Genomic DNA, 230,686 nt, shown 5'->3' with positions numbered 1-230,686 from the left:
TATAAAATGGTGCCATGGCTGAGCCATAATTTTCTACCGGATATATTTTGTTTGTCTGCATATCCGTAGGCTTCATCATAAAGTCGCTGAACCGTTCCGGATCATTCTTCATGATATCCATTATTTTGTTCAGCTGCTTATTATCTGCAATTTTATTCACGTCTTCGATCATATCATCAACGCGTTCCTGACTCTTATTAATCAGATTCAGGGAACTGTCCAAAGCTTCAATGAGACTTTGAGATGAAGTATTGACGCTGGTAAGTGTGGTATCAATCTGCCCTACCAGATTCCCGATGCTGCCAAGTGCTCCTGCAGTAGTTCCCAGGGCATCATAGGTTTTATCCAGACTGTCTTTTAAAGGCACCTCAACCTTTCCTTTATAGAAATTATTAATATCAGAGATTGTGTTATATGCCAGAGACAGACTGTCCCCAATATCATCTTTCATATCATTTGGTAATCTTCTGGTCTCTTTTACAGTCTTTTCAGCTGACTGAAGCTTTACTAAAAGATCCTGCTGCTGTTTCACTGCAGCGCCTAACTGCTGCTGGATCTGTGTTACATCTGTTAATTTGATTGGAAGTTTGGAATTGATATCATTCAGAAGCTTACCGAAGCTGTTTAACTGTGTGATCATCGCCGAAGTCATGCTTTCCATGGCTTTTATAGTATTGATAGCTGCATCGGCGGATGTATCTGATATATTTCCAAGCACATTAAATGTTTCATAGATCGTTTCTTCTGTCTGGGTAATCTGATCCAGGGTATCATCCACACCTTGCGTAACAATATCAGACATTCCTCTTGTGGAATCAACCAGAGTCCTGGCACTTTGGGCGGTGTCTTCTCCCGAAGTTATCATCTTGTTTACATCGGGCAGGGTACCTTTCACTCCGTCATTTAAGCTGTTTACTGTACGAAGAGTACCTTTTAGTATACCAATGGTATCCGTAAGCTGATTAAGACTGTCCTTGATCTCATTCAGGGCGCTGATGGCATCCCCTCTGTCAGTGTCTTTCCTGGTGCTCCAGTCATCGGAGTATCCGTTCACCAGTTTGCCCATCACTTTGGATGCAGAACTGATAAATGTTTCATTGATCTGCTGCTGTACGCTGGCTACGCCTTTATCGGTGATCTTCGTCGCAACAGCATTCTTTTTTTCATTTACATAGTATTGTAAAACCGGCCGTTCGATATGGGATGTCAGTACGCTTGATATCTTTGTACTAAAGTCTTCCGGTACAACCACTGCAGCATAGTATTTTCCGGACTCTACCCCATCCATGGCCTCTTCCTTATCCACAAACTGCCAGCCGATTTTATCATTTTTTCTAAGTTCATCAAGGATCATCTCACCAATATTAATGGCTGAATCATCAATATCAGAATCAAAAATGCTGTCAATGGAGGCACCTTCATCCAAATTGACAACTGCCACCTTTAAACCCTTGGTATTTGCATAGGGATCCCAGCTTGCAGCTATATTAAACCAGGCATATAATGCAGGTATCAGTGTCAGTCCAAAGGCAATCAGCGTCGCTACCGGGTTGGAAAATATATGCTTTAAGTCTCCCACGAATATTTTAAGTATGTTTTTTACATGTTTTATCATGCTTACCTCCCTTGTAATGGATTCATAAATATGAAGTGAATAGCTATGTATTATAATATTTTATTGCACTAAATGCAATGTCTTATTCTGTTAAAGAAATTTCTTAATTATTATTAACCGGAAAACCAATATTATTAAATAGAGCATGTTCGATCCCAGGGACAGAAAAACTCGGACTTCCCAAGAGGAAATCCGAGTCTTTACTTATTATAGTGAAACGGCATCAGAATCAGGCTTCTTAGTCAAATATAATGCAATTGTATCAATTATTTTTATCTGATTTCCGGCATTCCTAACAGCTTCCCTGATCCCCTCATAAAATCTGGTTTTATAGGGCTCTTTTAATGTTATATGCTCCACCTGGGTTCCTGCTAAGTATTCCACATACTCGTCTGCACTTAGAAATCTCTCTTTATTCCATTCCTGGTAGTTTAAGTCCGTAAATCCGTAATTGAGAGCATGTTCGTAGTCCAGTCTGCACGTATACTTTGTTTCAACATAAAAATGCTTTCTGTATACTTCCTCCATCTGTTCATACAACGCTTCATTCCCACTTTTGTAATCGGAGTATGTCATGAACATAGCTAAGATCCCACCGGGTTTTAAAAGGTCAAATATCTTAGGAAATCCAATGTTCTCCGGAATCCACTGTATGGTTGCAGCAGAGTATATGAGGTCAAATTTCCGGTCTCCAAAATTGTGGGTCTCAAAGTCGTCATTCACAATATGGAAATTATCATAAGTACCAAACTTGTTTTGCATGTACTCAGCAAAATTTTCCCCCAGCTCGATCGCCAGATAGTCACATCCTGTCTTTAGGAAAGGCTCCGTGGCCTGCCCTGTCCCCGGTCCGATTTCCAGAGCTGATTTGTGGGTACCCAGATCTGTACGGGTAATTATTTCGGAATAAAGCTCCTCACAATACCTGGGTCTCCATTTATCAAATTGCTCTGGAATTGTGTCAAACGTTTTTCTGAAATCCATATCTTCTCCTTTATAGTCTAAATCTGCCGTACAGCCCCATTCTTAAAATTATCATACCACTGACTCATTTCCTCATCACTGTCTATTTTAAGGATTTTAAAAATCTCATAGGCGAATTCAACGGCTGCGGTTTCATTGGCAGTCATGATCCCTCCGTCTACTACGACCTGAGCGGGGATATAGTGATCTTCACCTTTGTAATTTTTTGCACTCTTGAAATACTCCAAAGAATCTCCCGTATGCTTAACATGATCAAGGAATCCGTGTTTACACAGGAAATAGGTGGCACCACAGATTGCTGCTACTGGAATATTCCTATCGATAAGCTGTTTGACAAATTCTTTTATTTCTATATAATCGTTTTCTTCCCAGGAAAGACCTCCCGGCATAATTACCATAGCAAGGTTTTCATAGGAATGGTAATCTTCAATGGTATAATCAACGCCGGCTCTGATACCGCCCATTGAGGTTTTAGGAAGATTATCGATCGCTATGGTTTTTACTGTATAATCGGAAAATGAATTAATTACGGCAATCGCGTAACTTCCTTCCCAATCGCACCATTGGTGAGTTAATAGAATTAGAACTTCTTTTTTTATAATATTGGTTCCTCCCCCCAGGCTACATATATAATTTTATACCTGTATTATATTTATATTATCTAATAAACTGTCAATTTACAAGAGAAAGCTTTGTATCACAATACATTTTTGTAGGTTTGACACAGTGAGATTACAATGGTAAACTTTGGTTATAGATATTTATAACACGTGGTTAAGAAAAAATTATTAATTCCACTATTATTGGGAGAATGTAGTATTATGAAAAAATATATTGTTATTTTAGCTTTCCTGGGATTATTTTTGTTGAGCTCCTGTAGTAAATCCTCGTCAACAGAGGGCATTACTAATGAACAAATGTCTCCCAGCTCATTAAGTACAACTAAATCAGAGAATGAATCTAGTTCATCAAACATATCACCTACCCCTTTAACTTCCGACACCGATGCTTTATCCCCTATGCAAACTTTCAAAGCCGTGCTCCTAAATGAACAAACTCTATTATGTACAGACAAATCTCCTTATAATGATTTAGATCATGAATGGAATGGTTACTTGAATGAACTTGCTTATGATTCAAATCCAATAAAAACCCCGCAATTCGCTGTAGTAGATCTGGATGGTGATGGAGTATCTGAGGTCGTGCTGGCAATAGAGGATTATAACGGGTTTATTATCCTGCGATATAAAGAAGGCAACGTATATGGCTTTATTGTTTCATATAGGACAATGTATAATCTCAAAGCAGATGGTTCATTTATGTCATCAAGCAGCTCAAGTGATACTTCCGTGAGCAAGGTGTTGTTTATTGGAGATACTTTTTTTCAGGATGATATGATAAATTCAGTTGGGGGGACTCCTGACATTACCTATTTTAAACATGATATGCCAGTTGATAAGGATACATTTGATAAACACTTAGATTCGTTTGATAGCTTGCCAGATGTAGAGTGGCATGATTACTGTCAACAAGCAATAGACCAATTGCTTGTTGATAGTACAGAAACGAAAGACGCAGTATCGAAGTCAGATTCTTACGACAGGCAAAATTATCTGGATACTCTTGCTTATTTAATGGATTTTAGAGCTTACTATAATATCAGTCTTGAAGACCAGGAAGAAGTTAATTTAAATGCCCGCAATTACAAAAATGGCTGTTATAATGAGATGAATAAGATTTTTAAATTATGTTTAGAAAAATTATCTGAAGATGAACTGGAAGTTTTAAGAACCACCCAACAGGAGTGGCAGGAACATTACGATCAAAGACTATCTGAGTATTTAAGTGAGCATAATGCAAATAATATGGAGGATCTTGTAGATCAATCCATGTATTATGAATTGGGTGATATGATGTTAAGGAAAACATTCCTTCTCATAAATCTTTATTATGACTATCATTTTTATGATTGATCCATATTCAACCATTAAAAAGGGCTCTGTGAAAATACTCCATTCACAAAGCCCTAAATCCATATAAAACCAACTCAATCCAGGTTAATAAAAGTCATATTAACATACTCTATTTAGAGGCATTGTCTTTACGATTATTTATTATTGAGCTTGTTTGATCCCACGATTTCCTTAATTAACTTGTCGTCATATATGTGCAGTTAAATACAAGAAAACTACCTGCTGATAATGGATTTATTAATGAAAGTTCTATTCTACCATCATGATACAGAAAACAATAATAAACATCTAGTTTGTCATGCACGGAAACAGCAATTGTACTTGTACCAGCAACTTGCGGAAAACCTGATATGAAATATTGTGTGCCCGCAGATAAAGCCGTTGTAATAGTTACTGTAAGTGCTATTGTAATCATTGCAGTTCCAATAGCGTTACCATTCCTTATATACCCTCCGGATAATGTTCCCCATGTACATGATAATCCAGATGTAAATATACCCGCTATTTGAGTACCATTTGGATGAATAATCATACCACCAGCATCATGATATATTGGCGTAGTTGCTAATATGTTGTTAGACCAACTTGAAAGTTGTGAATTTGTTTCTACTGCAATACCTATATTAAAACCACTACCCGAGATTGAATAAAAGTACGCTTTTGACATAGTATGAATACGTATGGCAGTTCCATTATTTCCCCCCAATGTTGTAATTCCCGACACATATGCACTACTGTTACGAGAAATCGCTATAGAATAATTATTTCCAATTGTATCCAATGATTGTTTTGAAACCGTTGAAATATAAACATTGGACCACGCATTAAAATTACTTCCATCAGTTATTGTTAATGAGTTCATGGTAAATGTACGTGAGGTTTCCGTAACAGAAGAACCGATTGTTAATAGTGATCCTCTTACCAAAACGTGTCCTATGGTTACATTTCCGGATAACGAAAACATTAAGTAACCACTTGTACCAAATCCGGAAATGGTTAAATCTTCATTATATGTCCCGCCAGATATAAATATAGTTGCCTTATACCCATTTAGATCTTTTGGTGCCATTTCTAATGCTTTTGTAATGCTGAAATATGGCCTATCCTGATTACCATCACCAGTTATATCAGATCCCGTATTAGCTGATACATAGATATTGATATCTCCCGTAAGAGGTTTTATGTTTTTCATGAACGTAATTATCTTCCCGAAAAACCGCTTTACACTCTCCCCCGCAGCCGGTACCGGATATTTATCCTCTACGGTTTCCAGAGTTTCAATGACTGTTTCTGATATATCGCCACTAGTTGCATCCACCCGTTCCAATACATCCTGGATTGTAGCCGTTCCGGAAGGATTCAAAGAAATATTGAGTTGAGCGGCATCCTGAACAACATTCTGAATATTGTAAATATAAGAGGTAGACGCTACCCCATTGTATTGTGGCATTTCATCTGGCATCTCTGCTGTCACAATAGAAAAAAGGACCTCATGAGTCCCGTCCATTGCATATAGACCAATGTTGTGTATGTAGTACGTTGACGCAATATCCTCATTACTAAACAGTACCCTGGTCTGAATTATTGTTTCATTAAATACCACTGTTTCCGGATCACAGACTGTTTGCCTGACGCCCTGCATATCCGTCAGACGTTTTAAATCTGCATTTTCCGGATACGCAAAATCGGATGTTTTCGCCTTAGTAATATTCAGCTTGATCTCTCCCGCCAAAGCCCGTGCAATTAATTTTTCTCCCGCAGTCGTCAAAACTGCTTTATTATATTGTCCCATAAAACCTCCTTAAATTGTAATTACCTTGGTTCCACTTACCGTTGATCCCAGACTTAAAACGCCTTTAAAATTCTTTGTATTCACCTGCCTGGCGGTAATCTGTATATGTGCCGGTAAAATATCCCATAGCAAATTGTAAAGAAGATCAACGGCTCCATAACGGTCTGAGGTAATTTTAATATCAATTAAACTTTTTTTACCATCTACCATAACCTTGTATCCATCCACTCCATAAAGCTCCGCCAGACGATCTTTTAAAAACCCTACCGTAAAAGGAACCACCGTATTATATCTCTGCATGATACGGCTTCTTCTGAATTCCAGGCTTTCTCCCCGATAAACAATGCCAAATCTTTTTTCTAAAAGTAAAATAGTCGCTTCATCAGCAGTCTGTATATAACAATTATTCCTCACAGAACGGATACAATCTTCGGCTTCTTCCAGTTCTATGGCCTCTGTTTCCAGCAATTCATTAAATTCAACTACATTTTGAAACCATTCCGGAAGAAGCATTTTCAGATCAACTGCCATTTACCGTCACCTTCCCTAATATTGGCACCTGCTGCAGCGAAAAATCTTCTTTGCATACCACGTCAGATGCCGCACCGTTTATTAATACTTCAGTTACATTTACCACCTCTGGAATATCAAGAATTGCATAAATTATTCTGGATATATACACAGTAACGGCATATTCTATTTTCTGGCTTTTCACCATGGTTCCCCATGACTGACGAACTGACTGAAGATATTCCTCTATTTTCTTTTCTATCTGGCTTTTATAGGCGGAACCTCCGTTAGGTACAGTATTAAGAAACTGAACCGTAAGAGAAATATTTAACTCTAACTCAGTTCCCGTCCCAATGGTGACTTCTGCCCCAATAGGAGCAAGTCCATAACCACTTGCCGAAGGCACTGTTCCCCCTTCTTCCAAAGGACAAATGGTTTCTTGAACCGCATGTATCAGTTCCTCGCCAGCGGGACGCAGATTCCCGTCAAGAATGCTGCACAGTACTGTACCTCCCCCTTTCCATGCCGGATAAACCTGTACTTCTCCTACTCCGTCTATGGCAAGAATCGCATTGCGGTAAGAGGCTATGTTACCTCCAAATGAAGCCACATCAAAAGTTGCCAGATACCGTTCCCGCAAAGAACTATCCTTTTCTTCTTCCGTTCCTGCTGATAAAAGTTCAGTAAGCTCTGCAGAAGTCAGCCCGGTGACATAATCAATTGCTATCAACTGACCCGTATAATTATTTCCGATTTCTCCGGCAGCTTCACATTTCATTTTATAGGCATAACCAGTCTCCGTCTGCCCAATGAATTCTGTAACCTGATAAGTCAGGTATCCATCACCTGTAAGGGCAGAGAAACGGGATCCAACCGAAACCGTTCTGTTAAATACACCCTTTTTAACTGCATAAGTAGATGTTTTTCTCTCAATCCCACGCTCAGCCACCAGTAAGTCAAGGAAATTACCTCCTGCGGTTTCGGCATAAGCATTTTTTTGTACAGAATCCAGATCAAGATACAAGCCTTCCAGATACCAGCTTTCCGGTCCAAGAGCGGTCTGAATCATGGATCCCTCTCTCTTATCTATGGTATCGGGTACACGATTTAGCTGCCTGCTTAATATATTTCCATAAGTCTTATTACTAAAATCAATCAAATTTCCACCTCCTCTGAAAGAGTACCAAACGCGGTCTTTAACTGAAATCCGCATTTTATTGTACCGGTGTCAGTTATCTCAAAGACAAAGTTATCCACTGACAAAAACCGAGAGTCTACGGAAAATGCCTCTCTGATCCGCCGTTTCAACATACTTGTCACATATTCTGGCGGCTTGCCCACCAGTTTTTTTAACTCTCTGCCAAAATTTGAAGAATAGATCTGGTTTTCATACCGTTCCACACTCAATATAATATCAGCCGCCTGTTTCATGGCCTCCAGACCTTGTCCCATTTTTCTGATTGTCCCAGTTCCTTTGTCAACCAGATATGTATCCGTAGGGTACTCTCTCTTCTCGCCTTCATATAAAAATGCACTTGATGAATCCGGCAATGTTGCCATGTTTTTTCTTCACCTACACTTTCGAAATTACTATATAGCTCTGACCGGAGTCGGCTTTTAAGTACAAAACCTTATCTCCTGGCTTCAGACCTTTATTAATTACTACAGTTTCTCCCTGAACGGTAACAGCCTTGTATCGTACATTATCTGTCATCACTGCCACCGGTTCCGTAACATTTAACCTTGTCGCCTCTATGCAAAGTGTAAGAGGTGAGGCCGATATAACAGTCGCATAACCTGTATCAAGTAAATCCAGGGCTCTTGTTGTATCAATAATAATGGATTGCAGTCTTTCAATTAATTCCACCCAGATATACCTCCTTATCAACAATCCTGGCTTCCAGGTTCATTGTGTGTTCTCCGGCGGCAAAGGTGTGCTTTACTTTATCCAGAATTAATGAGTACCTGGTTTTCAGTTCTGGTACATCCTTAAGTTTAAAGTAAGCCATTGCACCTGCTTTTAAATCCGGTGCTCCGCCGACACCGTTTATGGTTATTGTTTTTAATACCCGGTCATAATATGCCATCATAATATTTCCCTGCTCACTGATTTGGGCATCGTTTAGATTCTCATCCACTTTAACAAAATTCTGGAGTAATCCCCATTTTTTAATTGTTGTCTGATCTTTAAATATATAATTGTCTATCTGACCGGTTTCCTTATTTGATTTCACCAGTTTCACCTGATTATAAGTATCTGTATCAATATCTGATTTATAGGTGTAATCGGTTATAACGCTTCCATCTCCAATCAGAATATCTGATTTCATATTCTGGGCTTCCCTAAGGCATAGCTTTCCGAAATCATCATAAAATACAAAGGTTTTTCCAGTTTTGTATTGAGTTAACATAAGTCCATACTCAATGATATCCAGACATGAAGTATTTTCTTTTGTCAGCTTATCAAACGAGTGTCCGGTATTTTCCAGAACACCCGTTTTCAGTTCCATATCCGTTGCAATCTGCTGAATGATTTCCCCAAGAGTTTTATTGATAAAGCTGTAGCTGGCATTGCATTTTAAGTACCGCAGCTGATCATAGGCCGTAACAGAGATCTCCCCCCAGCGGTTTTGCTCAATAACAAAAACAAATCCCAGGAAGATTTCTTTTCCATCAACATAAAATTGAACTCTTGCTCCTTCTGTAAGGTTTAGGGATTGGTTTTTAAGTAAAGTAAATGTAAGTGTACCGGCACTTCCGTTTCTGTTGGTTGTATAAGTGACGCTTTCGGTCACAGGGGCATAATCAAATAAGGTATTGGTTTCAGTATTCAAAACCAGAAGTTTATAACTCATCCGGTCACCTGCAGCTGATCTGCCTTAATCCAGCCACGGCTTCCCCCAATCAGAATTGGATATGGTCTGGAAGCATCTGGAATAATCCTTGAGACTACAGTAGATAAGTTATTAGCCGTACCAGTCGGCTTATCCCCATAACTGCTGCTATAATAGGTGCCATTTGCGATAACGGCGGCTCCTACCCTTAGTTCCAAAGCAGGGGATTCGGCTCTTTGTAAATTTTCGGAAGTGGAGGAACTGTCTGTATTGTTATTATTTTGCAGGGGTATTTTTATAGGTGTGTAATTCCGGTATTCTTTGAATTTAATCTTGTAGTATACGTCTCCTGCTTCCCCGCCCTTTTCCGTTGTTTCAAAATCTGCAATTACTGCACTGATATTGGTATCATACATCCTGCTTCCGCCTGCATTATACCGGCTTATGACTAGATCACATATTTCCTGATTATCCATGGCATCCTTTATGGCTTCCACATAGTCCCCTGGCTCCATCCAGTCATGTCCGTATATCAGCGGATCATCACTGTTCCCCGGGAAATAGGAATCCCAGGATACCTCCATTAAAGAAGGCAGCCTGGGAACTATAATTTCACCTATATCCAATATGTCGTAGGTTTTATGATCGGCCGGATATGAAATGGTATACTCCTTTGGATTAACAGGGAATTCTATGGTGTCTCCACCAATATCTGCAAAAAACTTATATCTGTTTCCCATAATTCCTCCTAGGTTACTAATACATTGCTGCTGACTGACTGTTGTACTCCAAGTATATTGTTTAGCGCACCCACCATGGAATCTACATCAGATCCGCCGCCGCCATGTACAGTCTGGTTGATCGTCGCATTGGTCTGTGGTACCGTCAGATTGACAAGGGCTACATACTGCCGCTCTGATAAATCTCTGAGAAGCTTAATATTTTCATCAGCAATGTTTACATCCTGATTGATTTTTTCTACGCTGCCTACTTTATCGACACCTGATACATTTCCTATGTTATCAGTCATAGATCCGTAGCCATCTTTATTGCCTCCCAAGGTTCCTGTATATTTACTTATTGTTTCGATAGGATCAAATTTCATATTATCGATTTTTTCACCTATTTTTTCAAAGAATTCTCCACTAGCCGCTGCTGTTTCCTTTACATCAATGTTATTCATTCTTTCTATTTTAATTTCATTTTCACCTAAGTTTTCTTTTACCCAGGATTTAACCTCATCCCTGAATCCGGAAACTGCAGATGTAAGATCACTATCAAGCATTGCATCTATGACACCTGCAGCAGTTTCTACAATACCAAGAATGCCATCAAATACATCAGCGAACATTCGGACTGTCGCGCCTAACGGTTCATTCCAAACATTTGCAAAAAATTCAGCAAAGGAAGCAATGACATTCCAAAGAGCAACAAAAATGTTATATCCAACCGCATAGATGGTTCCAAAAATCTGCCCGACCCAACCGCCTATTTCTTCCATTCCAACGCCTAATTTTTGAGCAGCAATAAAAGCGCTGGCCAGAACGGCTATAAATAACAGTAATGGCCAGTTTGCGACAATCCAGGCCCCTGCTGTAGCCAGTGCACCTCCAACAGTTGACAATGCTACCGCTATTGCAGCACTATTTATAATAGCAAGCATTACTCCGATAGCTGCAAGTACTGGCAATATAAATCCCAGATTATCAACTATAAATCCAGCTCCAGTCGTCAGCATACCAATTACTCCTTCTGCTACATCAGCCAGAATATCAATTGCACCCACAATTCCCCCAAGGGCTTTCTGTGCACTATCACTGTTTAAAAATTCATTAATGTTCTCTGTAACTCCGCTTAGTGAATAAGTTGCCGCATTTTTTATTAATTCCCAAGCATTAGTCCATGTCATAGGCACACTCTTAAACTCTTCGTTTATATTATCCGTTGCGCCAAGCATGGCATTTTTTACAATGTCTGAGGTGATTTTTCCTTCGGCAGCCAGTTTCCTGACTTCTTTTACAGGTTTTCCCATATAATCGGCAATTGTCTGAATAATATTGGGAGCTGTGCCAGAAACCGCATTAAACTGCTCACTTGTAAGCACTCCGGCTCCCAGTGCCTTGGTCAGCTGTTCAGACGCAGAAGCAGCATCCTGCTGGCTGGCCCCAGCTGACTTTAGCTGCTTATTCATATTTTCTGCAAACGCAACAACTTCATCACTGCTGGAAAAGGCATCTCCTGCCCCCTTTGCTAAGGCAGTAACCGCATCTACAGTTCCAAGATAGCTCATTCTGGTTCGTTGGGCAGACTGATAAATGAGTTCCTGTATGCGGCTGGTTTCCTCCAGTTCATTGCTGGCTGCTCCATTTCCCTCAGCTGAAGCGTTTTCAGAAGGGTGAAAGCTTTTGTTCATTCCATTTACACGGGTATTTGACTGAGACATCTTATCTGATAATCCAATCAGCCCTTTTCCTGCTGTTACTCCCAGCGATCCTATTTTTTTAATTGTGTCCTTTAACTTCTTACCGAATTCTAATGACTGTTTTAATCTTATATTGTATTCGTCCTGCTCTTCCTCAGCCTTTGAAGTATTTGCAACCACCTTTTTTATGTTTTCATTGATTTCATTCATCCCTTGAATTGCCACAAACTGGGAATCTTCTCCCATTTTTTCAATTGAGGCAGTAATGCGATCTAACTGCATTACTGTCTCACTGCTTGACTGTCTTATATTTCCGATTATTGCGCCGGCCGCTCCACCCATGGAACGACGCATGGTCAATTCAGTTTTTACAGCAGCCTGACTAATTCGCCCCAATTGCTCCACCGAAGAATTCCCAAGTTCAATGAACCTGGAAAAAGATTCACTGAACTGGTCACTTACTACTAATTCTCCTGTTATCGTTCCCATCGTTCCTCCTCTACTTCTTAGGTCGGCTTTTAATTTCTTTCACCGCCATCTGGAACATTAATATTCTATCGTTTTCCGGAAGCCTGGCAACTTCCCCGGGGAAGCGGCCGTGGTTAACAAACATGTAGTAAGCCAACTGCACGTCCATATCTCCCCCGTTTAGGAGTTTTTTGCTTCTTCACTCTTCTCTCCCATGCTCTTCATGTCATTTAATTCCAGAATCGCATTGGATAAACGGTTATATTCTCCCACACTCAGCATCTGGGAAGGAACCTCCAGGGGATCTTCTGTTCCGTAATATTTACACATTTCCTGATCGCTGAAATCCGGTTCCTGTACACATGCAAGAATCAGTCTTCTGGTATAAAGAATGCTGTCTGTTTTCTCTACCGGAACGCCATCAACCTTAGCTGTTTTGCGGCTCATGCGGGCAAGCTTCTCATTTTCCTTCTGGGAAATAGCTTTGATCACAAAGGGGACAGGTTTCCCATCTTCTCCTTTAAAACGTTCGGAAATAATCACCTCTTTGGTTACTCCCTCCACTGATGGCTGTAAAAATGCTTTTAATGCACTCATAATATCCTCCTATTCTCCCAGCTGAACCGGGGTTGAAAATGCGTTTAATACTTCTACGTTAGTAAAGCTGAAAGCAATATCCATTGTTAAAAACTCTGTATCTGCGTCCAGCATGGCAATGGGGAGCTTCTGGAGCTTTACGTTATAAAGAGCTACCGTCTGGCTGCCAATGGAACTGCCTTCATCTTCATTGGTAATCTGAATTGTAAAGTACGGAAGTGCTCCCGTCTTTAAATAAGTTTTCAGCATGTTTAAAAATTCCGGTGTGCCATAGTATACCGTGGCGGAACCGGTAAGGGAAACACCTGATGTCTTTTTCTGTACCAGATTGGTTCCGACCACCTTAAAATCAGATTCCTGAAACTCTGCATCTGCCTGAATTTTCTTTAATCCGAACATTTCCACATTGCGTCCGTCAATTACTGCAAAGGCTCTTCCGGCCTTTCCGTTTAAAGCATCGCGTTCTAATAAAAAGCTCATAATCTATCTCCTCCTAATCCGTCAGGGTTGCTGTGATATAAATTTTTTCCACTGCAGCTACCGGCTGAATTGCCAGTGTTATTAAAACTGCATTCAGTGCATTTCCCGCTTCTACGGTCACATCATCAGATTCAAAATTCTGGATTCCTCCATTTGCCTGAATCTCATTTAAATACCCCACAATCCAGGACTTCAATAAGTCCCAGCCCGTTGCGTTGTTCTGAGTCTTCCCAACAAAGTTCTGGGAAAAATTCTTATAAATATCGCTGGTAAGAGTATCAGCCGTCCGAATTACCTGGTTTAAGCTGAATGCTTCTCCTTTGTTTGCCGTGTAAGAAGTAAGTGTATTAATATCTGACACAATCTTAACGGAACCAAATTCTTCAAAAAATACAATCTGCCCTTTGTCCAGCGCTTCATCAATTTCTGCTGATGTCAGACGTGGAGATACATCTGCTGCATTGGGATACTGGGCATAGACCAGAGACTCCGTATAATTTGCTCCTGCCTGCACACCGCCAACCCACCAGGTTGTTTTCTGTGGGGTAAGTGTAGTTCCATCTGAAAGCACCACCCCGTTTTTAACAGAGATGACTGCCTCAGTATCACTTTCAGCACCAGACATAACTGCCTGACACTTCCTTCCTGAATTTTCACGCATCCGTTTAATAAAGGCTATGTATGCTTCCTTAATTGTGCTGTCAGCGCCGTCATAGATAAGAATCTGAAAATTACGGGATTCCAGAGCAGTTAAAAAATTGGAATACTCTGCATTTTTCACTGTGCCATCGCTGCCTCCTGTTAAAGAAGTTCCAGCTGAAGCTGTCAGGGTACCGCTGCCTGAAAAAGCAACCCAGTCGTTTTCTTTTAAATCAGAAACAGTTTTTCCTGTCTGAGTATTTTTTACTAATCCCTCTACAATGGTTCGTACTACATAATTTCCTGACTGATCCGGATCCTGGGTAAGTGAAACCGAAATATCATTACCACGTACCCCCTGATATCTTGCAGTAACAGTAAGATCACCAACAACAGCCGTGGCTTTTGCCGAGCCTTCTGCAGCTGGGCGGTAAAGCATAACCTTTGCAGGTCCGCTTGTACGCTCACTTCCTTTAAAAATCTCTCTTAAAAACAATGACTTTTCACTGGTTGCAGAGTAACCAATATATGACGTAAAATCGTCCCCTGCATTGATTGTCATAAGTTCTCCTTCTGGTCCCCATGACAATGGTTCACAGATTGCTACAATTCCCCTGTCCCCTACTTTAACCGACTGCTCCATACTTGATTTCACATTAATGTAAACACCCGGCTGCTTTTTACTTTGTGATGTCCATGTTCCTCCAGCCATTTACTTTTCCTCCTTATTTTCGAAAAATTTATCAAGAATTTCCTTTGCTTCTTCCAGTGTGTACTCCGGTTTTGTAAGAAGCACCTTTGCAAAGTCCGGTTGATATCCGGAAAATTCCTTGCTTGCAAGAAGTGCCTCCCTATTAAATTTTACCGGTTCCCTCACTGTTTTTTTTGTGTCCTTTGCTTTTGACATCTTTGATTCTTTCCCCTTTCTTTTTTATTTTTTAAGGCAGTGAATAATAATAAAAAAGAGTCTCCTGTGTGGAAACCCTTTTTCATACTACTAATATAGCATGTTGATTTGTCCCTTGATTACCAATCTTAATTTTTTCTTTTATCCAGAAGCCAGTAAAATTTGCGGCGTCTGTCATAATATGTATTGTGACTACAAGGAATTTCCATTATCATTCGCAAATATTCATACGTAATTTCTTTCTCTGTCACAGCTTTTAATATATATTTGTAAATGTCCGCATCTGTTTCTATTGCCGTCTGTTCAATCAGCTTACAGTTCTGCTCAAGCATTACCCTTCTGATTGCAAGCTGCTGTGTAACGTCCACCGGACTATGAGACGATGGCATGCTGGCAATTCTCACAGATTTAACCGTATCTGTTTTATACTTAAGCTCCTCTCTCCATTCTCCATATTGAAGACACCAAAAATACAATTCCCAGAAGCGGTTTTTACTGATTCCGTATTTGCTGTAATTTAAAGGTCTGACATTTCCCATTCTTTTATCCTCCCAGATATTTTTGTTTTATTTACAGTCATGTTGCTCAACATTAATATTTGCCAAACTATATTTCAGGCAATTATTTTATAGTTCAATATTTTGAACTAATTGAGTAAAAAATAAACCACATCTACCTATAACCGTTGATATACCTGATGTGACTTATTTTGTAAGCTTTTAAGTTCAATATTTTGAACTATCCGTATCATAACATGATTAGATTCTTCTGTCAACGCAAAAGTTCAATAATTTAAACCATAGGATTGTTATATTGAACTTTTATGTAACATATGATATAACAGATACAGAGAGGCGGTTTATATAATGAAAAATGAAAACACTGCTATTCGATTAAAGAAAATTATGGAAGATAAAAATTTACGTCAGACCGACATATTAAATCTGGCGATTCCTTTTTGCGAAATGTATAACGTTAAGATGAATAAATCTGATATCAGCCAGTATTGCGCTGGTAAAACAGAACCTAACCAGAAGAAATTGTTTGTACTTGGTAAAGCTCTTAATGTGAGTGAGGCATGGTTAATGGGTTTTGATGTACCTATGGAAAGAGTTCAGACTCCTGGTTCAAGCGAACATAAAGTCAGTGTTCTTTCCTCCGATAATGAGCTTTCTATTAATTATAATAAGCTTAATAGTGCAAATAAAAGGAAAGTACTTGACTACAGTAAGAATCTTTATCAGATACAGCTGATGGAGGAAGAGAATAAGCACCATCTTCTCACCAATGCAGCCCATGAACGGAAAGACATAGAAGTGACTGATGAAATGAGAGAATATGACAATGCATTTTTTGATGAGTAAATAAAATATAGAATGTCATTAGATAGTTACTCTTAACAAACAACGCCCTCCTGTATACCAGGAGGGCGTTGTTTGTTATACCGATTTATAAAGCATTTATCATTCCACCCAGGCTCCATCACTACCTACTTTATATCCATCCGGGGTCGTTGTATTGGTGTACATGGCACCATCATTGCCACAGTAATACCACTTTGATTTCCAATTGATCCAACCGGTAACCATAGTTCCTGATTCATTCATAAAATACCACTTATCATTCTTAAATTGCCAACGGCTTCCGGGACCTTCCAGACCCTTCTTTGATTTGCCAAAACTGATTCTTGAAGCATCTTCGGAAGTCACCTGGAAAACATCTGACTTACACCATGTTCCCTTGAGGGAGGAATCCGTCACTGCACGGACCTGGTAGGAATACTTACCCTCTTTTGTTATATAGGCAGACAAGTCATAATTGGGGTCTTTTGTAATAAATGAGCTTATCAATCCGCTGCCACGGTAAAGTCTTAACTGGTAATTATCGGCTTCACTTACTGCACCCCATCTCACCAGCCCGGTTGTCTTATCCCATTTCAACTCATTTACATTAAGATCAATCACGTTTAGACTATGGTTGCTGCCATTGTCATATAAGGCATCAAATACAATATAAACCTTTATATTTGTTTCATTCATCAAGCCGCCAATAACCGTTCCTTTTGCGCCGTTAATTTTTATATTTTTTACAGCCCGGCTGGAAAAAGTATAATTACCATCCGCTTTGATCAAAACCACAAGCGTCGGCCGGTCAATCTCTTTAAAATCACCATCCGGCTCATCTATATCATATGCCTTTTCTAAGTGATACATATCAGAATCAGTTGTAACCACCACATCTAAATTACCGCCACCGTCAGCGGTTCCGCCAGCCGATACGATATCAATGGAAACATCATTGATTGTACTGGATGCCGCCATGGATGTAAATGGAACTGCCATAATAAAAAAAGCTGTACCTAAAGTAATCAAAGTCTTACTGCCACAAAACATATCATTCCCTCCTGCATACATTGATCCCACATTAACAATTAACATCTACAATCGTAAACTATATTAAAAGTCTACGGCTGCAGATGTTAAATGTCAAGCGGTTCATTAAATTGTAAGAACTTTTACGTTTTGTGCTCCCAAAACCTTATAACTCCAGTTACCGTTCCCGCCTGTCACAAAAAGCCGGATCACATCTGCTTCCCGAACTGCCTTTACGTTTATCACAACTTTACCTCTTAAATCAGTAACCGATGTTTCACCGATTCCCCCATCTTCAAATACAGAAAGCCAGAATTCGACTCCGTCACCATATTCATAATCAGTCCTGCTGTCACAACTGCCAACCGTTATAATACTGTTTTCTCTTACCAGAACCGGGAGACCGAAATAATCAAATGTTTCCTTCTTCCAGCTTCCACCTTCCATCACCTTTTCACTCAGCAGATTTACCCATTTCCCATCCGGCAGATAATATTCCACATCTCCTGATTCTTTAAAAACAGGAGCCACCAGAAGACTGTCTCCCAGCATATACTGTCTGTCAAGAACCTCACAGGCACGATCCTCAGGAAATTCCATAAACATGGGGCGCATGACCGGAATCCCATTTTCATGGGCTGCCACTGCCTGCCTGTATAAATAGGGCATTAACCTGCATTTCAGTTTAACAAATTTCCGGAGTACATCACAAGCCTCCTCGTCAAACAGCCAGGGAACCCGGTAGGAAGAAGATCCATGAAGACGGCTGTGTGAACTTAAGAGACCAAACTGGCACCAGCGTTTATACACATCAGCGGTAGCCGTGCTCTCAAATCCACCGATATCATGACTCCAGAAGCCAAACCCGGAACAGGCCAGAGACAAACCGCTTCGAAGGGTCTCAGCCATGGAAGGGTAAGAAGCAGAGCAGTCTCCTCCCCAATGAACCGGAAACTTCTGACTGCCTGCCGCAGCCGAACGGGCAAATAAAACTGCCTCGCCTTCTCCCCTCTCCTTTACAAGAAGTTCAAAGACAGCTTTGTTATATAAATAAGTATAGTAATTATGCATCCCCACCGGATCAGACCCATCATGGTATACAATATCTTTTACAGGAATTCTTTCACCGAAATCCGTCTTAAAGCAGTCAACACCCATGTCAAGAAGGGTTTTTAGCTTTTGCTGATACCAGGCAGCTGCTTCAGGATTGGTGAAATCCACCACCCCCATACCCGCCTGCCACATATCGGTCTGCCACACAGAACCGTTTCTCTTTTTAATGAAATAGCCATTTTCCATTCCCTCCTGAAACAGAGGAGACTTCTGGGCTATATAAGGGTTGATCCAAACACAGATTTTAAGCCCTTTTTCATGGTAACGTTTCAGCATTCCCACTGGGTCTGGAAATGTCTTAGAGTCCCAGGTAAAATTACACCACTCATAAGCTTCCATCCAGAAACAGTCAAAATGAAAAACCTGCAGGGGAATATCACGCTTTGCCATTCCATCGATAAAACCGGAGGTTGTATCCTCGTCATAGTCCGTAGTAAACGATGTGGTGAGCCATAGTCCAAAGGACCAGGCAGGCGGTAGTGAAGGTTTTCCTGTAAGATCCGTGTATTTTTTAATGGTGCCTTTGGGTGTGCCGCCATTAATTACATAATAGTCCAGACGCTCGCCTTCCAAAGAAAACTGGATACGCTCCACCTTTTCGCTGGCAACCTCATAGGACACATCGCCAGGATTACTGACTAAAACCCCATAACCCTTATTGGTAAGATAAAACGGAATGTTTTTATAGGCGATTTCACTGGCAGTTCCTCCATCTTCATTCCACATTTCCACGATCTGCCCATTCTTAACAAACGGTGTAAACCGCTCACCCATCCCATAAACATATTCTCCCACGTCAAGTGCCAGCTGCTCCACCATATAGCATTTTCCATTGTCCCGATTTTTCATATACGCCATATTTTTTAAGCCGGTACTGGTAAGCTCCCTGTCTTCATCTAAAAATCGGATTCCCCAGGAATCAGGCCGTTTGTCAACAACTGCTTTCGTGCTGCCTGTCTGGAAAATAATATTTTCTTCTGATTCAATAATGCTTACCCTCGGGTCACACTCTTCGATTACGGTAAAAGGCCCGGGGTCTGCAGCTCCTTCAAAATGAGAGACGGAGATTTTCAACACATCTTCCATGGGACTGGTAATGCGTATTGTCAGCATCCCCAGGTTGAGAATGTCTCCTCTGCTTCTTATCTGTTTCCCAGGAGCATAAATGGTTAATTCCCCTCCGTTGATCCGGCAGCCTCCATATTCAACTGCATAGAGGGGTGTAATTTCCTCTCTTATTTTCCAAAAACCATTGGTGAATTTCATATCTTTCTCCTTACCTGAATGAATCAGTTTCTGACCCATTTAATTTCTTCATTCCAGAACGCATTCATTAACCTCTATCCGCTGCTTTAAACGGATATCCGAAACAGAGCTTCCCACACAGATATCATACTTATCCTCAGGCACAGCAAAGCACTTTAACTCTTCATTATAATAAGAAAAATCTTTTTCAGCTAAGCAGAATTCCAGTGTCCTTTTTTCTCCAGGCTCTAATAATACTTTATCAAACCCACGCAGCTCCATGGCAGGCCGCTTTATCGTTTCCCCTGCTGCCCTGACGTAAACCTGAACGGTTTCAAGACCAGCCCGGTTTCCGCAGTTTGCCACGTCTGCCTTTACCAAGTAACCCTGACTGGTCTTCTCAACTCTAAGATTCTCATATCCATACTTTGTATAAGATAATCCATGACCAAAGCAATATCTTACTGGAACCTGTTCTGATTCAAAGTAACGGTACCCCACAAATACACCTTCCCTGTAAACAACTGTCTCATCTCCCGGAAATTCTCCCAGTTTATGCGCCGGACAGTCTTCCAGACACCTGGGTAACGTAAATGGCAGCTTTCCGGAAGGATTCACATTGCCCAGAAGAACTCTGGCAAGTGCCCGTCCTCCCTCCATTCCATTGTAGCTGGTATAGACAATTGCTTTGGCACGGTCTGCAAAGGCTTCTAATTCCACCGGTGATCCCGCCAGAACAACGATAACAGCATTTTCATTGACACCTAACACTGCCGAAATTAATTCCTCCTGACCAGCAGGAAGTTTCATATCTTTCCGATCCTGCCCTTCCACATCTGATTGATGATTCAAACCGGTAAAGACAATCACATCCTCACATTCTGCTGCCAGAATCTCAGCCTTTTTAAGTCCTTCTGGACCCACTCCGGGTTCATAATCCACCCCAATGTTACCGCCGGCCTCAATCTTAAGCCCCATAAGAGGCGAAATCTCATACAATGCTTTAATTCCGGCGCTTCCGCCTCCCGGGGCATGGAGTGCGGCTGCATTTTCACCAATGATTGCCAGACGCTTCTTTCCTTCCAGCATTATGGGGAGCCGATCCTCTTCATTTTTTAACAGAACCACCGCTTCTTCCCCGCAGGAACGGATCGCATCCTGATGAGCTGAAATATTAAACACACCTGGTGTTCTGTTTTTTCTTTCTTCTCCAAGCATGGACAGACAATTCATTAAATTAAGAATATGTCTGACCTTCTCATTTATAATTTCCTCATCCACTTCTTTTTCCAACACCTTTTGGTAAAGTGGATCTGCCATATAATAATCATCAAAATCATTGGTAACTGACATTTCGATATCTAGTCCGCCTAAAGCAGCTTCTAATGTATTATGGACAGCGCCCCAGTCTGAAATCACGACCCCGTCAAAATTCCATTCCTTACGAAGAATCTCCTGAAGAAGGTATGGGTTGTGGCAGCAAAATTCTCCCCGCAGCTTATTATAGGCACCCATAATAGTCATGGATTTTCCCTCTTTTACTGCTGCTTCAAAACCTGGCAGGTAAATTTCCCGCAGCGCCCGTTCACTGACCTCCACACTGACAGTAAGCCGGTTTGTTTCCTGATTGTTCACCGCAAAATGTTTCACGCAGGCAGCTGTATCATTTTCCTGAATTCCTCTTATCAGCGGAACTGCCAGCCGGGCAGTCAGATATGGGTCTTCACTCATATATTCAAAGTTTCGGCCGCAAAGCGGGGTGCGGATTATATTGATTCCCGGAGCCAGGATTACATCTTTTCCCCTTCCCCTTGCCTCTGCTCCCAAAACACGCCCCATCTGTTCTGCCTGTCTGCGGTTCCATGTGCATGCGAGAGCCGTATTGGAGGGTAAATAGGAAACAAAATCTTCTGTAGTCCCGCTGGGATTCCAGTTATCATCTTCAAGCTCTCTTCTCACTCCCATTGGTCCATCGGACATCCAGAGCGGTGGAATATTAAACCGCTCTACTCCGCCCGTATGAAAAATCCCCTGACCATGTATCATCCCTATCTTTTCTTCCAATGACAGTTCTTTTATTAATTCCTCTATCTCATGCCTTTCCATGAAAACCTCCTGTTGCTTATCCTTTAACCGAACCAGCGGATACTCCTCCTACAATATACTTCTGGCCCAGTATAAATACGATCAGAACCGGTGCCAGAGTTAAAATTATATCGGCTGCCACCAGATTCCACGAATTCTCAAATGCTCCGAAAAAACTGTAGACCGCAAGAGTCATGGGCCATTTTCTCGAATTATTCAAGTAATACAGGGGCATGGTAAAATCATTCCACACCGTCATAAATTCCAATACGAATACCGTTGACATAATGGGCTTGATTAACGGAACAATCACTCTTAGAAACAGCTGTCTGGGACTGCACCCGTCAATCACCGCCGCTTCATCAATCTCCCTGGGAATTGTCGCAATAAATCCAAAGGATAGAAAAAGACTTAAAGGAATATTAATTGCGGCGTATAAAAGAATAATACCAATCCGTGTATTTACCAGATGCAGAACCTGAAGAACCTTCATCAGCGCGACATTGTTAATCGGCACTGCAATGCCTGAAATAATAAAATAATACAAAAAGCGGTTAATCCCTTTCTGATTCCTGGAGATTACAAAGGCGGCTGCGGACACAAGAATAACAATGATCACAACACTGCAGGAAGCATATAAAATTCCGTTTAAGAAAGACGAAAACAGCTTTCCTTTCTCAACTACAGTAACATAATTCTCAACCACCCATTTTTTAGGAAGAGAAAGGGTCATCCGGTTGGCCTCCGCTGAGGTTTTAAAAGAATTGATAAATAAGACTGCCAGCGGAAGCAGTACAATCAGGCTGATTACAAATGAAACCAGATTCCCCACGATGGATACAATGCTCTTCTTCATTACACTTCCACCTCCTTGTTTTCCATGGACCAGATAATAAAATACAAAAGAGATAGAACTACAAGAAATAATATGCTGGAAAGAGTGGTTCCCATAGCCAGATTACCTTTGGAAAATTCTTTATAGACTGCCGTATTTATCACACCAGTTGCATTCCCCGGCCCGCCGTTTGTCAGGGAATAGATCATATCAAAAACCCGCAGACCGTAAGTCACATTTAAAACGGTTACATTTACAAGAACCGGTTTTAAAAGCGGCAGAGTAATACAGGTAAACTTCTTAAAAAAGCTGGCCCCATCAATGCTGGCAGCCTCGTAGTATTCCGGGGCTACAGAAAGCAGCCCCGCAATAACAATCACCATAATATATCCCATACCCTTCCAGGTATCGACTAAGATTACAGTTGGGAAAACAAACTTTAAATCCGTCAGCCAGTTTTTTGCCAGCCCTCCGAAACCAATGCCTCTTAAGAAATTATTTAAAAAGCCTGTGGTTGGATGAAGCATGCTGCGAAAAACCAGACCTACCACCAGATAGGACATGACCTGGGGTGAAAATATGATCATACGGTGGAGATTTTTTCCCTTAATGAAGGTCTGGGTTAATAAAAGCCCCAGTGCCAGGCCCACAACCGTTTTTAAAACCGTTGTTGCAACTGTAAACCAAAGGGTATTCACTATGTATTTCATATATTCCGAATTTCCATGAAAAACCGTCTTATAGTTTGCCAGTCCTACAAAATGAATCTCATCGCTGAAATTATTCCAGTCTGTAAAGGAATAGGCTATTCCAAGCACTCCCGGTAGAAAACACAGGAGAAAGAAGAGAATGGCTGCGCCTGCAGCATAGTACCAGGGGTATATTTTTTTTCTGTTCATTTCATCGTTCCTTTATTTTACCCAGCCCGGATCTTTTTGGAGCGTTGCCTGCTCCGTACGCCGTTTCATAATCGAGTCGAGTACATCCTTAGGTGTCATTGCGCCGGTATACATGGATTCTAAATCTTTTCCTACATCCATCCACTGACTGTCTATGTAATTAACTGAGGTCTGAACCACGTTTGCCTTTTTTAGAGAATCCAGAAACTTCTGATCCTCTTCCGAATACTTGCTCTTAATCTCAGACCAGCATAAATTGCTGAGTTCCGGCTGTCCATCCAGACGTTTCTGTAAGTTTTCCGGTCTAGAAAGGAATTCAAAAAACTGCTTTGCTTCCTCTACATACTTACCGTCCTTATTAATAAAATAAGCATTGCTTGCAGGGTTCACTCCAACGGTCTGATTGTCGCCCCATGGCATTACGAAAGCACCTAATTTTTCTGAAGCTTTAAAGTCAGGATAATCCGCGTCAATCTGCCCCCGGTAACCCAGTTCCGCAATTGTCATGGCACATCTGCCGGATGCCATTGCTTCTTTTCCATTTTCCCATGCATTGCTTAAATAATCGTCTCCAAAATATCCTGCTCGCGCGCATTCATCTAACTGACCGATAATGGTTGAAAGTGCGGGAATCTGATCCAGATCGATTTTATTGTCATTTAATTTCTGATAGATATCCGGATCCTGCGCCAGCCATAATCCCCCTGTTTCAAACAGCGGCAGTACCTGATGCCAGCCATTGGTGGTAGCTTCATAAATTGGTGTAGTACCGGAATCCTTAATCTTCTGGCAGACGTCTTTAAACTCCGCATAATTGGTAGGAACCGTCAGCCCCAGTTTATTGAAAATGTCCTTGTTATAGAGGTAAAAATACATCTTTGCTCCTGGGAAAGTAATCCCATATACTTTATTATCAACAGAAACTGCCGATTTGGCACTTGCATCCATCCGGTTTACCCAGTCCTGGTCTGTCAGCTCTGCACAATACCGATCCATGTGAATACTGGAAACAAGGCTGATTGGTGTATCCACACAGATAATATCAGGTGCCTCTCCGGAATCCAGCTTTACTTTGATTAAATCTCTCCACTGGGCATCCGGGGAAATCTGGAAATCAATCTTGATTCCGGTCTCTCCTTCAAACTCCTTGGCAAGCTCCTGAACAATACCGGAAGTAGGAAGTCCGCTTTGGTGACTGCCAAATGTCAGGGTAACATTCTTTTTCGCACCCCCATTGTCACCACTTTTTGTGCTGCTGGTCCCCGTACTGCAGCCCGCTGTCATCCCTGCTGCCAAAATTGCCGCCAGAGTCAGACTGATTAATTTCTTTCCGCTTCTTTTCATGACCTTCTCCTTTACTTTCCACACTTAGACTTGTTACTTTTCTTAAATATACCGCTGAATAAAAATAATGATTTGTTATAATTTCATAATACCACAAGGCTTTAAAGGGCAAAATAGACAATTCCAAACTGCCATTTGCATTTTTTTGAACTACATTGTATAATATTGCACGAAGGGAGGTGCTTTTCTATGAAACCGCCAGGAAAACAATATTCCCAAAAATGGTATCTCTTTATTATATATGGTCTTCTTATCCTGATACTGCTGGTTATATTCTTTGTATTTACTTATACCCATTACCGCAAAAATGCCTTAAAAGATGCTTCTAAGGATCTGGAAAATATGTGCGCTTCGGTAGAAAGCTCCGTAAGAACCCAGCTGGATAACCTTTCATCCATATCCATGAATATCGTATATTCCAATGCGATTAAAATGAATTTCAGGGAATTCTCCACCTCATACCAAAAATACGCTGCGGCGCCCACAGATCAGGCTGCCTCACGTGAAAAAGCCATGGCAATCCATGATATCGTCACAGCTATGATCGGAGCATATCAAAGTGCCTCCGGAATCAACTTATATACCATGGACGGTTCCTGCGTTGAGGCGGGCTACTGGCTTAAAACCACCTCCGTAGATTTGGAGCATCTGCCCTGGTACTCCCAGACTCTTGCATTAAACGGACATAAATACATAACTGCACCAGTGGTAAACAAAGAACTGCCAGCAAAAGGCGAAAATCAGAAGTCTCAAAAATTCATCTCCCTGGTACGTCTTTTTCTGGACTCAGACGGCACACCGGAGGGAATTGTTGAAGTTGTGCAGGATTGTGACAGGATTTTCTCCCTTTCCTCCCAGCTTGAGAATCAGAACCCGGACAGCCATGTATTTATCTACAATAACAGGCAGGAGCTGGTATATCCGTATGCTTCCAATTCTTCCTACCCGGACTATTATTCCATAATAACCCAGGCTTCCGTACCGGAAAACCAGGCAGGAGTCATAAGTACAGGAAGCAGCGGAAAGTTTCTTTATTCCTACCAGACCATTGAAGGTTACGACTGGACGGTCATCCTGGTCAGGCCCCAATCTGCATTTTATAAGTCACTATCCCTTTTCCGTACAACGTTTTTCCTGATCGGAGCATTTTCCATCCTTGTTACCCTGTTTCTTTGTTTTTTTATTTCCAAGCGCCTGACCGTTCCTCTGGAAAAGCTGACGGCAGCCACTGGGAAAATAACCATCAACCGGGTACTTGATGAGAAAAAGGTTAATTTAACCTCCGCCGACAGCAGTATAAAAGAACTTTCCCTTCTCTGCGAATCCATCCGCAGCATGTACGAGAAACTGCGTTCCACTTCACAGGAAGTTTTATTATCAAAATCCGAGGAAACCCGCGCCAAATTTCAGGCGGCCCAGTCACTGATCAATCCCCATTTCCTTTATAACTGTCTGACAAATATCTCTGTTATGGCAGAAGAAGATATGAATGAGGACATTGTACGAATGTGCAGCTACCTATGCGATTACTTCCGCTACATTTCATCCTCAAGGGAAATGATTGTCCCCCTGAAAGAAGAAATCCTTTATACGGAATGTTACTTAAACTGCATGCAGATGCGTTATAACGAAGGCTTTACCTATACCATGAACATAGATGAAGGAACGGAAGAATTCTATATCCCAAAACTCATTATCCAGCCAATTGTGGAAAATGCCTTCAAGTACGGATTCCAGATTGCCCCGCCATGGCAGCTGTCAATTGCTTCTTATACAAAAAATGACCGGTGGTATCTGAAGGTTGAGGATAATGGAGGACTCCTAAGTGAAGATAAGAGAGAAGAACTGTTAAGGATCTATGAGAACCTGGATATGAATAAAGAATGGAATTCATTGCAAATCGGAAATATGGGACTTAAAAATGTCTGCCTGCGTCTAAGACTTCTTTACGGCACTGAAGCAGTTTTTCAAATTGACTGCTCCAGTCCCTGCAAAACCAGTTTTATAGTGGGAGGTCCTGTCTATCATTCAAGGGAGGAATATTATGAGCACCATCCAGAGTTATAGTTATCTTGTGGCGGAAGACGAAAGCCTTATTCGAAAAAACCTGATCAAGAAAATCACTTCCTTAAATCTGCCTCTTAAGCTGGCCGGAGAAGCCGCCAATGGACTGGAAGCCATAGAAACAACAGAAAAAAACTGTCCCGATCTCATCATTACCGATATCCGTATGCCCCAATGTGACGGAATTGAACTGGCAAGCTATCTAAAGAAAAATCATCCCAGTGTTAAGGTGATTATTATAAGCGGATATAATGATTTTTCCTATGCCCAGTCTGCTATCCGCTATGGGGTCGTGGATTATTTATTAAAACCGGTCACTGCAAAAAGCCTTTTTGAATCACTACAAAAGCTACTGATTACCATGAAATCCGAGACAAGCGCATTGGAATCTTACTGTACCGTGAACGAAAGGCTGAGTCAGGAGTCCATCTGCGGACTTATGGAAAAATATCTTCAGGAGAATTATAAGCAGGAGGTCTTTTTTCAGGAAATGAGTGAACGGTTCGGATTTACACCGGAATACCTTGGAAAAATATTTAAGAAGAGAACTGGAGAAACACCTTCCAAGTACCTGACCAGACTGCGGATCAACGAGGCAAAACGGCTGCTGCTGCATAATCCGGATATGGAGGTTCAGAAGGTGGGGGAATTATCCGGTTATCCGGACAGCGCTTATTTCAGCAGGGTTTTTAAATCCTGTGTGGGTATCCAGCCCAGTGAATACAGGAATAGGACTTGAAATTTTGACAGCCCCATCTGTTTGTTTTGCCGTTCCTATTGTGCTGACCATTTGCTGAAAACCTCCATAGCTCTGTGGATCATAATCAAATTAATCACCATAAATACAAAAGACAAAACAGAGTACAAGATAACATCGTTCAGAGGAAACAGTTTCACCACATTGCTAATTATATAGATGCAGATTGGCAGGCAGATGATACTTGTAATAATAGCTGGTACATATTTTCTTAACACCAATGCCTGAATACAGTGAATTACCAAATGCAAAGCAAAGGTTATCAATAATCCTGTCCACAGAATATACCAGTTGGTCACATAAGAAACAACTGTAATTATACTGATTATGATAAATTCCTCTGCCACGCCAAGGGCAAAGGCAGAGGTTGTTATCTGATCAAAATGAGAGGATAATTTTTTTGATAGTGCAGGAAACCTATGGTCTAGATAATTTCTGTTTTTACTGATCCATGATTGCATGAAAATTATTTCTTCAAAATCGTGAAACATAAAGAGGATTGGGAACAGCCACACCATTGCATTGATATCATTCATTTTAATCTCCTGAAAAATTCATTTGCGCTTAGATACATTCCTTTTTTATAGGATGACGTATGATGGTCTTCCATTTTGAGGGCTGAACTTTACGGATATCTGAAAGATAAATTTCATGATGAAGGCGTATATCTGTCATATCATTCCTATACCCATTTTCAACCAGATACTCATCCATAATGGCAACAGTAGCAGGTTCGTCATCAAATGGTCCTATGTGCATAATTTGTACGCATAGCCCCTCGTCTACCGTTAAGAACTCGGCTGACGAACAATCCATTTTTTTCTTTTTACCGGCCTCTGTAACTGCCCAGTCAAAGTCCTTTTTCGTCACAAAATCCGGCAGACGAATTACTGAAATCCAATTAAATGTGTCCTTATGTGCATAGTCCACCCCCGCGACATCATCCTGCCACCAGAAGCCTTCCAGAGGAGGAACCACATACTCAAAAAAGCCTTCTATTTTATGTGAACCCTTATAACTCATTTTGATGGTATAAGCTACCCCATATAAGATTCCCAACGCTTTCTGATATGCTCCGCCTTCCTGATTCGGATCTCCTTTGCCTCTTACTGCAACATAATTGGTAACCGGAACTGTTACGATCTCTGGAGTACTCCCCGGCATATAAAATTCTTTATACTCTTTCTTATAATCAAAAGCCATTTTTTAGCCCCCACTATTCACTTATTATTTTTTCAAATAAAATACTATCTTTCCAGAAGAATAAATCCCTCTGTCATGATCTCCATTATTTTTGTAAACAATCCTGGCAGTTGGTTGGTCCTGTCCTTTTCTCCAGTCAGGTAGGCTACTATTATATCTTTTATATCTAAAATGATAACGGCTCCCTGCCTAAAAATAACGGATGCATTAAGCCAGGTCTCATTACCAAATTCTTTTCCAATATCATTTAGAACACAGCTCATTTTATCAAAACCACCGTAGAAGTTTACTTCGTCCGGTTCCTTAATTCCACGAAGAACGTTAGGAACTGTGGGCACTGCACCAAAAAACATAACCAGGTTTAAGAGTATCTTATCATAATCCTCCTTTGTGAGTTCACTTTTTAGTTTTGGCAATTCATATATAAATTTTTGTAATCCTTTTCTGCCGGTAAAGTTCACCTGGGGGTTTAAAAACATCTCACTTTTTTTTGCAAGTGATTCTTCAGCAATCTGGTATTTGGTCTTTGCGTTATTTAATCTGACCGTGCAGACAGTGTTTGGTTTAGATAAACCTGAATAACTGCAATTCCAGGCTTTACGCAGTTGCGTATAAGGAAGTGTCTCAACCTCCTTACGCCCGCAATCTAGCAAATCTATGCATTGTGCATCTTCATCATAACCTATCATCAAAACATAATGGAATGGAATATGCTCTTTAAGATAAATTTTTGAATAGTATGGCAGATAATACATATCCAGTGCCCCCAAAACTGGCGGATACCCCGCATCAATTTCTGACTTAGCCTTTCTAATGGCCTGCTCAAACATTTTATATTCGTAATGTTTGTATTCAAAGCCTACAATGGGGGCAAGAAATTCATACATCTGCTTCGTGCGTCCATCTCCAAGCGCAATCATTCGTTTCAGGTCAGATTTCGGCGTTTTCAAGTAGCAGAAGGATCCGAAAGAGGCGAGACTGAAAAAGAAATTTGGCGGAAGCGTTTCACCAGTTTCTCGTATATACAAATCCTCAATTCCATTCCACATACATTCATAGTCGTGTGCATGATGCTCCAGCTCAATTAATTTCTTTTGCATAAATACAAACCTCCTGACGCTTATCGCATTCTTACAACAGGAGTATAAACCCTCACATTATGCGAGAGTCAATAGCGAATTATTTTAAAACCTGCTCCATGCTTACAACCTTTGCATATCGGTTGTTCCAAATTTTGTTTTCATAATATTCTGCCAAATCTTTTCCGCTTGCAAATGCATTATCAAATGTAGTTGTTGTCGACTGAGGTATGGTTACCTCATATTCGTATTCAAACGCCACTTTACAGGTGACATCCAGACAGTACTCCGTCTGCATTCCACATAAAATAATGTTTTTTACACCAATTTTCTGAAGATATTCATGAAGCCCGGTTTTTCTAAATGCACTGTTATACTGTTTCTCAAATATTTTTTCATCTGGCATCGGAGCTATTTCTTTGTATACCGTCCAGCCGACGCTGCCATGCTCCAGTTCATCGCCAATTCCGCCATCGTGTTGAATGTAAATAATGGGGAGGTCTTTTTTTCTGCATGAATCCAATAATTCCTTTATATTATCTACCACAGTCACCCAGTTGTAAGGTTCTGCTTCTACCAAAGCCGTCTGCATGTCCACAATTATTAATGCATCATAGTTCATAATAAATTCTCCCGGTTTCTTTTATAATTTTATAATCTTGGCTGGGCATATCCCATACGGCATATCGACCAATTTAATGTTGTAGTTTTAATTTTATCAGATATACCCCATAAATTCTTTATAATTCGAAGTTCCACATTTCTTTTTAACAAAGCCTCGAATAAATCATTAACAATATATTTTTCAATGGGTTTTTGAGCCACTCTGGAAATATAATACCCTGCAATCTCATCCTGAACTTCAAAACCTTCCGGAGCAAATTCATAAAGATATAAATGCGTATTTTTCATAGTTCCAAACCATTTACTCTCAATAATAACAACATGCTGAATCTCAGGTGAGGTAAAAAATACCTCTTTGTCATGCTTTGAAGTATGTTCATCTGCGTAGTAAGTTACTCTTGGGCAATCTCTCGGAGTCAAAAAATTTGGCAAATGCTTTTCATCTATAGCCCATACTAATCCAACACTTTTATCTAAGTCCTCTCTTTTAGGAATCCTGGGGTTAAAAATATCAATATTACCATCCTCGCTTACATGGAACAACCGCATACCAGACGCACCCTTTCGCAGTTAATCTTCTCAATATATCATAATTTCGTTTCTAATATCTTAAAGCTGTACATGATAAAATGCAATAGGCTTTCTAAAAGTGGTAACCGCAGTTCTCAAGTAATGATCCCCACCTCCCTCGCATATAAATGAATATCCATGTATTCTTTCAAAACTTAATAATGCCGGATATAGGAGTATTAACTAAAATTGCAGATAAAGGATCTCAGCACCAGAAATGAACCAACAATTAAATTGATTATTATTATAGGGGATGATGCAGAATTGAACCAAATGGTATATATGAATTATAAAATTTATTTAGTAACAATGGATAAAAGTGATGAATTTTGGAGTTTTATGGATAATGGTGCCAGAGAAATGGCTTCTATGTTAGGTGTTACATATGTATGGGATGCCCCCCTGACAAGAGATGTAAATAAACAAATCGAGATATTTAACAATGCCGTCGCAGCGGGAGCAGATGCAATCATGTTAGCCGCCAGTGATCCTTTAAAGATTTCAAGTTCAGTTGAAGATGCGAAATCAAAGGGTATAAAAATCATTTATGTTGATGCACCCGCATTTGAACAAGCCATCGTAACCTTAGCTACTGATAATTATGCAGCTGGTAAGATAGCCGGAGAAAATATGTTTTACGAATTAGATGAGGCTGGGCTCACTAGTGGTACAATAGGAGTCATTGGGGTAACGCCTGAAAACAGAACGACTGTAAATCGGGATTTAGGATTCCGCGATTATTTTAATATGTTTAGCAAATATCAAATATTAGATACTATTTACACCAATGGTGACCCGGAACTATCAAAACAGGCAACGAAAAAATATATAAGAGACAATCCCAATCTTGTTGGTATCTTTTCAACCAATGAAGGTACTACGTTAGGAATGGGAAACGCTTTGAAAGAAACTAATACAAATATTATCGGGATTGGATTTGATCTCACAGAGACCATACAGGAAATGATAAGAAATAATATTATAAAAGCTGTATTAGTACAAAGCCCATTTACAATGGGCTATTTGGGTATGGCTGAGGCAATTGCTGCATTAAGGGGATTGGATACAGGTTCACAATTTATTAATACCGGAGTGACTGTAGTTAATAGATATACGCCAGTTTAAGCCATGGTACGCCAATCCTATCATTACCCTTACTTATCGATTTTAAGAAACCGGGTTTACCCCCCAACAAAAAAAATATGTCAGCACCCCAATTTATTTCTAAATTCAATAATTGTACCTTCCGGAGACTTCAATTTAAATAATTTACCACCATTTACTTCATAAATATCATTTGCACCATGTTTAATAAATGAATGGGCTCCTTTTTCACCGAGTTCATAATATAATTGATTTATATCATTTACCCAAAGGCAAATATGAGAGACACCCGTATGATCATCATCTATTTGATCAAACTGTTGTTCATTTTTTGGTGTCTGTAATTCAATACAAAGGTAGTCATTTTTAATCCATGTATTATACTCTCTTCCATGGAAATTAGGTGTTTCCTCTATTATTTCCATATCAAGCATCTTACAATAAAATTTTAACGACTGCTCATAGTCGTTAGTTTGAATACAAATATGGTGAAGAAAGCTTTGTCTCATTTTATATATTTATCTCCTCTTCAAAACTAATCTTTTCAAATAAGAATACACCGATTACTATCTATTATCAATATTAAGTTTTCTATGTGCAGTAATTCATTAAATGAATAATGGATTGTCCCAGCCCTGTCAACGTATTAAAGGTGCACTTATTTTCTATTGTATTTATCATCTGCATTCTCCCATTGAGTAAATATATAAATAATAGTCTGGTTATCTTCATCTAAAAGCGCATATTCATAGCATCCATCATCCCCATAAATAGCAACACACTCCGGTTGTTTACACTCAGTACATATAACCATCACAAAGGGGACATATTAATTTATTATACTTATTGTCTATTTAGAAATTGATCTAATGATACAAAGACTGGAGAATTAGAACATGGCGCAAACAGAGAAAGTCTCAAAAAATGATGGGACTAAGAATGGTAAAAAACGATACTTATTAATAAAAATAATTGCAGGTATTATTGTCGCATTCATCTTATTTCTTGGCATTACGTATGTTGTGAATGTAATCTGCAATGGGATTGAGAAAAAGAAAATAAAGCCTTACGGTCAGCATGTTGTTGTGGATGGAAAAAACATGAATGTGTCCATACAGGGGAATGGAGAGCAGACCATCGTTCTTCTCCCTGGTCAAGGAACCCCTTCACCTATGCTTGACTTTAAGCTGTTAATTGATGAATTAACTCCAGATTATAAGGTCGTGGCAATCGAGCCTTTTGGTTATGGATTAAGTGATCGAACCGAGAAGGAAAGAACAACAGAGAATATCGTCAGCGAAATCCACGAAGCCGTACAGCAATTAGGGCTTGACCATTACATTCTAATGGGACATTCCATTACAGGTCTTTATGGGGCGACCTATATAAAGAATTATCCTGAGGAAGTTACTGCTTTTGTAGGCATTGATAGCAGTGTTCCAAATCAGCCTGGCATGGACGCTAAATTGCCTTTAGGTACCATGGTATTTCTACAAAAATCCGGTTTAATGAGATTGATAAAAAAGGTAGGGGGTGACTCCTATGGATCTCTTGCATACGATGAACAAACCAAAGAACAGATGAATCTAATCTCCAATCAAGTCTCAAGCAATCCAACCTTGATTAATGAGTTGAAACACCTGGGATCGAACTTTAAAAATGCAGAAAATCTCACTTATCCCAGTGATCTTCCACTGTTACTTTTCGTTCAATCCAATAATGAACAAAATCCTAATTGGATTCCACTGCATGAAGAGCAGGTAAAGCAATCCTCCATCGGTAAGATGATTCCTATGGAAGGGTCCCATTACCTTCATCATACAAAGTACAAAGAAATAGCTGAGGCATTCAAAGATTATATGGAGGAAATTGGGAAACCGACAATTCCTTAAGGTAATTTTCAAATATGGCTGCCGCCAGTAGCATTTCTATAAAATAAAAAAGAGCTGAAAACCCTTGTAAAATCAAGGTTCCAGCTACCTATTAATAAAAGCGCGAGACGGGACTCGAACCCGCGACCCCGACCTTGGCAAGGTCGTACTCCACCAACTGAGCCACTCGCGCATGAAATATACATTTCACAACACTGGCATTATATCATATACAGTGTAAATTTGCAATATATATCTTAATTTTTTTTATAACAGAAATAATACAAAACAAAGGTGTATTTCAGAAAATTAGGAAACTTTAACAAATCCAGTTTCTTTAATTAAAGCTGGAAACATTACCCATCATCCCTTATTATCTTCCTTGTTTTGTTAATCTTCAAGTGTTATTCTTTTATATTCTAAATCCATCACTTAATATAACCAATTGTTCTGATTTTTCATTGACACCGTAGAGTCGGTTCCGTATAATGCAAGAAATTGGTCATCTGACCAAAAGGGAGGCATGATATGGGTCAAATTTTATCAATAGAAGAACAACCCTGCAGCACTTCAACAGAAGACAGAATTCTGGATGCAGCCCTTACCATCATTCAGGAAAAAACCATCAGCGGATTGAGAATCCGTCAGGTGGCAGAAAAAGCAAATTTGTTTCAATCCAACATTCATTATTATTACAACAGTAAGAAAGAGCTTCTCCTTGCTGTTCAGAAAAAAGTCTTAAACCGTTACCGCGAAATCCGCCAGCAATCCATTCATCAGTCAGGTATTGGTCCGGAAGCGACTCTGGAAGATCGCCTGGACATTTTTATAAAACAAAAGATTTATACAATTCTAATAGATGATAAATACGATGTGGCGGAGCTTGATTTTTGGAACCAGTCCCGCCTGGATCCTGATATGCATCAGGAATTCTGTCTTTCCTATCAGAACTGGAGAACAGAAATCCGGGAAATCGCAGAAACATTTGCACCAGATATGCCCTCGGAAAAGCAGAATCTGATAGCCGGAATTGCGGTTTCATTGCTGGAGGGAGCCGCAGTTCAGTTTCTGGTTGATAAAGAGGCTTTTGACTTAGATTCTTATTTTGCTTATTGCAAATCAATCCTGATCAGAGAGATCAGAGGCTAGGAGGAACCAATGAAGGAATTGCTGAAAATGGAGCAGATTACCAAGCAGTTTGGGGATGTATATGCCAATCGCAATATCAATCTCTCTGTAATGGAGGGTGAAGTACATACTCTGCTGGGAGAAAACGGAGCAGGAAAAAGCACCCTGATGAATATTTTAATCGGCTTATACCAGCCTACTGCCGGAACCATTTATCTGCGTGGTGAAAAAGTGAAAATTGACTCACCAAAGGCAGCGGTAAAAATGGGCATTGGCATGGTACATCAGCATTTTATGCTTGTAGAGGCCATGACTGTATTGGAAAACATTATTCTTGGAAGCCGGAAGGATTCCTCTGTCTTCATAAAAAAGGATCAGGTAAGAAAGGAAATCCTGGCTCTTTCAGAAAAGTATGGTCTTGACGTGGAACTGGACAAGCAGATCACTGAAATCTCCGTAGGAGCCCAGCAGCGTGTAGAAATATTAAAAGCTCTTTACCGGGGAGCGGAACTTCTTATACTTGATGAACCCACTGCTGCGCTCACCGACATTGAAGCAGAAGGACTTTTTTCCATAATCCGGAAACTGACTGGGGAACAAAAATCTGTAATATTTATTTCCCATAAGATGAGAGAGGTTCTTTCCATCAGTGACAGAATTACTATTTTGCGGGCAGGTGAGACCGTCACCACCTTAAACAAAGAGGACACTGATGGCACTCAGCTGGCAAATTTAATGATCGGAAGGGAAATGGTGCCCAGTAATTATAAAAAGGTCACCTCTGACGGAGATGAAGTCCTAAGCTTTCAAAATATCAGCTATCAAAAGCAGCACAAGCACAGCGGCTTAAATCAGGTAAGCCTTACCATACGAAAGGGAGAAATTCTTGGCATCGCAGGAGTTGACGGGAACGGTCAGTCACAGCTTGCGCAGCTTGCAGCCGGAATTATTGCACCGGAAGAAGGAGAGGTCATGTTAAAAGCCTCCCGCGTATCCCGTTTTGCTCCAAATGGCTTTATTCTCTCCCACGTTTCCCATGTTCCGGAAGACCGTAATAAGATGGGACTGATCGGCAATATGACAGTCAGGGAAAATCTGATTTTAAAAGCCACAGAGGAAGCCCGTTTTTCCTATGGACACGGAGCACTCTTAAAGAACAAAGCCATTACAAAATTTGCACTTGAAATGAAGGAAAAAAATGATATCCGCTGCGCCTCCATTGAGCAGGAGGTACGAAACTTATCCGGAGGAAACCAGCAGAAAATTATACTTGCCAGAGAAATGGAAAATGACCCGGAACTTCTGATTGCGGTTCATCCAACCAGAGGCCTGGATATTGGCGCCGCCCGTTATGTTCATGATACTATGGCTGCTGCCAGGGATCAGGGCTGTGCGATTTTGTTAATCAGTGCTGATTTTGATGAAATTCTCAATTTATCAGACCGGATTCTGGTTATGTTCGAGGGTCAGGTCATGGGAACCTACTCAGGAGTTAACCCGCCCATTGAACAAATCTCACTTGCAATGGCAGGAAAGGGGAATTAGGACATGAAGCAAAAAGAAAATTTAATGAAAGTCATCGTGCCCGTGTTATCCATTCTGGTGGCATTTATCATCGGAGGGATTATTATGATCTGCCTGGGTAAAAATCCCTTTCAGGCATATGGATTTCTGTTTTCCGGCGCTTTTGGAAGCAGCAGAAAGATCGCCCAGACCCTTGTAATCGCCTGTCCTTTAATATTTACCGGACTGACTGCAGCATTTTCGTATAAATGCGGTGTTTTTAACCTTGGAGGCGAAGGCCAGTTTGTTATGGGTGCCGTCGCCAGCATCTTTTTTGTAACCAAGACCGGGATCGGAGGAATTGCAGGAATATTGCTCAGCCTTCTCATCGGCGCTGCGGCAGGAGCCGTATGGGGTGCAATTCCAGGAATTTTAAAGATTACAAGAGGCTTAAATGAAATGATTGTCAGCATCATGCTGAATTACGTGGCAACCCTTTTTATGGGTTACGTTTATACCACCCTTTTACGTGACGGAAGTGTACCCCAGACCTTTGCAATCCCTGACAGCACCAAACTGGCAGTTGTATCAAAAAGCTTTCCTGTCCACTGGGGTGTATGGGTTGCTTTATTTCTGGCATTTGCAGGGTATTACTTTTTATTCTATACCTCTAAGGGATTCAAACTGAGGGCAGTGGGCTTAAATTCAACTGCCGCATTTTTCAATGGTTTTCCCGTAAACCGGTATGTACTCTTCTCTTTTATTGCCTCTGGAGCGGTTGCCGGGCTGGGCGGAAGTGTAGAGCTTCACGGAAAACAGTTAAGACTGATGGGGGGATTTGGACAGGGTTTCGGCTTTGACGGAGTGGCAATCGCACTGATTGCCCAGCTTAATCCCATCGGAACTGCTGCAGTTGCATTTATCTTTGCCGTACTTAGAAAAGGGGCAAGTACCTTGCAGACCGGTATGCAGATTCCTACCGCAGTGGTTGATATCATTCAGGCATTGGTAATTATATTTGCGGTGGCTGGTACAGCGCTGCTAAAGCTTCCCGCAATCAGACAATACATAAACAGCCATATGGGGAAAAAGGAGGTTACCAACTGATGGATGCATTTTTCAACATGAATTTTCTCACAGAACTGCTTCTTTCTACCATTCGAATGGCAACTCCCATTCTGTTTGTTGCACTGGCTGAAACCTACTCCGAACGGGCGGGACTGGTCAATATCGGTCTTGACGGAATCATGTCCTTTGGCGCATTAATTGGTTTCTTAATCGGTTATAAAACCGGGAGCCCTACAACCGGTATTCTGGCTGGTGCCCTGTCAGGCGTTGCCATTAATATGATTTATGCATTCTGTACCATCCGTTTATGTGCTCCCCAGATTGTTTATGGTATGGCAATTAATATTTTTGCACCGGCACTGGCTTCCTTTATCTACCGCCTATCCTTTTCCGATACCTCAACACTGATCCAGGGTGTATCCATGAAAGCAATGCCCATTCCGGTCCTTAGCAGTATTCCGGTACTTGGACCTTTGTTTTTCAACCACATACCACTGGTATACATGGCATATCTGCTGGTACCTGTCACTGCAGTGTTCTTTAACAGGACGAAAGCAGGACTTAATTTTAAAGCCGTAGGCGAATTTCCCAAAGCGGCAGAAACACTGGGAATCAATGTTGTGCTTCAAAAATACATTGCCTGCATCATCTGTGGCGCACTTGCGGGAATCGGCGGAGCGTATTTAACCATCTGCTACACCAGCACCTACTCCGAGGGAATTGTGGCAGGCCGTGGGTTTATTGCTCTTTCAGCTGTTATATTCGGGCGTTGGATGCCTTCCGGTGTATTGTTAGCCTGCCTGCTTTTTGGATTTTGTGATGCACTGCAGATCCGGCTCCAGCTGTTAAGTCCGTCCACCCCCTACCAGCTTCTCCAGATGATCCCCTATCTGTGTACCCTGTTTGTTCTTGCATTTTTCGGAATACGAAAAAGCGGACCAAAAGCCAACGGACAGCCCTATTACAGGGAAGAACGATGATGATAATTCCAGGACAGCCCTGCGATTATATATTTTTTCAAACATAAAAGGAGGATTTATTATGAAAAAGACTATGAAAACAGCATCTCTTATCATGGCCGCAGTCCTTACAGCCATGAGCCTGGCCGCATGCGGCAGCGCGGCTGCACCAACAAAAGCGGCAGGCTCATCAGCAGAAACTTCTGCAGCGGAGACCACAAAGGCAGAAACCACAAAAGCAGAAGAAACAAAGGCTGCTGACTCATCAAAAGCATCCGGCTATAAAGTGGCCATGGTCCTTGACTCTTCTGTTTCTGACGGAGGCTGGGGCGCAAGCTGCTATCAGGCTATGGTAAATGCAGCAAAAGACAGCGGCTGGGAAACTGTGTATACAGACAATGTAGCGACTGCTGATTTTGCCACAGTTATGACCGATTACGCAGAACTGGGTTACAACCTGATCTTCGCACCAGGCAATCAGTATACCGATGCAGTTAAGCAGGTAGCAGAAGAATATCCGGACATCAAGTTTGCTCTGTTAAATGGTACTGTTGAAACAGAAAACATCACCTCCATTCTTCCTGATGCAAAGCAGATCGGTTACATGGCAGGTGCTCTGGCAGGTCTTATGAGCAAGACCAACAACATCGGATTTATCGGCGGTATGGAGCTGGATACCACAAAGGCGAAGCTGGAATGCTATGAAAAGGCAGCCAAAAAAGTAAATCCTGATATTAAAGTTTCCTCTGCTTATGCAGGCTCTTTCAGCGATACTGCCAAGGGTAAGGAAATCGCTTCCTCCATGGTTTCCACCTATGATGTTGACGTTATGTTTGGTGATGCCTCCGCAGTTGATACCGGAGCACGGGAAGCACTGGCCGGATCAGAGGGCAGATACGATATCGGTCAGCCAGGTGATTTAGGTTCTGCTGATCACAAAATTATCATCTGCTCTGTTGTGACCGACAACGCGGCTTTATTAAAAGCCTGTATGAAGGATGTGGAAGCAGATACCTTTGGCGGCAAAACCATCTACGGTGATTTAAGCAACGGATGCTTAAGTATCGGAACATTTTCCAATTTAGTTCCACAGGATATTCAGACACAGTATAAAGAAATAGTTGATCAGATTAAGGCAGGAACCTTTATTCAGTAATTAAAAATCCCCGTGAAAGCAAGTATGGAAATACTTCTCTCACGGGGATTTTCCTGTCTTTTAAAACGGGAATCTTTCTAACTATACATAATGAACAGAATTGGGGAATCCTGATGATCGGTTACTGCATATTATTTTTTAAGTGCAAAGGAATTAAAGAAAGTGTCAATTTCCGGTGTTCTTTCTCCTGATTCAGACACTGCCTGAAGCTGGTAAATATAATCTCCTGTGATATATACTCTGTGATAGAAGACGATGGTATCAGATCCCAGCGGAGCACTGTATTTTAATTCTTTACCCTGGTATTCTCCAAGGGTAATATCCTTGCTGTCCTCAATGGTATAGGGAATATTAGCAACTGCGCCTTCTAACATAGCGGCAGGATCTCCTGACGCACCCTCAGGTATGACACTGTACATAACATTATAAAGCGCATCTTCCTGCTCAAGCATATAAGAATACAGATCGATTGTGGTTCCTTCAGAAGAAGCTGACTGCTTCATCTCTTTGGGTGTTCCCGGGTAGCTGGCTGTAAATAATCCGTTTGGATCTTCAAATGCTGTGAAAGCGTCTGCGCTGGCTTCAGCTGCTTTGCTTTCTTCTGTTGTTGCCTCTGTTGTTACCTGTGATTCAGCAACAGTTGTTTCTGTTGCAACGGCTTCTGCCTTTTTACCGCAGCCTGCAAGTGCTGCAATTAATAAACAGGCCAGTAAGATAGAATAAATTCTCTTTTTCATAATTTCTCCTCGTCAATTGGTATTGGCAATCCCCCTGCTTTTATATGTAAAATCGAAAGCAGTAAAATTATAGCATAAAATCCCAGTGGTAACAACCCGTTAATTTTTTAAATATTAATTAAGATTTTTGTAACGAATATTTTCATTCCATGAATGTCATGATTTTATCATAAGGGTTTACCAAATAACAAAATTCATGGTATAATATAGGAAGAAATATGCCGTCTCAATACGGCAGAACGGAGTTTTACATGTCACTCATACCGTTTCAAAAATTACCGCCCAGAAGGCATACGGAAGATGCAAGACAGTATGCGTACCGGATCATACGGCATTTTATTTTAAATCTCCATCTTCCTCCCGGAAGAAAGATGAACGAAGTAGAACTGGCAGATGCGTTAAATATCAGCCGGACTCCTGTCCACGATACTCTGTACAAGCTTTCCAGAAAAAATCTGATTGATATTATTCCTCAGAAAGGTGCGTTTGTTTCAAAGATCGATACTGCTCGGATCGAGCAGACCTTATGGATTCATAAGCAGCTTGGAACAGCCATGATCCAGAATATCTTTATCCGGAATGTCAAGGGCACTCAGTTTGATATCCTCTATCACCATTTACGGGAGCTGGAGGACTATTTAGCTCAGGGAGATTTATCCCACTCCGTCCGGTTAATTACTGATTATTACCATCTTCTTTATGAACTGGGAGGAAAGATGAATTATATATGGGAGGCTGTGCAGAAAGCCGGTATGGATCTTCAGAGACTTTTATATCTGGCTGCGTCAGATTCTTCGGTTACAGAAGATTTTATAAAGGATCTTACGTCTCTTACCGATGCACTGGCTGCAAGAAACACCGATCGCGCATGCACCATCTACCGTCATCATTTATCCCGGATACAGCTTCTGATCCCACCTTTGCAGGAGTGTTATCCGGATTATTTTCTTGAAAGCCAGCCAGGTTATGATACGGCGGCATCCTACTATCAGAAAGGAATCAGCTACGATGAATGATTGTATACAAACCAGATTTGCCCTGACTGGAAAAAAGGCTCTGATTGCCGGAGGCACAGGCGGGCTTGGAAGTTCCATTGCAAAAGCATTTCTTCAAAGCGGAGCCGATGTTGCCGTCTGCGGAGGGCATCCGGAAAAGGCCGGTTTTTTAAGAGAAACAGCAGACAGGGAAGGCAGACGACTTCTCACTCTCGGCTGTGATATTACAGATCGCCATAAGGTAGAAGAAATGATGGACGAGATTAGCCGGGAATTTTGCAGCCTTGATATCTTAGTGAACAGCGCGGGTATGAACCGGCTGATTCCAGCCGAAGATTACGAAGAAGAAGTGTTCGCACAGGTTATGGATTTAAATGTGCTTGGAATTCATACAGTAACCCGGGCTGTGGGAAAACGTTTTATGATCCCATCTGGATACGGACGGATTTTAAATCTGTCATCGGTAAAAGGCCTTATTGGAACCGGACAGGATTACCTGGCTTACTGCACCAGCAAAGGGGCTGTGAATATGTATACCAAACAGCTTGCCTGCGAATGGGGCAAATACGGAGTCACATGTAACGCCATTGCCCCAACCTTTGTCCGGACCCCTATTAACGCCTTTCAGCTGGATGATCCTGAGTTTTACCAGACTTTAACGAAACGGATTCCTTTGGGACGAATTGGTCAGGAAGAAGATATTGCGGCAGCTGCGGTATTTTTATGCAGCGATGCCTCTTCCTTTGTAACTGGACAGATTCTTGGTGTAGACGGCGGTTTAACCGCTATGCAGTAAAGGTCACATAAATCAGAATATAAGAATTGATGGAGGAATCGATTATGATTTTCGGAAATATTTATAGTTCCATGTTAAAAGAACAGCTTGCCATTCTGCCTGCTCCTCTTAGCTGCGCGATCCGTTATCTGACCGAGCATGATATGGCAGCCCATGAACCAGGGGTGTTTACTATAGATTTAGATGGTATCCCGGTAATTCTTCAGGTGCTTGACTTAAAGACCGGTGACCGGAGCGGACTTCGTCCTGAAATTCACAGAAAGAATATTGATGTACAGTTTCTCGCCTGCGGCGGTCCGGAAGAGGCCGGCTTTTACACAGATGACGGCAACGGGCAGGTTGAAGAGAATCTTCTTGATACTCCAAGAGATATTCTTTTTTATAAAAATGATCCCGCCGCTGAGGAAGGCCGGATTCATATGATACCGGGAACTTTTGCCATTTATTTCCCCTGGGATGTGCATATTCCTGCAATTCAATCAGGGGATACAAAGTCTTCCATCAGAAAGATTGTAATTAAAGTACCGTTAGATAGCTGCCTGCCGGACAGTACCCGTTAGGAGGTCACCAAATATGGAATTAAACCATTATCTGGAGACGCTTTCTTTGAAAGATCCGGATCAGAGACGCAATGCGCTCAGGGAAGTTCTTGTAAAGGAGCATCTGGATTTTGATCTACAGGAGGATCCTCCTTCCCAAAAGGCTCCAAGAGGGATTTATAACTATATTCTGGCACCATGGAACAGTGATCCCGGTCCTCTTTTCTGTGCTCATTATGATGCAGTGCCCGGCAGCTTTGGCGCCAATGATAATGCTGCTGCTTTGTGCATACTCATCACTCTTGCGGGAAAACTGAAAGAAGAGAATTTTCCTGCAAGATTTGCATTTTTTGATGGGGAAGAAACCGGTAATACCGGGAGCAGACTCTATGCTGCTTCCATGAATCATCAGGAGATAACAGGAGTTATTAATCTGGATGTGTGCGGTTATGGGGATACCATTGCGGTTAACAGCCGGGGATATGAACGAAAGCCGGGAGTGGAAGCATTTTGCAGAAAAGAAGTCCTGGCAGACCATAACGGTGTGCTTGTAAAATATCTCCCGGGAAGTGATGAAGCTTCCTTTTCCGGCAGCCGGACTCCGGCAATCAGTATTGCCAGCGTTCCAAGATGGGATATCCAGTATCTAAATGCTCTTTCCAGGATGGGCAGTGGTTTATTAGGCAGACCCCCGGAATTTCATATGATCCTGGATCAGATGGAGATTTCCACTACCATGCACGGCGGATACCGGGATACTCCGGAATGGGTTGAATTAGCAGCCATGAATCGGATATACGATTATTTGACCGATGCACTTCACAGGTCTTTTGATAAAAAGAAAAGGTTCCTTCTGTTTTAATAAGCAGAAGGAACCTCTTCTTTTAGAGAGAGAGTGGGGTTTTAAAAATCAAATGTAAGAATAATCTTGCGGATAGATGGATCATGACTATCCACAAAATCAAAGGCCTCCTGAGCCTTAATAAGCGGGAATGTGTGGGAAACAGAACCGGTCAGATCCAGTTTTCCCTCCTGAATCAAATTAATAGCTTTTCCAAACATTTTATTCTGAAGTCTGGAGCCTCTCACATCAAGCTCCTTGGCTGTTATGGCAAACTGATTGATCTCTGTGGGGGCAGTTGAAAATCCCATGGTGATAACCTTTCCTGCGTTTCCGGTGGCATTTAAAAGGCGGATCAGGGAATCCTTGTTGCAGACAGCATCGATGGATACGGTGGCTCCATGCATATGGGTGTATTCTTTTACTTTCTCCACAAGATCCTCATTTAATACGTTAATCGTGTATTTTGCACCATTTGCTTTCGCCGTCTCAAGCTTATCATCCTGAATATCAGCGACTATTATGTGATCGCAGATTTGACTGGCAATCTTTAAAATAGAGCTTCCAAGAGCACCGGAGCCGTAAATAAGAAGCATATCGTCTTTTTCCAGTTCTGCTCTGGTGCAGGACTGTATGGCAATGGTGGTTGGTTCAATCATAACCGCATCCCGGTCTGATATGGAATCAGGCAGAATATAGCAGTCAGCTTCCGGTACCGCGATAAACTCCCGATAGCCTCCGTCAATATGAACGCCCCTTACCTTTAAATGATCACAGACATTGCCTCTTCCCTTCCTGCATGGATAGCAGTGTCCGCAGCTGGTAACCTGGTTAACAATGACTCGGTCACCCACTTTAAGTTTCTGAACAGAGGCACCGGTCTCTGCCACGACACCTACCATCTCATGTCCGATAATTCTTGGATATGTTGCTGCTGCGTTGGTTCCGTGGTAGATACCAACGTCTGAACCGCAGATTCCGGCAGCTGTCATTTTTACAATCACATTGTTTTCTTCATCAAGAACAGGTTTTTCTATATCAATTACCTTTAATTCTCCCGGTTTTACAATCTGTACCGCTTTCATATGATTCATCTCCTTTATGTCTTAGCGTACCTCCAGATATTTGGAAAGAATCTCATCCATTTCTTCTTTCCGGCTTTCTGTCAATGGCAGCATGGGCTTTCTTACTTCACCGGCTGGAATCCCCTGATTGGAAACGATGTACTTTAAGTTCGCACAGAGACCGTTTTTCAAAAGCACATCCAAAATGTTGTTGGATTTGGTCTGAAGAGCTCTGGCTTCTTCCTCTTTTCCTTCCAGGTACAATTCCATGATCCGTTTGAACTGGGGCAGCATAAAATTGAAGCTGCTTCCAATAAATCCATCACAGCCAAACGCAAGAAATGCCACCATGGAGCTTTCAAAACCTCCGTAACAGATGATGTCGGAATTTATGTTTTTGATCCGTTCCATCTGAAGAAGATTTAAATTGGTGTGCTTGATTGCTCCAATTGCTCCGGATTTTATAAGTTCTCTGGTCTCCGGATTATTTAGATCCAGCTCCCTGTGAGTGCTTGATGGGATATTATAGTAGAGGACGGATTCCCCCACTGCCTGGGCAATATCGTAATAGTATCCTGCAATTTCCTTCTCCGAAAATCCAAAATACAAAGGCGGTGTTGCCGCAATGCCGCGAATTCCAAGTTCCTTTGCTTTCTTTGCGTAAAAAATGGCTTCCTCAGTGCTGATGGCACCTACATGTGCATAGAGATCACAGCGGTCTTTTAACTCCGATGCCAGTTCAAAGGAACGGATCCGTTCTTCTCTGGTTAACAGAAAGCACTCACCGGAGCTTCCTCCGATAAAGAAGCCGTCTGCACCTTCTGTAAGGTTTCTTTCCCAAAGCTGTCTGGCTGAAGTTTCGTTGATTTTACCCTGTCTGTCAAATGGTGTTATTGAAGCAACAATTAATTTTTTCATGTTAGTATGTCCCCCTGACATTTAAATGAACCCCATATTGTCCCGGTCTGATTCCGGATTGAAATAAAAAACGGGTGTCTCAAAAAGCAGATAGCATGCTGTATTCATTCACACTGACTCTTTGGGACACCCTCCCTTCTCTTGAGCAAATTACCGTTGTTTTCCTTCCAAAGCATGTACCATTTCCACTACAAACTCGTGGGTCGGAACAGGTATCCCGCATTTACCAGCTGCTCTTACAACGGAACCGCTGATCATATCCACCTCAGTTTTCCGTCCATTCTGTATATCAGCACGAATTGAGGTACATCCATTTGGTGACATTTCTGATGTCTTTTTTACTTTTTCTATAATTTCTTCTGCATCTGCTTCCAGACCCAGACCATGAGCCACAGCCACCGCTTCGCGGATCAGTCGGACTGTCATATTCCAGGCATGGTCATTGGCAGCAATGTATCCCATGTCTACCTGCAAAATACCGGTAACTGCACTTAAGGAAACATTGGTAAACAGTTTGTTCCAGATCAGCTGCTGGATATTGGAATGAATCTTCACGGAAAAACCGCAGCATTCAAATTCCTCTTTTAACCTGGGAAGAAATCCATGACTGTCTTCTGTGAGCATTCCCACATTGGTATTTCCCGTTCCGCCTCTCCTGATCAATCCAGGACCCAGAACTGCTCCGTTGTCTTCTGTTGTGCCAATAATAATGTGATCCGTGGGAGCAAATTCTTCCAGAATGTCTTCATGACCGGAACCATTTTGCAGCGTCATTAAATAGGTATCTTTCCCGATCAGGTTCTTACCTGATACAAGCGCATCCCTGGAGTACAGAGATTTCACAAAAAGAAGTACCAGGTCCATAACTGGAAGGCCTTCTGCAGAAGTGACTGCATTGGGCTGGTATACGTTTTCTTCCCCATTTTCCTGAAGTCTGATTCCTTCCTTCTGGATATGTTCTACGATGGCAGGGGAAGTATCAATCAGATAAACTTCATGCTTTTGGGACAGGTGACCACCATAGATGGAACCCATGGCTCCAGCCCCGATTACTGCAATTTTCATGTCCATTCACCTTCCGTTATCTGGAAAACTCTGCAATACCCTCAATGGCATAAGCACGAATCGGGCAGGAATCAAGACCTTTGATCGGGATTGGTGTATAGGACATAAAGAAGGTGTCGGTTGTCAGCTCCTCTAAATTCTTAAGCACTTCTAAGAACACCACATCAACCTCCATTAAAACATCATGGAATGCAGAAACATCGGTGTTGTTGCTTTCGATGGAAACGCCATCGCCGAATCCCACACATTTCACTTTCTTCTCTTTCAGCCACTCAGCTGTTTCACGGCAGATAAAAAGTCTCTTATCCTCTTCTGTGTTGGAAGCTGGAGTAAATGGAGGCAGCTTATACTGGGAATCCAGAATTACGATATCGCCTTCTTTAATGCGGTCGCCGCAGGCTTTCTCTAAATCTTCTGCCTTAATTTTTCCGTTGGGCTCCATATGGGTTATGCTTACGTAAATAGCGCGTCCCATAAATGTGCTGATTGGAAGACCCTGAACATCAGTCCAGTTATCGTTGTGGTGATACGGACATTCTACATGGGTTCCTAAATGGCTGGTTAAATCCATGATGGTATGGAAATCCGGAATCGGGCCGCCTGTGTTAAAACGGAATAAATGGCACCGTCTTGATTCGGTAGCCGGATCCAGCTGCTTTGTTAAATCGATTACTCTTAAACCATTTCCTAATTGTGATACGCTCATTTGATTTTCCTCCTGCGAGATAAAATATTATTTTTCTTACTGCTACTATTATACCTGTATACCGGTATACCGGTCAATCATTTTTTGTTGACTTGTGAAATTTTCTAGGGTATGATAGGCTAAAACCCATGAAAGGAGTTTTTCATGTACGATAGCGGTTCCCTGCAGTCACAGGCTTATAATACCATCAAAGAACAGATTTTATCCAAATCACTGGACTCCGATCTTTTATATTCAGAGACCAGACTTGCAAAAGAACTTGGAATTTCACGGACTCCCCTTCGGGAAGCTCTCCAGTGCCTTTCCCAGGATGGCTACATCACCATCATTCCCAGCCGGGGATTTAAAATTCGCCGTCTTGATAAAGAAACCATGCGTGAATCCATCGAAGTCCGCTGTGCCATTGAAGGTTTCTGCGTTCATCTCGCTGCTTCATTAAGAGGAGACGAACGGTTTACAACTCTCCTTAAGGAGATGGAAGAATCTCTTAAGAGACAAAAGGCCGCGCTGACTTCAGACAACTTCCCAGCCTCATTTACGGAGGAGGACCATCAGTTTCATATGCTTCTGGTCCATTTCGCCAGGAACAGTGAATTTGACCACTTATTCCAGCGCCTCCTTTATATGATTCATCTGACCACAGCCAATGCCCTTACTGTTACAGGGCGGACACAGGCCACCTTAGAGGAACATGAAAATTTTTATCAGCAATTAAAGGACGGAAATACCGATCAGGCTTATCAGGTTTTAATTGCTCATTTAATGATGCCTCTAGGCATGAATCTTATCTGATATAGGCAAGCTGCTACAGAGCCACCTTTACTACTACTTTTTTGACCTGGCAGGGAACTCCTGCCACGCAGCGGGGCTTATGAGCATCCTCAGGTGCAACGATGATCAAGTCTCCCTCTTCCAGAAGTACACTGCCGCTCAGTCCCGGTTCTTCATAAAAGATTAAGTCGTTCTCCTCCCGGCGTTCCTTAACAGTGAGTCCTTCCCGTTTGCACACACCAAACTGCTCCCTGCCGGAAACTACGTACTGGATATCGAAGAACTTTTCATGAGTTTCAAATGAAGCCTCATCTGGAGAAATTGTGGTGTACTCCTGAACATTTGCTACAACCTGGTCACCAGCAATGGGATAGCTTCCCGGCTGAAGGGATGCGATATCCGTTGATCTCAGCCATTCATAGGCCTTTGTAAATTTTTCTTCCAGATAATTATATTTCTCTGCAACTGTGATATTAGAAAACAGCATAATCTTCTCCTCTTTCCGCTTAACAGGGCTGTGTTTTATTTGCTTGCAATATCTTTTGTTTCTAAGTTTCCCTCAGAGATGGCAACGATCTGATCCCAGATCAGTTCATCCACATTGACTCCGTTTTCCATACTTTGCTTTCTCGTCTCTATGGTACGCTCGCCTGGACAGGTAACTTTGCCGCCCTCTTTTTCCGGATGGCTGGCATCTGCAGCTGCTACTCTCTTGTTTAACATTTCCTGAATTTCTTCCCTGGTGCCGAACAGATATGGATCGTAGGCAATGAAGATCTGACAGCAGCCGGTACAGCTTCCTCTTCCTTCTTCATCCAGATTCAGACCGCTTTTTCCGTTAGCCATAAGAGCAGCCGCCAGATCCAGAGCGATGGCCATGGAGCTTCCCTTCCAGTAACCGGTAGGAAGAATTCGTTTGCTCTCCTCAATTGCTCCCGGATCATCGGTTAAATTGCCTTCTTTATCAAAGCCGCCTGGGAAAGGAAGCTTTTTGCCTGCCAGACGGTAAACTCCAAGCTTTCCGTAAGCATACTGGCTCATTGCCATATCAAGTACGATGGGGCCGTCTTCTCTTGGAACTGCAATACAGAAAGGATTGTTTCCTACGCCCGGTTCATCGCTTCCCCAAAGCGGCATACAGCTTTCCGTATTAATCCAGCTCATTCCCATAAATCCTGCTTCTGCCATTCTCCATGCATATGTGCCGCCACGCATCCAGTGAGTGGTATTTTTTAATGCAACACAGCCGATTCCGTGAACTTTGGCAAGCTCCATGGCACGGTCTGCACAGAAAAGAGCATTGGTAATGCCGATTCCCAGATGTCCGTCATAATTTTCTACAGCACCCTTGCCACCGATTAATTCCGGCTCACCTTCCGGATCTACCAGACCGCCTAATACATACTCCACAAAACGGGGAACACGGTTTAAGCCGTGGCTTTCCACACCGTCTGCACTGGACTGGGCATGAATTTTTGCACAGATTTCCGCCTTTTCTTTGGAAAGTCCTGCCTGCAAAAGTGCTTTCTCTACGGTTTCTTTTACTTTTTCATAAGGAACTTTTATACTCATATCTTCTCCTTTTCTCCTGCCTTTTTTTATACTGTCGTTTCTTCACCCAATGAAGGTTCCTGTGGGGCGGGTCTGGGTACTCTCTTTGCAGCCTGCATCATCTCTTCATACAATCCGCTTGCCTCTTCCGGAGAATAGCCATAAACCAGAAACACATCCATCAGATACGGAGAATAACTGATTTTCATAATTTCCTGGGCAAATCCCATTGCTGCAATCTCACTAAAAGCAATTACATTGGAATCGTTATGAATGAATCCCAGAGACCAAAGTCTTATTTTCTCCGTTTTTGTGAAAATTTCATGCTTATATCGTTCTTCTACAAAATGAAAGAGTTCGTGAGCCAATAAAAGTCTGCTTACATCAAGCCCTTCTGTCAAAACCTGAGTTACTTCCGGTTTTGAAAACAGTCTGGCAGCTTTGTTGACTGCATCCATATAAATACAGATCTTGTCAGGCACCCGGAATTCTGCAAACAGAACACGGTCCGTCTTTTCCGGAAATTCCGGATAAGAAACGTTCATACCCATGGCTTTTGCCAGTTCCTTTGGATCCTGGGTTCCATATTCTCTGCATACAATACCGGCATATTCTTTTCCGCATGCGAGGCTCTTTTCCATCCATTCCCTGCGCTGGTCATCATTAAATTTTCCGTTCAGAGGCTCTCTGGAAAATGCATAGCCATACCATTCCCATGGTTCTATTACAGCCAGATCAGAAAGCATGTCCCCGATGGGGCGGATTGGGAAATGGGGACGTTCATATCTTTGCTGGCTTGGTCTGCCTAAAAGCCCCGCCCCAATGGGTTTTAAGGCTTCCCTGAATTCTTCTTTTGTCATAATTTTTAACTTTCTCTAACGGATGCGATAATCAGGACTTCCTCTTCCGGCTCCCGATCACCCAGATCCAGACTCATTAACAGCATAACCTGCTCTAAATCTACAGCGCTGTAATCACTGACTCTTGGTCCTACGCAGACATAAAAGTCCGGGCGCAGTACGGTATCTGTTTTAAAGACTGCATTCTCATTCCAGATCTTTTCAACGGTTTCCTCATAGTTCTTAATATGGCATTTCTCCACCACACCATCAGAACACTGAACCTTGATGAATCCCTTCTTATCCACGATTCTAAGGGGTGATTTTCCTTCTCTGCTGCCCTGGTATACAAAGAATTTATCGGTCTTATCTGCCAGTCTGATATCGGTAACTTTGGGACCAAAATCTTCTTCTGCCAGTTTGCGTGCTTCTGGTTCATCGCATTCTTTTAACAGATCGGTTGTCTTAACTTCTGTGGAACCGGTAGCAATGGCGGTTACCTTACCGGTCTGATTGTCAATTTCAATATGAATTTCCACTGTATCTGGAGAAGCACCGGAACTAACTGCAAGATCTGCCGCTTCTTTCTTTAAATCCCTGATGTCTTCCTGGCTTGGATTTGGAATAACACGTTCTACCACATCACGAACCATGGATAAAGCTACACCAATGGAGGAAATTACTTCTGCATTCTCCGGAATGCTGTACTGAAGTCCCATCTTCTCTGCACAGTAAGGTACTAAGGAAGCAGCTCCGCCTCCACAGCCAACCAGTCTCATGCTGTCATGATCCAGCTTATATTTATCTGCCAGAGCATTGATACAGGCACTTACCTTTTCGTAATCCTTATCAAGAATCTGAGTCGCAAGCTCTTCCACTGTAATTCCAAGTTTGTCTGCCACCGGCTTCATCGCCTTGCGTGCAGATGCCGCATTGCCGTGTGCAAAATACTTCTCGTCGATCAGTCCAAGAACATTGGCTGCATCTGTGTTTGTAAAACAGATTTTCTTTCCGTTCTTTAAACGAAGAGTTACATAATCAGCTGGATCTCCCGGCTTTGGACTTACCAGTTCGATCTGGGGATCCTCAATTTCTTCTTCCGGTAAAAAGCATGCATATTCGCAGCCTGCAATATGAGCAGAACGAGGGCCGACGTCTACAACAGCCTTGTCACTGATACGAACCATGGATCCGCCTGCACAGCCTAAAATTCTTACGTCCAGGGAGTTAATGTACGTATCATGACCACCGATTTTCGCATAATCCACACCTGGACGGCCATTCTTAATCACACCGATGTTGGTAGTGGTTCCTCCTACCTCGAAGTAGATGGCATTGGAAGCACGAAGATACATCAAAGATCCCATAACAGAAGCAGCCGGGCCGGAAAGAGCCGTGAGAATGGGACGCTTCCGCATCTCATTGATTTCCATAACGCCGCCATCACCTCTCATGATCATTAACGGAACTGTGATTCCTGCCGCACGAACCGAACTTTCTGTGGCATTTGCAGTAGACATCATCTTTGGAAGTATGGATGCATTAATTGCAGCCGTACGGGTACGGCGGGTCAGTCCATACAGTTTTGTAATATCAGAAGCCATTGTTACCGGCACATTTTTCTTCTTTGCACAGTCGTGGATGCGAAGCTCCTCATCCATGCTGTCTACACCAAACGCCATAGAAGCCACTACTACCTTGGCTCCCTGGTCCAGGAGTTCGCTGATGTTCTGATTAATGACATCCTCAGTCAGCATTTTCTTCTTAATAAACGTATTATAAACCTTGATCATACGTCCTACTTTTTCATCCAGCACAATATCTTTCAGCGCCAGCTGACGTTTTGCCAGAAATCCTTCCAGACCGCCTCCGGCAACGCCTACCACACCCACCGTAGCAACGTCGCCTTCAATAAAAGCATTGGTCGCCTGAGTGGTTGAATGGGCTACGAAAACTACATCTTCCGGTGAAATATTACTTTCCCGCATACAGTTTCTAAAACTCTGTACAACACCGGCAGCAACGCCATCTTTATCATCATGTGTGGTCTTCACTTCATTTTTCCCAATAATTTCATGGGTTTCATTGTCCATGGCTACGCATTTGGTATAAGTTCCGCCTACGTCGATGCCCATTCGGACTGCTCTGTGTTCACGCTCTGCCATTGTATTCCATTCCTTTCCAGATAGATAAGTCAAATTTTACTAACAAGATTTTCATGTACTGCTCCTCAATTACAAATTGTTGAAAAGCGTCCGGGTGCGCAGGGGGCGCGCCCGGACAGGGGTTATCTTTTGGGGTTTTGAGAGTTCGTCTCCTTGTCCGAGACTGTTATTAAGACAGGAACCATGCAGCGCCAAGTCCACCTAACATAATGAATGTAGCTACATACTGCAGCACTCCGGCAAAATATGCATTGGGAATGGAAAGCTTTAAGAAGTCTCGTGATTCAACCTTCGAATAAGCAAGTCCCCATGCAACCCATGACTGAGTAATACAGCTTCCGATATTTACGGTAATAGTCGGAATTGCAAATACCGCATAGAGGAATGGAACTGAGAAAGATGCAACATTGGAAAGCACACCAAGTGTTGCTGCGCCGCAGCCTACTAAGGTCATTGGTCCACGGAACAGACCCATGCAAAGAAGTAATGCGAATACAATACAAACAACAATCTCGCTTCTTGGCATTACATTTCCAAGAATCACCTTGAAGTAAGGAGAAGCAAGTGCTGCAACTGAGTTAAACATAGGAAGGGTAAGAAGGAATCCTACCAGCGGAGCGGTATCAACCACACCGTCATAATAAAGCTTGTTTACAAGCTGACAATTCTCTTTGAAGCTTCCTTTCATTCTTCCGCAAAGGAACAGTGCGAGGAAACCAGCAATTACGAAACCTCCGATTACGGAGAAGTCCAGCCAGATTTTTAATACAACCGGTACTACCGGAAGGATTAAGGTATAAAATGGTGCATTTTTCTGCTCGGAAGCAGCGCCTCTTGTCTGAGCAGCCCATGCATGAACTGTTTTTGCACGCTTTAAATAGAAAGCAGCCAGAACAGTCGTAATAACCAGCATGATAATCAGAGCAGCATAGCCCCAGTGAGCAGCATACCAGCCCAGTGTAAAATCAGGCATCTCGTCTGGTTTTAAGAAAAACGCACGATACTGTGTGAAGTTAACCGGATTGATATAAATACCTGCTGCAACGGATCCCATGAATGTAAACAGAGCCACAGATTTTGGAATTCCGAGAGACATAAGAATCGGAAGTACGATAACACCGATTGCAATTACCGGGCCTGCACCTGTCATGGCAGTAAAAATAAGAGCAGTTACTACATTTAAAAGTGCTACTGTTACAAATGGCTTATCTCCGCCTAATTCAACTGTCTTACGGATCAGGGTTGATGCAATTCCGGTATCCATAAGTACACGGCCAAACCATGCACCCCAGCATACGTTTACCAGAGTTGTTCCCCAGCCTTCTGGTGCTGACTGATAAATCTTATTTAAGGCAGCAATCAGAGTATTGTCTTTTCCAAACTGCAGAATTGGATTGGAAGCAAGAAAAGACTCGCTTACAAACAGTGTTCCTCCAAGTGGAAGAATGGTCCAAAGAAGAGTAATCAGCAAGAAGCCGATCATCAGGTTATGGCCTTTGATACAGTAATACGCCAAACCAAAGAATGAAATTAATAATATAATACCAATAATGTACTCCACAATAATACCTCCTATAACTTTTTATTCCCCATACTGCTGATAATAGTTAACCGGTCTGCCAATGAGCAGCCTATTCTCAAAACCTGGATTCCCCGCTCCTTTCCTCTCATATGGTATTTCTATTTCTAACCGGGCCTGCTTCCTATGCCTGTCCGGAAAAGAACTGTGGATAAATATCCCGAAGTGTGCCTGCATTCCATAAAATCGTGTTAAAATGGTTGGCACAGATCAGGCTGGCTGCTTCCGCATCCTTTCTCCTTAAATTATCAAGGAGAAGCCGTCCTTCTACCTGAACATGTTCCCAACTGGTCAGAGAAGACATATCAATGCGGTAGTTGAATGTAGTAAATTGAAGATAGTTTAAACGCAGCAGATCTGAGTCAATGGTTCTAAATACCTCCCAGGTATATTCCCGACCGCAGAAAGCGGATAGAAGATAATGTACCTGCTGCTCTATCACCAGAAATTCCAGGGGATTTTCTTTATTTATCTCCAATTTCTGTCGATTTAAAACCTCTTCCAGCTGTTCAAATTGATTATCAGTTAATCCTTTGCGGCAAATCTCCTCAATCATGGCCTGTTCCAATACAGTATGTGAAAAAACAACCTGTCTGATCCGCTCTAAATCAAGTAAAGTTACTTCCGTACCACGCTGCGGATAGACTACAATGTATCCTTCTTCAACCAGCTTTGAAAGTGCATCTCTAACCATGGTCCGGCTGGCATTCATCTGACTTGATAGTGTATTTTCACTGAGTCGTTCTCCCGGTTTGATCGTCAGATTCAGTATCTGCATTCTCAGTTGATTATAGATATCATTTCTCTGGTTACCTTTTTCTGGTTCCAATTCTGGCATTTTTATTCTCCTTACTATCAACGGATATGAAATGCATACAAGTATTCCGATTCGTTAATATTGCATATCAGTATCCCGCCAAATGCATATCAGTTAGCATTTGCTACTTTGCAGTGGTCTTCCTTTTTGTAAAATATAACACATCTATTTTTGAAAATCAACTATAATTTTCATATTTTATACAGCGTTCGATAGTTTTTCTCCAATATCGACGTGTTTTTGCACAACTCTTTTTTAAAAACCTCCTATTTTTACCCTCGTCAAGATTGCATACAAGTTGTTTTTTCTTTATTTTTGCGTATGACTGGTTAATTTTGGATGAAAAAACAGACTTTGACAATGTATTAAAACTGTCAAAGCCTGTTTCTTATCTCTTATTTCAGGTTGCCCTGTCCGCCAGTCCCATTAGGCGAAATACATGTTACACTTCTTCAATCTCTCTGATTTTTCGATACAGGGTAGATCTGGAAATCCCCAGAATATCCGCTATATCAGTTTTTGAATACCCACGCTCCAGCATGATTTTTATCTGTTCCTTGGACATTTCCTCCAGCCCGCTGTAACCAGGATCATTTTCAGGAATCAGATTCTTGTCTCTTAATTCCTCAACAGTTACTCTCCCAGAGAACTCTGCTGCAATCCGTTCAAGAATAATCTCCATACTGTGCTTTCCAATCTCAGTAAAATGATTTCTTAAATATGTAAGCAGTTCTGCAGACAGCTCCACGCCTTTATTATCATAAAGCCTCCTGTAATAATTGAGACCAGACGTTACATAACCCCGGAATTTTACCATATCTTTCTCCATTCCTTCAAAGCTGATCTTATAACGGGCAATAAGGCGGTATAATTCAGAGGAAAACAGCTGCTGTTCCACCAGAGATTCCAGTTCCCTGTCGACGCAGAATAAAAACCTGACATTGGAACGTACCGATTTATCATGGGTTTTAAATTTACCAGTCTTCATAAAATCAGCAATATAATGCTGAATATACAATGGCATTTTTTCCGGCTGGACAATTACCACCGTACAACCGTCTGCATTTTTTAAGACTCCGTACTCATCCATCATATAGATTTCAAATAAATCCCTGTAAAGATTATCGGAATAAACCACATACAGATCATGAAGATTTCGTTCCGAAGTGTTAAAAACCGCTTTGGCAAGAAGAAGGTTTAACTCATTATCCGAACTCTGAATAAGTAGATTATGGTTTGTTTTTGCCATTTCCCTAGCCATTTGAAGTTCCTGGGCAGTGAAGTACTTTTTAAGCCAGTCAAACGTCACCAGGGAGCCCTGTTCCGATATGTTAATCCGTTTTACAAAATCACTCTGTGGTTTAAAATAAAACAAAGTCCCGAATTCCGTATCGCTTAAATAAATCTTTTTACTGGAAACCACACCATGAAACAGATGGCCTTTCATCTCAAAAGTCAGCCGTTCATTGCTAATATCCTGGTGGTTTTTAAAATAGTCCTCTATCAATTGAAACGGAAACAGTTCCTCCATGTTGCTTCCCAGCATGTCCTTATCCAGATGAATTACATCGCAGAAACGCTTGTTAACATGAATGATATTTCCGAAATAGTCAGTGTAAATAACCGCCTCAAACATTTTGTCTATAATGGCCTCAATTTCTTTTAAGCGGTTTTCCAATCGGATGGTTCTTGTTTCATTTTCTATCTTTCCGGAAATAAGCTCCGCAAAATTCTCCAGAAATGAAACGGTTGAATCCAGGCTTTCAAATAAAAACTTGGCTCTGTGCCTGGTTAAAATAAGAGCAAGGGCACCCACTGCCTGATTATCAACCCTTATGGGTACTCCTACAAAACTGCTCATTTTACATTCCCGGTACTGATCGCATTTGCGGCAGCCGGCAAGACGTGATTTGTCTTCCACAATCACATTTCTGTTTTCAATTAATATGGTGGATATAATGGTGCCGATCCTGATATCGGTATAAAGGTTTAAGTATTTAAAGGAGCTTCCCACTATGTTCATATTGGTATCTATAATCAGTATGTCTGTATCCAGTGTATCAGAAATAATTCTTGCCAAATGATTGGTATAACCTCCAATTAACCCCAACAGGCTTTTCTCCATTCCCACACCTCACAAATATTCTTTTATAAACGCCAAACAGGGATGCTGTATTCGTACAACAACCCTTTTGGTGAAACAGTCTGATTCTGTTTATTAATCCTGATTCTTATTGAAGGTTACCTCACAGATGGAATCACCCTTTGCAATGGTTTTTCCCAGATGGAAGGTGAAGTCCTCAAACTGGGAGCAGATTCCCCGGTCTCCATCCATGGCAATTTCACACATCTCTGCAATCAGTTCCTCGTCATCGGTCAGCTTTCTCCATGCAGCTACAAGCGGGCAGTGGTGAAAGGTGATTTCCAGCTTGTCATCGGTGCATTCTGTATCCATCTCGAAGATGTTTCTTACATTGTCACTGACAAATTCCTTCTCAAAAGCTTTTAAGTCACTGGTCTTTGTATATTTGTTCTGACCATGGAAGCAGCCGCATTTCTTAATGGCATCATGAGCAAATTCACTATCTAACCCTCTTTTCTTAGCCTCTGTGAACATATAGTAGAACCAGGTGGCTCTATGCTCGATTCCGTCCCGTAAATCCTTAATGTGCTGACCTCTGTCTTCCGGTATGTTGCTGTACATAACTGTTCCTCCTTAGAAATTAATTTTTTCTTTTATGCAATTCATTAACGTTCCGATTTGATATGACATGGTAACTGCTCCCGGATCCAGGTGTCCAAGCCCTTTATTGGCCTGATAAGTTGCTCTTCCCTTCACCGCTTCCATGTTTTTTGTATTCTCGGCACCGTCAACGGCTGCCTGTTTCACAATTTCACAGATTTCCAACTCACTGATGCCATCAGAAATCCCCTTCTTATATGCCATGACTGCCGGTCCAAGGCTGTCAATCATGGTTTTAAACCCTTCTTTTGCCTGCCCTCTGGAGATAATTGCCTCCAGCATGGCTTCCAGACTGTCACAAACTCCCTGGCAGTCCAATGTCTCTCTGCCCTTTACCGCTTTGGCTGCCGCGAGGTACGCAGATCCGTAAAGCACTCCGGAGGAACCTCCGATTACCGCCATCATGGTCTTGCCAATTTCCTTAAATTCCTCGCTGATGGGAAGCTGCCCCAGTTCCTCAGATTTCTCAACCAGTTTTTCAAAGCCCATATTAATATTGGACCAGTGATCCCCGTCTCCAGTTGCCAGATCAAGCTCTGTCACATAGTCTCCGTTTTCATGAATCAGTTCATATGCTTTCTTTATGTAATCCGCATAATCCTTACCCGTTAATTCAAATCCCATCTTTTCACCGCCTTATCTGATTTTTAAAGCCGGAGTATCACAGGGAGCGTCAAGAAGCTCCTTTAACTCGTCATCCAGCTTCATAAGGGTTAAAGAACAGCCAGTCATATCCAGTGCGGTCATATAATTTCCCACAAGTGTTTTATAAGCCCTGATATTCTTTTCTTCTAACAGCTTCTGAACTTCCATATTCAGGATATAGAGTTCCATCAGAGGAGTGCCGCCAAGACCATTTACCAGCACTGCCACTTCACTTCCGGTATAATCATAGTCCTCAAGAATCTTCTCAAGTAAAATTCCGGCAGTCTCTTTTGCTGTTTTAACCCGGGTTCTTTCTACTCCCGGCTCTCCATGGATTCCCATACCAATCTCAATCTCGTTGTCTTCCAGAACGAATCCGGGTTTTCCAACTGCCGGAAGAACGCAGGGGCTCATGGCCATTCCCATGCTTCTGATGTTGGCAATAGCCTTTTCGGCTGCTGCTTTCACCTCTTTTAAATTTCCACCAAGCTCTGCCTTTGCCCCAGCGATCTTATGAACAAATACGGTGCCTGCGATGCCCCTTCTTCCTGTGGAATAGGTACTGTCAGGAACAGCCACATCATCCTTAACAACTACGCTTTCCACCTCAATATCCTCTGCCTCTGCAAGATCAGAGGCAAGTCCGAAGTTCATAATATCTCCGGAATAATTCTTAATAATTAAAAGAATTCCTTTTCCCGAATTCATCCGGTTTATGGCATCGCCGATCCGGTCAGGACTGGGAGAGGAAAATACATTTCCAGATACAGCCGCATCAAGCATGCCTTTTCCCACATACCCCGCATGAGCTGGTTCATGTCCAGCCCCGCCTCCGGAGATAACCGCCACTTTATCTGCTTTCTCCTTCCGGGATATTACTTCATATCCCGGTGTATACAAAAGTTCGGGATGGGCAAGCTCCATTCCCCGAAGTGCCTCCCCTACCACGTCCATAGGTTTGTTAATAATCTTTTTCATGGTACCTCCTTTAACCTAAGCCTAAATATGCTTTTTTAATTCTGGGATCATTAGCAATTTCTTTCGCGTCACCTGACATGGTGACTTTTCCATTTTCCAGTACATATGCCCTGTTTGAAGCACTTAAAGCCATGTTGGCGTTCTGTTCAATGAGAAGAATCGTTACTCCCTGCCTGTTAATCTCTTTTATCAGATCAAAAATCAGCAGTACAAAGTTTGGTGCCAGGCCAAGCGACGGCTCATCTAACAACAACAGCTCAGGTCCGCACATTAATGCCCTGCCAATCGCAAGCATCTGCTGCTCTCCTCCAGAGAGAGTACCTGCCGACTGCCTGATTCGTTCTTTCAGCCTGGGAAATATCTGGTACACACGCTCATAGCTGTCTGCAATCTTTTTCTTGTCATTTACCGTATAAGCGCCAAGGCGGAGATTTTCCTCCACTGTAAGAGCAGGAAATACCTCTCTGCCTTCCGGCGAAATGCTGATTCCCAGCTTAGTCATTGTATGAGGCGGGCTGTTGGTAATCTCCTTGCCCATAAACTCAACCCTGCCTCCGGATGATCTGGCAATTCCTACAATGGTATTTAACAGGGTGGATTTCCCGGCTCCGTTGCTGCCAATCAAAGAGACGACTTCCCCTTTTCCAATCTCCATATCCACGCCTTTGAGAGCATGTATGGGACCGTAATGAGTATTTAAATCAGTTATCTTCAGCATCCTTATGCACTCCTCCCAAATAAGCTTCAATGACTCGTTCATTGTTTGCAATTTCCACAGGAAGCCCGTGGGCAATTGGTTTGCCATGATCAATTACATAAATCCGGTCTGAGATGTTCATAACCACACTCATATCATGTTCGATGAGGAGTACGGTATATCCCTTCTGTTTTAAGGATCGGATAAAAAGCATCAGCTCCTCTGATTCCTTCGGATTCATACCCGCTGCCGGCTCATCTAATAAAAGCAGCCCTGCACCGGTAGCAATTGCCCTGGCAATTTCCAGTTTCCTCTGGTCTCCATAAGGCAGATTGGAGGCATAGTCATCTTTTCTGTGCTCCAGTCCTACTGATTTCAGAAGTTCAATGGCCTGCAGCACCTTTTCATCCTCTTCCTTGCGGTATCTCGCCGTACGGAAGGTGGAATCAAGGAAACTGTAAGAAGTCTTTATATGTGCCCCAATAAGTACGTTTTCAATTACTCTCATATCCTGAAACAGCCGGATATTCTGAAAGGTCCGGGACATCCCTGCCATAACAATATGCTTGGGCTTTTTATTCTGTATCTCTTCTCCGTTAAAAACAATGGTTCCCTCGTCCACCTGGTACACACCCGTCAGCATATTAAAAACCGTGGTTTTTCCTGCACCATTGGGGCCGATAATAGAAACCACTTCCCCTTTGTTTATCTCAAAGCTTACCTGCTCTACTGCAACAATACCGCCGAATCTTTTGGTAATTCCTTTCACCGATAAGTATGCATTGTCAGCCATTGTCTCCCGCCTCCTCTGTCTCCGCCGTTTTAAGCCGTTCCACAACCTGCCTGGATAATTTATATGGAAGCTGGGATTTCCAGCCAAGAATTCCCTGAGGTCTGAATCGCATCATTACCACCAGAATCACGCCGTATAAAACAAAACGATAAACCATTAAAAATCTGGACACCTCCGGAAGAGCTATTAAAATGGCTGCTCCCAGAAACATTCCCCGTATTGTTCCCATTCCGCCCAGAATTACAATGGAAAGAATCAGAGTGGATACATCAAAGTTAAAGGTATTAGGATCTACATATCCGATAAGAGTGGCATATAGTGCACCAGCAGCGGCGCAAATACAGGCTGACAGTACAAATGCCAGGATTTTATAGTAAGTAACATTAATTCCCATCATTACGCTGGCAAGCTCGTCTCCCTTTATTGCCTGCAGCGCTCTTCCTGTTTTTGATTTAACAAGAACCAGACAGAAGACAGTGCAGACAATCAGAATGATCATAACCAGATAGTACAGACCGTGATTTGCGATGGTAAGCTTCATACCGAAAACGGCAGGCTTTGGAATATTTTTAACGCCCAGTGTTCCATTTGTTACAGGAGACCAGTTCATTGCAATCATTTTTATAATTTCACCAAACCCCAGTGTAACAATGGATAGATAGGTTCCTGTCAGCCGGAGAGTCGGAAGTCCCAGAAGAATTCCCACAAGTCCTGCCGCTACCATACCAAGGAGCATGGAGGGAAAGAAGCTTAAGCCAAGTTTGACTGCACAAAGAGAGGCCGTATAGGCACCAATTGCAACAAACCCCGCATGTCCTAAGGATACAAGACCGGTATAGCCGGTAAGTATATTAAGTCCAAGACCAAACATGGCATAGACTGCCATCTTTACAATTACGGTCAGAAAATACTGATTGTTTACGCTTTTGGGCAACAGACAGAGAAATGCAGCCAGCAAAATAAGAAGCAGCTTTTGATTCTTGCTTATAAAGCTTTCAAACTGATATAAAAAGCTGTGTTTTTCCATTCTTGTATTTGTCATACTTTATACCTTCGTGATCCCTTTCTTTCCGAACAATCCATTGGGCCTGACGATCAGAACAATAATTAATATGATAAATGCCATGGAATCCCGATAGGTGGATCCTAAAACAGTAGCTGCCATAGACTCAGACACGCCCACAATCAGCCCGCCGATAATTGCACCGGGTAAACTTCCAATGCCGCCAAGCACAGCCGCAGCAAATGCTTTTAAACCTGCCATAAATCCCATATTCGGGTAAACAATCTGATAATAGCTGCCTACCAGAGAACCGGCGATGGATGCGGATATTCCGCTTAAGAAAAAGGTAAATGAGATAACAAAGTTAACGTTAATCCCCATTAAGTTTGCCGCTTTTGGATTCTGTTCCGCCGCCCTCATTGCCAGCCCTATTTTTGTATAAAATACAATTCCGACCAGTATCAGCATCAGAATCAGGGATACCACAAGCATACCGATCTGTGTGGAGGAAACAACAATTTTCCCAAGCTGGAGAGTTCCGGAATTAAACAGAGGCGGAAACGCCCGTTTTTCACTTCCAAACGCTACAATCAGAAGATTTGTCACTATGTTGGAGATTCCAATGGTTGTAATTAAAGACGCAATAGGTATGGATTTCTTTTTTCTCAAAGGTTCCAGAGCAAGCTTATCAATCGCTACTCCAAGGACGCCTGTAAGCACCATACTGGCGATTAAACCAGGAATTACGCCAAACCGGAGACCTATGAAAACCATTGCCATCTGAGCCCCGAAAGCATAGACGGAACCGTGAGAAAAATTGACCAGCCGGAGTATACCAAACACCAGGGAATATCCTACCGCAATCAGGGCATATCCCATTCCCAAAGCCAGTCCGTTAAATATCTGTTGTGCAATCATGGCTTCACCTTTCTGCGGGAACAGCGCCTGGCCATTCCCGCCGCTTAATCTAGTTCATCTTGACAAATTTTCCATCTTTAATGGTTACCTTGTTAAACTGCTTATCGACATCACCCTGCTCGTCAAACTTGATGTTTCCAGTTACTCCTTTGTAGGTGATCTCATTTAACTTGTCTCTTACTTTTTCTGAATCAGTCGTACCCGCTTCCTTCATGGCAGTAAGAAGAATTCCCACAGAATCATAGGCCTGAGAGGTCAGGGCAGAGGGTGAATTTCCATAGACTTTCTTATACTCATCCACATAAGCCTTTACATCTGCATCATCCGATTCTGAGAAGAAAATAACCGGGAAGCATACATCTTCCACCGCTTCGCCTCCCAGCTGAATCAGCTGCTGGCTGTAAGCGTTGGAGAATCCAACTATGGCAATATCCGGATCAATGTTTTTATACTGTTTGGCAACAGGTGCCACCAGATTATACATTCCGCAGCAGATTACCACATCTGCGCCTGCTTCTTTCAGCTTGGTGATTGCCGGTGTATAATCATCGGAACCTTCCATTACTTCTTCATGTGCAACCACTTTTACATTGGGATCATTTAATCCGGTAACCAGATCTTTGATAATTCCGGATGTATTGGTTCCCCAGTCAGTCATAATGGATATAATACCGATATTTTTCTTCTTCAGATCATGAACAGCAATATCGACTGAAGCCGCACCTTCTTTTGATATGACTGTATTATTTCTGAAAATGTAATTACCGATCTTAGAATAATCCGGGTGAGATGCAGACGGTGAAATCTCAATAATCTTATTCTCCTGGTAAATAGGAGCTGCAGTCATACATACTCCGGACGAGAAATGACCGATTACGCCGCTGATATCTCCATCGGATACAATTTTCTGTGCAATGGTGGTTGCTTCCTCTGATGTATTCTTATCATCATAAGGTACGATTTCAATCTGTTTGCCCAGAACCCCTCCCTGAGCATTCCACTGATCTGCCATTAATTTGGCTGCATTGGTAAAGCCAATTCCATATTCTGAATTATCTCCAGTCATCGGACCAGCTACTGCAATCTTGACCGTTCCTTCTCCGCCTTTTGAGCTGGTTCCTTCCGTCTTGGCCGCAGAAGTTCCTTCTGTACTCTGTCCATTCCCCTGTGCACAGCCTGAAAGTAACCCTGCAAGTGCCATCATTGCCAATGAATACCTGATAAACCCCTTTTTCATAACTGAAACTACCTTCCTTTCCTTATCTGAGTTATTATCTTAACTCTGAACCATAATATTTAAAATGACCTCGTCTGTCTCCTTCATCCCTTCCCTTGCCAGTGTGATTACCCCATCCACTGTCTTCTGGATATCTTCCTTTACAATCCCGTCTCCTGGTAGAAAAACGTGACCATTCATGGATAAATAGCTGCCCATAATTGCCGCATCCACACTGGAAGCAATCTTTGCTGCGCAGGAAGCGCTTGCACCATCGCATACAATTCCCGATGTATTGGCCAGAGTATTGATAATGGTGTTTTCGATCTGTTCCCTCTGTCCGCCCATTAAGTAAGTAATTCCGGCACCTGCACCTGCTGCTGCACTTACCGCTCCGCAATAAGCAGACAATCTGCCCATACGGTATTTCTGATAAATAGCAATCAGATTGCTGAGCACCAGCGCCCGGTACAGTTCATCTTCTTTGCTTCTGAGTGTTTTTGCATACTCAATTACCGGAAGGGATACTGTCATTCCCTGATTACCGCTGCCGGAATTAATGACTACCGGAAGCTCGCAGCCGTTCATTCGGGCATCCGAGCCGGCCGCTGCCACTGCTTTTGCCCTGATCTTTACATCATCCCCATAAACGGATAAAAGTGTCTTTCCAATCTCGGCTCCATAGTTGCTTGACAGCCCCGCCTGAGCAATGTTGGTATTACATTCAATTTGTTCAGCAATCAGCCTCCTCACTTTTTTTAAGTCTACCTGTTCTGTAAATTCAAATATGGAATCCATATTCAGACAGCTGTAATCTACCTGTTCTTCTTCCCCGCCTTCCTTTTCTTCAAAAAGGACCTGCTTGTTTTTCTCAATTCCAGTTATTCCAAGATGTGTTTTTTTCAGTTCCACCTTAACCTCATTTAAGCCCTGTGTCATAATTACAATTAAGTGAAGCTTCTCCGAGGTATCCAGCAATTCAACCCGGCATATTTTTTCCTCAAGCAACCGGTTTGCAATCTGTAAATCCGGTTCCCTGACTGATGTCAGTACTTCAAGTCCCTTATCCGGATCTCCACCTGCTGCCCCCACTGCTGCTGCTGCCTCAATTCCCTTCATGCCACCCGTCATGGGTACCACCACTGCTTTTGCATTCTTAATCATGTTCCCACTGCAGGAGACTGTTATTTTTTCAGGAATGGCTCCCAGATATTTCCTTGCCGTTGCACTTGCATATGCAATTGCGATAGGCTCTGTACACCCTAATGCTTTTACCAGCTCTGTCTCCATGATATGTATCAGCTGGTCTTCTGTCATTTTCTGCATGCTCCTCCGATCTGCTGTGTTACTGCTAATTGCTGCATCATTCATTTTTATGCTTGTTTTCTTGTCGTTTTTTGTAGATTTATGTAGTTCTTTTATGAATTCAGTATATCATTTGCATGCCTGCAATGCAATGAATTTTTGTGCATATTAACTAATATTTATCATTTTCAGCGTTTTTATTGGTTATTTTACACATTTATTTTGGTTATTTTATTGGTTTTAGATAGAGATCGTAATACAAATGTATCATTTTGGCACACTTTGTTTTATTAAGTCAAAAACTTCCTGATTTCTTTCCCATTTTTTTGTTTCATTCCTGATATACGGGCATAAAAAATGCCGTGTACAGCAATAAAAACTGTACACGGCATAACCTATTTATTGAGAATTATTATTTAACGGGATAAAAACCTGAAGGCGCTTCACTTAAATTAATCATAATATTCTTTGTCTGGGTATAATGCTCCAGCATTACCTTATGAGTTTCACGTCCAACTCCGGAAGTCTTATATCCGCCAAAAGGTGCTCCCTCCGGGATTGCATTGTAGGTATTGACCCACATACGTCCTGTTTCCACAGCTCTTGCCACGCGTATTGCACGGTTTATGTCTCTGGTCCATACCGCTCCGCCCAGTCCGAATTCACTATCATTGGCCATGGCAATCACTTCATCTTCCGTTTTAAATTTGATAATGCATGCAACCGGTCCGAAGATCTCTTCTTTTGCCACTCTCATATCGTTGGTCACATCTCCAAGAAGAGTGGGACGGAGAAATGCACCATTCTCAAGACCATCTTCTGTAAATGCCTCACCTCCGCACAGAACCTTGGCACCTTCTTCTTTACCGATCTCAACATATCCTAATATTTTCTGCAAATGTCCTTTATTAATCTGGCTGCCCATCTGAGTATCTTCCTCCCACGGGAGTCCAACCTTCACTTTGTTAAACCGCTCCACAGCTTCCTTTACAAAACGGTCGTAAATATCCTCCTGTACAAATACTCTGGAACCTGCGCAGCATACCTGACCCTGATTAAATAAGATCCCAAGCTGTACACCATCCATTGCCATCTCCCAGTCGCAGTCATTAAAGAATATATTGGCCGACTTACCGCCCAGCTCCAAGGTTGCAGGAATCAGCTTTTCTGCTGCAGCCAGGGCTACATTTCTTCCCACATCGGTAGATCCTGTGAAAGCCAGTTTTCTGAAGCCAGGATGCTCCAGCATATACTGTCCTGATCTGGAACCGCCTCCTGAGATTACATTAAATACACCTGCCGGAATTACATCCTGAATCAGTCTTGCCAGCTCAAATACACTTAAAGGAGTTGTGCTGGAGGTCTTAAATACAGTACAGCAGCCGCTTGCAAGAACAGGCGCCAGCTTCCAGGCAGCCATTAAAAACGGGAAGTTCCAGGGAACGATCTGACCGACCACGCCAATGGGTTCTTTTAAAATAAGGCTTAGCATATTATCTCCCAATATACTGGCGCTTCCTTCCTCTGCCATGATACAGCCGGCAAAATAACGGAAGTGCTGGGCAGCCAGGGGGATATCCACATTTAAAGTCTCCCTGATTGGTTTTCCATTGTCCAGTGTTTCAACCATAGCCAGATGCTCTTTGTTTGCATCAATGATATCTGCAATTTTATTTAAGATAGCTGCTCTCTGGTTAACCGGAACATTCTTCCATGTTTCAAAAGCCTTCCATGCTGCTTTTACCGCATCATCCACATCTTCCTTCGTCGCTTCTGCACACTGAGCCAGTACTCTGCCGTCTGCTGGACAGGTAACGGTAAATGTTTTTCCGTCGGAAGCAGGTTTCCACTCTCCACCTATAAATAATTGATATGTATCCTGAAGTGTAATATCCTTCATATGCTTTTCCTCGCTTTCATTCTGATATCTTTTATTGGCCTGACATTGCCCATACTCATGTATAATCATTATAGGCTTAATTTTATAACTGTCAATTTAATTATTTTTTTCACATTTCATTGATATTTATTTATCTTTTAACGATTATTATTTAACAATATATATTAACTTGCTTGTTAAAACTTTTAATCATATTATCTGTCATTTAATGAGAGGCAATCAAAAGCTGCTATCTGCTTTGACTAAATTTATTTCTACTAAATTCAATTAAAAAGGGGGAAAATGAATACCTCGACATGTTCTTAACGATTATAAGGTCCTGAATTGACAGGTGGGTAGAAAACAGATGGTATGTTACGATATATTTTTAACTAATAACATCTGATTTGATCATGGTTCGCTTTTAACAGCACAAAAACGGGAAACCTCAAAATTGAAGTTTCCCGTTTTCAGTAAGAAGCGGGTGATGGGAATCGAACCCACGTATCTAGCTTGGAAGGCTAGTGTTCTACCATTGAACTACACCCGCAAGGATTTCAGAAATATTTCAAATGTGCTTCAGAAGCACAGTGCCCAAAGCCGGAATCGAACCAGCGACACGAGGATTTTCAGTCCTCTGCTCTACCAACTGAGCTATCTGGGCTTATTCTCCTGCAACATCAGTAATTTTACAAGATTTTATTCCAATTGTCAAGACAAGTTTTTAAAATTTTTGGAAAAAAATATATAATATTAACATTTTTTATCTTGACCATATTCCAATATTATTATATTATAAAATTATAATATAAAAGGAGATACATTTATGTCCCTAAGCCACAGCATATTAGGTTTTTTATCTTATCAAAGCATGACCGGATACGATCTGGCCAAGGCATTTAGCTCGTCCGTCCGGTTTTTCTGGTATGCACAGACCAGCCAGATCTATTTAGAGCTTAATAAACTGGAGAAGAAGGAGTTTGTCACCTGCGAAATCATTATCCAGACAGAAAAACCCAGTAAAAAAATATATTCTATAACATCAAAAGGAAAAGATGAATTTTTATGCTGGTTGTCCCAGGAGAATGATGAATTATCCAAGGGCAATAAAAATGCATTTTTAATGAAAGTTTTCTTTTCCGGCTGCAGACCCCCCAAAGAATGCATTCATATGCTGTCTGATTTTATTAACGACTGCAGTCAATATAAAAGTGAAATGCAGCAAATTCCTGGCAGCATCGGCCAGTATGGCAATCTTGTAGGATCGGAACAAAAACTATATTGGGAACTTTCTGCAGATTTTGGTTACTGCTATATTCAAATGTGTATAGACTGGGCCAAACGGTCCATAAAAAAACTGGAGGAACTGGAATGAATGTCCTGATTATCAACGGAAGTCCCAAAGGTACTAAAAGCAATTCCCTGAAACTGACAGAAGCATTCCTTCAGGGAATGAAGGAAACATCAACGGTACAATCTGAGACCCTGACAGTTTCAAAGCTGGACATCAAACCGTGTATCGGCTGCTTTCACTGTTGGAAGGAGACCCCTGGAAAATGCTGCATTTCCGATGATATGACAGTGGTTATAGAAAAAATTCTATCTGCTGATGTATTAATATATAGCTTTCCTCTCTATTATTTTGGATTTCCTTCCCCGTTAAAGGCACTAATAGACAGACAGCTTCCTATGGTCTTACCTTTCATGAAAAGTGGCTCTCACAGCGGCGCTCATCCCTCCCGGTATGATATGTCTGACAAGCGTTATGTACTAATCTCAACCTGCGGTTTCTATACAGCGGAAGGCAATTACGATTCCATTGACGCACAGTTTTCTCGTCACCTGGGTGAAGGAAGTTATGAATCTATATACTGCGGCCAGGGAGAGCTTTTTAGTGTACCTGAATTAAAAAATCGTACAGAGGAATATTTAGAGTATGTCCGTGCTGCAGGCAGAGAGTTTGCAGCAGGCAGTATCACCAAAGAAACCAGAAGTTTGCTTTCTCAGCTTATTTTTCCAAGAGACGTATTTGAACGTATGGCAGATGCCAGTTGGGGAATTGAGCCACCGGATCAGAACAGAGTACAGGAGAAGTCCCATCCAGCAATTACGTTTACCAGACAGATGGCCGCACTCTACCAAAAGGACTCATGGAACGGAAAAGACCTTATTTTGGAAATGCATTATACTGATGAAGATAAAACCGTCCAGTTAATCATGGGAAAAGACGGCTGTAAGGTTTTAACTCAGGACTTTCAGCCTTTTACCACCCGAATATCAACTCCTCTTTCTGTATGGATGAGCATTGCAAAAGGCGAAATTGACGGTCAGACTGCGTTAATGAAACATCTCTATCAGGTTGATGGCGATTTTCAGCTGATGCTTCACTGGGATGATTATCTGGGTTCTCCATCAAAACACGATATTCAACAGGTTGTTCCAGAAAAGAAAAGCAACATGACTCTGATGCTGCTCCCATGGTTTCCTCTCTGGTTTATAGGTATTACTCAACCTGTCTTGGGGGGTATTCTTTCGATTTTGATCAGTTCAACCATACCTGTCTTCTTTTTCCGGTATCAGCCCACTGTATTTGAAGTATTTTCAGGGTTTACTACGGCATTTCTTGGAGTCCTTGCCATATCAGGTTTTTCGCCCGTGGTTTTAGTGCCCGTATCCTATCTCATATTCGGGCTCATGTGGTCTGTAACTGTATTTTTAGAAATTCCCCTGACCGCATACTATTCCATGAAAGAATATGGAGGAAAAACTGCTTTAAAGAATCCTCTATTCATAAAAACCAACCGAATTTTAACGGCATGCTGGGGGATTCTGTATCTGGTTACTCCCTTGTGGACTTATTTATTTCTTTTTTCAGATCATAAAGTACCTTTAAGCATCATAAACACGGCACTTCCTTTCCTGTTGGGATGCTTTACCAAATGGTTTCAGAAATGGTATCCTGCCCATTACGCAGCTAGTAAAATCCATTAAAAAGCTGCATATAAAAACCTGATTTTTTCCAGGGTTTTTATATGCAGCTTTTGTTATAACAGACTAAAGAGATGACTTCAGCTGTTCCACATTATTTTCTTCAAATTTCAGCAGCCGCTTCATCAAATCCACAATTTCTTTTTCAGCATCTCCCTCATACTGGCGGATTCGCTTGATACAGTCAATAATACCCCGTACACTGCCAAGTATCAGCATCTCAGCCATATGAGAAGCACTTTTATCAGTCATGGTCTTCATATCAATGGCTAAGTAGGTCATGATTTTTTGAATCTGCCCTATTTCTTTTTCCTGGCATCCATTTTTGTTTAACAGCTCCTTCGCCTCTTCATGAATACCGGTATACTCCTTCAATTGTGCATGAAGCTGCTTTTTAAAAGCCTCATTATCCGTCATTGGTAAAAGTTGGTGTAATGTTTCCACTCCCATTTGGGAATTCTGATAAATGAAATTAAGTAATTCTGCATCAGCACTCATACCTGCACCTCTTTTCTTTTTTATTAGTATGAGGCAAAAAAGAAGAATTTATGACAGGAGGAAAACAATGATACAAAAACCGTTATTTTTTACCGATAAGAATCGAAATGTCATACTGGAAGCAATTCTGGGAACACCCAATGCCGCCATTCCTGACAGCTTAAAACCCTTTGAGGTGTTAGAACCCAACACATCCGATGGAGCTGCGGAAAAGCACGCTCCTGTTCTGGAGACAAATGGTCTTCATGTCACCATCTCAGTGGGAAGCGTGCTTCACCCTATGACAGCAGAACACAGCATTACCTGTATTATGCTTGAAACAAACGCCGGGTGTATGATGAGAATTCATTTAACCCCTGATTGCCAGCCAATCGCCCACTTCACTTTAGAAGAAGGAGACTCTCCTAAAGCGGCATATGCGGTATGTAATCTTCACGGCTTCTGGAAGACAGAGGCATAGTGGTACCTTTGTTGACACAGACGGTGGCATCGTTTATAATTTACTCTAGACGACGAGATATGCGTATATGAGAAAATAACGTTGCAAACAATAGTTATGGTCTGGGGGACTATCATATCAATACCGGAAATCGAATGTGTTGAAACATTTTTTAAGAGAACTGAAGTTTACTCCTCACCTGGATTTTTTATTTGGTGAGGAGTTTTTTATTTAATTTTTTACAGAACCATACAAAAGATTAAAGGGAGGACATATGAGAATATCAAGCTTATCTAACGGAAACCAAATGAAATACTTAAAAGGAATTACTTCTTATGAAATCGCACCAAGAGATGAATCTTTGAGCAGGATAATTTTTCAATCACCATCTGAAAAGGATTCCTACACAAAGGAGGATGCGCTGCTTGACCAATATATGAAGCAGTACCGGGCAGATATAAAGATCAAGGACGGAACCGTTATCGACAATTCCGATTCGCCGCTCCGCCTTATTCAGAGAGATAAAGTGACTGCTGATGAACTAAAAGACTACGCCCAATACCTGGCAAAGGCAGAAAAGTCAAAGGATATCGACTGGTTCGGCTTGACAAGCGATTTAAGCGATATGAAAATTGATTTTAATAATGCGGATAAACTTAATAACAAGGTAGATTACTTATCTTCCAGATATGTTTATTTAAAAGATTACATACAAAACTCATTTACCGGAACCCAAAAAGAAGAGAATCTGACCCGACTTGAAGATCTCTATCAGAAATCAAAAGAAACTCTCGCAACTTCATACTCCAAGACTGTTGGCAGTTTTTACGAATCCCTGGGTTCCAGTGATTCAAAAGAAAAGATGTATCAAAGCATGCTTTCAGGAATTGAAAACCGAACTGCTGAATATGAGGACATGTTAAAAGAAGCTGGTGATTACTCTGGTATTGAAAACCAGGGTGAAGAGTGGCTGAGAACCGATGATTCCTACATGGCAGCCAGGCTGCGGGAATACGCCGTATCCAAAAACAGCACATTAAAAACCTCCGACAGTTCTGATGCTGAAAGCAGTACATACTCTCTCCGGGATCTTGCTGTTGCAGGATTATTTGCCTCAGAAAGTTCAAAGCAATACAATTCCATACAAATGGAACTATTTCCCGACGAAGAAACCCGCATCGGCCTGGATTTGGCGCTTCAGTCAATGAAGACAGATTTATTAATAAGAAAAACAGGCATTGGTGCAGAGATGTCTTCCCTTATAAAAAACTCAGCCAATGTCTATATGGACAAATATATAAACCGCCTTGACGAGAACCTGGCCAATGCTGCAGACAGAACGAATTTACCAGGGATAAAGCATTCATTAAACAGAGAGGCGATAAGCAGGATTTATCGTTATACACTGGATCAGTATCAGGATAGCAATGACATAAAAGCAGCATTTCAAAAGGGCGCCCAGCAGGCAGTAAGTGATTTTAAAAGCCAATATAACAGCAAGGGTGGTTTCTATTCCGAAAAACTCTATTGGGAGCAGTTTGATAACATCCCCCAGTATGCAACCAATGTAAAGGAGCTTTCTGATTACGAGAAATATTCCATTCTTATTGACCGTTTTACAGACAGCTTAAAAAGCGGTAATACGAAAAACATTGAACTGCTTTTTGCTTCAGGCGGAAGAACCCTGACGGAACAGTTTTCTTATTCTGCAGTCGATTTCTATATTTAATAATGAAAGCAGGTTGAATCAGACTTCTTACTGGTCTGATTCAATCTGCTTCTCTTTCTCATTTACCCGAAAATGGGACACCTCAGTCTGAAGAGCCTGTGCCTGACCAGCCAGCCGTTCACTGGAGCCGGAGCTTTCCCTTGCAGTTTCCATATTGGACTGAACAACTTCTGATACGGTCATAAGGCTCTGGCTGATCTGTTCCATCACCTGTACCTGATCCATAGAGGAGGCTTCAATCTCCCTGATTACCTCTTCTGTCATTCCTGCCTGTCCTGCAATTTCCTTTAAGATCCGGTCGGTATTTTCAGCCAGAAGTCTGCCCTTTGAAACTGCATTTACCGATTGTTCCACCAGTCCCTTGGTTTCTTTTGCAGCCTCTGCTGATTTTGCAGCCAGGTTACGGACCTCACCCGCAACCACTGCAAACCCTTTTCCTGCTGCCCCTGCACGCCCCGCTTCCACCGCAGCATTTAAAGCAAGTATATTGGTCTGAAACGCAATATCTTCAATCAGCTTTGTAATTCCTGTGATTTTTCTGGAAGTCAGATCCACCTCTTCCATGGCGTGATTTAAGCTGCGCATATGTAAATTACCTTCATCCACTTTTTTCCCGGATTCTATTGCATATGCAGAGGCCTTCTTTACATAATCCGCATTTTTTACTGACTGCCTGAAAACACCATCCATGGCAGTCTGAAGTTCCTCTATGGCGCCCGCCTGCTCAGAGGACCGTTTTGCGAGTTCCTGTGCTCCATCCCAAACCTGGCCAGCTCCCACAGTCACCTCATCTGCAGAAGCATTAATTCTCTGCATGGTCTCTCTCAGACGTAAAGCAATCGCTTCCATAGATATCCGTATTCCATTAAATTCTCCGGGATACTGGCAGCTGCTTTCTGCCTGTAAATTACCGCAGGATAATTCATGAAGAAACCGGGATATATCTGAGATTATATCTTTGTATTTTCCCGCCATCTCATTAACCTTCAGTACAATCTGACCAATCTCATCACTTCGCCGTGCAGACAACTCCAGGTTTAGATCGCCTCCTGATAAACGTTCAATCGCCTCTGCCGCCTGACCAATGGGTTTTGTAATTCTGTTTGCAATATGAAGCATAGCCAGTCCTGCGAGCAGCATGGATACAATTCCAAGAACCAGGGAACCCAGCACGGAAACGGTAACCCCTGACATAAATTCTGCTTCCTTTGCTGTCACATTGACAGACCAGCCATTTGTATCTGCTATGGGAGTATATGCACCGATTTTTTTCTCCCCTTTTATCTTAAAAAACCGAAAGCCTGCATCTCCATTTATCATGGAACGCTCCAGACTTGCCGCTTCTCCATATGCCTTCGGATTCTTTTTTGCATCTTCAATATCATTTTGACCTTCTAAAACCAGGGAGAAATCTTCATGTGCCATTTTTCTGCCTTCCCGGTTGATCATATAAGTAATTCCAGTGTCACCAAGCTTGGTGTCCTTTATAATACCATCAAATATGGAGTAAGGAAATTCAAGCACCACTACAATATCTCCGTAAGGATAAATATATTCATAAGAAACATTGCCTTCTTTTACAATTGGATCAGATAAAGAGCCTTTTCCGTCTGCCACTTGCAAAAACGCCGGATCCTGGGCATAAGAATCTCCGTTTACAATAGAAACTCCGTCCTTGGAAAGAATATCAATCTTATTGAGGCCATACTGGGAACTGGACATGTTTAAAAACAGTCCGATATTTCCTCCCCGCGCTGCATTCCCTTTCTGATAAAGGGCAATGGATTCTGCTATAACCGAATACTCTTTTAACTGCTGTGTAATTTTTTCTGATACCAGCTCTGATGTCTCCTTCAGACACTTATTTAAGGTTCTGCGGTTTAAATCGTAGGAAAGATATACAGAGCCTGCGGATAATATTAATACAATACAGATAATACAGCCCATGGTAAACAAGATCAATTCTCTCTTTATTCCCGTCTGATGTCTTTTCATTTCTGCTGTCCTCCGTTATAAACGTGTTGTTCTATTCCATTATGGAAAGAGACAGGATCATTATAACGGATAATATTCTGATTAGCATAGACACTTTACCTATGTTTTACAATTTTTACCAACTATTTACACAATTGTTGTATAATACATACACTATAGGAACCCCAAATAGGAACCGCTGACTACTCAGTCGTTACATCTGTGTTACTCAGCCATAAAATTGCTACCAAAGCAGAAATTATTAAATAAAACAGGCTTCCTGCCATAAACTGTACCTGACTGCATGCCATAGAACCGCCGGGGCTGTTAGCTCTCATGCCGAGACTTAACAGTGTATAAGGGTAAAATGCACCGACTCCTTTGGAAAGAGCCCCAATTCCAAGTATTCCTCCTGCCATTGCAATTCCCACCGGTACAGCAAAACTCCTAACTACAAGAGAAATACAAAGCTGAATTCCGCATATAACAATTCCTCCTATTGCTCCGTACACCAGCCATTCGGTTAATTCTGGTGGAACCGGACCTGACAGTCCTGACATTTTTCCTGAGATAATAAACAAAACTCCTACCCATAGCTGAGTCATTATTACCATTGCAGATGCCATAATAAGCTTTGCAAGATATAAATGCAGTGCAGAAACAGGCAGCGTCATCACACAATTCCAGTTATGATTGGTGTGTTCCAGACGAAAAAGGTAAGAGCAATACACAGCAATTGTTGCAGGCAAAAAGAAGTAGCAGGTAAACAGGGTGTGCTGAGTCCACAGACTGTACCACCCATCTTTTAAAATCTCAATATTTTGCAAATAATTAAATGTTCCCATAAATGCAGGGAGAACAGGCAAAATAAAGAATGCCAGCCATACAGGACTTCTCCTCAGCTTCATTTGTTCCCCACGAATTACTTTCCACAGCATCAGCTCAACGCTCCTTTCTTGCAAAACACCGCCGTCCAGTGAAATAGATCATTGCAAACAATCCCATAAGCAGCCAGAAACTGCTCCAGTCCACAGGAATATACTGCAAATCTGCTATCCTGGTCTGGCTGTCCCAATTCATTCTTACTGGCATTAAAACTCCGTAATAGCTCCATAAAATCCCTCTTTGTATATTCCGGGGAAGAAATAAACTGAACAACCCCGCAAAACTTCCTGTAATCCCAATCACAAAAGAAACCATCTGATTGGTAAACAATAGAGAAAATGCCTGTTGAATTGCTAAAATTACAACAGTCACTGTAATTGTTATAATCAAATAATAAAGCAGATAGCCTGGCGGAAATGTCTCCGTAAATCCTGCCACTTTACCCAGAACCATAATAAAGGCCGTCTGGGCTACGCCTACTGCTACCATATACATGGAAGCGCAGATAAATTTCGCATCAAATAAGGCCCCCGCCGGCATGACTGTCAAGAGAAACTTAAAGGTCTGTCCCTTATGCTCCAGATCACAGACCTTTGATGCCGTTATTGCTGCAATCATCGGCATCATGATCGTATTTAACACGGAAAAATGGTACAGGCACTGCATATAACCCTGAGATAGCTTTTTTGCATCCATATTCCGAAATGCCCACATCCCCCAAAGACACTGTACTACAAGCAGCACCAGAATAATAACCCAGATTTTTCTCCTCCGTAATTTATAAAATTCAAGACGTATTCCTTTCATCAAAGCTTCACCGCCATTCCTGTTAATTCCAAAAATATATCCTCTAATGTTTTCTTTCGCTCCTCTATGCGGACAACACCAATGTCTTCTTTTAAAAATCTAATAAAATACCCTGCCAGCTGATTATCATTTAATTTAGGAATCAGCAGGTAGCCTTCCTGTTCCTGATATGCAATTCCCTGGCTGCTTAATACACTTCCAGCCGCTATGTTATCCAGCGTACGAATTGCAATACGGCTTTCACTTCTGTCATGAAGCGCGGACAGCCGATCCTGAAAAACCAATTCTCCTCTTGATATAACACCAATATGTCCCGCCATCTGATCAATTTCGCTTAACAAATGACTGGAAACCATCACTGTTATACCAAAGGATTTAGGAAGGGAACAAATCAGTTCCCGTATTTCCTGAATTCCAGCCGGATCAAGTCCATTGGTGGGCTCATCTAAAATCAGAAGCCTTGGATTACCAAGCAATGCCCCGGCCAGACCAAGTCTTTGCTTCATTCCCAGAGAGTATTGACCTGCTTTTTTGTTTTTTTGATCCTCCAGACGGACAAACTTCAGTACCCGGTCAATTTCACTGTCCGGCAGTTCTTTTAAGGTACTGATAATCTTTAAATTTTCTTTTCCCGTCAGATGGGCGTAGAAGCTGGGGGCTTCAATGAGAGAACCTGTCTCTTTTAAAATAGCAAGACGGTTTCTTCGATTTACCTCTTTATCAAATACGATAATGGTTCCCCTGGTTGGCTTTGCCAGCCCCAGTATCATTTTCATGGTTGTTGATTTTCCTGCTCCATTTGGTCCCAGAAACCCATAAATCACCCCCTCTGGTACGGAAAGATCTAAATCCTTTACTCCCATAGCAGCTCCATATTGTTTGCAAAGTCCACTGGTGGTAATAATATTTGCCATAATGTTAATCTCCTCTGTTTATTATGGTTTCAGTCTAACAATGCTGCCTTACACCAGCCTGTAGGTGACCTTACATTTACCTTAAACATTTGTTTTTTTGTTAAATTTTTTAATAATTCGGTTATAATGATAGCTATAAAAACAGAAAGGAACAAATGCAATGAATGATATCTTTGACTGTAAACTCCTTCTTGTTGATGATGAACCAGAGCTACGCAGAATGGTTGGAAGCATGTTAAGACAAAGCGGTTTTAAAAAGATCATTTCTGCGGCAGACTGCAGCCACGCTCGTCTGCTGTTTACTTCTGAAAAACCAGATGGAGTAATACTGGATGTTTCTCTTCCAGACGGCGATGGTTTTTCACTGATGCGTGAATTCCGCTCTATTTCTGCGGCTCCGGTTTTGTTTCTTTCTGCCAGAGATGAAGATGAGAACCGCCTATTGGGCCTGGGACTGGGTGCAGATGATTATATCACCAAACCATTTCTGCCAAGAGAACTGATCCTGCGGCTGCATGCAGTCTTAAACCGTACCTATTTTCCAGTTGTGCTAAACCAAAAGGAGAAGCCTGTCTTTTATCTGGGAAAGACAATGATCGATCTAAACAGCGGCTCTATTACTTCTGAAAAAGGAACTTTTACACTTACAGCAAAGGAGTTTGCACTCCTTGAGAAATTGTTTGATAACAAAGAAAAGATTGTGACGGGAGACAGCCTCTGCCTTGCAGCATGGGGAGACCCTCTCTATGGATATGAAAATACACTTATGGTCCACATTCGGCGTTTGCGCGAAAAAATAGAGCCGGAACCTTCCGACCCTGAATTTCTAATTACCGTCCGAGGACTGGGTTATAAACTGGTGGGGGTGACATCGTCTTGAAAAGCTTAATGAAAATCTTATCCAGATATGTGCTTTCAGCTGCGGCTACCGCCATAATTCTGCTCATTATTAACTTTACAGTTCTGACTGTCTGGCTATATCAATCTGCCAGTGAATACGGAAAAAACTACACCGTTTCACAGATGGCAGAAGAGTTAACAGAGGCTGATGGAATATATTCACTTTCTGAACCCGTTGCCAGGGAACTTAAGAATAAACAGCAATGGGCTATGCTGATAGATGAGAAAGGTGCGGTTGCATGGAGTACGGATCTGCCTTCTGATGTGCCACTTAATTATAAGCTGACTGATGTGGCAGGGTTATCCCGCTGGTACTTAAAAGACTATCCAGTTAAGGTCTGGCAGCATGAAAACGGACTTTTCGTAGTTGGAAGCCCTAAAAACAGCATGTGGAAAATCGGTCTGGAACTTCCAATGAAATTAGTCAACAATTCAGAAATCCTCATACCTGCGCTACTAATTCTAAATCTTATAACCGCTGTATTACTTGCCCTGCTCTTCGGTTACCGGCTGTTTTTAGCTTTAAAAAAACTGACCGCAGGCATTGAGAGCTTAGCTCGGATGCAACCCGTTTCATTGCCGGCTCAGGGGATTCTGGGAGATCTGGCTACGGGTATCAATCATGCATCAGCCCAACTGATCCGGCAGGAGTCCGCCCTGAATAAACGGGATAATGCCCGCACCACATGGATTGCGGGCATATCCCATGACATCCGGACTCCCCTGTCTGTAATTATGGGATATGCAGGCCAGATGGAAGAAGACAATACTCTAAATAAGAAACAGCAGGAACTTGCTGTTACAATACGGATTCAATGCCAGAAAATAAAAGCTTTAATCAATGATCTGAATTTGGCCTCCAAGCTGGAATATGATATGCAGCCCATACGAAAAGAAGAATTTCTGCTTGCACCTCTTATCCGCAGTATTGTCGCAGAACTGTTAAACAGTAATTGTTCACCCAGACATACACTGAGTTTATCAATAGATGAGAATGCACAGAATATTTCTATCATCGGGGACAGCCAGCTGATAAAGCGGGCCATTACTAATATAACTTTGAACAGCATAAGACATAATCCAGATGGCTGTGATATTACAATCCAGCTGAACACGGGATCCGGGACAGCATTCCTTTCCGTTACAGATAATGGAACCGGATTTCCAGTGCAGACGCTGAAGTGCCTCAATCATCCTATAGAACCAATGGAACTGGATAATCACGGATTGGGGCTAACCATCGTCCGACAGATTATGAAAGCTCATAACGGCACTGCCTCTTTTTCCAATGTTACAGGAGGAGGATGCCAGGTGACCCTTTCTTTGCCGGAAAAAACATAGCAGATTTTATAAATAAAAGCAGATGTTATTTTAAACGCTGTACTGTTTAAGATAGCTTCTGCTCTTCTTATTAATTACTGCCTGGAACCAGGATCGCATACGTGTCAATAATATCTTCAACTTCCTTATCTGTTGCAGTATCACTCAATGGTTTGAAATCGAAACTACTCTTTTTGTACTGCTTTTTCAAATTATCCTCAATATTATAATTTCTTTCATGCAGCCACAAAGCAACATCGCTGGCCATGGAAACAACTTCATCTATGCACCCTGATTCCTGAGCAATCATAGAATATCCAACGCATTTATTTAGAGTAGACCATGCAAATACTTGCTGTAATGTGTCATTTGTTTTTATTTGTTTCCAACCGTTATAATCCACTGTAATGTGATACATAACATCAATTTTGTCTTTATAATCACCTAAAGATGCAGGGTTCATAATACTTTTTTGTGTTTTATACGCAGCTTCATAATCATTTTTGTCATAAAGGCTCTTCGCCCTGTTTACCAATGAATACTGCCATCCGATTAATGCAAAAATTGCTATAGCCAGAACAATTATCATTGCACCTACTTGTTGTTTCATATTGAATTTCTTTGATTTAGGAGTTATTTCTAAAGGATCAGACTTACTTTCTTCATCTAAACTTACAACCTCCCGTTTTGTTCCACAATGAACACAAAACATTCCGTCTTCCGCGAGTTCCTGCCCGCATTTCTTGCAATACATTTCTACTCAGCCCCTCTTTTGTTTTCTTCTAATTATACATAAGAAGGCTATTTATTTCCACAACTTTTATTTTTTTGTTGCGTAATGTAATTCAAAAATTGGTCAAATACCTGATAAAACTCTTCCTTTTCTGCCAAATGCACATTATGGTTTGTATTGCTCATCGTATAAACAATGGCATCTTTTAAACATGCTTCCATTTCCATAAAATCCTGTTTAGTGACACATCCTTCTCCTGCCGACTTTATAAGTAATGTTTTGCATGTAATCAGAGAAAGCAGATCCATCCAGTCATAATTATTCGCCCGATATGCGGCTAACGCCTGCTTTGAAAACATAAAGTGATATCCGGATTTATCTTCATATAAACTATTAACGAAATACTCTGTCTCCAGTTCAGAGCCTGATGACATTCTTATACACTCCAAAGCTTCTCTTCTTGTGTCAAATGTTTCGCGCCACTCCTTTGTAAAGGCATCGTATTCTTTTACCTGACTTGACAAGATAGGAGCGTGCTTTTCAGGCCCCTTCGCCGTCTTATCCAGAATAGCTGCCGCCTTAACCATATGGCGATACCTGGCAGCAAGATATCCCGCAATACCTCCCCCCATGGAATGCCCCACAAGAATGGCATGTTCTATGCCAAGCATCTCCATCAGTTCCCTGATATCTTCTCCCATTTCATCAATGGTATAATAGCCATCCGGTTTACTGCTTCGACCATGCCCTCTTAAGTCTGGCGCGATTACTCTGTATCGATCTGCGTAATGAATAATAAAATCACTCCAGGTTTCCGCTCTGCCATACATTCCATGGATACAGATAATCACCGGTTTTTCTTCCTTTGTATCATAATAAAACAATTCTGCTTTGCTTAAACTGGCTGTTTCCCTAAAAATTTTTCCCATATGTCTTTCTCCTTCTATTAGTTTTATATAAAACTATTTTATTAAAAAAATACAATTTTTTTAAAGCTCTGTTAAATTATATTTTTTAAATATCGCTAAAATTCCGGTTGATTTTTTCCAGGGATTTCATCAGGGCTTCCCGCTCTTCTTTTGGGATATCTTTATATACAGTTTCAAATAGATTCTTTGAAATATCCTCAAACATAGGTCTTAAATCCGTTCCCTTTTGCGTAAGGGAGAGATAGGTTATCCTGTTATCTCCCGCATCCCGTTCCTTTTTTATATATCCTAAACGGACCAGTTTTTCTATAAGCACAGTCACCGTTGATTTATCTTTTTTAATGGAACCTGCCAGATCCTTCATGGTAATTCTTTCTGTATTGAGTAATGTAAAAATAATATCTCCATGGGACGGTGCCAATTCATGCACTCCATAATCCGCCATTTTATCGATAATAAATTTATTTGCCTGCGCCCTGATCTTGGACAGCATTGATATAATGTCTTGTTCTCTCATAGTACTATAATAGTTTTATATAAAAGTATTGTCAAGCGGAATTTTTTTGCATTATAAAAGGCTGTCGTACCCAAAAGTACAACAGCCCTTTTCCTTATGCCGGCGACCGGAATCGAACCGGTACGGGCGATTAGGCCCGCAGGATTTTAAGTCCTGTGCGTCTGCCAGTTCCGCCACGCCGGCAACAACTGAATACAATGCTTGCGCACTGCACAACATAGAGATTATACAAAATCATATCTGACTTGTCAACTATTTTCGACTTTATTTCATCCTGAAAAAGGAAATAAAAAAGATTGTTTTTATCAATAATAGTAATTGTTTTTATTTTAACGATGTGATATAATAAAAAAAAATCCACTAAGGAGGGTATTTTATGGAGCGCATCGTAGTAATCGGAGCAAACCATGCAGGTACTGCTGCAATTAACACTATTTTAGATAATTATAAAGATAAAGAAGTAACAATATTTGATTCCAATAACAATATCAGTTTTTTAGGCTGCGGTATGGCTTTATGGATCGGAAACCAGATCACATCACCAGATGGGCTGTTTTATTGCAGCAAAGAGATTTTTGAACAGAAAGGCGCAAAAGTTTATTTAGAGACCATCGTTTATCATGTTGATTTTGAAAAGAAGGTGGTATTTGCAACAGGAAAAGATGGACAGAGTTATCAGCAGCCTTATGACAAGCTGATTATTGCCTCCGGATCACTTCCCATCTCTCCAAACATTGAGGGTACAGATCTTGCCAATGTTCAGTTCGTTAAATTATATCAGAACGCCAAGGAAGTCATTGAGAAGCTTCACGAATCCATGATCCGCAATGTTGTTGTTGTAGGTGCCGGATACATCGGTGTGGAACTGGCGGAAGCATTTAACCGGATTGGCAAGAAAGTCACTTTAATTGACAACATGAGTACCTGTCTGTCTGGTTATTACGATCGTGAATTTACAGATATTATGTCCAAAAATCTGGAGAGCCATGGAATTAAGCTCGCCTATGAAGAAACTGTAACCAGCCTGAAAGGCAACGGTAAAGTAGAAAAGGTTGTAACAGATAAAAATGAGTATGCAGCGGATATGGTAGTCCTGGGAATTGGCTTTAAGCCTAACAGCCAGCTGGGCAAAGATAATCTTAAACTGTTTAAGAATGGTGCTTATCTGGTTGACAGACATCAGCAGACAAGTATACCTGATGTTTATGCCATCGGAGACTGTGCTACTGTATTTGATAATTCCATTCAGGCTACCAACTATATTGCGCTTGCAACCAATGCGGTCCGCTCCGGTATCGTGGCAGCTCATAACGCCTGCGGCACCCCCCTTGAATCCATCGGTGTTCAGGGCTCCAATGGTATCTGTATCTGGAATCTGAAGATGGTATCTACCGGAATCTCATTGGAAAAAGCGAAAAAGCTGGGTTATGATGCAGCTGCAGCTGATTATGAAGATACGCAGAAACCTGCATTCATCCAGCATGATAATTATAAAGTTAAAATCCGGATTGTATATGATAAAAAGACACGGATTGTCTTAGGTGCACAGATGTGTTCTGAATATGATATCTCCATGGCAATTCACATGTTCTCACTTGCCATTCAGGAGCAGGTAACCATCGACCGGTTAAAGCTGACAGATATCTTTTTCCTGCCACATTTTAATAAGCCATACAATTACTTTACCATGGCAGCACTACAGGCAGAATAATCTGGTAATATGAAAAAGACGGTGTGTCCACTGGAACACACCGTCTTTTATAACGCTCTTTTTTTAATGGGCGGAGAAGGATTCGAACCTTCGAAATCGTCGATAACAGATTTACAGTCTGCCCCCTTTGGCCACTCGGGAATCCGCCCATGCTTTATCATCAAGCGAGTGTTATTTTAACATAGACAAGTTAAAAAATCAAGGTATTTTTAAAAAATTCTAATAAAAATGTACAAGTTATTCCCTGTCTCCCACCAGTAAAACTGAACTGAACGGAGGCATTAAAACACTTACGCAGCCATGTTCCACTGCAAATGAGATCTTACCTACATTATAACCACTCTCATACGTCAGCATAACCCGGGACATTGTCTCACCATCCTTCATACCAAGCTGCCACACCGGTATGGAAACCTCCTGCTCACTCATATGGTTGCTCACTGCAACTGCACAGATACAATTATTAAAAAAACGCCCGTACGCAATCAGGTGATCTCCTGTAAGAAGGGATTTTAATGAACCAATGCGCAGTGCCGGAAGACTTCGATGCAGCTCAGTCATATATCTGTGAAATTCAATCAGCTCCAGATTTTCATTTCCCCACGGATAAGTTCTCCGATTATCCGGATCTGTCCAACCGCAGACACCAGCCTCATCCCCGTAGTAAATGGCAGGTGCTCCCGGCCAGGTCATCTGAATCATCACACCTTCCCGGAATATGCCATAGCTGATCCCTTGGGAAGCAGCCTCGGGTCCTTCCGTTGAGGTACGGCCTGTCTTTCCATTGGTTCTTGTAAGGAACCGGGAATGATCATGGTTGGAGAGCTGGTTCATGGCGGTTAATATTGATCCTGACATCATACGGCTCATATGGTAATTCATGGAATGAAAGAATGTCTCACCATCTCCCAAAAGCTTTAAATTTTTCTCATCGCTATGTTTTTCCATACCGGTTAAAAACCAGGAGACAGGCTCCATAAATGCATCATAATTCATTACAGTATCCCATTCATCCCCCTGGAGCCATCCAGATGGATCTCCGTAATGCTCCGCCAGGACAATGGCATTGGGATTTGCTGCCTTAACCGCTTTTCGAAAGTCCTTCCAGAACTTATGATTAAACTGGCTGCTGTGGCCTAAGTCTGCTGCCACATCAAGACGCCACCCATCGGCGTTGTAAGGCTCAGAAACCCATTTAGCGGCAATATCCAGGATATAACGGCAAAGGGTCTCAGATCCCTCATAATTAAGCTTTGGCAGAGTGGAATGCCCCCACCATCCATCGTAAGAATCATTGTATGGCCATTTTGATTCAAAAAACTTAAAAAATGACTGGTAAGGACTGTTTTCCGATTCAAATGCTCCCGGCTCATAGTTCCCTGACAGTTCATAAATCCGTTCTCCGTCTAACCATTTATGAAATGAACCACAGTGATTAAATACACCGTCCAGAATCACTTTCATGCCGCGCTTATGGACTTCTGCCACAAATCTGGCAAAAAACTCATTGCTGGCCTTTAAATTTTCCCGATCCGTTGTGCGGATCATATACCTGGTAGCACTACGGTTATCAGAAGCTTCCGGAGTCAGCACCTCTCCTCCATCCTTTACAATCACACCGTAATGGGGATCTATATAATCATAATCCTGACAATCATACTTGTGGTTGGAAGGTGAAACAAATATGGGATTTAAATAAATGACTTCAACCCCTAGATTTTCAAGGTAGTCAAGCTTATCCCAGACCCCCTGTAAATCTCCGCCATAAAAGCAGCCCACATCAAACTGATCCGGATATTTATCCCAGTCATCCACTGCCATGACTCTTTGTCCGATATAGAGATATTCATCTTTTTCCACATCATTGGAGCGATCCCCGTTGTAAAAACGATCCACGAATATCTGGTACATCACAGCGCCTTTCGCCCAGTCAGGTGTGGAAAATCCCGGTACGATGGTAAACCAGCCCGTATCCGGATACTGCCAGACAGGGCCGAGACGGCTGTAATAGCACATCATATCTCCCTTAGTTACTGAAAAACAATATTGGATGGGGCAGTCTCCCGCCTTCAGCCTGTATTCATAATAATCAAACATATCGTCTGAATCTGTTTTAATCATGGCAAAACCGGACGGACTTCCGGTCTCAATATAATTTACAGAATCTGCATTATTAGCTGCCGTCCGGAAGAGAAGAACTACTTCATCTCCTTCCTCAGGTTCCGAAGGAAACCGGAAGCTTTCAGTTTCATCGGTGAATAATGCATCTAAATTTAACGCCTCTGCCTGGAAGCACATAGATTCTTCCTATCCTTTCCCATCTACTCTATTACCATTTTATCTGATTGGATTCAATTATACAACCCCGCCTTTTTCTAAATTGCAATAAAAAACGGCCAGCGGGGTAGCTGACCGTTTTTCGGAGAAGGTATTTCGTTTCTTATGGGGTGTAGCAAAAACTATATAATGTATTGGGGGGGTTTACGTTTATTAATATACCACGCCTGAGAAAATAAGTGTGCACAAACATCAATTTTTTATTAATATTTTTTTATGCATTTTTTCACCCATTCTCCACAGGCAACAAAAAAGCGCAGATTCGCAGGCAAAAACTTAGATATTTTACCGGATCTCTGCGCTTTTATCTCAAATCAAAGTTTCGTCATCAGACTTCTGCTTCAGCAGGAAACAGGCTTTCAAATTCTTTCTGGCCTATCTTCTCCTTTTCCATCAGCAGCTTACAGCAGGCATGAAGAACATCTTCATGTTTTAAGATAATTTCCTTTGCCTTCTCATAGCATTCATCAATAATTCGCTTCACTTCATTATCAATGGTATTGGCAACCTGGCCTCCATAATTCTTGGTATGAGCCAGATCCCTACCGATGAATACCTCATCGCCATCATTATCATAATTGATCATTCCAACCTGATCAGACATTCCATACTGGGTTACCATAGCCCTGGCAAGAGCTGTTGCCTGCTTGATATCCTGGGAAGCACCTGTGGTGATGTCGCCAAAGATAATCTCTTCTGCGATCCTTCCGCCCAGATCCACCATAATATCCTGCAGCATCTTGCCTTTCGTGTTAAACATATGATCACTTTCCGGAAGAGGCATGGTATAACCGGCAGCACTGACTCCCGTAGGTATGATGGATATGGTATGAACCGGTCCCTCATCCGGAAGCAGATGGAAAAGGATTGCATGCCCTGCTTCGTGGTAGGCCGTAATCTTCTTCTCTTTCTCCGTAATAACCTTGCTTTTCTTTTCCGCACCGATTCCCACCTTTACAAAGGCTTTATCGATATCAGACTGATTGATATACTTTTTCCCATGTCTTGCTGCATAAATAGCTACTTCATTCATCAGGTTCTCTAAATCTGCACCTGTGAATCCGGCTGTGGTCTGAGCGATTCTTCTTAAGTCCACATCTTCCGCCAGAGGTTTCTCCTTGGAATGAACCATTAAGATCTCTTCTCTTCCCTTCACATCCGGTCTCCCTACGCTGACCTTACGGTCGAAACGTCCGGGTCTTAAAATAGCCGGGTCTAAAATATCCACACGGTTGGTAGCTGCCATTACGATGATTCCTTCATTGATTCCAAAACCGTCCATCTCAACGAGAAGCTGGTTTAATGTCTGCTCTCTTTCATCATGGCCGCCGCCCATTCCGGTTCCTCTGCGGCGTGCAACTGCATCGATCTCATCGATAAAGATGATACACGGTGCGTGCTTCTTTCCCTCTTCAAACAAATCTCTGACACGGGATGCACCAACACCCACAAACATCTCAACGAAATCCGAACCGGAAATCGAAAAGAACGGTACACCCGCTTCTCCAGCCACTGCTTTAGCAAGAAGGGTTTTTCCTGTTCCGGGAGGTCCTACCAAAAGAATTCCCTTGGGAATACGGGCTCCCACGCCGGTATATTTTTGAGGATTCTTTAAGAAGTCCACAACTTCCTCCAGCTCCTCTTTCTCCTCTTCCAGTCCAGCTACCTTGCTGAAGTTTATTTTATTGGCATCCTTTGCAAGATGAGCACGGCTTCTTCCAAAATTCATCATCTTGGCATTGGCGCTGCCGGCTCCGGCTCTGGCATTCATTAACATAAACAGAAAAACCAGGGCTACTGCCGTTAAAATAATGGGTAGGGTTATGACAAGAAAAAGATTCTCTTTCTGGACTGCATCCACTGTGTAGGTAATTCCATTCCGGTCCAGAAGATCCTGGATCTCAATCACATTGGATACATTGGCCTGCTTTAATGAATTGTCAGTCATGACCATCTCGATTCTGCCGGTTGGCGGCGGATCGTTCTGTCTGACTGTCGCTGAGGTTATGGTCCCATTGTCAATCGCCTGCATGAGTTCCTGGTTTGTAATGATTCCGCTCTTTTGGGGCAGTCTGCTGGCAAATAATAGCATTATAGCCAGAAGGAGCAGGAATCCCAAGCCTTTAAATGGTTGCTGTTGTTTCAACATGCTGCCTCCTTATTGCTGTTCTATCACTCCAATATATGGCAAATTCCTGTATATCTGATCGTAGTCAAGACCATAACCGATGATAAACTCATCCGGTACGGTAAAGCAGGTATATTTCACTTCAACCTGTTTCTTCACCCGTCGTTCCGGTTTATCAAGCAGGGTACATAACTCAACACTGTTTGGATTTCTCTGTTTCAGCACCTCGATTAAGTAAGAAAGAGTATTGCCGGAATCAATGATATCCTCCACAATCAATACGTCCTTGCCTTCAATTGGGTCATCCAAATCTTTGATGATTTTCACGATTCCGCTTGATACGGTTCCGGATCCATAGCTGGAAACAGACATGAAGTCCATGGTTAACGGCAGACTAATCCGTTTTGCCAGTTCGCAGGTAAAGAAAACGCCTCCCTTTAAAATGCAAATCAGGTGAAGAGGTTTTCCCTCATAGTCCCTGCTGATCTCTTCTGCTACTTCCTTAATTCTTGTTGCTATCTCTTCCTCTGATAACATTACACGTATCTTGTCATCCATTAACTTTTCCTCCGTCTAGCTGCATTTGTATTACTGTATGGGTATCATCTGTTATCTTATAGTATTCACTGATCCGGTATCCGATTACCCATAGAACATGGGAACCTTCCGTTACGAGGGGAATTTTTCCACGTTCTTCTTTGGGAACCTTGGAATCGATCAGATAAGACTTTAAAGTCTTTCTTCCGCCCCCGGCCAGCGTCATGTAATCTCCGGTTTCCCGATACCTCACAGAAAGTGCACATTTGATTTTATCATAATCAAACCATTTCGTATACCCGTTTTTGGGAATTTCCATGCCTTTTTTGTAGGAAAATACAGAAAAATCAACATTTGGGAGAGAAACTTCCAGGTGGTTATCCACCAGATCTTCGACATTTTTCTTTTTTATCCACATTTGTTTCCCGGTTCTGACTGCAATCAGTCCTCCGGGAAGGTCAATCTGCCTGCCTGCAGGACCAAAAAGAAGCGCTGCCGCGCTTTCCACATGAATCATGGTAATGTCTTTCATGGACCCATTGACACCTTTAATCATCTGGCGGATTACATAACCCCTTATGATGTCATCCTCGTTTAAGAGTAGTTCAGTTCCGATTCCCCACTGATAAACGGTTCCGTCTTTGTCTTTCTTCAAATCTCCATGATTGGTCAGCAGGCTGTCTGCCTGTTTTTCCAGGTAGGCATCTGCTTTCGACGCCATTAAGCCTGCATGGATAATGTTCTCCCCTGCCCTTGCATTGAGCTGTTCCTTAATCTGGGGAAGGATCACTTTCCTGATCCGGTTTCTGGCATATTCGGTCTCACTGTTGGTGGAATCCTCACAATAAGATATCCCATTTTCGCTGAGATATGCAAGAATTTCCTCTCTTCCTACACAGAGCAGAGGCCGCACAATCCGGTCTCTTAATGGCCGCATTCCACCCAGACCCTTTAATCCGGTACCCCGGAATAAATTGTACAATATGGTCTCAGCCTGATCATCACCGTGATGAGCCACCGCAATCTTCGTTCCCTCGAATAATAATCTTTCTTCTTCAAAAATCTTATATCTTAAATGCCTTCCTGCTTCCTCCACAGACATTCCATGCTCTTTTGCATAGCCTGCTGCGTCTACATGAGCGCAGGAAAAGGGCACTCCCAGTTTTTCTGAGAGTTCCCCGGCATAGTTACTGTCTCTGTCCGCTTCTTCTCCTCTTAATCCATGATGAACATGCACTGCCTTTAAAGCCAGATCAAACTCCTGCTTCATTTCGTTTAAAACTACAAGAAGACAGACAGAATCGGCCCCACCGGATAACGCCACAATCACGCGGTCTCCCCGGTCAAACAGCTGGTTCCGTCTGACATAATCTAAAATCGTTTTGTACATTCAGCCACCTTCCTTAGTTGATTTTCTCCCCTCTCTATCATAAATATACCCGTAAAACATGTCTGTTGCAATTATTATTTTCTTTTCCATATTCCTGCAGTCAGCACCGTCATATCATCGGCGGCACTTTCTGTAAATGATCTTGCAAATAAAAGAATCCGATCCGCCATATCCTGGGGATTCTTTATTGGCATTCCTGCAATAAACTCCTGAAGCATCAGCTCCTTGTCATCTGCAGGAAGTGCATCTAAGACGCCGTCGCTTACCATGATGATCCGGTTATCATCCCACAGCTTCTTGGATAAAAGCACCGGTTCCACAGGACTTAATATACCCATGGGTACTTCGCCTGCCTCTAAGCGTTCCACACCTCTCTCACTGCGGATATAGGTGGCCGCTGCTCCCAGCTTCATAGCCTCCATGATTCCGGTCTTTAAATCAATGCAGCATAAGTCAAGGGTGGCCGGATGCTGGGTTAGTCCGGTAAGAAGAAGTACGGTATTTACCATTTTCAGCGCCGCCCTGGTAGAAAATCCGGCTTCCAGCAGTCTCTGGGTCAGCTCGATTACCTGTCTGCTCTCTTCCTCTGCTATTTTACCGCTTCCCATGCCGTCAGACAGACTCATAATAGCCTGTCCTGGCTGAACCTGTCCAAATGTATAGTTATCTCCGGAAATCTCTTCTCCTGTTTTAACGGCCTTTGCAGCACCATAGATAATCTGATAATCTCCCTTTTCAACAAAGCGGATGGTGTCCGCTGACCTGGTAACCAGAGTTCTTCCGTCAGGAGCAACCGTCCACTCCCCTTCTTCCATGGCATCCTCTAATATCTCTGCCGCCTCCTTAACCGTGACGCAGCGCCCATTTAAAGTTCTCATAGTGAGATAGGCCTCTCTCTGCTGATTCTCATATTCCAGGAGAAGCATTTTTTCTATCACAATATGATTTTTGCGGAAAGCCCGTTTGATCTCCTCTTCCCATTCCGGTGTAATGTCAGTTGCATGCTCCACCTGATGGGAAAATTCTTCTAAAATCACTGCCAGTTCTTTAAACTGAACAATGATTGCATCCCTGCTTTCCAAAAAACGGTTCTTCCATGCAAGATTCATGGTCGCCCGCCCAAGCCCCCTGTTTAAGTGAGCCAGATATTCTTCCCTTCTTTTACAGCTTTCCAGAAAAAAACGGGGCATGTCCCCGTAATCTACGCTTCCCTTTTGTTCAAACGCACGAATTAAATACTGCAGATAATACTGGTTGTCCTGTTCCTTACCGGGATATACGATACATTTGTTGCAGCCTGCGCATACCATTGCAGCAGCAGTCTCCAGTGCTGCTATCCCATCTTCCTTTGTAAGTCCCTGTTCTGCGGACAGCTCATCTGTGCACGCTCTGGCAAGTTCCCCTAGCGAATTTGCCATGTCGTTTAATCTCTTTGCCGTATATACATTCACATCAGCCATATCGTGATGTGCCGCCTTACGTCTGAACACAAAAATCCCTCCTGCCTGTATCATGCTTTAAACCATTATATACAGGCAGGAGGGAAAATTTTGTCAAAACAGCTGATTCATTTTTAAAATTGTACGACAGTTTCCTCTAATTATGTCCAAGTTTTTTGGGCATCAAGGGATACCCGCAGGGTGCTCCTCTAATTATGTCCAGGTTTTTTAGACATAGGGGGATACCCGCAGAGATTCTACTTCTTCTGCGATGGTTTCAATAGTATTTCATCGGGTTTCACAAGCCCCAGCTTCTGCTTTGCCACTTCCTCCACATACTGCTTGGTCTGGACATATACCCGGTATTCTTCCAGTTCTTTGGCACGACTCTGCTCCTTGTCCACCTGCGCCTGAAGATTTTGCAGGCGATACTGATATTCCAGTTCTTTTTCTTTGAGCGAAGCACCTTCAATCGTGACAATCACTGCCAGACTGAATACCACAAAGGTAATTCCAATCAAGGTCATGCGGTTGCCCCATCTATCTTTTCTTTTTCTTCTTGACTTTCCCATCTTATTCATACAATCACCAGTTGTTCCTACTGCCGTCTCTTTGGACGGATCCACTTATGCATTATCATTTTAAGGTATTTCTGAAGGTTTTTCAAGGATTTTAAAAAAAACCTGCTGACCAGCCGGTCATATAAAAACATCCCAAGAAAAACCCCGGCTATGACATATCCTCTCAAACCTCCGTCATTTTGTTCATACAACAGGGAAAATGTCACCAGCGCGGCATAAACCCAATAAATCATGTCCTCAATTCCTGTAAATACATAAGAATGAGGAATAAATATACGGAAAATTCGAAGCAGGTCATATGTCATCATAAGCCCTGCACCTGTAAAAAAGCTGTAGAGCAGAAGTTTTACTTCATATACGATATGAACGCTCATATGACTCCCTCTGGATTTTATTTAAACAGCCTGGACAGAAGAGACTCCCCTGACCTTCTAAGAGCCTCGTTAGAGGAATATAAAAGACTCTCTATGGTGCCGTTTAAATCCACTTCCCCCTTTTCCAGAGTTAACCGGCTGACATGAAGATCCTTGCCCTTTAAAGTCAAAAGCCCCATATCCGTATCCAGTACCACCTGGTTTTCATCGAAAGATACCACGTCCCGTATTCCAGTCATCGTACTGGAAGCACGATTATCTATTGTCAGCCTGTGAGGGCGTACGCTTATCTTTTCTTCCATAAAGAAAAACCTCCTAATATACCTGTATAAAGTATATTAGGAGGCGAGCTCCAATATTCCTGAAATTAAACTTTTGTATCAAGTCAAAGGCTAAAGATATCGATAAAGCTCTTTTGCCTCATCTTTTTTTACGGTTTCCGCCACATCAAGAACCTCTACCTTAACCGAACTGGTGCCAAAGTGTATTTCAATTACATCGCCTTCCTTAATGTTTAAGGAGGCTTTTGCAGGTTTATCATTCACAAGCACACGGCCTGCATCACAGGCTTCGTTTGCTACGGTTCTTCTCTTAATGATCCTGGAAACTTTCAGAAACTTATCAAGTCTCATGGATTATGCGTTCACCATATCCTTTAATGCCTTACCTGCTTTGAACTTTGGAGTCTTGGAAGCCGGTATATTCATTACTTCACCGCTCTTAGGATTTCTGCCTTCTCTGGCAGCTCTCTCAGATACTTCGAATGTACCAAAGCCAACTAACTGGATTTTCTCGCCCTTAACTAATTCTTCAGATATTACATCTGTTAAAGCTTTTACTGCCTTTTCTGCATCCTTCTTGGACAGCTCTGCTTTCTCTGCTACTGCCGCGATTAACTCTGCTTTGTTCATTGATATCTTCCTCCTAGAATGTAGCACCAGGCTACTGATTTTCTCGTTGACACGATTACTATATCATTTATAGCTGTTTCTCCTGTTTTTGTCAAGGTTTTTTGCTCTTTTCGCGAGCCTTCTCCTGCATTTTTATCGCATTCCAGACAGCCTCTCCCTCTTCCGACGAAATCACCTTTTTATCGCCAAAAACATGGGGATGTCTGCGGATCATTTTCTCACAGATTCCATTCACCACATCGTCGATGGAAAAGCAGTGGCTTTCCTTGGCAATCTGGCTGTGCAGCATTACCTGAAACAAAACATCTCCCAGTTCTTCACAAAGATTTTCCATATCCTTATGGTCAATTGCCTGGAATACTTCCTGGCTCTCTTCCTCCAGATGCTTTTTTAAGCTCTCGTGAGTCTGTTCTCTGTCCCAGGGACAACCATCCTCCGCCCGCAGTTTATTTGTAATATCTACTAAATCTTGAAAAGTATACATGCACGGAACCTCCTTTTTTCAGATTATAACACATACCGGGGGAATCTGTTTCCAATTCTGACGTTTTTCTGACATTTGTCCCGGACCCCTGTTAAAAATCCCTTGATTCTATTATAATAAGTGCAGTTAAATAAAACCGGAGGTTAACATGAAACATTTTAGTATATGGAAAAAAATAGCCGCCTGCGTGCTGTTTATTAACATCGTTTTAAGTGCATTTACACCTGAAATTGTGACGCCCGGAAGTACCGCCGATGAGTTGACAGCCGTACGTATGGGCATTGGTCCTTCCTTAAATATCGGCCCTGGCGGCAAGATCTTTAACGGAGGGAGCCTTTCCCTTCTTGCAGATTATGACAACCGTCAGATGCTTTCCATGGTATTGCAGGACAAGAACGGATCTCTGGTAGTCATTGACGGCGGCTGGGATATTGATGCGGATCATTTAAGTGATGTAATCCGTTCAAAAGGCGGACATGTCTCTGCCTGGTTTGTCACCCATCCCCACTCCGACCACGTGGGAGCACTGGTTAAAATTTTAAATAATCCAGATCGTAAAATTACAATTGACAATGTTTACTATTCTCTTGCGGACCAGTCCTGGTATGATAAGGTAGAGTCCTCCCGATCTCTTTTGGTAACGGATTTGCGTTCTGCCTTATCTACACTCCCGGCAGCAAGTCTCCATACCGTGAAAAAAGGAGACGAGATCCAGGTGGGCTCAATAAAGGCCAAGGTACTGAATAACCCATACTTGCTTGATGTAACATCAGTAAACAACAGCTCTGTTGCATACAAATTCTTTTTAAACAATGTAAGCATTCTTGTTTTGGGAGATATGGGGCCTGAGGCGGGAAAACTTCTTTTGGAAGAGACAAGCGCAGCTGATTTAAAAAGCGATATTGTGCAGATGTCCCACCATGGACAGTATGGCGTAAGCCGGGAAGTATACGCAGCCATTAAACCCCAGATCGCATTATGGCCATGTCCGCTCTGGCTGTGGAATAATGATAACGGCAGCGGTATCGGCAGCGGCGACTGGAAAACCCTGGAGACCAGAAAATGGATGGAAGAGCTGGGTGTAAAGGTTAACTATTGTATTAAGGATGGCGATCAGACCATCAACTAATCACGACCCGTCATCAAAACGGCAGCCTATTAATTTCTGGCTGCCGTTTTTAGTTGCGCATTTTTTGTATTAATCCCCTCCAGGACCGTCTCTTCTTGGTCTTTCTGATTCTGGCAGTGGCTCTACATAAAAACCGTCTTTGTAAGGGTCCGTATCAATCTCCGGGATATCGCCATCACTGTAGTCATCCTCTTCGGGCATAAAAATCCTCATGTTCTCACCTCCTTAACCTTCCATCTGGCGTCCTAAAAATCCGGCAGCTGTTGTCGCAAGTTTTGTCTCCATATCACCAAAGCGTGCTCTTGGCTCTCTGCTTAAAAGTGCAACTGCTCCAATGGCATCTCCTTCGCAAATAATTGGTGCCACTACCTGAGCCGTTATGCCTTCCAGGGTCTCTCCTGTCAATGCTACAAATCCTTTATCATCTTTTCCTGCCACAACAACGGTACGCTCATTAATGATTGTCTCCAGCTGCTTGCTGATGGTCTTTTGGAGAAGCTCCTTTTTTGATCCGCCAGCCACAGCGATAATCTGATCGCGGTCACTGATACATACGGTCAGTCCGGTAGTCTGTGCCATTGCTTCCGCATACTGGGAAGCAAATGCAGTAAGCTCTACCATAGGAGAATATTTTTTTAATATAATTTCGCCTTCTCTGTCTGTAAATATCTCAAGCGGAGTTCCTTCTCTGAGTCTGAGTGTTCGTCTGATCTCTTTTGGTATTACCACGCGTCCAAGATCATCAATTCTTCTTACAATACCAGTTGCTTTCATATTTAATATTCCTCCATCTTGTGCATTTTTATATCACTGATATTATTTTGCATCGATTACACCAGATTATACTTAAGTCTGCCATTTTTCCCAAATTTTAAAATCAGGGCCAGACTTTTAATAAAGTCTAACCCTGATTTTTAATTAGTAAATTATGAAATTTTAAGAAGTGGGATGTTCCATACCCAGATTAAAAATCACCTTGTTTGACACGATGGGGAACTTCTTTTGAAGAGGTTATATACGCCTCATGTGCCACTTTTGCTGCCGGATTATCGGGAACAGGGGACACAAATCTGTTTTCAAAAGAACCATAGCGCTGAATGGTTAATTCATCTGATACTCGTTGGAGAAGATACATACCTAAAACGTCCATAGCTACCACCTTTCTTCGAAACAAATGTATTGAAGTAAGAAAGCATCCGGGACTTAATCCCATCTTCTACTATTAGTATATCACAAAATGCCGAAAAATCAACCAGACAAGCCTTATTTTTTTAGTTATATTTTCTATATTTTTCTATTTATCAGATAATTCACTAATCTGCTTCAAGATGATCTCAGCCTGGCTTATCATAGCATCTGTTGTCGCATTTTTCTTCCGGTCAAGGTAGGCAAATTTGGGTTCTTCTCCCATATGGAATTTTAAATCTCCTCTGTACTGCTCTATAATCTTAGGAATTCCTTCTACCTTAAGCTTTGCATTCCGGTACATGGTAAGCCGGATTTCCTGGCGGTTAATATTTACCTCGGTCACATAGGCGCTGTGTGCCAGGGCCTTTAATGCCGCAACCTTAAGGAGATTCTCAACCGGCTTTGGCATCTCGCCGAAACGGTCCATCAGTTCATCCTGCATATCCATATGTTCTTCTTCGTTTTCAATCGAAGAAATGCGCTTATAGATATCAAGTTTCTGATATTCATTTTTAATATAAGAGGTTGGAATGTAGGCATCGATATCGCAGTCCACCACGGTCTGGTAAGTGTCCTCTTCTTTTCTTTCACCCTTCAGTTCCAAAACCGCCTGGTTCAAAAGTTTGCAGTAAAGATCATACCCCACCGCTTCCATATGGCCATGCTGCTCTGCACCCAGAACATTGCCTGCTCCTCTTATTTCCAGGTCACGCATGGCAATTTTGATACCAGAGCCAAGCTCTGTAAATTCCCGGATCGCCTGAAGACGTTTCTCTGCTTCTTCTTTTAACATCTTATCCCGTTTATACATGAGAAACGCGTATGCAGTACGGCTGGAACGTCCTACACGCCCTCTTAACTGGTAAAGCTGGGAAAGTCCCATTCGGTCCGCATCCTGAATAATCATGGTGTTTGCATTGGAAATATCAAGTCCTGTCTCAATAATTGTGGTACATACCAGAACATCAATTTCACCGTTTACAAAATCAAACATGATTCGTTCCAGTTCATGCTCATGCATCTGTCCATGAGCAAATGTAACCACTGCCTCCGGAACCAGCTTTGCAATGTGGTTTGCGATTTCATCGATGTTATTAACCCGGTTATATACATAATAGACCTGTCCTCCCCTTGACAGTTCCCTGTGGATGGCTTCCCGGACCATTTCGTCATTATGCTCCATTACATAGGTCTGTATGGGCATTCGGTCAACAGGGGGCTCTTCCAGAACGCTCATGTCCCGGATTCCCACAAGGCTCATATGAAGGGTCCTTGGGATTGGGGTGGCGGTAAGGGTAAGAACGTCAATGTTTTCTTTTAACTGCTTGATTTTCTCCTTATGGGCAACTCCAAAACGCTGTTCTTCATCAATAATCAAAAGACCCAGATCCTTAAACTGCACATCTTTGGATAATACACGGTGGGTGCCTACCACGATATCCACCATGCCTTTTCTTAAGTCTTCCACCGTTTTCTTAATCTGGGCAGAGGTCTTAAACCGGGACATTAAATCCACCCGCACCGGAAAGTCTTTCATTCTCTGTGCAAAGGTATTATAATGCTGTTGAGCCAGAATCGTGGTGGGAACCAGGTAGACCACCTGTTTTCCTTCCTGAACCGCTTTAAAGGCCGCTCTCAGTGCAATTTCCGTTTTACCATATCCCACATCTCCGCAGATTAAACGGTCCATAATTTTGCCGCTTTCCATATCTGCTTTTGTGGATTCGATTGCATCCCACTGATCCTCAGTCTCTTCGTAGGGAAACATCTCTTCAAACTCTTTCTGCCAGACCGTATCCTCACTGTAACGGAATCCATGTGTCTGCTGTCTGGCTGCATAGAGCATAACCAGATCCTTGGCTATCTCTTTTACAGCACCCTTTACTCTGGTTTTGGTTTTATTCCACTGATCTCCTCCAAGGCGGTTCAGCTTTGGCTTCTTGGCTTCCGCACCGGCATACTTCTGAATTCCGTCAAGCCTTGTAGCAGGAAGATAAAGGTTGCCGTTTTCTGCATACTCCACTTTCAGGTAATCCTTGATGACGCCATCCTGTTCTATCTTTTCAATTCCCCGGTATATTCCCAGGCCATGGTCCTCATGAACCACATAATCACCAACAGCGAGATCGGAGAAGTTCTGGATTCTGGTACCTTCATAGACCGTCTTTTTCCGTTTACGTTTCTTTTTCTCCACACCAAACATGTCGCCTTCGGTGATCACAAGGAATTTGATCATGGGGTATTCAAATCCCCGGTGAATGTTGCCGTGGGTGACCAGAATTTCTCCCGGCTTTACCTCATGCTCCCCATCCTGATCGTCCGGGCAGTAAGCGCGTAATTCGTATTCTCTTAAATCGCCTGCCAGACGGCTGGCTCTGGTTCTGGAGGCGGACAGAAGGATGACCCGGTATCCCTCCCGCTTCCATCTGGTTAAATCCTTAATAAGCAGTTCGAAACTGTTTTGATAGGAATTAACGTTTTTCACCTGAAAACTGTAGCGGTTTTTCACCACAAAGCCTGACAGCTTCTGTTCCAGACCGGTTAAATATACTCCGCTTTTCATCTGAATTCTGGCTAACATCTCTTTTGCCGGATAAAGAAGATTCGTCTGCCCCGGAAGGAGATAACCATTTTCCAGACGATGAATCATGCTTTCCCGGAATTCCATCTCAACAGTTTCTCCCTTTTCCTTCAGCCGCTCCGGCTCATCTAAGAAAAAGACTGTATCTTCAGGAGAAAAATAATCAAGGAAGGATACGCTTCCTTTACAGAAGTACTGAATATAGCCATCAAGTCCATGCTGCTTCCAGCCTTCCTTTAAGCCTTCTATCAGTTCTGAAACAATGGACCGGATTCTGGCGGCTTCCTGAATCTTTGACTGAGCCCGCAGATCTTTTTCATATTTTTTCAGCTCTTTTTGAAGTTCCTCCAGCCCATCGTTAATCTGCTGGGAGGTAAGAACCATCTCTGTGGCAGGATAAATACAGATTTCATCAAGCTGGTCTATGGATCTCTGACTTTCTAAATCAAAGGTTCGGATGGAGTCCACCTCATTGTCCCAAAGTTCAATACGGACAGGAAGTTCTTCTGTTAAGGGAAAAATATCGATGATACCGCCACGGATGGAAAACTGCCCCATTCCATCTACCTGGCCCATACGCTCATATCCCAGCTGGGTAAGCTGCTTTTTCCACAGCTCCACATCAATAATCTGGCCGTTCTCAACAGAAAGCGCCTGTTTCTTCAAATCAGCAAGAGGCATAAGGTGGTCCATCAGACCGTCAAAGGTTGTTACCACCCAACCGGAGGACTGTTCCATTAAATGACGGAATACCTCCATTCGCTGCTTGGTCAGCAGATTTCCATGGATATCTGCATTGAAAAACAGCAAGTCCCTTGCGGGATAAAGCCACGTGTCAGAATCAAAATAGCGTAGGTCTTCATAGATCTCTCTTGCCCTGGTATCATCATAGGTGATCACCAGCTTAAGACCTGCCTGTTTTGCCGCTTCATACATCAGATGAACTTTCTGGGAATCCATGCAGCCACTTGCCATCACTGGTCCGGCCTTCTTTTTCAGATCAGTGCAAAGACCTTCAAAATCTTTTAGTTCCCTTAATGGTTTCTCAAATAGATCGTTCATGAAATCTCCTTATTTCTTCCTGTTGAAATAATTCATCGCCTTTTCAGCTCCGTCTTCCACCATCATGATTGCCGCCTCTGCCGCTGCCACGTAAGCATCCGCCATAACAGACTCCAGCTCTTTTGGAAAACGTCCAAGCACATAGTCTGCCAGATCCATCTCCTTAGGCTTCTCACCCACTCCAACTCTGATTCTTGGAAATTCCTGGGTTCCTAAGTGCTGTATGATGTTTTTCAGTCCGTTGTGTCCACCGGCACTTCCTTTCAGACGAATCCGAAGCTGTCCCTCCACAAGGTTGATGTCATCGCAGATCACGATAACATGTTCCGGTTCAACCTTATAAAAGTCAGCCATGGAACGGATGCTCTCTCCGCTTAAATTCATATAGGTCTGGGGTTTTGAGAGAATAACCTTCTGATATCCTGCCATTCCCATCCCATAGATTGCTTTATGCTTCTTTTCCGTCATGGGGATTCCCAGTTTGTCCGCCAGAACATCAATAGCCTCAAAACCCACGTTGTGTCTTGTTTTATCATATTCTCTAGTTGGATTACCTAATCCTGCGATGATGTACATGATGATTCTCCTTATTATTGTCTATATTAACAGCAGTTGCATTTCATGACTGATCATGGAGTTTTATGAACGCCCGAAAAGCGTTAGATTTCCCATATGGGGGCACCTAACGCGATTCCTCTCATTTTAGCAGTTTAAAAGAAGGATGTAAAGGCAGAATCACAGAATAATTTTATTCCATTGAAATCATTCAGCCAGAAAGCTATAATGTAGGTATTTGAGAAAGGAACCTGACATGGAACAAACAATTAATACTTACCGCATGATTCTTTTAAGCTCATTAACTAAAGTATTTACTGATGAAGAGCCCTTATTTTATCCGGAATGCTGCCGTCTTACCGGTCTTTATGGGGAAACGGTTTCTTTTCAGACAGCCTGCTCCTTTTCCGGTGAAGAGAAGGAAACGCTTCAGGTTTTAATCGATTCTCCCCTGGAAAAACAGATCCGGATCAGACAGGTGATATCCGTCCCCTCCGCTTACCCTGCTCATGAAAAACGGGACAGTCATTATCTACGCCACACTCCGGGCCTTTACCCGGATCTTCTTAGAAATCTGGATCATGACAGTCTCCTTCTGGTACCCGGCAAATGGCAAAGTTTGTGGGTGTATGTATCTCTCACCAGCGAAATCAACCCAGGTATCTATCCAATAACCGTTTCACTCATAAAATCCGATCAGTCAATTGCTGCATCAGTCACAGCCACACTGGAAATCATACCTGCCTCATTGCCCATGCAGGAACTGATTCACACCCAGTGGTTTCATGGGGACTGCCTGGCTGATTATTATCATGTCCCCGTTTTTTCTGAGGAACATTGGACTATTCTTGAGCATTTTATTTCTCTTTACGCAAAAAGAGGAATGAATATGATACTAACACCAATCTTCACCCCGCCGCTTGATACGGCAAGAGGCGGAGAGCGGACCACCATACAGCTGGTGGATATCATTGAAGAGAACGGTATTTACCAGTTTGATTTCACCAGGTTAAGAAGATGGGTATCAATCTGTAAAGCATCTGGAATCAGATATTTTGAAATGGCTCATCTCTTTACTCAATGGGGCGCAGAATCTGCACCTAAGATTTTGGTTACAACCCACGGGACGGAAATTAAACGGTTTGGCTGGCATACCCCTGCCATAGGGGACTACACCTGTTTCCTTAATCAGTTTCTTCCTGCACTGAAAGAGGAGTTAAAGCTCCTGGATCTCTTAGATGATACCTGGTTCCACATATCCGACGAACCAAAACCTGCCAACTTCAACTCCTATGCTGCAGCCAGAGAATCCGTTATGGAACACTTAAAGGGCTGCAAGCTGATAGATGCTCTTTCTGATTATTCTTTTTATGAATCCGGTCTGGTAGATCGCCCCGTTTGTGCTACCGACCATATAGAAGCATTTTTACAGCACGGTGTCCCCCATTTGTGGAGCTACTATTGTACCGCTCAGTGTGTTGATGTTGCCAACCGCTTTATGGCGATGCCTTCAGAAAGGAACCGGATCTATGGGATTCAGGTTTATAAATTTGGAATTGAAGGTATCCTTCACTGGGGCTTTAACTTTTATAATTCCGAATATTCTCTGGAGCACATCAACCCTTATCTGGTCACGGACAGCGGGGGGAGTTTTCCATCCGGAGATGCATTTTTAGTTTATCCGGGAGCGGACAGGCATCCGGAAGAGTCCATACGGCTTATGGTTTTATACGAAGCCATACAGGATCACAGAGCGTTAAAGCTGCTGGAACAGCACATCGGCAGAGAAGCTGTAATTGATCTTTTAGAAGAGGACTTATCGGAACCAATTACGTTTCAGACGTATCCGAAATCAGCAGCCTATCTAATTGCAGTCAGAAATAAAATTAACCGGGCGCTAAAACAATTTATTTAAAAAAAGATGCTGCAGGTCAGACATATCTCCTGCAGCATCTTCTATTTATTTACTTTCTGAAATCAATCATAACTTTAAGCATATTTCCCGGATTATTTGCAAAATCCTCAAATGCCCTGGGGGCATCCTCTAAGGAGTATGTATCAGTAATAATCTGATCAAGAAGAATTTCACCTGATTTTACCAGATCGATCAGTTCTATAAAGTCTTTCTTTAATGCATTTCTGGAACCAAAGACATTTAACTCTTTTTTCTGGATCAGCGTAAAATTAAAATCAAGATTCTTCTTTCCTACTCCGATTACGACTACTCTTCCTCCAAAACAGGCTGCATCAATGCAGTTCTGGAAAGTAGACGGCAGACCCACTGCTTCGATTGTGACATCAAAACCATTTCCATTTGTTATCCGCTCCACCTCGTTGACAAAATGCATGGGAGAAGAATTTAAAATTGTTCCATCAACACCAAACGACTGGGCAAGTTTCAGTTTGCCTTCGGATACATCCGATATATATACTACGGCTCCTTTTGCTTTTGCTGCAATTGCCGCAAGAATACCAATGGTTCCGGCGCCTACAACCAGTACCTTTTCCATAGGCCGTACATCTGCTCTGCTGACACCATGATAGCTGATACAAAAAGGCTCTATGGCAGCCAGAACTTTCGGATCCAGACCTTTCCCCTCATAAATCCGTTCCACCGGCATGGTAATGTATTCTGAAAATGCACCGTCCATCTGACAGCCCATGGTGTGATTGTCCTGGCAGGCATTTACTATCCCCTGAGAGCAGGAGTAGCAGGTTCCGCAATTGAAATATGGATTACAGGTTACGATCATGCCAGGTTTCAGACCTTGGGAATTTTCATCTATTTCCACAATTTCAGCAGAAAACTCATGCCCTGGAATTCTGGGATAATCAAAGTACGCAAAGGTTCCCTTATAAGAGCCAAGATCACTGCCGCAAATACCGCCGTATAACACCTTTAAAAGAGCTTCACCACTTTTACGTACAGGTATCTGAGTCTCTTTCACCACTACTTCACCAGGTGCGTTTATATAAATTGCCTTCATTCCTGCAGCCTCCTAATATTGTCCATTCCAGATTTCTACTCTGGGATAATTGGTTGGTTCAACCGGTTTATTCTTTAAAAGCTGGAGCCATTCTCCGAATGCCATCATCATAACTCCCACACCCTTCTGCTCATCAGCTACAACTTCCTCTTTTAAATAATACTCAACACTTCCATCACGGAAAAGATTGTCTGCCGGACCGAGCCCGGCTCCTTTGCAGATACCGGTCAGCTGGATTTTTCCTTCATACTGTTGAAACATCCGTGTTTCCACTCCAATCAGTATTTCTTCTCCTCTGCCCCGGTACTTTGCCTCCTCTAAAACGCCAAGGCGTACACCCTTTAAAATTCCATAAGCAAACATAATTGAGGAGGAGGTTTCAAGGTAATTTCCTTTCACATCTTTTAAAGCGGTCAGCTGATAGAACAATCCGCTTTCTTTGTCCTGATAAAGAAGCAGTCCGTCTACCGCCTCCTTTAAAAGTTCTCCCAGCCTGTTCCGGTGTTTTGTCTCCTCCTCTGGCAGTATTTCATAACAGTCAATGAGCGCCATCAGATACCAGCCCAGAGCCCTGGACCAGAAATTTTTTGATAATCCGGTTTCTTTATCTGCCCAGAATATTTCTTTTGCCTCATCCCAGCCATGGTAATAAAGCTTTTTCCCTTCATCAAACAACGTATTTCTTGCATTATTAAACTGCATCATTACATCGTCATAAGCATCTCTCGTTCCAAACATTTTTTCGTAGGTAAGATAATAGGGCATTCCCATATAAAGGCCATCCAGCCAGATCTGATTTGGATAAATTTTTTTATGCCAGAAGCTTCCGCTTTTCGTCCTTGGATGATGTTTCAGCTGCAGCCTCAGGGCTTCTATTGCTTTCCGGTATTTGATTTCCCCGCTTTTTTCATATAATAAGAACAAAACAAGACCGGACGGAATTCTGTCAATATTATATTCTTCTCTTTCATACCCCTTAATATTGCCATCTTCATCAACATAGCGATCTACATAGTTCCTGATACAGTCATAATAAAATGACTCACCTGTGGCATGAAATAATTTCTCAGCTCCAATTAAAATGCAGCCATCCTCATAGTTCCAAACCTCCCGGTCAAGATCATTGAATTCTTTTATGTAATTCTTGATATAGCGCTCAAATACCATTGTTATAGTCTCCTGTAATTTCATTACTTGGCATTTTATTAATTTGGGCTGTCCTTTTAGCGGACAGCCCAGCCTTTATTTATTTTGACAGATACTCTTTCTGCATCTTGCCCAAATCATTTGCCCAGGCATTGCAAACGTCTGCAGCCTGTTTTTCACCATGTAAAACTGCCTGGAAATCTGCAGTAATGTTAGTTTTTGCGTACTCATTATAGCCATCCAGCCAAAACGGGAATTCGGCAAATTTAACGCCCTCTTCTGCAAATGTTGCATAAACCTGATAGTAAGGATTTTCCTTATACCAGTCCTGTTCATAAATACCTTTATTGACCGGAACTCTTCCCTCTGTTACATCTGCATAACCTGCACCAACTGCTGAAGCAAGATATTCCACAAACAAAGTGGCTTCTTCCGGATGCTTTGTTGCTTTAAACGCTGCAGCTCCCATAAAAGATGGCGCTTTACAAACTGCAATTCCGTCCTTTCCTGCCAGAGGCTTAACAACCATTACATTCTCAGCCCCTAAGTTCTTTTCATTTTCTGCTACAGAGGAGGAATTGTGCATCATATACTGAGCTGTACCAGAACCAAATTCTGCTACCATTTCTTTAAATCCATTGGAAATTGCATCAACAGAAACAAGACCATCTTTGTAGAGGCTTGCATATACATCAAGACCTTCTGCAATTTTTGGATTGTTTAAATTACAGGTTCCGTCTTCCTGAAAGAAAGAGGTAACGCCTGCATAGGACATCAGGAACATAAATAAGTTTTCCGCTGATCCGGCACCACCGCGAAGAGTGAAATAATATTCCCCTTTGCTCTTATCCGCATATTTTTTACTATATTCCACCAGCTGGTCTATGGTTTGTGCCGGCTCAATTCCATGCTCCTCATGCCATTTCTTGTTATACCAGGAAGTTTCCTGAGTCATGCCATAACCCAGCATATATAACTTGCCATCTCCGGAAAGGAAGCGGGCAGAATCAAGAATCTCCGGAAGCATCTGATCTTTCTCCTCCCACTGGTTAAACGACTCTTCCAGATCCAGCAGTGCATCCTGTGCCACCAGTGCGTTAAGATCCTTGTTGGAAATGGTACAAACGTCTGGTGTTTCTCCGGTTACAATGGCGGTGTTATATTTGGTCATATAAGAATCCGCTGCAAGTCCCGTATACTCCACTGTAATCCATGGATATTTCTCTTCAAAATCTTTAATAATTACATCAAACATCGGGTTTGAGGTTGTATTTCCATCCCTGTGCCAGAATGTCAGGGTAACAGGAGCCTGATCTCCGCCTGCGCTCTTAGTTGTTTCTGCTGCAGTGCTTTCTCCCTCTTTCTTTCCTGCTTCCCCGCTGCTCTCAGTCTGTTCCTTTGCAGGGGCTGTCTCCTCCTTTTTACCTGCACATCCGGTAAGTCCCACAATCATACTTAGTGCTAAAATAGCTGCTACTGCCTTTCTCATAAGTTCCTCCTTAAAATTATATTAACCTTTAACGGCACCGGCTGATAAACCGGAAACCAGGTATTTCTGAATATAAGCAAACAATAAAATTACAGGGATCAGCGCCATGACACAGCCTGCTGCCAGACTACCATACGCCACTGAAAACTCACCCTTCATAAGCTTCAATCCAATGGGAAGTGTAAAATACCGTTCGCTGCTTAAAAAGCAAAATGCATATACGTACTCATTCCAGGAGCTTACAAAGGCAAATGCGCCTGCTGCCACCAGTCCGGGAGCGATGGTTGGTACTACAATTCTCGTAATTGCCCCCAAAACAGAACATCCGTCAATTTGAGCTGCCTCTTCCAGAGCAGGGGATACACCAGCAACGAATCCGCTGATCATAATCATGCAAAACGGAATCCGGACTGTGGTATAGGTTAAAATAAGGGAATAGGGTGAATTCACAATCCCCATATTTTTAAAGATTTCAAACAGTGGAATCATTAAGACCACACCGGGAAACATCTGTGAAACAAGTAATATCAGATATGTAAGTTTCTTTCCTTTATATGGATATCTGGCAATGGCATAGCCTCCGAAGAGGGAAACCACCGTACACACCACGGTACTGATTACTGTTACCATTACACTGTTCCAGAAGTAAATATCAAATCCCATGTTATTCCAGATATATTTATAATTATCAAATGTAATTGGGCTGGGCCAATACTTTAAGGGCAGCTTCATTATCTGATTCTCAGGCTTTAGGGAAGTTACAATTGTCCAGTACAGCGGAAAAATGGTAATGATAAACAGGACAACCAACGGTATATTAACAGTAAAAATCCGGATTAATCTTTTCTTTGTCTTATTGCTCATAATGATTATAAGTCTCCCTCCTTGCCAAATCCTCCTGCCGCAACGTAGACACCGGCAAATACTGCCAGAATCAGCGCCATTACTGCTGCCATAGTGCTGGAATATCCGATATCCAGACCTTCATTGAACTTTGTCATAAGGTAATGGGGCAGTGTCATGGTAGAATTGTTGGGTCCGCCATCTGTCATACCAGCAATAATATCAACAATGTTAAACGTCCAGATCGTACGGAGAAGCGTGGTTAAAATCAGTGTATTTTTTATCAAAGGCAGTGTAATTCTCCAGAACTGATAAATATTATTGGCACCATCCACATCTGCTGCTTCATAATAGTCCCCAGGTATGGATTGAAGGGCGGCCAGAAAGGATACTGCAAAAAACGGAATTCCTCTCCAGGTTGTTGTAAAGATCAGGGTTCCTCTTGCAAGACTGCCTGTGGAAAACCAGGAGATCCGTTCATGAATCAGGCCGGATTTCATCAGTAAATCGTTGATCACACCGGTTTGTCCGGTAAACATATAGCTGAATATTAATGCTACCAGCATTCCACCGAATGCCCATGGTGAAAAAACGATCATACGGTAAAACTTCCGTCCCTTAAATTCTGTATTCATAAGAAGTGCTACCAGAAGCCCCAGAATACACTGGAAGAATACGTTAAAAAAGGTCCAGATTACTGTATTGTTTAATGACTTATAAAACAGCGGATCAGAAAACAGCTTAACGTAATTATCCAGTCCTACGAAGCCATAATCTTTTGGTCTGGTTAAGATATAATGATGAAAGCTGTTATAGAATGTTTTAAAAATAGGGTAAAACATAAAAATGACAATGACTGATATTGAGGGCAGTACCATCAGATACGGTATGGTACGTATATTAATAAACCTCTTTTCTTTTTTTTGCTGCATGTTCTCCTTCCCTTCCCCATCGTGCTTGTAAGATATGTAAATTATATAAACATAAAAAAGAACGCACCATTGCCATATTGACTAATAAATGCGTTCTTCTCTCATCGTAATGGACATACATTTCATTTTATTGCGATTTTATTTCTAATTTAGTTCTTGTATTTCAAGTATGTCTTTCATATTGAAAACTTTTAGTCTGTGATCCCATATTTTTTCATTTTTCGCCATAGCGTAGTCGGGCTGATTCCCAGCTCCTTTGCGGTTGCATTACGGTTTCCGGAGTTTTTTAACAAGGTATTTCTCAAAAGGATTTCATAGGCATCCATGGATTCTTCTTTGACTGCCAGGTTTCCCTCTTCAAAAACTTCATCCGGGTACATTTCCTGCAAAAGGTCTTCCACGATATGTTTTTTGATGGTACGCTTCTCAATGGTAAGCACCATTCGTTCAATAAATCGTTCAATCTGCAGCGCACTTCCGCACCAGTTATACGTTTTTAGATATTCCATGGCTTCATCGGTTAAAACCTGAAATCTGGAATACCGCTGGGTATATCGTTTTAAATAAAGGTTTACAAAGTTCACCACATCCTCCCTTCTCTCAGAAAGGGGCGGCAGCCTTAAAACCAGGCCGGAAAAAATATAGTAGAAGGTAAATGTAACCGTATCGTTTTTTCTCATTTGTAAAAGGGATTCTGTGGAAGTAACAATTAACCTTACATCCAACAGCTTTATTTCTCCGTTCCCCAGCTGTACTCCTGTATTTTCCCTGATAAACCGGCACAAGGCTGACTGTGTGCTGGCTGCGGCAAATCCGATCCCTGTAATAACCAGGGTTCCTCCGTTGGCCTTTTCAAGTGCACCAATAACCCTCTGGCTGTTCCGTCTTTCGTCCCCGCTACCAAATAACAGCTCCATCTGCCTTTCCTGAGACAGCCCTACCATACTGACCATCACATAAGGACCATTCTTACGGAGACTGTAATTATGAATTCCCTGACAAAGGCTTTCCCTGTCATCTCCAGTCTGTCCTTCTATCATCAGCGGCGTGTTGGACTGGGAATAGAGCTTTGCCTGCTCAATGAGCCTGGACATCTTCTCAGAGGTATAGCAGATATCTCCAAAGTTTCGGTAAGCTACAAATCCGCCTCTGCGTTCCGCCTCCTGAATGGCATAATCAATTTCATCATTCCGGCTTATTTTCTTTAATGATAAATAGGCACCGGTGATCTGATCATCAACCATAATGGGGGATAAAATCATAACCATAGCCCGTCCATTTACATTGAGAAATGAAGAAAAGCTTTCTCTTGGACTGTTGAGTACCTGATGAATCAGATCCGTATTAATGTCCTTAATAATATCTTTTACATTATTACCAAGTACCTCTTCCTGGCCTTTATTTAATATACCTTCCGTAATCCGGTTCATCATTACTATCGTCCCGGTACTGTCAATTTGAATCAGTCCATTAAACATGCTGTCTAAAAGAGAATTCACTTTGGATTCATTGCGGCGTTTTATCTCATTGTTAGAGAAAAGAGTCTCTGCCTGGCTGATGGCAATCCTGACGGATTCCTCTGTGGATTCCACCGGCAGGACAGGAATATTCAAATATCCAAATTGCCTGAGGATATCCTGAGCACCGATCAGCATATCCGCCCCCCATGTCTCCACTTCTTTGAACATACTTTCTTTTTCCTCTATGGAGGTGTAATAAAAAGTTTTAATTTTTGCATGAAATAAAGTTTCAAAATGGACTGTATCGCAAAACATGCTCTTCAATCCGATAATTCCAATGACAGGGCATGTATCCTGTATCATTTCCTTGGCTTTTAATATTGCAAGCCCAATCTCCTGTGCAGTCCAGACGATATCCACAACCGGAATATCCACTGTATAGCGGATTCTCTCAGCCTGAGTCCCCCTGGCAACAATCACACTGGCTCCCATTTTAACTGCTTCTTTCGCATCTGCCTCAACATTCTCGTTTAATGTTCTTTTACAGATAATCACATTGGAATGGTCTTTACAAAGCTCACCTGCAATCTGTAAAAGCTCAATATTGGGCAATAACATCGCTATCCCCGGCATTTTGTCTCCTCCCTGTGTTGTTCCCCCCAGAATATTATAAGTATCATACCATGCCCTGCAGCCGTAAACAAATAAAATAACAGACTTTCCCGTTATTAAAATTTTATACTCATGTCCCTTGTCATACCTCCTCCCATTATGTTAAAATAAAACCGTTGCGCTTATATAAGTTCAAAATTGGTTGAACGTTTCTACCAACTACCTCAATAGTTGACTATAAGGGTTAGAAGGAAAAAGGAGTGATGTTCATGAAGGAAGCTTCAAAAAATTACGATGTGATCATCATCGGTGCAGGCCCTTCCGGTATTTTCTGCGCTTATGAACTGATCGATAAAAAACCGGATTTAAAGATCCTGATGATTGAAAAGGGCCGTCCGATTGAAAAACGTACCTGCCCCAAACGTACAACCAAAGTATGTGTAGGCTGCAAACCATGCTCCATCACCACTGGCTTTGCAGGTGCAGGAGCATTTTCAGACGGTAAATTATCCTTATCTCCTGACGTAGGAGGTAATCTTCCTGAAATACTGGGATATGATAAAACCGTGGAACTGTTAAAAGAATCTGATAATATTTATTTAAAATTCGGCGCAGATACCAATGTATACGGTGTTGATAAGCAAAAGGAGATCCAGGAGATCCGCCGCAAAGCCATAAACGCCAATTTAAAACTAATTGAATGCCCCATCCGCCATCTGGGTACGGAGGAAGGCTATAAAATCTACACCCGTCTTCAGGAACATTTACTGGAACAGGGTGTGGAGATGGAATTTAATACCATGGTTAAAGACATCATTATCGAGGATAATCAGGCTAAGGGAATTATCACAGATAAGGATGAGATCTATGAGGCCCCTGAGATCGTTTCTGCCATCGGCCGCGAGGGATCTGACTGGTTCAGCCATATCTGCGGAAATCATGGAATTGAGACAAAGGTGGGAACTGTTGATATCGGAGTTCGTGTTGAAGTCAGAGATGAAGTAATGGAATTTTTAAATAAGAATCTCTATGAAGCGAAGCTTGTTTATTACACTCCAACCTTTGATGATAAGGTACGTACTTTCTGTACCAATCCTTCCGGAGAGGTAGCCACAGAATATTACGAGAACGGACTGGCAGTTGTCAATGGACACGCATACAAGTCCCAGGAATACAAAACCAATAACACCAATTTTGCAATCCTGGTATCCAAGAACTTTACCAAGCCATTTAAAACACCGATTGAATACGGAAAACATATCTCACAGTTAAGCAACATGCTGTGTGACGGCAGGATTCTGGTACAGACCTTTGGAGATTTCCAGAGAGGAAGACGTACCACAGAAGAGCGCTTATGCCGCAACAATATTATTCCAACCTTAAAGGATGCGGTTCCAGGCGATTTATCCCTGGTATTCCCTCACAGAATTATGGTTGATATTAAGGAAATGCTGCTTGCCCTTGATAAGGTTACACCTGGTATCGCAAGCGACGAGACGCTTCTTTATGGTGTGGAAGTTAAATTCTACTCCAATAAAGTGGTTGTTAACAGTGATTTCGAAACCAGCGTGCTGGGGCTGCGCGCCATCGGAGATGGTGCTTCCGTGACACGGGGGCTTCAGCAGGCCTCTGCCAATGGTATCAGCGTTGCCAGAAGTATTTTAAGTAAGTTAAATTAAAGTGCAAAAAGGGGGGATACAATACTAACGTAAGTTGGTTTTGTATCCCCCCCCTTTTTTATCTTTCGTAATATGAATCAATGTTAAACATTATTAATTTTTCTTTTTATCTCCCTCACCAACTCAGGTACTCTAACCTTATTGCGTTGTTCCCTTGTTTTTCGATTACCTGTTCTTTCATTTCTTGCCACTCTTAACCCTCCTTAAAAATGTCAATACTCTTTAAGGAGGGAATTGCGCCATACTTACCAATCAGATAATTCTTTTCGTAACTCTCATCCTTTCTGATTCTGGTCCCATCTTCATTTACAAAATCCGCGAGTGAATATAAGGTGGATATTCCTTCATGACTTTTTTCAGTAAACCAAATTTCATCTCGTCTAAGCAATTGATTTGATAACTGCCAGGTATCATGTGTTGTAAATACCAACTGTGCATGATTTACATTTATCTGCGGATTTAAAAATGTAAGAATGAAATTTCTTACCAGTAGTGGGTGTAACCGTGCGTTTAATTCATCTATAAAGAATATGCTTCCTTTATTGATTACTTCCTGTATCTCTGGATATAAAGCAAACATTTTTAAAGTTCCTGCTGATTCCAAATACAATGGAATCTCTGCCATTTCATCCGAGTCTATCTTTTTATGAAGTGCATTAATTTTATATTTACCTTCTTTTGAGTCTCCCTCTGCCGAAATCTTTTCAACACGAAAGTCTTTAATGTTTTCATCAAAAGATGCAAAAAATTCAACTACTCTCTTTTGTACGTTTTTATCTTCTACGAATTCTTTTGGCAATCTTTTCGACATAAAAAAATTGGTAATCACATCTCCAAAATCAGCAAATTGATTTGCAAAAAACCAATCACGAATTGCTTTACATTTTGCAATCTTTAATTTGGCTCCCAAGGACACAATCAGAACCTGTTTTTCTAAAGCAACTTCTATATTCTCTCTGCTATTCTTTGGAATACCAATAAGATCCAAAGTATCCTCTGAACGATAAAATACAGGGCTATATTTTCTGGCTGTTTTTGCTTTTACATTTAACCATTCTTCTGTAATACCTACTTTACCAATGCAGAACCCATAGTTATATGATTTTTCCGTTTTATCACCAGGTATTGTAAAATAGACTTCAAAGCTGGATTCTACATTTTCTGAATTACTGTCAAGCAAAAATGGGGTGGGTCTATACTCTGTAAATTTTTCTTCTTCGTCACCGTACTTAAATGATTCTACTATATATTCTGTCATGTATTCAAATGCATTGTAGACATTTGACTTACCACTTGCATTTGCACCATAAATTGCTGCAACAGGAAGAATTTTTTCACTGCCAATGCAAACAACACGTTCTGAAAACTCAGTCATTTTGGCTGCTGAAAGGTCTAATGTAGCTTCGTCTCTGAAGGATTTATAATTTTTAAAATTAAACTGTATTAACATGATATTTACCTCACCTTCTTTTCTACCTTTTATTATACCCGGTTTTTATATATAATCAACATTAAAGTGTGATATTATCTCATTTAAATGTATATTGTTTTGTTTAAAAAAAAGGAGCATTGCCTCTGATATGAAATCATAGAGATTTCACATCATTTCGCAATACTCCCTTTTATTATTCTGAAAGTTTTAGATAAGTCCAAGCTTTTTCATCGCATAAGCCACTCCGTCATCTTCCACATTCTTTGTATAGAAGGTGGCATACGGCTCCAGCTCCACGCTGTGGTGTCCCATTAAGATACAGTTCTTTGCATATTCAAACATAGATAAATCATTGGTGCTGTCACCGAATACGTATGTATCGGAAAGTTCCACTCCATAATGCCTGATTACTTCCTCGATGGCAGTCGCCTTAGAATGTCCTGCCGGAACACATTCGTAAAATCCGCCGCCCCGGTTAATAATATCAAAATCCAGTCCCAGTTCTCTGGCAAAGCCCTTCATATCACTTTGTTCATCTTCCATAACGCAGAATTTATCAAAGTCATAACCGTCGTCATCCCAGCTGAGCGGAGAACAGTTTCCCTCCGAAGCTACATGCTCCTTCATGATTCTGACCTTTTCGATTCGTGATTCCTCTTTATTAAAATAGCAGCTTTCTGATCCCTCTAAGATCCCGTCAAGACCGTATTTCACAATCATTTTCTTAATTTTAATGCCCGTTTCATGAGGAATTGAGGCAGAATAAATCACGTCATTCCCAGCCACAATCCGTGTCCCGCAGCCGCAGCAATAGCCGTCTACCTCCAGGAGAGACCGAATGGGCCCGGTGAGGCAGTAGGTGCGTCCGGAATTAATAAATACCAGATGCCCTGCCTCTCTCGCCCGCTCAATGGCCTGCTTTGCGCTTTCCGGCACATTCCGGTTAATTTCCGAAAACAGAGTACCGTCAATATCAAAAAACAGGGCTTTTCTCTTTCCTGTCATCGGTCACCTCGAAAACAGATGGTACCGGTGGCTTCATCCATACTTTCTACAATCGCAAGTGATTCTACCCGGATTCCTTCTGAACGAAGGTGGTCTCCGCCGGGCTGAAATCCCTTCTCAATGACAATACCTGCGCCTACCAGCTCAGCACCGGAATCTTTTACAATCGCTGCAAGTCCCTCCAGTGCTTTGCCGTTGGCTAAGAAATCATCTATGAGCAGAACCTTGTCGCCTGCACCTATGAACTCCCTGGATACCATTACATCATAGGTTCTTCCATGGGTGAAGGATTCTACCTGAGTGGTATAAACGTCTCCGGCGATATTCTTCGTCTTGGATTTCTTGGCAAATACGACTGGAACATCAAAATACTGAGCTACAATACAGGCGATACCGATACCGGAGGCCTCAATGGTCAGGATTTTGTTCACTTCTTCATCTGCAAATCGTCTCTTAAACTCTTTTCCGATCTCCACGAACAGCTTAATATCCATCTGGTGATTTAAAAAGCTGTCTACTTTCAGTACGTCACCGGACTTAATCTTTCCGTCCTTCCGTATTCTATCCTTTAAAAGCTGCATAAAGGTTCCCCCTATGGTATGTGATTTATTGGGTAATCTTAGCGTTTTCCTTTAAGAAATCCAGTACTTTATTGCTGATGATATAATCATCTACTTCATACTGTCCTGCTGCCTGGATCATGCTGTCTACACTTTCGTAGCCCATCTTCTGTGCTACATCTGTGCGGTCATCATCACTCACTGTGATTCCCTCTTTTTCAGCAATGGCATTTAATACCAGTCTCTGCTTTACGATTCCCTCAGCCTGAGTTTTCACTGTGTTTCTGAAGTCTTCTTCCTTCATTCCGGTAAAAGCTGTAATAAAGGACGCAAAATCCATGCCATAGGCGGCTGCCTGATTGGTATATCTTGCTACTACGTTCTCAACATTGGCATCAATGGCTTCCTGATTAGCCTCAACTGTGGAGTTTGCTAAAACTGCATCGTAAATATTGCTCTTTACAGTCTGATCAGCCTGATCATTCTTATTCTGGAGAAGAGTGGTTTTCTTATCTTCCTTATATTCGTCAACTGTTTTAAACTTTGTATTCTCCTGAACAAATGCATCGTTTAATTCAGGGGTCTGCTTTTCTTTAATTGTATTAACGGTTACTTCGAATACAACAGGTTTACCTGCCAGATCCTTGTTGGTATATTCCTGAGGGAAAGTGAGGTCTAAAGAGAGCTTGTCTCCTTTTTTAGCGCCGATGATACCCTCTTCAAATCCAGGAATAAACTGATTGGCTCCGATGGTTAAATCATAGCCCTGAGCAGTGCCGCCGTCAAATGCTGTACCATCTTTCTTTCCAACAAAATCGATGTTTACAACGTCACCGGACTGTACAGCACGATCTACTTCAACGTCTTTTTCATGAGCTGCCAGATCACTCTGGATTGCCTGCTGTACTTCTTCATCGGTCACTTCTACAGTGTCTCTTTTTACTTCTATGCCTTTGTAATTTCCCAGTGTAATGGTTCCGTTATCCACTTTTGATAAATCTACAGAGGGAACAGTTTCCTGTGCAGAGGATTCGGTAGCTTCTGTTGTTTCAGGTGCTGCTGTTGTCGTCTCAGCTGCCGGTTTTTTAGAACAACCGGTCATAATTGCGGCGGCAACAAGACCGCACATACATACATTTAAAAATTTTCTCATAATACAATCCTTTTTCCTTCTAAAATTATATAACATATTCGTACCGCTTCCTGTCAGTTATACCATATCAGGCACAGTAAAAAAAGCACTTTCCGGAAATTAACAAAAATTTCAAAATTCCGTTATTATTTGTAAAATGCCTTGAATGCCTTATATGTATTATAAACATCCAATTTGGAAGAAAGCTCGAATGGGGAATGCATGGAAAGGATGGGCACTCCTAAATCCACTACATCAACATCCATGGCAGCTACATACTTGGCTATGGTTCCGCCGCCGCCCTGGTCAACTGCTCCCAATTCACCGATCTGCCAGTATACGCCTTCCTTCTCCATCATGGCAATCACCTTAGCCATAAGCTCTGCGCTGGCATCATTGGATCCTGCTTTTCCCCTGACACCGGTGTACTTTGTCAGAACACAGCCTTTATTCAGATAGCAGGCATTGCGCTCTTCGTAAACAGAAGCAAAGGTAGGATCATAAGCCGCATTCACGTCAGATGATAAACACATGGAGTTGCGCAGAACCGATCTGACATTTGCATGAGCCACTTCTGCCAGATCCTCAATAAAATGAAGAACAAAATGGGAGTTTAATCCGGTATTTCCGTCAGAACCCACCTCTTCTTTGTCAGCCAGTATGGTAAGTGTGGTGTATTCCGGTTTCACTGCATCGATTTCCGCCATAAGAGCGGTATAAGCACATACCCGGTCATCCTGTCCATATGCACCGATGATGCTTCGATCCAGACCTACATCGCTGGCTTTCTGTGCCGGTACCATCTCGATCTCAGCCCGTAAGAAATCTGCTTCTGTAATACCAAAACGGTCGTTTAATAGCTTGAGAGCCATCAGTTTTACCGGCTCTTTGATTTCAGCATCGTCATTAAAAGGCAGGGATCCGATTACTACATTCAGTTCTTCTCCCTTCAGTCCGTCTCTTAACTTTCTCTCATTCTGGTCTGCTGCCAGATGGGGAAGTAAATCTGTAATGCAAAAGACTGGATCTCCTTCTTTTTCACCGATGTTGACTTCGATGATTTCTCCGCTCTTCTTAATAATTACACCATGCATGGATAATGGAGTAGTGGCCCACTGGTATTTGCGGATTCCGCCGTAATAGTGAGTTTTAAAGTAGGCGAGATCGTTTTTCTCGTAAACAGGATTGGGTTTTAGATCAAGTCTGGGGGAATCAATATGGGCACCGTTAATGCGGATTCCTTTCTCAAGCCCCTGTGTTCCAAAGGTGGTGGCAAGAATTGCCTTTCCTCTGTTCACCTGGTATACCTTGTCTCCCGGGCGGTAGCTCTTTGATGAGTCGAACGGGACATAGCCCTGCATCTCCAGCATGGCAACGGCCTCTCTTACACATTCACGCTCTGTCTTACCGTTATCAAGGAATCTTTTATATCCCTGGCAAAACATCTCTGCCTCTTCTGTCTGTTCCGGCGCTTCTTTTCCAATATGGGGAAATTTAAATGTCAATTCATCCTGAAGCTTTTGTCCAATTGTTTTATCCATGGTAAATAATCCTCCGTTGTTATTAGGGCTTAGCCCTGTTAATGAGTCATTGACGGACAAATTGTCTCACTGTCTAATACCAGCGTAAACGGTCCGTCGTTTAATAATGATACTTTCATATCTGCACCAAAGCTGCCGGTTTGCACCCTTCTTACGTAATTGGCAAAACGGGAAGCTGTGTATTCATAAAGATGGTTCGCCAGCTGGGGAGAGCCTGCTTTATCAAAGCTGGGCCGGTTTCCTTTTTTGCAGTCTGCGTAAAGTGTAAACTGACTCACTACCAGAATCTCTCCATCCACCTGAGATAAGGATAGATTCGTCTTCCCGTTTTCATCAGCGAAAACTCTGAGTTTGCAAATTTTGTCCACCATCTTATCCGCAATCTCTTCTGTATCGGTATCCGAAACTCCTAACAGAAGAAGAAAGCCTTTCCCTATTGAGCCGGTTTCCTGTCCATCTACGGTGACTGCAGCATGGGCGACCCGCTGTAAAACAATCCTCATATGTGCTCTCCTGTCTATTTTAATACCAGCTGCAGATATTCCAGCAGACTTTCAGTAGCAGCTTCCCGGTAAATGATCTCCCGCGCAAGAATCGGGTAATCTGTAATAATGTTATCCACTCCCAGCATCTTCATGCGTTCCATCTCACTTTTCCCGTTTACAGTCCATGCATGAACTGCCTTACCTTTTTCATGGGCAGCCTCCACCAGCCGTTCATTGATGAAGCTGGAGCGAAGGCTGATAAAATCGATGGAATCACTGGAATAAAAATCCCCATACGCCGCAGAAATAATATATCCGGTCCGGATCTGGGGATCCGCCTTTTTGATTCTGACCAGATAGGAGAACCGGGTAGATGTGACCACGCACTGCTCTTCCATCTGATATTCTTCAATCAGCTGCATCACTTTATCGGGCAGGTTACTGTCCTCCCCCATGTTTTTAATCTCAATATTTAAATTGATCTTCCCTTTGCAGTATTCCATGACTTCCTTTAAAGTCGGGATACGTTCCTCTTTATATTCATCGGAAAACCAGGAACCTACATCTAACTTCATCAGATCGTCAAAATCATAAGAGCCTATGCTGCGGTTCACACCGGCTACCCGGTTTAGTGTATAATCATGCCCCAGCACCACAATCCCGTCCCGTGTTTCCTGGACATCTATCTCTGCATAATCGGCCAGATCATTCACTGCCTTATGAAGGGCTGCCATGGTATTCTCCGGTGCTTCATTGGAACTGCCGCGGTGAGCCGTAATCTGTATCTCACTCAGCATATCTCCGGTGATAACCGAACCGTTTCTCAATACATAGAAGAGGGACATCAGGCAAAGCGCCGATGCTGCTGCCATAATAATGCCTGCTGTCTTCCGGTTTCCAAAAGGCTTGCCCTCATAACCGATGGCTGCCGCCTTTCTGGTAATCCTGCTGTTAAAGCGGAAATACTGAACACTGACTGCCCCGTATTTGCCTACAGCCAGAAGCATACTGGAAATGAATATAAGCACCAGTTCGATCCAGTCACAGGCTGCCGGCAGTACAGCAAGTGCCAGACGGTTATCTGTAAATAAGGTGACTGCAATGGCAGTAATCAGCACACAGAATCCGTAAAGCATCCAGAGTGCAAGAATGGCAAGCCCGTAGTAACAGAACATCAGAGGAAGAACCTCAAATATTCTTCGTCTCAAAAGCCACCAGCTTTTTAAATAGCCGTCCCGAAACCGCTTTTGTTCCACCATACAGGCATGAAACGTATAAAGTCCCGGAAGCACAATGAGCAGAAGTATCAGGATCACTGCTGCCAGAACCATGCGGCCCAATGGCTGTCTCAGGATTTCAGTAGTAACGAAATTAATGGGTTTTACATGGGTAAATACCCGGTAAATCAGATATACATTGGTTATAAAGTAATCTGCCAGAACCAGAAGTCCCAGCTGCCAGTTTTTCCGGCGAATCTCATCCAGAAGTTTTGATAAGCCTCCTGCCAGAATCTGCCACAAATTCAGCTTTCTGAAATAAAAAGCCCCCTGATACAATGTAATCAGACAGCCCGCTTCCAAAAGCAGCACTATGATTCCAAGAATCAGAAGAACTGCAATGGTCACTGCTGTCCATGGCTTTATCAGAAATAAACCGATGTTTGACACAGTTAAATAGCTGTAATCTGCCATTTTAAGCGCAAACTTCAGACCTGCATTCAGTGCAAGCAGATACAGAGGAGTTGTGATCAGACGAAACAGCAGCGTGAAGATAAAACCATTCCTCTGATTATATTTGAGAATCTTAAATGTGTCTTTTGTTAATGTGCCCATAGAACAACCTTCTTTTTATGAAGTTAAAAAACAGCCTTAAGCGAGTGGAATCGTCAAGGCTGTACCCTTTTTTCATCATTCTTCCTCTGCTTTGCTGTCCCCGCCGTCCGGTATGGGCTTTTGTGCTTCACTCAATTCCAGAATGGCCTGATTCAAAGAAAACATCTTCTTATCAAGCATATTCACCACATCTGCACATGCTTTTAACTCCTGCTGCAGATATGCCGGCGCATTGCCTTCAAACTTGTAGTAAATCTTATGCTCCAGACTTGCCCAGAAATCCATGGCAACCGTTCTGATCTGAACCTCCACTTTGGTGTCAACCGGCCCGTCTGTGAGATAGATGGGGATGGTCACTACCATGTGGTAGCTCTTATATCCATTGGGTTTTGGATTCTCAATATAATCCTTTACATAAAGGACTGTTACATCACTTTGCTTTGTTATCATCTCCGCAATCTGATAAATATCTGAAGTAAACGAGCAGATAATCCGTATTCCTGCAATATCGTTTAACTTTTCCACCATATTATCGATGGTCACATCGTATCCGTACCGTTTTAATTTTTTAACAATACTGTCCGGTGTCTTAAGCCTTGACTTGATGTGCTCAATGGGGTTGTAATTATAGATATGCACAAACTCATTGTTGAGTATCTCTATTTTTGTATTAATTTCCCTTAATGCTGAGTCATACAAAAATATGACGGATTTCCACTGGTCAACCTGATCAAATGATTTGGGAATATTCATTCCACATTCCCCCTCTCCCTGGTAACCTGTCTGGGTCAGTGAGACAGGGGCAGCCCAATAGACAGCCCCTGCTACTTCTTTTACAGTATACCATAGAAACCCGATATTTTATATTGTTTTTCCCCAGTTTCTAAAATTTTAATCCTTTTAAAAGACCGGAGAGTCCGGTAAAGGCACTTCCTTCTTCTTTGTAATCAAAAATCTCTTCTGCCTCTTCTTCATCAGCCTCCACCGCTTTCATGCTTAAACTGATCTTATTATCTGCAGTTGAGATGATTTTAACCTTCACAGTCTGTCCTTCTTTTAAAACTGCTCCCGGATGTTTGATTCTCTGATTGCTGATCTGGGAAATGTGAAGAAGACCGGAAAGACCGTTTTCCAGATTAATAAATGCACCGTAATCCTTTATGGTATCAACCGTTCCTTCCATCACCGCTCCAGCCTGGCATTTGGCAATTTTCCTGCTGGTTTCTTCTTTTTGTTTTAACAATGCAGGTTCTTTTCCAGACAGAACCAGCTTGCGGTTTTCTTCATCGGCAGTAATAACAGTAACATCGATGGTCTTCCCGCTGAATTCTTCCAGATTTTCCACATATTCCGCAGCCAGCTTGGACGCCGGGATAAATCCGCGGATTCCTTCCAGGTGAACCACAACTCCGCCTTTTACAACCTCAGCAACCTTCACCTTTATGATGGTGCGTTCTTCCATCATGGTCTTTAACTTCTCCCATGCTGCCTGATCGTTTTGAAGCTTTCTGGAAAGGAGAATATTTCCTTCCCCATCATCGGTTTTAATCACAGTTGCAGTGATTTCATCTCCCATATGAATTTCCAGAAGTGGGTTGTATTCAGGATCACTGCTTAAATCTTCCTTGTTTATAATTCCTTCTGCATAATATTTTAAATCCAGAAAGACCTGGTCTTCGGTGACACGGATTACTGTTCCTGTAATTGTATCGCCTTCTCTGACCCGTTTAAAGGATGCCTCCAGCTCTGCAGCGTAGTCATCCATGGTCTCCACATGCTCCTCTAAAACGGCGTCTGTCTTCATCTCTTCTTCCATAACAATTCCTCCATTCATAAAATACCTTATTTCAGGCATAATCTAAGTATATATTTAACACATCCCGCCCGATATTTCTATAGTTTTATCAGGAAAAATATGTTATATTTTAAGAAATATACATACCTGCCGGAATCAGATGATCCGGCTTTGTAATAGAAAGGACAAACATGATGAAAGACATAATGGACCTGCATACACATACCGTGGCCAGCGGACACGCATACAGCACCTTGTATGAAATGGTAAGATCGGCCTCTGAAAAAGGGCTGGCTCTCATGGGTTCCACCGACCACGCACCAAAAATGCCAGGAACATGCAACGAATTTTATTTTATTAATTTTAAAGTGATCCCGCGAACGCTCTTTGGAATTCATATTCTTATGGGAGCAGAGCTAAATATACTGGATTATACCGGCCGGATCGACTTAAGAGAAGGCATTCTTCAAAATCTTGATTACACCATTGCAAGCATACACGAACCCTGTTATAAAAACGGAACAATGGCACAGAATACCAGTGCCTGTGTGGGTGCCATGGAAAACCCATATGTGAAAATTATCGGTCACCCGGATGACAGCCGTTTTCCAATCGATTACGATACCCTGGTTGCCGCTGCGGCAAAAAACCATACCCTTTTGGAAGTCAACTCCAGTTCTCTCCACCCATTAAGTCCACGAAAGAATGCAAGGGAAAACTATATGGTAATGCTGGATCTATGCCGCCGCTACGGAGCATCCGTTATTATAAACAGTGATGCCCACATTGAGGCTGACGTAGGAAATCACGCCCGCGCATTGGAGCTTCTTGAGGAGATTTCATTTCCGGAGGAGCTGGTTGTAAACAGTTCCATTGACCGGCTGCTCCCTTATATTCCCAAGCTGGAGGCTTATTTATGATTAACTTCCTGAACCTGGAATATTTTCTGGCTGTTGCGGAAGAATTAAATATTACAAGGGCCGCCAAGCGGCTTTATATTTCCCAGCAGTCTTTAAGCAACCATATTTCCAATATGGAGAAAGAATTTGATGTTCAGCTCTTTAACCGCACCATGCCCCTGACACTGACCTATGCAGGCCGCGCCTTAAAGATCCGTGCCAAAGAACTCCTGGATTTAAAGGATGAAACATACCGGCAGCTGGCAGATATTAAGGATTTCACCATTGGTCAGCTCTCCATTGGTGTATCTCATACCAGAGGACGCTTTCTTCTCCCCGTTATTCTTCCCGCTTTTCAGGAGAAGTTTCCCAATATTGAACTTCATCTGGTAGAGGGGAATTCGTTTGAATTAAGCAATGCTCTGATCCATGGAGAGATCGATCTTATGATTGACCTTCTTCCATTTAAAGCTGAGAATGTAGAAACAGTACCCATCTGCGAGGAGGAAATTCTTCTTGTTGTTCCGGATCAGATATTAGACCGCTATTTTGCAGGCAGACAGGAATCAGTCAAAAAGGAACTGGAATCCAATGCAGATGTTACCCTGTTAAAGGATTGTCCCTATCTGCTCATTAATAAAGGAAACCGGGTACGCACCATAGCCGATGAGATATTTGAGGAAGCACAGCTTACCCCCAATATTCTTCTGGAGACAGAAAATATTGAAACAGTTCTCGCCCTGGCTTCCAAAGGAATGGGTATTACCTTTTATCCTAAGATGTTTATGTCCGGAAACCAGGATGGCTCCGGTTCCGTTATGAAAAAAACCGGATTAAATTACTTTTCATTAAATTACATGCGAAGCCATGGCATCCTCGCTTTTGGATGCCACAAGGGCAGATACCTGTCCCAGGCTACAGAAGAATTTATCCGCATTGCCAGGGAAAATATATAGATTTTAACTGCAGATTGACAAACGGAGCATAATCCTATATTATTAAATAGTAACGATTATTACTATAATTATTATTTATAGAAAGGGAGCGGCCATGAAAACATTAAAGTACAGCCGTCAACGGGAATCTATTAAGACCTGCTTAATGGCGAGACACGATCACCCCACTGCCGACGCCTTATACACATCGATTCGCGAAGAATTTCCCAATATCAGCCTTGGTACCGTTTATCGGAATTTAAACCTTCTGGTGGAACTGGGAGAAATTCAGAAGCTGACCTGTGGAGACGGTGCCGACCACTTTGATGCGGATACATCACCGCATTATCATTTCGTATGCAGGAATTGCGGGCAGGTGTATGATTTGCCTATGGAACCCATGGACAGTATTAATCAACTGGCTCAAAAACATGCGGAGGGCCAGATAGACAGTCACAAGATTTATTTTTACGGTACTTGTAATGATTGTTTGGAAAATAATTGAGAAATTCTCTTGACATAAGACAAATCTTGTGGTAACTTAATATCAGTAATCATTATTGTTATTGATTGCCAACATATAACAAAAATAAAAATTAAAATAAAAGGAGACATGAGATCATGAAAAAATGGGTTTGTACAGTATGCGGTTATGTTCACGAAGGAGACACAGCTCCGGAATTCTGTCCAGTATGTAAAGCTGGTTCTGAGAAATTTAAGTTACAGGACGGAGATATGTCCTGGGCCTGCGAGCATGAGATTGGTGTAGCTCAGGGTTCTCCAGAAGATATCATGAAGGATTTAAGAGCAAACTTTGAAGGGGAATGTACTGAAGTAGGTATGTACCTTGCTATGTCCAGAGCTGCTCACAGAGAAGGCTATCCTGAAATCGGCTTATATTATGAAAAAGCTGCTTTCGAAGAGGCTGAGCATGCTTCCAAGTTTGCTGAATTATTAGGTGAATGTGTAACCTCCAGCACAAAGAAAAATCTGGAATTAAGAGTAGTAGCTGAAAATGGTGCAACAGCAGGCAAATTTGATCTTGCAAAACGTGCAAAAGCATTAAACTTAGATGCAATCCATGATACCGTACATGAGATGGCAAAAGATGAAGCACGTCACGGAAAAGCATTCAAGGGCTTACTGGAAAGATACTTCGGCTAATCCATTTTCAAAAGGAGGGTTTTACGATGTCTAAATATGCGGGTACAAAAACAGAACAGAACTTAAAAGATGCATTTGCAGGCGAATCCATGGCAAGAAACAAGTATACATTCTACGCGTCTGCTGCTAAAAAAGCCGGTTATGAGCAGATGGCTGCTTTATATCTGGAAACTGCTGACCAGGAGAAAGAACATGCCAAGATGTGGTTTAAAGAACTCCATGGCATTGGCACTCCGGCAGAAAACCTTGCAGACGCTGCAGAGGGTGAAAACTATGAGTGGACCGATATGTATAAAAGAATGGCAGAAGAAGCCAGAGCAGAAGGATTCACTGAACTTGCACTGAAGTTTGAATTCGTGGGCAAGGTAGAGGCAGCTCACGAAAAGAGATATTTAAAACTGCTGGATAGCCTGAAAAATGATAAAACCTTTAAGGGAGATGCTCCCCTTGGCTGGAAATGCCGCAACTGCGGTTATATCCATGAAGGTGTGGATGCTCCTGAGATTTGTCCGGTATGTGCTCATCCAAAGGCCTATTTTGAAAGAAAATCTGAAAATTACTAAAGCACTGCCATAAACTCTCCGTTATGGCAGGAACGGGGCAAAAGCCAAATGAATTTCATTCGTTTGACTTCTGCCCCGTTTTTTATTTCTACTCATCTATAGCTTTCTCGTCCACTGCTTTTCTGGCAAGCTCTTCATAAAACTTTGCCTGAGTCACATCTCCGGCTTGTTCATAACATCTTGCCAGTTTAAGAAGAGGGAGTTCTCTGGAATAACGAATATTCAGTTCACATTCTGTTTCATAAGCGGCATTATAAAACCAGATGACAGCCTCATTAAAATCTCCTGCCTCCATAAAATACTCCCCAACGTCATAGCAGACCTCTGAGCTCGCCTTGCCACAGGCAACATTTTTTAAGGCATTTTTTAAGATCTGGGTTCCATCCTTTTTAATCCGTCCGCATCTGGTCAGAACGCACTGAATGATTTTTAACTCTTCTTCTGCCCTGTCCTCTGACAGCAACCCGTTAAAATAATCTTCCGCTTCCAGAAAATCCTGGTCTTCTCCGGAAATAAACAGTTCTCTGGCGTACATGGAACGAAGCTTTTTAGAAAGAGGAACCCCTTTTCTGATCAGCTTGCTAAATATATCAAAATCCCGTTTGGAATGATTTCCTTCGGGCATATGTATGATTTCAATATCACTGTCAAATATAACAGGTTCTAAACGAATGGTTTCATGAACGGGGTCCATCCACTCAAACCTGCGGGTTCTTTTAAATAATTTGGGCCGGTACTCGCAGTCAAAGTTATAGGTTGTATTAAACTGAAGCTGATTGGTGTATTTCATCTGTACAATCTCTATTTCAGGCAGGATACACTGTTTTAAATCCATAAACCGTTTTCTGTTTTCTTCGTCAATGACCTCATCGGCATCTGCGGTGTAGATATAGTCCATCCCGGCTTTTTCAAAGGAAAAATTTCTTGCGGCTGCAAAATCATCCACCCAGGTAAAATCATAGATTTTGCAGCCGAACTGTGCTCCAATCTCTTTGGTTGCGTCTGTGGATCCGGTATCCACAAGAATTATCTCATCAGCCAGATCCTTCAGACTTGAAAGACAGCGGGCCAATACATTTTCTTCATTCTTTACAATCAGACATGCGCTGACAGTAATCATCGTCTTTGTACCTCATCTCTTTCTTTTTCTTAAAAGCAGGATAGTATCAGTTCAAATGTAACACGATACCCTTCTTTCAGACTGGCGATATCAACCCATTCCTGCCGGGTATGGGCTCCACCTCCCCTGACTGCGCCAAAACAGACGCTGGGAATTCCCTGTGACAGAGGAATGTTACAGTCTGTAGAGCCACATTGGTTTTTGGGTTCAGTACCTGTATGTTTTTTTAAAATTTCTGTCACCTTGCTGGTGATACGATCCTGTTTTACCGGATCAACACCACTGCTGCATGGACGTTCTCCTACCAGAATTGTGTTTACCTCCACCTGCTTTGAACGGTAACTTTCTGCCACCGCCCGAAAATGCAGATCCATAAATTCCAGATCTTCTCTGCTGTCAGATCGGAACTCATAAAGCATTTTGGCCTGCTGGGCTATGGTGTTGACTGAGGTTCCGCCCTGAATGGTTCCAACATTATAGGTGGTTTTTGTCTTTGTTTGAGGTACCTTTAATGTATAAAGAGTATCAATCATGGATGCCAGATAGGCAATGGCATTGCGGTTTCCAAAATTTGTAAAGGAATGACCACCTTCTGTCAATACCTCCACCTCATACCGCTTAGAGCCTACCGCATCTGTTGTAATATGATCCATATATCCGTCTATGGAATAGAACTCTCTGATTCGCCCTTCATATTCCTTAACAATCTGTCTGGAGCCTTTTAAATTGCCCAGCCCTTCCTCTCCTGCATTGGCTACAAGAAGCAATCCGCAGTCTGCTGGAGTAATCTTCTTATCCGCAATGTATTTGGCACACATAAGAAGTGTGCACAGATTAGCGGTATCGTCTCCAATGCCGGGAGCTTTTATCCTACCGGCTTCCACTACAACAGGAAGAGGTGTGGTATCGGGAAAAACCACATCTGTATGTGCCATAAATACCACTACGGGGTTATCCCTGGTACATCCAATTGGGTAAACCACATTCAGAGCGGAATCAATATAGACATTTTCTGCCCCCTGTCTCACCAGCCAGTCCCGGCAGAACTCTGCTCTTTTTTCTTCCTGATTGGAAGGCGCAGGTATTGTCCCAAGGTTCAGCAGAAGTTCATATGTCTCGCTGCTGTGTTCCTCAATATATTCCAGTATTTCCAATGATAAGTGATCCATTGTTCATCCCTCCGTTTTTATATATTCTATCACGTTTATCCGCTTTGTACAGCATGATTGAATATTTGAAGACAGAAAAAAAGTGCACAACTGTATCGATCAATTGTACACTTTTAAAAAATAATTCAGTTATTTTACACGGTTTTTAATGGAACCAATCTTTTCTATGATACATTCTACCTCATCACCTGCAGACAGAAATGCCGGGGGATTAAAGCCCATGCCCACCCCTTTTGGAGTTCCGGTGGATATAATGGTTCCCGCCTTTAAGGTCATGCCTCTTGATAATTCACTGATAATGTGACCGATCTGGAATATCATAAGTCCTGTATTGCTGTCCTGTCGCAGTTCTCCGTTCACCTTTGACTGAATGGAAAGCTCAGGCGGATAGGAAATGGAATTGGCTGTGAGAATACAGGGACCCATGGGCGTAAATCCGTCCAGGCTTTTTCCAAAATACCATTGCTTGTGGGCGGTCTGTATATTACGTGCACTCACATCGTTGATGATGGTATAACCAAATATATAATCTTCTGCCTTTTCCAGAGGCACATCCTTTGCATCTTTTCCAATGATAACTGCTAATTCAGCTTCATAATCCAGGCTGTCCACTATATCGCTATGACTTAATATATCACCATAAGGAGCAACTGCCTCATTCACTCTCTTTGAGAAATAGACTGCATGGTTTCTTTCCCCGTCAAACGCTTCTTTTTTATAACGCGCTGACTCCTCGGCATGTTCCATGTAATTAAGACCCAGACAGATAATATCCTGATCTGGTGTCAGAATCGGGGCCAGGAGGGTAACTTCTTTCATCATAGCTGCTCCAACGATGTTGCTGCTGTCAGGATCCAGCCCAGATGCGTGTTCAAGCAAGTCCCGTTCTGACTGGCTCAGTCCCTTTACAACTTCCAGCATCTCTCTGTATTCCATACCGAATGCCTTAAGAGGGAAAACCCACATCTCATCCCTGCTCACGACTCCGATATCTCTTCTACGGTCAACCTCGTAAGTAACTAATTTCATAAAATCCTCCTTCTACATGAACCATAACTCTTCCCTGGTAGTAGAGATCGCATCTGCTCCTGCGTTAAAAGCAGCCATAATATCCTTCTTGTCCGATATGAGTCCACCGGCAATGATGGGAATATTGGTGTATCTGCGGATCTCTTCCAGTGCTTTGGGCATTACTCCGGGCATGATCTCAACCATATCCGGATGGAAGGTATCAATCTGCTTTTTTGTCGTACTCATGGCAAGGGAATCGATAATAAACGTTCTCTGAATCCCGAACAATCCAAGTTCCACTGCCCGCTTTACAAGAAGCGGCTTCGTGCTGATGATACCATCAGCTAACGTATTTTCCTTGATGAAATCCACCACGATCTCTTTTGAATTAAGACCATGAGTCAGATCTGCATGTACCATAGCGTACTTTCCATGTTCTTTTATCTGCCGTACTATAGTTCCGATGTTTAAAATACTTCCGTACAGAACAAAAACGACCTGGCACTCTGATTCAAAACACCGTTTCAGCCCGCCTTCATCCTTTACTGCCGCAATCACCGGAGACGTCTCCAGCAGTTCTATTGCTTTCATTATTATCCCTCCGCACCCAAAAAACTATGGATCTTGTTCTACTTTATCAATCCTTACCATCACCGTCAAGAAAATTCTTCCTCTTTCTTTATTTTCTTTCAAAAATAAAGTCTCTTTTCAGTCTTTTTCTACCACTTACTGATTAAAATAAACCCCCGGCATTAGATGAGTATTCATAAGGATACTATGGGAGCAATTAAATTATGGCGAATGTCCAAAAGGGAAATCGCCGCCCGGCTCCATATCTGGAGCGCGGCAGCGATTTCCCTTTTTGTACGATCAACAGGATTTTTACTGGTGTACATCCGTCCAACTCCTGACAGGCACGGCAATGCGCGCAGGTGCATCAAGCGTCAGACAATTGGCATCCAGTTTTAGCTGCTCATAGTGATACATTAGTCTTCCAGCAATACCGATTCAATGAAATCCATTTGCTTCATAACGGAATAAATATCCTGGGGAAAGAAATAGGGGAAGCTTGACATATAAACGTGCCCCTGCTTTACCGCGGCAATACTTTCCCAAACAGGGTTGTTGGTCAAACCGACCTCGTCCAGGGAAACCTGATCCGAGAAAAACACATAATCCCCCACATATGCAGGCAAAACCTCCAGTGACACCTTCAGCCATTGATTCAGCCAGTTTCCTTCAGCTGACAACTCCTCCTCTACTTTTGGGGACATTTGAAAGCCCAACAGGTTATAAAGCGGAATGGATCCCCGGCCACTTGTGGTAATCCATACTTCGCCGCTGCCTGCGCCTTCCATAATCGTAACGGTTTTATCCGCCAGGCCTGCTTCTTCCAGCTTTTGGCGCAGTTCGGATATCCGCTTATCTAACGCTGCGATCAGTTCTTCCGCCTTGTATTGCTGATTGAGCAATTCACCGATCATCCGGGTGCGTTCGTAGATATCCATTCCGCTGGCGTCGACCAGCAGCGTGGGCGCAATTTTTGAGAACTTTTCATATAATTCCGGGCTGTATGTAATAATAACATCAGGCTCGGCCGCTATAACCGCTTCCATGTCTTCGGCATTGATACTTGATAGCCCTGCCAACGACTCATGATATGGAGTTTTTTCATATTCAATTCCGACATCCATAATGGCCGCCGGTTCTACGCCAAACGCAATCAGATCTCCTTCCATCAGCGTTGCCAGAATGCGTTTTGGATTTTGCGGAATCTCCACATCACCCATCGCGGTTCTAATTGTCCTTGTTCCTTCTTCCGCGGATACTGTCGTCTCCGTTTCTGCCGTCTGTGTAGTCGCCGCCGTTGTCGGCGTGGTATCCGCACCGCTGCTGCCTGCAGTCGTGGTGCCGCAAGCGCTCATCATCAACAGTAGGGACAGCGCAGCCGCGATCACCGCTTTGCTTCGCATTTGATTCGTCATAAAAGTTACTCCTTTTCCTTTGAGTTCGCCAACGCTAACCTGGCTTTCCTCATTATAAGGAAAAGAAAATACCTTTTCTATTGTGGAATCTCTCATGAGCGACTGTGATACCTCTCTATATAAGCCAGGTGATTGCCCCTCATTTTTCGTAAACAGGCGATAGAAGCTGGATTCATCAATAAAACCGCACCGCTCGGCGATTTCCCGTACGGACGCACTGCTGTTTTGAAGATATACCCGAGCAGCCCTTAGCCTTCTATGAATTAAGTATTCCTGCGGCGTCTTTTCTGTTTTTCGCTTAAACAAACGGTGAAAATGGCTGTAGCTTACGCCAAGCATAGCACACAATTCCTGAATGGTAACATTTTTTTGAAAATTGGCCTCCAGATACCGTACCGCCATAGAAACAACATCCGGCTCAAGAATACGAACATTGCCTCGCTCCAGCTCTTCATACACCGCATAGACAAACGGATAAAAGCCCGCTTTTCCATAGAACAGATTTAGGGCTGTGGGCTCCTTCCAGCATTCAAACATCTTTTTGAGCTGATCGGCAAAAAACAGTGGGTTTTGGGGTTTAAATCCATACTGCTGCCGGAACGGATTGCATTGCTCCAATAGCTTTGCAAACTCCCGCTTGTGAACGGGCGGCTCTTCGGTTTTGTACAGCACCATATAGTACTCGAACCAGTGTTGGCGGGGCCGGATGGACAATTGCGTCCCCTTGCCGCCGTGAAACAAGTCAAACCGATCTGCGTGATACACGGTTTCGTCCAGGGCTATCTCCCCTTTCCCGCTCGTATACAGAAACGCACTGGCGGGAAGACGGTAATTGCAGATGGCTTCCTTGGGGGAAATCAAGTTATGTCGAATATCCAAAAGGGAAACAGCCGCCCGGTTCCATACCTGAATCCCGGCGGCGATTTCCCTTTGTGTGAAATTTAATGAATTGTTGTGTGTATACATACTGCACCTCTATGGCAAGACAGATAGTTAGAATAAGCTAACTGAAATTATACCATAGAAACTCCGCACTGTACATGTAGGAATAAAGAACATGGCAATTACTTCACATAGATCTCCCAAGTTATGATCTTTTTACATTTCTTGCGGCAATGATGGATACTCCGGTGCCTGCGCAGTTTTCAATGATTACATCTCCAATGGCGACCGGGGCATGAACGGAGGCTTTCTGAATCTCTTTCATGCAATCAAAGATCTTACCTTTTGGAATATCTGTTTTGGTTTTTACGGGAACCATGGCAAATTCTCCGTCAATTACTTTTACCGTGGAGGTCACAACCCGGGTTGGGCTTAACACTTCTTTCTCCCCGTATTCTGCACCTCTCGCACAGGAATTACCAGTAACGGTCACCACACCGTTGTCGATACGTACGGTCATAGGGCAGCCCAGGGGACAGCAGATACAGATCAGTTCACGTTCTTCCATTTCAATCCTCCTCTGTGCAGATTACGATTTCTGCCAAATCCGGATATTTTTCCAGACTTTCTTTCTTAATTGCTACCTGCTCCATCTCCCCAGGTGCGAGAACCTTTTTCTTCTTATGATAAACTCGTTCATCTCCATAATAAATACTGATATAACGGTCCCGGTATACATCGGAAACACGGAAACGGATCTTCCACTGATCAGCCTCCGACTCCCGGTTAACAAACTGGGGAACTGTATAGCGGACGCCGTTTACAGCACGGATTCTGATATTGGAGGAAGAAGGTTCCTCTTTCTGGGATCTGGCATAGGCTGCAGCACTTCTTCCAGCAAGAGCCGCCTCTTCGGAAACGTAATCCACCAGATCATGAACATGAAGTACATTTCCACAGGCAAATACGCCGCTTATACTGGTTTCCAGGCAGTCGTTGACAACAGGGCCGCCGGTTATCTGGTCAAGATCCACTCCTGCGCTTTTTGACAGCTCGTTTTCCGGAATCAGACCGACTGACAGAAGAAGTGTATCACAGGAATAATATTCTTCCGTTCCCGGAACTGGTCTGCGTTTCTCATCCACTGCCGCAAGCGTTACTCCTGTTACCCGCTCCTTTCCATGAATCTCTACTACCGTATGGCTTAATTTTAAGGGAATTCCGTAATCATCCAGACACTGTACAATGTTTCTTTTTAATCCGCCGGAATAGGGCATAAGCTCTGCCACAACTTTAACTTTAGCGCCCTCTAACGTCATACGTCTTGCCATAATGAGACCGATGTCTCCTGAACCCAGTATGACCACTTCTTTTCCCACTTCATAGCCGTCTAAATTCATAAGACGCTGGGCAGTACCTGCTGAATAAATTCCTGCCGGACGATAACCTGGAATGTTAAGAGCTCCCCTTGGACGCTCCCTGCATCCCATTGCCAGAATCACAGCACCTGCTTTTATCTGAATTAAGCCTTCTTCCCGGTTTATCACGGTCAGCACTCTGTCACTGCTGATGGAAAGAACCATGGTATTAAGCTTATAAGGGATCTGCTCTTTTTCAATCAAATCAATATAACGGGACGCATATTCCGGTCCTGTCAGCTCTTCTTTAAATGTGTGAAGACCAAAGCCGTTGTGAATGCACTGATTTAAAATGCCGCCTAAATGACCTTCCCGCTCCAGGATCAGAATATCTTCTGTTCCGGCTTTCTTTGCAGCCGCAGCGGCAGCCAGACCAGCAGGGCCTCCCCCAATAATAACGATATCATGCTCTGTCATGTCACTCTCCTCCTTGTCTTTTCCCAGTCAGTAAATTAGAACCGGATCTGTTTTTGCAGATGTCTTCCATGTTTCTTCCTGTTTCCCTTGCCAGAATTTCCATTGTTTTCGGGATACAGAAGCCTGACTGGCAGCGTCCCATTCCTGCACGCACCCGGCGCTTAACTCCATCTACGGAGACTGCTCCCAGGGTTCTTGTCACAGCATCTGCAATTTCACCCTCACTGATGCCTTCACAACGGCAGATGATGGTTCCGTATCTGGGATCCTTTTTGATCAGTTCTCCCCTCTCTTCCAGGGAAAGCTTCTGAGGATTAATAATACCTTTTCTGGTTTCAATGAAGTTTTCTTTCTTTTTTGCATTGGCTTTCAGGGCTATCTGCTCTGCTAAGTAAACCCCCACTGCAGGAGCGCTTGAAAGTCCCGGAGATTCCATACCTGCCGCGTCGAAGAATCCGTCTGCATCCTTTACTTCTCCCACAACGAAATCATCTCCCTCTTCATGGGCACGAAGACCGGAGAAAGATGTAATAACCTGGCGGAAGGGAATATTGTTCACTCCCCAGGCTGCTTTTTCCATAATATCGGCAAGCTCCTGGGCTGTTGTGGAGGTCTCCTCTTTGTCAGTTACATTAATTGCCGTAGGTCCTGTCAGCAGATTGCCATGAACAGTGGGTGTTACCAAAACACCTTTTCCCATCTTTCCGGGAAGCTGGAATATGGTATGGCTTACCAGATTTCCCGCTTCTTTATCTAACAGGCAGTAATCTCCTTTTCGTGGTATGATATGAAGCTTTGACTCACTGACCATGTTGTGGATCTGGTCTGAATAAACGCCGGCTGCATTTACCACGTAGGTGGCGTGAATGATTTTATCACTGGAGATCAGATCGTAACCGGAATCTGTTTTGTTAATTGTCTCAATTTCTGTCTCAAATAAGAAATCGGTTCCATTATCACAGGCATTCTCTGCCAGAGCGATGGTCAGTCCAAAGGGGCAGACAATTCCTCCGGTTGGCGCATATAATGCGGCCACCACTGTTTCAGAAACACTGGGCTCCATGGCACGTACTTCATCCCCCGTCAGTATGGATAACTCAGGAACACCGTTTTTTAATCCTTTTTCATACAACGCATTGAGTGACGGTCTGTCTTCTTCAGAAAAACAGAGAACCAGTGAACCGTTTCGATCAAAGGAAAAATCAAGAGCTTTTGAAAGATCTCCCATCATGCGGTTTCCTTCTGTATTAAATCTTGCCTTTAATGAGCCTGGCTCCGCATCGTATCCTGCATGCACAATAGCACTGTTGGATTTTGATGTACCGGAGCAGACATCTTCCTCCCGCTCAATGACGCAGATGTTCAGCTGATAACGGGACAGCTCTCTGGCTATGGCACAGCCGGTAACGCCGCCGCCGATTATCGCCGCATCGTAATTTAATTCCTTCATAATCAATCTCCTCCAAATCCGTGATAATTCCCGGTTCGCCGGGACTATAGAAAAAAAGAGTAAGGAAAATAAACGGATAGCTCCGTATTATAATCCTTACTCTTTCGTCTCAAAGGTTATTTATTCAATTGTATTAATGCTAACATAATTTCATTCTGATTGTCAAGTGATTTATAGCCTGGCTTAATCCTCATCCTGAGACCAGTAAAGAGCACATTTCACTGCCCGCTTCCAGCCCTTTATCCTCTTTTTGCGGCACTCGTCTTCCATCTGATTGTCGAAGGTTCTGGAGGCTTCCCAGTTTTGTCTGATCTCTTCCCGGTCTTTCCAGTACCCTACAGCCAGGCCTGCCAGATAAGCAGCACCAAGAGCTGTTGTCTCAATGCATTTGGGTCTGACAATCCGTGTATCCAGTACATCTGCCTGGAACTGCAGGAGGAAATTGTTGGCGCAGGCTCCTCCGTCTACTCTTAATTCTTTTAAGTGGATCTGAGAGTCCTGTTCCATGGCTTCTATCAGATCAGATACCTGATATGCCATGGATTCCAGAGTGGCACGGATAAACTGTTCCTTGCTGGTTCCTCTAGTCACTCCTACAATGGTACCTCTGGCATACTGATCCCAATAGGGAGCGCCAAGACCTGCAAATGCAGGTACCACGTAAACCCCTCCGGTATCTTCCACCGCCTGGGCATACTCTTCGGTCTGGGAAGCAGACCGTACCATACGCATGGCATCCCGCAGCCATTGAATGGCAGCGCCTGCCACAAATACGCTTCCTTCCAGTGCATACTGAATCCGTTCCTGATCACTGGCCGCTATAGTGGTCAGCAGTCCGTGTTCTGATTTTACCGCTTTCTCTCCGGTGTTCATAAGGAGAAAGCAGCCGGTTCCGTATGTATTTTTAACTTCACCGGCTTCGAAGCAGCACTGTCCGAATAAAGCTGCCTGCTGATCTCCTGCTGCCCCTGCAATGGGGATCTTTCCGCCCATTACGTCAGAAGAGGTATAACCATATACACAGCTGGATGGTTTTACATCCGGAAGCATTGCTTTTGGTATATTAAAATAGTTAAGAATGTCTTCGTCCCAGCACTTTTTATGAATATCAAACAGCATGGTTCGGGAAGCGTTGGTATAATCCGTTACGTGGATACAGCCCTTGGTCAGATTCCAGATCAGCCAGCTGTCCACGGTTCCAAAAAGCAGTTCTCCACGTTCTGCCTTTTCTCTGGCTCCCTCTACGTGATCCAGGATCCACTCAATCTTACTTCCGGAAAAGTACGCGTCCGGAATCAGACCGGTACGGTCTCTGATCAGCCCTTCCAGCCCATCTTCTTTCAGACGTTCAATGCGGTCAGCGGTCCTTCTGCACTGCCATACAATGGCATTGTAAACGGGCTCCCCTGTCTCCTTATCCCACACAACTGTGGTTTCTCTCTGATTTGTAATTCCAATTGCAGCAATGTCGCTGTAATGCGCCCCAATTTTTCCCATTGCTTCCATGGTCACTGAAAGCTGTGATGACCATATCTCCATGGGGTCATGCTCCACCCAGCCTGGTTTTGGAAAAATCTGCCTGAACTCTTTTTGTGCCTCGCTGCAGATGCCCCCTTTCTCATCAAACAGTATGCACCGGGAACTGGTAGTTCCCTGATCCATAGCGATCACATATTTTCCCATGATTCCTTCCCCTTCCATCTTCTTTCATTCGTTAATTTTTTACCAAATAATAAAGAAAGAGCCTTGGAAATGAACGGTTCCCCGCACTCATCACCTGGCTCTGTCGTCTCTTAGGCTTATTATTAAATAACACAAATTTATACTACCACGCAGGCAAAAATATGTCAAGTTCTACAATAAATACAAATTTTACCTGTAAAATACCTTAATGCATACTCTCCCTGATGGTTTTCATTGCCTGGATCACCAGTGTAGGAAGAATTGCAAATATAAATATAGTTATAAATTGTCTTCCTGTTAAATCTGCCACATAAAAAAGATCGTGAAGCGCAGGAATAAAAAGAACTGCTCCCAGTAATACTGCTCCCGCCTCAAACGCCATGATACTCCATAAGTTGCTCATAAAACCGATTTTCAAAATAGAGTGACTGCTGCGGCAGTTAAATCCATGGAACAATCTGGCAAGTGTCAGGGTGGAGAATGCCATAGTGCTGGCTGCAGCCTCACTGCCGGTTAACAACCCGGTACTATAGGAAGCCATGGTGCATACTGCAATAAGTGCCCCCTGAAAGAGAATCACAAGGATAAACCTCTTTGTTAAAATGCCTTCCTTGGGACTTCTGGGCTTCTGGGACAACAGGTCTGCTTCTGCCTGCTCCATTCCGATTGCAATGGCAGGAAGGGAGTCTGTCAACAGGTTGATAAACAGCAGATGAACCGGTGCAAAGGGCATGGGGAGTGCCATAAGAGAGGTATAAAGCACACATAAAATTCCTGCCATGTTTCCTGAAAGCAGGAACTTAATGGCATTTCTTATATTCCGGTATACGTTTCGTCCATTGGCCACCGCTTTAATAATTGTAGCAAAATTGTCATCGGTCAGAATCATGGAAGAGGCTTCTTTAGAGACTTCTGTTCCCATCTGTCCCATGGCAACTCCAATATCTGCCTGCTTTAACGCGGGAGCATCGTTGACACCATCTCCTGTCATGGCGACAATGTGCCCCTTCTTCTGCCATGCACGGACAATTCTGATTTTGTGTTCCGGGGATACCCGGGCATATACACTAATGGATTCCAGCCGGTGCCCCAGCTCATCTTCCGTCATATCATCAAGCTCCGGGCCGCTGATTGCCAGATCATCTTCCTCCAGAATGCCAATCCGTTCCGCTATAGCTGCTGCCGTAATTTTATGATCTCCCGTAATCATCACCGGGAAGATTCCCGCTCTCCTGGCATTGGCGACTGCATTTCTGGATTCCGGCCGGGGAGGATCCATCATGGATACCATTCCGAGAAATGTATATCCGTTTTCTGAATTTTCCGAAAGCTTCTCCTGGTCCTCCATCTCCCTGCATACAAAGGTAAGAACCCGAAGCCCCTGGGCAGAGAACATCATGTTCTGCTCCATAAGCATCTGTTTATCACCGTCTCTGAACGGACGGATTCCTTCGGAAGACCAGATCTGGGTTATCCTGGGAAGAAGAATATCCACTGCTCCTTTTGTAAATAGAATATTTTTTCCTTCCAGATAATGAAGCGTACTCATAAGCTTTCTTCTGGAATCAAAGGGAACCTCTCCTAATCTTGGGTGATAGGATCTGACTGCCTCGTCATCTACTCCGGCGCGCTCCGCCATCTGGAGTAACGCGGTTTCAGTAGGCTCCCCGTTAAGAACTCCATTTACATGGCTGGAATCATTGTTTAAAACAGCATCATAAAGCAAATATTTATGTACGGGAATCTCAGGCTTTAACATTTCAGGAAGATAAAGCCTGTTATTAACAAAAACCTGCTGCACGGTCATTCGGTTCTGGGTGAGGGTACCTGTTTTATCGGAGCAGATAACAGATACACATCCAAGGCTTTCTACCGCTTTTAAATCCTTAATAATTGCATTCTCTCCCGCCATCTTCTGGGTTCCCATTGCCTGAACAATTGTGACGATAGAACTGAGGGCCTCTGGTATGGCGGCGACCGCCAGTGCTACTGCAAACATAAGGGAGTCCAGAATTGGCATTTTTCTGTAAATACTTAATCCAAAAACAATCGCACAGATAAAGAGGATGGCTACCGCCAGTCTGCTTCCAAACTGGTCAAGGCTCACCTGAAGAGGCGTCTTCTTCTCGCCTGTATCATTCATTAAAGAGGCAATTCTTCCGATTTCTGTATTCATGCCTGTTCCTGTGACCACTGCAATGGCTCTTCCTGCTGCAACCTGAGAGCCGGAAAAAACCATATTGGACTGTTCTGCCAGCGGAACCTTCTCCATTCGCAGTCTTCCTGTATGCTTTTCCACATTGACTGATTCTCCGGTCAGAGAGCTTTCATTGACCAAAAGAGAGTAATTTTCCAGGATACGGCCGTCTGCCGCCACCATATCTCCTGCCTCTAATAAAAGTATATCTCCTGGTACGATTTCTTCCGACAGGACTTCTTTATTTTTCCCCTCTCTTCTCACCCACGCCACTGGCGCAGATAATGACATCAGGCTGTCTAAGGATTTTTCTGCTTTCTGATGCTGTACGGTTCCAAGAATTGCATTAAGCAGTAACACTGCAAAAATTACTCCGGTACTTTCCACGTCACCAGATACCATGGAAATTACCGCTGCTATAATCAGAATGATGACTAATAAGTCTTTAAACTGATCCAGAAATACTTGAAAGGCACTTTTACGTTTTGCTTTTTTCAGCAGATTGGGACCATGTTCCTGCCTGCGCCTGAGAATTTCTTCGGAATTCAGTCCATTCCTGTCAGCATGAAGCTGTTTTAAGACTTCATCCTCTGATAAACGAAACCATTCTTCCATTAATGACGCTCCTTCCCATTTCTCCTACTATGGTATGAAACAGGACGGGAGTTTCATGAATGATTTTCCCTGCGTAAGGTGATGGTTGTTTTTTATTCCCACTTTTTAAGTATGTTAATGATATTTATTATCTGTACCTTTTATTGACACTTTACGTAAACCACGTTATACTGTTTCACAGGTTATTCAGGAAAAGGGTCAACATGGTTGATCTTTTATTTTTAGCCTTTAGTTAGCTATCGCTAACCGAATTACGAAAATAAGGAGTGTACGTGTTTTGGAAAAGCCATACACCAATCACAAAAATATGAAACTGATTCTTTTTGGAATCCTTTTTATCCAATGCATTTTGTCCATTCTGGTTGGTGTGAAAAACATCTCTTTTCTCCACCCTTCTTTTGAAGACATGGAGATCATCTTTATCAGCCGGTTTCCCAGGCTGGTGAGTATACTGGTAGCTGGCTGCAGCTTAAGCATGACTGGTCTTATTATGCAGACCATTACGAAAAACAAATTTGTCTCTCCAACAACGGCCGGTACAGCTGACTGGGCAAGGCTTGGTATTTTAATAGCCATGTTGTTCTTTGGCAACTCCAGTACTATGGTCAAAATGCTGGTGGCTTTTGTAAGCTGCATGTTTGGATCCTTCCTCTTTATCCGGCTGTTATCAAAAATCCGTATTAGAAATGGAATTTTAATCCCTTTAATTGGACTGATGATGGGCAACGTCGTGGAGGCAGCCTCTACGTTTTTTGCATACCGGTTTGATCTCATTCAAAATATGAGCTCCTGGATGCAGGGCAGCTTCTCTCTTATTTTGAAGGGAAGATATGAACTTCTGTATGTGGGAATTCCATTTCTGATTCTGGGTTACCTTTATGCGGACAAGTTTACAATTGCGGGTATGGGAAAAGATTTTTCCATGAATCTGGGACTAAACCATGAACAGATCGTGAATCTGGGGCTTGTACTTGTTTCGGTTATCACCTCGGTGGTAACGGTTACAGTAGGCGGACTTCCCTTTCTTGACCTGATTATACCTAATATCATGAGCATGATAAAAGGTGATAACTTGAAAAACAGTCTTCTGGACACTGCGCTCCTTGGCGCCAATTTTATTCTTTTCTGTGACATACTGGGCAGAGTTCTGATCTATCCCTATGAAATTCCCATTGGCATGATGATCAGCGTAACGGGAAGTGCCGTTTTTCTTATTATGGTACTGAAGGGGGCAAAGAAATGACCAGAAACTTAATACGAAGCCGTACAGACAAACGGGCAGCAGCATGCCTTATTATTCTGGCAGCTATTGCTGCTATTGCCATTCTGCTGTTTATTTTTCAGGGGCTGAACCAGAATAATTTTGATTTTAATTTTCCAAGGCGGATTAAAAAGATTGCTGCCATGATACTGGTCAGCATATGCGTGGGCTATTCTTCCGTGGTATTTCAGACAATAACAGAGAGCAGAATTTTAACTCCCGGAGTTATGGGACTGGATTCCCTTTACTTGTTCATACAGTCTTTTATTGTTTACTTAATGGGCGCAGAAAAACTGATGCGTATGAACAGCTCACTTCACTTTATTCTATCGGTAGGAGCCATGATGGCAGCTTCCCTGATTATTTACCGGCTTGTATTCCGGGCAGAAGGTTTCAATATCTATACTCTGGTTTTGGCAGGAATGATTATGGGCACCTTTTTTAGGGGAATTTCATCTTTTTTACAGCTATTAATAGATCCCAATGAGTTTTCTATTCTTCAGGGAAGTCTGTTTGCAAGTTTCAGGAATATCAATGAAAAGCTTTTAGGCGTGTCCTGTATCATTGTCGCCGTCAGCCTGTTTTTTACAAGAAAGGATATTTCCCGTTTTGATGTACTGGGACTTTCCAAAGACAATGCCATTAGTCTGGGAATTTATTATGACAGCCTGATTAAACGTACCATGCTGGTTATCTCAGCACTGACAGCGGTTTCCACCGTGCTTGTGGGACCAGTTACCTTTTTGGGAATCCTTCTTGTCAGTCTTTCCAGAGAGATACTAAAAACCTACCGCCACAGGTATCTGATTCCAGGCGCTGTATTTATGGGTATTATTTCCCTTCCAGTGGGTCAGTTTATTTCTGAACGGCTGCTTTCAGGAAATGCAACGGTAAGCGTAATATTAAACTTCATCGGGGGCATTTATTTTATCTTTATTTTGTTAAAGGAGAGCAGGCGATGATAGAAATACAGAATATTACAAAAAAATATGGAAAAAAGACCGTAGTGAATCAGGTATCTGCTGTGATAACAGAGGGCAGGCTGACTGCCTTTATCGGGAGTAACGGAGCCGGAAAAAGCACTCTTTTATCCATAATCAGCAGGCTTTTAAAACCGGATGACGGGAAAGTGATCATTGACGGAACAGAGGTTTTGGCATGGAACCAGGAGGAGCTGTCAAAGCGGATCTCCATACTCCGGCAGTCTAATCACATGAACCTGCGTCTGACCATTTGGGAACTTGTCAGCTTTGGACGGTACCCATACTCGAAAGGGCAGCTGACAGAGGAAGATGAAGAGAAGATAAAAGAGGCTCTTGAATATACAGAAATTCTTGATTTAAAAGACCGATATCTGGATGAACTCAGCGGAGGGCAGCGGCAGATGGCCTACATTGCCATGGTAATCGCCCAGGACACCCGGTATATCTTCCTTGATGAACCGTTAAACAATCTGGATATGAAGCACTCCGTTCAGATTATGAAGATATTAAGAAAATTAGTGGATGATCTGGGAAAGACCATAGTCATCGTCATCCATGACATTAATTTTGTCTCCTGTTATGCAGACCATATCTTAGCTTTAAAAGATGGAATGCTGATAAAAACAGGGGAGAAAAAAGAAATTATTAACTCAGATGTGCTCTCAGGTATCTATGATATGAACATACAAATCAATACCATTGACGGGAAAGACATCTGCATTTATTACACATAAGGTTATTCATTGTCCCAATGGGATGATTAACATAAAACATTTTCAGGAGGTTACTTATGAAAAAACTTTATTTATCTGCACTGGCTGTATTAATGACAGGCGCGATTATGACTGGCTGCGCAAAGTCAGAATCACCGGCTCCTGCTGCCGCTTCTGCTGCAAGCGAAGCAACAGAAGAGGCTGCCAATCCCCCTTCTTCTGTTACTATCACGCACACTCTTGGTACTGCCGAGGTTCCGGTTAATCCAAAAAGAGTTGCCGTTCTGGATTACAGCATTTTAGAAACCATAGATTTTCTTGGTGCAGCACCGGAAATCATAGTTCCTAAAACTCATCTGCCGGAATATTTAAAAAAATACAAAGATGATTCCTATGCAGATGCCGGAAGTCTGGTAGAGCCAGATGTGGAAGCAATCAATGAGTTCAAACCGGATCTCATCATAATTGGAGGGCGCCAGGCCGGTCTTTATGAAGAATTTTCTAAAATTGCACCAACGATTTACACATCCGTTGAATACACCGACTTCTGGAATGAATTTGAACGAGTCAACCTGATGACTGCAGAAATCTTTGATAAAAAACAGGAAGCAGAGTCAAAAATTGATCAGTTAAAAACCCAGGCAGAAGAAATCCATAAAGCTGCAGAAGAAAGCGGCAAAAAAGCACTTGTGGTTCAGACCAACGACGGAAAAATCAGTGCCTATGGCCCTGGCTCCCGTTTTGGTATCATTCACGGAGTCCTTGGCATTACCCCGGTTGATGACACCATAGAAGTAAGCAAACACGGTATGGAGATTGGTTTCGAGTATATTGCAGAAAAAAATCCTGACCTGATCTTTGTAGTAGATCGCACCACCGTTGTAGGCGGCAGCGATGTTGCAACAAAAACACTGGACAATGACCTGGTAAACAATACAACAGCCGCAAAAGACGGAAAGATTATCTATCTTAATCCGGCGACCTGGTATCTGTCCGGTTATGGACTGGAATCTGTTCCTATGATGCTTACAGAAGTTTCCGACGCATTAAAATAAGCTATCCATCAGACCATGGATACGGCTGCATGCAATTGTTCCTATTGCATGCAGCCGTTTTTTTTATTATAATCTGACTGAAGACAGCCAATAGATCCAGCGGCTTAACCACCTTTCAGAAAGGACCTGATCAATATGGAAAAAATTACAAGCTTTACAATCAATCACTTAAAGCTTCTTCCGGGGATCTACGTCTCCCGCAAAGACAAAGTGAACGATACCACTGTTACTACGTTCGATATCCGCATGACCAGACCGAATTTTGAACCGGTCATGAATACAGCAGAGATACACACCATGGAGCACTTAGGTGCTACATTCTTAAGAAATCACCAATTGTTTGCTTCCAAAGTTTTATACTTTGGCCCTATGGGATGCCGCACCGGCTTCTACCTTCTTTTGGCTGGAGATTACAAATCCAGGGATATCGTACCACTCATCACTGAAATGTATGAATTCATGCGTGATTTTGAGGGAGAAATCCCCGGGGCCGCAGCCAGAGACTGCGGAAACTATCTGGATATGAACCCCGGTATGGCTAAGTATCTTGCCAGAAAATTTCTAGATACGGTTCTTTACGGCATTGATGACGAACACCTCATTTATCCGGCAGATTAGCGGTTGTTTCCAGGCGGCATACTGCCCCTACCCCCTTCTCGGACTGCGTTTGAAGTGACAATTGACTCAAGGGTCAGTTGGGCTTGTTCCGAACCTGCCGTGAGGGTGTAGGTGCTGCCAGTCTGCAGTTTGGGACTGCTGATGACAACGGAAGAATACTTTTTCTCAGGAGTAAAGCTCATAAGCTCATTTCCTTCCTTGTCCTTAAGTGTAATTACAGCCCCTGCTTCCTGCTGTGCGGTTAAATTATGTAAGACAGAGCATTGGGTAGAGGAATCATCAAATCCCTGTGCCATACCAGAGCTGCCAACCGCTATTACTGTTCCTCCTGTAATAATCCCTTCTCCATTATAATCGATTGCCCCATCTCCGTCGCTTACCGGACCAGTGACATAAACCATACCTCCTGATACCGAAAGACTTCCATTGGAATCCAGTCCGTCTCCGCCTGCGTCTACGTACAGCGTGCCTCCTGTTATCTTAATATAAGCATTGGTATCATTCTCCATACTTCCGCCCATTTGACCACCGCCCATTACACCTTTGCCACCAGGACCGCCGCCTCTTCTTCTTTGCTGGCCTTCTTGCGGCAGATTTTCTTCTGATTGGGCCCCGGACTGGTTTTCCTCCGACCTGGGAGAATTCCCTTTCCTCTGGCCTTCCCGCGGCATCTCAGGTTTTTCTTTCCCATTACCCTGTCCGGTATCCTGACCTTCTGCAGACGAAGATTTTGGCTGTGCCGCATTAATTCCATCATCGGAAGCCTGAATTGAGATTTCCCCTCCATTCACCGTTACCCGGTAACCTTCCAGTCCTTCATAGCAGCTGGTGACCGTTATGGTACCGTTATTGATCACTACATCCTGGTCTGCATGGAACGCATCATCTCCACTTTCTACCGTAAAGGTACCTCCGTCAATTACCATGGTTCCGCTGGCATGGAAGGAGTCGTCTTTGGAATTGACAGTAAAGGTTCCGCCTGCCACATAGATGTTTCCAAGAGATGTATCATCCTCATTACTTGATTTCACCGCTTTTCCTGAAGTTGTCAGCAGAAATGTTCCATCCAGGATTTTCACTTCATCCTTACCTGCCAGACACTGGGAGACTGCGTTAACAGAGATATTTCCTCCTGTAACTGCCAACGTATCTTTTGAAACAATTCCGTGTTTATAGCTGGCATTTACCTCCAGACTTCCACTGCCGTTTACAGTCAGATCGTCTTTCGAGAATATAACCCCATCTACCGTATTGTCATCAGTATCTATGTACTCCGTTCCTCCTGACAGCTTATTTGTTGTTCCATCTGCCAGAGTAACAAAAACCTTATCAGCAGATTTAACATAAATTGCCGCACTGGTTTCACAATTAATTCCGGCATTTGCTAAAACGATCTGAACCTTGTCTGTATCCGCTGCATCAACAATAATCTGACCGTTATCCAGCGTTCCGCTTACCAGATAAGTCCCTTCTTTGCTTAAGGTTACAGTGCTTCCAGATATACTGACACCAGCTCCCTCTGCCTCTGCTTTGTCTGAATTCAAATTTATTTTAACTGCACTGCTTTCGTCGTAGCTTCCATCCTTATCGCGGTCTGTAAAGTCCTTGTCAACCGTTGCTTCTGCCGTACTGCTGTCTGTAGTACCATCAGAGCCAGAATCTGCCTGTGTGCTTTGGGTTACAACTGTATTTTCCGTTGAAGTCTGGCTTTTACAGCCGGAAATAGTTGCTGACGCCAGCGCCATTATTAACACCAGTGCGGCTGCTTTACCTCTGAACAGCTTTCTTTTTACCATTATAGTTCCTCCTTATTGCCAAAAGGTCTTCCCAAAAATATTTCAAGATTCCCGTTTCTGCATCGTAAATCGTCTATCAGTTTCTTTTCTTCTCCGTTATTTTTTAAAACCACTTCATAATCCAGTTTATAAAGACTTCCCATATTGGTTGTCTTCACCTGATTCAAATCCCAATTTTTCAGATACCGTGCAAATACTTCATCAAATACAGATGTATAATCCAAAGACTCTGGAATTGTGATCTTAAGTACTTTTACGCCTGTCTTCTGCTGCCCAAATTTAAGGAAAGCCAGTAATATATTTACCCCTCCCATAATAAGAACAAATAAAACTGCCATGCCAACGTAACCCATTCCCGTAGCCAGCCCAACCGCCATTGCCTGAAAAATGGTGCTGATCTCCTCTGCCTTTCCAGGAACCGACCGGAAGCGGACCAGGGAAAAGGCCCCCATTACTGCAACCCCGGTGCCAAGGTTTCCGTTTACCAGTAAAATAACCATCTGCACCATAGCGGGAAGCAATGCAATTGTCACCACAAACCCCTTTGAATACGAATTCCGGTACATGTGAATACCTGCAATTATTAGCCCAAGAACCAGAGAAGCGGTTAAGCATACAAGAAATGATCCAGGTGAAAATGCAACCTCTGATTCCTCTATTAAGATTGATTGAAACCATGTATTAAGCACAGCTGATCCCTCCTTTTTTCTCTGATCTCATTATTTGCTGCTTTTCATATGCCTGACCGTATTTGGAAAAGGAAGCCGGATATATTTTCAGCTCATCCAGAATATGCCCCAGCCAGAGAGGCATGGACCCAGGAATTTTTATTTCCATAAGGAACCAGCCATCTTCTAAAAGAGGGGTTCCCCAGGGACCATTTTCCAGTCTTAAGCAATCGGTTCTCCAAAGAATATTCCCGTCTAATGTCAGCCGCAGGTTCTCATCCTCCAGTCCATACAGAGCAGTTCTTTCATAGGAAATATACATAGCAGGAATCATATTTTCATAATAATGCAGAAACCAGTCAATTTCACGAAGCACCTGGGTTTGACGTTCAGGCTTTATTCCCCGGTATAAATACGCCTCTGCATCAGCTAAATTAAGGGTTTCACGGCGTTTATAAACAATACCCTGGTATTTCTTTTTCAATTCCAGAAACACAGAACTGGTTTGTCCTGGCAGCCCATAGCTGCGGAGTCTGAATTTTTCCTTATAAACTGGTTTTTCCAAGGATTTTCTGATCAGCCTTGCATCCGGTGTGTCAAAATAAACATTGCATATTGTGGAATTACCATATTGATCGGTTTCCATTTTTCCCATCAGCCTCTCTTTAAGCTGTAAGTATTGTACCGGTTCTAATAGATATTTCATTTCTGTCCGTTCAAATGTCATTTGATATCCACTCATAAAAACCTCCTTATCCGCTTTTCTGTGTTACTTTACGCAGATTATACAGATCAAACCTGAAATCAACTTGAAAGAATGGCAGGTTCACAGATCTTTCACAGCTTTCTGGAATGCAAAAATCTTATTGATAAAACTTGACCATTTAAGTACAGTATGTTAATCTTATAACGTGGAGGTGCGATATGCTCATAACCAGAGAATGCGATTATGCCATAAGAATCATAAGAGCCTTATCATCAGGCGATATCATGAACGTTCCTACGATCTGTGAGAAAGAATCCCTGACTTCAGCCATCGCCTACAAGATGGCGCGAAAGCTGGAAAAAGCGGGATTAATCAAAAGCTATCGTGGAAGCGCGGGAGGCTATGCCTTAAACTGTGATCTGGAACGCACAAGTTTATATGATATTCTCACTGTGATTGATTCCAAAATGCTGCTGATCGAATGTATGCAGTCCGGCTATGACTGCCTCGTGAACCAGCCCAAGCAGCCTTGCCTGGCTCACAGGGAGTTCTTAAGAATTCAACTGAATCTTAATCGGGAACTGAAAGAATGTTCTTTGGCAAAACTACTGCACGGATAATTTTTTTAATTAAATCTTTACTAAAATGGTATAGATTCAAAAGGAGGAAAAACAATGAATCAATGTTACGGGTGCAACACCTGTCAAAGCGCCGACAAACCTTTAGAAACGTTCATCTCTTCCCTGCCGATGGAGACTTCTCATCACAGAGTAGAAAAACAAAGCACCAAATGCGGATTTGGTCTCCAGGGAGTCTGCTGCAGACTCTGTGCCAACGGCCCCTGCCGTATTACACCGGATGCTCCCCGTGGAATATGCGGAGCGGATGCAGACACAATTGTTGCCAGAAACTTTTTAAGGGCGGTGGCTTCAGGAAGCGGCTGTTACATACACATTGTTGAAAATACAGCATTAAATTTAAAAAACACAGCAAAAATAAAAGGCGAATTAAAGGGATTAAAATCTCTTGACCACCTGGCTGACATCTTCGGAATCGTAGAATCCGATGTGTACAAAAAGGCAGAGAAAGTCGCTGATGCGGTAATTGCTGATATCTATAAACCGGAATATGTGGAAATGGAGCTGACGGAAAAAGTTGCTTACGCTCCAAGAGTTGCCCGCTGGAAAGAACTTGGAATCATGCCAGGAGGAGCTAAATCCGAAGTATTCAAGGGCGTGGTCAAATGTTCCACCAACTTAAACTCCGATCCCTTAGATATGCTGGTTGACTGCTTAAGACTGGGTGTCTCCACAGGTATTTACGGACTGACTCTTACAAACCTGTTAAATGATGTGCTTCTTGGTCAGCCGGAACTTCGTATGGCTCCCGTAGGCCTTCGTGTGATTGACCCTGATTATATCAACATCATGATTACCGGACATCAGCATACTATTTTTGTTGACTTACAGGAACAGCTTATTTCCCCTGAGGCAGTTGCCAAGGCAAAAGCAGTTGGAGCCAAAGGCTTTAAGCTGGTAGGCTGTACCTGTGTAGGTCAGGACCTGCAGTTACGAGGCGCTCATTACCAGGAGGTATTTGACGGCCATGCAGGAAACAACTACACCAGCGAGGCGATTCTTGCAACCGGCGCCATTGATGCCGTTCTTTCTGAGTTTAACTGTACTCTTCCTGGTATTGAACCAATTTGTGAAGAGCTTAAGATTAAACAGATCTGTCTTGATGATGTGGCTAAAAAATCAAATGCAGAGCTTATGAAGTTCGATTTTGACCACCGCAGAGAGCAGAGTGAAAAGATCATTGATAAAGTGGTGAAATCCTATCAGGAACGCCGTGGCACGGTGCCCCTTAATCTTATGCCTGACCATGGATATGAGAATACTCTGACCGGTGTCAGTGAAGGTTCCTTAAAGGACTTCCTGGGCGGAAGCTGGAAGCCGCTTATTGATTTAATCGTATCCGGAGATATTAAAGGTATCGCTGGCGTGGTAGGCTGTTCCAACTTAACCGCAGGAGGACACGATGTTCTTACTGTGGAACTGACAAAGGAACTGATTGCCAAAGATATTATCGTACTGACTGCAGGCTGTTCTTCAGGCGGCATTGAAAACTGCGGGCTTATGACACCGGAAGCTGCTGAATTTGCCGGTCCTAAGTTAAGAGAGGTCTGCAAAAAGCTGGGAATTCCGCCAGTTCTCAATTTTGGCCCCTGCCTTGCTATCGGACGTCTTGAAATTGTCGCTACTGAAATTGCACAGGAGCTTGGTGTGGATCTTCCCAAACTTCCACTTGTACTCTCTGCAGCTCAGTGGCTGGAAGAGCAGGCTCTTGCAGATGGCTGCTTTGGCCTTGCCCTTGGTCTTCCCCTTCATTTAGGACTTCCTCCTTTTGTAACAGGAAGCAAAGTTGCTGTTAAGGTTCTCACAGACGGTATGAAATCATTAACCGGCGGTCAGGTCATTATTAATAATGATGCTGTGGAAAGTGCCGACATACTGGAAAAAATTATTATGGAGAAGCGGACCGGTCTTAATATATAGGAGGAGGGCATATGAAACGGATATTCATTGATGAAGCCAAATGCGACGGGTGTAAGAACTGTGTTCTCGCCTGTATGCAGGCACATAGAAAAGATGGCGGAAGCATTTATGATCTGGATTTAACCAATCCGGAAAATGAATCCAGAAATCACATCGTCATGAAAGGGAACGGTCACTATGCTCCCATCTTCTGCCGCCACTGCGACCAGCCGGAATGTGTGATGTCCTGTATGAGCGGAGCTCTTGTAAAGGACGAAGCATCGGGCCACGTATATTACGACGAGAAAAAGTGCGGTTCCTGCTTCATGTGTGTGATGAACTGCCCGTACGGTGTGTTAAAAGCGGACACCACCACAAAAACCAGTGTGATCAAATGCGACTTCTGCTTTGATCACGGCAGCGAGCCAAGCTGCGTAAAAGCATGTCCTACCAAAGCAATCTACGTGAAGGAGGTGGAATGATGACTCATGTAATTATTGGCGCAGGGGCTGCCGGTATCTCGGCTGCTAAAACAATCCGAAAGCTGGAACCAAAAGCGGATATCATCATGGTGTCGGTTGACGACCAGGTTCATTCCCGTTGTATGCTCCATAAGTACTTAAGCCATGAACGGGATGAAGCAGCACTTTCTTTTGTTCCGGAAGATTTTTTTGATGCACTTGGAATCAAGTGGCTGAAGAATAAAGAAGCGGTACATATTGATCCGATGAAGCAGACTGTTTTACTTGATGACGGTACAGAGCTTAACTTTGACCGCCTTCTGATCGCAACAGGTGCACACAGCGTGATACCTCCCATTGTTAATTTAAGAGAAGCCAAAAATGTCTTTGGCCTCCGGAATTTGAGTGATGCAAGAAAAATCCGCAAATTTGCACAGACCGCAGATAGAATTCTGGTATTAGGCTCCGGACTGGTAGGAATGGACGCCGCTTATGCATTTCTGGAGCAGAAAAAGGATGTAACAGTTTTAGAGCTGGCAGACCGGATTCTTCCAAAGCAGCTGGATGAAAAAGCTGGTAAAGCCTATCAGAAATTATTTGCACAGCATGGGTGCAAATTCGTTCTGGGAAGAAAGGTTGTTTTAACCACCATGCCGGAAAACGATCAGATTGACTCCGTTATGCTTGATGACGGGACTATTCTGGAATGTGATATGATTGTTGTCGCAGCCGGAGTCCGCCCGGCAACAGACTGCACAGAAAACTGTGAAATTGCCGTTGACCGCTTTATTAAGGTAAATGACTGCATGGAAACATCCTGCAAAAATATTTACGCTGCAGGAGACGTGAACGGAATTGCTGCCATCTGGCCCAATGCCATGAAACAGGGATACACAGCTGCCTGCAATATGTGCGGAGTTAAAACCCCTTATGAAGATCCTTACGGCATGAAAAATACCATGAATTTTTATGGGCTTACAACCCTCTCTTTAGGGGATGGAATTGCAAAAGACGGAGACCAGATCCTGTCACAGGAGGACTCCGGTTGTTATAAAAGGGCAATCTTACGTGATGGACGCCTTCAGAGTATTATGATTCAGGGGCCTATTGATTACACAGGTATCTATCAGTATCTGATCAAAAATCAGGTATCTCTTGATACTGTTAAGACTGATATCTTCCATCTGTCTTTTGCCGACTTTTACGGAACAGATTCCCGGGGACAGTATCGTTATACAATGAATTAATAAATAAGCAGCAGGGCAGCTGGTGATATATTCAGCTGATGCCTGCTGCTTATTTATTTTATAAAATCAGGAAGATGATTCTTTAATGCCATAGAATCCTTTACATGAAACTTGCCATTGGTATAATAAAATAATCCCTGCTCTGCACACTGGGCAATTGCCCGGTTAATGCTGCGAACAGGTGCACCTGTCTCATTTGCCAGCAGACTTTTGGTCAGCCGGTTAAGAATACTCTTATGCTGATACACTGCCACACAACGCAAAACACGCTCTCTAACCGAGAGAATTGTCATCTCCTCAATCCGCTCACTGCTTCGGACCAATTTCAAAGCAATCAGTGAGATAAGCACTTTAGTTGCTTCAAAGTCTTCTTTCAGCCAATGGATAAAATCATCTTTATATAGAATGTCCACTACGCAGGGAGTAAGTGCCGTAATCGTCACAGGTTTAACGCCTTCATAAAAAGGTTCAATTTCTCCAAAAATCCCACCCGTTTCATATAGATAGACAGATGCAATCGCCCCGCTGCAATGTAAAACAGCAGCCTCTGCGCTGCCTTCTACTAAAAAATATACATAATTATTTTCCATTTCAGCCAGGATAATGGGACTTCCTGCCTTATAGTATTTCCTGATAAGACGTTTGCTGACGGATTCTGGCATCATATTACGAATGTCTGTAAACATTTTTCCCCCTACCGAAAAACGGGTCATTTGACCTTATTACTTGATAACAAATATGATAGCATAGCTTTCAGGAAAATACTACCGGTTAGCTAAGGTAGAAACATATTTTAGTGGAGGTATAAAATGATTGCCCGGGATTTATATAACAAACTCTATACTGATTTTGATCTGGCAAACAGAACTGACGATTGGGGCTTTATGAATTTTGATAATGAATTTATTACACCTGAGTTCAGAACTGAATATATGGGACTGGTACTTGATAATACTGAAATAATTAAGAAAGTATACACTGTCACATTTCCTGACAAAGCGCTATTAAAAAAAATCTTTGACCGGAATGAATCTGACATTCTTCTGTTCTCCCATCATGCAATGGGATATGAGAATTTACTGGATGGCTTCCCCTTTTATGATATCCCGGTTGAGTATCTAAAAGAGCTGAAAAAACGCAGAATCTCGTTCTATATGCTCCATTCACCCTTAGACCAGTATGGTAAATTCTCCACTTCTGTAAGCCTGGTCCGCGCTTTGGGCTTAGAGATTATAGAGCCATTTTGCCAATATGATAAAAATACAAAAGTGGGAGTTATCTGCAAATCTCCATTGGAACAGATAAGAGAGATACAAAAGCTTATGGAAAAAACAGTGGGTCATAAGTGCCGTCTTTATGCATATGGGGCAGATACCTTAAAAGATAGCCTGGTGGCTGTGGCAGCCGGGGGAGGCAGTTATCCATTTGCTGCAACGGAAGTTGCTGAAAGAGGTATCAATTGTTATATTACCGGATTTACAAGACCCTTACCATATTTTGAGCCTACCATGGAATTTCATAAAATTTCCAGGGAGCATTCCATTAATGTCATAGGCGGAACACACTATTCTACAGAAAAATTTGCATGTATTGCAATGGTTGATTACTTTAAGTCCTGCGACCTGCCCGCAGAGTTTTTACCTGGAACCTGGTACCTGGAAGATTTATAATAATGATTGTCTTACAAATTCCTTGACAACTATATCACTCTGATATAAAATTCAAACTATATCAGAGTGATACAAGGAGGCAAAGGATGAATATTTTATTTGTAAATGCAAATCTGTATGGACATATCAATCCCACACTTGGACTGGTGAAGAAGCTTACAGAAAAAGGGCATAAAGTAGATTATTTCTGCTCCGTGGAATTTTCGGAGCAGGTAAAAAAATCAGGTGCAGACTGGATTGATTTTGGAAGCGGCCTGAGTCTTTTTTTTAAAAATTACCGCCCCACAGACCGGCATCCGTTTTACATGCTGATGGAATATATTCTTTTATACGATGAGGTAATGCTGCCTCAGATTCTGGATATTTTAAAAGAACGCAACTATGACCTCATCTTTTGTGACTCCATCTTTGGCGGCGGATGCTTTTTAAAACAGCTTACTCATACACCGGTTATCTGTTCCCATTCTTCTTTTGCCATGAGCCATGCACCGGTACCACCGCGTATGCTGGTACCCGGAACTCACCCACAGCTGGATTACTGCTATCAGATATTGAACAGAATCTTTACTTGTTATAAAATAGAAGAACCTACACTGGAAGAAGTTTTTATAAGCAAAGCCGATCACAATATTGTATATACCACCAGAGAATTTAACGGGGATGATGCAGTAACCGAACCTCAATATTTATTTGCCGGACCTTCTATGGAGCGGACAAAAAATACAGAGTCTGTAGACTTATCCGGGATTGAAAACAGAAAACTGTTATATATCTCACTAGGCAGCCTGAACACGGATTTTATGGATTTCTATAAGATGTGCATCTGTGCATTTGAAAATACAGACTATTATGTGTGTATGTCCATTGGAACCAAGTGCAACGTTAATCAATTGGGGGAATTACCGGACAACTTTCTGGTTAAAAATGTATTTCCCCAGCTTGAGATTTTAGATAAAGCAGATGCATTCATCACCCATGCAGGATTTAACAGTGTGAATGAGGCATTATACTTTGGTGTACCCATGCTTGCCATCCCTCTGGTCAATGATCAGCATATGACTGCCAAAAGGCTTGTATCCATGAATCTGGGTTTATCAGATAACATGAAGGAACTATCAGCAGAAAAACTAAAAGGCCAGATCCAGCAGCTCCTTTCTGATGATACAATAAAGGAGAACTGCCTTAGAATTTCCCATGAAATGAGAAGCTGTTCCAATTGGGATCTTACAGTTGAAAAATTGGAAAGTTACGTTAACAAATAAAAGAAAGGCACTTAACATGGCATTAAAAAACAAATCTTTATATGCGATTTTAGGAATCTTAAATGTCTCACCAGGCACTGGCTATGATATTAAAAAATATTGCGATACCGTTCTCTCCGGTTTCTGGAACGAAAACTTTGGGCATATATACCCAACACTGAAAAAAATGCTCATAGATGAACTGGTAGAGATTGTAGAAAGCGAAACAAGCGAAAAAAAAATACAGTACCAGATTACTCCAAAAGGTCGGCTGGAGTTAGAATCCTGGCTTATGGAAGACACAGAAATACAGCCCATACGCTCTGAATTTATGCTGAAATTGTTATTCTCAAGTAACCAGCCAAAAGAGCATATTATTAAAATGCTGGAAGATTATAAACAACTCCACGTTAAAAAACTGGAAAAATACCTAGACATGCAGCACGATCTGGAACAGGGAATTGAGAAAATTTCTGAAGAACGCTCCCGCTTTTTAAAGGCTATGCTTCGCAGAGGTGTCTTGTCCTGCCAGGCCACCATTGGCTGGTGTGATGAGACCATCGATTCCGGACTATAACAGATTCGCTTGAAACCCTTTCAGGCCTGTGTTACTATCATTGATAAGATTAGTGGCTATGCCTCCAGAAAGGAATCTAATATGTTTAAAGTGCTGGTCCCAAGAACGATCTCTCATACAGGTACCGATTATTTAACAAAAAAAGGCTGCGAGCTTATATTATCTGCTCCCAAATCAGGAGATGACCCTGTTTTTGAACAATGTCACGCCATACTTACAGGTCCTACCAGAAAATTCCGGTACGATAAACCATTACTGGACCGGTGCAAAAACTTAAAAGTAATCTCAAGCTTCAGTGCTGGAGTTGACTATATTGATACAGTCTATGCAGAAAAACTGGGCATCCAGGTGACTAACTCTGGAAATGCCAACTCCAATGCGGTGGCGGAGCATACTATTTTTTTCATGCTTGCCTGTGCTAAAAACCATGACATCATGTCGGAAGCTGTAAAGAAAAGTGATTTTTCAATCCGAAAGGATGTTTTTAACATTGAACTGTCTGGTCTCACCCTGGGACTGATTGGCTTTGGTAATATTGGAAAGCTGGTGGCAAAAAAAGCTGCTATGGGATTTGATATGAAGGTTATCGTCTATGATCACCATTTAACCCCTGACAATGCTCCCGCTGGTGTTACTCCGGTGTCCTCTCCGGAAGAGGTCTATCAGAATGCGGACTTCATTTCTCTCCATGTTCCTTTTACTGAAAAAAACCGGCACATGATTGCCAGAGAGCAGCTGGATATGATGAAGCCATCCGCTGTCTTAATCAATGTCTCCAGGGGTGGATTAATACAGGAAGACGATTTAGTTCAGGCTGTAATAGACAAAAAAATTAAAGGGGCTGCCCTTGATGTGTTCGAAACAGAACCTCTTCCTGCAGACAGCGCACTGCTTAAATATAGCAATATCATTGTTTCTCCCCACTGCGCCGCCAATACCAGGGAAGCCCTTGACCGTATGGAGCTTTTTGCTGCTATGGACATCTATCGGGTCTTAAATGGAGAAAGACCGGAGTTTCCGGTCAATCATCCTTCTTTCCTATAAATACTACAATGGTTCTGGGAGGAACGGGAAAACTCTTTCCTTCCAGTACCGGTTCTTTTCCAACCTCATATTTCCCGTTCTCTTCCTCCTTATCCGTATGAAACACCACATGCCACTGATGTTTTTTCGGAAGGTTTGGAAGATCGAACGTATGGGGTTCCCAGTGCATGTTATAAGCGATATAAAAATGATTATCAGCCGTCCCGTCTGCTTTTCTGGCATAGTCTCCCCAATAAAGGATACCCAGCTGACGCCTGAAATTCTCATATTCCGGATACCAAGGTTTTACTCCATGATAAGAAACATCAGGGACTCCGCATGCAAGGTAATCCATGTTCTTTGCTTCTTCTCTTCTGTGAAATACGGGATGTGCCTTTCTAAAAGCAATGACTGCTTTCACAAATTCAAAAAGATCCCTGTTTGTTTTTAAGAGGTTCCAGTTTAACCAGGAAATATCATTATCCTGGCAATAAGCATTGTTATTGCCCGACTGAGTATTGCCAAATTCATCCCCCGCCATAAAAAGGGGCGTACCCTGACTTAAGAGCAGCAGCAAAAAAGCATTGCGCAGCTGTTTTTTCCTAAGCTCCACCACTTTTTTCTTTCTCGTTGTACCTTCTGTCCCGCAATTCCAGGAATAATTATAGGGATTGCCATCCAGATTGGATTCTCCATTGGCTTCATTATGCTTAGTATCATAGGAAACCAGATCCATCATGGTAAACCCATTGGTATTGGCCATATATTGAATCATGCCCCGGTCAGACGGATTGTTTCTGGTTCGGAAGACCAGATTTTTCATCTGCTCCTCGTCCCCTTTCAGCACTCTTCTCATATCCGTCTGAAAGCTGTCATTATATTCTGCCAGATATTTAAATCCCTTTACAGGAATGTCACCCCAGGAATCAGCCCATAGCTTTAACCCTTTTAAATAGGGATCACGTCCGATTAAATCAAGAGGCGGGAACCCGACCAGATGAATTCCATCCAGGTGAAATTCTTCTGTCCAGAACCGTACCGCATCAAGAACAAAGGTTGGAGACTCCTTCCCTGAAAAATACAATTCTGCAATAAGTTCTATCCCTTCTTTATGAAGGGCCTTAACCAGATTTTTCAATTCCAAAGCCGGTGTTTCCTTATTATCCGAGGCATAAGACGCTTTGGGAGCGAAATAGAATCCCGAGGTATATCCCCAATAATTTATTTTTCCCGTAGGTTTATCCACACCGTATGGACTTCCCTGCACAATTTCAGGAAGGATCACTTCCTGAAATTCATAAACCGGCATCAGTTCCACAGTTGTGATTCCCAGTTCTTTTAAGTAGGGAATTTTTTCCTCTATCCCCCGAAAGGTTCCTTTATTCCTGGTTCCGGAAGAGGAATGCATGGTAAATCCCCGGACATGAATCCGATAGACCACAGAATCCTCATATGGAATCAGCGGACGATTGTCCTCTTCCCAGTCAAAAGCTTTAAATGTAACCGGACTTTTGGATAAAACAGCTGCTCTCTCTAAATCTCCCCAGCGATCCTTATCTGTAAAAGCTCTTCCATATGGATCAGAGAACCGTTTGCCATCAATCTCGTAGCAATAGGAAATTCCGGTAAAGTCATCTCCAAGAATTGTAACAGAAAAAACCTCTCCCCGTTTCTCTTTTTCCGGAAAGAGAAAGGCGCAGATGGGTTCCTTTTCATCGCCACGAAAAAAAAGTAGTTTTAATTCCTTTCCCTGAGCCGCAACGCTGAAATGAACCCCCTCCCCAGTCTTAGTCATTCCCATGGGATAATATCCTGTTTCTCTCTTGTCGATCCTGTACTGTTTCATCCCTCTTCTCCTCTGTGACAGTCCTGTTACTGGTTCTGAATCTGTTCTGCCAGATCATTTAAATACATCCAGCGTTCCATCTTCTCCTCTAATAATCCTTCTTTTACTGCCTTTTCTTCCATCAGCTGATTCAATTTGCCATAGTCACTGGCAGCCTCTTCTATCTTTTTATCCAGAACCTCGATGGCCTCTTCCAAACCGGCAATATCATCTTCAATGGTTTCCCATTCCTTCTGTTCTTTATAGGAGAACTTAAGCTTTCGCTCTAATTTGGGTTTTTCCTTCCCCTTCTTCTCTCCTGCATCTTCCTTTTTGTAAGTTCCAGCTGCTTCCCCGGGAAGCCCATCCGGATATTTTGCAGCGAAAGCAGCCTGATAATCCGTAAATCCACCCTCGTATTGAGTGACCTTTCCCTGTCCTTCAAATGCGAAAATTCTGCGCACCACCCGGTCCAGAAAATAGCGGTCATGAGATACGGTTATGACAATGCCTGGAAAGCTGTCTAAGTAATCCTCAAGGATGGTAAGTGTCTGAATATCCAGATCATTGGTAGGCTCGTCTAGAAGAAGGACATTGGGTGCCTCCATCAGGATGCGCAGCAGATACAGCCGCCGTTTTTCCCCTCCGGAAAGCTTTTCAACTGTGGTATACTGAACACTTGGCGGAAATAAAAACCGTTCCAGCATCTGGGAGGCACTGACACTGCCGTCTTTTGTTTTCACATACTCAGCCGCACTCCGGATATAATCGATGACCTTTAAGCTGCCGTCCATATCTTCGCTCTCCTGGGAGAAATAACCCATCTTAACAGTCTGTCCCACCGTTAAGGTTCCCTCATCCGGCTGAAGCCATCCAACTATAATTTTCATAAGCGTGGACTTACCGGACCCATTGGGGCCAATGATTCCTATGCGGTCATTTTTCAAAAAGATATAGTTAAAATCTTTCATCAGAACCTTATCACCAAAAGCCTTTGAAATACCCTCCAGCTCAACGGTGGTGCGTCCAAGACGGCTCTCAATGGAATCCAGTTCCACGTTTTTATCAAACTCAGGTGCCTTCTGGTCACGAAGCGTCTCGTATCGCTCGATATGGGCCTTCTGCTTGGTGGAACGCGCCCTTGCCCCTCTTTGCATCCACTGCAGCTCGATACGGAGGATTGACTGGCGTTTCCGTTCAGTAGCCTGCTCCATATCCAGCCGGTCTGCCTTTAGTTTTAAATAGCCTTCATAATTCTCCTGATAGCTGTAAAGCTTTCCCTTATCAAGCTCCACAATCCGGTTTGTCACACTGTCTAAAAAATACCGGTCATGGGTAACCATCAAAAGAGCACCTTTAAATCGGCGCAGATAATCCTCCAGCCAGTCCGCCATACTGCTGTCTAAGTGGTTGGTAGGCTCATCCAGAACCAGTAAATCTGCAGTAGAAAGAAGAACGCTCACAAGCGCAACCCTCTTTCTCTGTCCGCCGGATAAAGTGTCCACTTTGGTATCAAATTCCGTAAAGCCAAGTCTGGTCAGCATGTTCTTTGCCTGGCTTTCTAAATCCCATACATGTTCATGACCCTCATTCTCCCGGATTATGCTTTCCAGAATGGTCTCTCCTGCCTCGAATCTGGGATTCTGAGAAAGAAAACGGATATCCAAGTTTCTTCCCTTTGCCAAGGTTCCCTCATCCGGCTCTTCAAGCCCTGCCACGATACGTAAAAGCGTAGACTTTCCTGTGCCATTAATACCAATCAGACCGATCTTTTCCCCTTCATTTATGCTGAAGCTGGTATCATCAAAAAGAAGCCGTTCTGTATATGATTTTGTTAAATGCTCAATTGTTAATAAATTCATGTTTTTATTATTCTCCTGTGTAATACTCTGTCTGATCCGTTATTATTTAATTACAAGTTCCACCGGACAGTGGTCAGAGCCTGTCACCTGGGTATGAATATCTGCACTTACCAGCCTGTCCTCCAGACTTTGTGATACACAGAAATAATCAATACGCCAACCTGCATTCTTCTCCCTCGCCTTAAAGCGGTAGGACCACCAGGAGTACATCTCTTCCTGCTGTGGATAGAAATACCGGTAGGTATCGATAAAACCATTCTCTACAAGGATGGTAAACTTCTCCCTCTCCTCATCGGTAAACCCTGCATTTTTCCGGTTGGATTTGGGATTTTTCAAATCAATTTCCTTATGAGCTACATTTAAGTCTCCGCAGAAAATAACAGGCTTATTCTCCTCCAACCCTTTTAGATAGGCCAGAAATGCCTCCTCCCAGGTCAAACGGTAGGGAAGGCGCGCCAGTTCATTCTGGGAATTTGGAGTATAGCAGGTTACTACATAATAGTCCGGAAACTCAGCCGTAATAATCCGTCCCTCTTTATCATGCTCTTCTATTCCCATCCCATAAGTAACTGATAGTGGCTCCTCCCTGGTAAACAGGGCAGTACCTGAATATCCTTTCTTTTGTGCGTAATTCCAATATTGATAATAGCCTGGAAGAGAAAGGTCGATCTGCCCTTCCTGCAGCTTGCTTTCCTGAATACAGAACACGTCCGCATCTACCTCATTAAAATAATCCAGAAAGCCTTTCTCCACACAGGCACGAAGTCCATTCACATTCCATGATATCATTTTTTTCATCGCATTCACCTCCGTCAAAAAGATAGTGTTAGTATACCATTTTAAACAGCATTCGAAAAGGGCGTGTTGCAAAACTAATAAGGAAAAAAGGGAGCTGCTGCTCAACTGACTTTTTCTTAGTTGAGCAACACTCCCCTGGAGTAGCATTAACATGAGTATGCTTGTTTAATAATCTTTATTTTTCAGTATGATATCATGGGCTCCGCCTTCCCGAATACTCATGGGAGAAACAAGAGTGATCCTTGCTTTTTTCTGAAATTCCTCAATGGAAGCCGCCCCGCAGCTGGACATTGTGGACTTTATCTTACTGATCGTGACAGATAAATTATCCTTCAGTGCACCTGCATAAGGAACATAACTGTCAACACCTTCTTCAAAATGAGTATCTTTGCTGGCTGACATGCTGTAGCGCTGCCAGTTCTTTGCCCGGTCTGATCCTTCTCCCCAATATTCCTTTACATATTCATTGCCTCTTTTCAGCTTCTTTCCGGGGCTTTCATCAAACCTTGCAAAGTATCTTCCCATCATTACAAAATCCGCTCCCATGGCCAGGGCTATGGCAATGTGATTATCATACACAATTCCTCCGTCGGAACAAATGGGGATGTAGATACCGGTTTCCTCCATATATTTGTCCCTGGCAGAAGCAACTTCCAGTATGGCAGTCGCCTGACCTCTGCCAATCCCCTTCTGCTCACGTGTAATACAAATAGACCCGCCGCCAATTCCCACCTTTACAAAGTCTGCTCCTGCATCAGCCAGATAGCGGAAGCCTTCGGCATCAACCACGTTGCCGGCACCGATATATGCCTTGGGATAATTTGATTTTATGTAGGTAATGGCGTCATATTGCCATGTGGAATAACCATCGGATGAATCCAGACATAAGATGTCAGCGCCTGCTTCCAGCAGTGCCGGAACCCGGTCCTGATAATCGTAAGTATTAATTCCGGCACCTACAAGAAGGCTCTTCTTCTCATCGAGAAGCTCAAAAGGATTCTCTTTATGAGCTTCGTAATCCTTACGGAACACCATATGGACCAGCTGCTGATTCTCGTTGACGATAGGAAGACAATTTAATTTATTTGCCCAGATCAGGTCATTGGCTTCATTCAGGGAAATCCCATCCCTTCCTGTAATAAGTGATTCAAAAGGAGTCATAATATCACAGACTTTTTTATCCAGGGGATCCCTGCTTATTCTGTAATCTCTGCTCGTAATAAGTCCGGTAAGAATACCGTCCGATTTTCCGTTAGAGGTAACCGCTATGGTAGTATGCCCGGTATCCTCCTTCAGCCTCAGGATCTCATTCAAAGTGTGTTCCGGCGAAAGGTAGGAATCGCATACAACAAAGCCGGACTTGAATTTTTTTACTTTCCGTATCATTTCAGCCTGGGAATCAATGGTCTGTGCCCCATAAATAAATGACAGACCTCCGCACCGGGCCAGTGAGATAGCAAGTTTGTGATCGGACACAGCCTGCATAATGGCAGATACAAACGGAATGTTTAACCTTACGTGTGCTTCCCCTGGTCTAAATCTTGTAATAGGAGTGGTCAGATCAATTTTCTCAGGCATACACAGGGGAGTGGATAAATTAGGGATCAGCAGATATTCGTTAAAGGTTCTGGAAATTTCATTATATAATTTAAACATTTGAGACCTCTTTTCCTCCTGCTGCTTAAAAGATGCTTTTCAATTCGCCGAAATTATTGATGAGAAAGGTGGGGTTTTGCGCTTTCAGCTCTTCGTAAGAATTGTTTCCATAGGTTACACCACAGGTGTGGCAGCCTGCACCACGTCCCATCTGAAGGTCAAATACCGTATCCCCTACCACCAATGCCTCTTCCGGATCACATTTTTCCTGCTCCAGTATTAATTGTGCCATGTCCGGAGCCGGCTTTTTATTTTTTACGTCCTGCTCTCCGTAGATGCGGGAAATAAAAGGACTTACCTGTAAATGATCAAGCAACAGATGAAGAGCGTCCTTGCCCTTACTTGAGGCAACTGTAATAACTACTCCCTTTTGTGACAGATACTCTATGGTGCTCTTTACATCAGGAAACAAGGTAACACTTTCCATGCAGATATCCTGGTATTTTCTGCGGTATAAATCAATGGCATGATCCATCTCGCTGTCCGGGACTTTTAATACGGATGAAAAGGTATCCTTAAGGGGCAGCCCTATTTTTTCCTGTATGTCCTTCTCCCTGGCAATTCCATAGCCCAGTTCTTTTCCCGTGGCCTGAATTGTATTAACAATGCTGCTCTTTGTATCTGCTATTGTTCCGTCAAAATCTAATATTAAAAGCTTCATGTTCCATACCCTCGCATCCCTATAATAAATTACATTCATATTATTGTTTATTTCGTTCTTTTTCACTGCCATAGGTCATAATCAATTACCTGGATCTCTTCCAATTCATTATTAAGCAGATGTCTCAGATTTTTTTCCGGAAGTTCCTTCTCCACACCAAACTCTCCCAGCTTATAAGAAATGTTTTCATCAAACTGGTCCACCAGATCCTGCTTTCTGAAATAACGCCGGTTTTCCTCTATATACTCTTTTAAATGGCATTTTACAGAATCATTATAATATCCGTAGATCATGTTATTGAATTGCTCATGCACGATCTGATTATCAGAGATCAGGCGGTCCAGCTCAACCATAAGCCCAATACTTCCGAATGTGCGTCTCATTTCTTCAAATTCTTGTTTGTGAAGATGATTCTGAGATACGATAACATAAGAAATATTTCTGGTATTGTTTAAAACATCAAAAAATATTTTACTGTGTGCATGATTGATTTCCAGCTGGGATGAAACAATCACACGAATATCTTTGCTGTATTCGTTGCAAAGCAGTTCAATAATATAGGGGTTAGATACCAGAATATATTTAAATCCGGTGTCAATCATAGATTCAATATCTTTGCAAATCTCCTGATACCCCTCTACGGTGAATTCTCTGTTTTCGAAATGAAACATATCATAAGCATAACATAACTGATGCCTGCCGCTTATGCTCCTGGCCTCTTCCGGCGAGATTGCATAGTCCCTCGCTTCATGAAACAAAAAACAATCTTTTTGAAAATCCTGCTCAAATCTGGTCAAATAAATTCTGCCCTCTGACTCAGAGTCCATAAAGCTCTCATCCAAGTATAATGGTAGTAACATTTCACCCATTGGTACCTGCCCCCTTACTTATATTCTATACGCTGTACCTCACCAAAATTTAACTCTTTGATATACGGTAATTTTGTTATTCTGCTCTGCCACCTCCTGTTATTTTCAATATACTGTTCTCTCTTATCCTCCGGATAAATCAGTCCCTGGTCAGCGGCATGACGGCATAATGTGCAGTGCATGCAATTGTCCGTGTGAGCAGCAGAATACCAGAGTTTATTTTCCACCTGAGATATTTCAGGTATCAGCTCCAGCTGGTCTCTTGGATAAAGAGCCTGCTCCAAAGGGCCATCAGAGATGGTGGCATGAATGTTAGATTTGGAGCCATAGGTGCCTAATATTTCTTCCAGATGGGTTGTCCGGCTTTGCTCAATATATATTTCTATGGATTTCATGATCCATTCTGTCGTAGCCAGACGGTCCAGCAGTTTGAAATTTTTATAACCGATTTCCATGTATTTGGGAATATCAGCCGGAGCAATCCATTTTCCACTATATATTTCCTCTGGCCTTAAATTCCGGATATTCACACATTTATTTCTGTAATAGCTGAAGTATGGTGTTTTCGTTTCTTTATGCTTGCTGTGGGAACCCTGCATGCGAGTATGGCCTTTTTGCCAGGGGCAGTTTGAAATGTACAAATCATTTGGAATAAGCTTTAATAATAGATCAGTTTTCGAACGAATCCGGATCAGCTCTGCAAAATTCTTAATTAAATCATAATGCAGCGTTGCTTCATCAATGCCCAATTGAATCAGATATTCAAGTTCTTCCCAGGAACGTGTTTTTAAATTCACCGATGCTGATATTTTTAAAGCTGGCAGCTTCTGTTTTGTATATTGGATTAAATATGGATTGCTCAATGTTACCTTTCGTATTCCCAAATCAACTAATTTGTTGATAAATCTCAGATACCTTTCCTGATACTTTTCGGTAAATTCCTCGTTCATCAGGCCGTTATTATTGATGACATAATTAAAGTCAATGCCGGCGGCGTTCAGCTTGTCCAGGATTGCTTTCAATTCATTTTCCTGTTTCACAATATTTTGAGTCTGGGCGCGTCCCCCGCCAAAATCATCAATTCCCAAATTACCAAAATAGCTTTCAATATAATTCCCGTACATATAAAGCGATTGATCAATGAAATCCATATCTCCATTGTATGGTAGTGCAAATTTAATCATGAGACCCCCCTGGAAAACGTTTGATAGTTTAAGTAATTTCTGCTCCTTATAATACGCAATATTATATCATTTGCTTTTTGTGAAAAATATGAGTTTTCTCACATAAATCTGGAATTTAGGGAAGTTTTATAGTAAGATAAATTATAAAAAAGAGTTTGAAAGAGATTTGTCTATGAATATGAAAAAGGCGAACGAAACAATTCCCTCCTATGTCACTAATATCTTTTCTTTTGATATTACTCCATATGCCAAATGGAAAGAATTTCGGAAAAACGAATTAATATGCAGAGAAGGGGATGATTTATCTGATCTGGTATTTCTAATAAAGGGAAATGCCAAGCTTTTCCTGACTCATGAAAACGGAAAAGTTACCATCATTGATTTTTTTAAATCTCCAACCTTATTTGGGGAGATGGAATTTATGGGAGCGCAGAAATTTACCAATGGAGTCATTGCTTTGGATAAGTGCGTCTGCATCCTGCTGCCCCTAAGAGAGGTCAGCCATCTTCTAAAAAACGATACGAAATTCTTAAATTATCTGTGCCTGTTTTTATGCCGGAAGGCTCTGCGCAATACTTCAAATTATGCTACTAACCAGAATTATCCTCTGGTAAACCGTCTGGCAAATTTTATACTATTATCTGCAGACGGAGAAATCTATAACAGGAAACACACAGAGGTTGCGGAATACCTGGGTGTCAGCTACCGTCACCTGCTTCATGTGTTTTCGGTTCTATGTGAGGCGGATATACTGCAGCATATGGACAAAAAAAGATACAGAATTAAGGATTTTTCATCTCTTGCGACCATGGCTGTCAATGAAAACAGTTTATGACGATACAAAAAAAGATCCGATTCAGATATTGATATCTGAACCAGCTCTTTTATTGTATCTGTCTATTGAACGATTATAACTGTTTATCCTGCCATTTTTTCCGTTCTACCAGTCTTCCCATAAAAAATGCGATGACTCCCACTCCGATTCCCGTCTGAAGACAGAACAAAAGGCTTTCTATTTCCCCGGGAAGTTCTCCGCCTATGGCAGCTTCCAAAACGGGAGTAAACCATGGTTCATATTCCGAACCGCGGATTTCTGTAATCATCTGGCTTCCTGCATCATCCGATCCGCCGAACTCTGCTCCCTTTAATACAAACAAAGGAATAATGGCAATCAGACATACGAGAACCAGCAGCACTGCGATTGTCTGTTTTCTTTTCCTGCTCATTTTATTTTACCTCCCTTGTAAATCCTATGGCTTTTAACTCCGGAAGAGCATAAGTCTCAAGAGTCATAACGATGACTGTAGTGAGAATTCCCTCAATTACTGCAAGAGGCAGCTGAGTCGGTGCAAATACACCAAGGAATTTAACAGCAGAAGCACCAACGCCTCCTATTTCAGAAGGATAGGCTATGGCAAGCTGTAAACTGGTTACACAGTATGTAAATAAATCGCCTAACGTTGCAGCAAGAAAAACCGCCACCATTTTGTTTACTTTTAATACCTTACAAAGTTTATATATTCCAAAAGACACGAAAGGACCTGCAATTGCCATGGAAAAGGTATTCGCTCCCAGTGTGGTAAGACCTCCGTGGGCAAGCAGCACCGCCTGAAAAATCAAAACAATAATGCCCAGAATACTGACCGCCGACGGTCCAAACAAAATAGCGCCAAGACCGGTTCCAGTCATATGTGAACAGCTACCAGTCACAGACGGAATCTTTAATGAGGAAATGACAAACACAAATGCTCCTGACATGGCAAGAACTGTGATCGCCTTTCTGTTCTCCCGGAGCGTCTTCTGTATGGAAAAGAAGCCCGCAATGAGAAACGGCACACAGACTGCCCCCCAGGCAATACAATACCCTACTGGCAAATAGCCCTCCATAATATGCATTGCATAGGCACTGGGAACGATTCCAAATGTCAGTGCAAATGCAGTTGCAAGTTTCATGATACTTTTTTCTTTCTTACTCATTTTCATTCTCCTTCCAATAAAATAAGCACCTTACATCCGATGGTTCCCACACATCAGACTGGTGCCCTATGGGTAAATCTTTGTACTACAAAAAGACTTCCCGGCACCGGTCATCGCTCGTAACCGGATACTCCAAACAAAAAGGCAGGTCTTCTGACTCATGCATCAAACACAGCTGCTCCCTCTTCCCGGTTTCCCAGTGACTTATGGAGCCCTGCTCTGCATATACAGCGGCGGGACCGTAAGGGACTTTCACCCTTTTCCCTATTATCCTGCGGAGAATTTCACAGGCACCTTTTAGATAATACGCTTGTATTGTAACTGCAATACCAAATTCTGTCAACCTTCATACTGCCTGCTAAGCAGCTGGTTCAATTCTTTTGTATCCCTGAAATAAGGACTCATTTCCGGCAATATCCGGCATTTCACCAGACTGTCATAAACTTCCATTAAAACCGGCTTCTTTAGATTTCCCTGAGTTAAGATCACATTAGATGTCAGGATCTCTGTTACCGGACCATCGGCAATAATCGTTCCACCGGCAAAAACCACCGCCCGGTCTGCCCATTTATAGGCGAAATCCACATCATGGGTTGAAATCAGAAGAGTTTTCCCCATTTTTGTCATTTCATCAAGAACCTGTGTGAGTATTTCCACATTAACCGGATCTAAAGATGCAGTTGGTTCATCAAATATGATTACCTCCGGTTCCATGGCAATGATGTCTGCTATGCTTACTCGTTTCTTCTCTCCGCCGCTTAAGTAGTGGGGAGGGCGGTCTTTCAGCATCATTAAATTCATGGACTTTAACGCCATTTCAACCCGCTGTTTCACCTCTTCTCTGGATAGCCTTAAATTCATAGGTCCGAAGGATACCTCAGCAGAAACGGTAGATGCAATTATCTGATTGTCTGCATCCTGAAAAACAATTCCCACTTCTCTTCGAAGCTCATTTAAGTCTTTTTTCCCAATTATCTTTCCCTTATACCTGATTGTTCCCGTATCCGGGATCAGGACACCGTTCAGGTTTAAAAAGCAGGTGGATTTCCCGGCTCCATTGGAACCAAGAACTGCAATCTTCTCCCCTTTTCTCACAGACAGTGACACATCATGAAGTGCTTTACTTCCCGTGCCATAGGAATACGAAAGATTTTCTGCCTGTAAAAGTATTTCTTCCATCATCTGTTCCTCCTCGTTTTTACACCAGCCATATAAGCAGAAGAAATGCAACATAGCCCGCCGCTGCCGCTGCCTCCTTTGCTTTCACCGGCCTTTTCTCCTCCAGAAACAGAAGTTCGCCCTCATAACATCTGGCAGTCATGGCATCATAATACATCCCGGCCTTCTTTAATGAAACAATAAAAAGATTGGCTCCAATCCCTCCGAAAGACCTGCAAGACGTGAGGAAATTATGGTATCCCAGCCTGGACTCTGCCGCCTGTTTCATATGGAGCTGGACATCCATCATAACAAAAATGAACCGGTATATGAGATTCATCAGCTCCGATATCAGTTTGGGCACATGCAGTTTTCCAAGCAGATTAATGATCTCACTTGCCGGTGTGGAAAGTACAAGCATATACATGGCGCTTACGGCAGCCATTGCTTTTAAAATCAGCCGTGCAGCAAGAGCTGCTCCTCCGTCTGACAAATAAAGATAAAAGCCTGGCATGGTAATATAAAAGCGTCCTGCCGGCACATGAGATATCCCAAATACAATGGCAGCAGTTCCAAGAATTAAAAAAGTTACTGGTATCTTTAATAGGGCAAGATACTTCTGAACGGAAAGCCCTCCCATAAAAATCGTAATAATACCCATGGACAGAAACACTGTAACAGATACCAGAACATCTCCAGTTCCAATACAAAATAATAATGCGGCCATTGCCACAGCTGCTTTTAATCCAGGGTTTATTCCTTTTATTTGGGATTCATAAGCATAGGAATCTATGGTATTAATCGTTCTCACCTCCTTTTAAGGCTGATTATAAGCGATTAAGAAATCATCTGCAAGTACAGGTTTTTCCGGTATTTCTGAATCATTACCAAATTTATGAAAATATACCAGTTTTTGCGCGCTATTCAAGGAAAATCCATCATGTTATACTTAATTCCACAATAAGTTATGAAGGAGAACACGATGAAAAGAAGTACAAGAAAAGCAATCATGTGGACGATATCTGTTTTATTACTTTTTCTAATCAGCAACTACTGCACGAAAAATTCATTTGCGGCAAAGCCTGACAAAAGCACTTCCACTGCTCCCCAAAATTTAAATGCGGCTGATATTACCAGTAACTCACTCACCCTGACCTGGTCCCCACCCACAGGGGGTCTGGGAGTAAGAGAATACCAGATTTACAAGAATAATACTTATCTTTGCTCCACAACCTCAATTACATATACCGTTACCGGATTAACACCGGCAACTACTTACCAGTTTTATGTAAAAGCAAAAGATACCAAAAGAAATATATCTCCTGCCAGCAATACCGTTTCTGTTACCACTGCAGCACCCGCTTTACCTCCGGCAGAAACCCAGCCCCAATCCGGAAGAATTGTTGGCTACTTTGCTGCCTGGGAAGCCTACAGCGGCATTTGCCCCGATCAGATCGATGCCAGCAAGCTGACTCATATTAATTACGCCTTTGCCAACATTGGTCCGGATTTAAAGATTACCTTGGGATATCCGGATGTGGATCCCAATAATATAAGGCTTTTAAATTCATTAAAATTACAAAATCCAAATTTAAAAACATTGATTTCCGTTGGCGGCTGGAACTGGTCCGGAAGATTCTCAGACGCGGCTCTGACCGACGCATCCAGAAATGCCTTTGCAGACAGTGCGGTGGATTTTATCACAAAATATGGATTTGACGGCATCGATCTGGACTGGGAATATCCCGTAAGCGGAGGTCTGGCGACCAACACCAGAAGGCCGGAGGATAAACAGAATTTCACCCTGCTTCTTCAAAAAATAAGAGAAAAGCTGGATGCCCGCGGTGCCATGGACCAGAAGCACTATCTTCTCACCATTGCCGGGGGAGCGGATGCTTCCTACGTAAAAAATGTAGAAATGGCTAAACTGGCTCAATATCTGGATTACGCAAATATAATGACTTATGATTTGCACGGAACCTGGGATCCTTACACGGATTTACTGGCACCCCTTTATAATAACAATGATTCCTCACCCCAATATAAAGCAAGCGTGGACTCCGGAGTCACTGCATGGTTAAACGCTTCCTTCCCTGCCGATAAGCTGGTTATGGGAATCCCGTTCTATGGGTACCTGTACTCTTCCGTGAATAATTCCAATAACGGCTTATACCAGACATATGGCGGTGCCAACTCAATCAGCTACAAGGACATCAAGGCAAATTATTTAAACAAAACCGGTTATACCAGATATTTTCATTCTCAGTCAATGGTTCCATGGTTATTTAACGGAACAATCTTCATCAGCTACGAAGACCCACAGTCCATCGCTTATAAAACAGATTATATCAAATCAAAGAAGTTAGGCGGTGCCATGGTATGGGAGCTTGGTCAGGATTCCAATGGAGAGCTTCTTGACACATTATATAATGGACTAAAATAATTTCATGAATAGGAAAGCCGCTGCTTCGCAGGTATCATAACAAACCTGCAAAGCAACGGCCTTTTTATTACTGGTTTTCAGTCATCTGTTCTTCTGTCAAAGTAAATACCTGTCTCTTACGAGCCATTTCATCACTTTCCAGATACTCGTCATAAGTAGTAATTTTATCAATCAGCTGTCCGCCTACGATTTCCATAATGCGGTTTGCTGTAGTCTGTACGATCTGATGGTCACGGGAGGAAAAGAGGAGTACTCCCTGGAATTTCACAAGTCCGTTGTTCAATGCTGTAATAGATTCCATATCCAGGTGGTCTGTAGGCTCATCTAAAAGCAATACGTTGGCACCGGTTATCATCAGCTTTGAAAGCATACAGCGCACTTTCTCACCACCGGATAAAACGCGGACTTTCTTCACGCCGTCTTCTCCGGCAAACAGCATACGTCCAAGGAATCCACGGACATAAGTTGCATCTTTCTCAGGAGAGTACTGGGTCAGCCAGTCCACAATGGTATCATCGTTATCAAACTCTGCTGTGTTGTCTTTGGGGAAATAGCTCTGGGTAGTGGTGAGACCCCATTTATAATCGCCCTCATCTGGTTCCATCTCTCCGGAAAGGATCTTAAACAAAACAGTTTTCGCAAGCTCATTCGGTCCTACAAAAGCCACCTTATCTTCTCTGGTGAGTGTAAAGGAAATATGATCAAGAATCTTCACACCGTCAATGGTTTTAGTTAAATCATTCACGGTAAGAACCTCATTACCAATCTCCCGTGCCGGACGGAAATCGATATAAGGATATTTACGGCTGGAAGGTTTAATATCATCCAGTTCGATTTTCTCTAACGCACGTTTTCTGGAAGTAGCCTGCTTGGATTTGGAAGCATTGGCAGAGAAGCGCTGAATAAAATCCTGCAGCTCCTTAATCTTTTCTTCCTTCTTTCTGTTGGCTTCCTTCATCTGCTTAACCATAAGCTGACTTGACTCATACCAGAAATCATAGTTACCGGCATACAGCTGGATCTTGCTGTAGTCAATATCCGCGATGTGGGTACAAACCTTGTTTAAGAAGTAACGGTCATGGGAAACCACGATTACCGTATTCTCAAAGTTAATCAGGAACTCTTCCAGCCATGCAATGGCATCCAGATCCAAATGGTTGGTCGGCTCATCTAAAAGAAGTATATCAGGATTGCCAAAAAGTGCCTGTGCAAGAAGCACTTTCACCTTCTGGGCTCCGGTTAAATCCTTCATCAGTTTATAGTGTAAGTCAGTCTCAATTCCAAGACCGTTTAATAAGTTAGCTGCATCGGATTCCGCTTCCCAACCATTCATGGTTGCGAATTCTCCCTCCAGATCTGCAGCCTTAATGCCATCTTCATCCGTGAAGTCCTCCTTCGCGTAGATCGCATCCTTTTCCTTCATGATCTCATATAATCTGACATTTCCCATGATGACTGTATCAAGAACCTGACTCTCATCATATTTAAAATGGTCCTGTTTTAAGAAAGAAAGTCTCTGGCCCGGTGTGATTACAATATCACCGCCAGTAGGCTCCAGTTCCCCGGAAAGAATTTTTAAGAACGTGGATTTTCCGGCACCATTGGCACCGATTAAGCCATAACAGTTGCCTTCCGTAAACTTAATATTTACATCTTCAAACAATGCTTTTTTTCCAAGTCTTAATGTTACGTTATGTGCACTAATCATCTTAATTCCCTTTCTGAAATCTGGTTTTATTCCATATCGTAAGCTCTGCTTCTGATTTCAGCAAAGTCATGGCCGAAATCATCAAAATAGGGGTCTTTTGGCCCCTTTTCTGTCATCTCTCTTATTGTACATGAAAATCCCGAATTTGCAAGCCTTTTATCAAAAAAGCCCTGCCGATCCGGGATTTATACCTGTTTTTTACTTCGCCGCTTCCACCTTTAAGGGGAAGTTTGATTCGCTGCCTGCATCATAGGTAACTGTAACATAGGTAACTTTTACCAAAGCTCCACTTCCGTTGCTGTCATCTGTAGCATTTCCAAGCACTCCGGTATCCAGCCCTTCGCAGTTATCTTTGATAAATCCCATCTCTTTTGCTGAACCCGTATCGATGGTAAATGTACTCATGGCCTGATCCTTTACGGTTCCGGTCACTTCTTTTATTTCCATCTTATCCTGGGCATCAAGGACTAAAATCACCTTTGCATTGGTCGTGTCAGACCCAGATATCTCACCCTTATAGATGATGGAAACTTTCACATCCGGTTCCAGTGCGTAGGAGGTTTCCACTACAGCATTATCCAGATGAAAAACAGTTTTCGACTCTCCATCTAAAACGGTCATGGATTCCATATTATCAGATACCTCGGTGACTTTACCGGTTAATATCTTAAATTCTGCTGTACTTCCGGGTGCCTGGGTACTTGCCGCCGGAGAAGTTTCATTTGAAGTTTCTGTCTGTGCAACGGTACCAGCTGCGTTTTGCGCCGGCTTCGATGATTTCCCGCAGGCCGATAATATAACTGCAGTGCAGACTGCTAATGCGATCATTAAGGTTCTTTTCATAAAGCATCCTCTTTTCTATGTTTGCCATTTCCTGATATATCGCATTTAGTATATCATCCGTTTGTGAAAAGTTTTTATCTTTTTTCTTAATTTACTTTTATCTATTTAATTACGTGCCCTATCATTTCTAGCCAGGAGATACAAACAGTACTGGTTCATGCTGATCCCCTCTTTCTTTGAGTGCTCCGCTAATTCCCGATGTAATGACTTGGGTATTCTTAATTTAAACTGTCCGGAATATTTATCCAGATTATCTGGCTCAGGGATTTCACAACCATCTTCAAGCATTGCTTCCAGCCAGGCTTTTTGGGCATCTTTGGCATTAGCAATTGCTGCTTCGATTGTCTCACCACATGTTATACAGCCCCTTAAATCTGGAAATGATACAATATATCCTCCCTCATCAGGATCTTCAATAATCTCCATTCTATAGTGCAGATTCATATAATCATCAATTGTTCTCATCATCTGATACCTCACTTTCAACAATCTCTCTAACCATCTGTACATAAACTTTTTTTATTGGTTCATGCTTTGGCAGAGTAATTGGCATACACCCTGATTTCCGAAACGTATAATGACTACTTCCCCCCTTGGGCGACTTCATTTCATATCCATAGTACTCCAAGACACGTTGCAATTCACTAAATCGCAGATCTTTTGATAAAGAGTATATTCTATTCAATAATTTATCCCATTGTGACATTTATTAATCCTCTCTTTATAATACATTATATTATGGTGTCGCATTTGGTGTCAATGATATATTAAAAATAAAGCATAATACAAAACAAAGCCCCTGAATCACACATAACCATGTGTTCCAGGGGCTATCATAAAATTTTATTTATTCCTACAAAATATCTCCATACCTCCCAAGAAAATTTTGTGTCCTGACATTGTTGGACGCAAACACTTCCTCCGGAGTCCCTTCCTCAACGATCACACCCTCTGCCATAAAAATCACCCGGTCAGAGATATCTCTGGCAAATGCCATCTCATGAGTGACAATTACCATTGCAATATGCAGGTCGGCAAGGGATTTAATAACCTTAAGCACTTCACCGGTCAGCTCCGGATCCAGTGCAGAAGTAGGCTCATCAAAAAATAGTATCTTGGGGTTCAGAGCCAGTGCCCTTGCAATCGCCACTCTCTGGCACTGCCCGCCAGAAAGCTGGCAGGGATATGCATCTGCTTTATCAGCAAGTCCCATTTTCTGAAGAAGCTCCGTAGCCTCCTTTATGGCATCCTCTTTGCTCCGTTTCTGAACATGGATTGGTGCATCAATAATATTATTTAAAACGGTCATATGAGGAAACAAATTAAAATTCTGAAAAACAAGACCGTAATTCTTCTGGATCTCTTTCAGTTTTTCCTTTTTAGCATAGACAGTCGTTCCATCGCTTCCGTTCCACGCTGCCTTTTCTCCCAGGTAAAACAGTTCTCCTTTATCCATCTGTTCCAGCAATGTGGCACATCGAAGGAGCGTGGACTTTCCGGAACCGGAAGGCCCGATGACAGAAAGGATCTCCCCTTCTTTTACAGACAGAGAGATATCCCGAAGGACGTTCTGTTCATTAAATGATTTTTCCACATGGTTCATTTCCAGTACGTGCATTTCGATTCCTCCTATTGGTAATAATTCATCCGTTTTTCTATGTATTCCATCAGCATAGCCACTACCAGATTAAATACATAATAGAAAAGACCTGCTGCCACAAAGGGAATCAGGCTTGTCTGTGAGGACGCCAGCGCCTTGGCTACGGCAAACATCTCCAGCACGCTGATGGTAAACGCAAGGGAGGTATCCTTTACCAGAGTTATTACCTCGTTGGTGACTGACGGAAGAATCCGTTTTACTACCTGGGGGAATATGATTCTAAAAAAGGTCTGATTCTTTGAGTATCCTAAAAGCTTTGCTGCCTCATACTGTCCGGCAGGCATGGATTGAATTCCGCTTCTGTAGATTTCAGCAAAGTAAGCGGCATAGTTGATCACGAAACCAATAAATGCGGCCCAAAGGCGGTATCCGTTCCCCACCTTCACTCCAAAAAGGTAATAGGGACCGAAATAAACCACCATAAGCTGAAGCATCAGAGGGGTTCCTCTCATGACTGATATATAGAATTTAACAATGGCCTCTATGACCCGGTTTTTTGACATCCTCCCAAAGGAGACCAGAAGTCCCAGAGGAAGAGAAAAGATGAGTGTTACCAGAAAGATCTGGATGCTGACCCACATTCCTCCTGCCAGTTGTGTAAGTATCTTTGTAAAAGCCATGATTGCCCCTCCGTCAGTATCAATTATTTTCCTATTGTTGTTACATCTTTACCGAACCATTTTTCAGAAACGGTCTTTAAGGTTCCGTCTGCTGCCATTGCCTCCAGCTGCTCCTGCACCTTGTCTCTTAGTCCATCATTTCCCTTTTTAAAACCAACTCCATACTCCTCTGCTGCAAGTGCTTCATCAAGAATTACGAAATCTGATTTTCTCTGCTGAATCTGATAAGCAGCTACAATCTCATCCATAGCCACGCAGTTCACTGCTCCCATCTCCAGATCCATAAATGCAGTATTATAATCTGGTGTGGTCTGAAGTGTCTTAAATGTTTTGGCTAATGTATCATTATCCTTTAATGCAGCCTCTGCAGAAGAGTCAGCCTGTACCTCCACTACTTTTCCGGAAAGATCCGCAAGTGTCTTGATTCCGGAGTCCTTTGCCACAACAAAGACCTGTCTGTTTGCCATATAAGGCTTTGTCCATGTATAACCGTCTTCTCTTCCATTGATGGTAAATCCATTCCAGATACAGTCAATGTTACCGCTTTCCAGTTCCATATCCTTTGCGTCCCAGGCGATTGGCTGAGCTACAAACTTTTTACCAAGGCGATCTGCCACCTCTTTTGCAAGATCTAAGTCAAATCCTGTATACTCTCCATTATCTCCAACAAATCCCATGGGAGGAAAGTCCTGATCAAATCCCACTGTAAACGTATCTTTTTCAGAAGCTGCCGAAGATGTATCCTGTGCTTTTGTTGTCTCTGCAGATGAAGACTCTGCCTTTGTTGTCTCTGCCGCCGCAGGTCCTTCCTTTTTTCCTGCACAGCCGCTTAATAACGCTGCTGTTCCTAATATTGCTGCTGCCAGAATCACTATTTTTTTCATAACATAAATCCTCCTCTTAATTTTCATGTGTTACCATGGTAGCACAGTAAAGTTTTTCTGTAAAGAAGAAATTTATGTATCGTGGTTCTAAAACCAGATAAAAGAAATGATTATAATCAGTATTATAAGGGCTGCGCCCCCACCAAGGAAAAAAACAGGACTTATATTCCCATCGCTTACCTCCCTGGAAGTTTCCGGCTCCGCCAGCATCCCCCAGGGACTGAGCACCAGAACGCCCTGAGGGATATCGGTTGATTGTCCATTGTTTAAAAATTCCGTAAATCCGTTCCAATCCCGTTCTATCTGTTTCCTGCCTTCCTTAAAATCCTCTGAGGGTTCTTTCTTACCTTTTGTAAAAAAAGGTTCCGGCTCTCCCTTAATTTCTGAAACTTCTTTTTTCTTTAGGAACTGCTGATAGGCGTAGCGAATCCCTTTATTGGCCGTCTCATTTACATCTGCCTTGTTCTGGTAAAGATTCATCATATAATAAAAGATCCGGTATACATCCTTTGCTTCAAAAACCGGTTTTCTCACACCGGAATATTTTAGAGCGGACTGACTCGCCATTTCCTGAATTAATTTATCGGTCATCCGGTCACAGGCTTCTCTTAAATCCATGGCGATCCCTTTTTCCGCTCCCAGACTTGATACAAAGATCTGTGTTTTTATTGACATAAGAGCGGCTAAAAATCCCAAGAGCTCTTCACTTTTACCAGACAGTCCTGATATTCTGAATAAATTTCCTTCCCGGTTCATATAGGACGCAAATCGCTGTGCAGCCTCCAAATCGCTTATTTCATATACCCTTCCCGTTTTCATGGGGGAAATTGTTAAGCTGGCTCCCTGGGCTTTTCCAGCTATTTTCTTGAAAGGCCCACCTTTTTCCAGAATAGTCAAAGAAGTCTCATCCATCAGATTTTTGGCATATCCCGGATTATTTTTAATCGTTCCGGAGGCTGTTGGCTGGTAAATAATTCCCATACCGGTTTCATTATCTCCTGTGGTAACCGGGGTCCTGATTCCGCCTTCCTTTGAAGCACTTGCCTGCTTTCCATCCACGCCGCTTTGTCCAAATATCTGATTCAGCTCTGCCTCCGTAAAATTCTTCCCCATAACACTTCGGCAGATGGCTGCCCTCAATGCATTAATACTTACGGCAGATCCGTAATTACTTAACAGTAGCTCCAGATCTCCAAGCCGGGACATCAGAAGCTTTTGCAGCATCACAGACAATTCCTGATTCAGCTCCCCGGCTTCCTGGCCCTCTTGTGTTCCATGGGTGAGAACTGCTAAGAGAAGTTCCTCGTATATTTTTGCCAGCTCTTTTAATTCCTCTGAAAGAGGAAGGGTTTCAGATGGAGTCCAGTCCGTTATCTCATGAAAGGCCTCTCTCCATTCTTCCTCATCCCAAATATCAGGAGTATCACTCACTGAAGCAGTATCTCTGGCAGACCTGGATTTTTCAGCTTTTTCAGATTCCGCTTTTGCCTCTTCCTTCATAGACTGAGTCTGAGCCGCCACCTGATTAAGTAATATTTCTCCTGCAATTAATTTCTCATTTGCTTTTAATGCTTCAACAGACAGATTCAAGTCTGCTTTTCCACTCACTTTACCCTCAGCTATCCCCTCTGTTTTCAACTCCCCCGGGACAACAGAGTCCTGCGCCCTGATTTCCATCTCTTATCCTTTTCTCGTATTTATCCGATTAATCCTGTTCATCCTGGTAGACAATTTTACCTTTGCAGATGGTATATTTCACTTTTCCAAAAAGTTTTTTTCCGGTAAATGGGGAGTTGGATGATTTGGAGACATATTCGCCTGCGGTCCATTCCTCGTTGGGATCAAATATTACCAGATCTGCAGCGCCTCCGGTTTTCAGCATTCCACAGTCCAGACGATATAACTTTGCCGGATTAATACTCATCTTTTCCAACAGCTGCATCATGGTTAAATGACCCTGACGTACCAAAGTGGTTACTCCCAGCCCAAGTGCCGTTTCCAGCCCGATAATTCCACTGGGCGCCTCCAGCAAAGGCCTGGCTTTCTCTTCCGTACTGTGAGGTGCGTGATCGGTGGCTATGATATCAATGCTGCCATTTTTAAGACCTTCTATTACAGCCATACGGTCTGCCTCTGTCCGAAGAGGGGGATTCATCTTAGCCAGACTTCCATAGGAAAGAACCGCCTCTTCTGTCAATGTGAAATGGTGGGGTGTCACTTCAGCATAAACATCTGCCCCTAAATCCTTTGCAAACTGTACCATACGTACCGATGCAGCAGAACTGATATGCTGAATATCTACCGCAGCCTTGGTGTGGAGAGCAAGCATACAGTCTCTTGCCACCAGACTGTCCTCCGCCTCAGCAGGAGAACCATAAATACCAAGTTGTTCGGATACCGCCCCATGATTGATCCCGTTGTTCTCTATCAATGCAGGATCTTCTTCGTGGAAGCTTAACGGGAGATTTAAACTGGCCGCTTTTTCCATGGCTCTTTTTACAAGCTCCGCATCCATCAGCGGAATCCCATCATCGGTAAAGCCTGCTGCTCCATGGGCTGCCAGTGCCTCCATATCAGTCAGCTCACGGCCCTTCATCCCTTTGGATACAGCTGCTGCATGAAGAACATGGATTCCGGTTTTCTCCCCTTCTTTCTTTACATATTCCAACGTTCTTATATTATCGACAGGAGGCTTTGTATTGGCCATGCATACAACGGTTGTAAAACCACCTTTGGCTGCTGCTCTTGCACCTGTCTGAATATCTTCCTTGTAAGTAAGTCCCGGATCCCGGAAATGAACATGTACGTCCACAAGTCCCGGCGCTGCGATAAGACCGGTACCATCAATTACCACATCATTTTTTGAAGTCCCTGCCCCGGGAGGATTTTGATCCGTTCCCATCCCGGCTATGATTCCATCTTCTATGCAGATATCCATATCCTGCTCTGTCCGGGTTGCCGGGTCAATTACGTGAACATTTTTAATCCATATCATCGTTTCTTTCTCCCTTTCTCTTTTAATGCCCGTTTATCCTTCTTTGCCGCAAAGCGGAAGAATCCCTGAGGCAGTTCAAAAACAAACACAATACCAAGCACAATCGCAACTGCCACTTTCAGAGCAAGAAACCCGGTTCGGGCAGCAAGTGCTATTTCGTCGGTTACAATGTAGTAAGCGGTCCAATATACCAGCGCACCTGGAACTAACGGAAAAATACCGGAAATCAAAAAGATGGTTACCGGGCACTGTTTTCTGACCGCAAATATTCTGGAAAGAAGAATTACAGCAATGGTTGCAAACATTGCGGATGCCGGCTCTGAAAATCCCTGTGCCAGCATGCTATATACGAACCAGCCTGTTCCCCCAATCAGACCGCAATAAGGATAGTATATGGCAGGTACTCCAAACAGGAGGGCGAATGCAACCGTACCAAGGGCTGCAACTGCCATCTCACAGACAGCCGTCATAAAAATCCACCTCCTGTAAACCGGTGAAGAAGGCTGAATACAAGCCCTACTCCCATGGCAATGCAGAAGAATACCAGCAGTGCATCCATCATTCGCACAGAACCAGCGATATAATCTCCGTCTGCAATATCACGAATTGCGTTGGTAAATGCAACTCCTGGAATCAAAGGCATTATTGAACCAATAATCATAAAGTTTAAATGTTCTCCCAGATGAAGCTTGTACAAGAGAGTACACAGCGCAGTGACAAGAGCTCCTCCTCCAATATTAGCCACCAGCTTGGTAAGATGAGGACCTGCCAGAAAAATGATATATCCATATAGCACCACACCGGAGAAAAACGCAGCTGCTGCATCTTTACCATTACCTCCGAACAGAAAACAGAAACAGGCACTTCCCACTCCCGATGCCAGAATCTGCATCTTCTTTGACTTTCCAGGCATCCGCTGTATCTGATCCAGCCTTTCTCTTACTGCATGGGGAGTTAAAGATCCTGCTTCAATCTCCCTGGATAGCTGATTCACTGCAGCAACACGGTCTAAATGCGTTCCGCTCACCGGGATGTGCTGGACCTTTGCAAATATCTCTTCTCTCTCATTCCCTGCCGTGGTAAAAATCCCATTGCTTAACACAAAGGAGCTGCAGGATTTAATTCCATAATGGCGGCAGATCCGATCCATGGTTTCTTCCACCCGGAAAATCTCAGCACCATTTTCCAGCAGAATATGACCAGCCAGCATGGCCGCATCTAAGACCTCCCGCTCTTCCTCTTTCCGCTCATTCATGAATTTGAGGCTCCTGTTCCAAAATAAACGATTCTCCGTCTCTTTCCATCATAACAATCCGGTCCCGGTAAGGAATGGAAACTTCCATTGATTTTAAACGCCCTATTACGGAATAATCATCCCAGCAGTGCATGGGAAATGCATGCAATACTTCTGCCTTTCTCATAAATTCATCAAAACCCAGATAGAAGTTTTTCTCCTGTCTCGGATCCAGAGGCAGAAAGGCTGCATCAATTTTCTCTCCTGCCAGCTTGTCCACTTCTAATGAATAGTTCTTAGCCATATTCCGGTTCCATTCCTCTGGCTCGCCTTCCCATCTCCAGTTGTTTAGATCACCGGCATGGTAAATTACGGTTCCATTCACTTTTATTAGAAATGCGACACCCTCATCTGTGGATTGAAAGGTAGTAATTTCTAATGCCAGATTACCTCCTGTACCATACGAAAGGGTGAGGGTTTCTCCCGGTTTAACAAATGAAATATGGCTTCTTTGTTCCTCACCAATCTTTTTCCTGGAGATATCGTCAGACAAAACATAATGAACTTCCCTGGATCCGTTCCCCAGATCAAAAATTTTATCCGAATAATGATCTCCATGGCGATGACTGGCGAAGATAAAAAGTGGTTTATTGGTATCCAGGTCCGGAAGTATACCCTGGGTATAATCAAATAGCAGAGCAGCAGACGACAAGTCTGCCAGGAATGCACTGTGATGAACGTAAGTAATTTTCATAAAAAGCGGCCTCCTTCAAATGACTGTTTGGAGAAATTATATCACATACTGATCCATTCTGCATAGCAGATGCGCGCAAAAAAGGCGGAGACCTCTGTCCCCGCCTGCGGAAATTTTTATTCCATCTAAGCTGTTATTTCTATAATAATTAGTTAGCAGCCTTTGTAGTTTCTGTAGCTTCAGTAGTTGCTTCTACGCTGGAAGCTTCTTCAGAAGACTCTTTTGCAGATGCTTCTTCTGTTGTTTCTTCTACAGACTCAGAAGATTCTTCTGTTGTAACTTCTTCTTTTGTAGCTGCTTCTGTTGTAACTGCTTCTGTTGTAGCTGCTTCTGTAGTAACTTCTGTTGCTGCTGTTGTTTCAGCAGTCTTTGTGCTTCCACATGCAGAAATTGCTGCCATTGTTAATACTGCTAATCCTGTAAGTACCAGTTTCTTTGCTGTTAATTTCATAATATTTCTCCTCCTTGCGGCTACCTGTGTTTATTGTTAAATATGTATGCCGCGGCTTTTTTTTATTAATTTCTAAAGCCGAGACACAGTTTAACACCTTAAGAAAATAAAGTCAATGAATTCATTATGATTTTTTTCTTAATATAAAAGTGGCAAATTCTTAATTAAATTTACAATTAGGGATAATATGTCTAACAATAAATTATGGATTTATGCTCTTGAGTTTTTTTTATTGTATTTGTTTGCATTTTGTCCATTCGAAAATTACACCAGTTTTTATAGACTATAAGGCTTAATTTTTGTGCTATATTAACAAATCCATTTCCTTTTTATTCGTTGCAGATCAATTTCATACCTGCTATACTTTATAAATAAATACTGATTGAATATGATAACAGGAGGAATCAACTATGTTAAAGGATCTCGTTTCCAAATGCCGTACATACCGACGCTTCTATCAGGAGTACCAGATTTCTAAAGATGAGTTACTGGAGCTGATTGATCTGGCGAGACTTACTGCTTCCACGGCCAACTCACAGGCACTGAAATTTAAGATCAGCAATACACCAGAGGAAAATGCACTGATATTTGATACTTTAGGCTGGGCGGGAGCACTTCCTGACTGGGACGGACCCGAGGAAGGGGAGCGCCCATCTGCCTATATCATCATTCTCTGTGATTTGTCACTTGGTAAGAACAAGCTTACCGATGATGGCATTGCCGCTCAGACCATGATGCTTGGCGCAGTAGAAAAAGGTTATGGCGGCTGCATGCTTGGAAATGTACGGCGAAGCCAGCTGGCTGAGTCGCTTGGTATTGATACCTCTCTTTATTCGGTAGATCTGGTTCTGGCTCTTGGAAAGCCGAAGGAAGAGGTGGTCATCGTTCCTGTTAAGGAAGATGGAAACGTTAAGTATTACAGAGATGAAAATCAGATTCATTATGTTCCCAAACGAGCATTAGAGGATATTATTATCTAATGTACAAAAATCGAAAAAACAGCCGTTCCGGAAATACTCCGGTTCGGCTGTTTTAAAATCTCTGTCCGCATTTGGGACAGTATTCAAAATCCTCTGCTGTTTCATACCCGCAGTGGGAGCATTGCCTTTTATTCCACTCTGCACTTCTTTGTCCGGATTGAACCAGGGTTAAATCCCGCTCCTCAATTTCAACCGGTTCTCTTCTGCTTAACTTTTTCCCCTTTTCTCCATCCAGCTCATAAACGGTATTACAACACGACATCTGTACGTAATAATGCCTGTTCCATTTTATAATGGGTATAAAAAATACACTGAAATAGCTGTAGGTCATAAAGACCTGATATCTACCATAGCCTCCGCATAAAGAGCAGATCACTGTCCTGGTATAATCCAGCAGCTTTTTCCCCTGACTCATTCCGCATATGAAAAACATCCCATACCTCCTAATGAAACCAACAGCAAAAAATGGTTGGCGTTGCTTTTGATTAAGAGTATAGCACAAAAAGATGAAACATCATAGCCCGGTCATTTTACACGCCAGACAGACCGCTGCATTATGATGCAGCGGCCTGGTAAATAATACTGATGTTTTTACAATTATTATTTTAATAACTGCAGAACGCCCTGTGGAACCTGGTTTGCCTGTGCCAGCATGGACTGAGATGCCTGAACCAGGATGTTGTTCTTGGTATATGCCATCATTTCTTTTGCCATATCAACATCACGTACACGGCTTTCAGCAGCTGACATATTTTCACTTGTTACATTTAAGTTGTTAATTGTATGATCTAATCGGTTCTGAATTGCGCCAAGATCACCACGAGTAGAGGAAACGCTATTAATTGCATTTTTTATAACTGCAATTGCTGCTGTTGCCCCAGAATCAGTGCTGATATCAACACCTGCAATTCCCAGTGATTTTGCACTAGTTGAAGAAATTTTAACTGACATTCTGTTAAAGTTATCTGCTGTATCACCAATTTGAAGAGTAAGACCTGCTCCTTGTGCAGATGCTGACTTTGTTAAATTGGACTCATTCAGTTTTACTGCGGCGCCCTGCGCACTTGCTCCGGTAACTCCATCCTCAGTAAGCTTATCAGCAAGTTTTGATGCCAGTTGTTCACTTGTGTCACTTGTAGAGTATACGATCTTCGTATCACCCTCTGCAACCTCTTCGTCAGCCTTGTTGACAAAGGTATAATTCTTTCCGTTAACGGAAATACTGGTACCGTTTGTCATCTTGGAAGCATCAAAGGTTGCCAGTGTTCCATTTCCTGTGTCAGCACTTGCAGAAACAAGAGTAAGCTGTTTTGCTGTAGCTATTCCCGTTGCATTAGTTGCGCCTTTTGTTGCATCATCTCTTATTACAGCACCTCTTGATGTTGACTCAGAAATTGTAATTTTGCCGCCCGTCGCAGAAGATGCAACATAACCACCATTGTTATTTGTTCCACTTTCTTCTGCGGTTATTGCAGCTGCCAGTTTATCAGCTACTGTATCCGCATCGTCGCTGTCATTGACAGTTACGGTTGTATATTTATCTCTTTCTGATGAATCTGTTGGCAACCCCTTTAATTCAGCATTGCTGCTCTGGATAACATAGGTTCTGTCGCCTACCGTAACAGCTCTGTTATGCGCTGACTTACCTGCATTTGAACTGTCTAAGTCTAAAGTGAGTTCTTTACTTGCTACCTGATAAGAAGCTGATTGTCCTTTAATATAATCAGTTTCCTTTCCTGCAAGTTTGCCGTACCCAATTGGGTTTTCAGTTGTTCCATTATATTTCTCTTTTAATGTTGCGGTTGCCGCAGCTACATCAGCTGCATCAATATCACTTACATCTACAGAGACAGCACCTAACTTAGAACCGTCTACAATTTCTCCAGTACCAGCCGCAGTCTTATCTGCTTTGGCTGTAATTGTAATGATATTTCCATCAGCGGATACATCATAGAGATCCGTAAACTTACCAGCTTCACCGCCCCCTGCAAATGCTGTACCGGAATCGGTTACTGCCGATATATTACCGGATGGTCCTCCAGCAAATGCATCAGCAATGTTATCAGTACTAATACCCTTACCAGCAGCAATTTCAATTTTAACGGTCTGATCCGCACCAGTATTGTCCTTATAATTAAATACAAGATTTTTTGCTGCACTATTGGTATTTGTAATATTTCCTACATATAGTTTTGCTGAATAATCAACTGCTGCTGTTGCTGCTTCTTTTTTACCAGAAGTTACCTTATCAAAAGCCCCAAGAGCTTTCGTCGTTTCGGCCGGGTTTGTCTTAACAGTAATTGCTGCAGTTGTGATGGCTTTTGTCTGGTTAACTGAACCATCCAACAAGTTGATACCGTTGAAATTCGTACTATCTGAAATACGATTAATTTCTGCCTTCAAAGAAGTAACTTCCTTCTGAAGGTTTTCCCTGTCTACGTTATCCTGATAAGTAGCATTTGCAGACTGATCAGCAAGTTCCACCATACGGTTCAGCATAGAATGAACTTCTGTTAAAGCACCTTCTGCTGTCTGTACCAGTGAGATACCGTCATTCGCATTTTTCTGAGCTGTCTCAAGGCCTGTGATCTGTGCTCTCATCTTTTCAGAAATAGCAAGACCGGCAGCATCATCACCTGCACGGTTAATCCGATATCCAGAGGATAATTTTTCCAGGTTCTTTGATACCGTATTGTTGTTGTTTCCTAACTGCCTGTAGGCGTTTAATGCTGCAATATTGTGTTGAATTCTCATATGTATTACCTCCTTGAATTATGACAGGGACTTCCATTTCCCTCATGTTACTTTTGTTTTTTTATTTCTAACTTTCCCTCGGGCCCTTGAGGAAAAAGCTGAAAGCGTAGTAAACTGTTTTTACCAACGTAAATGCCTTTCCCTGAGTTTTTTCAAACATTGGGGAATTGGGTGGCCTTTTTCATAGATCTCTCCTCTTACAATAGAAATATCTTTTGGTGCATCAATGGCAAGTCTTAAATCTCCCTCCACGGACACCACCTGAATTACTATGTTTCCATTGATTACGAGATACTCACCTGGATTCCTTCCTAACGATAACATTCGCGTCACCTCCTTGTTTTTACGAAGCCTGCATTGATATTTTTGTAACTAATTGACATATATTCCCAGAATGTGTATTACAACAACCTGCTTTTATCTTTGTTTCTTTTATTTTGTGTAACTTCTAGATTTTTCAAAAAAAATCCTTATTAAAATTTTTCTTTAGCCGATATACATTTTAGTGAGTAATTCACGCGTATTTAAAGGATATAATCAGCTTTTGCCTGCGCAGTTTATGTTCCTATAATACACATTATGGGAACATGGTAAATTGAACCTGTTTTAAATAAATGGTGCCCGGTAAAGGTCAATATAAATCAAAAAAAGAGTCTTAACCTATCTGTTTTACAGACGAGTTAAGACTCTTTTTCGTTTATCTTTTAACTATTAAATTGGTATATCACCATGTAACGATTTTATCAATCAGGCTCTGCTGCTCCGTTGCCGTCCTTCTTAAATATATCCTTGTGGTCTCAATGCTTTCATGACCCATAAGGTCAGCAAGAAATGAGATGTCGTTGTATTTTTCCAGAAAATTCTTTGCATATCTATGTCGAAAGGAATGAGGATAGACCACATCGGGATCAAGTCCGTATTTTATAGCATATCGTTTTAACTGCTGACCAACTCCCCGGGTTGAGATCCGTTCCCCGTAGCGGTTTTTAAATAAGTAACCACTGGTTATCTGATTTTGATCCATCCATACCTTCGCTTCCCGTTTCAGCTTTTCGGGAATATAGACTCTGCGAAGCTTTCCACCTTTGGAGTAGAGATCCAGATATCCAAGTTCAACATGCTCTGCCTTGATCTGTATCAGTTCACTGACTCTGGCGCCGGTTGCTGCCAGGAACCATACGACAAAATACCATTCCATGTTTCCATCCTGCTTTAATTTCTTTTTTAAATATTGATAGTCTGCATTACTAATTACATTTTCGAGGAAATTTTTCTGCTGTATCTTAACATTTTTAAGCTGCAGGGGCTGCTGCTCTTTATAATAGAGATATTTATTCATGGCCTGAACCTTTAAATTTACGGTTTTGGGTTTATAACTTTCCATGAGATAGCCTTTATAGGCCAATAAATTATCTTTGCTGATATCATTATATTGGGTGAAATAAGACCTTACTGCAGATATATAAGTGATGATTGTACTTTCAGATAAATTTTCACTGCGAAGATATGATTCAAACTGCATTTGTGCCTGCGTTCTTTCCCGCAACTGTGCCTCCATTTGCTGTCCTCCGTACGCAAATATTCATGCATATCAATTTTTAATAGAATAACATAAGACTAAACCAACATAGATGAAGGGCATTGCTCCATAGCTTAATAATCTGCCATGCCGCAACGCCCCCGCTACCATCATCAACTATCTTTCCGTACTTGTTTCTGAATGACCATAAAAGGTAAGCAGATATAATCCGCAGATCCCTACGACGGCATACACGATCCTTGTCAGCCAGGTCATGCTGCCGAAAATAAATGACACCAGGTTGAAATTGAAGAAACCTACCAGCCCCCAGTTTACTGCACCGATGATGGCAATTGTCAGAGCTGTGTAATTTAATGCTTTATTTCCCATGGCACTACCTCCTTTTCCCTTATATTATGGAGTAGCTTCTTGGTTTTTATACATTATTTTCCCAAACTCGTGATTCTTGATCTGATTTCGTCCTCCCGGTCTTTAAATAAAAGACTTTTATTATATTGATAATAGCGTTCACACTCATACTCTTTTAAAAACTTCATACTGTAAAAACCAGTATTTAGCTCTGTAATAAACAATACCATTTCCTGGCCGGCTGCAAAGGATGCTTCCAGAAAATCAAATGCGTGCTCAAGGGATTTTCCACTTTCTGAAAAAAACATATCGTATCGTTCTGTTTCTTTTTGGAATCTCTCTCTAATCTGCTTCCAGTCCTCTTCCATGTTGTTTTTTGAAGATTTTTTAATCGTTTCTTCTATATTAAGCAGCATTGCTTCTACATCACGGTATAAAAAATCTTCCCGTCTGTTTAAAAGTCCTGCTTCCCGTTTTTGTTTTACGGATTCACTCCACTGGCTTCTTACGTCACGTAACCGTTCCACCATGGAGGTGCTTGTGTTCCCATCTGTTTCCGGATCAACTTTTTTCAGTTCTTCCATTAACAGGCCTGTACGGTCTCCCTGATCAGCCACCTTCTTAAAATGCTGACTCAACCTGGATAAAAGGAGTCCCATTACATTTAGCTTCTCATCAAAGGGAGCACGGCTTAATTTGTTGCACAAACTTTCCCGGATTGTGCCAGACAGTATTTCGTCAATCTGATAATCATCCCGGTATTTATAGTACAGCTCCAGATAATTGGCAAAATCCTTGGCTATCTTTGGATACTGAATGTACTCACCCACTACATCACGATCTGGCTTCTTATCCAGACGCTCATAAATTTTAATGAAACTGGATAAATCCTCCCAGCCTCTTGGCGTTGCAAAGAATTTTCCATCTACTGTAGTTTCAATCCGACAGAAGTTTTCCGTTCTTGCATTCAGATAGGAAATAACTGCAGGATGGACTTCATGCTCATAGGCATAAGCCTTCCAAACCTCATAATCCGGCTCCACATGAATCAGTTTTATACGATCTAAGGTAACCACATCAAAATCACGGACGGATTTGTTATACTCCGGAGGATTTCCCGCAGTTACAATGATCCATCCTTCTGGTATGCGGTGATTTCCAAAAGTTTTATATTGTAGGAATTGAAGCATGGTGGGTGCCAGTGTTTCAGATACGCAGTTTATCTCATCAATAAAGAGAATTCCCTCCGATAACCCAGTGCTTTCTATCTTATTATAAACAGATGCCACAATTTCACTCATGGTATATTCCGTCACACGGTACTGTTTTCCTCCATATTCCTTATCTGTGATAAATGGAAGTCCCACCGCGCTCTGTCTTGTATGATGGGTGATGGTATAAGCCACCAGACCAATCTGGCACTCTCTTGCAATCTGCTCCATAATCTGTGTTTTTCCCACTCCGGGCGGTCCCATTAAGAAAACCGGTCTCTGCCGCATTGCAGGAATTTCGTAGGAGCCGTAGTTATCTTTTAACAGATAAGCCTCTATGGTATTTTTAATTTCTTCTTTTGCTCGTTTTATATTCATTGTTTTGTTGGTCTCCTGTTAATTTACTTCCAGATCCTCCCTGGTCAATATTACTTTCATTGCCCAGCCTGGCACTGATATGTCCTGATACTGATCTTCCATAAACACAAATGCAGTTTCATAGGGAGGCATTTTTACTGGATAGATTCCTTTGCCGTCTGTAAAATACAACAACCCCCGGAGTTTTTTAAAGGTTCCTTTATTCAGCAGACCATTTACATACTCAAATGCAGGCCGAAAATCAGTTCCTCCAAATCCGGAAAGAGTGAAATGTTTCATATAATCTTCCATTTCTTCTCTGCTTGTAATTGTTACATCGGAACGGATCTGTTCATCACACTGTATGATATGAATGTTTATTTTACGAAAATAACTTTCAGATTCCCCAAGAACCTCGTAGGTCTGCTCCAGAAAGCTTCGCACCAGATCACCTGAGACAGACATGGAAGTATCGATTACGATTACAAAATCTTCAATCTTAAAAACTTCTCGTGTCTCAAGAGGTTCAATCAAAGGCATATTTTTATAGAGCGTCAGGCCATACGTATAGAATATGGAATCATAAGAATCAGGATCTACCTCCGCTTCCTCTTTCAGAACTGCGAATTTTCTTAAAAACCGTTTATAATCATAGCGTTCCCGGTTTTCTATCTTTACCTGTTCCAAAAGCTGTCTGGAGGAATCATCCTCCTCTTCTCCAAAGGATTCCATCTCCGTTTCCATTTTATCCCTGATATCCTGCCATTTATTCTGACGTTCTATCTTCATACGGGGATCTTCTTCCTGCTCCCACTTATCATGGCTGTCTACATAAAATTCTGTCTGCATTCGGCGAAATGCTTCTTCTGACAGATTCATTTCCATAAGAAGACGGTAGATACCTTCCGCTGTGAATACAGTAAGTCTGCTTTTTATCTGGCCATAAATTTCACGCCGATATGGTGACTGGTGCTGAAAAACAGATTTTACATAAAATCCATCCAGTATTGATTCAACCACAATATCACATGCCAGATCCCAGTATTGCTTATCACGGTTTCCCATAGAGCCCAGATGCCAGAACAAACAGTGAAAAAGCATATGAAGATATGCCCGGTTAATTCTTATACGGCTTCCCCGGAACATGGAAAACAACAAATCCGGCTGATAATAAATTACATAGCCGTCTGTACTGAGACCGGAACCGGAACGATCTGCTTCAAACCCAAAACTGCTTAATGCAACATCTAAATATCTGAAGTTTAAATAAAGTTCGTTTCTTGCATTACCAAGTATTTCATGTCCGAGTTCTACCTCGTTCAGTTCATCAAGCTGACGCTGTCTCACCGGATCAATCATTCTATTTACCTTCTTTCTATACTTTCCTAAATACAGTAAAACCTAAATATTATATACAACGCTAAAGGAATCATTCTGACAGCGATTCTATATAAATTCATTCTAACAAAATTAGTACTCTTTTTCTATTGTTTTGGCCTTACTTTTAATCAAAGTAAAAAAGAAAATTATAATAAAGCAAGTTTATTTTCATATTAGTGCATTAAAGTAAACTAACAGTTCACCATTCTACACCCATTTATAATTTATGTCAATACCCATGAACAGGCATTTAAAAAAGGTGCATGAAACCAGCGAACTCCCATTTCATACACCATTCTATATTAATAATAATATTAAAATTAATTCATACTAAAGAGAAAATGTACGTTTTTTTACTGGGAAACGCAAATGTCTTAAATCCATTAGTGAACTTAACAGCTCCGTATTATTATTTTCCGATGCCAGATCCATCATCCGGTCAAAATCTGTCTGATCCTTGCAATACTCAGCTGCCAGCCAGAGAAATAATTCACTTTCTTTTTGTGTCGCTTCTGCAGCTGCCTGTAGATGCTCCCTCAAATAATCCTCATAAGTCTTTCTGTCTCTGGGAAGAAGATTAAGAGGCGTATACAGTCTTAAAAGCGCAAGCGCTGCAGTCAGGCGATCCGGCTCCTGAACACGGACATGGGGAAATAATGCATCATATTTATGAAACTGAAATTCGGACTGGTCGAAGCAATATCGGTACAAATGACCGCATCCATGCATCTCCCGGAATACAATCCGAGCTGGCGTGTGTTCCACCGACTCCTCGTACATTTCAGGAAATATCAATCTTGCAGTCATTTCCTTTGTATAATAATTTACATAAAGTTCCTGCCTGAGCTCCGATACAATGCCCTGCATACAGGAACGGCTCCCGTCTGTAATATGAAGATCCAGATTTCTGATTCCAAGGCATCCCGTAAATAAACCGGAGCCCAGATCCGCTATAGAGCTGTAACACTCCAAATGGCGAAATTTAAAACAATTATAAAAAGCGTAGTTTCCAATTTTTCTAATGGAAGGAGGTAGATACAGATCCTCTAAAAGATCGCCTGTTATTTCTGGAGGCAGATCCTTTTCCTCATAGGAAGCGGGATTTCCCTCTTCATCGCACATTTGAATGCCATTTCCCATATGAGAGAGCATCTCATTTCTTCCTTCGCTGTTGGAGAATGCATACTCCGCCAACTCCGTCACTGGAAGATTTCCAATTTTTTCCGGAACACGCACAACACCCCCGTACCCTCTGGAGGTCAAAATCCGCACATGGTCATTTACTGTCTGATATAAAAACATTTTAATACCTCTCCAATAGATTGTTTAACAAATCAATATAACAGAAAAGGACATAAAAATCAACAGTTAAAAAAAAGAACCTTCAGGAAAAATAATTTTCTCCTGTAGATTCTCCTTATATTTATTCTTTATTCAACGTTAAGTTCATGCTCCCCATGCGGTAACCGTCTAAATCCAGTGTCACGTAGGTAAATCCAATCCGATGAAACTCTGCCGTTATCACACTTTTTTTAGGTTCTGTAATAAGCTGGGCAATCTGATCCGGGAGCACTTCAATCCTGGCTATTGTACCATGGATGCGGACTCTCACCTGGGAAAACCCTAAGTCCAGTAAAAGCTGTTCCGCTTTGTCAACCATAGAGAGCTTTTCTTTGGAAATAGTTTCCCCATACACAAACCGGCTGGACAGGCAGGCGAACGATTGCTTATTCCATGTATCTAATCCCAGTCCCCTGGATAACTCCCTTATTTCCTCCTTATTCAGCTCTGCATAGCGAAGGGGGCTGTGGACCCCCAGCTCTGCAACTGCAATGAGCCCGGGACGGTAATCGCCGTTATCATCCAGATTAGAGCCTTCCGCTATCTCCTTTATCCCATGCTCTGCCGCAACTTCTGCCACTTTTTCAAACAACTCATGCTTGCATAAATAGCATCTGTTTTTTGGATTGCTGCTAAAACCTTCTATATCCAGTTCTTCACTGTCAACAATAAAATGCCGGATTCCTTCTCTCTCACAAAACTGCATTGCCTCATTCAGCTCCCGTTCCGGAAAGGAACAGGATTTGGCTGTCACTGCAATCACCCGGTCTCCAAGAACTTCATGTGCCGTTTTTAATAAAAATGTTGAATCCACCCCTGAAGAAAAAGCAACTGCCAGACTTTCCAACTCTGAAATATAAGTCCTCAATTTCTGGTCTTTCTCTTGTATATTCATATAGTCTCCTTTTACCACACTTTATTAATATGTTTATAGGAATTATAGCAATCAGGAAGAGAAGTGTCAATTCCTCATTTTCACAAACTCTTCACAGAAGCATCATGATCTGGTCACATTTTTCCGGTATATTAATAATTACAAAGAGGCTAATAACCCTTTCATATAAATACTTTTTCATACTTCAGCCGGTAGGATCCCGCCAATCTTACCGGCTCCTCCCTTTTTCTAAGCCTATTGAGCCCGTCTGTAATAACAGAGGCAGCTCGACACATCTGATTGTAATCTGTACCTTTTTCCTATATAATAAATAAAAACAGTTACAATAGGGGGATCATATGAAAAAAGTAAAAATTCTATTATTATCAGCATGTCTGTCATCTCTTTTCGCCATACAATCGTTTGCTGGTTGGATCCAACAGGATAATGGTCAGTGGAAATACGATCAGAACGGAACACCAGTGGTCAGCCAGTGGATTGAGGATCAGGGTAACTGGTATTATTTTGATGAAAATGGTGTGATGTTAACAAATACCACACAAAATATTAATGGTGTAAATTATACCTTTGATGCTTCCGGGAAATGGCTTGATTCAAATGCCGACAAAGAGAAAACTTCCAATACATATAAAAATACAGAATTTGGGTACTCTCTTGAGATTCCAGGGGATGTGACCACTACTGCTTTTGATGGTAATACTCAAACATTTGATATATCCAACGACAAAATGTTAATTACATTTGATAACGAAACATGTCCTGAATATCTTGATCCACAAATATATGCCAATGCATATGAAGTGGGTTTTGTCAGTGCATTAACGGAACAGGTGACTTTTATTGATCGAACCAACACTCAGCTGGGGGAATTTGCAGCAATAAAATCCAGATATATCTACAGTAATGTTATTAATTTAGATTTTTATGCCTGTATCCGAGGAAATAAAATAATATTTGTCTTCTCATTATATACACCGGATACCCAGAGTAAAGCCCAGGAGATATTAAACACATTAAAATTACTAAAATAGAAAATACGAAAAGAAAGAAGTGAATATTATGTATTTTTGTGCTTCCTGTAAAGTTCATTCCTGCAGTTCAGGTGATTTTTCAAATGCACCCAAAGGCTGCCCAAGTCTCTCAAATGATATGGAGAATCTGTCATCTTTATATCAGGATGAGGAAAACTTAAAAATCTCCAGGGCTTCTGCGATTGTGGTAAGTGACAGATATGGTAGTAAAACCAGATTGGAAGAAACCATGGACTTTGCCAGAGAATGTGAATACAAAAATCTGGGGCTGGCATTTTGTATCGGGCTTACAGAGGAAGCAGAAGTATTGCGGAAAGTACTTGTAAGCAATGGTTTTCAGGTGGAATCCATATTATGTAAAACCGGTCATCTCTCCAGGGAGCTAATTGGAATTCATGATAATCCGGTGGCTATGTGTAATCCAATCGCACAGGCCCATTTTCTCAATGAAGCAAAAACGGATTTAAACATCGTACTTGGTCTTTGTGTCGGACACGATTCTCTGTTTATAAAGTATTCCGAAGCTCCTGTCACCGTATTTGCAGTCAAAGACCGTGTATTGTGCCATAATCCTTTGGGCGCGATTTATCAGGCCAATGCGTATTATCACGATAAGCTTTTTCCTTCGAAGGATTAAGCTCGCCATTTGAAATCAGATGCTTAATGACAGATAGTAAGGCTGCTAACGCTCATTCTGGACGTTAGCAGCCTTACTGTTTGTATTTATTGATTAAATGAACCAATTTCAATCAAATTACCTTCCGGATCTGCAATATAGCAGGTACGCTGCCCCCATGGCTCTGTGGCCGGTTCCATAACCGGAGTAGCTCCCTTAGAAACCACATCCTGGAATGCCAGATCAACAGCATCAAAATTTTCCACGCCCAACGCAATTTCATAATGCCCATTAATCCCCTTGGCATAATGAAATCCCCTGTTTGTCATCTTCTCAAAATCACTTCTCCGATACAGCAAAAACAAGGTACCATCTTTCTCCAGGTAAACATTTGTTGTGTTTTCGTCTTCCTTTATATCAAATCCCAGTACATCACGATAAAACCGTACCATTACTGACATATCCTCTACAAAAATGCCAAATCCATCTAATTTCATATCTTAGTCATACCTCCTTTTTTACTATCATACTACATATAACAGGACAACTGTCTGTCACCTATTCATTATGTCATCAGATAGAATTAATATCCGAGGATATGATACCGTAGTAATTAACATCACGGTAATTATCATCATGCTTATTAAAGTGCCTTAGAATACCTTCACATTTAAAACCACATTTTTCCATGACTCTGCATGATGCTTTGTTATCTGAAAGCACTAATGCTTCTACTCGCTCAAATTTCAGAGCGTTAATTGCATGTAATACCAGCTTTGTGGCAATCTCAGTGGCATAACCCTGATTCCAAAATTCAGGCAGCAGATTATAGCCAATCTCACATCGATCCGCATTCCTGTTTATTGAAATAATTCCAGCCTCTCCGATATACTGGCCATTATCTCTTTTATATAGAGGCATAAATCCCCCTTTGTTCTGTTGCCTTGAAACAATTTGTTCATTTAATAAAAGTTCTGCTTCCCCCATACTCTGCACAGGAACAAAAGTTGAATAAGTCCAGACAGATGGGCATGATTTCAGCTTATAAAAATCATTAATACAGCTCTTATCATATTCTTTTAAACACAGACGCTCCGTTAGAATCTCCATTGTTCTCATAGATCCTCCACTGCATTTCACAAACTATTCACAGTTACAACAAACTCCTATCACAATTTCCCGGTATAGTAATAAATGTAAAGAGGCCAGTAACCTTTTAGAATATACTTTTTTTCATACTTTAGCCGGCAGGATCCCCCCTCTTGCCGGCTCCTTCCTTTTCTGGTGTCACATAACAAATCACTGAAATGTCCTGTCCGTTATATATTGGTGCCACAGTCCGCATAAATTTAAGGCTCCCCGAAATCCCATAAATGGAAGTTCATAAGGGTTTATACTCTGAGACAGAATGCTGCGCCTGACTTCAATGGAAAACAACCCGGGATTATTCCTAAGCTCTACTCCATCGGACATATGAATTCCACCCTGAGCAAATGTAAATCCAATCTCGTTCATGGCAAATGTGCTAATACCTCTGGCTAATTCATCTTCTCCGCCAATCCATATGTTTGCCCGCTCTTTATGAAGTCGGGTATAAAGCTGGCAGATATGTTTTGCATGGGCGACCTCTTCCTGCTCCTTTTTAAGGAAAGTTTGTTCTGCCCTTTTACCAAGAATTGTTTCCAGTTCCTTTATCCACTGAAGAGTTCCGGCAAGTCCATAAGGTGCCAGATAAAGGTAGGGAACGCCCCACTGTTTATAAAGTAGCTTAGCTGCTTTAAGGCCTTCTTTTCGAATAACCAGCGTTATTTTTGCCTTTGTCATTTGGCAGATCTGATCCATACTGCAGGATGATCCCAATATTGCCGCCGGTTCCATGTCAAAACCTCTCTCCATCATGCGGCAGATCTCTGCTGTGTCCGCCTGAAAACGTGACCAGTCACAGGAGATTCCAAATAAATTAAAAGAATCCTTTTTTAATGTACCGATTCCTTCATTGCCTTCTTCTGACAAGTGTCGGACAATTTTCTCATAGGCTTCCTCCATCCCCTGTTCCCTTGATGCCTTAAAATTACCTGCTTTAAATGTAATAATTGGGATGCCCGGATATGCCGCCGACAGCTCTTCACCAATGGATTCCAGATCGGTCCCAATCATCTCGGGCACACTTGATGGAATCAAAAATATCACTTTGGCACGACCAGGTTTTACCACTTCTTCTACACATTCTTCCAGCCTTTTTGTAATCCCCAGTGCAATATCCTTTTCGGACAAATGAGTAGATATCAATTCCCCATATTTTATCATCCCGGTCTGATTCATCCATTTTTGGGCGTACAGCATATGTCCCATAGAACCATATTCAATGACTGCGCTGTCATAGATTGTCGCCAGCGACCATATTAGTCCCATTCTTCCCGATGGCTCCGGTACGTTCTTATAAAGCGGCATAGGTATTCTCCTCTCTTAAAAGCCCGTCAAGAAGTTTAAGAAGGGCAAGGGTTCTCTCATATCCAATGAGCGGCGGCAAAAAGCTTCTTCCAGCTTTCAGACAACCAATCTCCTCTCCAATCTCTTTTCCAATGACAAACCGATAACTTCCCGGCTTTTCAAAACCAAGCTCCTTAAATCCGTCTTCTGCTATGCTATCTTCTACAAGAAATGCAGTCAAAGGATTGGAACCGTGGGACAATATCTTATTTTTCCATTCTTTCATCCACTGCTGGTATTCTTCCAGATGAAGAAAACAGGGCGTCATAGAAAGGGAACACAGATACTCGGTTAAAATCAGGGCATCCGGAATGTTTGCTGTAAGGAGAAAGCGGCTGCCCTCTAACCTTTCTCTCACACTGGCCTCTAACTTAGCGGCCTCCTGGGAGTGGGAAAAGACCGGAGTCTCTTTCAACAGAAGGGTGGCTCCGATTTTCTTATATACCTCCTGAATGCCACCTCTTCCATAAGTTTCTCCCAAAAAAACATAAGGGATATCATAGATTGCTTCTAACCGCTTTGCCAGCGGAAGGAAATGGATATTCGTGACGATATTGAGGCAGGAACTGCTGATTTTAGTAAACTGACTTAATTCAAAGACATCTTCAATTGTAACGATATCATAGGAAGAAGGCCCTGTATACAACCATTCACATAGTTCCCTGCCCTCTTGTGACTGGGCTCCGCCTAAAAGAAAGACCATATTTTCCTTCTTTGATGCATCACAAAATTCTGCCAGTGCCAGATAAGTTTCATAATAACCAGCCTCATAGCCATTGCGCTTATAATGGGCCAGATCCATGGCAGCTGCCCTGGCCCTGTGCCCTGTACCAAAACTTTCCGTAATTTCCTGAATGTCTTCTCCAATCAGTGCCGGGACACAAGTCATTATGACAGCAATTGCATCTGCCCCGTCTCGTTGCATTTCTTCCAGCGCTTTTAGTAATCCTTCCCGGCATCCAAATACCACTTCATTGTCATCTAACACATACGTATAGTGAAGTTCTCCATCAGGACCTTTTGGTGTCTCCATTACATATCTGCTGTAAAATCCGCACTCCGGCATTCCCACAACAAGCGTGGAAACACCCCTTACCCCCTGAAGCGTTGCCAGAGCCGTATGCATGGGACAATGATGCCCCACGGCCGGGGCTGCATGGGAAAAAGGGATTCCCTGATTGCTCTCTACCTCAGATAACAGACAGGCCTTATGCTGTTGACTCATAAAAATCTCCTTTTCAGTTTGGTAAATAACTGGCTTAACTAAAAATCAAATTGCCAAGTTTCTCATAGTTTTTTGCCATCTCACTATCCGGGAATGCACTGACTACGGTTTTTCCCAATGCTTCTGCCTGCTGGATCAGCGGATTTCTTGGTATCTGAAACACCACCTGGGTCTCAATCTCCCTGGCTGCCTGTTCCACCAGCGCTTCTTCATTATCAATGTTTTTGCTGTTTAAAATAATTCCCCGGAGAGAGGCATATTTTCGTTTCCCAAACATCTTAACGGCTGATGCAATGTTATTTGCTGCGTACAAGGACATCATCTCACCGGAAGATACGATGTAGACTTCCTCTGCATAACCGCCCCGAATTGGCATGGCAAATCCACCGCATACCACATCTCCCAGGACATCATAGATTACAATATCCGGCTGATATACGGAAAATGCATCTAACTCCTCCAGCTTCTCAAATGCCGTTATAATTCCTCGCCCTGCACATCCAACTCCAGGAACCGGTCCTCCGGCTTCCACGCATAGTACGCCTTCATCTCCCTCATGGACCAGATCCGTAAGAACCAGATTCTCTTTATCCCGCAAAAGCTCCAGTACCGTTGGAATTTTCTTTCCTCCGGTCAAATTCCTGGAGGAATCTGCTTTAGGATCACACCCGATCTGCATCACTCTATATCCTTTAGCAGCCAGTGCTGCAGACAGATTGGAAACTGTAGTGGATTTTCCAATGCCGCCTTTTCCGTATATTGCTATTTTCTTCATATTTTAATGACCTCCATTTTACTACACGATTGCTGTTTCTACCACCGCTGTGTCAATTTCCTTGCTACGGCAAAGCCGACAGGACATGCAAACCGGCTTTTTACTGTAATCTTCTATCATAATATCCGCCTCAATCTGATAGACCTCCCGGAGTAACTCCCTGGTAATCACCTGATGGGGCGTACCTTTCCCTATTACTTTTCCTTTTTTTAATGCAATGAGATAATCCGCATACCTGGAAGCCATATTGATGTCATGAAGCACCATTACAATGGTACACCCCTGGGTTTTATTGAGATTTTCTAATAGTTCCAATATCTCAAGCTGATAGGCCACATCCAGATAAGTAGTTGGCTCATCAAGTAAAATTATATCTGCCTGCTGTGCCAATGCCATGGCTATCCACACCCTCTGCCGTTGTCCTCCGGACATATGGTCAATACTTCTTTTGCCAAGTGCTGAAAGATTGGTAACTTCAAGCGCCCACCTGATTATCTCCCGGTCCTTTTCACTTTGTTTTACAAATCCCTTTTGATGAGCATATCGTCCATAAGATACCAGTTCTTCCGCTGTCAGACCTTCGGGTGCAAGAGGACTCTGAGGAAGAATTGCAAGTTTCCTGGCAAATTCTTTACCGGATAACCGGTAGATGTCTGTGCCATCCAGATACACCACTCCCTTTTTCGCCTTCATAAGCCTTCCGATGGTTTTTAACAGAGTGGATTTGCCGCATCCATTGGGACCTATGATGGTGGTGATTTTACCAGAAGGTATCTCTAAGCTTAAGTTTTCAATAATAACATTCTCCCCATAAGCCACTCTCACCTGTTCTGTCTTCAATTCTCTCATCCTGGTTCCTCCCAAATGTTTTATATTCCTGTGTTCTCTTTTCTTCCAGCACGGCTGTTTGCAACTAAAAGAAAGAGGAAATAAGGTGCGCCTAAAATTGCAGCTACAATTCCTGCCGGAATCTCCGACGGCTCTATTATAATCCTGCCTATGGTATCCGCTGCCAGTACCAGAATTGCACCGGTCACAGCGCAAAAAGGAAGAAGAATCCTGTGTCTGGAGCCAACAATTCTTCTTGCCATATGTGGTCCTAAAAGTCCTACAAAATGCAGGCTTCCGCTTACTGATACAGAAGCGGCCGCTAGTGCCACCGCCATAAATAGGAGTATTTTCTTCTCTTTTTGAACTGAAACTCCCACTCCGGCAGAAAGTTCATCGCCGACCATCAAAATATCCAGCTCCCTCGCTCTCAAACACAGGTATCCCATTGCGGTAAAAATCCAGGGGACCAGACTGATAACCATCTTCCAGTTGGAATTATGAATACTTCCCGCTTGCCAGACAGCCAGAGTATTGTACTGAGTGTCATCCAGTTTAAGGACCAGTATGGTCATCAGTGCATTGATACCGGCCTGAATGGCAATTCCATTGAGTATCAGACGGGCAGTATTGAGTCCCCGTCCTTTTTGCACTGAGATGACATATAGCAATCCACTGGTCAGCAATGCTCCAAGCAAGGATAGGAAGGGAAGGCTCAGAACACCTCCCATACTAAGGGTACCGGACAATGTCATAAAAATCAGAACTACGATTCCTGCACCGGAATTAATGCCCAGAAGTCCCGGATCTGCCAACGGATTTCTCGTAATGCCCTGCAGCACACATCCTGACAGGGAAAATCCCATGCCCACTAATATAGCAGTCACGATACGAGGAAGGCGGAAGTCGAATACAATCATGTTCTCTCCACCATCTCCCCCACCGCTTAAAATACGCAGCATATCTCCCATTCCAATGGGAGTATAGCCAGCGTTAATACTTACAAAGAAAAGGAAGCCTAAGAGCAGTAATGACATTGCCAGTAAACGAATACAGCGGGACTGTTTCCATAGATTCTGCATTTAATCCCTCCCCCTTTCTTTGCTTGCATAATAAAGAAAGATCGGGACACCAATCACCCCGATTACCGCTCCCAGGGGAATCTCAGCCGGAGCATTAATGGTCTTTGAGAACACATCTGCCACCACCACCAAAACGGCTCCCTGTAAGGCGCTGATCGGGATAATGAGCCGATAATCCGGTCCCACCAGAAATCTTACAAAATGAGGAATCATCATTCCTACAAAAGTAATACTTCCGCAAAGAGCAAAGGAGGTTCCAGAAAGCAGTACTACCAGAATCGTTCCCAGTCTTCTGGTCTGTCCGGTGTTTACTCCTAACCCCCTTGCGGTCTCCTCTCCCATATTCAAGATAGAAATTCTCTTTGATAAACCAATTCCAGCCACAATGCTGGCGGCTATTACGGGGCCTCCGATCCTTAACTGGGACCAGGTGACTCCAGAAGCATTTCCCATGGTCCAGAACATAATACTTTGGGAAGCATTGGTGTAGATGGCAATGGCCTGGCTGATAGCAGAAAATAATGTGCTTACAGTAGCCCCTGCAAGTACCAGCTTCATGGATTCATTTCCCCCCGGAACCAAAATGCTGATCAGATGTACGCTCCCTGCGCCAAAAGCGGCTCCAAGAAAGGTCATTCCAATAATCCCGGAATAACTCATTCCCTTTAAAAATATCAGGGAAACTGCCAAAAATAATCCCGCACCTGCACTTAGTCCCATAAGACCGGAATCTGCCAGTGGATTTCTGGTCATACCCTGCATCATTGCTCCTGCCACAGCAAGTGCAGCTCCGATTAAGGCACCGGAGATCGCTCTCGGTACTCTCATGTCCCGAACCAGCAGATGATTTGAGTCGTCTGCATGAAACGAGAAAAATGAGTCACTCACGACCTGAAAAGTGAGGTTAGCGGCACCCGTCATAATGGATATGAAAATCGCCACGCAGAGCACAAAAAGGCTGCCTGAAATCACGATTATAGCCCGGTTCCTGTATTTCATTCTTACTCCTTCCCACTCAATCTGTCATTAGTAAGTGCATTCTGTTGTAATTCATATAACTTTTTATAAATCCCATTGCCTTTCATTAGCTCTTCGTGAGTTCCTTCCTGAATTGTTCCGCCTGGCTCCACCACAATGATACGGCTGGCATCTTTAATGGTAGAAAAACGATGGGCAATTAAAAGTGTGGTTCTTCCTTTGGAAAGTTCTCGTAAGGAGCGGTGGATTTCCATTTCATTTTCTGCATCAAGAGCTGAGGTTGCCTCATCAAGAATCAGAATCGGGGGATTTTTTAAAAACATTCTTGCAATGGATAGTCTTTGCTTTTGCCCGCCGGAAAGCTTGATTCCCCGCTCCCCGATCATGGTTTTCATTCCTTTGGGCTGTTCTATAATAAAATCATAAAGATTTGCCTGCTTTGCTGCTTTCCACAGCTCTTCCTCACTTGCATCTTGTTTTCCCACCCGGATATTTTCTTCTATTGTTCCGGAGAAAAGAAATACATCCTGCGCCACTACACCGATATGCTGTCTCAAGGATTTTAAACGGATATCCTGAATGTTCTTTCCTTCAATGTGAATGGAGCCTTTGCTGATTTCATAGAATCTTGGAATCAAACCGCAGATCGTACTTTTTCCAGAGCCAGAGTTTCCTACAAAAGCTACCGTCTCTCCTTCCCTTATGGTAAGAGACAGATTCTCAAGAACCGTTTTTCCTTCTTCATAGGAAAAGTTCACATCCTTAAATACAATCTCGCCCTTTGGCTGTTCCAGTTCCACTGCATCCTCACGGTCCTTAATATCAGGCTCTATCTTCATGAGTTCCACAAAATTTTGAAATCCAGCAATTCCTTTTGGGTATCGTGCAGCAAAATTACTTAGCATTTCAACCGGTTTTAGCAGCAGATTGGTAAGCAGAATAAAACTAAAAAATTGTCCCTCACTGATTCTGCCATGGAGTGCCAGCCAGCCACCAGCCAGTATAATTAACACCGGAAGAAGTTTTGTGACAAAATATGTAATTCCATTACAGGCCGCCATTCGAAGAAAGCCCTCCTGCTGCCGTTTGCAATAACGCTCTGTGGTTTTTTGGAATGTCTCTCTTTGATGTGCTTCACAGCAATAAGCCTGTACCACACGAATTCCCGCAAAATTCTCTTCCAGTTCTGCTGACATCTCTTCCACATTGCCAAACAATCTCCGTGAAATATTGACCATGACCTTTGTAAAATTAATATTGACCGCTAACAGTAACCCTACATTTATTACGATCAGGCAGGCAAGCATCTTACTGATCGACATCATAATGATCACTGTGGTTACTAACATAGATCCGGCAACCAGAAACTGCTCTGGTGCATAGTGAGCAACCGTTCCTATCTGATGCAGATCGTTCGTAACCTTTGCAATTAGCTGTCCGGTTTTATTATTATCAAAGAACTGATAAGACATCTTCTGCAAGTGGGTAAAGAGGTCATTACGCAGGTCATTTTCAATGTACATGCCCAGCTTTTCACCCCAATAATCAATGACCATATATAAAAAGGTATTTATAAAATATGCAAGAACCAGCAAAAGACTGATTTTTACCATCTCATCCCATTTTCCCAGGGGAAGCAGGTCGTCAACAATGTGACTGATGGCATAGGGAAATAATAATTCAATTACAGCTACCGCCACTGCACAGAGTAAATCAATTAAAAATAGAAATTTATAGGGCTTATAATACTTTATTGCCTGTTTTAACATCGTTTCTCTCATTTCTAAAGAATGAAACAGACAGATACATTCGTAAAGACACCGTATCTGCCTGTTTGAAAATACCACTTTTCCTTAAGTTTCTGCAATTTAATCGGCCGTTAATTTATCAGTGATAAAATTTACGGTATATAAAGTTGCAAGAGGACTGGCTGCATGTCCGCTTCCATCAATCTGGTATATATGTTCATTCTTTACCGCCTTTAATGACTTCCACACAGAGTTATTCTCAAGTTCTTCCAATAACGGCTCATCCCCGTCAAATACATTGACAAAGATGTAATCAGGGTTCATCTTAACAAGTGCTTCCATTGAAATCTGCTCATAAGTTTCTGACTGTGTAAAGCCCTCCGGAACATTTAATCCCAGTCCTTTCTCCTTATCATATAGATCCGGGCGGTATGCAACGTAATATTTATCTTTACCCATAAGTGAAAACTGAACTACGGTCTGGTCTTTATATTTTTCTGCCAGCTTTTCTCTGTCCGCCCCCAGCTTTTCATCCATGTCTTTAATTACTTCTTCTGCCTTGTCCTGTTTATTCACTATTTTTGCAACTTCTCTCAGGCTAAGCCGCCAATCCATCTTCGTATCATTTCCAAAGACAGCGACTGGTCCGATTTTCTCCAGATTTTCAATCTCCAGATTTTTCATATCATAGCTCTGGTTTAGTATCATATCCGGTTTTAACTGGGCAAGCAATTCCAGGTTAAGCTCACTGGCACCAAGATCCTTCACTCCGCTTACATCGTACCCCGAAAAGGCATCCCAGGTCTTTATGTAATTATCTGCACCAGATACAGCAATTGGCTTAACTCCTAAAAGAATCAAGGTTTCCCATAACGGAAGATAATTGGTCACCACCGCTTGTGGTTCTTTTTCAATGGCAATGGTTCTTCCTGCTGCATCTGTGTATTCATATGGATAAGTTATTCCGGATTCAGTAACTGATTCCACAGCTGATTCAGTCATATCTGCTGAGTCCTTTATATCTGCAGTTGTCTTTTCCCTGTTGCTTTGACAGCCTGATAGTAATGACACGGATAATGCTGTAGCGGCTACAATGGATAAAATTTTTTTCATATGGTCTCCTTTTTACTTTATCTTTCCTTTACAAAGGAGAATATAGCATAAGAAAATGGGAAAATGAATGGACTTTTTCCCAAATTAATATGGATTTTTTCCAAAATGGCGATGAAATACACTGGGCGCTATGCCTGTACTCCGCTTGAACATCCGGCTAAAATGAAGTGCATCCTCATAGCCAATCCGTCTGGAAACCTCTGCAATGCTTAAACTGCTTTCTGACAAAAGCTCTTTGGCTTTTTTCAGTTGGATATCCATAATATATCTCTTTGGTGGGAGTCCTGTCTTTTTCTGAAAGGAATAGGAAAACTGCTTCCCACCCATTTTAAAATGTTCTGCAATCTGAGATACAGATAAATTGTCTTCCAAATGTTCCTGAATGTATAAAAGAACCTCCTCAATCCAATCCTTTGGCTTTTTTACCGGACACTCTTCGGAAAAGGCAAAGAGTTTTTCAATCAGCTCATATAATAAAATTTTTGTGGATAGCATATATCTCGTACCATATTGCTTCTGCTGGTCCATGATGTAATCTGTAATTTTCATGATTTCCTCACTCTGACTGGGAAATAGATTTATTGTATAATGCATATTTAAAAGAGAATCTATCCTTTTTTCCTCTTGTAACACCCGGTAATGGAGCAATATGAACTCCCACTCTTCCTCTCCAATTACTTCCTTACTTAAGTTCATGTCCGGCCCTGCATGGAGGATGGTTCCTCTTTTCAACTCATAGTTTTCATTACATACCTTAAATAATGCTTTTCCATGGATGGGAATTACAAATCCGCAAACCCCCTGCATGGTCGTCACAGCATCTACCCTGCTGCCGGGAGGAACGCATATATGGAATGCTTCGTCCATTTCTAAATTTGCTTTTGCATATTTCAACACTAAATTGTTTTGATTCATTTGTCTTTCCTCTTTAATATGAAGCACTGCAGTCATTGAGTTAGTTTTAGCTAACTTTTTAGTATACTATAGCATAAGTTTTAGAAATAGGCAATTTGTTTGCCATTATCAGTAGATTACATTCTCATTAGCATAAACAACTATAAAAAATGCAGGGTGAGGAAATTTACAATTTCCTCACCCTGCATTCACTATCTTTAATCCCCAACCTTCCTTGCCACAAACATCTGACTCAACACCAGCCAGTTAGCCCGGAAGAACTGCATAATCTGCCAATATCCTGCTCCCGTTAATCCATACTCTTTTATAAGATCAAATTTAGCCTTATAACTCCTCACATCTTCAAACCAGACTTCATGTTCCACTCCATATTTCCAATAATGGAAAAATGGTGACATGGCCTCTTCATCAAACTGAATTTCTGCACCATTTTCAATTGCAATCTGAACCGCTTCCAAATTGCTTACGGTTTCCGCTCTGGTGACTCCCCTTTCGTATGGGAGCGGCCAGTCATATCCGTAATTCGGGATTCCCAGACTGATCTTATATAATGGGATTTCAGTAATTGCGTAGTCTACCACTTTTCTAACCATATTGATTGGTGCTACTGCCATGGGCGGGCCGTATGTATACCCCCACTCATAAGTCATAAGCAAAACCCTGTTTGCCGCTTCCCCCAGAAGCCTGTAATCCACGCCCTCATATAACAGCCCGCTCTGATCTGCCGATGTTTTGGGGGCAAGTGCTACTGTTACCTGATAGCCAAACTGATTCATGATCTGGGTGATCCGTTTTACAAAGTCCGCATAAGCCTGACGGTCATCTGCCATAATGTACTCAAAGTCAATATCCAGACCGCCAAATCGTTTCTCCTGCATGATCTTACCAAGATTCCATATCAGGCGCTGCTGAATCTGTGGGTTGTGTACCAGGTTTGTTACAAGATTATTATTAAACCGGCCGTCTGGTCCGAAGGGCGTTAAAGTCAGAATCGGGCGCACTCCAGCTTCCAATGCACGATCGATCATCCAGTCATCCGGGCTCTGAGGCGGAACTATATCTCCCTCTAACGTAAATCCATAGGAAAAAACGTAAAGATCAGTGAGAAATGGAAGGGTTTCATCCAGATTATCCGGATTAATGAAGGGATATGCATAGCCAAACACATAAAGAGGAATCCTGTCTTCGGGAGGACTGTCACCCCTGATATAAAGTGCCTGACCAACTGCCAGGCGGTATGGAGGATAAATCTGATTGTCATATGTCAAAGCTTCTACCGGAACGTTCTGGGACGCGGCAATGGAATCTACACTGTCACCCGGCTGTACTACATATATGTTCATAGCAGCACCCTTTTACCTGAATTGGTAAAGCATATGAAAAATCAGCTGGAAACATGATAGAAACATAATAGAAACTGCTGAATTACATTGATTACAATTTAAAAGAACTATATAGGCGAGCCCGTCATACCGGACCCGCCTGTAGTTTGTCTATAAAAAACTAATTATTCAAGATTAAAGACAACCGTTGCATCTTTACCGTATCCGAATGACTCAACTTTAAAAGTAACAGGACTATTATCGTTAAGTATATAAATATCTGCAACATTTCGTGTTTCTCCTGGCTCAATTAATTTAAAGTAATCTACTTGACCTTTGTGTGCCCTATGAGTCTCATCATTATCTTTACGAATTATACCAAGATCAAGCTTGACACCATTTTGATAAGCTGACGTGTAAATAGAACCACCACTAGCGGACATAATGCCATTGGAGTTGTTTGTGAAATCAAAGTATATAACTATTACAGCATTACCATGATAATCAGTAGATAATTGGTAATCAGTGTATTTCTTGCGGTATTTATCTGTTGCAATATCAAAAAGTGGCTCTTGAACCAACTCTCCATTAATACCAACCTGTTTTCCATCTGGTGTAATAGTGTTTGCTAACATATAGCCTGATTCATTAAAATAGTATTGTTTACCATTAATTTCTTGCCAACAATTTATAGGATAACTTCCATTATCATTCTGATACCACCAGCCTGTCGTATCTTGTTTCCATTCCCCTGCAAAAGCTGTCATACTCATTACAGTTGTCGCAATGATAGTTGCAACAACTAATTTTACTTTTTTCATTTGTCTCTCCCTTGGTTTTTATATTTATATCTATTTATTATAACTTAAATGCAAATTATGGCAACAATTATTTAGAAAATATTACCAAATTATTTTTATTCTATAATTAAATAAAACAATATAGATAAATTAGATACGTAAATATATCACATTAATTACATTGTATATAGTTATTTACTTCGCTAATCCAGGATAATGCAGCGCCCCGCTAAATCAAGGATTTCCAAGCTTCATAAAAATGTAATGTGCTTTTTTACTGCCTTCGTTGTATAATATTGAAAAAAGGAGGTTATCAAATGCAAAATATCTTAGTATGTGACGATGACAAGCAAATTGTTGAAGCGATTGATATATATCTGACCGGAGAAGGCTTCCATGTAATAAAAGCCTACGATGGCTTTGAAGCTCTGGAACTACTGGAGGAAAATGAAGTGGATCTCATGATTCTGGACGTAATGATGCCTGGTCTTGACGGTATCCGCACCACCTTAAAAGTGCGGGAAACCAGCAGCATCCCGATCATCATTCTTTCAGCCAAATCGGAGGACACCGATAAAATACTCGGTTTAAATATTGGTGCAGATGACTACATTACCAAGCCATTTAACCCACTGGAACTTGTGGCAAGAGTCAAATCTCAGATGCGCCGCTATACCCAGCTTGGAAATATGAATCAGCAGCCTGCCGGACAGATTTATAAATGCGGTGGACTTGCTATTAACGATGATAATAAAGAAGTTACGGTTGATGATGAAATCATTAAGCTGACTCCTATTGAATATAACATCCTTTTACTTCTTGTGAAAAACGAAGGAAAGGTCTTCTCCATTGATGAGATCTATGAACAAATCTGGAATGAGGAGGCAATTGGCGCCGATAACACGGTTGCTGTTCATATCCGCCATATCCGGGAAAAAATCGAGATCAATCCCAGAGAGCCGCGGTATTTAAAAGTGGTCTGGGGCGTTGGGTATAAGATCGAAAAGCAATAGGAGCTAATATGAAAAAAAGAAAAGAAAAGGCCATTCTGGCCCATCTCCTGTTCTCCCTTCTTGTAGTAATCGGTGTCTCTGTCATGTACAACAACACCCATTATGGAGAAGGAATCGGCTGGATTGCCAACGAAAGTTATGAAGATACCCCCGAGTTTGCAGGCCAGTTAAAATCTGACATTGATGATATTTTTAACTATGTAAAATACAAGGAAGTATTTGAGACCAACGGAAAACTGGATTACTCCAAATTTATCATACGGGTTGCTGATGGGCCGGGAACTACGAAAGATTTTACATTAGATGAGATGATCCGACATGCCAAGTCACAGGGCTATTATTTAAATGAACAGTTTAAAGTAAGCGGCGGTCACCCTAATAAAACAGGTGAAGATTTAAATTATCAGGTGGTTTACCGGGCCTATGAACCGGACTTTAAAGCCGCTGAGCCGGGTGACTCCTTTCAGTCCATTGATCAGCTCTCCTATGAGGTTCTCTCTCACCTGGGTAACTATTACCGGTTCTATTACCGGTTTATCCAGAACCCGGGGAACTTAAAGTTTGAAATTCAGTATCAGAATACAGACAAGGATTATAAACTCTATACCAATTACCCAGGTAAAACCGTTGATGAGTTTAAATCCCTAGGGAAATATTTATACGTTACAGGCGAGGCTCTCTATGTCGACTCCAACTTAACATCTGTTCCAAAGAACGTATCGCCTGAACTTGAAAAGATGAATCCCTATAACAATGGGAACTATCATATGTCAGTGGCTGTTAATACATCCTATCCTTACAAAGACGCCTACTTTCAGGCTGCTGAATCCTTTGATCAGATGCGCCTGTTTTTCATCGTTGGTATGATCTGCCTTGCTCTTGGAATCTTAGGATGTGCCGCAACACTTTACATGATGGTTCTGCTTACCGGTGCTCCGGAAGAACAAAGTACTTCTCCTCTCATGAAGAGAATGGATCGGCTTCCTGCGGAGATCAGTCTGGTTTTATACCTGGCTGCTTGCGGCATTGCACTGTTGGTTTCACAGCTTATACTTTTTAAGATTATCCATTTGTTTCTTTCCACTGAGGTCTGGTACTATGGCGAGCTGGTTTTAAAAGTTCTCATCTTATATGTGACAGGGGTTTCTGCAGTATTAAGCCTTTTAAAACAGTATAAGTCCGGAGTTCTATGGAAGAACAGCCTGCTAAATAAAGGGTTGAGAACCCTTTTACTCTATTTTAAGCATCACCGTTTTACAACCAGAATCATGATAACCTATTCTCTGTTTCTAATTTTTAATGTTGTGATGATTATGGCATTTTCATTTTTACTCTTTACCTATAACGATTTGGAATCCAGAATTCTTATGGGAGCGGTAGCCGTGTTGTTTATACTCCTGGATCTTTGGGTATTTCATCAGATGTATAAAAATGCCTGGCAGACGGATCAGATTAACCAGGCCCTGTTAAACATCTCCAACGGAAACACCACATATAAGATTGATACCAGATTATTTTATGGAAAAGAACGGGAGTTGGCTGAAAATATCAATCATATCAGCACAGGACTTGAAACTGCGCTGCAGGAAAAGGTCCGCAGTGAACGGCTGAAAGCTGATCTGATCACCAATGTATCACACGACATAAAAACTCCTCTTACGTCCATCATCAATTATGTGGATTTAATTAAAAGGGAGAAAATTCAGGATCCTCGAATTCAGGGTTACCTTGAGGTTCTGGAACAGAAATCCCAACGGCTGAAGACATTGACCGAAGACCTGGTGGAGGCTTCCAAAGCAAGCTCCGGTAACTTGAAATTAGATATGACAAGTATTGATTTTGTTGAACTGATTTACCAGACGAACGGGGAATTTGAAGAAAAGTTTGCACTGAGGCATTTAGAACTGGTGTCTACGCTTCCTGATGACGCCATGTTGATTGAGGCAGACGGACGGTACCTTTGGAGAGTCCTTGAAAACCTTTACAACAATGCATTTAAATATGCAATGGAACACAGCCGTGTTTATGTAGACATTACGAAAGAAGAAGATAAGATCTTATTTACTATTAAAAATATTTCTGAAAATCCGTTAAACATCCGGGCGGACGAACTGACGGAGCGGTTCGTCCGCGGTGATGTTGCAAGAACTACCGAAGGAAGCGGTCTGGGAATCTCCATTGCGAAGAGCCTGACAGAGCTTCAGGGAGGGCAGTTCCAGCTTTATATTGACGGAGATTTGTTTAAAGCAACTGTTGCATTTCCCCTTAAGAAATAAGGTGGATTCGTTCCCACTTCCCTGTGAGATAACGGATCAGTGATATGATGTAATTAGCGGTCCAGCCGATGGGTACTGCAAACCATACGGCCTGGACCCCGATTACAGGCGCAAGCAAAGCCGCTCCCGATACACGGATAGCCAGATTTACCAGATTGGCAGCCGTAAACACCACCACATCTCCTGCACCTCTTAAAAGCCCGTCTGTGATTGCCTTTAACCCAATAAAGATATAAAAGAATGATATGAAATGAACATAGCTGATTCCAGTGGCAAACGCTTCACTGGCACTGCTCTCATTTAGAAAGCTTCTGATAAATATTTCTCCAAAGCCCTCCATCATGACGCAGATAATCACTGCAAATGCTGCTGCCATCATGCAGCAGACACCATACCCCTTCTTAACACGATCTGTTTTTTTAGCCCCCATATTCTGAGCAGTATACGTAGACATGGCATTTCCAAGTGCCAGCATTGGTACGATACAGATGGATTCAATTCTGGTCCCTGCTGCAAATCCTGCCATAACCGCAGATCCAAACCCATTGACAACCGACTGAACCAACAGCATCCCAATGTGCACAATGGACTGCTGAAGCGTGGAAGGAATGGCTACCCGCATCATATGGACTGTCATCTTCCAGTCATAGATATGGAATAATTCTGTGGTTTCATAAGATTTAAGGCGCCTGATCAGAACGAAAAATGACAAAACAGCTGACAACCCCTGCGCTATTAAAGTAGCTACTGCAACACCAGATACACCTTTATGGAACTGTGTTACAAACACCAGGTCCAGCACAATATTTAACAACGAAGAAAAAAGCAGAAGATAAAGCGGTGTTTTAGAGTCTCCCAGAGACTGAAACACCGCTGCCTGAACGTTATACATAAACAGAAATGGCAGACCGATAAAATAAATACTTAAATATACCGCTGCCTGTTCAAAAACATTGGAGGGTGTATTCATGAGAAATAAAATCCGGTCATTAAAAAACAGACCAAGGCCCCCCAGAATCACACCTATCGTCAGGAAGTTAATCAGCGTTGTGGAAATGGCTGTCTTCATATTCCCCGTCTGCTTTGCCCCAAGAAACTGTGATACCACCACGGAACTTCCGATTCCTCCGCCTACGGCTATGGCAATAAATACATTGGTAATAGAGAAAGATGCCCCCACGGAAGCAAGGGCTTCTTCCCCAACAAAACGTCCAACCACAACCGAATCAATAATATTATAAAACTGCTGAAATAAGTTACCAAGGATCATGGGAAGTGCAAAAAGGAGAAGCGACCTTCCCGGATGATCCGTAATCATGTTAATTTCTTTTCTCTGTTTTTTCATACCCATTATTCTGAACCGTTCCTATCCAAATATACGCCAGCCGCAGATAAAGTTGTTGCTCCACCAGGAGCTTAAAGACCGTTCTACCACACGTCCGTTACTGGAAGAAGCATCGATTACCTTACCGCCGCCTGCCACGATTCCCACATGACCGCTAACAACGATAATATCTCCTGCCTGCAGACTGCCGAAGCTTGATATCTTCGTATATTTTCCAACATTCCTCCAACCAGAAGAGGTAATATAACTCTGACGGACACCAGCCTGATTTAAAGACCAGTATACAAAACCGGAACAGTCAAAAGAGCCTGATCCTTTTGCGCCCCACACGTAAGGGCTGCCCAGCTTGGATCTTGCAATGGAAAGGAGTCCGCTGACGCCAGAGCCGCCCTTGACAGTTCCTCCCTTGACCGTATTGCCGCCTGATCCGCCGGAACTTCCGGCAGATTTTACGCCGCTTCCGGATAATTTACTTAAGGTCATCTGACCTACAGCACCATCGGATGAAAGGCCGTTTCTGCTTTGGAATTCTTTTACGGCTTTTTCTGTTGCTTCCCCGTAATAGCCGGTTATGTTGCCTTTTGCCAGATATCCGTATTTATTTAAGAGCTGTTGAATTTTTGTTACAGAATCTCCCTGTTCTCCAAGTCCCATACCATTAGGCTGAGCCTCTGAGCTGTTTAAAGCAACTCTGGTCGAGGGCCCCAGATAACCATCTACTACAAGGTCATTGCGTGACTGGAACTGCTTCACAGCAGTTACTGTATCGTTTCCATAAGCGCCATCCGGTTCCGTCATCAAATATCCAAGTGCCTTTAAGCGCTGCTGGCAGGCAAGCACTACGTCACTCTTTTCTCCATAGGTCAGATAATTGGGACGGATCTCTTCACTGTAAAGCAGGTTGATCGTCTGGCGTCCAACCTTTCCATCAACATTAAGACCGTTGACCTCCTGTAGTTTCTGAACCGCTACTTCCGTCTCATCACCGAAGCTTCCAGAAACCTGTCCTGCATTGGCAAGATACCCCAGTTCATAAAGGCGGTTCTGAATCCTGGTAATATCTTCTCCCTGAACCCCTTTGGCAACCGCATAATATTTTGCCGACGGAGACATGATGGAATTTAAGGTTTCCGGTCCCACAATCCCATCCTGAACCAGTCCGTTTTGTCTTTGGTAAGTCTTTACTGCTGCCTCTGTCACGTTTCCGAAATATTTCGTAGGTTCATCGTTATCCATAAATCCAAGATTCATCAGACGTTCCTGAAGGCTGGCCACCACCGGATGCTCCACACCATTTCTCAAAAACTCCGGGATTGGATTGTCTTTCAGCACCGGAACATTATCAACATCTGGAAGCAATAATCCTCCCGGTGTCAGAATGTTAACTGACTGCTCTTTCTTTGCTTCAGAAACGGTAGCTACGGAAGGTGTGGCAACCCCTGTTTCCTTGTTAATTCCACTCTCACTATTGCATGCAGACAGGCAGGCTGCAGTCATTGCGGCCAGTAAAACCGGCCCTGCAAAACGTCTGTTCCAGTCTTTATCTATGTTCATCAATCAATTTCCTTTCCTATGTAAAATCAGGTCTATTTTAACACAATTTTGTCGTAAATGGAAAGGGAATTTATTTCATTGCCACATTTAATGGGTTATGGTATAGTAAATGTAAGAAATGCAGGTTAGCATTTGCTAACTTTTTCTGATAGAAAGGAGGAATTTTATGACACCAATATTATGGGCTGCCGGAGGAACCGGCTTTACATTTCTGATGACAACACTGGGAGCTTCGGTTGTATTTTTCTTCCGGAAGGAAGTAAACCAATCAGTCCAGAGAGTCTTTCTTGGATTTGCGGCAGGCGTTATGATTGCAGCATCTGTCTGGTCTCTGCTCATACCTGCCATAGAAGAGGCGGAAGCAAAGGGCGGCATCGGCTGGATTCCAGCCGCCGGTGGATTTTTACTGGGCGTACTGTTTTTAATTGTACTGGATTCCTATCTGCCTCATCTTCATCCAGATGTGAGCAGTCCTGGAGTGAATAAAGCGGAAGGCGTTTCATCTTCCTGGAAACGAACCACACTGTTGGTCATGGCTGTTACCCTTCATAACATACCGGAAGGTATGGCAGTCGGTCTGGCCTTTGCTCTTGCAGCGCAGCACGGAGGGGATCCTGCGCTTTATACCTCAGCCATGGCTCTCGCCATAGGAATTGGTATTCAGAACTTTCCGGAAGGTGCTGCTATTTCCCTTCCCCTGAGACAGGAAGGGCTCTCTGCAAAAAAAGCATTTATAAAGGGAAGTTTATCTGGAATTGTGGAACCTGTTTTTGGTATTCTTACCGTTATTGTTGCTGGAAGCATTGCACCACTAATGCCATGGCTTTTGTCTTTTGCTGCAGGTGCCATGATGTATGTTGTAGTTGAAGAGCTGATCCCGGAGGCTCACTTAGGCGAGCATTCTAATGTGGGAACGCTGGGGGTTATGGCAGGATTTCTTGTTATGATGATACTGGACGTTTCTTTAGGCTAACAAACGGACCCTGGAAGGTATTTCACCATCCAGGGTCCATTTTATTAACAGGATTCGTTTTCCGTTTCTTTTCTGTCGCAGTACAGGTGGAACCGCTCCACAAGCTGCTCCAAATATGCCGCCTGACTGGACATCTCCTCGCTGGCAGCTGCACTCTCCTCTGCGGTAGCAGAATTGGTCTGTACCACTGCGGCAATCTGATTAACCCTGCCAGATACATTCTCTACTGACTCTGCCTGTTTTTCCGATGCCAGGGTGATGCGGTTGACCGTATCCACTACCTGATCCATGGTTTCTCTCACCACATTCAGGGAGCGGGAAGTCTGCTCTGCAATACCCATTCCCTTTTCCACTGTGCTGACAGAGTTTTCTATTAAAACAGCCGTATTCTTGCTGGCTTCCGCACTCTTGCTGGCTAAGTTTCTTACTTCATCCGCTACCACTGCAAATCCTTTTCCTGCTTCACCTGCTCTTGCTGCTTCTACAGCTGCATTTAAAGCAAGAATATTGGTCTGAAATGCAATATCCTCAATTGCTTTCATAATCTTTCCAATCTCCTGGGATGACTGGCTGATCTCCCTCATGGCATCATTCATGGATACCATGTGATGATTGCTTTCTTCCACTTCTGCCTGCGCCTGTTCCGTAAGAGAATTGGCCTTCTTGGCATGATCTGCATTGTCCCGGATCTGCTCTGAAATATGAGAAATCGCCCCTGTCAGATCCTCTAATGCAGTTGCCTGTTCTGTGGATCCCTGAGACAGCAGCTGAGCCGCATCAGAAACCTGATCGGAACTGACATCAACCTGGGCACTGGCTTCGTGAATATCTCCCAATGTACTGTTAAAGCTCTTTAATATGGTAACAAAGGAGCTTTTAATTTCTGAAAAATCACCTACAAAATCAGTAATCTGATCTCGCGGCACCGTTAAATCTCCCTTGGACAGCCGTAAAAGAATGGATGATATTTCTGAGATATAAGCATCCAGAGTCTTCATGGTAAGGCGGAGGTTATCTGCCAGCCCCCCCAGCTCATCACGGGATTGGTATGTAATATAACGGACTGCTTTTAAATCTCCCTTTGCCATCTCCTTTGCCGCCAGATCCAGTTCCTTTAATGGCTTTAAAATAGATTTTGAGAAAAAGTACCCCGTCACCCCGCATAATACAATGGTCATTACCATAGCCATGATACCTGCCATAAGATACAGGTTACTGGACCTGTTTGCTGCTCCCACAAACCCCTGGGCATCCTTTGCTACAAGATCACCCAGATTCACAGCCTGAGACCTGACCTCTTCAAACTTTGGTTCGTAAGCACTTTTTACAAGACTTCTTGCCTCGTCAAGCTTTCCGCCCGAAGTCAGGCTTAACACACTCTCTCTGATCTCTGATGTCTCTGCTATGCCGGCCTGTATCTTTGCCAGTACGTCCTTCTCTTCCTGAGTTCTTAACTTCTGTCCTAATTCTGTTACCGCTTGTTCGATCTCCTTACTATCCTGATCCATAACTGTCCTGGCTTCCTCAGTTGCTGAATTAAGTTCAGTCTTTTTTACGCTGGTCAGGCGGTAAAGAGCCATCTGGCTGTCTAACAGTCCCCGACGGATCTCCCATGTGTTCTGAGCTGCCGAATATGGCTTGTCATATAGATCCTGAGCATTGCCTGCAATCTTTTTCATGCCCATTAGAAGACCGGAAAAGGCAAGTATACCAAATACAATAATCATACCAAAAGCAGCAAAAACCTTCGCTCTTATCTTTAGATTCCTAAACACTACAACTCCTCCATAATCTGTTTACCCTGTTGTTACCAGGTTTTGCAATGTTTACTATAGCACCAATCAAATGCACCGTCAACCGCAGTATTTCCAATAAAAACCATATTATTGGATAATTTTTCATACAAAAAAAAGATACCCTGCCAGCAGATTCTGCCGTTTTCGGGTATCTTTCTTATGACTGTAATTTCCTATCGGATCTCATATTTATGCTTGGTACGCAGTCTTGCCAGAGATCTGGCTAAGGATGCTTCAAAATGAGAATGCTCCTGAAGGCTCTTGCCCTGTCTTAACTGTTCCTCTGCTCTCTCTCTGGCTTCTTCCGCACGGCGTTCGTCAATATCCTGAGGCAGCTCTGCGGTATCCACCAGAAGAGTCACACGGTTGTTAACAATCTGAACAAATCCGTTTCCTACCACGGCATGAATCCATTCTCCGTCTTCGTTCATCAGTCTCATCTCTCCGATGGCAACAGCAATTGCCATATCTTCATGATGAGGCAGAATTGCTTTTTCACCATCTGCAAGAGGAATAATTAACTTTTGGCACGGTCCTTTGTAAAAAACCTTGTCACTGGCAAGCACCTGAAGGAAAAATGTACTTGTACTCACTGGCAGCACCTCCAAGTTAAGCCTGTAATGTCCTGGCCTTTTCTATTACTTCGTCAATAGTTCCCACATTAAAGAACGCAGCTTCCGGATACTGATCCATCTCACCGTCGACGATTGCTTTAAATCCGCGGACAGTCTCCTTTAAAGGAACATACTTTCCTGTGATTCCGGTAAAATTCTCTGCAACAGAGAACGGCTGGGATAAGAATTTCTGAATCTTTCTTGCACGATAAACAGTGGTCTTATCGTCATCACCCAGTTCTTCCATACCAAGAATTGCAATAATATCCTGAAGCTCTTTGTATTTCTGAAGAAGCTCCTGTACTTTTCGAGCTACTTCGTAATGCTCTTCCCCAACTACATCAGGCTCTAAGATACGGGAGTTGGATTCCAGAGGATCAACCGCCGGATAAATACCCTGTTCCACAATCTTTCTGGATAAAACCGTAGTTGCATCCAGATGAGCAAATGTAGTTGCCGGAGCGGGATCTGTCAGGTCATCAGCAGGAACATAAACAGCCTGTACCGAAGTTACAGAACCATTTCTTGTTGATGTGATTCTCTCCTGCAGCTCACCCATCTCAGTAGCCAGCGTCGGCTGATAACCAACCGCAGATGGCATACGTCCAAGAAGCGCAGAAACCTCAGAACCAGCCTGTGTAAAACGGAAAATGTTATCAATGAATAAAAGCACGTTTTTATGCTCCTCATCACGGAAATATTCCGCCATGGTAAGTCCGGTCTCAGCAACACGCATACGTGCGCCCGGCGGCTCGTTCATCTGTCCGAATACCAGGGCAGTCTTTGCAATAACGCCGGATTCTCCCATTTCAGTCCATAAGTCATTACCTTCACGGGAACGCTCTCCAACACCGGTAAAAATGGAATATCCGCCATGCTCTGTTGCGATGTTATGAATCAGCTCCTGGATTAAAACGGTCTTACCAACACCAGCGCCTCCGAACAAACCAACTTTACCACCCTTCGCGTAAGGAGCAAGAAGGTCGATTACCTTAATACCTGTCTCCAGGATTTCAGCTACCGGACTCTGTTCTTCAAATGGAGGGGGATCTCTGTGAATGACCCACTTAGGACCATCCTTTAACTCTTCTCCATTATCGATGGTATCACCAAGAACGTTAAATAAACGTCCTAAAGTCTGCTCGCCAACAGGAACTTTAATTCCTTCTCCCGTAGCGGTTACTTCCATATCCTTGCACAGACCTTCGCTGGAAGCCAGCATAATACAACGGACTGTACTGTTGCCCATATGCTGGGCAACTTCCATTACGCAGCGTTTCCCGTCATTATCCACCTCAAGGGCGTCTTTGATGCAGGGAAGGTCGCTGCCCTCTAAAAATTCCACATCTACTACAGGTCCTAAGACCTGAACAATTTTGCCTTTATTCATAATCTGTTACTCACAGTCGTGAGGACTCCTCCTCTCTCAATTTATGGAAAATACGATACAGCCTAAGCCTTTTTTTGTTTCTTCTTCTGTGCCTTTGCTCCGCTGATTACCTCGGTAATTTCCTGGGTAATTGCGGCCTGCCGCACCCGGTTGTAAGTGATTGCCAGGCTGTCAAGCATTTCCTGGGCACTCTTTGTGGCCGCCTGCATTGCCATCATCCTGGAATTCTGCTCGCTGGAATAAGATTCCACCAGTCCTCCATAAATAAATCCTGCAATATAGTTGGGCACGATGGAGTCGATCACTGCCTGTGGAGATGGCTTCATGGTGATTTCCTCTAAATGAACATTCAAAGGAACATTCTGTCCCAGACGATTTTTGGGAATAGGCAGAAGCTGCTGTATTTCGGCTTCCATTTTCATCGCATTGACCATTCTGGTATAGATCATATACACTTCATCAAGTTTCCCTGACAGAAAATAATCAACGATTTTCTCTTCAATAATTCTTGCACGGCTCATATTGGGTTTCTGAACTGTATAGCGGAAATCCTGTTCCACCGGTATTCCTTTTTTAGAGAAATACTGCTGTCCCAGATCGCCTACAACAAACAGAGTGGGATTTCCTCCCTTGTCGATCTGTTCCTGTGCCAGTTTAAAAACGTTGTGATTATAAGCACCTGCAAGACCCTTATCTGCTGTTACTACGATATATCCGATTTTACGATCCTCTTTTTTGATCTCTGGCCGGGTATCTAAATACTGGTCATCAATGTCGGGCGTATGCCTTATGATTCGGTCAATGGTTCTTTGCAGCCCGTAAAAATAAGGCTCCGTATCAGTCAGGGCTTTTCTGGCCCTTTTTAACTTTGACGAGGAAATGGTATACATCGCATTGGTTATTTTCATGGTACTCTTGATACTGTTCATCCTGCTTTGTATTTCTCTCGCATTTGCCATATCTTACACCCGTTTCTGTTTAAATTCTGCAACCCCGTCAAGAATCTTCTGTTTCAGATCATCAGACAATGCCTTGGTTTCCTCAATCTCTTTGACGATCTCCGGATGAACACTTTCAAAGAATTCAAGTAAGTTTCTCTGGAATTCTTTCATCTTGGGAACTTCCACATCGAGTAAAAGGCGGTTATTGGCTGTTAACAGACTGATTACCTGCTCATGAAGACTTAATGGGTGGCATAATGGCTGCTTTAACAGCTCCGTTAAACCTCTTCCGAACTGAATCTGTTCCTTGGTAGCCGCATCAAGATCGGAACTAAACTGGGTAAATACCTCCATCTCACGGCACTGTGCCAGATCGATACGAATGCTTCCTGCTGCTTTTTTCATGGCCTTTGTCTGAGCTGCACCACCTACACGGGATACAGAAAGACCAACGTTAACTGCAGGTCTCATACCGGAGAAAAAGAGGTCACTCTCTAAAAAGATCTGTCCATCTGTAATAGAAATAACATTTGTCGGGATATAGGCAGATACGTCTCCAGCCTGTGTCTCAATAATGGGAAGAGCTGTAATGGATCCGCCTCCCAGTTCTTCCTTTAAGCGGCTGGAACGCTCCAACAGCCTGGAATGAAGATAGAAAACATCACCTGGGTACGCTTCACGTCCTGGAGAACGCTCAAGAAGCAGAGATAATGCACGGTATGCAACCGCATGCTTGGAAAGATCATCATATACAATCAGTACATCTTTGCCTTTATACATGAAATGCTCAGCAAGTGCTGTTCCTGAGTAAGGTGCAATATACTGCAGGGGAGCTGGCTCACTTGCAGTGGAAGACACTACTATGGTGTAATCCATGGCGCCATAATGAGTCAGGGTATTTACAAGCTTGGCAACTGTGGATGCTTTCTGACCAACTGCCACGTAAACACAGATTACATCTTTGCCTTTCTGGTTTAAGATAGCGTCTACTGCAATTGAAGTCTTACCTGTCTGACGGTCACCGATGATTAACTCTCTCTGTCCGCGTCCGATTGGGAACATGGAGTCAATGGCAAGAATTCCGGTTTCCATGGGAACGGATACGCTCTTTCTGTCGATGATACCAGGTGCCTCATTTTCAATTGGACGGAAATCATCAGAAGGAATCTCTCCCTTTCCATCAATCGGTGCTCCCAGTGCATTTACGACTCTGCCCACAAACTGATCGCCAACCGGAATTCCGGCACGTCTTTTTGTCCTTGTGACCTTGCAGCCTTCCTTTATATCGCGGTCTGAACCAAAGAGAATGCAGCCGATATCTTCTCTTCTGATATCCTGAACCATTCCCTTGACACCGTTATCAAATATAACAATTTCACCGTACATTGCATGATCAATTCCGTATACCGTTGCAATGCCGTCTCCTACGCTTAAGACAGTTCCCACTTCCTGGTCTCTGGCATGAGCGTCATAATCCTTAATTTCACTTCTCAATATAGAAATAATTTCATCTGAATTGATGGAAGCCACGTTTTTCACCTCCGCATTATATTTTGTTCTAATTGTCTCAGACGTCCCTTTAAACTCCAGTCAGTCTCCACATCTCCCACACGGAGGATGAAGCCACCGATTAAACCGGGGTCTTTGATTAAGCGGAGTCTAATATCCTTTTTTCCGTACTTTCTGCCAAGCATCGCTTTTATTTCCTGAAGCTGTTCTTCCTCCGGTTCAGTAACGTAGTATAAAAAAGCTTCTAAAGCGCCTTCCTTTTCCACCGTGTAAGAACGCCATGCCTCAAACGCATCCTCAACAATATTCATATCCCGCCGATCTACTAATACCTTTAAAAAATTCTTAATTTCTTCAGGGAATATGCGTTCAATCACCCGGTGCTTGCTGCTTTTTGCTACAATCGGGCTGCTGAGAGCACGCTTGAGCTCCGGCACTGTTTTAAATGTCAGAGCTGCTTCTTCTATGACGGATTTGGGAATGGACAGTTCAAAAAGCACCTTTCCGTAATTAATTGCTGCCTGCATCATGTGAATCACCTGCTTCTGCTATAAATGAATCATAAAGCGCTTTGTTTGTCATCGTGCTCACTTCCTGATTAACTACCTTTGCTGCTGCCGCAATTACTAAACCGGCAATCTGCGCCTTAGCTTCTTCCATAGCCTTTCTCTGATCTGCCTCCGCTTTTTTATATGCGTCACCAACCACTCTGCCAGCGTCCTCTTCTGCATTTTTTAAAATACGGTCATACTGAACCTTGGCCCGTTTTTTTGCTTCCTCTATAATCTTTGATCCTTCTTCTTCAGACGCAGCTATTTTTTCTTCATACTGCTTTTTAATCTGAGCTGCCTGCCCTTCAGATTTCCTGGCATTTGAAATGCTGTTCTCAATCATTTCCTTCCGCTTATTCATGACATTCATAACCGGTTGAATAAGGAAATGTCTAAGCAAGAGATATAGGACAATAAGATTCAACATATTAAACACAAGGTTTATATCCAGTCTAAGCATCTTTATCGCCTGCCTTTCTTTTCAAATTTTCCGTACCTCTGATTAGAGGCATCATTTAAGGAATAAGATAATAAGAAGAGCGATAACGAAACCATAGATGGCTGTTGCCTCTGCAAGAGCACAACCTAATAAAAGAGCCTTGCTGATCTTGCCTTCTGCTTCTGGCTGTCTGGCAATAGCATCTACGGATTTAGCCGTTGCTAAACCAATACCTACACCTGCACCTACACCTGTTAATACTGCGAGTCCTGCTCCAATAGCTGTAAACATAATAATCTCTCCTTTTGATTTAAAGTAGTTTTACTCCATTGACTCTCTGATAAAAAGAGCAGTCAGAAAAACAAATACATACGCCTGTATCAATCCATCAAATATATCGAAATACATAGAAAACGGAATTGGTATAATCGGCGCTGCAACAAGCTTAATTAACTCCATAACTACGAATGCTCCTAAAACATTACCAAACAATCGCATACATAATGACAATGGTTTAATAAACAATTCCAGGATATTGATCGGCGCGATAATTGCGACCGGCTCTGCAAAGCCTTTTAAAAAGCCTTTAAGACCTTTTCTGTGTAAGCCTGCATACTCAATCAGCAGAATGCTAACAATAGCAAGCGCTGCGGTGGCATTTAAATCCTTGGTGGGCGGCTTAAAACCAATGAGACCGATTAAGTTCGCTGCACCGACATAAATTGCCACAGAAATCAGATAAGGGATATAGCGTTTCCCTTCCTCACCGATCAGATCTTCAAAAAAATTATAAAGTCCGCCGATGATCATCTCAAGCACCTGCTGCTTCTTTCCGGGATTTTCAATCTGTAAATTTCTCACTGCAATGATGGAAATAACAGTTAATGCCAACATGATTATCCATGTCACCACTACGGATTCAGCGATTGGAATGCCGCCAAATATCGGAATGGTAAAGATCGTTTCGCAGTTCAGTTCCTCTAATAACTTCTCTGCAAGCTCCTCCGTAATGCTCACTTCCTTTCTTAGATTAAAGCTTCCCGATAAACAAAATCGTACGAATTGTACATATAAATATACAATATCGCTCAGGTATACCGTGTATCATACTTTCATCTGCAAAAATTGTCAACTTTTCGTCTAATTCATAACATCTTATTAATGCGCACAATTGTTTGAACATTTGGAACAATTTTAGCATGTCTAAATCTGAATTTTTTATTAATTATTTAACTTTAGATGTAAACAAAATGTAAAGTTTCATAGAATCGATGTATTTTTAAAGGCTATATATACAATTTATTTCTAATATTTTGTGTAAAATGCCATGTATTTTTTTTGTTTTTTTCATTTCACCGTCATAAGTAACGAATGAATATATAAATACAGCATATATGATAGTAAAAAAACCAATCACCTTATTATCATGTTAATGTGATGCTATCAAATCTAACAAATGCTCCCGTGTGAATATACATAATCCTGACTCTATTTCTTCCTATTAAATGAAATATTAATTGGAAGATTACGGTAAATAATTTCTGTGCACTCAAATGTTTTTATATGGAGTGCATTTCCTTTAAAAACAAGTATTACATATTCTTTACCGTAATATGCTTGTTTTTTTAATTCTTCCTATAAAATTTAATTATCAAAAATGTGAATGGTACAGGGAGCATTGTTTATAAAGGATAAACATCAGATATGAGACAGAGTTTTAGATGAGGCCTGATTGAAAGATTAATGAAAAGAATGCCGCAAAATGAATTTTATACAAGATATTGGTCCTGACCACACGGCCGGTTACCACACCTTGTTATAAGTTTTCATTATACGGCACTCTCATTTATTATATATCTTTAGTTTTGTGAAAATAAAATCTGATTCAAAATACATTCCAGATATTCCTGTTTCCCGCTGCTTGGACTTGGCGGATTTCCCAGCTGTTCTGCATGAAGGGCGAGTTCAGCTAAAGTTGCGGTGTTTTCCCGGATTTTTTTGCCGATGGGGCTTTCAAAGCTTTCATATCGTTCTTTCACAAAGGCATCCAGACGGCCGTCTTCAATCAAAGCTGCCGCTTTGATTAAGCCAAGGGCAAAGGCGTCCATCCCCAGGATATAACTATAGAACATATCTTCCTTTGTATTGCTTGGACGGCGTGTCTTGGAATCAAAGTTAAAGCCGCCTTTTATTCCGCCGGCTTTCAGGACTTCATACATGCAAAGGGTCGTATCGTATACATTGAATGGGAATTCATCTGTATCCCAGCCAAGAAGGATATCTCCCTGATTTGCATCAATACTACCAAGCATGCCGTTAATAGCGCTGATCCGCAATTCATGCTGGAAGGTATGTCCGGCTAACGTCGCATGATTTGCTTCAATATTCATTTTGAAATCCTTGTCCAGACCGTATTGACGGAGAAAACCAATTGCTGTTGCTGCGTCAAAATCATACTGGTGCTTCATTGGCTCCTTTGGTTTTGGTTCAATCAAAAAGTCTCCCTTAAAACCAATGCTGCGGCCATATTCTACTGCCATTTTCATCAGGCTGGCAATATTCTCCTGTTCAAATAAGACGTCCGTATTCAACAGAGTTTCGTAACCTTCACGCCCGCCCCAGAAAACATAACCTTTACCACCGAGTTTAACTGTGATATCAAGCGCTTTTTTAATCTGAGCAGCGGCGAAGCAGTAAACATCGGCAGAGTTCGTACTGCCGGCACCATTCATGAAGCGGGGATTGGTAAACATATTCGCAGTTCCCCAGAGACATTTAATGCCGGTTTCATCCATCTTTTCTTTGATATAATCGCTGATTTCGTCAAGTCTTGCGTTTGTTTCAGTAATGGTTTCTCCTTCAGGGATTAAATCAACATCATGAAAACAAAAATAAGGGATTCCCAGCTTCTGCATAAATTCAAATCCGGCATCTACCTTCGCCCTGGCATGTGCCATTGTATTTCGGGGGGCACCAAATGACTTATCAGCAGTTCCGACGCCAAACATATCAGTACCTTCTGCACAAAGGTTGTGCCACCATGCCATTGCAAAAGGCAAATGTTCAACCATGGTTTTTCCCATTATGACATGCTTGGGATTGTAATACTTAAAAGCCAGAGGATTTTTACTGTCCGGGCCTTCGTATATAATCTGGGGAATCTGACTAAAAAACCGACTCATTGCTTTGATCTCCTTTCTTTCTGGTTATTAAATGAAGTTTCATAACCGGATTATAACATAAAATATGAGAAAATAAAACGGTGTATTAAGAGATTATTGAAAAAAAAAGCGGATTATGATAATGTTATAAAATAATATTTACAAACTATGTTAAGGAGCATCTGATGAATATATGAAAGTGAAAGAAAAAAGTACAGGAGCTAAGCCGATAGATTTAAAAGTACGAAATCGTATGCTGGTTCTTAATGCGATGCGGGATGGAAATGCCTGTACTACGGCTGAGATTTCAAAGCATACCGGTATCAGCCGCCCCACCGTAATAAAATGTATTCAGCATTTCACCCAAAAAGGAATTGTCATATCAGACGGAAAAGGTGATTCTACAGAACTGGGTGGGAAAAAGCCGGAGTTATACAGCTTTATTTCGAATAAACAATTGATGATCATTACGTTATGGCCTAATCTTTTAAGAATTGGCCTTTGTAATATGAACCTGAAAATGACGGCTTCCTTTCGTTTAGAAGCGCCAATGAAAGAAACGCCGGAAGAGGCTTTTGATGTAATAAAAGAGCATGCCCTTCATATGTTGGCAGAGCATGGATATACACTGTCTGACTTGTATGGCGTTTCGCTCTCCACTTCGGGTACGGTTGACTATGCCCGCGGTCTCTTAAAATACAGCGCCAGCTTACCGCAGTGGGGAGTAAATATTCCGGTAAAAGATTATCTGGAAAAGATTTTTGGCAAAGAGGTTAAGCTGTTAATTGATAATACCGGTAAGATGACCGGGCGTTCTGAATTAAAACGTGACAATATAAAAAGCAAGCGTGTGCTGGTGTTTTTCTCAACCTGGGGTCTTTCGGCCTGTCTGATTGAGAAAGGTCATGTTTTAAACGGTAAAAATTCATTGATCGGGGAGGTTGGTCACATGGTGCTTGATCCCAATGATACGACCCGCTGTGGCTGTGGCAGCTATGGCTGTGCAGAACAGCTGCTAAGTATCCAAAGAATCCGCCGATTGATTAGGCAAATATACGATTTGTATCAACAATCTTCATTACGTGAATTGCCGATCGAGCAAATCGGGCTGCCTGCCGTTTTCTCCCACTCCCGGCAGGGGGATGGACTGGCTAAGGAACTGGTGGCTTATATCGCCAGACAGTTTGCCTTTTTAATCAGAAACATATCTTTGGTTTTTGATCCTGAGCTGGTTATTTTTCAGGGTGACTATGCTCATGCAGATGAATATTTTCACGAGCAGTTAATGCTACATCTGGGTATGTTTCATTATTATCCCAGGGAGGGAGCCTTTCAAGTAGAGTACAATCAGACATCTTTGGAAGAACTTGATCTGGCAGGAGCACAGATGTATTTACAGCATTGTTTTTTTCAGAATGAATCATTATACCAAGGGAATTAAAGAGTAGAAATAACTTCATCAACAGCCTATTGTGAAGAATGATATTTTGAGATAATTGAATTCTATACCAACAGTAACAAGAAAATAGTACCCTGCTGTCGGGTAGGGAGTATTATAACTAAGGAAGTTCAAGGTGATTGCCTTGGGCTTTCTTAGTTTCCCTGTATCTCAATTTGTATTTTAGATCCTGGCAGCTGCAGAGATTTTGAGGTGCATATTATATCCAGCAGTTTACAGATACACTATATATGGTGTAATATAAAGATAGCTAAAAAACTTAATATGGCATGTTACATAAAGCGAAACCCTAGGAAGTGCGAATTCCTAGGGTTTCTTTTTGGTTAGTTGTCCTTATTGTTTCGATCTAACCATTTACGTATGTAGTAGCAAACTTCCTCACTGGTTGCCCGGAGCTGCTCCAATCAGGGATTGAGTTTTGCACTTCATGAAAAGACTAAGTCTTATTTTTTATTTTCAAGCCCTATTGATAAGATAGAAAATCGCAATAATGTTATTCATGGTTATATCAATCCTAGATTTTGGGACAAAGAATCGTTTGAGCGGTTACTTCATGACATTGCCATACTTTCAAAATACTCGAAGTTTTGAATTATGTTAGTTACGTATTATGTTAAAAATTGAATATGTAATATAACATTTACAGAAACAAAAAGAAGTACTGTCCCCAACGCTCCCACCCGTCAAAGACAGTACTTTTTTTACCCTCAAGTCCTTCCCAAAGGACAAATAGATTCCCACCATTATTTTTACACAAAGGAAAAGCACCGACCCCGCAGCTCTCCGTCTGCAAAACCAGTACTTTTTTAGTGCGCCTTCAGGGACTCGAACCCTGGACAAATAGATTAAGAGGAATTTGTTTTTGTATCTCGTTTTGAGAGCTGCAGCCAGCGATCAGAGCGGGTTCTGAGGTGCAGGAGCGATTGACATGTGCTTCATTTGGTTATAGAATGTTAGTACCCTTTCCGTTGTCGGGTTATGGGAGTATTATAACTAAGGAAGTCCAAGATAATTACCTTGGGCTTTCTTAGTTTCACTGTATCTCAATTTACATTTTGGATCCTGGCAGCTGCGATTGTTTTGAGATACTTTTTAATCGCAACTGTTGACACGCCAGTACTTTAGGTATAAAATAGAGATACAAAGGGATTATGTATTTCAATTGTTGCACAAACGAAAACCCAGGGATGGCCGTCCCTGGGTTTTCTTATGCTCGCTGTTATTTGTCCTTTCGGTCGAGCCATTTGCAAACGAAATGAGTCACTACGCCTGCTATGACCGAAAGCATAAGGGTTAATATGTATTCCAACTGTTGCACCCCCTTCCTGCTGTGCAGTTTGGGCTATAACAGCACTTTACATTATATTTCCTTTTTCGTGTTTCGTCTATAATTTTCGCAAAGAGGGGGGCTCTGTTTTCGAGAGCTCCCCTCTTTTGTATCTCAATTTTCCGCCCTGGTTGCCCGGAGCTGCTCCGATCAGGAATTGAGTTGAGATACAATCTATTTATGTTTTATCCTATCATTGAATCTGATGATTTCCCCGTCGAGTATTGTTCAGCCCTATCCTCCAAACGTCCTATTTCTCGATCTTTTATTTTTTGGGGCAACATTCGAAAATACTTTAATAATTCTAGCTCATCTTCTGAAAGTTCCCTATGCTTTTCTTCTCCGGTCAATAAATACTCCATACTTATCCCTAATCTTTGGGATATCTCGAATAATGTGATAGTATTAGGGATTTGATTGTTTTTATAATTACCTATTGCATTTTTAGATAGATTCAGTTCTTTAGTTAATCTCGCATTGCTATATCCAGATTTTATCATAGCTTGTTCTAATCTTTGACCAAATCCTAATTCATCAATCATATTTATCCTCTCATATTTCCCATTTAATTGGGATATATTAATTGACAATCCCATTATGTTGGGATATAATAAAAAACGTAAGGCGTGTTACCTTTTCACCCCTCACAGAAACCGCCATATTATCATCTTCTCAGATGTCTAATATGGAGCTCCAACACAGGAGCACCAAAAATGTTAAATAAAACGTCGCTGTCTTATTCTAACATTTTTGACCGCTCCTGTAAACATAGTAACTTATTAATGATGTGTTTGCGGCAGGCTCTTATACCCGCTGCGGATAGGAGGTCAAATGGGTTATAAGCTTAATCTAAACAAATCTAAGATGTATGCACTTATGAGTGCAGTCAACAACAATCTCCCCTTGGTGCACAAATGCGACTTTAGTCATCATCATTCCTGCTACTGGATGTCATATCAACACCCCGTTACTGGTGACTATATCCGTGTAACTGTTACACCCGTCTTAGGCGACACGATCATCTGCTTTCGAAACGAATCAGAAGGCACCGATTATCAGATTGATCATTTCAGCATTCAGTACTTGATGGATCATGGAATGCTTCAGGAGGTGTCCGCATGAGTGTTGCAAAAAGTGTAAGGGTTCCGGAAGAGATTTACGATTACATAAACAGTTATTCAGGGGAAGGGTTCAACCAGAAGTTTGTTAATGTTATCCGGGATGCCAGAGATACCGAACCAGAAAGAAATGAAACGCTTGATCGGCTTAATAAGCAGATTTCCGAACGGGAGAAGTATCTTAAGGATACTGCGAAACGGTTAGATGAATTAGCATCTGAATTGAGATCATTATCCTTTGATATAACATATATCCGCAGTCGCCATATCATTTAATTCTGTATCTCAAAACTGCTTCATTAGCCAGGCTGCAGCTGCGGTAAGTGAGATACATGGAAAGGGGGGAGGATTCATTAATGGAACGGTACACGGAAGATTTAAAAATCTGGCTGCTCGCTCTGGCACATAGGGATTTAAGTGATAAAGATATTTTAAAAGGCTTTATTAAGTATTACGTATTGTTTGACTTTGGTATTGGTCAGGTTGTTAATGATATCGTTTTCCATACCATGTATGGGACGGCTGGTGTCATGAATGCCAAAGAAAGCATTACAAGGGTTTTAAACCAAACCATTCAAAAATGAAAATCCGGGCCGGGTTTTGGTTTAGGTCTGGCCCGAAACTGACCGGGCGAAATTCCCCGCCGTTCGGTCAGGCACCCGGCGCAGGCGTAGCCATTGCGCTGGGTGCTTACAACAGCTTACATCAGTCAATACTTCAACCTTCGCCAGGTTGATGCAATTCCCCTTTTTTCCTTGATTACCGCCCCGCCTGGCTCCGTATCGGGTATCCGGTACAGCAGCTTGGCAATTTGGGGGCATCGCCGGGGGGCCCAAATTGCTCGGCCGATACCTAAATATCAGTCAGGCCTTGGCCGGGTTACTCTCCCCGATTTTGAACCTTGTAGTATATCAAATATGTCATATTAATTGAAGATAGTTTTTTAGGGCTGTCTAAGACGAAAGGAAGGTATATTTTTATGAAAATGCAGATTATTTTACTTTATGCTGGTCAGTACGATATGACCGACGATTCAGGAAAACGTGTTCAGGGAACATCTGTCAATTATTACTTTAACACGGATTTGGTCGCCGAAGACAATGTAAACGGCACCAAAGGAACCCGCCCGGCTAAGTCCTCTTGTGAATTTCAGGTAATGGGAAAAATCAAAAGGGCTCCCGCTCTCTATGATGCAGAATTTAGTATGTCAATTGGTAGTGATGGAAAGCCAGTCCTTAAGATTATTGATCTTGACTATATTTCCGATGTACAGATTACTCCGGTACCTGACAGCCAATTCAATACAAATCATGAACCTGATCAAAAGCCTGACAAGAAGGTGAGCTAATGATTCTTCCTACATTATCGGAAGCTGATTTTGATTTGGAGGTTGATCAATCGGAAGCATATACCCTTGAAGATGAAGAAGAGACCTCTTCCGCTGTTTACCCTGACCAAGATTTTGCAATCGTTCTTTTGTTGTTCTTAGGTGTTTTGATCGGTGTTTGTTTGATAAGCAGGAGGCCCTGGCATGATTGAAACATACATAGCAGTATGTTCCGGTGGTATTTGTATCGGTATCATATTAAAACTGATTGTTGAACTGATTTTCTATGTAATTAGCTCCCTACTGGGGTTAATGATAAAATCTTAAAGGAGGATATTTTATGACTAACAAAATTCAGGAAAATGCACGCAGGATTGGACTTGTTGCTCTCCCGGTTGCGGTATCAACGGCTACTGCCGTTCCAGCTTATGCAGCGGAAGGTACTGTTGATATTACCGGAATCATGACGACTGCATTTACCAGTGTGCAAGGTGACATGTTAGCTACGATTGCCGCAGCTCTCCCAATTGCTTTAGTTGTTGTGGGTGCTGGAATGGCAGTCAGATTCGGAATTAAATTTTTCCGGCAGATTGCGAAATAAAGACCAATGTCACGGCAGATCAGGAAGGGCAAGCCCTGCCCTTCCTTTTTTGTACAAATTTTTATTGTATCTCACTTCCTTTTCTGATCGCAGCTGCTCCGGATCTCCTGAAGGAAAATTTGAGATACTTAGAAAGGAGCTTTTATGTCTATGATAAAAAGGGGATTCTGTTTGTGCCTTGCCGTTT

223 protein-coding genes, 5 tRNA genes, 1 pseudogene and 2 riboswitches (1 of these 231 cut by a window edge) are annotated in these 230,686 nt (G+C 42.4%); of the genes and pseudogenes, 60 read left to right on the top strand and 169 right to left on the bottom strand.

Features of this window, described 5'->3' with window-relative positions; genetic code table 11:
* The 3 genes from BXY41_RS01140 to BXY41_RS01130 form a co-directional block, all read right to left on the bottom strand.
* On the bottom strand, nucleotides 1-1,615 hold the 5' portion of the coding sequence (locus tag BXY41_RS01140) for a YhgE/Pip domain-containing protein (protein WP_242980007.1). The gene continues 584 nt to the left of window position 1, outside the view; the window shows 1,615 of its 2,199 coding nt (coding positions 1-1,615); the start codon lies at nucleotides 1,613-1,615; its stop codon lies beyond the left edge, outside the window.
* A 207-nt stretch (nucleotides 1,616-1,822) separates the two neighbouring features.
* Nucleotides 1,823-2,599, bottom strand: coding sequence for a class I SAM-dependent methyltransferase (locus tag BXY41_RS01135; RefSeq protein ID WP_104433710.1), 777 nt, complete (start codon nucleotides 2,597-2,599; stop codon nucleotides 1,823-1,825).
* A gap of 17 nt (nucleotides 2,600-2,616) precedes the next feature.
* Nucleotides 2,617-3,180: a type 1 glutamine amidotransferase family protein gene (locus tag BXY41_RS01130; RefSeq protein ID WP_278321412.1), complete on the bottom strand. Its 564-nt coding sequence runs from the start codon at nucleotides 3,178-3,180 to the stop codon at nucleotides 2,617-2,619.
* 240 nt (nucleotides 3,181-3,420) lie between these two features.
* On the opposite strand from BXY41_RS01130, the gene BXY41_RS01120 reads away from it, so the two are divergent.
* Nucleotides 3,421-4,572, top strand: a complete 1,152-nt coding sequence (locus BXY41_RS01120; protein WP_146088542.1) for a hypothetical protein — start codon at nucleotides 3,421-3,423, stop codon at nucleotides 4,570-4,572.
* Nucleotides 4,573-4,747: 175 nt separating this feature from the next.
* Here BXY41_RS01120 and BXY41_RS01115 read toward each other — a convergent pair whose 3' ends face one another.
* The 13 genes from BXY41_RS01115 to BXY41_RS01055 all read right to left on the bottom strand — a co-directional run bounded on the left by BXY41_RS01115 (nucleotide 4,748) and on the right by BXY41_RS01055 (nucleotide 15,760).
* The gene (locus tag BXY41_RS01115; RefSeq protein WP_104433701.1) at nucleotides 4,748-6,364 is read right to left on the bottom strand and encodes a hypothetical protein; all 1,617 of its coding nucleotides are present in this window, start codon (nucleotides 6,362-6,364) and stop codon (nucleotides 4,748-4,750) included.
* A 9-nt stretch (nucleotides 6,365-6,373) separates the two neighbouring features.
* Nucleotides 6,374-6,895 carry a putative phage tail protein gene (locus BXY41_RS01110; protein ID WP_104433699.1) on the bottom strand — a complete coding sequence of 174 codons (522 nt, stop codon included), beginning with the start codon at nucleotides 6,893-6,895 and terminating at the stop codon, nucleotides 6,374-6,376.
* The gene (locus BXY41_RS01105; protein WP_170072129.1) at nucleotides 6,885-8,033 is read right to left on the bottom strand and encodes a baseplate J/gp47 family protein; all 1,149 of its coding nucleotides are present in this window, start codon (nucleotides 8,031-8,033) and stop codon (nucleotides 6,885-6,887) included. The genes BXY41_RS01110 and BXY41_RS01105 overlap by 11 nt, the downstream gene beginning before the upstream one ends.
* Complete coding sequence (locus BXY41_RS01100; RefSeq protein ID WP_104433695.1) at nucleotides 8,030-8,434, bottom strand: DUF2634 domain-containing protein; 405 nt, start codon at nucleotides 8,432-8,434, stop codon at nucleotides 8,030-8,032. Before BXY41_RS01100 ends, BXY41_RS01105 begins: the two co-directional genes overlap by 4 nt.
* Before the next feature lie 13 nt (nucleotides 8,435-8,447).
* Nucleotides 8,448-8,741, bottom strand: coding sequence for a DUF2577 family protein (locus BXY41_RS01095; RefSeq protein WP_170072127.1), 294 nt, complete (start codon nucleotides 8,739-8,741; stop codon nucleotides 8,448-8,450).
* Nucleotides 8,728-9,729: an XkdQ/YqbQ family protein gene (locus BXY41_RS01090; protein WP_104433690.1), complete on the bottom strand. Its 1,002-nt coding sequence runs from the start codon at nucleotides 9,727-9,729 to the stop codon at nucleotides 8,728-8,730. The genes BXY41_RS01095 and BXY41_RS01090 overlap by 14 nt, the downstream gene beginning before the upstream one ends.
* A complete protein-coding gene (locus tag BXY41_RS01085) occupies nucleotides 9,726-10,448 on the bottom strand; it encodes a hypothetical protein (RefSeq protein ID WP_104433688.1) in 723 nt (240 codons plus the stop codon). Before BXY41_RS01085 ends, BXY41_RS01090 begins: the two co-directional genes overlap by 4 nt.
* Before the next feature lie 8 nt (nucleotides 10,449-10,456).
* Nucleotides 10,457-12,619 (bottom strand): tape measure protein, encoded by a 2,163-nt coding sequence (locus BXY41_RS01080; protein WP_104433686.1) that lies wholly within the window; start codon nucleotides 12,617-12,619, stop codon nucleotides 10,457-10,459.
* Between the two features lie 159 nt (nucleotides 12,620-12,778).
* Complete coding sequence (locus BXY41_RS01075; RefSeq protein WP_242980006.1) at nucleotides 12,779-13,195, bottom strand: phage tail assembly chaperone; 417 nt, start codon at nucleotides 13,193-13,195, stop codon at nucleotides 12,779-12,781.
* Between the two features lie 9 nt (nucleotides 13,196-13,204).
* Complete coding sequence (locus BXY41_RS01070; protein WP_104433682.1) at nucleotides 13,205-13,675, bottom strand: phage tail tube protein; 471 nt, start codon at nucleotides 13,673-13,675, stop codon at nucleotides 13,205-13,207.
* A 13-nt stretch (nucleotides 13,676-13,688) separates the two neighbouring features.
* On the bottom strand, nucleotides 13,689-15,026 hold the full coding sequence (locus BXY41_RS01065) for a phage tail sheath family protein (protein WP_104433680.1): 1,338 nt from the start codon (nucleotides 15,024-15,026) through the stop codon (nucleotides 13,689-13,691).
* A complete protein-coding gene (locus BXY41_RS01060; protein WP_104433678.1) occupies nucleotides 15,027-15,221 on the bottom strand; it encodes a hypothetical protein in 195 nt (64 codons plus the stop codon).
* Nucleotides 15,222-15,349: 128 nt separating this feature from the next.
* Nucleotides 15,350-15,760, bottom strand: a complete 411-nt coding sequence (locus tag BXY41_RS01055) for a hypothetical protein (RefSeq protein WP_104433676.1) — start codon at nucleotides 15,758-15,760, stop codon at nucleotides 15,350-15,352.
* A 327-nt stretch (nucleotides 15,761-16,087) separates the two neighbouring features.
* Between BXY41_RS01055 and BXY41_RS01050 the strand changes: the two genes are divergently transcribed.
* Complete coding sequence (locus BXY41_RS01050) at nucleotides 16,088-16,585, top strand: transcriptional regulator (RefSeq protein ID WP_104433674.1); 498 nt, start codon at nucleotides 16,088-16,090, stop codon at nucleotides 16,583-16,585.
* Between the two features lie 99 nt (nucleotides 16,586-16,684).
* Here BXY41_RS01050 and BXY41_RS01045 read toward each other — a convergent pair whose 3' ends face one another.
* From BXY41_RS01045 to BXY41_RS01020, 6 genes are all read right to left on the bottom strand, one after another.
* Entirely contained in the window at nucleotides 16,685-17,614 is a 930-nt protein-coding gene (locus tag BXY41_RS01045; RefSeq protein WP_170072125.1) for a hypothetical protein, read from the bottom strand.
* Nucleotides 17,615-17,719: 105 nt separating this feature from the next.
* Entirely contained in the window at nucleotides 17,720-19,972 is a 2,253-nt protein-coding gene (gene yicI / locus BXY41_RS01040; RefSeq protein ID WP_104434597.1) for an alpha-xylosidase, read from the bottom strand.
* A gap of 48 nt (nucleotides 19,973-20,020) precedes the next feature.
* Entirely contained in the window at nucleotides 20,021-22,057 is a 2,037-nt protein-coding gene (locus BXY41_RS01035) for a beta-glucosidase family protein (protein WP_104433669.1), read from the bottom strand.
* 16 nt (nucleotides 22,058-22,073) lie between these two features.
* Nucleotides 22,074-22,892 (bottom strand): carbohydrate ABC transporter permease, encoded by an 819-nt coding sequence (locus tag BXY41_RS01030; protein ID WP_104433667.1) that lies wholly within the window; start codon nucleotides 22,890-22,892, stop codon nucleotides 22,074-22,076.
* Complete coding sequence (locus BXY41_RS01025) at nucleotides 22,892-23,770, bottom strand: carbohydrate ABC transporter permease (RefSeq protein ID WP_104433665.1); 879 nt, start codon at nucleotides 23,768-23,770, stop codon at nucleotides 22,892-22,894. The genes BXY41_RS01030 and BXY41_RS01025 overlap by 1 nt, the downstream gene beginning before the upstream one ends.
* A gap of 12 nt (nucleotides 23,771-23,782) precedes the next feature.
* Nucleotides 23,783-25,114, bottom strand: coding sequence for an ABC transporter substrate-binding protein (locus BXY41_RS01020; protein ID WP_104433663.1), 1,332 nt, complete (start codon nucleotides 25,112-25,114; stop codon nucleotides 23,783-23,785).
* A gap of 189 nt (nucleotides 25,115-25,303) precedes the next feature.
* Here BXY41_RS01020 and BXY41_RS01015 point away from each other — a divergent pair, with 189 nt between their 5' ends.
* Together BXY41_RS01015 and BXY41_RS01010 are read left to right on the top strand one after the other, a co-directional pair.
* Nucleotides 25,304-27,181, top strand: a complete 1,878-nt coding sequence (locus BXY41_RS01015; protein WP_104433661.1) for a cache domain-containing sensor histidine kinase — start codon at nucleotides 25,304-25,306, stop codon at nucleotides 27,179-27,181.
* Nucleotides 27,159-27,917: a response regulator gene (locus tag BXY41_RS01010; RefSeq protein WP_104433659.1), complete on the top strand. Its 759-nt coding sequence runs from the start codon at nucleotides 27,159-27,161 to the stop codon at nucleotides 27,915-27,917. Before BXY41_RS01015 ends, BXY41_RS01010 begins: the two co-directional genes overlap by 23 nt.
* A gap of 35 nt (nucleotides 27,918-27,952) precedes the next feature.
* Here BXY41_RS01010 and BXY41_RS01005 read toward each other — a convergent pair whose 3' ends face one another.
* From BXY41_RS01005 to BXY41_RS00985, 5 genes are all read right to left on the bottom strand, one after another.
* Nucleotides 27,953-28,471 (bottom strand): HXXEE domain-containing protein, encoded by a 519-nt coding sequence (locus tag BXY41_RS01005; RefSeq protein WP_104433657.1) that lies wholly within the window; start codon nucleotides 28,469-28,471, stop codon nucleotides 27,953-27,955.
* Nucleotides 28,472-28,499: 28 nt separating this feature from the next.
* Nucleotides 28,500-29,138, bottom strand: a complete 639-nt coding sequence (locus tag BXY41_RS01000; protein ID WP_104433655.1) for a GyrI-like domain-containing protein — start codon at nucleotides 29,136-29,138, stop codon at nucleotides 28,500-28,502.
* Between the two features lie 44 nt (nucleotides 29,139-29,182).
* Entirely contained in the window at nucleotides 29,183-30,238 is a 1,056-nt protein-coding gene (locus BXY41_RS00995; RefSeq protein ID WP_104433653.1) for a BtrH N-terminal domain-containing protein, read from the bottom strand.
* 79 nt (nucleotides 30,239-30,317) lie between these two features.
* Nucleotides 30,318-30,839 (bottom strand): cysteine hydrolase family protein, encoded by a 522-nt coding sequence (locus BXY41_RS00990; protein WP_104433651.1) that lies wholly within the window; start codon nucleotides 30,837-30,839, stop codon nucleotides 30,318-30,320.
* 29 nt (nucleotides 30,840-30,868) lie between these two features.
* On the bottom strand, nucleotides 30,869-31,390 hold the full coding sequence (locus BXY41_RS00985) for a DUF6886 family protein (protein ID WP_104433649.1): 522 nt from the start codon (nucleotides 31,388-31,390) through the stop codon (nucleotides 30,869-30,871).
* A gap of 210 nt (nucleotides 31,391-31,600) precedes the next feature.
* Between BXY41_RS00985 and BXY41_RS00980 the strand changes: the two genes are divergently transcribed.
* The gene (locus BXY41_RS00980; protein ID WP_104433647.1) at nucleotides 31,601-32,536 is read left to right on the top strand and encodes a substrate-binding domain-containing protein; all 936 of its coding nucleotides are present in this window, start codon (nucleotides 31,601-31,603) and stop codon (nucleotides 32,534-32,536) included.
* A gap of 80 nt (nucleotides 32,537-32,616) precedes the next feature.
* Here the strand turns inward: BXY41_RS00980 and BXY41_RS00975 are convergent, their stop codons facing one another.
* Nucleotides 32,617-33,024, bottom strand: a complete 408-nt coding sequence (locus BXY41_RS00975) for a VOC family protein (protein WP_104433645.1) — start codon at nucleotides 33,022-33,024, stop codon at nucleotides 32,617-32,619.
* Between the two features lie 387 nt (nucleotides 33,025-33,411).
* On the opposite strand from BXY41_RS00975, the gene BXY41_RS00970 reads away from it, so the two are divergent.
* Nucleotides 33,412-34,407, top strand: a complete 996-nt coding sequence (locus BXY41_RS00970) for an alpha/beta hydrolase (protein WP_104433643.1) — start codon at nucleotides 33,412-33,414, stop codon at nucleotides 34,405-34,407.
* A gap of 99 nt (nucleotides 34,408-34,506) precedes the next feature.
* Here the strand turns inward: BXY41_RS00970 and BXY41_RS00965 are convergent.
* A tRNA-Gly gene (locus BXY41_RS00965) sits at nucleotides 34,507-34,579 on the bottom strand.
* Nucleotides 34,580-34,914: 335 nt separating this feature from the next.
* Between BXY41_RS00965 and BXY41_RS00960 the strand changes: the two genes are divergently transcribed.
* The 5 genes from BXY41_RS00960 (at nucleotide 34,915) to BXY41_RS00940 (ending at nucleotide 40,200) form a co-directional block, all read left to right on the top strand.
* Nucleotides 34,915-35,535 (top strand): TetR/AcrR family transcriptional regulator, encoded by a 621-nt coding sequence (locus tag BXY41_RS00960; RefSeq protein WP_104433641.1) that lies wholly within the window; start codon nucleotides 34,915-34,917, stop codon nucleotides 35,533-35,535.
* Between the two features lie 9 nt (nucleotides 35,536-35,544).
* Complete coding sequence (locus tag BXY41_RS00955) at nucleotides 35,545-37,059, top strand: ABC transporter ATP-binding protein (RefSeq protein ID WP_104433638.1); 1,515 nt, start codon at nucleotides 35,545-35,547, stop codon at nucleotides 37,057-37,059.
* A gap of 3 nt (nucleotides 37,060-37,062) precedes the next feature.
* Complete coding sequence (locus tag BXY41_RS00950) at nucleotides 37,063-38,124, top strand: ABC transporter permease (protein WP_104433636.1); 1,062 nt, start codon at nucleotides 37,063-37,065, stop codon at nucleotides 38,122-38,124.
* Nucleotides 38,124-39,065 carry an ABC transporter permease gene (locus tag BXY41_RS00945; RefSeq protein WP_170072123.1) on the top strand — a complete coding sequence of 314 codons (942 nt, stop codon included), beginning with the start codon at nucleotides 38,124-38,126 and terminating at the stop codon, nucleotides 39,063-39,065. The genes BXY41_RS00950 and BXY41_RS00945 overlap by 1 nt, the downstream gene beginning before the upstream one ends.
* Nucleotides 39,066-39,126: 61 nt before the next feature.
* Entirely contained in the window at nucleotides 39,127-40,200 is a 1,074-nt protein-coding gene (locus BXY41_RS00940) for a BMP family protein (protein WP_207657046.1), read from the top strand.
* 131 nt (nucleotides 40,201-40,331) lie between these two features.
* Here the strand turns inward: BXY41_RS00940 and BXY41_RS00935 are convergent, their stop codons facing one another.
* The gene (locus tag BXY41_RS00935; RefSeq protein ID WP_104433634.1) at nucleotides 40,332-40,937 is read right to left on the bottom strand and encodes a hypothetical protein; all 606 of its coding nucleotides are present in this window, start codon (nucleotides 40,935-40,937) and stop codon (nucleotides 40,332-40,334) included.
* A gap of 218 nt (nucleotides 40,938-41,155) precedes the next feature.
* On the opposite strand from BXY41_RS00935, the gene BXY41_RS00930 reads away from it, so the two are divergent.
* From BXY41_RS00930 to BXY41_RS00915, 4 genes are read left to right on the top strand one after another with little or no spacing between them, the layout of a single operon-like run.
* Nucleotides 41,156-41,953: a GntR family transcriptional regulator gene (locus tag BXY41_RS00930; protein ID WP_242980005.1), complete on the top strand. Its 798-nt coding sequence runs from the start codon at nucleotides 41,156-41,158 to the stop codon at nucleotides 41,951-41,953.
* Complete coding sequence (locus BXY41_RS00925) at nucleotides 41,946-42,728, top strand: SDR family NAD(P)-dependent oxidoreductase (RefSeq protein ID WP_104433632.1); 783 nt, start codon at nucleotides 41,946-41,948, stop codon at nucleotides 42,726-42,728. Before BXY41_RS00930 ends, BXY41_RS00925 begins: the two co-directional genes overlap by 8 nt.
* Nucleotides 42,729-42,772: 44 nt before the next feature.
* A complete protein-coding gene (locus tag BXY41_RS00920) occupies nucleotides 42,773-43,288 on the top strand; it encodes a NanQ anomerase/TabA/YiaL family protein (protein WP_104433630.1) in 516 nt (171 codons plus the stop codon).
* 13 nt (nucleotides 43,289-43,301) lie between these two features.
* Complete coding sequence (locus BXY41_RS00915) at nucleotides 43,302-44,129, top strand: M28 family peptidase (RefSeq protein ID WP_104433628.1); 828 nt, start codon at nucleotides 43,302-43,304, stop codon at nucleotides 44,127-44,129.
* A 41-nt stretch (nucleotides 44,130-44,170) separates the two neighbouring features.
* Here the strand turns inward: BXY41_RS00915 and BXY41_RS00910 are convergent, their stop codons facing one another.
* From BXY41_RS00910 to BXY41_RS00895, 4 genes are all read right to left on the bottom strand, one after another.
* Nucleotides 44,171-45,193, bottom strand: a complete 1,023-nt coding sequence (locus tag BXY41_RS00910; RefSeq protein WP_104433626.1) for a zinc-binding alcohol dehydrogenase family protein — start codon at nucleotides 45,191-45,193, stop codon at nucleotides 44,171-44,173.
* A gap of 21 nt (nucleotides 45,194-45,214) precedes the next feature.
* On the bottom strand, nucleotides 45,215-46,090 hold the full coding sequence (locus BXY41_RS00905) for a dihydrodipicolinate synthase family protein (protein ID WP_104433624.1): 876 nt from the start codon (nucleotides 46,088-46,090) through the stop codon (nucleotides 45,215-45,217).
* Between the two features lie 150 nt (nucleotides 46,091-46,240).
* Nucleotides 46,241-47,155 carry a ketopantoate reductase family protein gene (locus BXY41_RS00900; RefSeq protein WP_104433622.1) on the bottom strand — a complete coding sequence of 305 codons (915 nt, stop codon included), beginning with the start codon at nucleotides 47,153-47,155 and terminating at the stop codon, nucleotides 46,241-46,243.
* Nucleotides 47,156-47,171: 16 nt separating this feature from the next.
* Nucleotides 47,172-47,861 (bottom strand): cyclase family protein, encoded by a 690-nt coding sequence (locus tag BXY41_RS00895; RefSeq protein WP_104433620.1) that lies wholly within the window; start codon nucleotides 47,859-47,861, stop codon nucleotides 47,172-47,174.
* 144 nt (nucleotides 47,862-48,005) lie between these two features.
* On the opposite strand from BXY41_RS00895, the gene BXY41_RS00890 reads away from it, so the two are divergent.
* Nucleotides 48,006-48,653: a GntR family transcriptional regulator gene (locus BXY41_RS00890; RefSeq protein ID WP_104433618.1), complete on the top strand. Its 648-nt coding sequence runs from the start codon at nucleotides 48,006-48,008 to the stop codon at nucleotides 48,651-48,653.
* Nucleotides 48,654-48,666: 13 nt separating this feature from the next.
* On the opposite strand, the gene BXY41_RS00885 is transcribed toward BXY41_RS00890, so the two are convergent.
* From BXY41_RS00885 to BXY41_RS00795, 19 genes are all read right to left on the bottom strand, one after another.
* Entirely contained in the window at nucleotides 48,667-49,119 is a 453-nt protein-coding gene (locus tag BXY41_RS00885) for a NanQ anomerase/TabA/YiaL family protein (protein WP_104433616.1), read from the bottom strand.
* A gap of 35 nt (nucleotides 49,120-49,154) precedes the next feature.
* Entirely contained in the window at nucleotides 49,155-50,204 is a 1,050-nt protein-coding gene (gene yiaK, locus BXY41_RS00880; protein WP_104433614.1) for a 3-dehydro-L-gulonate 2-dehydrogenase, read from the bottom strand.
* Between the two features lie 26 nt (nucleotides 50,205-50,230).
* Nucleotides 50,231-51,043 (bottom strand): hypothetical protein, encoded by an 813-nt coding sequence (locus tag BXY41_RS00875; RefSeq protein ID WP_104433612.1) that lies wholly within the window; start codon nucleotides 51,041-51,043, stop codon nucleotides 50,231-50,233.
* A gap of 5 nt (nucleotides 51,044-51,048) precedes the next feature.
* A complete protein-coding gene (locus tag BXY41_RS00870) occupies nucleotides 51,049-53,187 on the bottom strand; it encodes a hydantoinase/oxoprolinase family protein (protein ID WP_104433610.1) in 2,139 nt (712 codons plus the stop codon).
* A gap of 169 nt (nucleotides 53,188-53,356) precedes the next feature.
* Nucleotides 53,357-54,748, bottom strand: a complete 1,392-nt coding sequence (locus BXY41_RS00865) for a citrate transporter (RefSeq protein WP_104433608.1) — start codon at nucleotides 54,746-54,748, stop codon at nucleotides 53,357-53,359.
* 142 nt (nucleotides 54,749-54,890) lie between these two features.
* Nucleotides 54,891-55,604, bottom strand: a complete 714-nt coding sequence (locus BXY41_RS00860) for a GntR family transcriptional regulator (RefSeq protein WP_104433606.1) — start codon at nucleotides 55,602-55,604, stop codon at nucleotides 54,891-54,893.
* Nucleotides 55,605-56,025: 421 nt separating this feature from the next.
* Nucleotides 56,026-57,708 carry a helix-turn-helix domain-containing protein gene (locus BXY41_RS00855; protein WP_104433604.1) on the bottom strand — a complete coding sequence of 561 codons (1,683 nt, stop codon included), beginning with the start codon at nucleotides 57,706-57,708 and terminating at the stop codon, nucleotides 56,026-56,028.
* 93 nt (nucleotides 57,709-57,801) lie between these two features.
* A complete protein-coding gene (locus tag BXY41_RS00850; protein WP_104433602.1) occupies nucleotides 57,802-58,287 on the bottom strand; it encodes an L-2-amino-thiazoline-4-carboxylic acid hydrolase in 486 nt (161 codons plus the stop codon).
* Between the two features lie 12 nt (nucleotides 58,288-58,299).
* Nucleotides 58,300-58,950, bottom strand: a complete 651-nt coding sequence (gene dhaL / locus BXY41_RS00845) for a dihydroxyacetone kinase subunit DhaL (RefSeq protein ID WP_104433600.1) — start codon at nucleotides 58,948-58,950, stop codon at nucleotides 58,300-58,302.
* A 12-nt stretch (nucleotides 58,951-58,962) separates the two neighbouring features.
* Nucleotides 58,963-59,949 (bottom strand): dihydroxyacetone kinase subunit DhaK, encoded by a 987-nt coding sequence (gene dhaK, locus BXY41_RS00840; RefSeq protein ID WP_104433598.1) that lies wholly within the window; start codon nucleotides 59,947-59,949, stop codon nucleotides 58,963-58,965.
* 10 nt (nucleotides 59,950-59,959) lie between these two features.
* Nucleotides 59,960-60,667 carry an ABC transporter ATP-binding protein gene (locus BXY41_RS00835; RefSeq protein WP_104433596.1) on the bottom strand — a complete coding sequence of 236 codons (708 nt, stop codon included), beginning with the start codon at nucleotides 60,665-60,667 and terminating at the stop codon, nucleotides 59,960-59,962.
* Nucleotides 60,651-61,439, bottom strand: coding sequence for an ABC transporter ATP-binding protein (locus tag BXY41_RS00830; protein ID WP_104433594.1), 789 nt, complete (start codon nucleotides 61,437-61,439; stop codon nucleotides 60,651-60,653). Before BXY41_RS00830 ends, BXY41_RS00835 begins: the two co-directional genes overlap by 17 nt.
* On the bottom strand, nucleotides 61,432-62,481 hold the full coding sequence (locus BXY41_RS00825) for a branched-chain amino acid ABC transporter permease (RefSeq protein WP_242980004.1): 1,050 nt from the start codon (nucleotides 62,479-62,481) through the stop codon (nucleotides 61,432-61,434). Before BXY41_RS00825 ends, BXY41_RS00830 begins: the two co-directional genes overlap by 8 nt.
* A gap of 3 nt (nucleotides 62,482-62,484) precedes the next feature.
* Entirely contained in the window at nucleotides 62,485-63,360 is an 876-nt protein-coding gene (locus tag BXY41_RS00820; RefSeq protein ID WP_104433592.1) for a branched-chain amino acid ABC transporter permease, read from the bottom strand.
* A gap of 49 nt (nucleotides 63,361-63,409) precedes the next feature.
* Nucleotides 63,410-64,597: an ABC transporter substrate-binding protein gene (locus tag BXY41_RS00815; RefSeq protein WP_104433590.1), complete on the bottom strand. Its 1,188-nt coding sequence runs from the start codon at nucleotides 64,595-64,597 to the stop codon at nucleotides 63,410-63,412.
* A 39-nt stretch (nucleotides 64,598-64,636) separates the two neighbouring features.
* On the bottom strand, nucleotides 64,637-65,893 hold the full coding sequence (locus BXY41_RS00810; protein WP_242980003.1) for an L-cysteine desulfidase family protein: 1,257 nt from the start codon (nucleotides 65,891-65,893) through the stop codon (nucleotides 64,637-64,639).
* 400 nt (nucleotides 65,894-66,293) lie between these two features.
* A complete protein-coding gene (locus tag BXY41_RS00805) occupies nucleotides 66,294-67,781 on the bottom strand; it encodes an aldehyde dehydrogenase family protein (protein WP_104433586.1) in 1,488 nt (495 codons plus the stop codon).
* Between the two features lie 458 nt (nucleotides 67,782-68,239).
* Nucleotides 68,240-68,310: transfer RNA gene (locus BXY41_RS00800), tRNA-Gly, on the bottom strand.
* A gap of 41 nt (nucleotides 68,311-68,351) precedes the next feature.
* Nucleotides 68,352-68,424 (bottom strand) — tRNA-Phe (locus BXY41_RS00795).
* A gap of 162 nt (nucleotides 68,425-68,586) precedes the next feature.
* On the opposite strand from BXY41_RS00795, the gene BXY41_RS00790 reads away from it, so the two are divergent.
* Nucleotides 68,587-69,135, top strand: coding sequence for a PadR family transcriptional regulator (locus BXY41_RS00790; protein ID WP_104433584.1), 549 nt, complete (start codon nucleotides 68,587-68,589; stop codon nucleotides 69,133-69,135).
* Nucleotides 69,132-70,751 (top strand): NAD(P)H-dependent oxidoreductase, encoded by a 1,620-nt coding sequence (locus tag BXY41_RS00785; RefSeq protein WP_104433582.1) that lies wholly within the window; start codon nucleotides 69,132-69,134, stop codon nucleotides 70,749-70,751. Before BXY41_RS00790 ends, BXY41_RS00785 begins: the two co-directional genes overlap by 4 nt.
* A 63-nt stretch (nucleotides 70,752-70,814) precedes the next feature.
* On the opposite strand, the gene BXY41_RS00780 is transcribed toward BXY41_RS00785, so the two are convergent.
* Nucleotides 70,815-71,246 (bottom strand): hypothetical protein, encoded by a 432-nt coding sequence (locus BXY41_RS00780; protein WP_104433580.1) that lies wholly within the window; start codon nucleotides 71,244-71,246, stop codon nucleotides 70,815-70,817.
* A 67-nt stretch (nucleotides 71,247-71,313) separates the two neighbouring features.
* On the opposite strand from BXY41_RS00780, the gene BXY41_RS00775 reads away from it, so the two are divergent.
* Both BXY41_RS00775 and BXY41_RS00770 read left to right on the top strand, forming a co-directional pair.
* Nucleotides 71,314-71,706 carry a desulfoferrodoxin family protein gene (locus tag BXY41_RS00775; RefSeq protein ID WP_104433578.1) on the top strand — a complete coding sequence of 131 codons (393 nt, stop codon included), beginning with the start codon at nucleotides 71,314-71,316 and terminating at the stop codon, nucleotides 71,704-71,706.
* Between the two features lie 253 nt (nucleotides 71,707-71,959).
* Entirely contained in the window at nucleotides 71,960-73,414 is a 1,455-nt protein-coding gene (locus BXY41_RS00770; protein ID WP_104433576.1) for a hypothetical protein, read from the top strand.
* Between the two features lie 27 nt (nucleotides 73,415-73,441).
* Here BXY41_RS00770 and BXY41_RS00765 read toward each other — a convergent pair whose 3' ends face one another.
* From BXY41_RS00765 to BXY41_RS00750, 4 genes are all read right to left on the bottom strand, one after another.
* The gene (locus tag BXY41_RS00765) at nucleotides 73,442-75,409 is read right to left on the bottom strand and encodes a methyl-accepting chemotaxis protein (protein ID WP_104433574.1); all 1,968 of its coding nucleotides are present in this window, start codon (nucleotides 75,407-75,409) and stop codon (nucleotides 73,442-73,444) included.
* 182 nt (nucleotides 75,410-75,591) lie between these two features.
* Nucleotides 75,592-76,326, bottom strand: coding sequence for an ABC transporter permease (locus BXY41_RS00760; RefSeq protein WP_104433572.1), 735 nt, complete (start codon nucleotides 76,324-76,326; stop codon nucleotides 75,592-75,594).
* A gap of 4 nt (nucleotides 76,327-76,330) precedes the next feature.
* Nucleotides 76,331-77,080, bottom strand: coding sequence for an ABC transporter permease (locus BXY41_RS00755; RefSeq protein ID WP_104433570.1), 750 nt, complete (start codon nucleotides 77,078-77,080; stop codon nucleotides 76,331-76,333).
* Nucleotides 77,080-77,994 carry an ABC transporter ATP-binding protein gene (locus BXY41_RS00750; protein WP_104433568.1) on the bottom strand — a complete coding sequence of 305 codons (915 nt, stop codon included), beginning with the start codon at nucleotides 77,992-77,994 and terminating at the stop codon, nucleotides 77,080-77,082. The genes BXY41_RS00755 and BXY41_RS00750 overlap by 1 nt, the downstream gene beginning before the upstream one ends.
* Before the next feature lie 160 nt (nucleotides 77,995-78,154).
* On the opposite strand from BXY41_RS00750, the gene BXY41_RS00745 reads away from it, so the two are divergent.
* Together BXY41_RS00745 and BXY41_RS00740 are read left to right on the top strand one after the other, a co-directional pair.
* The gene (locus BXY41_RS00745) at nucleotides 78,155-78,874 is read left to right on the top strand and encodes a response regulator transcription factor (RefSeq protein WP_104433566.1); all 720 of its coding nucleotides are present in this window, start codon (nucleotides 78,155-78,157) and stop codon (nucleotides 78,872-78,874) included.
* Nucleotides 78,871-80,235, top strand: a complete 1,365-nt coding sequence (locus BXY41_RS00740) for a sensor histidine kinase (RefSeq protein ID WP_104433564.1) — start codon at nucleotides 78,871-78,873, stop codon at nucleotides 80,233-80,235. Before BXY41_RS00745 ends, BXY41_RS00740 begins: the two co-directional genes overlap by 4 nt.
* Before the next feature lie 70 nt (nucleotides 80,236-80,305).
* On the opposite strand, the gene BXY41_RS00735 is transcribed toward BXY41_RS00740, so the two are convergent.
* From BXY41_RS00735 to BXY41_RS00720, 4 genes are all read right to left on the bottom strand, one after another.
* Nucleotides 80,306-80,968, bottom strand: a complete 663-nt coding sequence (locus BXY41_RS00735) for a zinc ribbon domain-containing protein (RefSeq protein WP_104433562.1) — start codon at nucleotides 80,966-80,968, stop codon at nucleotides 80,306-80,308.
* 47 nt (nucleotides 80,969-81,015) lie between these two features.
* Nucleotides 81,016-81,876, bottom strand: coding sequence for an alpha/beta fold hydrolase (locus BXY41_RS00730; RefSeq protein WP_104433560.1), 861 nt, complete (start codon nucleotides 81,874-81,876; stop codon nucleotides 81,016-81,018).
* Between the two features lie 85 nt (nucleotides 81,877-81,961).
* A complete protein-coding gene (locus BXY41_RS00725; protein ID WP_242980002.1) occupies nucleotides 81,962-82,369 on the bottom strand; it encodes a MarR family winged helix-turn-helix transcriptional regulator in 408 nt (135 codons plus the stop codon).
* 121 nt (nucleotides 82,370-82,490) lie between these two features.
* Nucleotides 82,491-82,576: transfer RNA gene (locus tag BXY41_RS00720), tRNA-Leu, on the bottom strand.
* A gap of 193 nt (nucleotides 82,577-82,769) precedes the next feature.
* On the opposite strand from BXY41_RS00720, the gene nox reads away from it, so the two are divergent.
* On the top strand, nucleotides 82,770-84,104 hold the full coding sequence (gene nox / locus BXY41_RS00715) for a H2O-forming NADH oxidase (RefSeq protein ID WP_104433556.1): 1,335 nt from the start codon (nucleotides 82,770-82,772) through the stop codon (nucleotides 84,102-84,104).
* A gap of 67 nt (nucleotides 84,105-84,171) precedes the next feature.
* Here nox and BXY41_RS00710 read toward each other — a convergent pair.
* The 12 genes from BXY41_RS00710 to BXY41_RS00655 form a co-directional block, all read right to left on the bottom strand.
* Nucleotides 84,172-84,253, bottom strand: a tRNA-Tyr gene (locus BXY41_RS00710).
* A gap of 88 nt (nucleotides 84,254-84,341) precedes the next feature.
* Nucleotides 84,342-86,402 carry a glycoside hydrolase family 13 protein gene (locus BXY41_RS00705; protein WP_104433554.1) on the bottom strand — a complete coding sequence of 687 codons (2,061 nt, stop codon included), beginning with the start codon at nucleotides 86,400-86,402 and terminating at the stop codon, nucleotides 84,342-84,344.
* A 367-nt stretch (nucleotides 86,403-86,769) separates the two neighbouring features.
* Nucleotides 86,770-88,587 carry an ATP-dependent zinc metalloprotease FtsH gene (ftsH, locus tag BXY41_RS00700; RefSeq protein WP_104434587.1) on the bottom strand — a complete coding sequence of 606 codons (1,818 nt, stop codon included), beginning with the start codon at nucleotides 88,585-88,587 and terminating at the stop codon, nucleotides 86,770-86,772.
* Between the two features lie 12 nt (nucleotides 88,588-88,599).
* On the bottom strand, nucleotides 88,600-89,127 hold the full coding sequence (gene hpt, locus BXY41_RS00695; protein ID WP_104433552.1) for a hypoxanthine phosphoribosyltransferase: 528 nt from the start codon (nucleotides 89,125-89,127) through the stop codon (nucleotides 88,600-88,602).
* Nucleotides 89,120-90,496, bottom strand: a complete 1,377-nt coding sequence (gene tilS / locus BXY41_RS00690) for a tRNA lysidine(34) synthetase TilS (protein WP_104433550.1) — start codon at nucleotides 90,494-90,496, stop codon at nucleotides 89,120-89,122. Before tilS ends, hpt begins: the two co-directional genes overlap by 8 nt.
* 74 nt (nucleotides 90,497-90,570) lie before the next feature.
* Entirely contained in the window at nucleotides 90,571-91,986 is a 1,416-nt protein-coding gene (locus BXY41_RS00685; protein ID WP_341457781.1) for a SpoIIE family protein phosphatase, read from the bottom strand.
* Nucleotides 91,987-92,192: 206 nt separating this feature from the next.
* Nucleotides 92,193-92,516: a septum formation initiator family protein gene (locus tag BXY41_RS00680; RefSeq protein WP_104433546.1), complete on the bottom strand. Its 324-nt coding sequence runs from the start codon at nucleotides 92,514-92,516 to the stop codon at nucleotides 92,193-92,195.
* A gap of 17 nt (nucleotides 92,517-92,533) precedes the next feature.
* A complete protein-coding gene (yabQ, locus tag BXY41_RS00675) occupies nucleotides 92,534-92,890 on the bottom strand; it encodes a spore cortex biosynthesis protein YabQ (RefSeq protein ID WP_104433544.1) in 357 nt (118 codons plus the stop codon).
* A 17-nt stretch (nucleotides 92,891-92,907) separates the two neighbouring features.
* Nucleotides 92,908-93,192: a sporulation protein YabP gene (gene yabP, locus BXY41_RS00670; RefSeq protein ID WP_104433542.1), complete on the bottom strand. Its 285-nt coding sequence runs from the start codon at nucleotides 93,190-93,192 to the stop codon at nucleotides 92,908-92,910.
* 90 nt (nucleotides 93,193-93,282) lie between these two features.
* Nucleotides 93,283-93,522: an RNA-binding S4 domain-containing protein gene (locus BXY41_RS00665; RefSeq protein ID WP_104433540.1), complete on the bottom strand. Its 240-nt coding sequence runs from the start codon at nucleotides 93,520-93,522 to the stop codon at nucleotides 93,283-93,285.
* 3 nt (nucleotides 93,523-93,525) lie between these two features.
* The gene (locus BXY41_RS00660) at nucleotides 93,526-93,828 is read right to left on the bottom strand and encodes an HU family DNA-binding protein (RefSeq protein ID WP_268875600.1); all 303 of its coding nucleotides are present in this window, start codon (nucleotides 93,826-93,828) and stop codon (nucleotides 93,526-93,528) included.
* 64 nt (nucleotides 93,829-93,892) lie between these two features.
* On the bottom strand, nucleotides 93,893-94,285 hold the full coding sequence (locus BXY41_RS00655; RefSeq protein ID WP_104433539.1) for a MazG family protein: 393 nt from the start codon (nucleotides 94,283-94,285) through the stop codon (nucleotides 93,893-93,895).
* A 148-nt stretch (nucleotides 94,286-94,433) separates the two neighbouring features.
* Here BXY41_RS00655 and BXY41_RS00650 point away from each other — a divergent pair, with 148 nt between their 5' ends.
* Nucleotides 94,434-95,414, top strand: a complete 981-nt coding sequence (locus tag BXY41_RS00650; protein WP_104433537.1) for a ComEC/Rec2 family competence protein — start codon at nucleotides 94,434-94,436, stop codon at nucleotides 95,412-95,414.
* 69 nt (nucleotides 95,415-95,483) lie between these two features.
* On the opposite strand, the gene BXY41_RS00645 is transcribed toward BXY41_RS00650, so the two are convergent.
* From BXY41_RS00645 to pth, 5 genes are all read right to left on the bottom strand, one after another.
* Nucleotides 95,484-95,627, bottom strand: coding sequence for an AE-binding protein (locus BXY41_RS00645; RefSeq protein WP_104433535.1), 144 nt, complete (start codon nucleotides 95,625-95,627; stop codon nucleotides 95,484-95,486).
* 12 nt (nucleotides 95,628-95,639) lie between these two features.
* Nucleotides 95,640-96,188, bottom strand: coding sequence for a stage V sporulation protein T (gene spoVT / locus BXY41_RS00640; protein WP_104433533.1), 549 nt, complete (start codon nucleotides 96,186-96,188; stop codon nucleotides 95,640-95,642).
* A 190-nt stretch (nucleotides 96,189-96,378) separates the two neighbouring features.
* A complete protein-coding gene (locus tag BXY41_RS00635; protein WP_104433531.1) occupies nucleotides 96,379-96,564 on the bottom strand; it encodes a hypothetical protein in 186 nt (61 codons plus the stop codon).
* 144 nt (nucleotides 96,565-96,708) lie between these two features.
* Nucleotides 96,709-100,245, bottom strand: coding sequence for a transcription-repair coupling factor (gene mfd / locus BXY41_RS00630; protein WP_104433529.1), 3,537 nt, complete (start codon nucleotides 100,243-100,245; stop codon nucleotides 96,709-96,711).
* Between the two features lie 9 nt (nucleotides 100,246-100,254).
* Entirely contained in the window at nucleotides 100,255-100,821 is a 567-nt protein-coding gene (gene pth / locus BXY41_RS00625) for an aminoacyl-tRNA hydrolase (RefSeq protein WP_104433527.1), read from the bottom strand.
* Between the two features lie 235 nt (nucleotides 100,822-101,056).
* Here pth and BXY41_RS00620 point away from each other — a divergent pair, with 235 nt between their 5' ends.
* Complete coding sequence (locus tag BXY41_RS00620; protein ID WP_104433525.1) at nucleotides 101,057-102,715, top strand: DUF4091 domain-containing protein; 1,659 nt, start codon at nucleotides 101,057-101,059, stop codon at nucleotides 102,713-102,715.
* A 49-nt stretch (nucleotides 102,716-102,764) separates the two neighbouring features.
* Here BXY41_RS00620 and BXY41_RS00615 read toward each other — a convergent pair whose 3' ends face one another.
* From BXY41_RS00615 to BXY41_RS00590, 6 genes are all read right to left on the bottom strand, one after another.
* Complete coding sequence (locus tag BXY41_RS00615) at nucleotides 102,765-103,787, bottom strand: zinc-binding dehydrogenase (RefSeq protein ID WP_104433523.1); 1,023 nt, start codon at nucleotides 103,785-103,787, stop codon at nucleotides 102,765-102,767.
* A 12-nt stretch (nucleotides 103,788-103,799) separates the two neighbouring features.
* Nucleotides 103,800-104,954 (bottom strand): glycoside hydrolase family 88/105 protein, encoded by a 1,155-nt coding sequence (locus BXY41_RS00610; protein WP_104433521.1) that lies wholly within the window; start codon nucleotides 104,952-104,954, stop codon nucleotides 103,800-103,802.
* Between the two features lie 79 nt (nucleotides 104,955-105,033).
* Nucleotides 105,034-106,422, bottom strand: coding sequence for an ABC transporter substrate-binding protein (locus BXY41_RS00605; RefSeq protein WP_104433519.1), 1,389 nt, complete (start codon nucleotides 106,420-106,422; stop codon nucleotides 105,034-105,036).
* Nucleotides 106,423-106,443: 21 nt separating this feature from the next.
* Nucleotides 106,444-107,286, bottom strand: coding sequence for a carbohydrate ABC transporter permease (locus BXY41_RS00600; RefSeq protein WP_104433517.1), 843 nt, complete (start codon nucleotides 107,284-107,286; stop codon nucleotides 106,444-106,446).
* Nucleotides 107,287-107,291: 5 nt separating this feature from the next.
* Complete coding sequence (locus BXY41_RS00595) at nucleotides 107,292-108,197, bottom strand: carbohydrate ABC transporter permease (protein ID WP_242980001.1); 906 nt, start codon at nucleotides 108,195-108,197, stop codon at nucleotides 107,292-107,294.
* Nucleotides 108,198-108,388: 191 nt separating this feature from the next.
* Entirely contained in the window at nucleotides 108,389-110,290 is a 1,902-nt protein-coding gene (locus BXY41_RS00590; protein WP_104433515.1) for a sigma 54-interacting transcriptional regulator, read from the bottom strand.
* A gap of 141 nt (nucleotides 110,291-110,431) precedes the next feature.
* Nucleotides 110,432-110,527: riboswitch (purine riboswitch) on the top strand.
* An 11-nt stretch (nucleotides 110,528-110,538) separates the two neighbouring features.
* On the opposite strand from BXY41_RS00590, the gene BXY41_RS00585 reads away from it, so the two are divergent.
* Nucleotides 110,539-111,948, top strand: coding sequence for an NAD(P)/FAD-dependent oxidoreductase (locus BXY41_RS00585; protein WP_104433513.1), 1,410 nt, complete (start codon nucleotides 110,539-110,541; stop codon nucleotides 111,946-111,948).
* A gap of 193 nt (nucleotides 111,949-112,141) precedes the next feature.
* Here the strand turns inward: BXY41_RS00585 and BXY41_RS00580 are convergent, their stop codons facing one another.
* From BXY41_RS00580 to BXY41_RS00540, 9 genes are all read right to left on the bottom strand, one after another.
* Complete coding sequence (locus BXY41_RS00580; protein ID WP_104433511.1) at nucleotides 112,142-113,398, bottom strand: AAA family ATPase; 1,257 nt, start codon at nucleotides 113,396-113,398, stop codon at nucleotides 112,142-112,144.
* Nucleotides 113,399-113,587: 189 nt separating this feature from the next.
* Nucleotides 113,588-114,385 (bottom strand): HAD family hydrolase, encoded by a 798-nt coding sequence (locus BXY41_RS00575; RefSeq protein WP_104433509.1) that lies wholly within the window; start codon nucleotides 114,383-114,385, stop codon nucleotides 113,588-113,590.
* A complete protein-coding gene (locus BXY41_RS00570) occupies nucleotides 114,382-114,966 on the bottom strand; it encodes a xanthine phosphoribosyltransferase (protein ID WP_104433507.1) in 585 nt (194 codons plus the stop codon). The genes BXY41_RS00575 and BXY41_RS00570 overlap by 4 nt, the downstream gene beginning before the upstream one ends.
* A gap of 25 nt (nucleotides 114,967-114,991) precedes the next feature.
* Nucleotides 114,992-116,098, bottom strand: coding sequence for a trigger factor (tig, locus tag BXY41_RS00565; protein WP_104434583.1), 1,107 nt, complete (start codon nucleotides 116,096-116,098; stop codon nucleotides 114,992-114,994).
* Between the two features lie 125 nt (nucleotides 116,099-116,223).
* Nucleotides 116,224-117,618: an aminopeptidase gene (locus tag BXY41_RS00560; protein ID WP_104433505.1), complete on the bottom strand. Its 1,395-nt coding sequence runs from the start codon at nucleotides 117,616-117,618 to the stop codon at nucleotides 116,224-116,226.
* A 38-nt stretch (nucleotides 117,619-117,656) separates the two neighbouring features.
* The gene (gene dtd / locus BXY41_RS00555) at nucleotides 117,657-118,121 is read right to left on the bottom strand and encodes a D-aminoacyl-tRNA deacylase (RefSeq protein WP_104433503.1); all 465 of its coding nucleotides are present in this window, start codon (nucleotides 118,119-118,121) and stop codon (nucleotides 117,657-117,659) included.
* 14 nt (nucleotides 118,122-118,135) lie between these two features.
* Complete coding sequence (locus BXY41_RS00550; RefSeq protein ID WP_104433501.1) at nucleotides 118,136-119,935, bottom strand: glycerophosphodiester phosphodiesterase; 1,800 nt, start codon at nucleotides 119,933-119,935, stop codon at nucleotides 118,136-118,138.
* Between the two features lie 75 nt (nucleotides 119,936-120,010).
* The gene (locus BXY41_RS00545; protein ID WP_104433499.1) at nucleotides 120,011-120,688 is read right to left on the bottom strand and encodes a GTP pyrophosphokinase; all 678 of its coding nucleotides are present in this window, start codon (nucleotides 120,686-120,688) and stop codon (nucleotides 120,011-120,013) included.
* Between the two features lie 130 nt (nucleotides 120,689-120,818).
* On the bottom strand, nucleotides 120,819-121,751 hold the full coding sequence (locus BXY41_RS00540; RefSeq protein ID WP_104433497.1) for a S1 RNA-binding domain-containing protein: 933 nt from the start codon (nucleotides 121,749-121,751) through the stop codon (nucleotides 120,819-120,821).
* Nucleotides 121,752-121,924: 173 nt separating this feature from the next.
* On the opposite strand from BXY41_RS00540, the gene BXY41_RS00535 reads away from it, so the two are divergent.
* The 5 genes from BXY41_RS00535 to rbr all read left to right on the top strand — a co-directional run bounded on the left by BXY41_RS00535 (nucleotide 121,925) and on the right by rbr (nucleotide 125,291).
* The gene (locus BXY41_RS00535; protein ID WP_104433495.1) at nucleotides 121,925-122,650 is read left to right on the top strand and encodes a phosphatase; all 726 of its coding nucleotides are present in this window, start codon (nucleotides 121,925-121,927) and stop codon (nucleotides 122,648-122,650) included.
* On the top strand, nucleotides 122,647-123,585 hold the full coding sequence (locus BXY41_RS00530; protein WP_104433493.1) for a LysR family transcriptional regulator: 939 nt from the start codon (nucleotides 122,647-122,649) through the stop codon (nucleotides 123,583-123,585). The genes BXY41_RS00535 and BXY41_RS00530 overlap by 4 nt, the downstream gene beginning before the upstream one ends.
* 94 nt (nucleotides 123,586-123,679) lie before the next feature.
* The gene (locus tag BXY41_RS00525; RefSeq protein WP_104433491.1) at nucleotides 123,680-124,069 is read left to right on the top strand and encodes a Fur family transcriptional regulator; all 390 of its coding nucleotides are present in this window, start codon (nucleotides 123,680-123,682) and stop codon (nucleotides 124,067-124,069) included.
* A gap of 116 nt (nucleotides 124,070-124,185) precedes the next feature.
* The gene (locus tag BXY41_RS00520) at nucleotides 124,186-124,728 is read left to right on the top strand and encodes an NADH peroxidase (protein ID WP_104433489.1); all 543 of its coding nucleotides are present in this window, start codon (nucleotides 124,186-124,188) and stop codon (nucleotides 124,726-124,728) included.
* A 26-nt stretch (nucleotides 124,729-124,754) separates the two neighbouring features.
* Nucleotides 124,755-125,291 carry a rubrerythrin gene (gene rbr / locus BXY41_RS00515; protein ID WP_104433487.1) on the top strand — a complete coding sequence of 179 codons (537 nt, stop codon included), beginning with the start codon at nucleotides 124,755-124,757 and terminating at the stop codon, nucleotides 125,289-125,291.
* An 88-nt stretch (nucleotides 125,292-125,379) separates the two neighbouring features.
* Here rbr and BXY41_RS00510 read toward each other — a convergent pair whose 3' ends face one another.
* From BXY41_RS00510 to BXY41_RS00465, 11 genes are all read right to left on the bottom strand, one after another.
* Nucleotides 125,380-126,411, bottom strand: coding sequence for a glycosyltransferase family 2 protein (locus BXY41_RS00510; protein WP_104433485.1), 1,032 nt, complete (start codon nucleotides 126,409-126,411; stop codon nucleotides 125,380-125,382).
* A 29-nt stretch (nucleotides 126,412-126,440) separates the two neighbouring features.
* The gene (locus BXY41_RS00505) at nucleotides 126,441-127,580 is read right to left on the bottom strand and encodes a M20/M25/M40 family metallo-hydrolase (RefSeq protein WP_341457779.1); all 1,140 of its coding nucleotides are present in this window, start codon (nucleotides 127,578-127,580) and stop codon (nucleotides 126,441-126,443) included.
* A 129-nt stretch (nucleotides 127,581-127,709) separates the two neighbouring features.
* Nucleotides 127,710-128,609: a fumarylacetoacetate hydrolase family protein gene (locus BXY41_RS00500; protein ID WP_104433483.1), complete on the bottom strand. Its 900-nt coding sequence runs from the start codon at nucleotides 128,607-128,609 to the stop codon at nucleotides 127,710-127,712.
* 12 nt (nucleotides 128,610-128,621) lie between these two features.
* Nucleotides 128,622-129,182 (bottom strand): glycerol-3-phosphate responsive antiterminator, encoded by a 561-nt coding sequence (locus tag BXY41_RS00495; protein ID WP_104433481.1) that lies wholly within the window; start codon nucleotides 129,180-129,182, stop codon nucleotides 128,622-128,624.
* A 173-nt stretch (nucleotides 129,183-129,355) separates the two neighbouring features.
* A complete protein-coding gene (locus BXY41_RS27320; RefSeq protein ID WP_278321406.1) occupies nucleotides 129,356-129,487 on the bottom strand; it encodes a hypothetical protein in 132 nt (43 codons plus the stop codon).
* 90 nt (nucleotides 129,488-129,577) lie between these two features.
* Nucleotides 129,578-131,542, bottom strand: coding sequence for an AraC family transcriptional regulator (locus BXY41_RS00490; protein ID WP_104433479.1), 1,965 nt, complete (start codon nucleotides 131,540-131,542; stop codon nucleotides 129,578-129,580).
* A gap of 121 nt (nucleotides 131,543-131,663) precedes the next feature.
* Entirely contained in the window at nucleotides 131,664-132,026 is a 363-nt protein-coding gene (locus BXY41_RS00485; RefSeq protein WP_104433477.1) for a DUF1667 domain-containing protein, read from the bottom strand.
* A 1-nt stretch (nucleotide 132,027) separates the two neighbouring features.
* On the bottom strand, nucleotides 132,028-133,293 hold the full coding sequence (locus BXY41_RS00480) for an NAD(P)/FAD-dependent oxidoreductase (RefSeq protein ID WP_104433475.1): 1,266 nt from the start codon (nucleotides 133,291-133,293) through the stop codon (nucleotides 132,028-132,030).
* Nucleotide 133,294: 1 nt separating this feature from the next.
* Nucleotides 133,295-134,743 (bottom strand): NAD(P)/FAD-dependent oxidoreductase, encoded by a 1,449-nt coding sequence (locus tag BXY41_RS00475; protein WP_104433473.1) that lies wholly within the window; start codon nucleotides 134,741-134,743, stop codon nucleotides 133,295-133,297.
* 183 nt (nucleotides 134,744-134,926) lie between these two features.
* A complete protein-coding gene (gene glpK / locus BXY41_RS00470; protein ID WP_104433471.1) occupies nucleotides 134,927-136,426 on the bottom strand; it encodes a glycerol kinase GlpK in 1,500 nt (499 codons plus the stop codon).
* A gap of 205 nt (nucleotides 136,427-136,631) precedes the next feature.
* Nucleotides 136,632-139,238 carry a cation-translocating P-type ATPase gene (locus BXY41_RS00465; RefSeq protein WP_104433469.1) on the bottom strand — a complete coding sequence of 869 codons (2,607 nt, stop codon included), beginning with the start codon at nucleotides 139,236-139,238 and terminating at the stop codon, nucleotides 136,632-136,634.
* A 277-nt stretch (nucleotides 139,239-139,515) separates the two neighbouring features.
* Between BXY41_RS00465 and BXY41_RS00460 the strand changes: the two genes are divergently transcribed.
* From BXY41_RS00460 to BXY41_RS00440, 5 genes are all read left to right on the top strand, one after another.
* Nucleotides 139,516-140,481, top strand: a complete 966-nt coding sequence (locus BXY41_RS00460) for an ABC transporter permease (protein ID WP_432765491.1) — start codon at nucleotides 139,516-139,518, stop codon at nucleotides 140,479-140,481.
* Nucleotides 140,478-141,461, top strand: coding sequence for an iron chelate uptake ABC transporter family permease subunit (locus BXY41_RS00455; protein ID WP_104433467.1), 984 nt, complete (start codon nucleotides 140,478-140,480; stop codon nucleotides 141,459-141,461). Before BXY41_RS00460 ends, BXY41_RS00455 begins: the two co-directional genes overlap by 4 nt.
* Entirely contained in the window at nucleotides 141,458-142,216 is a 759-nt protein-coding gene (locus BXY41_RS00450; RefSeq protein ID WP_104433465.1) for an iron ABC transporter ATP-binding protein, read from the top strand. The genes BXY41_RS00455 and BXY41_RS00450 overlap by 4 nt, the downstream gene beginning before the upstream one ends.
* A gap of 56 nt (nucleotides 142,217-142,272) precedes the next feature.
* Entirely contained in the window at nucleotides 142,273-143,250 is a 978-nt protein-coding gene (locus BXY41_RS00445; RefSeq protein WP_104433463.1) for a siderophore ABC transporter substrate-binding protein, read from the top strand.
* A gap of 135 nt (nucleotides 143,251-143,385) precedes the next feature.
* Nucleotides 143,386-143,868 carry an S-ribosylhomocysteine lyase gene (locus tag BXY41_RS00440; RefSeq protein ID WP_104433461.1) on the top strand — a complete coding sequence of 161 codons (483 nt, stop codon included), beginning with the start codon at nucleotides 143,386-143,388 and terminating at the stop codon, nucleotides 143,866-143,868.
* On the opposite strand, the gene BXY41_RS00435 is transcribed toward BXY41_RS00440, so the two are convergent.
* Genes BXY41_RS00435 through BXY41_RS00425 form a run of 3 tightly spaced genes read right to left on the bottom strand, consistent with a single transcriptional unit; the run spans nucleotide 143,865 to nucleotide 147,074 of the window.
* Nucleotides 143,865-145,664 (bottom strand): carbohydrate-binding domain-containing protein, encoded by a 1,800-nt coding sequence (locus BXY41_RS00435; RefSeq protein WP_242980000.1) that lies wholly within the window; start codon nucleotides 145,662-145,664, stop codon nucleotides 143,865-143,867. The two genes, BXY41_RS00440 and BXY41_RS00435, sit on opposite strands and share 4 nt — an antisense overlap.
* Complete coding sequence (locus tag BXY41_RS00430) at nucleotides 145,664-146,353, bottom strand: DUF4956 domain-containing protein (protein WP_104433459.1); 690 nt, start codon at nucleotides 146,351-146,353, stop codon at nucleotides 145,664-145,666. Before BXY41_RS00430 ends, BXY41_RS00435 begins: the two co-directional genes overlap by 1 nt.
* Entirely contained in the window at nucleotides 146,346-147,074 is a 729-nt protein-coding gene (locus tag BXY41_RS00425) for a polyphosphate polymerase domain-containing protein (protein WP_104433457.1), read from the bottom strand. Before BXY41_RS00425 ends, BXY41_RS00430 begins: the two co-directional genes overlap by 8 nt.
* Nucleotides 147,075-147,256: 182 nt before the next feature.
* On the opposite strand from BXY41_RS00425, the gene BXY41_RS00420 reads away from it, so the two are divergent.
* Genes BXY41_RS00420 through BXY41_RS00405 form a run of 4 tightly spaced genes read left to right on the top strand, consistent with a single transcriptional unit; the run spans nucleotide 147,257 to nucleotide 151,283 of the window.
* Complete coding sequence (locus BXY41_RS00420; RefSeq protein ID WP_104433455.1) at nucleotides 147,257-147,658, top strand: RrF2 family transcriptional regulator; 402 nt, start codon at nucleotides 147,257-147,259, stop codon at nucleotides 147,656-147,658.
* A gap of 54 nt (nucleotides 147,659-147,712) precedes the next feature.
* Nucleotides 147,713-149,596, top strand: coding sequence for an anaerobic carbon-monoxide dehydrogenase catalytic subunit (gene cooS / locus BXY41_RS00415; RefSeq protein ID WP_104433453.1), 1,884 nt, complete (start codon nucleotides 147,713-147,715; stop codon nucleotides 149,594-149,596).
* 11 nt (nucleotides 149,597-149,607) lie between these two features.
* Nucleotides 149,608-150,057: a 4Fe-4S dicluster domain-containing protein gene (locus BXY41_RS00410; protein ID WP_104433451.1), complete on the top strand. Its 450-nt coding sequence runs from the start codon at nucleotides 149,608-149,610 to the stop codon at nucleotides 150,055-150,057.
* Nucleotides 150,057-151,283, top strand: a complete 1,227-nt coding sequence (locus BXY41_RS00405; RefSeq protein ID WP_104433449.1) for an NAD(P)/FAD-dependent oxidoreductase — start codon at nucleotides 150,057-150,059, stop codon at nucleotides 151,281-151,283. The genes BXY41_RS00410 and BXY41_RS00405 overlap by 1 nt, the downstream gene beginning before the upstream one ends.
* Nucleotides 151,284-151,336: 53 nt before the next feature.
* Here BXY41_RS00405 and BXY41_RS00400 read toward each other — a convergent pair whose 3' ends face one another.
* Nucleotides 151,337-151,969 carry a Crp/Fnr family transcriptional regulator gene (locus BXY41_RS00400; RefSeq protein WP_170072120.1) on the bottom strand — a complete coding sequence of 211 codons (633 nt, stop codon included), beginning with the start codon at nucleotides 151,967-151,969 and terminating at the stop codon, nucleotides 151,337-151,339.
* Nucleotides 151,970-152,092: 123 nt separating this feature from the next.
* Between BXY41_RS00400 and BXY41_RS00395 the strand changes: the two genes are divergently transcribed.
* From BXY41_RS00395 to BXY41_RS00380, 4 genes are all read left to right on the top strand, one after another.
* A complete protein-coding gene (locus tag BXY41_RS00395; protein WP_170072119.1) occupies nucleotides 152,093-152,953 on the top strand; it encodes a Nif3-like dinuclear metal center hexameric protein in 861 nt (286 codons plus the stop codon).
* Nucleotides 152,954-153,039: 86 nt separating this feature from the next.
* Nucleotides 153,040-154,215, top strand: a complete 1,176-nt coding sequence (locus BXY41_RS00390) for a macrolide family glycosyltransferase (protein WP_104433445.1) — start codon at nucleotides 153,040-153,042, stop codon at nucleotides 154,213-154,215.
* 16 nt (nucleotides 154,216-154,231) lie between these two features.
* The gene (locus BXY41_RS00385) at nucleotides 154,232-154,771 is read left to right on the top strand and encodes a PadR family transcriptional regulator (RefSeq protein WP_146088541.1); all 540 of its coding nucleotides are present in this window, start codon (nucleotides 154,232-154,234) and stop codon (nucleotides 154,769-154,771) included.
* 81 nt (nucleotides 154,772-154,852) lie between these two features.
* Nucleotides 154,853-155,815: a hydroxyacid dehydrogenase gene (locus BXY41_RS00380; RefSeq protein WP_104433441.1), complete on the top strand. Its 963-nt coding sequence runs from the start codon at nucleotides 154,853-154,855 to the stop codon at nucleotides 155,813-155,815.
* Here BXY41_RS00380 and BXY41_RS00375 read toward each other — a convergent pair.
* The 7 genes from BXY41_RS00375 to BXY41_RS00345 all read right to left on the bottom strand — a co-directional run bounded on the left by BXY41_RS00375 (nucleotide 155,793) and on the right by BXY41_RS00345 (nucleotide 164,649).
* A complete protein-coding gene (locus BXY41_RS00375) occupies nucleotides 155,793-157,640 on the bottom strand; it encodes an alpha-amylase family glycosyl hydrolase (RefSeq protein WP_104433439.1) in 1,848 nt (615 codons plus the stop codon). The two genes, BXY41_RS00380 and BXY41_RS00375, sit on opposite strands and share 23 nt — an antisense overlap.
* A gap of 26 nt (nucleotides 157,641-157,666) precedes the next feature.
* Entirely contained in the window at nucleotides 157,667-159,481 is a 1,815-nt protein-coding gene (locus BXY41_RS00370; RefSeq protein ID WP_104433437.1) for an ABC-F family ATP-binding cassette domain-containing protein, read from the bottom strand.
* Between the two features lie 42 nt (nucleotides 159,482-159,523).
* Entirely contained in the window at nucleotides 159,524-160,279 is a 756-nt protein-coding gene (locus BXY41_RS00365) for an exodeoxyribonuclease III (protein WP_104433435.1), read from the bottom strand.
* Nucleotides 160,280-160,444: 165 nt separating this feature from the next.
* Entirely contained in the window at nucleotides 160,445-161,935 is a 1,491-nt protein-coding gene (locus BXY41_RS00360; protein WP_104433433.1) for an IMP dehydrogenase, read from the bottom strand.
* A gap of 25 nt (nucleotides 161,936-161,960) precedes the next feature.
* Complete coding sequence (locus BXY41_RS00355; protein ID WP_170072117.1) at nucleotides 161,961-162,596, bottom strand: HAD family hydrolase; 636 nt, start codon at nucleotides 162,594-162,596, stop codon at nucleotides 161,961-161,963.
* Nucleotides 162,597-162,658: 62 nt separating this feature from the next.
* Complete coding sequence (locus BXY41_RS00350; RefSeq protein WP_104433429.1) at nucleotides 162,659-163,465, bottom strand: hypothetical protein; 807 nt, start codon at nucleotides 163,463-163,465, stop codon at nucleotides 162,659-162,661.
* Between the two features lie 14 nt (nucleotides 163,466-163,479).
* Complete coding sequence (locus BXY41_RS00345; protein ID WP_104433427.1) at nucleotides 163,480-164,649, bottom strand: U32 family peptidase; 1,170 nt, start codon at nucleotides 164,647-164,649, stop codon at nucleotides 163,480-163,482.
* A 172-nt stretch (nucleotides 164,650-164,821) separates the two neighbouring features.
* Here BXY41_RS00345 and yeiL point away from each other — a divergent pair, with 172 nt between their 5' ends.
* The gene (gene yeiL, locus BXY41_RS00340) at nucleotides 164,822-165,484 is read left to right on the top strand and encodes a transcriptional regulator YeiL (RefSeq protein ID WP_104433425.1); all 663 of its coding nucleotides are present in this window, start codon (nucleotides 164,822-164,824) and stop codon (nucleotides 165,482-165,484) included.
* A gap of 73 nt (nucleotides 165,485-165,557) precedes the next feature.
* Here yeiL and BXY41_RS00335 read toward each other — a convergent pair whose 3' ends face one another.
* The 4 genes from BXY41_RS00335 to cbiQ form a co-directional block, all read right to left on the bottom strand.
* Complete coding sequence (locus tag BXY41_RS00335) at nucleotides 165,558-165,875, bottom strand: energy-coupling factor ABC transporter substrate-binding protein (RefSeq protein ID WP_104433423.1); 318 nt, start codon at nucleotides 165,873-165,875, stop codon at nucleotides 165,558-165,560.
* A 1-nt stretch (nucleotide 165,876) separates the two neighbouring features.
* The gene (locus tag BXY41_RS00330; RefSeq protein WP_104433421.1) at nucleotides 165,877-166,626 is read right to left on the bottom strand and encodes an energy-coupling factor ABC transporter permease; all 750 of its coding nucleotides are present in this window, start codon (nucleotides 166,624-166,626) and stop codon (nucleotides 165,877-165,879) included.
* A 126-nt stretch (nucleotides 166,627-166,752) separates the two neighbouring features.
* Nucleotides 166,753-166,939, bottom strand: a riboswitch (cobalamin riboswitch).
* A 26-nt stretch (nucleotides 166,940-166,965) separates the two neighbouring features.
* Nucleotides 166,966-167,805, bottom strand: a complete 840-nt coding sequence (locus BXY41_RS00325; protein ID WP_104433419.1) for an energy-coupling factor ABC transporter ATP-binding protein — start codon at nucleotides 167,803-167,805, stop codon at nucleotides 166,966-166,968.
* Nucleotides 167,806-167,824: 19 nt separating this feature from the next.
* Entirely contained in the window at nucleotides 167,825-168,595 is a 771-nt protein-coding gene (gene cbiQ, locus BXY41_RS00320) for a cobalt ECF transporter T component CbiQ (RefSeq protein WP_242979999.1), read from the bottom strand.
* A gap of 171 nt (nucleotides 168,596-168,766) precedes the next feature.
* On the opposite strand from cbiQ, the gene BXY41_RS00315 reads away from it, so the two are divergent.
* A complete protein-coding gene (locus BXY41_RS00315; RefSeq protein ID WP_207657045.1) occupies nucleotides 168,767-170,227 on the top strand; it encodes a glycosyl hydrolase family 18 protein in 1,461 nt (486 codons plus the stop codon).
* Nucleotides 170,228-170,294: 67 nt separating this feature from the next.
* On the opposite strand, the gene BXY41_RS00310 is transcribed toward BXY41_RS00315, so the two are convergent.
* The 13 genes from BXY41_RS00310 to BXY41_RS00250 form a co-directional block, all read right to left on the bottom strand.
* The gene (locus tag BXY41_RS00310; protein WP_104433414.1) at nucleotides 170,295-171,935 is read right to left on the bottom strand and encodes an ABC-F family ATP-binding cassette domain-containing protein; all 1,641 of its coding nucleotides are present in this window, start codon (nucleotides 171,933-171,935) and stop codon (nucleotides 170,295-170,297) included.
* Between the two features lie 198 nt (nucleotides 171,936-172,133).
* Entirely contained in the window at nucleotides 172,134-172,778 is a 645-nt protein-coding gene (locus BXY41_RS00305; RefSeq protein WP_104433412.1) for a hypothetical protein, read from the bottom strand.
* A 105-nt stretch (nucleotides 172,779-172,883) separates the two neighbouring features.
* Nucleotides 172,884-173,243, bottom strand: a complete 360-nt coding sequence (locus BXY41_RS00300; RefSeq protein ID WP_104433410.1) for a type II toxin-antitoxin system HicB family antitoxin — start codon at nucleotides 173,241-173,243, stop codon at nucleotides 172,884-172,886.
* The gene (locus BXY41_RS27405) at nucleotides 173,230-173,484 is read right to left on the bottom strand and encodes a type II toxin-antitoxin system HicA family toxin (protein WP_104433408.1); all 255 of its coding nucleotides are present in this window, start codon (nucleotides 173,482-173,484) and stop codon (nucleotides 173,230-173,232) included. Before BXY41_RS27405 ends, BXY41_RS00300 begins: the two co-directional genes overlap by 14 nt.
* A gap of 147 nt (nucleotides 173,485-173,631) precedes the next feature.
* Nucleotides 173,632-174,396, bottom strand: a complete 765-nt coding sequence (locus BXY41_RS00290) for an amino acid ABC transporter ATP-binding protein (protein WP_104433406.1) — start codon at nucleotides 174,394-174,396, stop codon at nucleotides 173,632-173,634.
* A gap of 11 nt (nucleotides 174,397-174,407) precedes the next feature.
* Complete coding sequence (locus BXY41_RS00285; protein ID WP_104433404.1) at nucleotides 174,408-175,058, bottom strand: amino acid ABC transporter permease; 651 nt, start codon at nucleotides 175,056-175,058, stop codon at nucleotides 174,408-174,410.
* 23 nt (nucleotides 175,059-175,081) lie between these two features.
* A complete protein-coding gene (locus tag BXY41_RS00280) occupies nucleotides 175,082-175,942 on the bottom strand; it encodes an amino acid ABC transporter substrate-binding protein (protein ID WP_104433402.1) in 861 nt (286 codons plus the stop codon).
* An 87-nt stretch (nucleotides 175,943-176,029) separates the two neighbouring features.
* Nucleotides 176,030-177,619, bottom strand: a complete 1,590-nt coding sequence (locus BXY41_RS00275; RefSeq protein ID WP_104433400.1) for a hypothetical protein — start codon at nucleotides 177,617-177,619, stop codon at nucleotides 176,030-176,032.
* 28 nt (nucleotides 177,620-177,647) lie between these two features.
* Nucleotides 177,648-178,937, bottom strand: a complete 1,290-nt coding sequence (locus tag BXY41_RS00270; protein ID WP_104433398.1) for a dihydroorotase — start codon at nucleotides 178,935-178,937, stop codon at nucleotides 177,648-177,650.
* A complete protein-coding gene (locus tag BXY41_RS00265) occupies nucleotides 178,934-179,407 on the bottom strand; it encodes a threonine/serine exporter family protein (protein WP_104433396.1) in 474 nt (157 codons plus the stop codon). The genes BXY41_RS00270 and BXY41_RS00265 overlap by 4 nt, the downstream gene beginning before the upstream one ends.
* Entirely contained in the window at nucleotides 179,404-180,192 is a 789-nt protein-coding gene (locus BXY41_RS00260; protein WP_104433394.1) for a threonine/serine exporter family protein, read from the bottom strand. The genes BXY41_RS00265 and BXY41_RS00260 overlap by 4 nt, the downstream gene beginning before the upstream one ends.
* A complete protein-coding gene (locus BXY41_RS00255) occupies nucleotides 180,185-180,925 on the bottom strand; it encodes an MBL fold metallo-hydrolase (protein WP_104433392.1) in 741 nt (246 codons plus the stop codon). Before BXY41_RS00255 ends, BXY41_RS00260 begins: the two co-directional genes overlap by 8 nt.
* 148 nt (nucleotides 180,926-181,073) lie before the next feature.
* Complete coding sequence (locus tag BXY41_RS00250) at nucleotides 181,074-181,376, bottom strand: hypothetical protein (protein WP_104433390.1); 303 nt, start codon at nucleotides 181,374-181,376, stop codon at nucleotides 181,074-181,076.
* A 410-nt stretch (nucleotides 181,377-181,786) separates the two neighbouring features.
* Here BXY41_RS00250 and BXY41_RS00245 point away from each other — a divergent pair, with 410 nt between their 5' ends.
* Nucleotides 181,787-182,356, top strand: coding sequence for a nitroreductase family protein (locus tag BXY41_RS00245; protein WP_104433388.1), 570 nt, complete (start codon nucleotides 181,787-181,789; stop codon nucleotides 182,354-182,356).
* Between the two features lie 52 nt (nucleotides 182,357-182,408).
* Here the strand turns inward: BXY41_RS00245 and BXY41_RS00240 are convergent, their stop codons facing one another.
* The 10 genes and pseudogenes from BXY41_RS00240 to larE form a co-directional block, all read right to left on the bottom strand.
* Nucleotides 182,409-182,789, bottom strand: a complete 381-nt coding sequence (locus BXY41_RS00240) for a zinc ribbon domain-containing protein (RefSeq protein WP_104433386.1) — start codon at nucleotides 182,787-182,789, stop codon at nucleotides 182,409-182,411.
* 167 nt (nucleotides 182,790-182,956) lie between these two features.
* Nucleotides 182,957-183,307 carry a flagellin gene (locus tag BXY41_RS27540; protein ID WP_490393070.1) on the bottom strand — a complete coding sequence of 117 codons (351 nt, stop codon included), beginning with the start codon at nucleotides 183,305-183,307 and terminating at the stop codon, nucleotides 182,957-182,959.
* A 1,379-nt stretch (nucleotides 183,308-184,686) separates the two neighbouring features.
* Nucleotides 184,687-185,110, bottom strand: a pseudogene (locus tag BXY41_RS27535) (flagellin N-terminal helical domain-containing protein); the annotation flags it as partial.
* Between the two features lie 120 nt (nucleotides 185,111-185,230).
* On the bottom strand, nucleotides 185,231-185,434 hold the full coding sequence (locus BXY41_RS00225) for a carbon storage regulator (RefSeq protein ID WP_104433384.1): 204 nt from the start codon (nucleotides 185,432-185,434) through the stop codon (nucleotides 185,231-185,233).
* A 400-nt stretch (nucleotides 185,435-185,834) separates the two neighbouring features.
* Nucleotides 185,835-186,668, bottom strand: a complete 834-nt coding sequence (locus BXY41_RS00220) for a tyrosine-type recombinase/integrase (protein ID WP_242979998.1) — start codon at nucleotides 186,666-186,668, stop codon at nucleotides 185,835-185,837.
* Between the two features lie 138 nt (nucleotides 186,669-186,806).
* Nucleotides 186,807-187,019, bottom strand: coding sequence for a DUF378 domain-containing protein (locus BXY41_RS00215; RefSeq protein ID WP_104433382.1), 213 nt, complete (start codon nucleotides 187,017-187,019; stop codon nucleotides 186,807-186,809).
* A gap of 53 nt (nucleotides 187,020-187,072) precedes the next feature.
* Nucleotides 187,073-188,587 (bottom strand): ATP-binding protein, encoded by a 1,515-nt coding sequence (locus BXY41_RS00210; RefSeq protein ID WP_104433380.1) that lies wholly within the window; start codon nucleotides 188,585-188,587, stop codon nucleotides 187,073-187,075.
* An 18-nt stretch (nucleotides 188,588-188,605) separates the two neighbouring features.
* A complete protein-coding gene (locus BXY41_RS00205) occupies nucleotides 188,606-189,925 on the bottom strand; it encodes a vWA domain-containing protein (protein ID WP_104433378.1) in 1,320 nt (439 codons plus the stop codon).
* 351 nt (nucleotides 189,926-190,276) lie between these two features.
* Nucleotides 190,277-191,248, bottom strand: coding sequence for a leucine-rich repeat protein (locus BXY41_RS00200; RefSeq protein ID WP_104433376.1), 972 nt, complete (start codon nucleotides 191,246-191,248; stop codon nucleotides 190,277-190,279).
* Between the two features lie 121 nt (nucleotides 191,249-191,369).
* Nucleotides 191,370-192,182, bottom strand: coding sequence for an ATP-dependent sacrificial sulfur transferase LarE (gene larE, locus BXY41_RS00195; RefSeq protein WP_104433374.1), 813 nt, complete (start codon nucleotides 192,180-192,182; stop codon nucleotides 191,370-191,372).
* Nucleotides 192,183-192,520: 338 nt separating this feature from the next.
* Here larE and BXY41_RS00190 point away from each other — a divergent pair, with 338 nt between their 5' ends.
* Both BXY41_RS00190 and BXY41_RS00185 read left to right on the top strand, forming a co-directional pair.
* Nucleotides 192,521-193,213, top strand: a complete 693-nt coding sequence (locus tag BXY41_RS00190) for a hypothetical protein (RefSeq protein WP_104433372.1) — start codon at nucleotides 192,521-192,523, stop codon at nucleotides 193,211-193,213.
* Between the two features lie 28 nt (nucleotides 193,214-193,241).
* Nucleotides 193,242-193,850: a DUF1847 domain-containing protein gene (locus BXY41_RS00185; RefSeq protein ID WP_104433370.1), complete on the top strand. Its 609-nt coding sequence runs from the start codon at nucleotides 193,242-193,244 to the stop codon at nucleotides 193,848-193,850.
* An 86-nt stretch (nucleotides 193,851-193,936) separates the two neighbouring features.
* On the opposite strand, the gene BXY41_RS00180 is transcribed toward BXY41_RS00185, so the two are convergent.
* The 13 genes from BXY41_RS00180 to BXY41_RS26595 all read right to left on the bottom strand — a co-directional run bounded on the left by BXY41_RS00180 (nucleotide 193,937) and on the right by BXY41_RS26595 (nucleotide 207,126).
* A complete protein-coding gene (locus BXY41_RS00180) occupies nucleotides 193,937-194,326 on the bottom strand; it encodes a VOC family protein (RefSeq protein WP_104433368.1) in 390 nt (129 codons plus the stop codon).
* 76 nt (nucleotides 194,327-194,402) lie between these two features.
* Nucleotides 194,403-194,948 carry a GNAT family N-acetyltransferase gene (locus BXY41_RS00175; RefSeq protein WP_104433366.1) on the bottom strand — a complete coding sequence of 182 codons (546 nt, stop codon included), beginning with the start codon at nucleotides 194,946-194,948 and terminating at the stop codon, nucleotides 194,403-194,405.
* Between the two features lie 180 nt (nucleotides 194,949-195,128).
* Nucleotides 195,129-196,280, bottom strand: a complete 1,152-nt coding sequence (locus BXY41_RS00170) for a nitrogenase component 1 (protein WP_104433364.1) — start codon at nucleotides 196,278-196,280, stop codon at nucleotides 195,129-195,131.
* Nucleotides 196,267-197,544, bottom strand: coding sequence for a nitrogenase component 1 (locus BXY41_RS00165; RefSeq protein ID WP_104433362.1), 1,278 nt, complete (start codon nucleotides 197,542-197,544; stop codon nucleotides 196,267-196,269). The genes BXY41_RS00170 and BXY41_RS00165 overlap by 14 nt, the downstream gene beginning before the upstream one ends.
* Nucleotides 197,545-197,578: 34 nt before the next feature.
* Nucleotides 197,579-198,319 (bottom strand): nucleotide-binding protein, encoded by a 741-nt coding sequence (locus tag BXY41_RS00160; protein ID WP_104433360.1) that lies wholly within the window; start codon nucleotides 198,317-198,319, stop codon nucleotides 197,579-197,581.
* Nucleotides 198,320-198,340: 21 nt separating this feature from the next.
* Nucleotides 198,341-199,168 (bottom strand): ABC transporter ATP-binding protein, encoded by an 828-nt coding sequence (locus BXY41_RS00155; protein WP_104433358.1) that lies wholly within the window; start codon nucleotides 199,166-199,168, stop codon nucleotides 198,341-198,343.
* 20 nt (nucleotides 199,169-199,188) lie between these two features.
* Entirely contained in the window at nucleotides 199,189-200,229 is a 1,041-nt protein-coding gene (locus BXY41_RS00150; protein ID WP_104433356.1) for a FecCD family ABC transporter permease, read from the bottom strand.
* Nucleotides 200,230-201,228, bottom strand: coding sequence for a FecCD family ABC transporter permease (locus BXY41_RS00145; RefSeq protein ID WP_104433354.1), 999 nt, complete (start codon nucleotides 201,226-201,228; stop codon nucleotides 200,230-200,232).
* Nucleotides 201,229-201,230: 2 nt separating this feature from the next.
* Nucleotides 201,231-202,976, bottom strand: a complete 1,746-nt coding sequence (locus BXY41_RS00140) for an ABC transporter ATP-binding protein (protein WP_104433352.1) — start codon at nucleotides 202,974-202,976, stop codon at nucleotides 201,231-201,233.
* Nucleotides 202,977-203,075: 99 nt separating this feature from the next.
* Nucleotides 203,076-204,068 carry an ABC transporter substrate-binding protein gene (locus BXY41_RS00135; RefSeq protein ID WP_104433350.1) on the bottom strand — a complete coding sequence of 331 codons (993 nt, stop codon included), beginning with the start codon at nucleotides 204,066-204,068 and terminating at the stop codon, nucleotides 203,076-203,078.
* 84 nt (nucleotides 204,069-204,152) lie between these two features.
* Nucleotides 204,153-204,983 carry a helix-turn-helix domain-containing protein gene (locus BXY41_RS00130; protein ID WP_170072115.1) on the bottom strand — a complete coding sequence of 277 codons (831 nt, stop codon included), beginning with the start codon at nucleotides 204,981-204,983 and terminating at the stop codon, nucleotides 204,153-204,155.
* Between the two features lie 197 nt (nucleotides 204,984-205,180).
* On the bottom strand, nucleotides 205,181-206,326 hold the full coding sequence (locus BXY41_RS00125) for a glycosyl hydrolase family 18 protein (protein WP_104433346.1): 1,146 nt from the start codon (nucleotides 206,324-206,326) through the stop codon (nucleotides 205,181-205,183).
* Nucleotides 206,327-206,490: 164 nt separating this feature from the next.
* Complete coding sequence (locus BXY41_RS26595) at nucleotides 206,491-207,126, bottom strand: DUF5067 domain-containing protein (protein ID WP_104433344.1); 636 nt, start codon at nucleotides 207,124-207,126, stop codon at nucleotides 206,491-206,493.
* Nucleotides 207,127-207,422: 296 nt separating this feature from the next.
* Between BXY41_RS26595 and BXY41_RS00115 the strand changes: the two genes are divergently transcribed.
* Both BXY41_RS00115 and BXY41_RS00110 read left to right on the top strand, forming a co-directional pair.
* Complete coding sequence (locus tag BXY41_RS00115; protein WP_104433342.1) at nucleotides 207,423-208,118, top strand: response regulator transcription factor; 696 nt, start codon at nucleotides 207,423-207,425, stop codon at nucleotides 208,116-208,118.
* Nucleotides 208,119-208,126: 8 nt separating this feature from the next.
* Nucleotides 208,127-210,394, top strand: a complete 2,268-nt coding sequence (locus BXY41_RS00110) for a sensor histidine kinase (protein WP_104433340.1) — start codon at nucleotides 208,127-208,129, stop codon at nucleotides 210,392-210,394.
* On the opposite strand, the gene BXY41_RS00105 is transcribed toward BXY41_RS00110, so the two are convergent.
* Both BXY41_RS00105 and BXY41_RS00100 read right to left on the bottom strand, forming a co-directional pair.
* On the bottom strand, nucleotides 210,384-211,745 hold the full coding sequence (locus BXY41_RS00105) for an MATE family efflux transporter (RefSeq protein WP_104433338.1): 1,362 nt from the start codon (nucleotides 211,743-211,745) through the stop codon (nucleotides 210,384-210,386). The genes BXY41_RS00110 and BXY41_RS00105 overlap by 11 nt on opposite strands.
* Before the next feature lie 15 nt (nucleotides 211,746-211,760).
* On the bottom strand, nucleotides 211,761-213,236 hold the full coding sequence (locus tag BXY41_RS00100) for a C40 family peptidase (RefSeq protein ID WP_104434566.1): 1,476 nt from the start codon (nucleotides 213,234-213,236) through the stop codon (nucleotides 211,761-211,763).
* A gap of 223 nt (nucleotides 213,237-213,459) precedes the next feature.
* On the opposite strand from BXY41_RS00100, the gene BXY41_RS00095 reads away from it, so the two are divergent.
* The gene (locus BXY41_RS00095; protein ID WP_104433336.1) at nucleotides 213,460-214,266 is read left to right on the top strand and encodes a ZIP family metal transporter; all 807 of its coding nucleotides are present in this window, start codon (nucleotides 213,460-213,462) and stop codon (nucleotides 214,264-214,266) included.
* A 44-nt stretch (nucleotides 214,267-214,310) separates the two neighbouring features.
* Here the strand turns inward: BXY41_RS00095 and BXY41_RS00090 are convergent, their stop codons facing one another.
* From BXY41_RS00090 to xylA, 10 genes are all read right to left on the bottom strand, one after another.
* Nucleotides 214,311-216,041: a methyl-accepting chemotaxis protein gene (locus tag BXY41_RS00090; RefSeq protein ID WP_104433334.1), complete on the bottom strand. Its 1,731-nt coding sequence runs from the start codon at nucleotides 216,039-216,041 to the stop codon at nucleotides 214,311-214,313.
* Nucleotides 216,042-216,235: 194 nt separating this feature from the next.
* Entirely contained in the window at nucleotides 216,236-216,655 is a 420-nt protein-coding gene (gene atpC / locus BXY41_RS00085) for an ATP synthase F1 subunit epsilon (protein ID WP_104433332.1), read from the bottom strand.
* A 16-nt stretch (nucleotides 216,656-216,671) separates the two neighbouring features.
* A complete protein-coding gene (gene atpD / locus BXY41_RS00080; RefSeq protein WP_104433330.1) occupies nucleotides 216,672-218,066 on the bottom strand; it encodes a F0F1 ATP synthase subunit beta in 1,395 nt (464 codons plus the stop codon).
* Between the two features lie 62 nt (nucleotides 218,067-218,128).
* Nucleotides 218,129-219,025: an ATP synthase F1 subunit gamma gene (atpG, locus tag BXY41_RS00075; RefSeq protein ID WP_104433328.1), complete on the bottom strand. Its 897-nt coding sequence runs from the start codon at nucleotides 219,023-219,025 to the stop codon at nucleotides 218,129-218,131.
* A gap of 3 nt (nucleotides 219,026-219,028) precedes the next feature.
* Nucleotides 219,029-220,537: a F0F1 ATP synthase subunit alpha gene (gene atpA / locus BXY41_RS00070; protein WP_104433326.1), complete on the bottom strand. Its 1,509-nt coding sequence runs from the start codon at nucleotides 220,535-220,537 to the stop codon at nucleotides 219,029-219,031.
* Between the two features lie 5 nt (nucleotides 220,538-220,542).
* On the bottom strand, nucleotides 220,543-221,046 hold the full coding sequence (gene atpH / locus BXY41_RS00065) for an ATP synthase F1 subunit delta (protein WP_104433324.1): 504 nt from the start codon (nucleotides 221,044-221,046) through the stop codon (nucleotides 220,543-220,545).
* A complete protein-coding gene (gene atpF / locus BXY41_RS00060) occupies nucleotides 221,027-221,494 on the bottom strand; it encodes a F0F1 ATP synthase subunit B (protein WP_242980025.1) in 468 nt (155 codons plus the stop codon). The genes atpH and atpF overlap by 20 nt, the downstream gene beginning before the upstream one ends.
* 84 nt (nucleotides 221,495-221,578) lie before the next feature.
* Nucleotides 221,579-221,797, bottom strand: coding sequence for an ATP synthase F0 subunit C (gene atpE / locus BXY41_RS00055; protein WP_104433320.1), 219 nt, complete (start codon nucleotides 221,795-221,797; stop codon nucleotides 221,579-221,581).
* A 30-nt stretch (nucleotides 221,798-221,827) separates the two neighbouring features.
* Nucleotides 221,828-222,523 carry a F0F1 ATP synthase subunit A gene (locus tag BXY41_RS00050; RefSeq protein ID WP_104433318.1) on the bottom strand — a complete coding sequence of 232 codons (696 nt, stop codon included), beginning with the start codon at nucleotides 222,521-222,523 and terminating at the stop codon, nucleotides 221,828-221,830.
* A gap of 842 nt (nucleotides 222,524-223,365) precedes the next feature.
* On the bottom strand, nucleotides 223,366-224,688 hold the full coding sequence (gene xylA, locus BXY41_RS00045; protein WP_104433316.1) for a xylose isomerase: 1,323 nt from the start codon (nucleotides 224,686-224,688) through the stop codon (nucleotides 223,366-223,368).
* A 172-nt stretch (nucleotides 224,689-224,860) separates the two neighbouring features.
* Between xylA and BXY41_RS00040 the strand changes: the two genes are divergently transcribed.
* On the top strand, nucleotides 224,861-226,108 hold the full coding sequence (locus BXY41_RS00040) for an ROK family protein (protein ID WP_104433314.1): 1,248 nt from the start codon (nucleotides 224,861-224,863) through the stop codon (nucleotides 226,106-226,108).
* Nucleotides 226,109-227,638: 1,530 nt separating this feature from the next.
* On the opposite strand, the gene BXY41_RS00035 is transcribed toward BXY41_RS00040, so the two are convergent.
* Nucleotides 227,639-227,995: a helix-turn-helix domain-containing protein gene (locus BXY41_RS00035; protein ID WP_170072113.1), complete on the bottom strand. Its 357-nt coding sequence runs from the start codon at nucleotides 227,993-227,995 to the stop codon at nucleotides 227,639-227,641.
* A 289-nt stretch (nucleotides 227,996-228,284) separates the two neighbouring features.
* Between BXY41_RS00035 and BXY41_RS00030 the strand changes: the two genes are divergently transcribed.
* The 7 genes from BXY41_RS00030 (at nucleotide 228,285) to BXY41_RS00005 (ending at nucleotide 230,499) form a co-directional block, all read left to right on the top strand.
* Nucleotides 228,285-228,575, top strand: a complete 291-nt coding sequence (locus BXY41_RS00030; RefSeq protein ID WP_104433310.1) for a hypothetical protein — start codon at nucleotides 228,285-228,287, stop codon at nucleotides 228,573-228,575.
* Complete coding sequence (locus BXY41_RS00025) at nucleotides 228,572-228,847, top strand: hypothetical protein (RefSeq protein ID WP_104433308.1); 276 nt, start codon at nucleotides 228,572-228,574, stop codon at nucleotides 228,845-228,847. The genes BXY41_RS00030 and BXY41_RS00025 overlap by 4 nt, the downstream gene beginning before the upstream one ends.
* Nucleotides 228,848-228,927: 80 nt before the next feature.
* Nucleotides 228,928-229,155: a hypothetical protein gene (locus BXY41_RS00020; protein ID WP_104433306.1), complete on the top strand. Its 228-nt coding sequence runs from the start codon at nucleotides 228,928-228,930 to the stop codon at nucleotides 229,153-229,155.
* A gap of 395 nt (nucleotides 229,156-229,550) precedes the next feature.
* Nucleotides 229,551-229,919, top strand: coding sequence for a hypothetical protein (locus tag BXY41_RS00015; protein WP_104433304.1), 369 nt, complete (start codon nucleotides 229,551-229,553; stop codon nucleotides 229,917-229,919).
* Nucleotides 229,919-230,110, top strand: coding sequence for a hypothetical protein (locus BXY41_RS00010; RefSeq protein ID WP_104433302.1), 192 nt, complete (start codon nucleotides 229,919-229,921; stop codon nucleotides 230,108-230,110). Before BXY41_RS00015 ends, BXY41_RS00010 begins: the two co-directional genes overlap by 1 nt.
* Nucleotides 230,103-230,225, top strand: a complete 123-nt coding sequence (locus BXY41_RS27310; protein ID WP_278321370.1) for a hypothetical protein — start codon at nucleotides 230,103-230,105, stop codon at nucleotides 230,223-230,225. The genes BXY41_RS00010 and BXY41_RS27310 overlap by 8 nt, the downstream gene beginning before the upstream one ends.
* A gap of 13 nt (nucleotides 230,226-230,238) precedes the next feature.
* Nucleotides 230,239-230,499, top strand: a complete 261-nt coding sequence (locus BXY41_RS00005) for a hypothetical protein (RefSeq protein ID WP_104433300.1) — start codon at nucleotides 230,239-230,241, stop codon at nucleotides 230,497-230,499.
* Nucleotides 230,500-230,686: the final 187 nt, after the last annotated feature.

The organism is Lacrimispora xylanisolvens (assembly GCF_002934545.1).
Lineage (GTDB): Bacteria > Bacillota > Clostridia > Lachnospirales > Lachnospiraceae > Lacrimispora > Lacrimispora xylanisolvens.
This window is presented reverse-complemented; position numbering and strand designations above follow the sequence as displayed.

What these genes read in the sequence shown, in the direction of transcription:
- BXY41_RS00785 (WP_104433582.1), top strand. Translation starts at nt 69,132, where the DNA reads ATGAATGTCCTGATTATCAACGGAAGTCCCAAAGGTACTAAAAGCAAT.
- BXY41_RS00910 (WP_104433626.1), bottom strand. Translation starts at nt 45,193, where the DNA reads ATGAAAGCGGTACAGATTGTAAAACCGGGAGAATTAAAGGTAATTGAT.
- BXY41_RS00790 (WP_104433584.1), top strand. Translation starts at nt 68,587, where the DNA reads ATGTCCCTAAGCCACAGCATATTAGGTTTTTTATCTTATCAAAGCATG.
- BXY41_RS00270 (WP_104433398.1), bottom strand. Translation starts at nt 178,937, where the DNA reads ATGATATGGATTAAAAATGTTCACGTAATTGACCCGGCAACCCGGACA.
- BXY41_RS00595 (WP_242980001.1), bottom strand. Translation starts at nt 108,197, where the DNA reads ATGCAGCAAAAAAAAGAAAAGAGGTTTATTAATATACGTACCATACCG.
- BXY41_RS00505 (WP_341457779.1), bottom strand. Translation starts at nt 127,580, where the DNA reads ATGGATCACTTATCATTGGAAATACTGGAATATATTGAGGAACACAGC.
- BXY41_RS00260 (WP_104433394.1), bottom strand. Translation starts at nt 180,192, where the DNA reads ATGAATGAGCGGAAAGAGGAAGAGCGGGAGGTCTTAGATGCGGCCATG.
- yicI (WP_104434597.1), bottom strand. Translation starts at nt 19,972, where the DNA reads ATGAAATTCACCAATGGTTTTTGGAAAATAAGAGAGGAAATTACACCC.
- BXY41_RS00105 (WP_104433338.1), bottom strand. Translation starts at nt 211,745, where the DNA reads ATGGGTATGAAAAAACAGAGAAAAGAAATTAACATGATTACGGATCAT.
- BXY41_RS00750 (WP_104433568.1), bottom strand. Translation starts at nt 77,994, where the DNA reads ATGGCAAATATTATTACCACCAGTGGACTTTGCAAACAATATGGAGCT.
- BXY41_RS00315 (WP_207657045.1), top strand. Translation starts at nt 168,767, where the DNA reads ATGAAAAGAAGTACAAGAAAAGCAATCATGTGGACGATATCTGTTTTA.
- BXY41_RS00390 (WP_104433445.1), top strand. Translation starts at nt 153,040, where the DNA reads ATGAATATTTTATTTGTAAATGCAAATCTGTATGGACATATCAATCCC.
- BXY41_RS00250 (WP_104433390.1), bottom strand. Translation starts at nt 181,376, where the DNA reads ATGAAATTAACAGCAAAGAAACTGGTACTTACAGGATTAGCAGTATTA.
- BXY41_RS00805 (WP_104433586.1), bottom strand. Translation starts at nt 67,781, where the DNA reads ATGAAGGATATTACACTTCAGGATACATATCAATTATTTATAGGTGGA.
- BXY41_RS00945 (WP_170072123.1), top strand. Translation starts at nt 38,124, where the DNA reads ATGGATGCATTTTTCAACATGAATTTTCTCACAGAACTGCTTCTTTCT.
- BXY41_RS01060 (WP_104433678.1), bottom strand. Translation starts at nt 15,221, where the DNA reads ATGTCAAAAGCAAAGGACACAAAAAAAACAGTGAGGGAACCGGTAAAA.
- BXY41_RS00925 (WP_104433632.1), top strand. Translation starts at nt 41,946, where the DNA reads ATGAATGATTGTATACAAACCAGATTTGCCCTGACTGGAAAAAAGGCT.
- BXY41_RS00810 (WP_242980003.1), bottom strand. Translation starts at nt 65,893, where the DNA reads ATGACAGAAGACCAGCTGATACATATCATGGAGACAGAGCTGGTAAAA.
- BXY41_RS00990 (WP_104433651.1), bottom strand. Translation starts at nt 30,839, where the DNA reads ATGAACTATGATGCATTAATAATTGTGGACATGCAGACGGCTTTGGTA.
- BXY41_RS00015 (WP_104433304.1), top strand. Translation starts at nt 229,551, where the DNA reads ATGAAAATGCAGATTATTTTACTTTATGCTGGTCAGTACGATATGACC.
- BXY41_RS00600 (WP_104433517.1), bottom strand. Translation starts at nt 107,286, where the DNA reads ATGAGCAATAAGACAAAGAAAAGATTAATCCGGATTTTTACTGTTAAT.
- BXY41_RS00495 (WP_104433481.1), bottom strand. Translation starts at nt 129,182, where the DNA reads ATGAAAGCAATAGAACTGCTGGAGACGTCTCCGGTGATTGCGGCAGTA.
- BXY41_RS00545 (WP_104433499.1), bottom strand. Translation starts at nt 120,688, where the DNA reads ATGAATATTCCCAAATCATTTGATCAGGTTGACCAGTGGAAATCCGTC.
- BXY41_RS00705 (WP_104433554.1), bottom strand. Translation starts at nt 86,402, where the DNA reads ATGTGCTTCCAGGCAGAGGCGTTAAATTTAGATGCATTATTCACCGAT.
- BXY41_RS01080 (WP_104433686.1), bottom strand. Translation starts at nt 12,619, where the DNA reads ATGGGAACGATAACAGGAGAATTAGTAGTAAGTGACCAGTTCAGTGAA.
- BXY41_RS00095 (WP_104433336.1), top strand. Translation starts at nt 213,460, where the DNA reads ATGACACCAATATTATGGGCTGCCGGAGGAACCGGCTTTACATTTCTG.
- BXY41_RS00265 (WP_104433396.1), bottom strand. Translation starts at nt 179,407, where the DNA reads ATGACGGCTGTCTGTGAGATGGCAGTTGCAGCCCTTGGTACGGTTGCA.
- BXY41_RS00645 (WP_104433535.1), bottom strand. Translation starts at nt 95,627, where the DNA reads ATGAGGATTTTTATGCCCGAAGAGGATGACTACAGTGATGGCGATATC.
- BXY41_RS00435 (WP_242980000.1), bottom strand. Translation starts at nt 145,664, where the DNA reads ATGGTAAAAAGAAAGCTGTTCAGAGGTAAAGCAGCCGCACTGGTGTTA.
- yiaK (WP_104433614.1), bottom strand. Translation starts at nt 50,204, where the DNA reads ATGAGTATAAAAGTTCCTTATGAAAAAGTAAAAGAAACCGTAGAGAAA.
- BXY41_RS00365 (WP_104433435.1), bottom strand. Translation starts at nt 160,279, where the DNA reads ATGAAAAAAATGATATCATGGAATGTGAATGGACTTCGTGCCTGTGTG.
- tig (WP_104434583.1), bottom strand. Translation starts at nt 116,098, where the DNA reads ATGAGAAAATTTTTAAATGTATGTATGTGCGGTCTTGTTGCCGCCGCA.
- BXY41_RS00770 (WP_104433576.1), top strand. Translation starts at nt 71,960, where the DNA reads ATGAGAATATCAAGCTTATCTAACGGAAACCAAATGAAATACTTAAAA.
- BXY41_RS00765 (WP_104433574.1), bottom strand. Translation starts at nt 75,409, where the DNA reads ATGAAAAGACATCAGACGGGAATAAAGAGAGAATTGATCTTGTTTACC.
- BXY41_RS00915 (WP_104433628.1), top strand. Translation starts at nt 43,302, where the DNA reads ATGGAATTAAACCATTATCTGGAGACGCTTTCTTTGAAAGATCCGGAT.
- BXY41_RS00680 (WP_104433546.1), bottom strand. Translation starts at nt 92,516, where the DNA reads ATGAATAAGATGGGAAAGTCAAGAAGAAAAAGAAAAGATAGATGGGGC.
- BXY41_RS00830 (WP_104433594.1), bottom strand. Translation starts at nt 61,439, where the DNA reads ATGGCTGACAATGCATACTTATCGGTGAAAGGAATTACCAAAAGATTC.
- BXY41_RS00140 (WP_104433352.1), bottom strand. Translation starts at nt 202,976, where the DNA reads ATGTTAAAACAGGCAATAAAGTATTATAAGCCCTATAAATTTCTATTT.
- BXY41_RS01050 (WP_104433674.1), top strand. Translation starts at nt 16,088, where the DNA reads ATGAAAAATGAAAACACTGCTATTCGATTAAAGAAAATTATGGAAGAT.
- BXY41_RS00615 (WP_104433523.1), bottom strand. Translation starts at nt 103,787, where the DNA reads ATGAAGGCAATTTATATAAACGCACCTGGTGAAGTAGTGGTGAAAGAG.
- mfd (WP_104433529.1), bottom strand. Translation starts at nt 100,245, where the DNA reads ATGAACGATCTATTTGAGAAACCATTAAGGGAACTAAAAGATTTTGAA.
- yeiL (WP_104433425.1), top strand. Translation starts at nt 164,822, where the DNA reads ATGAATATGAAAAAGGCGAACGAAACAATTCCCTCCTATGTCACTAAT.
- BXY41_RS00995 (WP_104433653.1), bottom strand. Translation starts at nt 30,238, where the DNA reads ATGCAAAAGAAATTAATTGAGCTGGAGCATCATGCACACGACTATGAA.
- BXY41_RS00220 (WP_242979998.1), bottom strand. Translation starts at nt 186,668, where the DNA reads ATGGAGGCACAGTTGCGGGAAAGAACGCAGGCACAAATGCAGTTTGAA.
- BXY41_RS00920 (WP_104433630.1), top strand. Translation starts at nt 42,773, where the DNA reads ATGATTTTCGGAAATATTTATAGTTCCATGTTAAAAGAACAGCTTGCC.
- BXY41_RS00410 (WP_104433451.1), top strand. Translation starts at nt 149,608, where the DNA reads ATGAAACGGATATTCATTGATGAAGCCAAATGCGACGGGTGTAAGAAC.
- BXY41_RS00480 (WP_104433475.1), bottom strand. Translation starts at nt 133,293, where the DNA reads ATGACAGAGCATGATATCGTTATTATTGGGGGAGGCCCTGCTGGTCTG.
- BXY41_RS00875 (WP_104433612.1), bottom strand. Translation starts at nt 51,043, where the DNA reads ATGACAAAAGAAGAATTCAGGGAAGCCTTAAAACCCATTGGGGCGGGG.
- BXY41_RS01025 (WP_104433665.1), bottom strand. Translation starts at nt 23,770, where the DNA reads ATGAACAGAAAAAAAATATACCCCTGGTACTATGCTGCAGGCGCAGCC.
- BXY41_RS01085 (WP_104433688.1), bottom strand. Translation starts at nt 10,448, where the DNA reads ATGGGAAACAGATATAAGTTTTTTGCAGATATTGGTGGAGACACCATA.
- BXY41_RS00025 (WP_104433308.1), top strand. Translation starts at nt 228,572, where the DNA reads ATGAGTGTTGCAAAAAGTGTAAGGGTTCCGGAAGAGATTTACGATTAC.
- BXY41_RS00185 (WP_104433370.1), top strand. Translation starts at nt 193,242, where the DNA reads ATGTATTTTTGTGCTTCCTGTAAAGTTCATTCCTGCAGTTCAGGTGAT.
- BXY41_RS00580 (WP_104433511.1), bottom strand. Translation starts at nt 113,398, where the DNA reads ATGTTAATACAGTTTAATTTTAAAAATTATAAATCCTTCAGAGACGAA.
- larE (WP_104433374.1), bottom strand. Translation starts at nt 192,182, where the DNA reads ATGAATATACAAGAGAAAGACCAGAAATTGAGGACTTATATTTCAGAG.
- BXY41_RS01120 (WP_146088542.1), top strand. Translation starts at nt 3,421, where the DNA reads ATGAAAAAATATATTGTTATTTTAGCTTTCCTGGGATTATTTTTGTTG.
- BXY41_RS00110 (WP_104433340.1), top strand. Translation starts at nt 208,127, where the DNA reads ATGAAAAAAAGAAAAGAAAAGGCCATTCTGGCCCATCTCCTGTTCTCC.
- BXY41_RS00440 (WP_104433461.1), top strand. Translation starts at nt 143,386, where the DNA reads ATGGAAAAAATTACAAGCTTTACAATCAATCACTTAAAGCTTCTTCCG.
- BXY41_RS00550 (WP_104433501.1), bottom strand. Translation starts at nt 119,935, where the DNA reads ATGGGCACATTAACAAAAGACACATTTAAGATTCTCAAATATAATCAG.
- BXY41_RS00215 (WP_104433382.1), bottom strand. Translation starts at nt 187,019, where the DNA reads ATGGGAAATAAAGCATTAAATTACACAGCTCTGACAATTGCCATCATC.
- BXY41_RS00485 (WP_104433477.1), bottom strand. Translation starts at nt 132,026, where the DNA reads ATGGAAGAACGTGAACTGATCTGTATCTGCTGTCCCCTGGGCTGCCCT.
- BXY41_RS00620 (WP_104433525.1), top strand. Translation starts at nt 101,057, where the DNA reads ATGGAACAAACAATTAATACTTACCGCATGATTCTTTTAAGCTCATTA.
- BXY41_RS00590 (WP_104433515.1), bottom strand. Translation starts at nt 110,290, where the DNA reads ATGCCGGGGATAGCGATGTTATTGCCCAATATTGAGCTTTTACAGATT.
- BXY41_RS00665 (WP_104433540.1), bottom strand. Translation starts at nt 93,522, where the DNA reads ATGAGACTTGATAAGTTTCTGAAAGTTTCCAGGATCATTAAGAGAAGA.
- BXY41_RS00255 (WP_104433392.1), bottom strand. Translation starts at nt 180,925, where the DNA reads ATGAAAATTACTTACGTTCATCACAGTGCATTCCTGGCAGACTTGTCG.
- BXY41_RS27540 (WP_490393070.1), bottom strand. Translation starts at nt 183,307, where the DNA reads ATGTCAGTTAAAATTTCTTCAACTAGTGCAAAATCACTGGGAATTGCA.
- BXY41_RS00655 (WP_104433539.1), bottom strand. Translation starts at nt 94,285, where the DNA reads ATGTATACTTTTCAAGATTTAGTAGATATTACAAATAAACTGCGGGCG.
- BXY41_RS00305 (WP_104433412.1), bottom strand. Translation starts at nt 172,778, where the DNA reads ATGAAAAGAACCTTAATGATCGCATTAGCAGTCTGCACTGCAGTTATA.
- pth (WP_104433527.1), bottom strand. Translation starts at nt 100,821, where the DNA reads ATGTACATCATCGCAGGATTAGGTAATCCAACTAGAGAATATGATAAA.
- BXY41_RS01035 (WP_104433669.1), bottom strand. Translation starts at nt 22,057, where the DNA reads ATGGAAAGGCATGAGATAGAGGAATTAATAAAAGAACTGTCATTGGAA.
- BXY41_RS00210 (WP_104433380.1), bottom strand. Translation starts at nt 188,587, where the DNA reads ATGAATATAAAACGAGCAAAAGAAGAAATTAAAAATACCATAGAGGCT.
- BXY41_RS00815 (WP_104433590.1), bottom strand. Translation starts at nt 64,597, where the DNA reads ATGAAAAAGGGGTTTATCAGGTATTCATTGGCAATGATGGCACTTGCA.
- BXY41_RS00405 (WP_104433449.1), top strand. Translation starts at nt 150,057, where the DNA reads ATGACTCATGTAATTATTGGCGCAGGGGCTGCCGGTATCTCGGCTGCT.
- BXY41_RS00490 (WP_104433479.1), bottom strand. Translation starts at nt 131,542, where the DNA reads ATGTATACACACAACAATTCATTAAATTTCACACAAAGGGAAATCGCC.
- BXY41_RS00730 (WP_104433560.1), bottom strand. Translation starts at nt 81,876, where the DNA reads ATGGGAAAAATTTTTAGGGAAACAGCCAGTTTAAGCAAAGCAGAATTG.
- BXY41_RS00905 (WP_104433624.1), bottom strand. Translation starts at nt 46,090, where the DNA reads ATGAAAAAATTAATTGTTGCTTCAATAACACCATTTGACAGACAGGGT.
- BXY41_RS00335 (WP_104433423.1), bottom strand. Translation starts at nt 165,875, where the DNA reads ATGAGCAGGAAAAGAAAACAGACAATCGCAGTGCTGCTGGTTCTCGTA.
- BXY41_RS27310 (WP_278321370.1), top strand. Translation starts at nt 230,103, where the DNA reads ATGATTGAAACATACATAGCAGTATGTTCCGGTGGTATTTGTATCGGT.
- BXY41_RS00760 (WP_104433572.1), bottom strand. Translation starts at nt 76,326, where the DNA reads ATGCTGTGGAAAGTAATTCGTGGGGAACAAATGAAGCTGAGGAGAAGT.
- BXY41_RS00575 (WP_104433509.1), bottom strand. Translation starts at nt 114,385, where the DNA reads ATGACAGGAAAGAGAAAAGCCCTGTTTTTTGATATTGACGGTACTCTG.
- BXY41_RS00190 (WP_104433372.1), top strand. Translation starts at nt 192,521, where the DNA reads ATGAAAAAAGTAAAAATTCTATTATTATCAGCATGTCTGTCATCTCTT.
- BXY41_RS00900 (WP_104433622.1), bottom strand. Translation starts at nt 47,155, where the DNA reads ATGAAAATTGCAGTAATCGGGGCTGGAGCCATGGGTTCCATCTATGGT.
- BXY41_RS00370 (WP_104433437.1), bottom strand. Translation starts at nt 159,481, where the DNA reads ATGAATTTATTAACAATTGAGCATTTAACAAAATCATATACAGAACGG.
- BXY41_RS00510 (WP_104433485.1), bottom strand. Translation starts at nt 126,411, where the DNA reads ATGATTACTGTCAGCGCATGTCTGATTGTAAAGAATGAAGAAAATGTA.
- yabP (WP_104433542.1), bottom strand. Translation starts at nt 93,192, where the DNA reads ATGGAAGAAAAGATAAGCGTACGCCCTCACAGGCTGACAATAGATAAT.
- BXY41_RS00010 (WP_104433302.1), top strand. Translation starts at nt 229,919, where the DNA reads ATGATTCTTCCTACATTATCGGAAGCTGATTTTGATTTGGAGGTTGAT.
- BXY41_RS00450 (WP_104433465.1), top strand. Translation starts at nt 141,458, where the DNA reads ATGATAGAAATACAGAATATTACAAAAAAATATGGAAAAAAGACCGTA.
- BXY41_RS00725 (WP_242980002.1), bottom strand. Translation starts at nt 82,369, where the DNA reads ATGCTGTCCAAGATCAGGGCGCAGGCAAATAAATTTATTATCGATAAA.
- BXY41_RS00605 (WP_104433519.1), bottom strand. Translation starts at nt 106,422, where the DNA reads ATGAGAAAGGCAGTAGCAGCTATTTTAGCACTAAGTATGATTGTGGGA.
- BXY41_RS01090 (WP_104433690.1), bottom strand. Translation starts at nt 9,729, where the DNA reads ATGAGTTATAAACTTCTGGTTTTGAATACTGAAACCAATACCTTATTT.
- xylA (WP_104433316.1), bottom strand. Translation starts at nt 224,688, where the DNA reads ATGAGTCGGTTTTTTAGTCAGATTCCCCAGATTATATACGAAGGCCCG.
- BXY41_RS00445 (WP_104433463.1), top strand. Translation starts at nt 142,273, where the DNA reads ATGAAAAAACTTTATTTATCTGCACTGGCTGTATTAATGACAGGCGCG.
- BXY41_RS00175 (WP_104433366.1), bottom strand. Translation starts at nt 194,948, where the DNA reads ATGAGAACAATGGAGATTCTAACGGAGCGTCTGTGTTTAAAAGAATAT.
- atpF (WP_242980025.1), bottom strand. Translation starts at nt 221,494, where the DNA reads ATGTTGAATCTTATTGTCCTATATCTCTTGCTTAGACATTTCCTTATT.
- BXY41_RS01045 (WP_170072125.1), bottom strand. Translation starts at nt 17,614, where the DNA reads ATGTTTTGTGGCAGTAAGACTTTGATTACTTTAGGTACAGCTTTTTTT.
- BXY41_RS00355 (WP_170072117.1), bottom strand. Translation starts at nt 162,596, where the DNA reads ATGAAGCTTTTAATATTAGATTTTGACGGAACAATAGCAGATACAAAG.
- BXY41_RS01030 (WP_104433667.1), bottom strand. Translation starts at nt 22,892, where the DNA reads ATGAAGAAGAGCATTGTATCCATCGTGGGGAATCTGGTTTCATTTGTA.
- BXY41_RS27320 (WP_278321406.1), bottom strand. Translation starts at nt 129,487, where the DNA reads ATGTACACCAGTAAAAATCCTGTTGATCGTACAAAAAGGGAAATCGCT.
- rbr (WP_104433487.1), top strand. Translation starts at nt 124,755, where the DNA reads ATGTCTAAATATGCGGGTACAAAAACAGAACAGAACTTAAAAGATGCA.
- spoVT (WP_104433533.1), bottom strand. Translation starts at nt 96,188, where the DNA reads ATGAAAGCAACTGGTATTGTAAGAAGAATTGATGATCTTGGACGCGTG.
- BXY41_RS00330 (WP_104433421.1), bottom strand. Translation starts at nt 166,626, where the DNA reads ATGAGTAAGAAAGAAAAAAGTATCATGAAACTTGCAACTGCATTTGCA.
- BXY41_RS00400 (WP_170072120.1), bottom strand. Translation starts at nt 151,969, where the DNA reads ATGTTTACAGACATTCGTAATATGATGCCAGAATCCGTCAGCAAACGT.
- BXY41_RS01055 (WP_104433676.1), bottom strand. Translation starts at nt 15,760, where the DNA reads ATGGGAAATGTCAGACCTTTAAATTACAGCAAATACGGAATCAGTAAA.
- BXY41_RS00500 (WP_104433483.1), bottom strand. Translation starts at nt 128,609, where the DNA reads ATGAAATTAGTTACTTACGAGGTTGACCGTAGAAGAGATATCGGAGTC.
- BXY41_RS00985 (WP_104433649.1), bottom strand. Translation starts at nt 31,390, where the DNA reads ATGCGGTTGTTCCATGTAAGCGAGGATGGTAATATTGATATTTTTAAC.
- BXY41_RS01005 (WP_104433657.1), bottom strand. Translation starts at nt 28,471, where the DNA reads ATGAATGATATCAATGCAATGGTGTGGCTGTTCCCAATCCTCTTTATG.
- dtd (WP_104433503.1), bottom strand. Translation starts at nt 118,121, where the DNA reads ATGAGGATTGTTTTACAGCGGGTCGCCCATGCTGCAGTCACCGTAGAT.
- BXY41_RS01010 (WP_104433659.1), top strand. Translation starts at nt 27,159, where the DNA reads ATGAGCACCATCCAGAGTTATAGTTATCTTGTGGCGGAAGACGAAAGC.
- BXY41_RS00850 (WP_104433602.1), bottom strand. Translation starts at nt 58,287, where the DNA reads ATGTACAGCAACATACCGGAAGACAGAGGTCAGCACATTAAGGATTTA.
- BXY41_RS00610 (WP_104433521.1), bottom strand. Translation starts at nt 104,954, where the DNA reads ATGGTATTTGAGCGCTATATCAAGAATTACATAAAAGAATTCAATGAT.
- BXY41_RS00310 (WP_104433414.1), bottom strand. Translation starts at nt 171,935, where the DNA reads ATGATTAGTGCACATAACGTAACATTAAGACTTGGAAAAAAAGCATTG.
- BXY41_RS00955 (WP_104433638.1), top strand. Translation starts at nt 35,545, where the DNA reads ATGAAGGAATTGCTGAAAATGGAGCAGATTACCAAGCAGTTTGGGGAT.
- BXY41_RS00755 (WP_104433570.1), bottom strand. Translation starts at nt 77,080, where the DNA reads ATGAAAGGAATACGTCTTGAATTTTATAAATTACGGAGGAGAAAAATC.
- BXY41_RS00775 (WP_104433578.1), top strand. Translation starts at nt 71,314, where the DNA reads ATGATACAAAAACCGTTATTTTTTACCGATAAGAATCGAAATGTCATA.
- BXY41_RS00020 (WP_104433306.1), top strand. Translation starts at nt 228,928, where the DNA reads ATGGAACGGTACACGGAAGATTTAAAAATCTGGCTGCTCGCTCTGGCA.
- BXY41_RS00395 (WP_170072119.1), top strand. Translation starts at nt 152,093, where the DNA reads ATGATTGCCCGGGATTTATATAACAAACTCTATACTGATTTTGATCTG.
- BXY41_RS00290 (WP_104433406.1), bottom strand. Translation starts at nt 174,396, where the DNA reads ATGCACGTACTGGAAATGAACCATGTGGAAAAATCATTTAATGAACAG.
- dhaL (WP_104433600.1), bottom strand. Translation starts at nt 58,950, where the DNA reads ATGGGATTTGAATTAACGGGTAAGGATTATGCGGATTACATAAAGAAA.
- BXY41_RS00835 (WP_104433596.1), bottom strand. Translation starts at nt 60,667, where the DNA reads ATGCTGAAGATAACTGATTTAAATACTCATTACGGTCCCATACATGCT.
- BXY41_RS01100 (WP_104433695.1), bottom strand. Translation starts at nt 8,434, where the DNA reads ATGGCAACATTGCCGGATTCATCAAGTGCATTTTTATATGAAGGCGAG.
- BXY41_RS00935 (WP_104433634.1), bottom strand. Translation starts at nt 40,937, where the DNA reads ATGAAAAAGAGAATTTATTCTATCTTACTGGCCTGTTTATTAATTGCA.
- cooS (WP_104433453.1), top strand. Translation starts at nt 147,713, where the DNA reads ATGAATCAATGTTACGGGTGCAACACCTGTCAAAGCGCCGACAAACCT.
- BXY41_RS00820 (WP_104433592.1), bottom strand. Translation starts at nt 63,360, where the DNA reads ATGATTGCACAACAGATATTTAACGGACTGGCTTTGGGAATGGGATAT.
- BXY41_RS00420 (WP_104433455.1), top strand. Translation starts at nt 147,257, where the DNA reads ATGCTCATAACCAGAGAATGCGATTATGCCATAAGAATCATAAGAGCC.
- hpt (WP_104433552.1), bottom strand. Translation starts at nt 89,127, where the DNA reads ATGGATGACAAGATACGTGTAATGTTATCAGAGGAAGAGATAGCAACA.
- atpG (WP_104433328.1), bottom strand. Translation starts at nt 219,025, where the DNA reads ATGGCAAATGCGAGAGAAATACAAAGCAGGATGAACAGTATCAAGAGT.
- BXY41_RS00345 (WP_104433427.1), bottom strand. Translation starts at nt 164,649, where the DNA reads ATGATTAAATTTGCACTACCATACAATGGAGATATGGATTTCATTGAT.
- BXY41_RS00380 (WP_104433441.1), top strand. Translation starts at nt 154,853, where the DNA reads ATGTTTAAAGTGCTGGTCCCAAGAACGATCTCTCATACAGGTACCGAT.
- BXY41_RS00200 (WP_104433376.1), bottom strand. Translation starts at nt 191,248, where the DNA reads ATGTTTTTATATCAGACAGTAAATGACCATGTGCGGATTTTGACCTCC.
- BXY41_RS00570 (WP_104433507.1), bottom strand. Translation starts at nt 114,966, where the DNA reads ATGCAGCTTTTAAAGGATAGAATACGGAAGGACGGAAAGATTAAGTCC.
- BXY41_RS00530 (WP_104433493.1), top strand. Translation starts at nt 122,647, where the DNA reads ATGATTAACTTCCTGAACCTGGAATATTTTCTGGCTGTTGCGGAAGAA.
- BXY41_RS00130 (WP_170072115.1), bottom strand. Translation starts at nt 204,983, where the DNA reads ATGAATCAAAACAATTTAGTGTTGAAATATGCAAAAGCAAATTTAGAA.
- BXY41_RS00135 (WP_104433350.1), bottom strand. Translation starts at nt 204,068, where the DNA reads ATGAAAAAAATTTTATCCATTGTAGCCGCTACAGCATTATCCGTGTCA.
- BXY41_RS00150 (WP_104433356.1), bottom strand. Translation starts at nt 200,229, where the DNA reads ATGCAGAATCTATGGAAACAGTCCCGCTGTATTCGTTTACTGGCAATG.
- BXY41_RS00005 (WP_104433300.1), top strand. Translation starts at nt 230,239, where the DNA reads ATGACTAACAAAATTCAGGAAAATGCACGCAGGATTGGACTTGTTGCT.
- BXY41_RS00225 (WP_104433384.1), bottom strand. Translation starts at nt 185,434, where the DNA reads ATGTTATCGTTAGGAAGGAATCCAGGTGAGTATCTCGTAATCAATGGA.
- atpE (WP_104433320.1), bottom strand. Translation starts at nt 221,797, where the DNA reads ATGTTTACAGCTATTGGAGCAGGACTCGCAGTATTAACAGGTGTAGGT.
- BXY41_RS00940 (WP_207657046.1), top strand. Translation starts at nt 39,127, where the DNA reads ATGAAAAAGACTATGAAAACAGCATCTCTTATCATGGCCGCAGTCCTT.
- BXY41_RS00375 (WP_104433439.1), bottom strand. Translation starts at nt 157,640, where the DNA reads ATGAAACAGTACAGGATCGACAAGAGAGAAACAGGATATTATCCCATG.
- BXY41_RS00100 (WP_104434566.1), bottom strand. Translation starts at nt 213,236, where the DNA reads ATGACTGCAGCCTGCCTGTCTGCATGCAATAGTGAGAGTGGAATTAAC.
- BXY41_RS00300 (WP_104433410.1), bottom strand. Translation starts at nt 173,243, where the DNA reads ATGAGAACAATTGATGATTATATGAATCTGCACTATAGAATGGAGATT.
- BXY41_RS00125 (WP_104433346.1), bottom strand. Translation starts at nt 206,326, where the DNA reads ATGAACATATATGTAGTACAGCCGGGTGACAGTGTAGATTCCATTGCC.
- BXY41_RS00855 (WP_104433604.1), bottom strand. Translation starts at nt 57,708, where the DNA reads ATGGAGAAAAGCCTGTTGGGGTTAATTGGAGGTTATACCAATCATTTG.
- BXY41_RS00475 (WP_104433473.1), bottom strand. Translation starts at nt 134,743, where the DNA reads ATGAAGGAATTAAATTACGATGCGGCGATAATCGGCGGCGGCGTTACC.
- BXY41_RS00240 (WP_104433386.1), bottom strand. Translation starts at nt 182,789, where the DNA reads ATGTTTTTCATATGCGGAATGAGTCAGGGGAAAAAGCTGCTGGATTAT.
- BXY41_RS00165 (WP_104433362.1), bottom strand. Translation starts at nt 197,544, where the DNA reads ATGAGTCAACAGCATAAGGCCTGTCTGTTATCTGAGGTAGAGAGCAAT.
- BXY41_RS00170 (WP_104433364.1), bottom strand. Translation starts at nt 196,280, where the DNA reads ATGCCGCTTTATAAGAACGTACCGGAGCCATCGGGAAGAATGGGACTA.
- BXY41_RS00975 (WP_104433645.1), bottom strand. Translation starts at nt 33,024, where the DNA reads ATGAGACAAAGCTTTCTTCACCATATTTGTATTCAAACTAACGACTAT.
- BXY41_RS00160 (WP_104433360.1), bottom strand. Translation starts at nt 198,319, where the DNA reads ATGAAGAAAATAGCAATATACGGAAAAGGCGGCATTGGAAAATCCACT.
- nox (WP_104433556.1), top strand. Translation starts at nt 82,770, where the DNA reads ATGGAGCGCATCGTAGTAATCGGAGCAAACCATGCAGGTACTGCTGCA.
- BXY41_RS00205 (WP_104433378.1), bottom strand. Translation starts at nt 189,925, where the DNA reads ATGATTGATCCGGTGAGACAGCGTCAGCTTGATGAACTGAACGAGGTA.
- BXY41_RS00930 (WP_242980005.1), top strand. Translation starts at nt 41,156, where the DNA reads ATGCCGTCTCAATACGGCAGAACGGAGTTTTACATGTCACTCATACCG.
- BXY41_RS00950 (WP_104433636.1), top strand. Translation starts at nt 37,063, where the DNA reads ATGAAGCAAAAAGAAAATTTAATGAAAGTCATCGTGCCCGTGTTATCC.
- BXY41_RS00560 (WP_104433505.1), bottom strand. Translation starts at nt 117,618, where the DNA reads ATGGATAAAACAATTGGACAAAAGCTTCAGGATGAATTGACATTTAAA.
- BXY41_RS00650 (WP_104433537.1), top strand. Translation starts at nt 94,434, where the DNA reads ATGAAACATTTTAGTATATGGAAAAAAATAGCCGCCTGCGTGCTGTTT.
- BXY41_RS01000 (WP_104433655.1), bottom strand. Translation starts at nt 29,138, where the DNA reads ATGGCTTTTGATTATAAGAAAGAGTATAAAGAATTTTATATGCCGGGG.
- glpK (WP_104433471.1), bottom strand. Translation starts at nt 136,426, where the DNA reads ATGGGAAAATATGTGATCGCTATGGATCAGGGAACTACCAGTTCCCGG.
- BXY41_RS01070 (WP_104433682.1), bottom strand. Translation starts at nt 13,675, where the DNA reads ATGAGCTTTTTATTAGAACGCGATGCTTTAAACGGAAAGGCCGGAAGA.
- BXY41_RS00360 (WP_104433433.1), bottom strand. Translation starts at nt 161,935, where the DNA reads ATGTTTAAATTATATAATGAAATTTCCAGAACCTTTAACGAATATCTG.
- BXY41_RS00385 (WP_146088541.1), top strand. Translation starts at nt 154,232, where the DNA reads ATGGCATTAAAAAACAAATCTTTATATGCGATTTTAGGAATCTTAAAT.
- BXY41_RS00890 (WP_104433618.1), top strand. Translation starts at nt 48,006, where the DNA reads ATGTACGATAGCGGTTCCCTGCAGTCACAGGCTTATAATACCATCAAA.
- BXY41_RS01075 (WP_242980006.1), bottom strand. Translation starts at nt 13,195, where the DNA reads ATGAGTGCATTAAAAGCATTTTTACAGCCATCAGTGGAGGGAGTAACC.
- BXY41_RS00860 (WP_104433606.1), bottom strand. Translation starts at nt 55,604, where the DNA reads ATGCCAGAATTGGAACCAGAAAAAGGTAACCAGAGAAATGATATCTAT.
- BXY41_RS00325 (WP_104433419.1), bottom strand. Translation starts at nt 167,805, where the DNA reads ATGGAAGAAATACTTTTACAGGCAGAAAATCTTTCGTATTCCTATGGC.
- BXY41_RS00885 (WP_104433616.1), bottom strand. Translation starts at nt 49,119, where the DNA reads ATGCTGTTTTCTAATATCACAGTTGCAGAGAAATATAATTATCTGGAA.
- BXY41_RS00030 (WP_104433310.1), top strand. Translation starts at nt 228,285, where the DNA reads ATGGGTTATAAGCTTAATCTAAACAAATCTAAGATGTATGCACTTATG.
- BXY41_RS00735 (WP_104433562.1), bottom strand. Translation starts at nt 80,968, where the DNA reads ATGTATTGCAAGAAATGCGGGCAGGAACTCGCGGAAGACGGAATGTTT.
- BXY41_RS00780 (WP_104433580.1), bottom strand. Translation starts at nt 71,246, where the DNA reads ATGAGTGCTGATGCAGAATTACTTAATTTCATTTATCAGAATTCCCAA.
- tilS (WP_104433550.1), bottom strand. Translation starts at nt 90,496, where the DNA reads ATGTACAAAACGATTTTAGATTATGTCAGACGGAACCAGCTGTTTGAC.
- BXY41_RS00035 (WP_170072113.1), bottom strand. Translation starts at nt 227,995, where the DNA reads ATGATTGATGAATTAGGATTTGGTCAAAGATTAGAACAAGCTATGATA.
- BXY41_RS01135 (WP_104433710.1), bottom strand. Translation starts at nt 2,599, where the DNA reads ATGGATTTCAGAAAAACGTTTGACACAATTCCAGAGCAATTTGATAAA.
- BXY41_RS00540 (WP_104433497.1), bottom strand. Translation starts at nt 121,751, where the DNA reads ATGGAAGAAGAGATGAAGACAGACGCCGTTTTAGAGGAGCATGTGGAG.
- atpD (WP_104433330.1), bottom strand. Translation starts at nt 218,066, where the DNA reads ATGAATAAAGGCAAAATTGTTCAGGTCTTAGGACCTGTAGTAGATGTG.
- BXY41_RS00525 (WP_104433491.1), top strand. Translation starts at nt 123,680, where the DNA reads ATGAAAACATTAAAGTACAGCCGTCAACGGGAATCTATTAAGACCTGC.
- dhaK (WP_104433598.1), bottom strand. Translation starts at nt 59,949, where the DNA reads ATGAAAAAGATTATTAACAAACCTATGGACGTGGTAGGGGAGGCACTT.
- BXY41_RS00585 (WP_104433513.1), top strand. Translation starts at nt 110,539, where the DNA reads ATGAAGGAAGCTTCAAAAAATTACGATGTGATCATCATCGGTGCAGGC.
- BXY41_RS00970 (WP_104433643.1), top strand. Translation starts at nt 33,412, where the DNA reads ATGGCGCAAACAGAGAAAGTCTCAAAAAATGATGGGACTAAGAATGGT.
- BXY41_RS00285 (WP_104433404.1), bottom strand. Translation starts at nt 175,058, where the DNA reads ATGGCTTTTACAAAGATACTTACACAACTGGCAGGAGGAATGTGGGTC.
- BXY41_RS26595 (WP_104433344.1), bottom strand. Translation starts at nt 207,126, where the DNA reads ATGAAAAAAGTAAAATTAGTTGTTGCAACTATCATTGCGACAACTGTA.
- BXY41_RS00960 (WP_104433641.1), top strand. Translation starts at nt 34,915, where the DNA reads ATGGGTCAAATTTTATCAATAGAAGAACAACCCTGCAGCACTTCAACA.
- BXY41_RS00180 (WP_104433368.1), bottom strand. Translation starts at nt 194,326, where the DNA reads ATGAAATTAGATGGATTTGGCATTTTTGTAGAGGATATGTCAGTAATG.
- BXY41_RS00115 (WP_104433342.1), top strand. Translation starts at nt 207,423, where the DNA reads ATGCAAAATATCTTAGTATGTGACGATGACAAGCAAATTGTTGAAGCG.
- BXY41_RS00535 (WP_104433495.1), top strand. Translation starts at nt 121,925, where the DNA reads ATGAAAGACATAATGGACCTGCATACACATACCGTGGCCAGCGGACAC.
- BXY41_RS00895 (WP_104433620.1), bottom strand. Translation starts at nt 47,861, where the DNA reads ATGAGCGTATCACAATTAGGAAATGGTTTAAGAGTAATCGATTTAACA.
- BXY41_RS00280 (WP_104433402.1), bottom strand. Translation starts at nt 175,942, where the DNA reads ATGAAAAAAATAGTGATTCTGGCAGCAGCAATATTAGGAACAGCAGCG.
- BXY41_RS00520 (WP_104433489.1), top strand. Translation starts at nt 124,186, where the DNA reads ATGAAAAAATGGGTTTGTACAGTATGCGGTTATGTTCACGAAGGAGAC.
- BXY41_RS00465 (WP_104433469.1), bottom strand. Translation starts at nt 139,238, where the DNA reads ATGGAAGAATGGTTTCGTTTATCAGAGGATGAAGTCTTAAAACAGCTT.
- BXY41_RS01110 (WP_104433699.1), bottom strand. Translation starts at nt 6,895, where the DNA reads ATGGCAGTTGATCTGAAAATGCTTCTTCCGGAATGGTTTCAAAATGTA.
- BXY41_RS00275 (WP_104433400.1), bottom strand. Translation starts at nt 177,619, where the DNA reads ATGGAAATCAGGGCGCAGGACTCTGTTGTCCCGGGGGAGTTGAAAACA.
- BXY41_RS00745 (WP_104433566.1), top strand. Translation starts at nt 78,155, where the DNA reads ATGAATGATATCTTTGACTGTAAACTCCTTCTTGTTGATGATGAACCA.
- atpH (WP_104433324.1), bottom strand. Translation starts at nt 221,046, where the DNA reads ATGATGCAGGCAGCAATTAATTACGGAAAGGTGCTTTTTGAACTGTCC.
- BXY41_RS00145 (WP_104433354.1), bottom strand. Translation starts at nt 201,228, where the DNA reads ATGAAATACAGGAACCGGGCTATAATCGTGATTTCAGGCAGCCTTTTT.
- BXY41_RS00245 (WP_104433388.1), top strand. Translation starts at nt 181,787, where the DNA reads ATGTTAAAGGATCTCGTTTCCAAATGCCGTACATACCGACGCTTCTAT.
- BXY41_RS00040 (WP_104433314.1), top strand. Translation starts at nt 224,861, where the DNA reads ATGAAAGTGAAAGAAAAAAGTACAGGAGCTAAGCCGATAGATTTAAAA.
- BXY41_RS01115 (WP_104433701.1), bottom strand. Translation starts at nt 6,364, where the DNA reads ATGGGACAATATAATAAAGCAGTTTTGACGACTGCGGGAGAAAAATTA.
- BXY41_RS00155 (WP_104433358.1), bottom strand. Translation starts at nt 199,168, where the DNA reads ATGAGAGAATTGAAGACAGAACAGGTGAGAGTGGCTTATGGGGAGAAT.
- BXY41_RS00635 (WP_104433531.1), bottom strand. Translation starts at nt 96,564, where the DNA reads ATGGACGTTTTAGGTATGTATCTTCTCCAACGAGTATCAGATGAATTA.
- BXY41_RS00425 (WP_104433457.1), bottom strand. Translation starts at nt 147,074, where the DNA reads ATGAGTGGATATCAAATGACATTTGAACGGACAGAAATGAAATATCTA.
- BXY41_RS00870 (WP_104433610.1), bottom strand. Translation starts at nt 53,187, where the DNA reads ATGGCAGAGCGTGAACACAGAGCAGTCCGAATGGGCATCGACGTAGGC.
- BXY41_RS01020 (WP_104433663.1), bottom strand. Translation starts at nt 25,114, where the DNA reads ATGAAAAGAAGCGGAAAGAAATTAATCAGTCTGACTCTGGCGGCAATT.
- BXY41_RS01015 (WP_104433661.1), top strand. Translation starts at nt 25,304, where the DNA reads ATGAAACCGCCAGGAAAACAATATTCCCAAAAATGGTATCTCTTTATT.
- BXY41_RS00825 (WP_242980004.1), bottom strand. Translation starts at nt 62,481, where the DNA reads ATGACAAATACAAGAATGGAAAAACACAGCTTTTTATATCAGTTTGAA.
- BXY41_RS00350 (WP_104433429.1), bottom strand. Translation starts at nt 163,465, where the DNA reads ATGGGTGAAATGTTACTACCATTATACTTGGATGAGAGCTTTATGGAC.
- BXY41_RS27405 (WP_104433408.1), bottom strand. Translation starts at nt 173,484, where the DNA reads ATGTCACAATGGGATAAATTATTGAATAGAATATACTCTTTATCAAAA.
- BXY41_RS00455 (WP_104433467.1), top strand. Translation starts at nt 140,478, where the DNA reads ATGACCAGAAACTTAATACGAAGCCGTACAGACAAACGGGCAGCAGCA.
- BXY41_RS01065 (WP_104433680.1), bottom strand. Translation starts at nt 15,026, where the DNA reads ATGGCTGGAGGAACATGGACATCACAAAGTAAAAAGCAGCCGGGTGTT.
- yabQ (WP_104433544.1), bottom strand. Translation starts at nt 92,890, where the DNA reads ATGAGCGTTCATATCGTATATGAAGTAAAACTTCTGCTCTACAGCTTT.